The following is a 230,686-nucleotide window of genomic DNA, read 5'->3' on the forward strand; positions in this document are numbered from 1 at the left end:
CACGCGAGTGGCTTTTTTGTTCGAACCACGAAACCTAGGTTAGGCGGTGTTGGTATTAAGCGATGCCTTGCTCTTTTGCCATTTGCGTCGCTATCTTAGGTGCGTGCCATAAACATGGCAGTAAGATAAATGATACAGGAACAGCGGTAATCACAATGAACGACTGCAGAGCAGAAATACCGCCAGAACCCATAGAGATAAGAGCAATAGCTACCGCACCCATAACAACTCCCCAAAAGGTACGTACTGCTGCATTTGGCTCCGTTGTACCTGTCATCACGACACTTATTGTGTAGGTCATTGAGTCCCCCGTCGTTACGATGAACGTGGTAGTGAGGATAAGGAATAGAATCGCGATCAGAGTCGGGAATGGAAGTTGCGCAGTAATAGCGAGCAGCACAGCCGGAAGGTTGAAACCTTCGAATGCATCAGAAATTACGCCTGGATTTTCTAACTCAAACGCTAAGCCACTGCCGCCAACAATGCTGAACCAGAAACAGGTGACGAGGGGAGCAACGATACTAATAGAAACCATCATTTGGCGAATGGTGCGCCCGCGTGAAATGCGAGCAATGAAAATAGCCATCATTGGGCCATAACCTAAGAACCAACCCCAGAAGAATACCGTCCAGCCACCAAGCCATGTGGTATCTTGACGATAAAGTGCCATAGGGATGAAGTTATCGACCATTTCTCCCATGCCTTGCAGGTAGCCGTCTACGATAAAGCTCGTTGGACCTACAACTAAGATGTAACCGATTAAGCACACTGATAAGATGATGTTATAGCGGCTAACCAGTTGGATGCCTTTATTCACGCCACTCAATGCGGACAAGGTATACATGGCAATAGCAAACAGAATAACGGCACTTTGTGTAGCAAAGCTGTCTGAGATGCCAAACAGTTCACTTAACGCATAGCTGATTTGAAGTCCTAAGAATCCAATTGGACCGATAGTCCCAGCTGCCACAGCAACAATACTGCACGCGTCGACCACATTCCCAATCCAGCTATTAATTGCCCTATCGCCAAGCACAGGGTAAAGAAGAGTCCGAGGTTTTAGAGGAAGCCCCTTATCGTAGTGTAGGTGCATCAGCACGATAGAGGATAAGCCACCTAAGATTGCCCAAGCAAGAAAACCCCAGTGCATGAAAGACTGTGAGAGCGCGTTGAGTGCTTTAGTTTGTGGATCTGTTTCATCATAAAAAGGTGGAGCAGAAACAAAGTGGGCGATAGGTTCAGCTGCAGCCCAGAATACACCACCACCGGCAAGTAAGGTACAGAGAACTATCGACATCCATTTGAACGTGGACATTTCTGGTAGGGCAAGTGCTCCTAATCGAACTTGCCCTGTACGGCCCAGTGCTAGCACCAAACCGAGAATAAAATTGAGCAGCAAGAGCACTTGCCAATAAGCGCCGAACCACTGGGTTGAGTAGTTAAAACCGATATTGACCAGCTCAGATAAAGCTGAAGTATTGGTAAAAGCAAGAACGACAAAGAGAGTTAAAAAACTGCCGCTTAGCCAGAACACTGGGTTTCCGAGTTCTAGTTTTTCACCCAAAGATTGGGCTTTAGTGAAGTTGATAGAAGTAGATTCTGCGTTGATGTTTTCGTTGGCGACTTGCGTCAAGTTAGACATTATTTCTTCGCTATATTTGGCCGTGAGGCCTGTGTATTTCCCGCACATCTCCATTTTAAAATGTGAGGTTCGTCAAAAAAGCCGCAAATCCTAACATATCTGTCACTAGAAAGTCGGCGAATTGCAAAAAGAAATTCATTCCTTCAATAAATCTATCCTTTTTGGTTACTTTGAATGCAGTTTATCCATGTGAACTTGTGGTTTTGGGTGTGGTAAGCCGTTATTTTTTAGGTTATCGAAATAAATTTATTATTAGTTGTTGGTGCAAAATAAGTGTCGAGTTCTTGCAGAGTGTAAGCAATTAATTGCGAGTCATTTTATAAATAGTGAATGTTATCAGTGCGCGACTAGCTTTGTTGCCTAAAGTTGTTTTGCGAAGAGATTTAAGTGGTCGTGCGAATACGATCGAAATTAAACACCTTGAAACAACAACTTAAGGGATACACAAATGCACCTAAACCAAGGAAGAGTGACCAAAAAGGTTTTTACACTCAGTACTCTCACCGCGTCATGCTTAATGGCGTTCAACAGCTACGCGGCTGTTGATTGTTCAACGTTAGAAGCGTGGGATTCAGCCACCGTATACACCGGTGGTGATCAGGTTTCACATGACGGTAGCGCGTATTCAGCGAATTACTGGAATCAAAATAACAACCCGAGCCAATTCGAGGGTGACTATGCTCAGTGGAAAAAAATTGATGTGTGTAGTGAAGGCGGAGGTACGCCAAATGAAGCACCAACCGCTTCGTTAACAGCGCCAACTGCGTCCGATGTGATCATTGAGGGCGACAATGTCATCTTAAGTGCAATGGCACTCGATACTGATGGTAGTGTTGCTTCGGTCGAATTCTTTGTCGATGGTGCATCTGTCGCACTAGTAACAACGGCACCATTTGAGGCAGCTTGGGCTGCAGTATCGGGTAATCATCGAGTTTCAGTTGTCGCAACAGATAATGAAGGTGCAGCGAGTGTCGTAAGTGCGGTATCCATTTCTGTTGACTCACAGCAACCTGGCAATGAAGCGCCAACGGTATCAGTTGCACTTTCAACGGCTTCTGTTGATGTAGGTGGTGTGGTTACACTCACTGCAGCAGCTGCAGACAGTGATGGTACGGTTGATAAAGTCGATTTTTATGTGGCAGGTTCTTTAGTTGGAACGGCTGCAACAAGCCCGTATACGCTTGACTACACAACCACTCAAGCAGGTACTTTGTCTGTTTACGCCAAAGCGACCGACGATCAAGGCGCAACAACGGATTCAGCTTTGGCTTCTTTGAAGGTGAACGGTGCTCCAACGGTGAGTACATGTCGTCCTGATGGCTTGTATCAAACGCAGGGCGTCGATGTTCCTTACTGTACAATCTACGATGATGAAGGCCGAGAGAAAATGGGCGCGGATCATCCTCGTCGTGTGATTGGTTACTTCACGAGCTGGCGTGCAGGGGACGACCCACAAGCGGCTTACTTAGTGAATGACATTCCTTGGGAACAACTCACACACATTAACTACGCGTTCGTGAGCATCGGTTCAGATGGCAAAGTGAATGTTGGTGATGTAAATGATCCAAATAATGTGGTCGTAGGGAAAGAGTGGCCAGGAGTAGAGGTTGACCCGGCATTAGGCTTTAAAGGTCACTTTGGTGCGCTCGCTACCGCGAAGAAAAAACACGGTGTTAAGACGTTGATCTCAATTGGTGGCTGGGCTGAGACTGGCGGTCACTTTGCCACAGACGGCAGCCGTGTTGCTGATGGTGGCTTCTACACCATGACGACCAATGCTGATGGTTCAATTAACCATCAAGGTATCGAAACATTCGCGACGTCAGCCGTTGAAATGCTGCGTAAGTACCAGTTCGACGGTCTAGATATCGATTATGAGTATCCAACCTCAATGGCAGGCGCGGGTAACCCATACGACAAAGACTTCATGGAACCACGTCGCCAGTACCTATGGGCTTCGTACCAAGTGTTGATGAAAGTGCTACGTGAGAAGCTTGATGTGGCGTCTGCTGAAGATGGAACACACTACATGTTGACTATCGCGGCACCTTCTTCTGGTTACCTGTTGCGTGGTATGGAAACATTCGATGTCACTCAATATCTTGATTACGTGAACATCATGTCTTACGACCTTCACGGTGCTTGGAACGACCACGTTGGCCATAACGCTGCCTTGTTTGACACAGGTAAAGATTCAGAGCTAGCCCAGTGGAACGTATACGACACGGCGGCTTATGGCGGTATTGGCTACCTGAATACCGATTGGGCTTACCATTACTTCCGTGGTTCAATGCCTGCTGGCCGTATTAATATCGGTGTGCCTTACTACACGCGTGGTTGGCAGGGTGTAACAGGTGGTGAAAATGGTCTTTGGGGCCGAGCTGCACTGCCTAATCAATCTGAATGTGCTGCTGGTACAGGTGAAGGCGAGAAGAACAACTGTGGTCACGGCGCGATTGGTATCGATAACATGTGGCACGATACTGACCCTAAAGGAAACGAAATGGGCGCAGGTTCGAACCCTATGTGGCATGCGAAGAACTTAGAGAAAGGCATTTGGGGTTCTTATGCGGATGCTTACAAGCTTGATCCTGTAAACGATCCAACGGATGTTTTAAGAGGTACTTACACGCGTAACTACGACAGCGTGGCGGTTGCACCTTGGCTATGGAATGCTGAAAAAGGCGTGTTCCTTTCTACGGAAGATAAAGAATCTATCAATGTGAAAGCGGACTACGTTATAGACAAAGAAATCGGCGGCATCATGTTCTGGGAACTGGCTGGCGATTACAACTGTTATGTACTTGACGCAAGTGGCAACCGCACAACGATTGATACCACAGAGCAAGCGTGTAACAGCGGTAACGGTGAGTTCCACATGGGTAATACTATGACTAAAGCTATCTACGATAAGTTTAAGTCGGCAACCCCATACGGAAACAAAGTCGCGACTGGTGCAATCCCTACCGAAGCATTAGACATCGCAGTATCGGTTGGCGGCTTCAAAGTTGGTGACCAAAACTACCCAATTAACCCTAAGATCACGTTTACCAATAATACGGGTCAAGCACTGCCTGGCGGTACTGAGTTCCAGTTCGACATTCCAGTATCAGCACCAGATAACGCGAAAGATCAATCTGGTGGTGGCTTGACTGTGATTGCTTCGGGGCATACTCGTGCCGATAACATTGGGGGATTAGACGGAACTATGCACCGTGTAGCCTTCACATTACCTGCATGGAAAGAGCTGCCTGCTGGTGGCGTGTACGAGCTCGACATGGTGTATTACTTACCAATTTCAGGCCCTGCTAATTATGCCGTTAACGTAGGTGGTGTCGATTATGCCTTTAGCTTCGAGCAACCAGATTTACCTTTAGGTGATATCAGCTCTGGCGGCGGTAACCCTGGCGATGGTGGCACCAACCCTGGTACTTGTGATACTGCAGGCTTAACTGTGTACCCAGATCTGCCTCAGAAAGATTGGGCCGGTAACCCAAGCCACGCAAATACGGGCGATAAAGTGGTTCACAACGGAATCATTTACCAAGCTAACTGGTGGACAAGCTCAGAGCCGGGTAGTGATGGTAGCTGGACGGTTGTTTGTTCGTGATAGGGGGCTAGGTGTCTCAATGATCATAAATAAATAAAACAAAACTTTATATATGAAAAAGCCCGAATAAGGTCAATTATTCGGGCTTTCTATTTGATTCTAGTACTAGGCTTTGGCTGCTTTTAACGCTTCCGTTTTTTTTTCTTTTTGCATTTTAGCTAAGAAATAAATGTTGACGATTGCGATGAAGCCATTGGTTGCTACGACCGGCCATGCATCAATCATTACGCCGTAAGCTGTGAAGAGAGCACAGCCAATAAAGTTAAGAACACGTAAGCGAACGATGTCTTTCATAGTTAATGAAATCGCAACCATGATAGATGCAGCGTAACCTAAAATTTCAACCATATTAAATTCCATTGTTGGACCCTCTTAGTTTTGCCGATACAGTGTCGGTACCAATCCTTCTCTTCATGAGATTATTGAGGAAGCTCCGTGCCTCGAATGGTCTGGTTTTATTTAACTGGTGCTGACTATAGCAAGCCTTTTTTTGTGATAAAAGCCCCAAAACGAGTGAAAGTGAAGGTTAGCGATTACGCAAACGTTTAAAAGGTTTTTACGTAATATAATTACTGAATGTGTTGGTGTTGAAAGCAATAGTAGAGCATATATCGCAAAGGCCGCGAGGTATGAGAAATAGATGCCTAGACGGGTTGTGTTGATCGTTTATTCAGAGATCGACTCAGTCGATAAAACGATTAAGGAGGTCAATAATATTGACTAAGTAGTTGAACATAATTCGAGCCATCCATGAAATTTGTAACTAAAGGTTCATTTGAGTAAAGCAACGTAAAGTTTCGGCGTCTTTTCTGAGTATTTAGCTATACTGAACAAAACGTTAACTCAGGTTTTATCCAATGAAATTGTTCGCTAAATATTCACTTTCTCTTGTTGGTTTATTGGTTGCGAGTAATGCTGTAATGGCAGCACCAACGATTGTTCCTTCTCCCCCTAGCCTCGGTGCGAAAGGCTATGTCTTAATGGATTTCAACTCGGGTGAAGTCCTTGTTGAAAATAATGCTCATACAAAACTGAACCCTGCGAGTTTAACCAAGTTGATGACCAGCTATGTTGCTGGGCAAGAGATGAAACGCGGCAACATTTCAGCAGAAGATAAGGTGAGAATCAGCGAAAACGCGTGGGCAAAGAATTTTCCTGACTCATCTAAGATGTTCATCGAAGTCAATACCAATGTTGATATGATGGATCTCTACCGCGGCTTGATTGTTCAGTCAGGTAATGACGCGAGTGTGGCTATTGCTGAACATGTGGCTGGCTCTGAAGGCGCTTTTGTCGATTTAATGAATTCATGGGCTAGCACGCTTCAACTAAACAATACCCACTTTGCTAACGCACACGGACTTGATGCCGAAGACCTCTACTCAACGCCTTATGATATCGCGTTGTTAGGTCGTGCAATTATTCGTGATCTGCCAGATGTTTATGGTTTATACAGCGAGCGTTCGTTCAGTTATAACGGCATCACACAGCACAACCGCAATGGTTTATTACGTGATAGAAGTTTGAACGTCGATGGTATGAAAACCGGTTATACCTCTGGTGCCGGCTATAGCTTAGCAAGTTCTGCAACACAAGGTGAGATGCGTTTGATTGCGGTAGTTATGGGGTCAAGTAGCGTTAAAGGCCGTGAGTCAGACAGCAAACAGCTATTGAGCTACGGCTTTAGATTCTTCGATACACTGAACCCACATCAAAGTGGAGATTTGATTTCAGAAGAGAAGCTATGGTTTGGGGAGCAAGACACACTCAAACTGGGTGTTGACCGAGACACTTTCATTACGCTACCAAAAGCAGACGGCAAAAAGCTTTCGGCATCGGTTGAACTGACTTCTGACTTAAAAGCACCTATCGAGAAAGGCCAAACCTTAGGTATGGTTCACTACACCGTTGATGGTGAAGATATTAAAACTCAGCCTTTGGTCGCTCTAGAGTCGGTTCAAGAGGGCAGTTTCTTTAAGCGAATCCTAGATCATATCAAGCTGTTCTTCACTAACTTGTTCTAAGTTAGGTTTCGCCTAAATCTTGCCTGCAGGCTAGTTAAAATGCACTGGGCACCTCAAACTCGATCCATTGTCCAGTTGTTGGGTGGACCAGTTTTAAGTAGCCAGCATGTAAGTGCAGACGGTCGCGTTTATAGCCATAAAGGTCATCGCCCGTAATTGGAGTACCTAAGCCATCAGGATGAGCGCAATGAACACGGAGTTGATGCGTTCGCCCTGTTTTAGGGTAGAGGTGAACCTTAGTTTTACCTTCACTTCGGCGTACTACTTGCCAATGAGTTTGTGCCTTTTTCCCATACTGATGGCAAACTAGCTGTCTTGGACGGTCTGTAATGTCGCCTCGTAATGGCAGACTTATATCGCCACTTTCTCCTTGAACATCCCCATCAAGCAGTGCGGTGTAACGTTTCTCGACAGTCCGCTCGATAAATTGCTTTTGGATATGGCGGTTGGATTCTGCTGTCAGAGCAAGAATCAACAAACCCGACGTCGACATATCTAGGCGATGTACGATGAGTGGGCCGGTTGCGTCTGGGTATCGCGCTTTAATCCGAGAGTAGACGGAGTCCTCGATAAATTTACCTGGAACAGACAGGAACTCTGCTGGCTTATTCACTACAACAATCTCTTTGTCTTCATAAACAATATCAAACTGTTTACCAACCGCTGGGTTCACGATCAAAGGGTTATCCTCTAACGTCATGCCTTCAAGTTGATGCTCTAGAATTTCAAAACTTCGGCTCTGACAAACTGGGTATAAATTGCCATGCTGACGTATTTCTTGACGCGGAGGGCGACCCCACCAGAACTCGGCAAGAGCGAGAGGTTTTAGGTTGTGTCTAAATGCGAAATTCAGAAGTTTTGGAAGGCAGCAATCCCCTGTACCCTCAAGAGCCTCTTTACCGTTCAAAAGCTCCAACAATGATTTGGTCTGATTGCTCGCATTGAGAAAGTGATAATGCGACAAGCGCTGCTCTTCTAGCCGATCAGCAAGCTCTGCATACTGTTTGCGCTTATCGTGTAATGTTGTGTTGATTGTGTCTATGTTTGATTGCAGCTCAGCGATCGCTTGTTTCCATTTAACTCTCAGAGCCTTGAGATCGCGCTTCTCTTGGCTGCTCGCAGCGCCCAATTGTTTGAGAAGGTCGCTACCTTGAGCTGTGCGCTCAAAAGAATCTGGAATTTCCTGCATCGAGGCTTCATAGCTAGCACGTAGAGCGTCTCGTTCCGTTTTGTTGTTTGCCATTTGTTTCTGGAAGTTGGCAATTTCGGTTGCGGATTGTTCTTTAGCTAGTTCGAGTCTGATATTGAGCTCAGCAAGGTTATGGAGTTGTTCAAAAGATTCGATCTGTTTAGCTTGTTCTGTTACTTGGTTGATTAAACCGCCACACTCTAACTCGAACCTCGTTTTCTCAAAAGCAGAAGGCACAAATTCAATCGAAGACAGCAGGGCAACAAGGCTTTCATCAAGCGCTAACCCTCCATGAGCCGACAAATAACCAAGCTCACCTGTGTTTAGATCCTGCGTGAGCAATACCGCATAGAGCTGACCAAAAGAGTCTCCATCAACGCCTGCTTTTTGTAGGCGTGATTGCAAATCGAGCATCGCCAACTCACACGTTTTATGAGGCGCGTAGTAATACGGGAACGTAAAACGATCTGGTAGTGTGTGATGGTCAGCCGGATCTGTAGGCAGTGGCGTGAAGTGCAAAAGACGCTGTGGCATGGGATGAACTCATTGACAAACGATAGAGCTCGGTATTGTTGACGAAATGGAGTCAAATGAGAAGCCAAAGCAGCTTTAAAACGTACTTTGGCTTCGAGGTAGTGGTTAACTAGCTGTGTTTTTGCTCGATCTCATCCGCTTTTTGGAAATTTGGATGAGACTTAAGGCGTTCAGTGTAAGCGACAAGGTTAGGGTAGGCGTGTGATGCACCAAAGTTATCCATCGCCTCGACAATAAATGACATCATAAAGTCTGCACCGGTAAGAGTCTCTCCAACAAGGTAGCTCTTTCCTTCGAGCGATTGCTCTAAGTAAGCCATGATCTTACTGTTTTCGTCTTCAGCATATTGCGCCAAGAAGTTGGTTTCACAACCGTCTTTTGCCACAAAGATCTTAAGTAGAAGAGGCAGAATGCCTGAGCTTTCTGCAAAGTGAAGCCACTGATTATATTCGAGGTGCTCTTTAGTACCTCTTTGTGGTGCGAGACGACCATTACCGTAGGTTTCAATTAGGTAATCCGTAATCGCGCCCGACTCAGCAATGATCATGCCTTGATCTTCGATAACTGGTGATTTACCAAGTGGGTGGACAGATTTCAGTTCTGGCGGTGCCAGAAACGTTACGGAGTCACGCAAGTATGGTTTGATCTGGTAATCAACGCCCAGTTCTTCTAGTAACCAGATAATTCGCTTTGAGCGAGACTTATTTAAGTGGTGTAGAGTAATCATTGTTATTGCCTATTTTTCTTGATTAGTTTTAATGACGAGTTTGCCGAAGTTCTCACCTTTTAGAAGCCCCATAAAGGCTTGAGGTGCGTTCTCTAACCCTTCGACCACCTGTTCTTTGTACTGAATCTTGCCTTGCGCGAGCCATTCTGTCATTTGAATGGCGAATTCGTTGTAACGATGTGCGTAGTCATCAAAAATAATGAACCCTTGCATCTTAATGCGCTTCACGAGCAGCATTCCCATCAATGCCGACATGCGATCAGGGCCGTCTGGTAGTGATGTCGCGTTGTATTGAGAAATAAGGCCACAAACTGGTACGCGCGCACCTGTGTTTAGCAATGGCATAACCGCATCGAAGACTTTTCCGCCCACATTTTCGAAGTAGACATCAATACCTTTGTCGCATGCTGCGGCTAGCTGTTCAGCAAAGTCTTCTGCCTTGTGGTCGATACACTCATCAAAACCCAGTACTTCTTTAGCATGGCGACACTTTTCTTCTCCGCCGGCAATACCAATAACTCGGCAGCCTTTAAGCTTACCAATCTGGCCTACAGTCGCACCCACAGGCCCTGTCGCCGCCGCTACCACAAGAGTGTCGCCTTCTTTTGGCTGACCGATATCAAGCAAACCCATGTAAGCGGTGAAACCTGGCATACCCATGATGCCTAGAGCGAAAGATGGATGGCTTGGCTCCATACCTAATTTGACTAGGCCTTCACCGTTTGAAATACCGTAATCTTGCCAGCCGGTATAAGCCAATACCCATTCGCCAACTTGATAATCTGAATGCTGTGACTGTTCTACTTGGCAGACTGTCGCGCCAACCATGACTTCGTCAATCGCTACCGGCTCTGCGTAAGATTTTGCGTCACTCATTCGTCCACGCATGTACGGATCAAGTGATAGGTAGATAGAGCGCAGTAAAATCTCGCCTTCTTGAATACTTGGTACCGTTGCAGTCTCTAGTCGAAAGTTATCTTGGGTTGGGGCGCCAACTGGGCGAGAGGCGAGTACGATTCTTCTGTTGTTATCAGTCATTGGAGCTCCTTAATGAAGGTTTTATATATTAGACCAGTCGTCTAGTTATGATTTCTAAAAATCCCGCCTCTTTATACGTAGACGGGAAAGTCGATGTTATTTTCGTATCACTTAAGTGATTATGTTAGCGCGATGATGCGTTTTGTTTCGTCAAAAGCGCTGTCTAATGTGTCTGTCCGTTGGCTCAACTTACTCAAAAGGCTTGCGCCTAACCACAGTGAATATAGATTTTTGGCGGCCTGCTGGTGATCCAGTGAAGCAATGGAACCCTCTTTAACGCCGTTTTCTAAACACCTCGCCATTTGTTGAACCACTTTGTCTGCACCTTTTTGCAGAGCGAGTCGCATCGAATCAGACAGATCAGATACCTCTGCAGAGAGTTTCACAACTAAACATTTATGTGCGTTACACACTCCGTTTTGTGTATCCCGCCAGCGAGAAAGGTAATCCAGTAGTCGCTCTGCATGGTCACCTTGTCCGTGTACTAAGATTGACTCGACTTTGGCCAAGTAAGTATCAAAGTAGTGTTCGACCAAAGCCTCACCAAAAGCTTCCTTTGATTTGAAGTAGTGATAGAAAGAGCCTTTTGGTACATCAGCGGTTTTAAGCAGTTGAGAAAGCCCAACAGCAGTAAAGCCTTGATTGACGATAAGCTCATAGCCGACATCCAAAATATGCAGGCGTGTGTCGTTTGTTTTCTGATTCATGGGGTGACTATAATTAAAATTAGACCAGTCGTCTAGTTTTGTTCATCTAATCTGTTTGTCATTAGATTTGATGGGAGTAAGAAACCGTTGGTGTGAAGCTTGGTCATTCGTTGGCACAAAAAAGCCCTGCTCTAAATGGCAGGGCTATTACAAGTTCGTTGTTAGGTTACTTTATTGATAGTAGCTCTACGTCGAAGATCAGCGTTGCTGAAGGTGGGATTGGACCTGTGCCACCTTTTCCGTAGCCGAGCGTGCTAGGAATAAACAGTCGAACCTTTTGGCCTTCAACCATGTAGGTTAGACCTTCCTGCCAGCCTTTGATTACTTGCTTAAGTGCAAATGTGATTGGTTCTCCTCGCTCTACTGAGCTATCGAAAACTGTGCCGTCGATCAGGGTGCCGTGGTAATGAACCGTAACTTGGCTGTTTTTCGTTGGGTGTTCTGTACCCGTACCTTCTTCAAGTACTAGGTACTGTAGGCCGCTTTCTGTCGTTACGACGCCCGCTTTTTTGCCGTTTTCGATAAGGAATTGTTGACCTTGTTCGAAGTTTTCAGAACCAGCTTTGTGGTTGGTCCAAGTACGGTAAATCATGAAACCAGCCATGATGAATACAATAATTGGGATGACAAATTTAGACATATTGAAACCTATTTATAAAAATATTCTGTTGTTGAAAATCAACCATTAAGGCTGAGTCAAAAGGAAGTTGATGGTTTTGCCGATACCTTCCAAATCTTGATGACCTGCAGTCAGTACTTGGTATTTACCGTTGACGATGAAGGTCGGAACTGAGTTGATCTGACCTTTCATCGAGATCTCTTCGGCTTTTTGTACGTACTCAAACAGTGCAACTTGTTGATCTTTTTCTAGCTGGTATGGGCTTACCAAACCGCGAGAGGTAAACGCTGTTTCCAGAGCTTGCTGGCGAGCCTCTGGTGTTGCGTCGCCACCCATCTGTACAGCGGCAAATAGGTCTTCCATGAAGGCATGGTCTGGCGTGTCGTTTAGCTGCATTACGGCAGTGTAAAAGATCATTGCGCTGATTTGAGCGCTTTCATTAAAGGTAACGTGTACCTTACCAATCTTCTGATTAGTTAGAGATTCGATCTCAGGAATTGCGCTCTCCATAGTACGGCAGTGGCCACAGTTAAGAGAGAAGATTTCTGTCACAGGGGATAGGTCGTACTCGGTTAGCGCAACAGGCAGCGCTTCATACTGAACGCCGGGTTGTGGCTCATTGCTTTCACTACAACCTGCTAGGGCGACCGTAGCGACAAGAGCGAAAAGAGCAACAAATAATTGGGTAAATGGCTTGAACATATAATTTACTCTAGCGTTAAAAATTCGGTAAATTCTAACGATTTAGTGGGATTAGGAAAACAATTATAAAGTAATTAAATGCAAACAGATCGATGTGGCGATCCGAGAGCCGTCAATTCAGTGTCAACTGTGATCGGAAACACTCTTTACTTCGGATATTCGGCGTGGTGAGGATTGGCTATCGTTTAGATAGCGTGCTCAAGCAGATAGAAGAGCATCGAAATTTTCGGCTAAAGTTATAGCAAAGCGGCCGATATAGTATCTGGTAGAAGTAAAACGTTTAAGTGGTGGGTGAATTAATGAAGTATTTGGCACTGATTTGCAGTTTGGCATTGGTAGGGTGTGAAGCAACTAACTCAATGGCCATGTTGGGCGGCAACATGTTAGAGACCGCACCACAAACGGACTACGACGTAATGTACCCGGAGTGGGGTGTTGTTCAAGAGACACGTGTTGTGACCAATTATCGTCAAGCTCAAAACTCTTCACGCAAAACCATCACTACAAATTATGGCGTAGGAATATCTACCGATGACCCCCTAGAAGTCTTTTTAAGACAAAACCGCATTGACTATCAAGTGCTACCGGGTAATCACGTAATGGTGAAATTGAACCACCATGTGAATTTTAAAACAGGTTCGGCAATTCCAGCACCGGTGAATGATCTTTGGTTAGACACGTTAGGCAGCTATCTTTCACAGCGTTCGGATATCGACATAGTGATTGAAGGGCATACCGATAACACAGGTAACGATCAAATTAATGATCCTCTCTCAGAGCAGCGAGCGAAAGAGGTGAAAGCAAGATTGGAGCGCAATTACGTATCGAGCCAATCCATCTATACGCGTGGCTTCGGTGAATATGTCCCAGCTTGTACCAATACTTCTTCTCAGGGCAAAGCGTGTAACCGTCGAGTGGAATTGATGTTGATAGTTGCCAAGTAGTTTCACAGGCCCCACTGACAAACAGATATAAAAATCCCTCAACGTTGAGGGATTTTTTGATTCTGGCTTTCATGAGCAGTTGTTATTTCAAAAACGACTGCTACTTGGAGAAACAGTTAAGCGAAGTTCTTCTCTAGGTATGCAACGATGTCTGAAGACTCGTACATCCATTCCGTTTTACCATCTTTTTCAATGCGTAGGCATGGCACTTTTACGCGACCACCACCAGCTTCAAGTTCGGCGCGGTGTTGATCGTTGTTTTTCGCATCACGCAGTTCAATTTTTACAGATTGGCGCTTCATTGCACGACGAACTTTTACACAGAACGGACAAGCTTCGAATTGATACAGAGCGTAGCTCTTTGCCTGTTCATCAACTTTAGATTGATCTTCAGCTGAGCGTTTAACGCCGCGTGGCGTAAATACAAAGTTAAGTAGCAGAATGATGCGGCCTAGGAACCAACGGATAAACTTCATAATTATCTCTATATTTTCACAATTAGGATTACAATTCGCAGCATTATATACACAAGTCTAGCAAGATGCTCGTAACAATTGTGAAACTCTATTTCGTCCGTTCAATACTGTGCGACTTGGCGACGTTGAGACCTAATCGCTTAGCAAGACGAGTAAGGTTAGCCCTGTCGGTTTTTAATGTCCTACCTGCTTGAGCCCAGTTAAAGTTCGCTTGTTCGAGAACATCAGTAATGATGGTTCTTTGGAAATCTTCTGTTGCACCGCGTAATCCTTCTGATAGATCAACTTCAGGCGCAGCCATTGAACCTTGACCTTGTGCATTGGAAGCAGGTGAATTAACAGCAAGTTCTTGATCCAGTGGCCCACAATCTTCTTTAGTGATGGTCACTAAACGCTTGTTGGTGCTTCTTGCTAAGGCTTTGAGTGCTGAGCGGCTAATTACGTGTTCAAGCTCACGTACGTTACCTGGCCAGTTGTAACGATTTAGGAATGCCAACACATCAGAGCGGAATTTGATCTGATTAATACCCAGCTTGCGTCGAGCTTGCTCCAAAAAGAATCCCGCGAGCAAGCTAGTGTCATCTCCGCGGTCACGAAGCGCGGGCACGGCGATAGGGTAAACACTGAGTCGGTGGTACAAGTCAGCTCTAAAGTTTCCGTCTTCGACTTCTTGTTTTAAATCACGGTTAGTTGCAGCAAGTACTCGAACATCAATGGTTTGAATGTTGTCTTGGCCGACAGGTTGAATCTCATTGTTTTGCAGTGCACGCAACAGTTTACTTTGCGCAGCTAAAGGCAGCTCACCAATCTCATCTAAGAACAGCGTGCCACCATCGGCCAAAGCAAACTTACCTGAGCGGTTTTTATCAGCACCAGTAAATGCGCCACGCACATGGCCGAACAGTTCACTTTCAACTAAATTTTCAGGTATAGCCGCGCAGTTTACGTAGACCAAGGGTTTGCGTTTACGTGCAGATTGATGATGCAGAGTTCGCGCAACCAGTTCTTTACCAACACCGGTTTCACCATGGATGAGGATATTAAACTCGGAAGGAGCAACGACAGCGATGTCGTTTTTCAGAGCCATCATGGTATCGCTTTTACCAATGAGCTCTCCGCCTTCGCGCTCCCATGCCTCTTCGTTGAGCTCTTCTAATAGCTGCTTTGATTGTTTAGCTTGGCTCTCTAGTTGAGAAAAGGTGAGGGCCATTTGCATGGTTGAAGCAGCGATGGCGGCCAGCACCTCTAAGCTACGTGCTGGAATGTTAGCGAAAACATCAGGTGTAAGGCTATCTAAGGTAAGTACGCCAAGCAGCTTGTCGCCAAAGAGCAGTGGCAGCCCCATACAAGCGTGCATTGGAAGATCGCCATCGTGATCGATCAGCAAACCATCAAATGGGTCGGGTAGTGTACTGTCAGAGTCGAATCGAACGGGAGTCTTAGAAGCACAAATTGCCTCGAAGCGTGGATGCTCTGAAATGATGAAGCGGCGTCCGAACGTGTCTCGACTGAGACCTTGCATCGCAATAGGTACTAGAGTGTCACCTTGGAGACTCAATAACGCCACACAGTCACAGGTAATTGTCTTGCGTATCGCATCAATGAGGCGATTGAAACGGTCTTGGTCGTTGACGCCACTGGCTAGGCCGATGGTCATTTCCATGAGGGTTGATGCGGAGATATCTTGCATGATTCACTCTAACTGCGTGGATGTATGCACATGATAGAGTCTTAATGACACAAATAAAAGGTCTTTTTGACATTTTTATAAAGTGTATTTTTGCTTGAAAGCTAATGATGACTGGAGTTGGAGAAGTTGGCACTGAATGTGCAAAAGAGACATCGAAAGCTAATTATACCAATGATTTATTGATGCATTTTTGATCTCAATCAATCGATGTTTATTAATTGGTTTTTGTGATTTTTTGAAATAAAAACAAGTCAAAATAACTTAGATCTCAGAAAGTCGAACAGTCATTCTTATTTTTTAAAGGTAGTCAAAGTGACACACATGTCACAAGGCTCAGTGTTCGGAGTAAATCCATGCTTAACAATGTACATATCGATATCATCAAGTCTACGATCCCACTACTTGAGAGTGCAGGCCCAGCGTTAACAACACACTTTTATCAACGTATGTTTTCTCACAATCCAGAGTTGAAAGACATTTTCAATATGACTCATCAACAGACTGGACGCCAAGGTGTTGCACTGTTTGAGGCCATTGCTGCTTACGCGAAGAACATTGAAAATTTAGCAGCGCTGCAAGGTGCGGTAGAGCGCATCGCTCAAAAACACACCAGCTTTAATATCCAGCCAGAACATTACCAGATTGTTGGTCACCACCTTATTGAAACATTACGTGAATTAGCCACTGAAGCGTTCACACCAGAAGTGGAGGAAGCATGGACAGCTGCATACCTTTTCCTTGCTCAAATCTTCATTGATCGTGAGGGCGAGCTTTACCTGCAAAGAAAAATGGCTGTGGGCGGTTGGGAAGCCGCAAGAACCTTCGTTGTAGAACAAAAGATTGTAGAATCTGATTTGGTTAAGAGTTTTGTATTTAAGCCTAAAGACAATGGTCCAGTATTGGATTACGTACCGGGCCAATACATCGGTATTGAAGTGAAACCTGAAGGTGCGGCGAACAACGAAATTCGCCAATACTCGCTTTCAGATACACCAAACGGTGAGACCTACCGTATCTCGGTTAAACGTGAAGGTGAGGGCGGTCAGTTCTCAGGTCTTGTTTCAAATCACCTACATAACTCTGTAGAGGTGGGCGATGAGGTGAAACTTTACGCGCCAGCAGGTGACTTCTTCTATCAAGAGCGTCAAAAGCCAGTAACCTTGATCTCTGCAGGTGTGGGTGTTACTCCAATGCAATCTATGCTGGAGTACTTGAGCAAACAGCAGAAGCAAGAGCCAGTTCTTTACCTTCATGCTTGTGAAAAAGTAGAGCAGCACTCATTTACTCAACGTGTGTCTGACATTGTTGCTGACAAAGGTTGGTCGGCAAAAACGTGGTACATGAACAAGCCTTCAACGGATTGCGACAATGTACTAGAAGGTCAGATGGATTTATCTCAAGTGAGCGGAGTGCCAGGGTTTGAAGATAGTGATTTCTACATCTGTGGTCCAGTTGGTTTTATGAAGAATATCGTTGAACAGCTGGATGCACTTCAGGTCGATCGTTCTCGTGTCCATTACGAAGTGTTTGGACCTCACTCTCAGTTCTAGATTGGATCTAAACTTCTTGCTAAGAGGCCTCACGTTTGTGGGGCCTTTTGGGTAATAAATGATGGAAGGGGCAACCCAAGGCTGCGGAGTAACAGCAGTATCTGGGATTAATTAAGTTGCTCTGAACGCAGTGCACTTAACATTCCAAGTGAAATTGCGCCGGTAGTGTCTAATTTATTTCGCTTTTTTCATGAGCTGACTGGGAGTAAATAATTCTGGCCAGTACATTTTCACATATCCGCCCGATACCCAGATCACCAGAATGGTCGCAACAGTAAGTTCGAAAAAGCCAAAGTTATGTAGCCAATACCATTGCGGAAACTCGGAGCCAAAAAACTCCGTAAGTCTATGCATTGCGACAGCACTGATCACCGATGGGAATGTTACGGCGGCGATCGACGGTTGGAACTTCAGTCGCATCAGTCGGATATAACATAGGTAGATAAGCAGCGTCATCGTGATGGCTATGCCTGCTAAAGCTCCGGTTAAAATTGGATCGGGTGATGGAAAGTTAACTAAATAGGCTGCGAGCGACAAGTTGACAGGCGCTGCCATAATCGCAAGTGTCGGTCTTGCTCTTCGTGGAAGGTTACCTTCAAACACTAAGCGATATAACACCACAGGTAGCATAAAGAAGTAGATACCGATGCACGTGGCTGCGAGTGTTTCTGAAAATACCGTGTGTCCAAACTGTGTGCCCGCCAACGAACTACTGATCAGACCAACGGGATACAAGAACCAGCTAGGAACGATGTTCGACATTTTAAAGTTGATGATCTGAAAACTAAAGAACAGCACCATCATCGTAAAGTGGAGTAATAGGGCGCAGAACCAGATAGGGTAGGCGATGACTGGTGATATTTCGGCAAGATAGTCACATAGGATCAACAGTGCCATACTCATAGGCGCCATTAAGCTCCCACTTAACGGGTGGCGAATGTCGTTGATGAAGGTATTAAAACTGGTGAGATAACGGAGTAAAACAGGTAGCAGGAGTAGTGCACCAAGCGACGCAAGATAAGGGCGAATGATCTCACCAATCCCCGGAATATATAAAGCCCATGCTTGTCCTAGCCCAATAACGCCAAGTGCTAAAGACGCCTGAGAGGGCGGCACATTTTTAACTTGGGTTAATCTTCTCCAGTTCAACGACTTGCTCCAACTTAGTTATCTATCAAAAATACAAGTGATCTATCAAAAATTAGAATTATTGCTCTAGACAGAGCGTACAGTTGGTCTCTCAATAGATGTTGAGAAAGCTCAACTAATTTTGAGTGGATGATATCAAGTTTAACGTTTGCTTTTTTGATTTTGATTCGAAATCGGGATATTAAGCACGTTGAATGTGTGCTTTTGTTTCATGAGTCATTTGTAATTAACGAATTTCTTCTTGCTGAGGGAGATCTTGTTGTCTTAATTTCTCGTTTTTTAGTGTGCGCTTCAATAGTTGGCTGTAAATCGGTTGACCACCCAGCACCTGAGCAATGATGACGGCACCAAGACAAGTGATGATCAACGGCAATATCAGGTAGTAGTTGTTGGTCATTTCTATAACGAGCAAAATTCCTGTGATAGGGGCTCGTACGGTCGCTGCAAATAGAGCTCCCATTCCTGCAATCGCAAACATGCCCGGCTCGATATTCAGTTCAGGAAAGAAAGCAGCTGCGATGAGTCCAAATGCATAACCGAAGAGTGTGCCCAGTGCTAGCATAGGAGCAAAGATACCCCCCGGCGCGCCAGAACCGAAACAGAGTAGTGTGGTAAGTACTCGTCCCAAGAAGATAAGCAATAAGATGTTGGTACTGTAATTTCCATTGGTGATATTTGGGATGATACCAATACCACCACCCGTCAGTTCTGGAATATAGAGAAGCAATAGGCCAAAGCAACCACCAAGCAGAGTCCCCGTCATTAAGTAACGCTTCCGGTCGTTTTTGTGTATTGCGACAAACATGTCTTGTGAAAGGGTGATCAGTTTATTGAAAATCACACCAAACATCCCGAACAGTACGCCTAATAGTAGAAACAGCCACAGTGCACTCAATTCAGGTTGATGATATTGAGGCATGGTAATGACAGCCGACTGCCCATTGATAGAGCGAAAGACAATGTTGGCAGCCACTGCAGAAATAATCACAGCTTTGATAGAGATGAGTGAGTAACGAAACTGTGGTCGCATCTCCTCAACAACGAACATAATCCCGGCTAATGGTGCGTTGAACGCTGCTGCCAAACCTCCTGCGGCACCGGAGGCAAGCAAGGAGTGGCGGCTGTCGTCATCTTTTACACGAAAGATGTCCGTAACCATACGACCGATGCTACCACCCATCTGTACGGTTGGCCCTTCACGACCTAACACCATGCCTGAGCCGAGTGCGCCCATACCACCAAAGAATTTTACAGGAAGAACTCGCCACCAACGAACAGGGCGCATGCCGTCCATCGCGCCTTCAATCTCAGGAATACCGGATCCCGCGGCTTCTGGTGCAAAACGATGGACAAGAAAATATCCGATGAAAGCAAAGGCAGCACTAATAAGAAACGCGGCCAGCCAAAGCGGTACATAGCTCCCAATTTCATCTTTTAGCCAATCGGTACGAGTTTCTGTGATGAAATGAACCGCAACTTCAAAATAGGTACCGACTAAACCTGCAAGGATACCGACAATACAAGAGAGAATGAGAACAGATGCGGGAGTTTTGTCTCTGGAGAGAAATTGGTTGATAGCATCCCTTGGCATTTTTGCTAAAAAGGATTGCATTATTTTCTCTCTGTTAGTCATTAAAGCTAGCTTCCTGAGTTGATGCAGTGGGGAGGTCTCAAATTATACGCTTCCCTTATTTATCCTATAGCAGCAAAGATGCAAAGTTGAATTCCATTTATGAAAGTAGTGTATTTCATAGATTAGAATTATAGCCAATACATTGGAATCGCCGTCACAATTTTGATCGAATCTATGTTGGCAACTTGAATTACGGCAAAAATGAACCATATTTAAAGCGTAAAGCAACATAACGAACCGCAAGGAGAAATGAGGTTTTACACACAATTTGGATGGATTCAAAAAAGAAATTTTCTAGTTCCTCGTTCATTGTTCAGGTCGATGACAAGACTTCCTGATTCGCGAACTCACGATTGAGTAACGAGGGTAAGGCGCGCTACCGAAGTGCGCCTTTAGTTTATCTGGAATAGCATAAATCTTGACCTTCAGCCAACTTCATTTCATCCACATTTGAAACTCCTGCAATTCGCTTCCCTAAATCTACTTTTATTCCTTTCTAGTCACTATTAATCCGATGCGGACAAACCTTTGATATTCGGTATATACTCCTAAAAAAAGGAGAATGGACTATGACGAACAGAGTTCCTACCAATATTATTACTGGCTTTCTCGGGGTGGGTAAAACGACCGCGATTCTCAATTTGCTGAAGAACAAACCAGAGAACGAAAACTGGGCAGTATTGGTTAACGAATTTGGTGAAATTGGGATCGATGGCGCGCTGATGACTGATCAGGGTGCAATGATTAAAGAGGTTCCGGGGGGATGTATGTGTTGCACGGCAGGTGTTCCTATGTCTGTTGGGATCAATGCGTTACTTCGTCAAAAGCCTGATCGTCTTCTGATTGAGCCAACCGGCCTAGGGCATCCTAAACAAGTGATTGCTACGTTGACCTCTGAGCAATACACACCTTATGTTGATCTAAAAGCGACATTAGGTTTGGTTGACCCACGTTATCTTTCAGACGAAAAATACACATCAAATCAAAATTTTAATGACCAGTTAGACAGTGCAGATGTGATTATTGGCACCAAGGTGGATCTTGTTCACTCTGAGGACATCGATACCTTTAATGATTGGGTGACGAATCAATCTCCGGCTAAGGTGTTCCATAAACTGATCCATGATGGCGAAGTGCCGCTTGAAGTGTTAGACATCGAGCGTGTTCGCGGCGGCGCATCGTTTGGAATTGAAGCGCATCATCATGAACATGCTGAACTAGAGCCTCAGTTTGAGCTTCCACCGGGTGAAGATTTCATTCGCAAAGAGAACAAAGGGCAGGGCTACTTTAGCTGTGGTTGGCTGTTTGGCGCTGAACACAAATTTGATTTCGACCAGCTATTTTCTATGCTTTCAGCACTCCAAGCTGAAAGGGTAAAAGCGGTAGTAAACACGGATCAGGGCTGTTTCGCATTTAACGTAGCTAATCAAGTGGTCTCAGTTAATGAAATCAGCTTAGATGGCTTTGAATCTCGTCTAGAGGTGATCGACTCGCAACTCATGCCTTGGGCAGACCTTGAACAGGTATTGCTCAAACTTTGCGGCCTGAAATAGTAAAAAGATGGCACTTGTTGGGCTTCACGCTCAATAAGTGTCAATTAGAGTGATAAAATTTGCGTTGTATCACGATAAATGTGAGATAAATCACTCTAATTACTTTATAGTGCTCTGCTGAAATAGAAATGTAGGCTGTCTGCTTAAGGAACTCGTAACAATGTCATTTTCCTCTCAAGGTTTTGCTCCTGAACTCGTAAAAGCGCTGACTGAGTGTGGTTATGAAAAACTCACACCTATTCAACAAAAAGCGATCCCAATGGCGCGTAAAGGCCATGATATTTTTGCTACGGCACAAACGGGTACGGGCAAAACAGCTGCGTTTTCATTACCTGTCATTCAGCACTTGTTGAACAGTGGCAACAAAGCATCACGCGGTACGGCTCGTGCTTTGATCCTTGCGCCAACACGTGAACTGGTTGCTCAAATCGCACAGAACATCAAAGACTACGTTAAGTACACCGAGCTGAGCGTAGCGGCGGTTTACGGTGGTAATAAGATGTCATCACAGGTTCGCCAGTTAGATCTGGGTGTGGATATTCTTGTTGCAACTCCGGGTCGTTTAGAAGAGCACCTAGAAGAGGGCAATGTTTCTATCTCTAATCTTGAGTTCCTGGTTTTTGATGAAGCAGACCGTATTCTCGATATGGGTTTCATCAATGCGGTACGCAAGATCATGATGGATGTTGAAACCTCCCCGCAGATCATGATGTTCTCAGCGACAACTTCAACGCAATTAAACCAGCTTTCAGTTGATATTCTACGCAAGCCAAAGCGCATTAGCGTGGAGCGTGAAAACTCAACGGCAGCAACGGTTGGTCATGTGGTTTACCCTGTAGACCAAGAGCGTAAAACTGAATTGCTTTCTGAGCTGATTGGCCGTAAAAACTGGCGCCAAGTACTTGTGTTTGTGAACTACAAAGAGACAGCAAACGAAGTCGTTAAAGAGCTTAAGCTTGACGGTATCAAAGCGGTATTGTGCCACGGTGATAAAGCACAAAGTGCTCGTCGTCGTGCGCTGGATGATTTCAAAGAAGGCAAAGCTCGTGTGATGGTAGCAACAGACGTTGCAGCTCGTGGTCTAGATATCGAAGACTTACCGCACGTAATCAACTATGACATGCCATTCCTAGCAGAAGACTACGTTCACCGAATTGGTCGTACGGGTCGTGCTGGTAAACAAGGTCATGCCGTCTCTTTTGTTAACCGTGAAGAAGAACTGACGGTTGTACAAGTAGAGAAACTGATTCAACAACGCATTCGTCGCGTAGAGCAGCCGGGTTACGAGCCTAAAAAGCGTGATGCTTACATTGAGAAGCTAAACACCAAATCGGCTTATAAGAATCGCCAAGGTCGCAGAAACAATGCGAATGAAGAGAAACCAGACCAAGCAAATGCTGAGCGCCGTCTAGCGATGATGAAACGCATTAAGAATCGTCGTAAGTAATTCGCTCAGTCATTCGAATCTAAAGAGCCACGGTAATGTGGCTCTTTTTCCTTCTGTACGAAATAAGTCTCCTCTTGCATGAATTAAGGTAGCACTATGGACAGCGCACTACTATTGGCTTTCATCCCCACATTTTTCTTTGTCTCAATTACCCCTGGGATGTGTATGACGTTGGCTCTGACGCTCGGGATGAGCATCGGATATCGTCGTACTCTCTGGATGATGGTTGGCGAATTGGTTGGTGTCGGGGTTGTGTCTGTGGCAGCGGTGCTCGGTATCGCTTCCATTATGCTCAACTACCCGTGGTTGTTTACTGGTTTTAAGTTCGTTGGTGCCGCGTACCTGTTTTACCTGGGCGTTCAAATGTGGCGCTCGAAAGGCAAACTGGCGATAACCGCTGATACTCAAAACCAAGCAACGGGTAATGATTGGGATTTGGTGGTTCAAGGCTTCGTTACAGCCATCGCGAATCCCAAAGGCTGGGCATTCATGATTTCGCTGTTGCCGCCTTTCATTAATAGCTCTAAGGCTTTGGTCCCTCAACTATCTCTCTTAGTTTCTATTATCTTGGTGTCCGAGTTTGTGTGTATGACGTTATACGCGACAGGCGGTAAAAGCTTAAAACACCTTCTTGGTCAAGCAGACAATGTTCGTTTAATGAATCGTATTGCTGGCACCTTGATGATGGGTGTCGGTGTGTGGTTGTTTGTGAGTTGATTTTGTAGATTTCATAATTAGAAAGGGCGACGGATTCTATATCCATCGCCCTTTTGTTTTTAGGTGGATTACGTAGTTTTAAACCGCGATTTCACCACCGTCTTCACGACGGATAACCACAGTTGCAGCTCTTGGGCGAACCTTGCCTTTTGTCTCAGCGGTTGCATCGTCAGACATTGGCCAGTTTGCAGGGTGCTGAATGTTTACAAACAGTGACTTGTAATCAGGGCTAATGGTAAAGCCTGTTACTTCACAGCCATTTGGACCAACAAAGAAACGCTTCAATTGGGTTTGGTTTTCCGTACCCACAACCGCATGGTCACCATTGCTATCGGTGAGCTGAGATGGAACGACAGCTAACATTTGATCGTTAGTGTACTGAGTCACTTCATCGGCACCGTTATCCGTCTGAATCCAAAGAATGCCACGACCATCAAAGGCTAAGCCATCAGGGCTGGCGAATTGGTTCATATCGTTGAGGCCAGATCGATTGATCTTTGGATCTGAAACGGCCGGTGAACCGAACACAAAGATATCCCATTGGAACGCATCAGCGGTTTTGCCTTCATCCCAGCGGATCACATGGCCAAACTTGTTGTTAATACGTGGGTTTGCTGAGTTCGCTTCTTTACGCTTAGTGTTGTTGGTTAGCGTTAGGTAAGCCGTGCCAGTCATTGGGTCAACCGCACACCACTCAGGGCGATCCATCGGAGTTGCACCAACAAGGTCAGCAGCACCAGCGGTATTTACAATCAACTCAGCTTGAGAGTTGAATGTGTCGGACAGCTTACCACCTTTCGCAGTCATGCTATTAAGCGTTAGTGGAAGCCAAGAGCCTGTACCGTCTTCATTGAATCGAGCCACATAGAGTGTGCCTTTATCCATGTATTTGTCTCCGGCAGCAAGACGGTTCTCTGGCTTCGCATCTTTTGGATCCCATTTCGCGTCAGAAACGAACTTGTAAAGATATTCGAAGCGAGAATCGTGACCAGAGTAAAATACAACTGGCTGACCTTCGGTTACCTTGCCAAACGTACAGCCTTCGTGACGGAAACAACCCAGTGCAGTGCGCTTCTTCGCACGTGAATTAGCAGTGTATGGGTCGATCTCAACGATGTAGCCGTGACCATGTGCCTCGTTACGGTAGTCATCTTTGGCTGACTTGCCGTTAGGAGTTACATCAAAGCGCGCGAATTCGTCTAGTCGCTCTTCAGCACTGCCAGCTAGTGTATCCCAGCCGTAACGTGTTTTATCTGTCGCAATACCGATACGCTCTTGCGCTGTGGTGGTTTGACCCTTGTTAACAAAGTAACCCGGCCAATTCTCTTCACATGTAAGGTATGTGCCCCAAGGTGTGTAGCCGTTACCACAGTTATTGAGAGTTCCGCGAGCCTGGCTTCCATCAGGAGAGTATTTGGTTTTTACCAACTCTGAGTGAGCAACAGGACCGGAAAGATCCATTGTCGTCACGCCTGTGTAGCGGCGGTTGAGTGGATCGTTGTCGACCATAACCCATTGGTTGCCCTCTAGCTTAACGCGAACCACACTCACACCATGTGCGTTGATCTCTTTACGTACTTCATCAATGCTAGTGCGAGCGCTATCTTGGTATGTAGGGCCATTTGGGTGCAGCGCTTTCTGGTCGATGTATTCGTGGTTGATAACCAGTAGGCCATCGTTGCTGTTGCCGTCTAGCGGGAAGAAGTGCATGCCATCGTGGTGCATGCCGAGTGCGTTTGCTTGGTCGTCGCTGGTGTTTTTGCCATCTTCAAGCCATGCATTACCTTGTTTGTTCAATGGTGTTCCCCAAGGTACAAGCACCTGTGCTACGTAACCTTTAGGCACAACGACACTGTCGGTCAGAGATCCTTTTACAGATTCAAAAGCAAGCTTTGCGCTGCTCTTTGCTGACGATGCATGAGATGCCGCTGCAGCGGGTGCACTATGGCCTGCTAAGCCGAAAGCACCAAATGCCGTCATTGCACTGATACCTAAACCACCTTTAAGAATACTGCGACGAGATAGGCTCGCTTCTAGTACTTCTTCAAAGGGTTTGTTATCACTCTTGTTAAAGCGACGGCTATCGAATGTTTCCTTGCTCATGAACTTACTTCCTATTGAGGTTGAGATGGTTATTAGAGTAATAGTTTCAATACGATGCCAATCCTGATGGAAGTAAGTGACATATTTTTATAAATTATATTAAGGTTTTGTTGCTGTAGCACGATTCTTACGCCTTTGAGCTCTGTGCCTTACAAATCCCTTTAGAATCGATGGACAACTGTGTATAAATGCTTATATCCCCATGAGAAATGGGCGGCACAATTAAGAGAGAATGCTATGAAATTAGATAAAATCGAAAACAAGAACCGTCGTCTACGTAAAAAGCTATACCTAGGTGAGTTCGCTATTTTGGGTTTTGAAGTGAGCTGCACAACATCTATTACTGATTTTGACCAGTATGATGTATTCATCGATGAGTTCATTGATTTTATCGATGGTATCGGTTTGTGTTTTGGTGGCGGTGGCCTTGAGCTATTTGAAGGTTTTGTATGCGCAACGGAACGTTACCGCTCAGTAACAGAAGCAGAACAGTTGCAAGTTGCACAATGGCTGGAAGCTCGTGCAGAAGTGAACAAAGTCGAAGTGAGTGAGCTAGTAGACGCGAACTACTTATAACCTCATATCGCTTTGAACATTAGAAGCAAATCAGATCCATCAAGGCCCAGTGTTCACCCACTGGGCCTTTTTGTTGGGTGTTTGTTCAGACACTGTATCCTGAGTGAGAGAAAACCAAGAAACTTGTGAGACTTTTATGAGAATTGAATGAAGTCGCTGATAGATCTCATTGCCATCCTATTTATCAACGCCTTGGTCGACGACCATTTTTGATAAAGGCATAACTCGCTCAATGAGTGACACTAGGATGGAATCATTATGAACAAGCAAAAAGTTTTCGGACTCACATTTTCGGCACTGGCATTGTCTATGTCGGTTTCAACACTTAACGCGGCCGAGTTGGATATCTCTATTACCAATGCGACGAAGGGTATCTACTTTACACCGATTCTAGTCGCTGCTCATGACTCAAGTTTATTTATGTTTAGAACGGGTGAAACGGCCAGTGCTGAATTGGAAGCTATGGCCGAAGGTGGCGATATTTCAGGTCTATCGAGTGTTATTACCAACGCTGGTGGTGTTGTATCGGAAAACCCAGCTAGCGGTATCCTAAACCCTGGGGCAACAGCGTCATTGACTATCGATACTGGCGATCTGAAGTATCTATCTTTGAGTGCAATGCTTCTACCAACCAATGATGGTTTTGTTGGCCTAGATAGTTGGAAAATTCCAGAGCAAGCCGGTACCTACAAAGTTTCACTTAATGGCTATGATGCTGGCACAGAAGCGAATGATGAACTTGCTGGAAGCATGCCAAACCCTCCATTCATTACATTCGGCAGTGGCGGTACGGGTGTAGAGACAACCGTATCAAATAATAAAGTCCATATTCATCCGGGTAACATTGGTGATGACAACGCAACTGGCGGGATTAGTGATCTCGATAACAGCAGCCATCGTTGGTTAAATCCGGTTGCGACGATCACAATTGAAGTGAAATAGGAGGCAGTTATGAAATTACGTATTTTAGCCATAGCTGCTTCTGTGGGGGTGCTCGCAGGTTGCCCAAGCGATGACAATGATCACTATTATCGCTACAACGTGACGGTAACGAATTTGACGCCAAGTCAACCAATGTCGCCGCTAGCTGTATTAAGCCACAATGGTAACTTTGAGCTGTTTGCTATTGGGTCAAGCGCGTCAACTGAACTCGAATATTTAGCGGAAGGCGGAAGTAACTCTCAGCTAATCGGTCTGATGAACAGTGATAGTAATGTTTACCAAGGTGTGTCGGGTAATGGACTGATTTTGCCGGGTGAGGGTGACACCGTCACATTGACTCTGAACTATAAACAAGCTAAGTATCTTTCATTAGCCTCTATGCTAGTGAATACCAATGACGCGTTTATCGGTGAATCTGGTATCAATATCAAAACCTTGTCTGTCGGTGAGACCTTTACCATGAATATGGATGTGTGGGATTCAGGTACTGAGGCAAACAGCGAAACCGCAGCGACAATACCTGGACCAGCAGGTGGCGGTGAAGGGTTTAATGCAGCTCGTGATGATTCTGATGCCGTCTCATTTCACTCTGGTGTGGTTAGCCAAGATGATGGTTTAACTGTATCGACCTTGAGTGCATCTCATCGTTTCTTAAACCCCGGTGCTCGTCTGTCTATTACTCGAATAGAGTAGATATTATGAAATAATTCTTTCCATGTTCCGGTCGAATAGAAATGGACGCTACTGGAACATGGTTGAATTATGGAATCGACAGCAAACAAAATGACAGCGCAGATACTACTGGTTGAAGATGATAACGATCTCGCCGAATTAGTGACAATGCACTTGCGCTTTCAGGGGCAAGAAGTGTGCAGAGTCGCCAGTATTGGAGAGGCAAAGTCTGCCTATCAAGAAAACGATTTTGATCTAGTCGTGCTTGATCGCGGCCTACCCGATGGAGATGGCGTGGAGTTTTGTCGCTCTGTGAGAAAAGAGAAAGATTGGACGCCAATGCTGATGTTGACCGCTCGTGATAGTGAGATGGACAAAGTCTCAGGGTTAGAAGCCGGCTTAGATGATTATATTACCAAGCCGTTCAGTGTCCTAGAGTTTCAAGCGCGAGTACGCAATGTGCTCCGAAGAATCAGTCACGAAGACCTTCCAGCTCAACCAACCTCTCCGCAACAACATACGATGTCTTTTGGTCCACTGGTTATTGATACTGAGCTTCACCAAGTCGTGTTAGATGGAAGAGAGGTCTCTTTGACGGCTATGGAGTTCTCCTTGTTGTCATTTTTAGCAACCAAGCCTGGGCGTGTGTACAGCAAAGATCAGCTTTTGGACCATGTGTGGAACACTCACCATGCTGGATACCATCACACTGTGTGTAGCACCGTAAATCGTCTGCGCAGTAAGTTAGCTACTCAAGACGGTGAACAAAACTATATTCAGACGGTGTGGGGTGTTGGATATAAGTTTCACTCTAAGCAGCTATAACTAGTTTGGATGGGTTGTAAGTTTGCTTGCTAAGCATTGGTTGAATTATTCAGCAGTTGGATAGGGCAAAGGGAGGTTGAGTTATGAGCTTCAAGTCTCGATTGATGGCATTCACCAGTCTCTGGTTTTTGCTGGCAAGTGTGGCGATTGGTTTTACATATCATTGGCAAAAACAGACGATCGAGCAGAGGACCAAGCAAAGCTTGCACAAAGACTTGGCGCGCCATATGCGTGATGACAACCCTCTTATGGTCGGGACTGATTATAACCCTGTCGCGCTTAAGAGCATTTTCCATACGTTAATGTTGATTGGCCCAGACTTTGAGATCTACTTTCTCGATGCTCAAGGTAAGATCACCACTCATGCGGCTCCTGAAGGCACTGAGATGATGGAGTATGTTGATTTAGAACCCATCCAACGTTTTCTCGCCAACGAAGCCTATCCAATCTTAGGGGAAGACCCTCGTACGCCGACAGACCCTAAAGTGTTCTCCGTTGCAGCTATTCAAGAGCTAGGCTCAACGGTGGGCTATCTATATGTGTTGATTGGTAGTAATCGCCACGCTGTGATTTCCGATGCCCAAGTTGATTCCTCGTATATTGTACTCGCAGCTTTGGTATTGATATCGATTTTAGGTTTTGCGGTCGGCGCTTACATACTGGTAAAACGAAGTTTGCTTAATCCGATTGAGGAAGTCACCGATAAACTGCAGCAGCAAGCTGAGCATGACTTTAGGCTAGAGCCTGATTTCGCTAAGCAGGTGCCTGAATTAGTGCCTGTAGCGAGGTCTTACGAATTGATGGCCAAACATATACAGCAGCAGTTTCTGCACCTTGAATATCAATCCTCACAACGTCGCCAAACATTAATCCAATTAAGTCATGATCTAAAAACACCACTGTCTAGCGTATTGGGTTACTTAGAAACGTGGCAGCTACAGAATCCACAATCTGATCCATTGATTGATGTTGCGTATCGAAACAGCAATAAATTGTTCGAGCAACTTAACTCGCTGCTAGACACAGCAAAACAAGAGAAAGAGCTGCCGACCTATGAATACCGGACGATTGATTTCAATCGTTTACTGACACTGTGTGAGGAAACATTTAAGAATCAGCTCGATGCCAAACATATTAAGCTCAATGTGAGAATCGATAGTGCTGTATCGATCGTCGGGGAACAGAAATTGATCGAGCGATTGATGTTTAATTTGATGGAGAATGCAATTCGTCACGCTCCACACGATGGTGAACTAAGCATTGTTGTCGAGCAAGGTACGCAAGCTAAGCGAACAAGAGTAACCATTCAAAATGAGGTCGACACCCTTGCCGCGAAAGGCTCGCTTGGTATAGGGACTCGCATCGTACAATCTATTCTGATGCTTCATCACAGTGTGCTAGAAACAACAAAGGCAGATAACACCTTTAAACAAAGTTTTTATCTGCCTTCTGCAAACGCTCTTGGGTCTTAGGGAAGAGAGCTAGGCTAACCCAAAGATGATATTATTGTTCACCTTTCTGCTCGTTCACTTTTGCGTAGAAGTGAAGAAGTTCGGTGAGCTCTTTCACCCAACCGAATGCATCTTTCGGTGCATTCTTCAAAATCGATTCTACCTTTTCACAGTGAACCTCAATTGCGATCGCTTCTTCCAAATTGAATGAGATCGAGTAGAAGTGCCAAAGCAGAAGACGGGTCATACGATCAATATTCTGCTGAGCGTTCTCTGATTCGGAAAATGCCAAATTGACTTCACCTAAAGCAATCGCCGTCATTCGTAGCATCGCGTCAAATTTAGCTGACTGCATGCGCTCTTCGCTGGTCACTTCTTCTTGCTCAAAGGTAAATAGCTCATTCATCGCATCTTCTGGTACTAAACGATGGATCATTCTTAGGCTGAACTCTTCAAGCTCATGACGTGGCATGGTGATCAGGCAGTTAAGTGTGTAATCGCGTTGCATGACATTCTCTCTTTAGAAAAAGGTGCGCCAGTGTAAATGAGAAACAGCATGATAAAAAGTGAATTATCACTGTATCTTCTTTTATGCGTGGTGCTTTGGGGGCCTGTAATCAAGTGATGCATCTTTTTTAAGAAAGATATTACTTGCGAGTAGGCTACCACTGCAGATTAATGCTAGAGAGATCCAGCTGCTTACACTGGGCATTTCTTGGAAGATTGGAATAGCCAGTAGTGTAGCGATAACCGGCGTTGAACTACCAAAAGCTGCAGAGCGCTCGGCGCCAAGGGTCTGTACCGCATATAAGTAAGTCGCTGCCGCAATAATTCCAGCTCCCACACCCTGAATCGCACTATGGGTAAGTAATTCGTTGACTGGCCATTGGGTCATCGATTGTTCATATAGGTAGCTAGGAAGCACTCCTACGACGATTAAAGCTATCAATAGGATGCTCGACATCAAACTGATTAAGCCCGCCACCACAAGGGCATTCAGATTCGCAACTCGCGCTGAAATGGTGAATATCGCCCACATCAAACTGGCAAACAGGAATAGCAACTGACCTAAAGTTTCAGAGCCAAGTAATGAGTCACTGCTGTGTTCTGTATGCAGAGATAAGCCAGTATATAAAAAGATAACAATACCGATGATTACAAGCGCGAAGCCGATAATACGATGATGGCTGAGTGGCTGTTTAAAAAAGAACACGGCGATCATGGTTACAAACAGTGGTAACGTCCCCGGTACGAGCGCACTGCCTTGAGCAACAGGCACATACTGCATCGCTGAACTGGTAACCAGTAAGTAGGGTAGTCCGCAACCGATGAACATACCTATTAGGTAGATTTTAGGTACCGATGCTATCGCATGGCGAGCTTTATATACCAGAGGACAAAGAGCGAGTGACGGGATGAGAAATCGCGTCATTGCGATATCTGCAGGAGCTAAAACCGAGTTAGCCCCTCCTTTTAGAGATAAAAAGAAACTAGCCCAAATCATTAAAGTGACGGCAATGGAAGTGTACCCGAGCAACATTGTATTTTCCTATCCTTGGTTGATAGAGACATTATGAAGCACGTAAAAAGGTGAAAGTTGGCAATATTTACTTTGAAATGTTTATTGATTAACTGATATCGTTAATTATTAGTAACTATTTGACGATTTTAACCAATGTGGGAGTCTGTGTGATGGATCGTATCGATAAACACTTGTTAGAACTATTGCAGCGAGATGGTCGCTTAACCATTGCAGAACTGGCGGATCTCGTCGGGTTGTCTCCGTCTCCTTGTGCTAGAAGAATCAAACGCCTAGAGCAGAATGGCATTATTGATAGCTATCGAGTGAGCTTGTCCCGCAGTCATGTTGGTATTGCAATGAGTGTGTTTGTGGAGGTGAGTCTGAGTAATCACCAAGAGAAATCAATCAACGAGTTTGAGCAAGCCATTGTGGAGATGGAAGAGGTGATCAGCTGTCATGTTGTCTCTGGTGCGTATGACTATTTATTGGAAGTGGTTAGTGAAAACCTAAATGCGTACGAGTCGTTTACTCGGAAGTTGCAGCGTTTAGAGAACGTAAAAGATATCCATACCCACTTAGCAATCAGGCAGGTTAAAGGGAATACACCGTTACCTATTTATAAGGCGTAAGTTTGAAGCCAGTTAGTGAAAGGTGTCAGTGATGGAAAAAGTGTGGGCCTAGAAACGAAAAACGGAGCACATAAATGTACTCCGAATCCAAAATCAGTCGCTAATTTTAGTGATATTTGAAATTGGAAATTGAACAATCTCCAGTTTTCGTATCAATTCTGAATGAGAAAGCATGTGAATGGTAATCAACGCCGTCATTCCAAATTGTCTCACCAAATATCTTGCATAGCTCTAGCTCACTTACTGAACCGAACTCTTCCATGTGTTTTACTACTGATAAAAGCTTGGCTCTTATCTCCGCAGTCCATTCCGTGTTACTCAAGCAGTTTAAAGCCATCGATTTTTGCATATTACCTAGCCAATATATTACTTGTTATTAAGTTATATGAATGGCCATCATAGCAATTTTTGAGAGTTTGTAAATGTTTTTTGTGATGAGTGTCCCAGATAAGTTTGGTTTTTGATTGTGTTTTAACCGATGTTGTTGGAGTGGATAAAATTGGCGTTACAAGTTGTTGATAGTGTGATGCTTTATAGGGTTGACTAAATATTCATCACTGGATGTATTTAAAATGGAGCAGCTTGTTTACGTGTGTTGTTTAGTATGTCTGCTTCAGAATGGTACTTTTCAGCCAGTTTTCGGGTCTTATGAATTAGGTTTTCAAAATCGACAACAAGCGATTTGGAGCTGTTGAAATGTAACTGCGCGTTGTGTGATTGCTTTGGTTTATTTTGTTGTTTGCAGGAATCGTACATCGACTGCCAAGACTCTGTTAGCTCTCTTGCTGATACCAGTTCCATTTGTGATAAATGTGCTTGTTTCAATAAAAGACTTGAAGCCTGATAAGCACTAGCCATGTGGTGTTTGAGCCTTTGAGTAAACTTAGGGTTGTCTTTAGCCCACAACTCCACCAACTGATGGGGTGTATATCGTTTTGAGAATAGTAACTGAGAGTCGTACGTGGAAAGAATCTGATTGAACTCAGTTGAGTATTGGTTGTAGTGATGTTCCGTGCGCATTTGAAGGTTGAGTAGACCATTCCAGTTTTGCTTGATGCATTCTGAAGACGCAGGATCGCTTATGAATATAGCAATCGCTGCAATCCCATACGCGAATCTCCTCATATCCACCTCGAAATGTCTAACATATTGAATAGAGTATAGATGAGCATCAGAAAGAGTTGTTGTACACTGAGTTTATCTATGGAGAGTGAGTAACATTTGTCATGAAAAAAGTAATCATAGCGTTGGTGATATCGTGTCTTCTTGGTGGAGGAGGGGCTGCCTATTACTTTTTAGTAATGAAAAAAAACGATGTGACTCCCCCAGAAGAGGAAAAGGTGCCTGTTGAACAGATGTCACAGGAACCGAAAGAAGAGCCTAAGCCAATACTGGACCTATCTGCTCTACCCGAACAAACCGACTACTATGTGTCTGAACGAAAGATAGCGGTTTACGATGAACCTAATGTCGATGCTTTGATCAAAGATTATCTCTATAAGGGGGATCACATCGAAGTACTCGAAAAGGCGAACGGTTGGGGGCGCATCTCTGACTACATTGTTTTGAAGGAGGGCGCCCCAGAAATGGCAGAGTGGATTGAGATGTCTAATTTAAGTGAGAATGAAGTCATCATATCTCCCGATGAGCATGTTGAAATCCTAGATTCTTACTTAGTAAAGTCTGATGACCTAAAAACTTACCGAAAGCCCTTTAGAGTCGCCGTTGATGGTTTGATCGAGAATGGAACCTGTGAGCCGGGAGATTTTGAAGAACTTGGTGGCTGGGTTAAGTCAGTCAAGTACTCGAGTCGTAATGTTTACTTCATTTATTGCGGTGGTTTAAAACTGGAAAACAAAATTTACTTAGACGTTGATTCGGGTGAAATATTTTCATTTTAAAAGAGTAATTTAAATGAAATATATTTGAAACTAATAAAGTCTATTAGATATTAGTTTGGCGTTTAATAACAAAAAGCTCATCAATTATGATGGGCTTTTTGCGTTTTTATATATCTTGTTTTCTCCTCGGTTAATAAGAATTTGCAGTCATAGCTTTATGTTCTAATCAAGGTGGTTAAAGTTAAATTATCAGTAATTGTTTCAGTGAATATAAGAGAGTTCAAACTTTGCACTTGTTTTGCAATGAGTAGGGAGACAACAATAACATTCGAAAATTCAGTCGCTTACATTTAAAGCTGATAAAGTGAACAATAATTAAATGATTATAAATCATTGGCTTACGTGATTTTACAAAGTGATAACATTTCATTGAGGTTGAGATTTAGGTCAAATTCTAACCATTAAATATGAAATTAGTTTAGTTTGTAATAAAAGTTTTTAGTCCAAGCATGTAGGGTTTAATTAAAGCGGTAGTCATGGAATTAATAAGACGCGCTAAGCATTTTTCTTAATAGTATTGTTATTTGCTTGTATCGGATGGAGTTATCAATGAAAAAACTTGCTTTAATTACAGGTTCGAAAGGTGGGATAGGCTCAGCAATTTCTTCTAAGTTGGTCGAACAAGGCTATCGTGTAATTGCGACTTACTTTACTGGTAATCACCAATGCGCAGTAGATTGGTTTAATGAAAAAAAATTCACTGCAGAACAGGTCAGATTGTTTGAGCTTGATGTGACTAATACTGAAGAATGCGCGCAACGCTTAAGCAAGTTATTGGAAGAAGAGGGTACGATTGATGTTCTGGTGAACAATGCCGGTATCACTCGAGACAGCGTTTTTAAGAAAATGGATGCATCGGCTTGGCGTGATGTTATCGAAACAAATTTGAACAGCCTATTCAATGTCACCCAGCCACTTTTTGCTCCTATGTGTGAAAAAGGAAACTGTCGAGTCATCAATATCTCTTCCGTCAATGGATTAAAAGGTCAGTTTGGTCAAACAAACTATTCAGCAGCTAAGGCTGGCATGATTGGATTCTCTAAGGCTCTTGCAGCAGAAGGCGCTCGCAGCGGCGTGACAGTCAATGTGATTGCACCAGGTTACACGGCTACCCCTATGGTCGAGCAGATGAATCCCGAAGTGCTTGAGTCAATTAAAGGACAAATTCCAATGAAGCGCTTGGCGACACCAACTGAAATTGCGGATGCGGTTGGCTTCCTAGCAGGTGAATCGGGTGCGTACATTACAGGCGAGACGTTGTCTGTAAATGGCGGCTTGTACATGAATTAAGGAATTGTTGAGGAATAAATTATGGAAAAGATATTCATTGTTGCCGCAAAACGTACCCCTATTGGTTCATTTACTGGCTCTTTAAAAGAGACATCGGCAGGTGAACTCGCAGGTGTCGCTATCAAAGGGGCTTTAGATGCAGCGCAACTCGATCCGTCCAACGTTGATGAGGTCATTGTGGGTAACGTTATTTCTGCTGGACAAGGAATGGGGGTTGCTCGACAAGCCTCTCTGTTTGCAGGTGTTCCGCAAGAAGTGCCAGCTTACGGCGTAAACATGATTTGTGGTAGCGGCATGAAGGCTGTGATGGACGCGGCAGCACACATTAAAGCGCAAGATGCTGATGTTGTTGTGGCGGCTGGTGTGGAAGTGATGTCTCAAATTCCTTTCGTTGTACCTTCGTCAGTTCGTAATGGCCACAAGATGGGCAACATCTCAATGACTGACCTCTTGATTGGTGACGGTCTAACGGACGCGTTTAAACAGTATCACATGGGTGTGACGGCAGAGAACATCGCAAAGGAACTCAACATTTCTCGCTTAGCACAAGATAACTATGCATTAGAGAGTCAGCAAAAAGCGGTTGCGGCGATTGAGGCGGGAAAATTTGTTGACCAAATCGTTCCGGTAGAGGTGAAACAGCGCCGTCAAACTGTCGTTTTCGATACCGATGAATACCCTAAGTCCGATGCGACCTTCGAAGGTTTACAGAAGCTAAGACCTGCATTCGATCGTGAAGGTAGTGTAACTGCTGGAAACGCTTCAGGCATTAACGATGGCGCAAGCGCAGTCATTGTCGCTTCAGAAAGTGCCGTGAAAAGATTAGGGCTTACGCCACTAGTCGAACTCGAGAGCTATGCTCAATCGGGCTTGGATCCGAAAGTGATGGGGTTAGGGCCAGTTGAGGCAGTAACTAAAGCCTTAGCTAAAGCTGATGCTCAACTGAAAGATATTGAGCTGTTTGAGCTCAATGAAGCGTTTGCTGCTCAAGCACTGGGAGTCATGTATCAGTTAGCTGAAGAGCATGACCTACCGTTAGAGGTATTTAAGCACAAAGTGAATGTAAATGGTGGCGCAATTGCATTAGGGCATCCATTGGGCGCCTCTGGCAACCGCATTATTGTCTCTTTAATTCATGAAATGTTATCGACTGACGCCAAATCAGGCGTGGCTTCGCTGTGTGTTGGCGGTGGCATGGGTACGGCTGTTTTATTGAAAAACGTCAACGAGTAACTTCAGTAGTGGTGGGCGATAAACGGCTTCGCCACTGTTGGTCAACCTCTAGAAATGAACAATACGAATTGTAATTCAATCTATGAAATCTTTAGGAGTTATGTATGTACACGGATATTTTTAAATCAATGACAGACCAAACAGAAAAGCAATTTGAACCTTACTTTAAGTTCAACAAGCTCATTGCTAAGAATGTAGAGGTTATGACTGAGCTGCAAATGAACGCTATGAAGACTTATACAGATATGGGTCTAGCGCAAATGAAAGCGGTAACAGACATCAAAGATGTAAACGGTCTTGCTGCATTTAACAGCCAGCAGCTTGCTGTACTTAGCCAACTGTCACAACAAATGATGAACGATAGCAATAAATTCCAAGCTGCGGCGAAAGAGTTTAAAGAAGATGTGGAATCATTGACGACGGAAAACCTAAACACAACATCTGCCTAAATTAAGTCGCCACTGGCTCATAGGTGTAGTCTTTGTGGATTATACCTGTATGAAGTCAGTGGCGATTTTCCGATCATTGGAGTTAGATTATGTTCCAACACTTCTTTTCGGACTACCTTGTAAAACTTCAGCAGACAAACCAGCAATGGTGGGAGAACTTTGAACAAAGCAAGGAAGCCGCACAATCACCTCTCAATAAAGCGATGCAAGAGATCAATTTCGAAGATGCATCCAAGATTTTTGAGCAAGCCATTAACCAACCTGCAGATATGTTGAAGTTGCAGACACAATGGTGGGAGCAGCAACTACAAATCTGGCAGAATACCGTCTTGATGGGTAACACCAGCACCATAGTTTCTGAAGAGCGTGATGACAAACGTTTTATCGACGACGCATGGAAAAATGATCCCTTCTACAACTTCATTAAGCAGTCTTATTTGCTGTTTAGTAAAAGCTATTTAGAAACAATTGAATCGATGGAAGGCATTGATGAGAAGACAAAAGAGCGTGTTGCTTTCTTCTCGCGCCAGGCGATCAATGCACTTTCACCAACAAACTTCATTGCGACGAACCCTGAGTTAATGAAGATTACCTTAGAGCGCAACGGCGAAAACCTTGTTGATGGCTTAGAACAACTGCGTGCTGATATTGAGTCCAGTGCTGACATTCTCAAAATCCGCATGACCAATAACAATGCCTTTAGGTTAGGGCAAGATGTTGCAAATACCGAAGGGGACGTGGTGTTCAAAAATGAACTGTTTGAGTTGATTCAATATCATCCGAAGACAGAGAAAGTGAATGCGACGCCAATGTTGATTGTTCCGCCGTTTATCAACAAATACTACATTCTTGATCTTCGAGAAAAGAACTCAATGGTTCGCTGGTTGCTAGAGCAAGGGCATAGTGTATTTATGATGTCTTGGCGCAACCCGAGTGAGGCACAGAAAGACGTTGAGTTTGGTGACTATGTGACTGAAGGCGTTGTCAAAGCTGTCGCTGCCATTGAAGACATTACAGGTAGAGAGCAAATCAACGCGGCGGGTTACTGCATTGGTGGCACTGTATTGGCTTCAACGGTCGCTTACTATGCGGCTAAGCGTATGAAGAAACGCATCAAGACAGCGACCTTCTTCACAACATTGTTGGATTTCTCTCAACCGGGCGAGGTGGGTGCCTACATCAATGACACCATTATCAGTGCCATTGAGAAGCAGAACAATATGAAAGGGTTCATGGACGGTCGTTCATTGAGCGTTACGTTCAGTCTACTCAGAGAGAACAGCCTCTACTGGAATTACTACATCGACAACTATTTGAAGGGTAGTAGCCCAATGGAGTTCGACTTGCTCTATTGGAACAGTGATAGTACCAATGTGGCCGCTAAGTGTCATAACTTCCTGCTGAGAGAACTCTACTTAGAGAACAAGCTCGTTCAAGATAAGGGCGTGAAAATCGGTGGCGTTTGGATTGATCTTAATAAGATTAAAATCCCAAGCTACTTTATCTCGACCAAAGATGATCATATTGCGTTGTGGCAGGGCACTTATCGAGGTGCACTCAACACCGGTGGCAACAAAACCTTCGTACTTGGTGAGTCTGGCCATATTGCAGGCATTGTGAATCACCCAAGTAAGAACAAATATGGCTACTGGCTGAATGACAACCTTGATGATTCTGCGCAAGAGTGGCTAGCCAATGCCAAACACAATGAAGGGTCTTGGTGGGTTCACTGGAACAAGTGGTTAAGCGGGTATGAAAGTGATGAGCCGCGAGAGCCGTTTAACCGAGGGTCAGAGTTAAACCCTGTGATTGGAACTGCGCCGGGTGAGTATGTGAAACAAGTATTGCCAATCGTGGATACTGAAAACTAACTCACTTTTCATTGTCTGATTCTGACACACGTAAATAATAAAAAAGCCACTGGAATCAGTGGCTTTATAGTATCAACTAAATAGGCAAAAAGTTGATAGTAATTAGTCGACTTCTTTATCTTTACCGAATGAAAGAATCCAGATAGAGATAGCAGCAACAACTGCGAAGCCTGAAAGAATGATGAATGGCATCGCACCGTAACCAAGGATATGCCAAATTACTGATTCTAAAGTACTCATTGCTTATCCTCTTATTGCCAGCCTTCAACACCGTGCATGTCAGGCAGTTTGTGTGCGATACCTTTGTGGCAATCTACACATGTTTTTTCGCCTGAAGCCAGTGCTGTTGAGTGCTGTTTAGCACTTCGTGAACTCTGTTCTGAGAAGTCCATGAACTCAAATTGGTGACAGTTACGACACTCTAGAGAGTCGTTCTTTTTCAAACGCGCCCATTCACGCTCTGCTAAGTGATGACGACGCTCTTTGAATTTCTCAGGAGTATCAATCGTCTTAGCAATAAAGTGAGCGTATAGCTCTTTTGATGCTTGAACTTTACGAACGATCTTATCAGTCCATTCATGTGGTACGTGACAATCTGAACAGATTGCACGAACACCCGAGCGGTTCGAGTAGTGAATCGTCTCTTGGATCTCTTCAACGATAGGAGCGTGACAGCCAGAACAGAATTCTTCTGTGTTGGTTGCTTCCATCCCTGTGTTAAATGCACCCCAGAAAAGTAGACCACCTGCAAAGCCCATGAACAGTAGAACACCTGCCGCTGCTTTACTTGGCGTCGATAGCCTTTTCCAAAACGTTTTTAATAGTTTCATAAATTCGCCTCTTCTCAGGTACGGATTAGCGAAGAGATTCTACGCGCTGGTATTCATTCTCAATCAATGGTTTTGCATTTGCTTGAGGTACGTGGCACTGAAGACAGAAGTAACGACGAGGCGATACGTCTGCAAGTACAGCATCTTCACGGTTCATGTAGTGAGTCACACTGATCTTAGTTGCACCCATCTCTTTCGCGTTTTTCCAGCTGTGGCATGACAGACATTTGTTCGCGTTAAGAGACACTTCGTAGCTACGAGTTGAGTGTGGAATCAACGGTGGCTGGTAAACGAAGTCGCTTTCTAGTACTTGTTCACGAGGGAACTTTTTAAAATCATCTGCAGGGCGAGTTGATTCTAGCTCGCTAGCACCACGTAGTGATTCTACACCACCGATACCACCTGGGTTTTCAAGCTCAGCTTGAGCAACACCAGCGATCATTGCACCAACAGATAACAGTGTGATGAGTAATTTTTTCATTATTTATTCTCCGCCGAATGGCTAAATTCTTATAGCGGGCTGCACAAAGGCTGCAGCCCTGACATTCTTAACTAATTAAGCGACTTTTGTGATTTTAACTGGGCACTTCTTGAAGTCTGTTTGCTTCGATAGTGGGTCAGTTGCATCTAGAATCAGCTTGTTGATTAGAATGCGCGCATCAAAGAATGGTACGAATACCAAGCCTTGTGGTGGACGGTTACGGCCGCGAGTTTCAACACGAACTCGTACTTCACCGCGCTTGTTAGAAATAAGAACTTCTTCACCACGACGAACGCCACGAGCTTTCGCATCAGCAGGGTGCATGTAACACACCGCATCTGGAACGGCTTTGTAAAGCTCAGGAACACGACGAGTCATAGTACCTGTGTGCCAGTGCTCAAGAACACGACCAGTACATAGCCACATGTCGAACTCTGAATCTGGTGCTTCTGGTGGCGCCTCGTACGGAGCAGAGATGATCAATGCTTTACCATCTGGCTTACCGTAGAAGTCCCAACCTGAGCCTTCTTTCGCATATGGATCTGAGCCTTCTTTGTAACGCCAAAGTGTCTCTTTGCCGTCAACAACAGGCCAACGTAGGCCACGTACAGTGTGGTAAACATCGTATGGTGCTAGATCGTGTCCGTGGTCACGACCAAACGCAGCGTACTCTTCGAAAAGACCTTTCTGGATGTAGAAACCAGCTGCTTTTGCATCATCGTTCAGCTCTTGAGCTTCAGATAGAGGGTACTTGTTTACTTTGCCGTTTTGGAAAAGCATGTCGTACATTGACTTTCCACGCCATTGTGGAGCTAGAGCCAGTTGCTCTTCAGTCCAGATCTCTTCCATCTTGAAGCGTTTAGTGAATTCCATGATTTGCCATAGATCCGACTTCGCGCCTTCAACTGCAGGAACTTGTTGGTACCAAGCTTGTGTACGACGCTCTGCGTTACCGTAAGCACCTTCTTTCTCAACCCACATTGCTGTAGGAAGAATCAGGTCAGCTGCTTGAGCTGTTGCTGTTGGGTATGGGTCAGAACATACAATGAAGTTCTCTGGGTTACGGTAGCCCGGTAGACGTTCGTTGTTGATGTTTGGACCCGCTTGCATGTTGTTGTTACACATTACCCAGTAAGCGTTTAGCTTGCCGTCGTTAAGCATACGGTCTTGAAGAACCGCGTGGTAACCTGGTTTTGGTGGGATAACGCCAGTAGGGATGTCCCAAATTTTCTCTGCGTACTCACGGTGCTTAGGATTCATTACCACCATGTCTGCTGGTAGACGGTGTGCAAATGTACCTACTTCACGAGCAGTACCACATGCAGATGGTTGACCTGTTAGTGAGAATGGGCTGTTACCAGGAGTTGCGATCTTACCAACCAATAGGTGGATGTTGTACACAAGGCTGTTCATCCATACACCACGAGTATGTTGGTTCATACCCATAGTCCATAGAGACATGACTTTCGTGTTTGGATCCGCGTATTGCTTCGCTAGTTCGATTAGTTTCTCTGGTTCAACACCAGAAATTTCAGATGCTTTTTCTACTGTGTAAGGTGCAACAGACTTCTTGTACTCCTCGAAAGAGATAGATGTCATTTTGCCAGAGTTTGGATTCGCTGCAGCTTGTTGTAGTGGATCTTCATCACGTAGACCGTAACCGATATCAGTGTCCGCTTGCTTGAAGTTCGTGTGCTTGTTCACGAAGTCCCAGTTCACTGCATCGTTTTCGATGATGTAGTTAGCGATGAAGTTTGCAATCGCAAGGTCAGATTGTGGCTTAAAGATATAACCTTGGTCTGCTAATTCAAATGAACGGTGATAGTAAGTAGACAGTACGTTTACTTTTACATGTGGGTGACTTAAGCGACGGTCAGTAATACGAGTCCACAGGATAGGGTGCATCTCTGCCATGTTCGACCCCCACAGAACAAAAGAGTCTGCGTGCTCGAAGTCATCGTAACAACCCATTGGTTCATCGATACCGAAAGTACGCATGAAACCAACTACAGCCGAAGCCATACAGTGACGAGCGTTTGGATCGATGTTGTTAGAACGGAAACCTGCTTTCATCATTTTAGCGGCAGCGTAACCTTCCATTACAGTCCATTGACCAGAACCGAACATACCAACAGATGTTGGACCTTTCTTAGCTAGTGCTTCTTTCCACTTTTCAGCCATTACGTCGAAAGCTTGGTCCCAAGAAACTGGCGCAAAATCACCATCTTTATGGAATTTGCCATCTTTCATACGAAGTAGCGGCGTATCTAGACGATCCTTACCGTACATGATTTTTGAAAGGAAGTAGCCTTTGATACAGTTAAGGCCTTTGTTTACTGGTGCTTCCGGGTCGCCTTGAGTTGCAACCACTTTACCATTTTGAGTACCTACCAGTACTGAACAACCCGTACCACAAAAACGACAAGGCGCTTTATCCCACGTGATTTTTGTTTCATCTGAGCTGGCGATCAGGTTAGCTGCTGTTGCTGGTAGAGTTACACCCGCAACGGCTGCCGCTGATGCAGCCGCGTTTGCTTTCACAAACGCACGTCTTGTCATTTTCATACTTCACCCTCGATTTGAGAATTATTGCTTCCAGTGTCTAATTCTGATTCGTCTAGGTCTGTTTCGACTTGGTGGTAAACCAAAGCGGTTCCTAGAACGTTTTGTATATTGTTAATTGCTTCTATCGTGTCGGTGACAAAACCTTGGTTTTCTGTTTCCAGCACGACGATGATCTTGCCTTCAGGGCTATCACCATAAATCTCGGCATTATCGAACTTCTCGATTTCTGCTTTGATCTCGGAGAGGTGCTCTGGGCTCACATGCACGACTAAACTTGAAATATGTACTTCGTTTAGCGACATAAACTGCTCTCGTTATTTTTATTTATGCATTACTCACAAGGATAGCTGAAGTCGGGCAAACTGCTACGCAAGCACCACATCCGCTACACTCATCTAAATCGATTTTCGGTAGGGCCACACCACCGGCTCTGAGTTGAAACTGTATCGCCATTGGCTCACACATATCACCGCAGCTGCGGCACTCAACATTGTTTTGGGCTAAGCATTTGTCTGAGATAGACGCTTTAGCTTGCCAAGGTGTTTCTTGTTCACTTTTAAAAATAGGTTCAGGACAAACATCGGCACATTGGTAACAAAAGGTGCATTCATCAATTGAGAAATCGACAGTAGGGAATCCTCCGTCGCCCAACACAATGATGCTCGTTTCGCATTTATCGATGCACTTTCCACAGCGAGTACAGTCATCAGTAAAATTGTTTAACTCTTTGATCCAAGGTAATCGGATAAGGCTCGAATCTACTTTTTTACGAGAAAACAGACGCCGTTTTGATAAATCTAGCACATGCTCACCTTAAATGTTGCTAAGATGTTGTAATTGTAGACTGTTTGTTCGTTAACATCTTGTCATTTATCCTCACATGCAGTGTAGTTTTAGAAATATTTGCATAAATACCCCCTAAGGGCTAAATGGGGTTGTATATTGTCTTAGATCAATAAATTACGTGGTGATAGGTCACATATTGGTTGGAGCTATGAATATCGATATGTGACAATATTTCCGTTAAGCTCCTTCGAACGATTGGGATTTTCTTTTGCTTATTAAACCTGTTTCATCTCTCACGAGTACCATCGCCAAGTCGCTTCTTTTTATCTTGCTTTTATCGGTTGCGACGACAGGATTTGCAATTTTCACTTTGGCTTCGAGTCTTAATGACGCAGAGGCGGTCAACGTTGCGGGCTCAATGCGAATGCAAAGCTACCGTTTAGCTCATGATATTCAAATCCAATCAACGAATTACGAAGAGCATATGCGAGAGTTCGAAGAATCTCTCTACTCAGAGTCGATGTCTAGCCTGGTCGGTTGGAACGTACCTACGCATATCACAGAAGACTACTATTTGATCATTGGTCGATGGCATGAATTGAAGCAGGTGCTGAATAGTTCAGACAGGCAATATTACTTAGTTCTTGTTGAGAACTTTGTGTCTGAAATTGATGGCTTTGTGTTTAAGCTTCAAGAATTTTCTGAAAACAAGCTCATCAAATTGGCCTGGGCTGGTGGTATCGGACTGGGTGGGATTCTAGTCATATCTCTTTTTGTTGTTCATTTTGTTCGTAAACAAGTTGTTAAACCACTGCATGCCTTAGTCGCGGCGAGCCATCGAATAAAAAACAGTGACTTTGAAGTCCACCTGGAAGTCACAAATAACAATGAGCTTGGGATTTTAACCAAGACCTTCAACTCGATGACGCGAGATTTAGGTGCACTTTATCGCAACTTAGAGGATGTTGTTGATGCAAAAACCAAAGAGCTACAGAGTGCGAACCAATCTCTTCAGGCACTGTATCATTCGTCTCAGGAGTTGGGTGTTACACGCGTCTCGCCAGAGAATTTTCGAGCTATTCTCCAGCACCTTGTGGGATTGAAAGATATTGAGTCATTGAGACTGGAGATCTTAGATACCTCTGGTCGCTCTTTTGTTCTTGATGAAGGTTACGACGAGAATTCGCACTACGAAAAATTTGAAATGAAGCTGGATGACAGTGAAATCACACTAGGTTATTTGTATTGTTGCTACCATCATGGGCACTCAACAAAAGCGCTAATTGATAACTTTATTCGCCTACTTTCACGTGCGGTATACTATAACATTGCACAAAAACAGGCAGAGCAACTGATTATCATGGAAGAGCGTGCGACGATTGCACGTGAGCTTCATGACTCGCTAGCTCAGTCACTGTCTTATTTAAAAATTCAAGTTACTCTCTTAAAGCGAGTGATAGGAAAGCTCCCAGAGCACAAACACAGAGAGCAATCAGAACAAATTGCTCTAGAGTTGGGGAATGGGCTCGCTGATGCTTATACTCAATTGCGAGAATTGTTGACAACCTTTAGGTTATCAATCAAAGAGGGTAATTTCGGAGATGCTTTGAGCACTATGCTTGAGCAGCTCAGTGAAAGAACCGATGGCACGATTAATCTAACTAACAATCTGTCATCGATTGAACTTGACGCACATAGCCAAGTTCACCTGCTTCAATTGATCCGTGAAGCAACTGTAAATGCAATAAAACACGCCAATGCCGATTTGATCGATGTATGTTGTAACGATGAAAATGGCGAAGTATTAGTCGTGATAAAGGATAACGGAGATGGTTTTGACCATAGTACTGCTAAGTTAAACCACTATGGCATGAGTATAATGCAGGAGCGCGCGGCAAGGCTGAATGGCGAATTAACGATTGAAACAGCGAAGGGTAAGGGCTGTACAGTCATTCTAAAGTATAAGAGTTTGAAGGAAGTTAATCTTGACGATTTGTAAAGTAATGTTGGTCGACGACCACCCGTTGATGCGCCGTGGTATCAGTCAGTTACTCAGCTTTGAAGATGAGTTTGAAGTCGTCGGCGAAGCAAGCAACGGCACAGATGCAGTCGCAATGGCTCATGAGGAAGATCCAGACCTGATCTTGTTGGATCTCAATATGAAAGGCATGTCTGGGCTGGATACATTGAAAGCACTGCGTACTGACGGTTCTAGTGCGAACATCGTGATTCTAACTGTCTCTGACAGCCCCGCAGACATTGAGGCTATCGTTAAAGCAGGCGCTGATGGCTACCTTCTTAAAGATACTGAGCCGGATGAGCTGATTGAGCTTTTGAAAAAGGCGCACAGTGGAGACAAAGCGTACAGCAGTGTAGTAGCCAGTTACTTAAGCGACGCTGCAAGCCGCGAAGATATTTTTGACCAGCTGACGGAACGTGAAATGCAGATTCTGCAAGAGGTTGCCAAGGGCTACCGAAACAAACAAATTGCCGACCAGCTGTTTATCTCTGAATCGACCGTTAAGGTGCATATGAAGAGCTTGCTCAAGAAGTTGCAAGTAGCTTCTAGAACTGCCGCAACCGTTCTTTACTTAGAGCGATACGGAGAGATGAAGTAGCTTCATCTTTATTTGGTTAAGCGCTTCTTCTCCTATTTCGAAGAGCACAAATAAACACGCCAAACTCAATGAGTTTGGCGTTTCTTTTGGTTATAACGTTTCTGTCGGTGATATTTGAGTAAGAGGAGCGTTATGCCGTCATTGGAACTAACACTAAAGTACCGAAGATAACCGTAATCAGGCCACAGATAACAGGTACAGAGGTACGTTTTACCACCTCAAATGGACTGATTTTACCCATACCTGAGGTAGCGACAACTACACCAGACACTGGAGAAATTGTACGGCCTAGGTTAGACGCCTGAAGCATTGGAATGATAAGGAATGCAGGGTTTAGTCCCATTTTCGCAGCCAATGAAGGTGCAAGTTCAACGAACGCGTAGAAAGGTGCATTACCCGAGCCTGTTGCGATTGCTGCTGCTACCGTTAAACCTGTTAGGATAAGCATTAGAGCGATACCACCGGCACCAGCAGCTTCCGCTAAGCCAATTAAGTTGTCGATTGCGCCAATAGACATCAGACCTTGTGCGAACACACCAGCCGCAACCAGCAGCATCACTACGCCTTTAAACGCCTCGGCCATACCTTGGTAACAAGAATCTAGGTCTTCCAGTGTTTTTTCACCATCGAACTTCTTGACGACGTAATCGACAAGCGCGCCTACAAAAATAGAGCCAACAACGATAGTGTAGATATCAAGTTGCAAGCCAGGAATGGTGCGGCCATTGAATAAGAAAACACCGGCAATCGGCAAGAAAGGTAGAGCAGCATAGAAAGCGGGTGCATTTGCTTCAATCTCTGATACATCGATCTTTTCCATCGGCGTGTTTTCTTTCTGGTCTAGGTATTTGTTCCAGAAAAAAGCGGCTGCAGCCATCACGATGATTGCGCAGATAGAAACAGGAAGCACAGTTTGAACTGCAAATACATCCAGTGATAACCCTGACTTTTCCGCAGCAATAACTACGTCACCTGATGTTGGGGAAAGAATGATTGCAGCCGGTGAAGCACATACCGCGACAGCAGCAGGGCGTGAGATACCCATAGCTGTCATCATTGGGAATAGGGTTGCCATCAATAGAACGCCTAGACCTGTTGCTGAGCTAACAGCAAGGGACATTAGACATGCCACGATATATGCGGCCACTAGTAGCACGTAAGGTGATTTGATAACAGACAGTGGCTTTGAGAACTGTTTAACAACGACATTGTTTGCGCCAATGTGCGTCATGTACGAAGCGAAACCACATAGCAGCATGATCTGCATACCTAGGCCGCCACCACGGTACTGCAGCATGTATTTTACAAATTCAAGTGCATCAGTAACCATGTTACCCGTAGATGTCACTTTCGCAGGTAGAACCGTATGGCCAATCACACCTGTGATAAGAAGTAATGCGATACCAGCGGTCAGGAGTACCCCAGCTGCTTTGTAGCCTTTAACAATAAAATAGCCAACGGCAATAGTCACCACAAATCCAATTAAGAGTTCTAACATAGAAATCTCCATCAAGTTTAAAAAATATAAGAAACTGTTTCAGAATGTGTCATTGAATGTACAGAAAACTGTTCTGTGGCACGAGGTCAAGTTGAAGTTCGCATGATCTAAAACAAACAATTTTTTTGATGTTAATTTTGGTTGTTAATAGTGACTAAATTGTGTTGTTTAGATGTTAATAAAAGAAATCAGCGGCGAGTTAGAATATCGCACGGATCACCTTGTGTTGGAGATGTTGAGCACAGGTTGGAATTGTAACGTAGGAAAACGCGGTTGAGGTGTTTAAGGAAACTATAGGCTGAGTTGGTAAAAATGAACAAAAAAGGGGCGATAGCCCCTATGAATTTTAGTTATTTTCACTCACAATTTGCGATATTAATCTTTCGTTTCTGCCAGTTTAGGTACTTCATTTTTATAGTGTGGAAGGTCTCTACATGCGACTGATTTACACAGGTGCAGCATAGAGTTTGGTGTTATCAATAAAATCTCATCCTTACTGATTGGAATGTATGGCATGAAGTCTGACGACAAGACAGAGCCTTCGCTTATCATCACCTTTTCATAAAAATCAAGCTCACGCTCTGGAACAATTCGTTGATGCTGTTCTTCGTCCAAAGAAATATGCTTACTGGTAATGCTGTAAGTGCCTGATGATGTAAATCCCACTTCTCTATTTGTGACGTAAAGAAGGTCATAACTGTTATTCTGTTTAAATTCAATATTAATTGAAGAGGCATTATAGATGATATCATTGGGCGGCATAATAACATTGACTGGGTTAGCCAAATAATGGCCTTCCAGCTTAAAGCTAGTAAATATTGTCGCCAGCCAACCTAGCAAGATACCCAATAATGCTACGAATACAATTAGCGTGTTATTTTTACTCACACTCTACTCCTGTAAATTCGTTCGGAAAGCTAAGCGACTTACCCGTATGGTCAATAATGATATTTTTATCCTCATATTCATACATGGTGACATTATACAGCTCTTTAAATTTTATATGATCACTGGTAATTCTACAGGTCAGGTAGTGCGATGTAGTCACGATTTTAGATACCGAGACTTTTTCAAAGTAGGTGAAGCCTAAATAGGATAGGACAGTACTCATGATCAAAACCAACGTGATTGGAATTATCTTAATAGGTGTTGGTTTTGGTTGTACTTCCTGCTCTTCTAATGGTTCGATTTTATGCGTTTCATCCCTTTTAACTTCAATTTTCCCTTCAACGACTCGCCCACAAAATCGATAACCTTTGCCGCGCTCAGTCACAATTAAAAGTCCAGGTTTGTCTTCAAGTGCTTTTCGGCACAGAGAGATGGTTTGCATCAAACTGCCGTCTTCTACATAGATGCCTTTCGATTCCCAGACTTGCTCAATAAGAGCTTGGCGGGTGATCACTTGGTTGGGATTTTTAAAGAAAAACTTGAGCAGCTCAACCTCATTGGAGCCTAAGGTAAAGGTTCGCCCTGTTTTGAGGTGGTGAATTTCATACTCTTTTAAATCAACTTGTATCTCATCATTGATAGTGAATTCAGAGGACATACTTTATCTCATTTAATAAACGCCTTTACTGAAATATAACAAAAGGCAGCACATATATAAACAGAGCATGTTTGGCGATCAAAAAACTCTAAGTTACCGATATATTTTGGCTTTTTGTGTAATTGATGTTCTCTGATAAACATTTTTGAACTTGTTTGAGGTTGTTTAAGGTGCCTAAAAAGGAGGCGTGTTGGATCATTTGGACGTGAAGCTGATTTAGTAGGTCTGATTGAGCATTCAAGGCTATTACGTAGTTTCATCGGCGTCGCAAGTTGAATAGTGATTATGTTGAGGTTGTTATCGGGTGGTCGTGAATTGACACAACCACCTTTAGTTATCGACTCGATTTACCCATTCATCGCTGACAACAAATTGGAGAGCTAGACTCGGCTCCAAATTCAACCATGAACCGACGTATCGATATCGAGCACGAAGATGCTTAAATGAGGAGATGCTTTGTCTAAATTTAAAAAATCACATCTATGCGGGTTAATCGCATTGGCGCTAATTGGCTGTCAATCTGACGAGAGCACGACACAAGAACCTGTGTCTGTTTTTGTTCCATATAATATTCAAGAGTTGCCGAAACCAAACGATGGTTATGGCTATGATAACGACGGCACGATTACAGGTAGCGGGGAGAGAAAAGCTCTTTTAGCTTTGAATGGCGAAGAATATTACCAAGACTACAACAATTCATATTCTGCCATAGATGGTTGGGGTTTATGTGCCGAACCTATTTTAATTCCTTTGCAGAGCATTAATTCTGATAAGCGATTTCCATTAGATGCGAATAGCCTAGAAGGAAACGTGGTGTTAATGGATGATTCTGGTCAGGAAGTGGATACACAAATATCAGCAGACGGAAGCAACATTAAAATAGAGTGTGAGGCTAGCTTAAAGCCTAGCCAATTATATTATATTGTTGTAATTGATGCTGTTAAAACAGAATTTGGTGAACCGCTTCAAGCTGACGACAGTTTTAAAGATATTCTTTATGGCTTGGTACCGCAAAATGTAAACCAAAATATAGAACTTCAAGAACAAGTATTAAAAGCCATCTCTTTATATCAAGGGGAAGGCAATCCTGTGTATGCGGCTCAATTTAAAACTCAGAGCGCGTATTCAACGCTGGATGCGATGAGAAATAATCATATGTATGAAAATACGAGGTTTATTTCGCTAAAGTTAACAGTAGTCCAAGATAATGATGAAAAATACGATCTCTATAAAAATACTTTGGAGATCCCATTCTACTTGCCTTTTACGGAGTCTAGAGAAGTTGAATGTAGGCTTAGTGAGTTCGACCCTATTGAGTCTTGCCCACCGCTGTATGAATGGATGAAAACGGCATCGGGTGGTTTTCCTACCATATCGGATCCGCTACCAGAAGTTGTAGAGACTCAGAGGATCACCACTGATATTTATACTCCAGCAGGTTGGGATGGCGTTAGTCAGTTACCAACAGTCGTTTTCATTCACGGTGTCACCGCGGACAAGTCTGCTGCTTCATTAATGGCGCGCGATTATACGGAAAAAGGCTACGCCGTAGTTGCTATCGACATGCCATATCATGGTGAGCGTGTTCGTTTCGATATTGAAGATAATGAAATCAGTGCGCGTGCAAATAAATCTTTCTTCATCAATATCGACTCACCATTGGCGTTGCGCTCCAACTTGCTGCAATCAGTTTCGGATTTCTTAGGCTTACGATATGCGTTGAACGACGCGCCATGGGTCAACAAAGACCAAATCCACCTAGTTGGACATTCGCTTGGTGGGATTATGTCGGTGATGGTGAGCGAGTTCAGCCAGGTCAGCGCAGACTTTCACGACAACTCAGACTTTTCTTTTAATACCGTGAATTTTGTTGTTCCGGGGCAAGGGTTAACCAACCTAGTACTCTCTTCTCAGACTTTAGGCCCTGAAATGTCTGAAGCGGTGAAAAAGTCACCGGATGTACAGCGAAGCATTGCTGAAACTGTCATTCCTGATGTGTGTACTCAAGAAGCAAGCAACCAAGTTTGTATTGAAGCGTTAAGAGAGTTTGTCGCTGCATCAGAAGAGAACGCGATTACGGTCAGTCAGCTAGAAGACGACATCTTTGATTTGATCGTAACTGATCTCAAACAAGGTGTGCAGATGACGATTGATGGGGCAGAGCCTGCAAGCTTTACGTCAAGACAGTTAGAGAACCAACAACCAACTCTGCTGCTAGCTGCTGTAGGTAGTTGTGGTGAAACTTGCGATGTAGGCGAAGATTATGTGCCAGACAGTGTGGTTCCGAACTTTGCTCCCGACAATATTCGCACCGGTACAGATCCTCTTATTAAGGCGCTTGGGTTGACACAGATTGTTGGTTCGACGCCAGTACCTTTGCAATCTCTTGAACAGACGCGAGGTGTCATTCGCGCAACCACAGGTGGACACGGGACTTATCTGTTCCCGTATGAGGGCACTATGGATGAATCAGGTTTGCCTGGGCTACCCGGCCATGGAGAGCTTTCATATGTATGGGATGCAACTAACACCCAACAAGTAGCCGTAGCATCAATGGTCGTGACAGACGGTCATGCGATTGAAATTGACAATGTAGAACACATCGAAACGGAGGTAGCAGACAATGAATAATCGAGTTCTGATTACCTCTACCGTTGCGTTACTGCCTTGTTTTACACAGGCCGCGGGTTTCCAATTGAATGCACAGTCCGCTACCGGCCTAGGTCGAGCTTTTTCTGGAGATGCGGTGATAGCGGATAGTGCGGCGGTTGTATCTAAAAACAGCGCAGCGATGGCATATATTGACGAGCCAATGTTATCGGTTGGTGCAGTTTTTATCGATAGTGAGATTGATGTTTCTAACGTGAGTTACACGCCAATCGTTGGTGATACTGAAATACTAGAGGACCAATCTCTTGTCCAGGGTACTTTGGTTCCTAACTTTCATTACGTACATCCACTTGGTGAAAGTAAGTTCACTCTCGGCGCTACGGTACATTCGAACTTTGGAACGAACGTCGAGTTTGATGACTCATTTGCTGCGAGTGAGTTTGGCGGAAAAACTACGCTAACCAGTGTCAACCTAGGTCTAGCTATTGCTTACGAACTGTCAGACAAAATCAATATTGGAGGTGGCATCGATGTTATTTACGGTGAAGGTGAAATTTACCGTAAGGGTCTGGTTGATATTGATGCGAACGGTGTCGGTCTCGGCGCAAACCTTGGTGTGACTTATCAGCTCAATGACAATCATCGCTTTGGTTTAGCTTATCGCTATAGCCCAGATATCGAGGTAGAAGGCACGATTACGAAAGGTGGTGTACCTGCGGACAAAATGAATGTCCCTCTACCAGACACAATCGAGTTCTCTGGATGGCACAAGCTTAACGAATCGTGGGCAGCACACTACAGTATTCAATGGGTCAACTGGTCGGAATTTGACTCTTTGACATCCGACTCTTACGAAAGCTCCATTAAAGAGTACCAATGGGAAGATGCGGGGCATATTTCAGTCGGTACAACTTACACAGCTTCGAGCCATTTAACTTTGCGTACTGGCTACATGTACGACGCGTCACCGACGGACAGCCTGACGTCTTTATCGATTCCAGACGTCAATCGTAACTGGTTAACCGTGGGAGGCAGCTATGCAATGACTCAAAACAGCAGTATCGATCTTGGTGTCGGAATTGTGATGGGTGAGAGCGATGATGTCGATGAGAGTTTAACAACGATACCAGGAACTCAGAGCAACATTACTGCTGATGTCAGTGCCGACGCACTATCAGTAGGTATACAGTATCAATATCGTTTTTAGTGTAATTCGAAAAAGCTAGCGTCTCACATTTTAAATACAACAGGGCTCAATAGTGACGTTGAGCCTTTTCTCTCCACAACTGGCTGTTATTAGCATTGAATTTAATAGCAGGAAGCTAGTTCAGTTAAAGATAGCTGATACCAATCGTAGTAAGTCACTGCTCATTTACTTACTGGGATTGGTATAACAATTTAGCGCACTCATTATTGAGCACGCTCTATGGTTACTGTAATGAAATTGACCCTAATTAGTAAAACAATTGCTTATACACTTCTTACACTCGCTGCGCCTTCTGCATTCGCTGAGAATACAGATCAAGTACCCGTTACCGTGGAACAGGCGACGACCCAAGTTTTTACCTCATCAATTAACGAGGTAGGTAAGATCCGTGCCACTGACTCCGCCGCATTGACATTCAGTGCATCAGAAAAGCTTCTCAAAATTCACTTTAAAGACGGCGATTTTGTAAAAAAGGGGGATGTCATCGCACAGCTTGATGACACCACAGCGAAAGCGGATCTAGATAAAGCGAAGAGTTCATTGGCGTTGGCGAAATCAAAGCTCAAACGTGTTCAAGAACTCCTTAAAAAGCAGCCTGATTCAATGTCTCAACAAGATGTTGAAGAGCTAAAGGAGCAGGCGAATTTAGCCGCCGCAGATTTCCGTCAAAAAAAGGCGTTAATGAACAATTATGTGTTGATTGCTCCGTTTGATGGTCAGCTTACTAACTTTAGCCACTCTGTAGGAAGTCGAATCGATAGTTCTAACGTGTTGGTGAGTTTGATCAAACTTGATCCTGTTGAGGTTCAATACTCAATTGGACAGTCCGACCTAGGTTCAGCGAAGCTAGGTCAAGATGTATCGATTGAAGTCGATTCTTTTGCTGGCGAAACGTTTAAAGGGGTTGTGGACTATATTGCACCAGCCGTTGATGAGAGCTCTGGTCGTGTCGAGATTCACGCTCACATTAAGAACCCAGAACATCGCCTTGTTCCAGGTATGTTCGCTAAACTGAGCCAAGTGACGAGCGATGAGGAGCCGGAGTTAGTGATTTCTCAAAACGCCGTTCTAGCGAAAGACAACACCCGTTTTGTTTGGGTCGTGAATGGCGAGACGATTGAACAAAGAGTGGTTGAATTGGGAGTTAACACCAACGACGGCCACGTTGTGATTGAAGACGGACTGCTGCTAGGTGAAAAGATCGTTGTTACTGGTCAACAGAATCTTAAACAGAGTTCTCTGGTTAAAGTCATCAACACTGCACCAACGGAAGCGGAACCAACAACCTCTGTAAATGTACACGGCGGGCCGACAGCTTATTTACTTCATGAGCCCGAAAACACGTCATCGGCAAAAAAGGGTTCGGAAGGCAACTCTTTAGAAACCTATCAACAAGCAACGACAGAATCAGTCATTTTAGATTCAAACAACGAAAACTCACCACAAAGCAGCACGGAAGCGACAACAGTAGGAGTGAACAATGAAGCTTCCTGAGATTTGCATTAAGCATCCAGTGTTTGCATCTGTGCTTAGCATCGCCATAGTATTGATTGGTTTACTCTCTTTTCAAAAGTTATCTATTCAATACTTCCCCGAACATAAAACGCCATCGGCCACGGTGACTGCCGCGATCAACGGTGCCAGCGCAGAGTTCATGTCACGTAACGTAGCTGACAAGCTTATTACTGCTGCAACGGGGCTTGATAGCGTAAAAACCATGACGACAGACTGCCAAGAGGGTACCTGCAGCTTGAAGATAATGTTCGAAGATGACGTTGATGAGGTCGAATACACCGGCTTGATGAACAATCTACGCAGTAGTGTTGAAGCGATTGGCGATTTTCCGCCGAGCATGACCGATCAACCAACCGTGACGGATGACTCTTCTGATACTAGCACGCCGAGCAATGTGATTACCTTTATTAACTCGGGCAATATGTCTAAGCAGGAGATGTTTGATTACATCAGCCAGCAAGTTGTGCCTCAGTTTAAGCATATTCAAGGTGTGGGGGGCGTATGGGGTCCATATGGTGGCAGTTCAAAAGCAGTGCGTGTTTGGTTACAACCGGATCGTATGATGGCGCTGAATATCAGTGCGTCTGATGTTGTAAGTACACTGAGCTCGTACAATGCAACCTTTACTGCGGGGACGATTAAAGGTCAGGTTCGCGATTTCTCTATTAACCCCGTAAACCAAGTCACCAGCGTTGAAGATGTTCGTGATCTTGTTATCCGAGTCGATAATGGCAAGATCATCCGTGTGGGCGACATAGCCGACGTACAAATGGGTGAAGAGAGCCTAGCGCCAAGTATCCTTCGCGTTGATGACAAGTTAGCGATGTCTATTCAAGTACTGCCACTTAAGAGTGAGAACCCAGTTACGGTGGCAGACAGAGTGAAATTACAAAGTGAAGACATTCAGTCTCAGTTGCCAGAAGGCATCGAGATGAAGATGGTCTATAACCAAGCAGATTTCATCAAAGCAGCAATCGATCAGGGCTTCATGACGTTAGTCGAGGCGGTTGTTCTAGTATCAGCGGTGGTGATCATCTTCTTGGGTTCTTTCCGAGTCGCTTCGATTCCTATTATCACGATTCCGGTGTGTGTAATCGGTGTATTTGCCGTGATGTGGGGATTGGGTTTTAGTATCAACGTTCTCACCATATTGGCGATCATTCTCGCGATTGGCTTAGTTGTGGATGATGCGATTGTAGTTGCGGAAAACTGTTATCGTCATATCGAAGAGGGCGAGACACCACTGAATGCGGCGTTGAAAGGGAGCCGTGAGATTGTGTTCCCTGTGATTGCGATGACGCTGACGTTAGCCGTGGTTTATCTACCTATCGGTTTGATGGCGGGCCTGACGGCTGACTTGTTCAAACAGTTCGCTTTCACCTTAGCTGCGGCCGTGATCATTTCAGGTTTTGTGGCGTTGACCCTATCGCCAATGATGAGTGCCTACCTAATGAAGCCGGTGTCTACACCTGCCAAATGGTACTCTGTTGTCGATTCAAAACTGAACAATTTGTCAGACCGTTACAGCGCAGAGTTGAACAAATGGTTTGAACGTAAAGTGCTGATGACCGGAATAGCGTTGGTCATGGTGGCCTTGTCAGCGGTCGCTGTATGGAAAATGCCTCAGGTATTACTACCGACTGAAGATACTGGCTTTGTTGAAGTAACATCAACACCACCAACCGGTGTGGGTCGTCAGTATCATCTAGACAACAACAAGCAACTCAATTCGGTGTTTAAAGGCAATGATGCGATTGAAGCGAACCTGTCTTACATTGAGGGCACACCAACCAACCACGTATTGCTAAAACCATGGGGTGATCGAGATAAGTCGGCAGACGAACTTCTGAACGAGTTTATTGCCGATGCCAAGAACAGTGTTTCTGCTTATGGTATGTCTTTTAAAGTGCGCACTGCTGACAATCTAAATATCGCGACCAATATGGTACTCGAACTGACGACGGTGAATCGAGATATCAATGCGTTATCTGAAACGGCACATAAAGTGGTTGAAGCATTAGAAAGCTACGAAGGCGTGACCAATGTGCGTAACTCAATGTTACGGGATCAGCTGCGTTATGATCTTTCCATTGATCGCAATGCGATTGTTCTGTCTGGTGTGGATTATGGCAATGTAACCAATGCACTCTCGACTTTCTTAGGCTCCGTGAAAGCGGCTGACCTTCAAGCTGACGATGGTTATACCTATCCAATCCAAGTGCAGGTTAACCTAAACGCTTTAGGTGACTTCAAGGTGTTGGATAAGCTTTATGTCGATTCAGAATCTGGTCAGCGACTGCCACTGTCTCAGTTTGTATCGATCAAACAAGTGACATCTGAATCGAGCTTTAAAACCTTTATGGGTCAGTACAGCGCGGAAATTACCGCTGATTTAATGCCTGGCTTTACCTCGAGTGATGTTAAAGCTTACGTCGACCGAGTCGTACCAGAGTTGCTCGAAGATGCTCAGAGTTATGAATTCAACGGCATTGTAAAAGATCTTGTGGATTCAAGTGCTGGGGCGCAGATGCTATTCGTGTTAGCCCTAGTGTTCATCTTCCTAATCTTAGCGGCGCAGTTCGAGAGTTTTGTTGATCCGATGATCATCTTGCTTACGGTTCCACTGTGTATTGTTGGTGCGGTATTGACCTTGTCGATATTTGGTCAGAGCTTAAATATCTACTCTAAGATCGGGTTGTTGACCTTGGTCGGTCTGGTGACCAAACACGGTATCTTGCTGGTGGAATTTGCCAACGAGCAGCGTAAGAAAGGTGCGACGGCGAAACAAGCGGCAATGGTGAGCGCACGCTCTCGACTGAGACCGATTCTGATGACGTCCCTGACGATGATCCTTGGTTCATTACCATTGGCATTGGCGGAAGGACCGGGCTCACTGGGTCGTATTAATATTGGACTAGTATTAGTTGGTGGTTTAACCGTGGGGACTTTCTTCTCATTGTTCCTGGTTCCGGTGGCATATGTAGGAATGGCAAATTTGAAACCTGCGGACACTCTCTCCAGGTTGAGAACGAAAGCAGCTTAACTTAGACGTTTTTAAATGATGCGCAGGTGAGATTGAGTAGAACATAATTTCACCTGCGCTTTTTTTATACCAAATTTCACGCTTTAAGCACGGTCTTGTTTCATTTTTGAGATTTTTGCTAATAAATCCCTCTACATTTCATAATTATGACACTCTGTCATAAAAATGTAGCAATAGACCTGTAGTCACTGATTCTCGATCACTCTCTCATTTATTTAATTTTTGAAAATTCACTGTCTGTTAACATATAAGACTGTGTTACAGGTCTCGTTTATGACCCAACCTTGTTGATAGAGTTCTCACTAAGGGTCGTTATTTACATCAGATGTTTTATATGAATATTAAAAATAAACTATTTTCATTGGGTCTATTCTCAATTTTAGGGATGGTATCTCTACTATTTACCACCTCCCATTTTACAAAAACCGGTGAGCAGCTTCATGAAGCAACATTGATCACTAAAGATTTAGAAGTTCGTTTGCTTAACTTGCGTCGAAACGAGAAAGATTTCCTTCTCCGAAGCGATATTAAGTACTTAGACAAGTTTGAAAACAACTACCGTCAGTTTCAGGACCTAGAATCCGAGTTGGCGGGTGTTCTTGAAGATTTAAGTCTCGCGAATACAGCGCAGCTAAGACAGGACATCTCCGACTACCATAAGAGCTTTACGGAGCTTGTCGGCGCGTACCAAGTTTTGGGTCTATCAGATGATGAAGGCTTATTGGGTCAATTCCACGAAGACTTGGCCGTGAGCTTTGAAAGAGCTTCAGACGAAGAGAGGCTTGCTATGTACCAATTCAATGAGTTGGTTGAACAGGGCAACCTTGATTTGAGCTTACTCTCTAATGCTCAGGTAAGCTTCTTAAACTCAGCTCAGCAGGTTGTAGATCAGAGAGTTAAAATTGGCCTAAAGCACAATGAAGGTTTACTAGGCGAGGCGCGCTCTGCTTCTCATAAGGTAGAAACGCAGTTTAAAGAGTTTTCATCACTGCTCAAAGATACTACTGCTGAACAGCTAGACAGGTTGAACCTTATAAACAAAGTATTAAGCGGCACGTTGCTCGTCATTATTGTTGTGTTGAGTTGGGTGATCGTTCGTTCTATTGTTGGCCGTATTGACTCTCTGTTGTCTGTTATTCGCCGTATTGTGGATTCGAACGACGTTTCGATTCGCTCAGAGTTGAAAGGGCACGATGAGCTAGGTTCACTGGGTGAATATTTTAATCAGTTGTTGGATCAGCTAGAGAAGCTTATCTCGGCATCTCAGAAGAAGTCTCAGCAGCTCACTTCAAGCACATCAAATATGCATAATGAACTGGAATCAGTGATTAAGCAGTTTGACGTTCAAGCAAACCACACGAGTGAAATGACAGTATCAGTTCAAGAGATGGTGCAAACGATTGGTGAGATCTCTGAAAGTACCGCGATTGCAGCTGAAGGCGTTCAAAAAGCGCGTCTTAATGCAGATAAAGGTCGTGAAGTTGTGGTTGAGACTATCAACAATATCACACAGCTGTCTGAACGTCTGTCGAGCAGCCAAGACTCTATTAGCTCATTGAACCACCATGTCGACCAGATTGGTGATGCGGTTAACATCATCCAAGGTATCGCTGAGCAGACTAACTTGCTAGCACTTAATGCGGCAATTGAAGCTGCACGTGCAGGTGAACAAGGTCGAGGCTTCGCCGTTGTAGCAGATGAGGTTCGAGCTCTAGCAAGTCGTACTCACCAATCAACGACAGAAATTACCAACGTGGTGTCTGCGATCCAAAGTCAAATGGAAGCTTCTATGGCGGAAATTGGTGAGTGTAACTCTCAAGGCCAACGCACGTTGAGCGACTCTGAATCATTGGATTCAAGCCTACAGCTGATTTTAAGTGATATGGAAGATATTCAAGGCAACTCAGAGCGCATAGCTTCTGCAATTGAAGAGCAAGGTGCGGTAATGGCCCAGGTGAGCGACTCCATTACTGAACTCGGCACTATTTCTAAGCAGAATACGGCTTCCGCTCAACACTGCTTGGTGGAGGTTGATAAAGTCGCAGCACAGGCGAATGAGATGGACAGTGCAGTGGCGCAGTTCAAAACATCATAAACTATGACAGTCAAAGCATTTACGAGTTAGAGCCATTGTTTGCGAAACCTCTTTAATGTTGAAGAAAAGACAAAGGCGCACAATTAAACGCGCCTTTTTGGTTCAACAAGGATCGTTTAGGCGATTTTAGAAAAGGAAGCAGCAGGAATTAGGCGGATGTTGCTATCTAAGCGTTAATAAAAACGAAAAGAGCCCACGAATCGATCGAGAGCTCATTTTTATTAAGGTACAGCTACAGCTTACTATGCTTGACGCTGTCTCTTCGCAACTAAAGTAAAGCGGTAGTCGTTGGAAGTAAAGTAGTTACGACTGTATTCAAATACTGTGTCGTCAGCCAAATAGCCACGAGTTCGTTTTTCAATGATCGGTTGTGCTGGATCGATCCCGAGTTGTTCGGCCACATCGGCTGGAGGTAAAACCGGGACCAGCTCTTGTTCACTGCGATCGATCACCATTCCCTTTGTTTTCTCGATGAAGTCATATTTCGACTTCTGCATTACCTGATAGGTGAGGTCTGGGAATAAGTTAACTGGCAGCCAAGTTTCTTCAACAGTAATTGGGCTATTATCCATATGACGAACACGTTTTACATAGAACACCATCTCACCCTCACCGATGTCTAAATGTTCAGACATGGCGAGCGAACACGGCTTTATCTCAAATGCGAGTACATCACTGTGAGTCACTACATCTAAGTGAGCCCATTTCTCTTGGAAGCTTGATTGTTGATAGATGTCGTAATTGATCTTGTTCTCTTTAACGTAAGTACCGCTACCTTGAACACTTTCTAATTCGTCATTCTCGATCAGCAACTTCAATGCTTGTCTTACGGTTACACGACTAACAGAAAATACTTCCCTGAGCTGCGCCTCGGTTGGCAATGCTTCGCCAACTTTGTATTCACCAGATTTGATTTTGTCTCGGATTGCATCGGCGATTTTGCGATACATCGGGAGTCTTGCCATTTTTGCCTCATTAATCGCTAGGGCGACTAGACTTAAATAATTTGTTGTTAAATGCCGTAATTTGACGGTACCCAATAATCTTGAATCACGTTAGGGTGATAATCGTATGGGTGTCTGTAGTGCTTATAATACAAATTAAATGGTACATCTCAAGCTTTCTCGTACATTCGAAAGATATCTTTAAAATACAAATTAAATACAAATTTGCGTTCATGAGATCGTGATCACGGATCATATGTCTCTAAGTTGTATTATTGTCATCGTCGGCAGGGAGAACTGTCGCACTAATCCGTGACAATGGGACAGAAGGTTATGAAACTTACAACTCTAACTAACAAGTCGCTCGTAAATCTGCAAACTACGTTTAGCAGCCGAGAAGAAGCGATTAATGCACTGGCTGAGCAACTGGATCAGCAAGGTAAACTATATGACAAACAGCTGTATCTAGATGCTGTATTTGCGCGTGAAGCTCAAGGCCCAACAGCACTTGGTGAAGGCCTTGCAGTACCGCATGGTAAGACTGACGCGGTTAAAGAAGCAGGTTTTGCCGTTGCAACACTTAAGCAAGACATGAAATGGAAAGGCCTTGATGAAGACGAAGATGTGAATCTAATCTTCTTGATCGCGATTCCAAATGCAGAAGCGGGCTCTACCCACATGCATCTGCTGACTGAATTGACCACAACGCTTGTTGATGATGATGTTCGCGAAGCCGTATTGAAAGCGACCACTGCTGAAGAGATTTTCGCGCTATTAGATGGTGAAAATCAAACGGAAGAAAAACAAGACAACTTAGATACAAATGCGCCAACAATTGTATGTGTTACTGCTTGTCCTGCGGGCATCGCTCATACCTATATGGCTGCTGAGTATTTGGAAAAAGCGGGTAAGAAGCTGGGTTACAACGTTCATGTTGAGAAGCAGGGCGCTAATGGTATCGAAGACCGCTTAACTGCTGACCAGCTTAATAATGCCGTTGCTTGTGTCTTCGCAGCCGAAGTCGCAATCAAAGAGCTTGATCGCTTTAACGGTATCCCACGAGTAGAAACTCCGGTAGCAGAGCCGATTAAACACGCTGAGCGCATTTTAAATGACGCGATTGATGAATCTAAAAATGGCAATGGCGCTGATCGCACCGTGGCAACAGATGATAAGCCGAAGAAATTGCCACTTAAAACTGAGCTCAAGCAAGCGCTTCTTTCAGGTATCTCTTACGCTGTTCCCCTAATCGTTGCTGGTGGTACTGTTCTGGCAGTCGCTGTTCTTATCGCTCAAATTTTTGACCTGCAAGAGCTGTACGCAACCAAAGACTCTTGGTTATGGATGTACCGCAAATTAGGTGGTGGCTTGTTAGGTACATTGATGGTACCAGTACTAGCAGCTTACACAGCATACTCCCTAGCAGATAAACCTGCATTAGGCCCGGGTTTCGCAGCGGGTATCGCGGCTAACCTCATCGGTTCAGGTTTCCTTGGTGGTGTTGTTGGTGGTTTGATTGCCGGTTACGTTATGCGCTGGGTGAAAGAAAATGTTCGCCTAAGCCCTGCATTCAACGGCTTTCTGACCTTCTACCTATACCCGGTGATCGGCACATTAGTGGCGGGCTCTTTGATGCTCTTTGTTATCGGTAAACCGGTAGCATTGCTCAACCAAGGTTTGACTGATTGGCTAAACGGCATGTCGGGTACTAACGCTCTACTACTAGGCGCAATCATCGGTCTATTCGTATCGTTCGACTTGGGCGGCCCAGTTAACAAAGCGGCTTACGCATTCTGTTTAGGTGCGATGGCAAACGGTGTTTATGGTCCTTATGCAATTTTCGGCTCGGTTAAGATGGTATCTGCGTTCACGGTAACAGCATCTACTCTTATTGCTCCGCGTCTGTTTAAAGATTTCGAGATTGAAACAGGTAAGTCTACTTGGTTACTTGGTCTAGCGGGTATTACAGAAGGTGCGATTCCAATGGCGATTGAAGATCCAATCCGTGTTATCGGCTCGTTCCTACTGGGTTCTGTCGTTACAGGTGCAATGATTGGTGCGGCAGGTATCGGTCTATCAACCCCGGGTGCAGGTATCTTCTCTATCTTCCTACTTCATGACGCTGGTTTAGGTGCATTCTCTGCCGCAGCAATTTGGTTCGGCGCAGCACTTATCGGTACGATTATTTCAACAATTACTCTTCTGGTATGGCGAGGCCACGCTGTAAAAAAGGGTAAGTTTGAAGTGCAAACCGCAGCACAAAACTAACTAAATTCTGAGTTAACTCCTTAACTCACTCAATAAATATAACGAACAACACTGGCTGTCCTAATTTCTGTGCTCCTAACGTTTTATTCACACAGAATCTGGGCGTGGATTCTTGCACCCTAAATTTAGTGGCAGCCAGTTTTAACCCCTTGAAAATTTTAAAAATTAGCGGTTTTGAGTGTCGAATCCGCAAACTTAGGTAAATCACTATGACTACATCACGCGTTCATATTACTCCACACATGCACTGGGATCGTGAATGGTATTTCACTACTGAAGAGTCGCGCATTCTTCTCGTGAACAACATGGAAGAGATCATGCAGCGTCTTGAGAACGACCCAGAGTACAAGTACTACGTACTCGATGGTCAAACAGCGGTGCTGGAAGATTACTTTGCTATCAAGCCAGAGAATAAAGCGCGCGTAAAAGCACTGGCAGAAGCAGGTAAGTTGATCGTGGGCCCTTGGTACTCTCAGACTGACACTATGCAAGTTTCAGGTGAGTCTATCGTTCGTAACATGATGTATGGACTACGTGATTGCCTAGAACTAGGTGAGCCAATGAAGATCGGTTATCTACCGGATTCATTCTCAATGAGCTCGCAATTGCCTATGATCTACAATGGCTTTGATATTGATACTGCTATGTTCTGGCGCGGCTGTTCTGAGCGTCACGGTACCAATAAGACAGAATTTCTGTGGCAATCAAACGATGGCTCAGAAGTGATGGCGCAAGTGCTTCCTTTGGGATACGCAATTGGTAAATATCTGCCTCAAGACGAAGAAGGCCTGCGTGCGCGTTTAGACAAATACTTCCCAGTATTAGAGAAGCCATCGGTAACGAAAGACATCTTATTGCCAAACGGTCACGACCAGATGCCTATTCAAAAAGACATCTTTGAAGTAATGGATAAGCTGCGTGAAGTCTACCCGGATCGCGAGTTCATGATGAGCCGCTTTGAAGAGGTATTCGATCGCATCCGTGAAGAGCGTGACAACCTAGATATCATCAAAGGTGAATTTAATGACGGCAAGTACATGCGTGTTCACCGCACGATCTCTTCAACTCGTATGGACATCAAACTGATTCATGCTGAAGTTGAGAACAAGATAGTGAATATCCTCGAGCCACTAGCATCAATCGCATGGTCACTGGGCTTTGAATACCACCACGGCCTTATCGAGAAAATGTGGAAAGAGAGCATGAAGAACCACGCTCATGACTCGATTGGTTGCTGTTGTTCAGACAAAGTACACGCTGAGATCCTAAACCGCTACATCCTAGCGGACGACATGGCATCAAACCTAATCAACTTCTACAAACGTAAGATTGTTGACCACATGCCTGCACGTGAAGGTTGCGACAAGTTGGCGTTCTTCAACTTGTCTCCTTATGAGCGTGAAGAGGTTATCAATACAACGATTACGATTCGCGCAAACGAGTTCAATATCTTTGATGAAAATGGCAACCAAGTTGAATACTACATTCAAGATCAACATGTGATTGACCCAGGCAAGATCGACCGTCAGATCGTTCACTACGGAAACTACGACCCGTTCATTGAATATGACATTCAAATTAAACGTGCTGTACCAGCAATGGGTTACACCACGCTACATATCGAAGGCAATACAAAGGGCAGCAACATCGTTGCTGAGCAAAAAGATTACCTACTAGAGAACGAATTCTACCGCATCAATGTCAACGACAACGGCACGCTATCGGTTTTCGACAAAGAAACAGAGATGTTGTTTGACCAAGTACTTCGCGTAGAAGACGGTTCAGACGATGGTGATGAGTACGATTACTCGCCATCTCGCCAAGAATGGCTGCTGTATTCAGATGAGTTCAAAGCAGAAACCAGCATTAAACACGAAGGTTTCCAATCTGTAGCAACTATCAAACTACGCATGAACGTGCCCGCGAACCTACAAGAGCGTGAAGAGCGCACTGGCCAAAACGGCTTCGTCGATGTTGATTGCCAAGTAGTATTGAAACAAGGCTCTCGCCGTATTGAAGTTCGTATGGAACTAGATAACCAAGCGGATGATCACCGTGTTCGTGTTCTAGTACCAACGCCATTCGTTTCTGAAAATGTCGTTGCTGATAACCAGTTCGGCTTGATTACTCGCCCAACGAACGATCCAGCAATGGCGGTTTGGGAAGAAGAGAAATGGAAGGAAGCGCCAGTACCGGTTTACCAACTAATGAACTTCGCTGCTGTTGAAAACACCACGGGTGGTATGGCGTTGATGACCAATGGTCTACGTGAGTTTGAAGTTATCTCAAGCAAAGGCAATGAAGAGCGCGATACATTTGCTCTAACTCTACTGCGCGGTGTTGGCGTACTGGGTAAAGAAGAGCTTCTGCTTCGCCCTGGTCGTCCTTCAGGCATCAAGATCCCAACACCAGATTCACAAACACGCGGCAAAATCGTATGTGAGTTTGCGCTGTTTGGCTTCGCGGGGAACCACATCGATGCAAACATCATGGCGGAAGCTCGTGACAATGTCACACCTATCGAGTGCTACAACAAGATTCCATACAACGCGATGAAGCTAAACGTTGGCGAACAGGATAAGCCTTTGACGTACTCACTACTAAGCAAAGAGCAAAAGGGCGCGGTGTTGAGTGTACTTAAGAAAGCTGAAGACGAAGATGCGTTGATTCTCCGTGTTTACAACCCTGCCGAATCGGGTGAAGTAGAAGACAAGATTGAGTTTACTCAACCTGTGACTTCTTGGCTTGAAACGAGTATGGACGAACGAGTTCGCGATACTCAAGTGGAAGCTCAAACCTTTGGCTCTCTAAAAGCCTGTCAGGCGAAATCATTCCAAGTGAAATTCTAACTTAAGGTACTCCGCCCAGGTGTTGGGCGGAGTAGGTGAACGACGATGAAAATTGTTATTGCTCCTGATTCATTCAAAGAATCCCTAACAGCAAAGCAGGTATGTGAAAGCATTGAGGCTGGGTTTCGCCAAGTATTTCCTTGTGCAGAGTATGTTCACTTACCGTTAGCTGATGGTGGAGAAGGAACGGTTGATGTTCTGTTGCAAGGGCTTGAAGGTGAGTTGCACATATCAACAGTAACGGGACCACTCGGCGAACCTGTTCAAGCAAGCTGGGCGTTACTTAATGGTGACAAGTCAAACGGAGAGAAAACAGCACTGATTGAATTCGCTGCTGCTTCAGGTCTTGACCTCATTACACCACAGCAGCGAGACGTTCAGCGAGCAACCAGCTTTGGTACAGGGGAACTGATCAAACAAGCATTAGATTGTGGTGTAGATAAGATCTTACTTGGCTTAGGTGGTAGTGCCACGAATGATGCGGGGGCGGGTATCGTTCAAGCATTAGGGGCGAGATTACTGGATACGAACGGTTGTGAATTACAACCGGGTGGTGCTGCGTTGAGTGATATCGCAAAGATAGATCTTTCAAACCTTCACCCTCGCTGTAGCACGGTTGAGTTTATCGTTGCTTGCGACGTAGATAATCCATTGACTGGCCCTAATGGAGCAAGCCACGTCTTTGGACCGCAGAAAGGAGCAACAGCGGAACTTGTCGAAACGTTGGATGCAGCCATTGAACAGTTTGCTTTGGTTGTGAAATCAGAGAGTGGGAAAGATCATCGTGAGCGTATGGGATTTGGAGCCGCTGGTGGCGCACCTCTAGGGCTATCTTTGCTGTTTGATATTCACATCAAACAGGGCATTGAGATGGTTTTGGACACGCTAAATGCTGACAAAGTGCTCGAAGATACAGACCTTGTTATTACTGGGGAAGGCCAAATGGATAATCAAACCTTACAAGGTAAGACGCCATTTGGAATCGCCAGACGCGCGCAAAGTAGATGCATTCCGACGATCGGTATTGCTGGCTCATTAGGTCAAGAAATCGATGAGTTATACCAAGTCATCAACAGCACCTTTGGCACTGTACGTTCACCGCAACCTTTAGAACAAGTTTTATCAGAAGCGAGTCGCAACCTAACTCGCACTGCCCGCAACATCGCAGCCACGCTCAAGCTTGGCAGCCAGATTTTTAATGAGAAGTAATTATGTCTCTATTTAAACTCGACAATGTTATTCAAAACTACGCATGGGGCAGTAAAGACTCCATTAATCAATTGTTTGGTATTGTAAATCCTAATCAAGAACCACAAGCTGAGATCTGGATGGGAGCTCACCCAAATGGTTGTTCGAAGGTCGATGACACAGGGGAAGCTCTCTCTCACGTGATTGATGAGAATAAGATTGATGTCTTAGGTGGGTACACCGCAGCTCGATTTGGTGAGTTACCTTTCCTATTTAAGGTGCTGGCTGCGGAAACACCCTTGTCTATTCAAGTTCACCCAAACAAGCGTAAATCTGAAATAGGCTTCGAGCGTGAGAATGCACTGGGTATTCCACTGAATGCGGCTAACCGTAACTACAAAGATCCAAACCACAAACCTGAGTTGGTTTATGCACTGACGTTTTACAAGGCGATGAATGGATTCAGACCGATTGAGGACATTATTGCTCTGTTTGAAGAGGCTGATATTCCGTCGCTAGCGATTGAGTTAAACGTTCTTAAAACCAATGCCGACAGCGATTCATTGAAAGCATTCTTTACCGCGATCATGTCGTTAGAAGGTGAAAAGAAAGAAACGGCGTTACAGGAATTGTACGCGGCACATCGACGTCCGGCTAAGACGGTAATGGGCCGAGAAGCTTTGCAATACAGCCAAGACTTTAAACAGCACTACCCAGGAGACATCGGTTTGTTTGCGCCATTGATGTTAAACACGGTTGAACTTGCACCGGGCGAAGCTATGTTTTTGTTTGCGGAAACACCGCACGCTTATGTTCAGGGTACTGGTTTAGAGATCATGGCTAGCTCCGACAATGTTCTGCGGGCAGGTTTAACGCCAAAGTATATTGATGTGCCAGAGCTGATTGACAACACTATTTTTGAGCCTATCAAGCCGCAAGACATCCGCCTCAAGCCAGTGCTAAAAGAGGGCAAAATGAGTTATCCAATTCCAGTGGATGATTTTGGTTTTGATATATTATCTGCTACAGATGAAAGTAAATCTCAGTATCTTCGTAGCGCGGAAATCCTGTTCTGTGTGGAAGGGGAAGCGACGGTGACTTCAGAAGGGCAAAGCATCACATTGAAGCCGGGAGAGTCGGTTTTTGTGAGTAACAATTCAAGTGTTTACCAATATCAAGGGAATGGTATCTTGGCTCGTGCTTTCAACTAATGCCCCCGTGTTAGCTAAAAAGCAATGAGATATCAGAGCGTTATTTAGTCATAGTTACGCTCAATATGGGTTTGATGGTTGCAATAGAGCTGTTATAAGCAGTCACAAAGTTTGACCATGCCCGCCGTAGTTGGCGGGTTTTTTCGTTATGAATAAAAATCACAAGTCCTTAAAACGACAAAACCCCGTCATAGGGACAGGGCATTCTAAAGTCGTGGGACGTTGGGTGTTTAAGCGACGTGCGTCATTTTATTGATAACAAATGACTCAACGAAACCTTCCGTCGCTGCAAGGTAATCTGCGATATGTTGGCTGTCTAAATGCTGTTCTAGTAGAGCTTCAGATTCCCAATTTTCGTGAAAAACGAAGTAAGCAGGGTTGTCGTTGTCTTGATGTAGATCGTAACTGATACAACCTTCTTCTACGCGAGTTGGCTCGATTAATTTGATCAGTTCAGATTTAACTAGGTCGATGCGGTCTTGTTTTGCGGTGATAGTTGCAATAATAGTTAGCTTGCTCATTCTTTTTTCCTTGGTATTTCACTCGGTAAGTGCAAGTAATATAGGCAGTTTGTAGATGGAATTAAAGAGTGTCCAAATCCAATGACTATGGAATCGTGAGTCCATAATCTGATGCTCTTAAATGGAGAATCAGCGCTAAATAAAAACACCCTGCTATCGAGGAGTAGGGCGTTTTGACTGAAGCGCTGCTTTTAAATACTAAGCGTACTGTTCTACCGTTTGGACCCAATTGCGCTTCTGTTGTTCGAAGTTGAGCTTGATTTGCTGGTAACGAACTTTAAGTAATGAGTGCTCATATTTCTTAACTACGTCGTCGCGTTTGCTCTCAAGCAACTGCTTTTTCACCGCATAGTATTCATTCATGTTTGCAACAAGAGAGTCGAACTCTGCTTGCAGCTTTTCAGCAATTTGAATGTTGTCTGCTCGATGCATGATTTTCTGTTGAGTACGCTTTAACAGCATCGCAGCTTCTGCTTTCTCTATTCGTGCTTGTGGCGTTTTCTTTAATTTCGACGTTAGGCCACATAGCGACGCGCCTTTGATCAGCCACTTAGTTGGATCGTATTGCCACCAGTAAATGCCATTGCGGTAATCGTTCTCAAAAATATGGTGGAAGTTGTGGTAACCCTCGCCAAAAGTCAAAACCGCAAGAATGCCATTATCACGTGCTGTATTCTTGTCTGTGAAAGGTTGGCTACCCCAGATGTGCGCAAGTGAGTTAATAAAGAAAGTTGTGTGATGGTTAAGTACTAGGCGAACTGCACCAACCATTAGCAACATGCCAATCACGTCGCCATAGACCACGCCAAGCGCAATAGGTACGCCAAAATTCATAACAAGTGCTAACAAGATGTAGTGTTTATGCTGCCACATCACAATTTTGTCTTTTTTAAGGTCGCGACAATTTTCGTAGTCCTTGTAAATTGAAGTGTTGTAGTTACGAATCATCCAACCGATATGCGAGTACCAAAAGCCGCGTTTCGCAGAGTATGGGTCTTTGTCGTTGTTGTCGACATGCTTGTGATGTACGCGGTGATCTGAAGACCAGTGAAGGGCGCTGTTTTGAAGTGCAAATGCACCACCCAAAGCAAAAAGAAATCGTAAGCTAGAATGTGCTTCAAACGCTTTGTGTGACCACAAACGATGGTAACCCGTTGTTATTGATAGATTACAAAAGCTAAAACAGATTGCTAACCAAACCCAATGCTCCGCTCCATAGCCGTTGTAGTAGCCATAAAGAGGGGCGGCAATCAAAGCCAAAAGCATACTAAAAGAGAAGATAAAAACATTTAACCAGATAAGAGGTGGCTTGCTATTTTGCGTTGTATTGCCAGTTGTCATCAGCATATTCCATTGAGCGTACAGTTGTTCGCTAGAATATCAGCGTACACGTGTAAGTCAATAATCAAAGTGTAAGTACCTGTTAGTAGTCAGGCTTTAATAGTATGTTTTGCTTTAATTTTGTGTTTAAGTAGTATTAAATGTAGAAGTAATAAATAAATGGAAGTGCTAAGGGCTAATAAATGGAAATTAGAGTAGCTGAATATAAAGATTACGAGCGTATCGCACAGTTACACGCAGACAGCTGGAAAATCTACTATCGTGGGATTCTTGCTGATCAATATCTAGATCACGACGTTCTAGAAGACAGATCGGTAATTTGGCAGACTCGCCTCATCAATCCACCTTTTAACCAACATGTACTGCTGCTTGAAGAGGGTGGTTTGCTTGTTGGGTTTGTATGTGCGTTTGGTAATCACAACTTCGACCGTGGTACTTTTATTGACGCTTTGCATGTCGATAACGCCTATCGTGGTCGTGGGATTGGTAAGCGTTTATTGTCAGAGCTCTCAGAGCGACTTGAGCAATATTATGCTGATAGTGGTCTTTACTTAGAGGTGATGTCGAAGAACAAGCAGGCTATTGGTTTTTATGAGTCTATTGGTGGTAAAGAAGAGCTTGAGCAGATCTGGGACGCGCCTTGTGGCAGCAAAGTCAAAGAGAAAGTCTACTCTTGGTCATCGCCTTCGACTTTGGCCCAGCAACTGAAAACACCTGCTTGATAAAGCTAACAAGATGATAAACGAAAGCCCTGAGTATTCGCTCAGGGCTTTTTGTTTTCAGCTAAAACTATCTAGTTCAGTAGGTGGTTACCATTTAGTTATACTTTACCTCTGTTAAATACTCTCTTGTTCTATGGTGAATCAAAGGAGTACAAGTAATATGATTAGATCTAATCATATTACTTGTACTCACTTTGAAAACCTCAAAATTCAAGTTGATAGATTATATTTTGACAGCGTAGGAGATAATGGAGAAATTTTACAACGCTATGCAAGACATCTAGAAAAATATCACGTGGGACAGTCACATTTAGCGTTTAACTAAAAAAAGCTAACTCAGTTAGAAGCAAATAATTAACTTACCATTAATAGAATTATGACTGAAGATAACCATAAATATTTATGTTTATGATCTATTGAAATAAATAATATATAAATTGTATTTCTTTATTTTAAATTAATTTTATGGGGAAATATAATTGATATACAAAAAATGGTTAATATTTTTATCGACCAGATTATGACGTCAACATCGAATCAAAGAGGTTTGTACTATATGATAAAAAATTACGCAGTATATCGAAACAAGAATAGATATATAAGTAGAGCGATTGAACTATCAGTAGTTACACTAACATTTATAGACTTGTTCGTGATTGCTACATCAAGTAATTTTAGCATAGTCAAAACTGGACTTATGTTACTTCCATTAAGTCTAGTTCTATTAGTATTTTTCTATCTTTCAGAAAGGCTAAGCCAAGTGTTGCCACAATGATTAGCTTGAAAGTTGTTTCAATTTGCATAAATTGCACTTTTTATAAATTTAGTTGAAAAACTTAAGGTAGCTCTTGGTATAAAGTTGGTTGCATATTTGAGAGATCAGTTATCCATATCTAACGTCTATCCTGATTTGAAAACCTAAAACTCACGTGACGTAAATCACACTAAATCTTCATTTTAGGTGTAATTTATATATTTTTTCTATGGTTATTTGGTCGGGGCATTTGTAATACATACGTCGCTAGGGTGTCAACAAACGCGTATGAAAGCGACGGTCTAAAGAAACGGAGAAATCATGGATATGAGTGAGTCCTGTGAGACTTTATATATGCAACAAGTGGTAAATGTTACGTTGATTGCTAGCTCTATACAGTCCATTTTAGATATGTGTGACAATGAGTTAGTTGCGGGAAAAAACATGCACTGTACTTTTAAACTGCCTTTAAACGACATCGATTGGGTAGAGGCATACTTCAGGAGCAAAGGTGGACTTAGCTTTAGCGTAACCAATGTTTTCGATTGAGTAATTGTACACAAAATGAACTAAAATGTACGTAGTTACCAACAGTCGGAGTGAAAAATGGATCTGATTCATATTGGTCCTTTTGAATTAGAGATATCGCAGAATGCTATTTTGAAGATGCCGGACGGGAATGTTTATGCTATTACGCTTCCAGAAGCCTACATACTAAAAAAGCTTCATAGCCACACTGGTTCAATTTTATCAAGAAAAGAATTAGAGAAAGCTGGTTGGGGAGAGAACAATTCTACTGGTATAAATTCTCTAGCTGTAGCTATATCTAACTTAAGAAAGATACTTAAGTTAGGTGGAATAAAAATTGTTAATGAACCGAAACGTGGTTACAAAATCTTAATTGACATAGAAGGAAATCAAGTTGAAGGTCTAGGTCAAAAAATTGAAGACAAGCATATTGGTTACTTTGGTGGATATACCGTTAGTGTTTTTTTTAAAATGCTGTCGTCAATTGTAATGTTAGCTATATCACTATCAATTATCCTATATTTTTATATGTCCTGGGTTGATGTAAAGTGTGATAATATATTTTCTAATGATGTCTGTTATTTACATTCAGAAGAACATGCTCTAGGTAGTATCAAATACAATATAGGTAGTAAGATTTATTTCGTCTCTCCAAAGTATTATGTTGAGGTGAAAAATGATGGATAGACTATTTAGTATATCTATTTCGTTATTGATACTCGTGTCATCATTTTTAGCATATGGCGTTGTTAATGGAGCTGGATGTGGGTATCAGATTACAAATATAAAACCGGATATTGGAAGAGAAACATATTTAACTTGTTACAGAGGTAAATTCGTAGCGTTACATTACCATTTTGATGAACTGAATAAACTTATGTCGACATGGAAAGTGGAAGGGCGACAATTGGCATATGGCAAGCAAATTATTTATTTTGTTTATACTCGAGAAAGAGTTCAGGGAGGAGATATTGAAAATGCAACGGATCGTTACAACAGAATGTCTCAAGCTTATCGGATGTTATTTTACCACTTTGAAAGGGATGATAACACCATTTATATATTTCAATCATTTCCTCAAGATAAGTTAATTGTTGGTAACATTAAGGGTAGATTGACCTTAAATGAATAAGTACGTAAACAAAACAAATACGATAATTGGATTTCTTATTGTTATTTTTATCTTCGTTGAGTTTATGGCTAAACGAGAACTTATTAAAGATGAGATAGAATTGTCATTGATGAATATGAAGTCATTAGCCAACTTGTTCGACAAGTTAACAATGACTCAAGACATTAATAAAGGTATAAAAGAAGATGTAAAACTAGTAACTATAGAGAATTTTTATGAGGATGAGTCATTTGATCGATTTAGTGAGAAACATGTAAAAATTATATCACACTATATAAGGCAGCTAGCATACTTCGATAAAGTTGCTGAACATGGGCTCATACTTCCAAGGTATAAAACGGTTATCAATCATAAGCCTTATAAAACAAAAATAAACAATGTACCTTTTGATTTGTTGTGTGAGAAATTATCCATATGTACAAAGCGGTTTCTTGAAGAAGGTTATCTAACTGACCATACAACTCACTTTAGTAATCCTTACCTTATAAGAGGACAGTCTAATATAATGTTGTATAAGCATGTTGGTGGCTCTGAATTTGGCCCATTAATATATTGGTTTAAGTTTAAATACAATCCGGGGAATTTTCTGTCAAATTACCATGTGGTATTTTCAGAATACAATGAATTTTCTGGTTATAAATATAGAATTTATAAGAAAATTAAAAAAAGTAATCTTGATTATTTTACCATTCCTGTCATAGATAGTTTTGAACACAATAATGACAAGTTATCCTATAATGCTGATCTTGGTATTTTAGATATATTTGATAGATATATTTTATTGAAAGTTATCATTGTTTTAGGGTTTGGTGTTACGGTTTCTATTGTAACAACACGTAAAAGACTTCAAATGAATAAAATTTCATCAATGAATATGATGATATACAAAGATTCGTTAACTGGCCTCTTGAATAGAAAATCATTCGATAGTTATTCAGCTAATATTTGTAAAAATGAAAATTTTACAATTTTTAGTATCGATGGAAATAAAGTTAAGTATTTTAATGATAAGTACGGACACAAAGTCGGCGATGAAGTAATCAAAGCAATTGGAAGAGCAATCAAAAATTGTTTCCCTAATGAAGATAAACTATTCCGTATTGGAGGTGATGAATTTGTCGTAGTCATGAGTGGTCTATATGAAGAAGTTGAAATTAGCGAAACTATAGAAAGACTAACGGATATTTTGAGTAAAACTCTGATATTGAAGGGAGAGGGGGTTTCAGTGTCTTGTGGTGTAGCCCACTCAAGTGAGTGTTTCGATTTCCAATCCACACTGAGGTTATCTGATAATAGAATGTATCAGAACAAACATGATTTATACAATTAGAGTAAATTTCGTTAATGAGTGTGTCTAATCTGAAAGTTCTTATACTCGATGATTCAAATGTAGTTATCAGTAGTGTCCGAGGTATGTTGTCAAGAATCGGATTTAGTGAGAGGAACATCGCTTTTTCTCAGAGTCCTAAAAATGGAATTGCATTGGCAAAAAAAGAGTTATTTGATGTAATAATATGTGATTATAACTTTTACTCAACACTTGATGGCAAGCAAGTTTTTGAAGAAATGAAACATTTTGATTGCTTAAAAAGCGACTCGATATTTGTCGTCATCACAGGTGATTCATCTTTAGAGACAGTAAATTCATTAATCGATCTAGAGCCAGATGACTATCTTTTGAAACCGTTTAATCAAGAGTTTCTTAGAAAACGAGTAATTTCTGGAGTAGAACGTAAACGTGCAATGAAAGGTATATATATTGCTAGAGATAGAGGTGACTTTGAAATAGGCGTTCAAGAGTGTGACAAGCTATTGCCTTTTTTTCCTCAGTATTACAATTATATAATGAAAGAAAAAGGTCGATTTTATCGTCTCATGAAACTCTGGAATCAAGCGAAGGAGTTTTATAAGTCTCTTCTCAATCACAATGACTCCGATTGGGTTGTTTTGGGCCTTTCAAATTCTATGAAGAACCTAGGAGAATTAGAAGAAGCTAGAAAGTTAGTCAACTCTATTATAGAGAGAAGCCCAAATAACATTAATGCTATAAAAGAAATGGCTAGCATCGATCTTCATTCCAATAAAATCCCAGATAGTATAAAAAATATTAAGTTAGTCAATAGTTTGACCAAGGGTAGTTCTGAGAGGGAGTTAGTGATCTCTAACTTATCACTATCAGTTGGTGACTATCGTGAATCATTTAATTTTTATAAAAAATACTACAACTTAAACAGAGATACATTTAGAGATGATCTTTGGATGAAATTAAATTTAGTTCGAAGAATGCTAATGTTCTTCACTAGAGACTCCCAAGAAACCATATCATTAGTTATGATAGAGTCTTCAGTGTTAGAGTTAGTTTCCATAGAAGATAGGTCAGAATCATGGAAGATAAATGTAGATATTCTGACATCACACTTGTTACTCCTTCAAGGAAAGTTCGAAGAATTTTTAGGTCTACTAAATTCTTCTTATCGGGATTTGCTCTCAAGTGTTAACAGCAATCTATTTCACTTTTACGATATTTTATATTTTGTTTGGTTATTGTCTTATTGTTCTTATGACAAAGAAAGCCAAGAAATGTCTGTTATACTTGCAAAATCTTTCAAAAAAAGCATCGTACAAAATAAAAATGATATAAATAGTGAAATAATCCTGGATTCTATGAAAGCTCTCCTTGAACAGTCAATAGATTTAGAAAGAGTTAAACGTGACTGGCTTGATGAAAGATATCAAGTATTACAGGGTTTAAATATGAATGAGTCGCTCCCTATTTATATTGAGATTTCACAAAGGTATCCAACTCTAGTATCTGTTCGGACGAAGATTGTGGAACATTTAGGAGATGTTTGGCCAGAGGGGTTGGGCAAGACTCAAACAAAGAGATTACTAAAACAAAGTGATGATGTAGTAAGACAACTTAGTGATAGAGATTATCTAGAAGTGATAAAGTATGACTGTTGTTATCAAAAAGCACTTTCTACTATTAGTCGGGTCTGATGTTTTTTGTGTTGTCGGCCTGAGATTGTTAAATTTTTCGATGATTGTTTGAGTGTGGCCCACAGTGATACACGATCTGGATATGTTCTATGACATTCTTCGTTTTGTTTTGGTATAACGCCCTACAGTATTGTAGGGCGTGAAGACCTGGGAAGTTTGCGTACTGGCATCACTCGAATATGAGCAATAGCTATCGCTTGTTCTTCAGGTAACGCTTGCGACGTTCTTCTTTTTTCTTCGCTTTCTCTTCTGCTTTACGCAGTGCTGCTTGTTCAACTTCGATCAGCTCTTGCGTGATCATTTCTGGCAGCTCTAAAGTTACTTGGCCAAGTGTGCCGTTACGCAGTTCATGAAGAAGAATTTCTGAACACTTATGCAAATCGATATGACCACCTGCACGCAGTGCACCACGTTTGCGACCGATCTCTTCCATCAATTCGATGTCTGACTCTGGCAGCTCTTCGATTTGGTAACGCTCTTTCAGTAGGTGAGGGTATTGCTTCGCCAAGTACTCTACCGTGTAGAATGCGACTTCATCGTATTCCATTGCAGTATCTTTTACTGCCCCAGTTGCTGCTAGGCGGAAACCACTGTGAGGGTTTTCTACTTTGGGCCACAAGATTCCCGGAGTATCCGAAAGCACCACACCGTTTTGTAGGTTGATGCGTTGCTGGCGACGAGTCACAGCAGGTTGGTTACCTGTTACAGCGATCGTACGACCTGCCAGACAGTTAATGATGGTTGATTTACCAACGTTTGGAATACCCATGATCATGGTGCGAATGTTTTTACCAATCTCTTCACGGTGAGGGGCTAACTTACGTACTAGCTCCATGATGTGATTTACTTCTTCTTTAACGCTGGTAGTAATCGCGATCGCTTTTACGCCTTGCTCTTTTTCAAAGTGTTCAATCCACATTTGAGTGAGTTCTGGATCCGCAAGATCGCGTTTGTTTAGAACTTTAACTACCGGTTTACCTGCTTTGATCTCTGCAATCATTGGGTTTTCTGAACTAAATGGAATACGCGCATCTAGTACTTCAATGATAACGTCAACTTTAGGGATAACTTCTTCGATTTCTTTGCGGGCTTTGTGCATGTGGCCCGGAAACCATTGGATAGACATAGAGATAAACCTTGTAAAAATATTTTGAGCACATTGTAAGGGTTCAATAGGGCGTGTAAAGCTATATAGGCTTTGCACTGCTATATAACGGTAGAAAAACGATCAAGTGCTTTAGTTTATTGAGTTTAGCACAGGCTGAAGTCGGATTATCTGGTTATACGTCGAGGGTTGACGGAGCTTTTCGAAGGGAAAAACAAACCCTATGCTACTAGCAACATAGGGTTGTATTCAGTTAAAGTGCTGATTTAAGCTCTGTGAGGAATCGAGCGATGTCTTCGCTAGAGATATCACGGTGTGTCACAAAGCGGATTGGGTTGCTTGGTGTAATCGTGATCTCTTTTGTTGCCAGTTTATTTGCTATTGCAGTGATATCGACACTGTCACCTAGCTTGGCGAATACGATGTTAGTTTGAACAAAGTCGGGGTTCACAGAGAAGCCTGGCAGTTCGCTAAGGCCAACTGCGAGATCTTTTGCATTTTTGTGGTCGGTTTTCAGTTGCGCCACGTTTTCTGTAAGCGCCATTTTACCTGCTGCCGCCAAGATACCGGCTTGACGCATACCACCACCCACCATTTTTCTTAGGCGACGTGCTTTAGCGATATACTCTTTGCTGCCTAGAAGTAGTGATCCAACCGGAGCACCTAGACCTTTAGATAAACAGATGGTCATTGAGTCAAAGTGTTGAGCGATCTCTTGAACAGGGACATCTAATGCTACCGCTGCGTTGTAAACACGAGCACCATCTAAATGCAGTTTTAAACCGTGCTTATTAGTGAACTCACGAGCTTCTGCCAAGTAGGAGAGTGGTAACACTTTACCGTTGATGGTGTTTTCTAAGCTCAAAAGTGTTGTGCGAGCGAAGTGGCTGTCGTCAGGTTTGATTGCACTTTCGAGTTTGCCAAAGTCTAGAGTACCGTCTGGGTTGTTCTCGATCGGCTGTGGCTGAATTGAACCGAGAACTGCGGCACCGCCCGCTTCATATTTATAGTTGTGAGCTTGCTGCCCACACAAGTATTCATCACCGCGGCCACAATGTGCCATTAATCCAAGAAGGTTGGCTTGCGTGCCCGATGAAGTGAACATGGCGGCTTCAAAACCTGCCTCTTCGGCGGCCCACTGTTCTAAGTCATTTACAGTCGGGTCATCACCGTAAACATCGTCGCCAACCTCTGCATTAGCCATAACTTGGCGCATAGCCTGACTCGGTTTGGTGACGGTATCAGAACGAAAGTCCATATTTCTCTCCTATAGGTAGCCGCAAAGTTGGGCTTTACTTAAACACGCGATAGTTTTGGTATCGGTAATTTGATCGTTACGAATTTTTTGTTGAAGCTCTTCAACAGTAAGTTCGAGCACTTCAATCACTTCGTCATCATCACAGCTAAAGCGTGTGGTCAGGTTGAGCTCTGATGCGACGAATAGATGCTGGATCTCATCACAGAAACCAGCGAGTGGAGTCACTTGCCCCAAACTCTGAAATTGATCAGCACTATAACCAGTCTCTTCTTCGAGTTCTCGCTTCGCACAATCTAAAGGTGTTTCACCTTGTTCCATCGTGCCTGCTGGGAGCTCTAACAGCCATTTTTTTAACGAAGGTCTAAATTGATTAATGAGAATGACCTTTCCATTGGACGTGATGGGAAGTATGACTGCTGCGCCAGGGTGTTGAATCGTGGTGTGAGTAATTAAGGACCCGGTGGGTAATTTAACATCCTCTTCTATTAATGAGATGCTTTTCCATTTGTGGATTATTGTTTTCATGGAGTGGTAGTCACTTTCCTTGCCAATTGCCGGACATATAAGACGTTGACCACCTTAACGCCAAATATGTCGAAAATAAAAGAAAAATTCTGAATGTGTTTCCAGCAACTCATCACACATTGTGACACTATTCTCAAAATTGGAATCTTTGATTACAGCAAAATTACCAATCTAACCATCTGATATAAATGCTACTCAACAATAAAATACACTTGTAACAAAGTGCTAACAAATGTATAAAAACATATCTACACTCTTAATTATCTTGAAAGTTTCCGGAGTTTTGCTGTGATGAATCCTTCTGTATCCTCCCATGCTGACAAAGCATTACTCTCCGAACGCATTAACAAGCTTGCTCAAGCCTTATCTGACGGTGTCTACGAACGTGAAGACACCATTAAACTTTGTTTACTTGCTGCGCTTGCAGGCGAAAGTGTTTTCTTGCTTGGTCCTCCAGGTATCGCGAAAAGTTTGATCGCGAAACGTTTAATACAAGCTTTCGATAATAGTAGCTACTTCGAATATTTGATGACGCGCTTTTCAACCCCAGAAGAAGTTTTTGGCCCGTTGAGTATTCAAGAATTGAAAGATAATGGTCGTTACGTGCGTTTAACTGAAGGTTACTTGCCAACAGCTCAGGTTGTTTTCCTTGATGAGATTTGGAAAGCAGGTCCGGCAATCCTCAATACACTATTGACTGTTGTTAACGAAAAAACTTTTAAAAACGGCAGTGACATCGAGCGTGTTCCGATGCGACTGCTGGTTTCTGCATCAAACGAATTACCAGATGAAGACAGCGGCCTTGAGGCGCTTTATGATCGTATGTTGGTTCGTGTGTTCGTAAACCGTATCCAGAATAAGCAGAACTTTAAGTCGATGCTAACCACGGGTACACCTCAAGAAGCGACTATTCCACCGGGTCTTGCTATCACAGATATTGAGTATCACCAATGGCAGAAAGAATTAGATCGTCTAGAGCTTAACGACAATGCATTCGACAAGCTTTACGAACTTAAAACCATGCTTGAAGAGACAGTGAAGAAGCAGGGCGGCGCGATGTCAGACTCTGAGCTTTACGTGTCTGACCGTCGTTGGAAGAAAGCCGTTAAGTTGCTAAAAGCGAGCGCCTTCTTTAGTGGTCGCGATACCGTGAATCCCCTTGATATCATGCTACTTCAAGACTGCCTATGGCATAGCCCAGAATCTCGTGATGTGGTTCGTAGTGTCGTTAACGATTTTGCGTTGAACCGAGCGTTTGACCAACAAGAATCGAAACACCAAATTGAGCTAGCACGTGAAGAGTTAGAAGAGATTCAAGCGGACGTAGAATCTACGCTGTCTGTGTCTCTTTCGATGGAAACGAGTAGCGGTCTACTGCGTAAAGACATTTACCAGCACGATATCAAAAACGCCAAAATGTACAGCGTAGGTAGTGCCTACAATCTAGTGAAATTGGTGCTGTTGCAAAGCAATATGTCAGTATCTGAGTCTGAAAAGGGCGACAGTCGCTGGGTTTACGTTGCGAAAGACGACTTCGACCGCGTGATCAAAGAAGGTCACGGTGACATCTATGGTTATGTAAATGAAAACAAAAACCTATGTCGCCTGAAGCTGGATTTAGATGCATCCAACCAACTTGTTATCAAAGACATTGCTAACCGTTCAGTGTTAGTGAGCGTCGTGACGTCTGATGGCCTGGACAAAGAGCTATACGACAAATGGTTAACGGGTGCAGAAGCCGCGCTTAAACAACTTCAAGATGCAGAATTTAACCTTAAAAAAGTGCGCTCAGATTTTCATGGCGCGCTACCACATAACTTTATTGACCCTGAATTACCGAAGGCGATGGAGGCAAGCTTGCAATCCATCACTCAAGATCTTGAAACTACACAAGTTAAGAGCAGTAAGATCGTTCAGCGTATCAAGTTCATGAGCCAATACTTCGAGTAAGGGGGCATTACATGTTAGGAGCAGACGGATTAAATCTGGCTTTAATGGTGGCAGACTCTGGCATCATTGATACTGCAATGAATGACTTATTGGCCCGCTCGCAAGTGATGATGGCGGCGGAAAACAAAGGTGTTAAAACCTCTGTTAAAAACCATTTAGTTAAGTGGCGTGGCAAGGTAAAAAAACGCGTCACCAAAGTCTGCGAAACCGATCGATTTCAACAAGAAATTGCCCTCTACCAAGAGGTGATTCACTGGAATGAAGAGCAGTTTTTTGAAGAGATCGACTCGGTGATCAAAAAGCTAGAGTGGCACTCTGCGTTTTATCTGCAAGCTCGCCGTCTGCTTGAACACAACAAGGGTGTGTACAACGCCATGTTCCCGCATTACTTCTGTGACCAGTGGTATCAAGCCCTGTCTGAAGCGATCAAACAAGCGCAGGTAACTGAGCTTGAAGCGAGTAAAGAGAAAGTGCTTGCAGATCTTTACCAACGCATGGAAACCATGAAAAACATGGACAAAGTGACGGAGTCTGGTGATGAAGGCAGTGTAGGGCGCTTGTGGGATATGGCGTCGGCTAAGCTGAGTAAAACAGACCTTACTGTAATGAAGCGTCATGCAGAGTTCCTCAACAAGCACAAAGGGCTTCAAGAGATTGCTGAGAAGCTTGGCCGTATGGCTGGGTTAGAAGATGATCCTTCACTGCATAAAGCACCGGTTGAAGAGCTTCAAATGGTGGAAGAGAAAGCCGATGAAGCGGTAGATGATATTGTTGGTATTCACGAAAGTGACGATCTCAATAAGATGCTGCCAAACGAAACCATGTTTTTGGCTTACCCAGAACTCGAAGTTATCTTCTACAAGCATTTAGCTGATAAGCGTTTATTGAGTTACCGCTCTCAAGGTAAATCTCGAACTTTAAGAAAAGTGAAAGCGCAAAAACCAGATGCTAAGAATGTAGATATCGAGAAAGGCCCGTTTATCGTCTGTGTTGACGCCTCTGGCTCCATGAGCGGGTTCCCTGAGCAATCGGCTAAAGCTATGGCTTATGCTCTGATGCAAATTGCTTTGGCGGAAGAGCGTGACTGTTACGTGATTCTGTTCTCTTCGGAGCAAATCACTTATGAGTTAACTCGTCAGGACGGATTGCGTGAGGCGAGTGATTTCTTAAGTTACTCATTCCACGGCGGTACCGATCTAGAGCCTGTGTTAATGAAGTCGATTGATCTCATGATGGGCGATAAGTACAAGAACGCAGATTTGGTTGTGCTTTCTGATTTTATTGCGCCTAAGCAGTCTGATGAGATGATTGCGCAGGTTGAGAAATTGAAACAACACAAGAACCGCTTCCACGCTGTGAGTCTTTCTAAATACGGCAACCCTCAATTAATGAGTATGTTTGACCACTGTTGGTCGTACCATCCAAGTCTCGTTGGGCGTTTAATGAAAAAATGGTGATGTAAATTGCTGTACGATTTCTGTCTGAATAGGTGGAAGGTGCAGCAATTTGATTTAAATGTCAGCAAACAGAATTTAAATGCACATTTTTATTTGACTATCCTTTCTCAATCCGTAAAGTAAGCACCCGAACACAGGGGGACAACATCCTAACGTGTTGAAATAAAAAGGCGCCTTGGCAGAGTGGCTATGCAGCGGATTGCAAATCCGTGGACCTCGGTTCGACTCCGGGAGGCGCCTCCATTCAAACCTCGAGTTTGAATACTATGCGAGACTAGCTCAGCTGGTAGAGCGCAACCTTGCCAAGGTTGAGGCCACGCCTTAAGCCTTGAAGATAGGGAAGCTCGTGTGTCGCTCAAAATTTTGTAATGTTGATTAGCATCGACATTAAGATGGTGTTTACGAATCGTAACGGCATCGCAATAAAGAATTGCGTGCCCTGGTGGTGGAATTGGTAGACACAAGGGATTTAAAATCCCTCGGCGTTCGCGCTGTGCCGGTTCAAGTCCGGCCCGGGGCACCATCTATTTCTCTCTAAAGAGATATGTAGTTACCTTAGACTACAACAATCAATTTAAGGCGCCTTGGCAGAGTGGCTATGCAGCGGATTGCAAATCCGTGGACCTCGGTTCGACTCCGGGAGGCGCCTCCATTATTCAATAAAACCAGTCCTAGTGACTGGTTTTTTTGTTTCTGAATTTTGTCTCTTGTTTTAAACATTTCTAATGTCGCCATTTTTTTGGAACCGTTGTATCTCATTAGCCCATCTGTATTTCAACAACGTTCCTTTTTAGCTGTTTCAATACTACTTTGGTATTGCACAAGTCACATATTGACAAATCATACCCAACTTGTTTCATTATTGAGTCGAAACTCTCGAAATATCAGTTGCATAGGTGAGACTATAAAACACTAACTCATGTTCTAAGTTTTATAAGAGGCTCTAAATTATGCAATTTAGTCTTAAGGGTAAGATGGTTTCCTCTGTGGTTCTGGCAATTGCGATGACATCTGCCATTTTACTTTTCATTGGCTACAAAACGTTTCAAACCAACAGTTGGCAAGCTATCGAGAGTGAGAGCCGAAATACGCTCCATGCTCACGCAAAAGGTATTAGCGACTGGTTTCACGACAAGAAACAAGCAGTAAACGGATTACAACAACAAATTTCATTGAATCCAGATTTGGATGTTGTGCCTCACTTGCGCCAAACCTTGGTGTCAGGTGGATTTGGTTTAAGTTACTTCGGAAACAAAGAAGGTGAGATGTTCCGCCATGACCCTTCTTTAAACAAAGCCGGTTATGACCCACGTGTTCGCGGTTGGTACAAAGAGACGTTGGCGGCGAACAGAGCAATTACCACCAAACCTTACGTGAGCGTCACCATGCAAACCTTGGTGGTTACGCTGACGGATCCTGTGTTTGAAAATGGTCAAATCGTTGGGGTAGCAGCGTCTAACCTCGCTTTAGATAAGTTGATTCAAGACGTACTGGCGATTCCAGTACCGGGTGATGGCCGAGCTATTTTGATCGACACTCAAGGCACAGTGGTTGCGCACAGTAACAAAGATTTCATTCTTAAGAAGATCACCGATATTGCGCCCGAGCTAAATGTCGCGAGCTTAAACTCAGCAGCTGCGAACTTAACGACGCTTTACGCAGACGTAGATGGTGTAGAGAAAGTGATCATGGCTGAACCAATCAAGAATACCGATTGGATGCTTGTGATCGAGATGAGCAAAGAGGTCTTGGAACAACCGCTATTTACCATGTTAATCAACCAAGTTACGACAGGTTTGATTGTACTTATCGTAATGGCTATCGCGACCTCATGGTTTGTTGCTCGCCAACTTGTCGAGTTAGGTCGAGTAGGTGAAGCGCTGGCGGATATCGCAGAGGGCGAAGGTGATTTAACCCGTAGGCTGACAGTATCTAGCCATGATGAAGTGGGGCAATTGGCTGATAAGTTCAATACCTTCATTGACCGTCTCCATGAGATGATGAAAAACGTGAGTAACGTGTCCTCAGCAATGACCCATGGTGCAGAACATGCTAATCAAAGTGCGATGAAGCGAAGTGAGAGCGTTGGCAAGCAACAGGATGAAATCACAATGGTAGCGACTGCTGTGACTGAAATGGCAACAGCAACGTCAGAGATCGCATCCAACGCGGATAATACCGCTAAGAGCGCTACTTATTCAGTAGAGTTGAGCGAACAAGGCTTCCAGCAAATGGAGAAAAGCCAAGCATCAATTAATGAATTGGCTAATGAGTTAACTGGTGCAGTATCCATCATCAGCGAACTTGAAGAGCACGGTCAGCAAATAGCGACGATTTTGGCAACGATTCGTGATATAGCTGAGCAGACTAACCTACTGGCACTTAATGCTGCGATTGAAGCGGCGCGCGCGGGCGAGCAGGGGCGAGGTTTTGCGGTTGTTGCAGATGAGGTGCGCGTATTGTCGCAAAGAACACACGCATCAACGGAAGAAATTGAAGACAAGATCAAACGACTTCAACAAGCAACCAATGGAGCGGTTGAAGTGATGAATCAGAGCCATGATATGGCGCGCACCAGTGTGAATGACGTTAACTTAGCGGGTGAAAGTTTGGAGCAGATCCGTGAAGCGATTCAGGTGATCAGCGATATGGCGACCCAAATTGCTTCAGCTGCAGAGGAGCAATCGCTGGTAACCGCTGAAATCAACACCAATACCGAATCGGTTCGTGAGGTGAGTGATGTAATGGCGGTAGATGCTTCTGATGCTGTTGTTCAAGCTGACCAACTCAATCAGTTAGCTAACAACCTTAAGCAAGAGCTGAGTCGCTTCAAGCTATAAAGATCAATGGATCTTAGCAACACAATAAATCAAGCACAGGCCGTCGAGTCTGTGCTTTTTTGTTTTTCAGTCTTTCAATGAGCTAGATGATCTCGTTGCTATAGAATCCCCCGCCTTTTATGGCACACTTCAAACCATAGAGTGATTAAACTTAACGGCGGTAAAGATCCCAACAGCTCCGAAGATTGGAATCGATCTTGATAACGTGTTTCAAAACTTCTCGCTTGTAAGCGTGTGTAATGAAATCGAGCACTATAATAAAACACTGTTCATAATTGTTGGGTTATCAAGAAAAGGAATAGTGAATGTTCAGAAAACTCGTATCAGTATCATTGATTACCATGCTAACCGGTTGTGTGCTTTATCCAACAACGCGAGACTATTACAAGCCGATTGTGCAAGTTGGGCAAGCAGAGACAGCAAGTTCTGGGTGTGGTTATCACAAAGCGAAATATGACGCTCTTGAGCAGACCGTCGACGATATCACAGTACGAGTTTATCCTAGCTTGTCCTCAGAAAAGACATTGATAGTGAAGTTTGGATTAGAGTCTTCACAGGACAGCGACCATTTGAAGCTAAATACCGTTATCAGTAATGACGTTCAATTAAATGAGGAATTTGAATCACTGACTTTAACGTCGAAGTATTTACATGATGGGGTGTTTCGCACTTGGTACTCGTCAAATGCTTACCAGCTTACTGATCAACCGAATCAACTGATGATCTCTGTGTCAGACAGCCATGGCAAGACATATCAATTCATGTTTGAGTTTACTACCCAGTCAGATCTCTACTACGCGTCGATCAACTGTTAGGCAGTGACAATACTTAGAATCGCGTAGGGCAATTATGCATTTATCTCTGATCAAAAAAATCTTTGTTGCGAATGTACTTACTCATTAAGTGATACGAGAAGGGACGAATAACCCAACTGAGCAGTGAGCGCCCAAAGCGAATTAGGGTTGGGGTGTTCTCATAGATTCGACCGTTGTAAAGCCAGAGCATTCTGCCTGCGTGCCAATAGACAAGGGGAATGGGTGGCATGAAAGTCACGATGTCTAAATCACAGCAGATGCGATAAGTCTTCTTGTTAAGAGAATAGCGCTGCTTGAATTGCCAGTTGCCAATCGCTGGTTGGCCAAACGTCACGACACGTTTAATGCTCTTAGGGTATTTGTGATTCAGGTAATCAGCGAAAACGCAGCCAATAGCTCCACCGGAAGAGTGGCCGGTGATGGTAACGCGCTTGCCTTTTTCGATGAGTGGCGCGAGTGTAGTGTCTAAACGCTCGAAGACTGAAGCGCCGAGTGTATCGTCGTTTCTACTGGGTTGGCTCTCTTGAAACAAAAGATGATAAAACCCTGCGTGGATTCGGTAGTTGAGTCCAATGGATTTACAGCTTCTTGTCCATAACGCAAAGTTCATCAGCCAATCACTGAGGCTATGAGACCCTTTAAGCACCACAATCACCTCTGTTTCTGCTTCACTCCACAATACTCGGATCATGGTTTTGCCAAATTGATTTTTGATGATTCGTTGTCCGTTTGGGTCAAACCCATAGCGTGTATGTCTAAACACTCTCGGGTAGGCGAGATTGCACAAAACGGCGTACCTTTCATATTGGTATCTTTTAAGTGGTTTCAAACTTGATTCCAATTTTCCCTTTGTTTCTTACCTTAGTGAGCAATTGTGAAGTATCCATGAAAACTAATACGAAGAATTTAGCTTTTGGCGCTTTGTGTGCTTATTTTGTTCAACATTAGCTTAAAGCATCAACGAATGAGACAGTAAAGTTTAGTCAACGGTTGACTCAATTTTTATAGGCGCTATAGTACGTCCCGTTCTCGCACAGAGGGTGTAAGAACACGGCACAATTGTTATAGGAGATGGTTTATACAAACTCCCTAAGATAACAATAAAGCTCAAAGGCGCCTTGGCAGAGTGGCTATGCAGCGGATTGCAAATCCGTGGACCTCGGTTCGACTCCGGGAGGCGCCTCCATTTCACTATCACATCAGATTGGTCAGCTATGCTGGCTTTTTTTATATCTAAATTTTGTGCTCCGAGCTGAACAAGTGTGAGATTAGGGTCAGCTTTTTTAATTAAAAGCACCTAAAATTACCTTGTTATCAACAAGCTTGCGAGAGTCCATGAGAAGTACCGACGATTACATCATCTTTTATCACTTAATCGAGCAAGGCTCTTTTAGTGGCGCTGCAAAACAGATGCAGTTGACCAAGTCGGTGGTGAGCAAGCGCATTGCTAAGTTAGAACAAGATCTCGGTGTGCAACTTCTCTATCGAACGACACGCAGTATTAAGCTGAGCGAAGCGGGCCAGTCATTTTATGAACAAGCAAAACGCGTTTATCAAGCTGTTGCAACAGCAGAAGAATCGATCGTTGGCTTAGGTCAGAGCTTGTCCGGTAGCATCAAGATTACCGTACCTACCATCTCTGGGGAGCTCATTTTACCGGGAGTGATTGCTGAATTTAATGAGCGTTATCCAGACATCAACATAGACATGGATCTCGACAATCGCTTTGTCGATATCGTTAACGATCGCTTCGACCTTGCTATTCGAACTGGTGTGCTGCCAGACTCGAGTCTGATTGCTCGTAAGCTGGTGGATGCGCACTGGGTCGTGTGTGCTTCACCTAAGTATCTGGCCGTAAATGGCAAGCCAGATTCCCCTCAAGAGTTAGTCAAACACAACTGCTTGGCGTACTCCTACCAAGAGACTGGAGCAAAAGAGTGGGCCTTTAAAGCGGGCGATGAAGTCTACCAAGTCAAAGTTGATGGTAATCTGTGTACCAATAATTCATCGGCATTAAGAAACGTGGCTTTGTTAGGGCAAGGGATCATTTACGTACCTAGAGTCTTGATTCATGAGGATTTAGAGCAGGGGCGTTTAATCCAACTGTTTCAAGGACAAACGGCCAAGTGCTTAGGCATTTATGCGGTTTACCCTTATACGCGTCAGCAACCTGAAAAGGTGAAGCGTTTTATTGAACACTTGTACCAAGGGTTTCAAAAGCGTAGCCATCAGTTTTAGGCTAAGTCTAAGCAAAGTTTCTAGCTCTTTTTCTGCTCGGTATCTCATGCTTGGCACCTCACTTCACATCTCGAATATTAGTCGGTGCAAGCGACGCATTTGCAATAACTGGATGTGTGACGCAGCTGTTAATGTTTGGTTTTGATATTGTTTCCATAAAGAAACAATCTGTTTCTTACTCAAGTTTTGAAGTTTGTTTTTGTTAACTTGTTGAAAATATTAGCTTTATTATAAGTAAGCCTAATATTGGAGAGTGTTGGCGAGATCAGCAGCGTAGACGCTGTATAACAGGCTGCTTATAGTGGCTGGGCATAATAATTAGAGATATGGATATGGAACAAAAGCAGCTGATTGATCAATTCAAGGTAATCGTGGGTGACGACAATGTGTTAACCGACGACATCAAAACCAAGTATTACCGTTCGGGCTTTCGCTCTGGTGGTGGTTCTGCACTGGCCGTTGTCTTTCCAAATACCTTGGTAGAACAGTGGAAAGTTATTAAGCAATGTGTCGAAGCTAACTGCATCATCATTATGCAGGCTGCTAAAACCGGTTTAACAGAAGGTTCTGCACCAAGCGGTAACGATTATGACCGCGATGTTGTCGTTATCAATATCACTAAAATGAAACAGATCCACCTTCTTGATGGTGGCAAGCAAGCGGTTTGTCTGCCGGGTGCGAGTTTACACTCCCTCGAAAAAACATTAAAAACGGTTAACCGTGCACCACACTCTGTTATCGGTTCTTCTTCTTTAGGTGCGACAGTGGTTGGCGGTATCGCGAACAACTCAGGTGGGGCGTTAGTGAAGCGTGGCCCTGCCTACACTGAGCTTGCGATATTCGCTCAAGTCGATAAAGACGGCAAACTTCATTTAGTTAACCATTTAGGCATTGATGGTCTTGGCGAGACACCAGAAGAAATCTTGCAAAACGTTCAAGACGGAAACTTCGACCCAAGTAAAGTTGTTCATGATGATCGAATGGCGTCTGACAAAGAGTATGACGAGCGCGTAAGAGACGTGACCTCTGACATTCCATCACGATTCAATGCGGATGATCGCCGACTGTTTGAAGCTAGCGGTTGTGCCGGTAAGCTTGGTGTGTTTGCAGTTCGCGTTGATAGCTACCCAGTACCAGACAAAGAGCAGGTCTTTTATCTTGGCACAAATGATCCAGCGAAACTCACTCAGCTGCGCAAAGACTTTTTGACTCAGTTTGAGAATCTGCCTGAAATGGGTGAGTACATGCACCGTGATATTTTTAATATGGCGGAGAAGTACGGCAAAGATGTATTCCTATCCATCGACCATCTTGGTACGGACAACTTACCAAAGATGTTTGCTTTAAAAGCCAAGGTTGAAAATACGTTAGAGCGAATTCCGTTTGTTAGTAAACATCTGCCAGATACGATCTTGTACTATGCGAGTAAGTTGTTCCCGCAACATTTACCGCAAAGGTTGCTAGATTATCGTGATAAATACGAGCACCACTTGATCTTGAAGATGAGTGATGGCGGTATTGATGAGGCTAAGAAATACCTTAAAGAGGTGTGGGCAGCAGAACCAGACCAAGATTACTTTGAGTGTACCGCGGAAGAAGGTAAGAAAGCGTACCTGAATCGTTTTGCAGCAGCAGGAGCGGCGATTCGTTACGAAACCATCCATCGAAATGAAGTAGAGGATATTGTCGCACTCGATATTGCGTTACGACGTAACGACGAGGAGTGGTTAGAAACACTGCCACAAGAGGTGACAGATAACCTTGTGATGCCTCTCTATTACGGCCACTTTATGTGTTTTGTCTTCCACCAAGATTACATCTTCAAAAAGGGAACAGACACAAAACGCATGAAGAGATTGATGTTAGAACACTTGAATAGCCGTGGCGCAAAATACCCAGCGGAACACAACGTAGGACACTTGTACGAAGCGGAAAACTCACTACAGAAGTTCTACCATCAGCTCGATCCAACCAATACCTTTAACCCAGGTATCGGTAAAATGGACAAGTATCGCCGCAATTGTAACTGCTGTGCCTAACGAGCTTTAACCGAAAAAATAATAAACAAAGCCACTTCAACGAGTGGCTTTGTTGTTTTATAGCGCCTGAGTTCGAGCATTTGGGCGTTTGAGAGTTTGAGTAAGGGTTTGAAGTGCTAATACTTCAAATACAAATGACTCAAAAGCTAAAGTTGATTGGAAGAGTAAGGCTTAAGCGTGTACCAGTTATGCTCGTCGGGGGTTTAATTAATGGTTGAGCGCGGTAAACAAGATCGACAGCTTCGTTATCTAACGAAAGGGTACCCGAACTTTTAACCAACACGACGTCAATCACATTACCTTGGCGATCCATTGTAAATTTGATAACCGGCATACCTTTCCTCTTCATGCGTTTCGCTTTTCTGGGGTAACGCTTTTCTCGCTCAAGATGTGCATGAAGTGCTTGCTGCCAATTGATTTTAGCCGCTTTTCCCGCTTCAGAAAGTTGTCCAACCCGAAGCGCACTCGCTTGCTGCTGGCTATTTTCAGCCATTAAATTAGGTTGAGATTTTGCTGTTTGCACGATTTGTTGCTGGTCTTTGAGATCATCACTGATTGGACGCGGTTTCTCAATCGGAACGGGTTTCACAATCGCCTTTTGGGGATCGGGGGTGACTTTAGGTTTCGTCTTTTTGACAACGGGAGGCTCTGAACGACTTTTAGGTGGTACAGGCGTTTTCGCAATCTGTTTTGGCTCCTCGGGTTTAGTTTTCGTCTCTTTTTCCGGCTTGGCCTCTTGGTTTATTGCTGATGAAAGCGCGTTTGCTTTCTCAACCTCAACGAACTTTGGCTGCTCTTTCACAGCTTTCGGTTTGACGATTGGTTGTATCTCCTCAACCGTTGCAGCTTGGATCATCTGCTCTTGAGCTATCTCAGGTTGATTTTCGCCTATCTCCGTATCTTCTACTTGCATTTTTGCCATCGCAAGAGGAGCAACAATCGTAACCTTAATGGGGGCAGCTTGCGGAGGCGGAGCAAAATCGTACTCAGGTGTCCAAAGGTAATAAACAAGAGCAGATAAGTGAAGGGCAACACTCAATGCAAAACCGACGACAAACCAAGGTCGACGAGGCTTACGTGATCGAACCCTTAAGGTGGCAAAAATACTCATGCTTATTACCCCTGTGGCGTTTCTAAGCCAACGAGCGCAATCTGGCTGTATCCAGCGCGTACAAGTGTGTTCATGACTTTCATGAGTTCGTCATAGGTAATGCTTTTGTCAGCTCTTAGATAAATTCTCTGATTTTGGTCCTCGATAAGTAGCGGAAGATCAAATGGTAGCTGTTCTAACGTTGAAGCCTTATCCTCACCTAATGTCAGCTCTAGCCCCTTACCAACGGTAAGGAACAAAGGTTCATCAGGTAAAGGTGTGGCTTCAGCAGAAGATGAAGGTAGATCGACGGGCACATTAACGGTAGCCAATGGTGCTGCTACCATCACAATGATGAGTAGAACGAGCATTACATCAACCAAAGGTGTCACGTTGATATCGTGGTTTTCCACCAGTTCATCGCTGTCTGAAGATGTTTGAAATCCCATATCACACCACCTGCTTTAATTGTGATGGCATCTCTTCGTTAGTATCGCGGTCACAATCTCGGCTAACAAGTACCATGGTCGCAACAGACACGTCTGTTAGGAGTGCTTTGTAGTGTCCAATACGTCGAGAAAAATAGTTATACATCATCACCGCAGGAATAGCGGCAACCAAACCGATCGCTGTTGCGAGTAATGCTTCAGCTATACCAGGGGCGACAACGACAAGCGTCGTACTTTTGGCTTTCGCGATGCCGATAAACGCATTCATAATTCCCCAAACTGTACCAAATAGGCCGACGAATGGGCTAACTGAACCTATGGTTGCCAAAATGCCCGTCAGTGACGTCATGTCTCGGGTTAACTCCGCTTGAACTCGCTCAAGTCTTAATTGAACGCGTTCTTTAATGCCGTTATGAGTCGCAGGGCCTTGACCGGACATATAGATTTCGTGCTGTGCAGCTGTCACCACGGAGACTTCTTGCCCTGTTTGTAGTGTAAGAGCGGATTCCGCATGCTGAAGAGTGTCTGCGGTCACTAAGGTTGCTAATAGTTGCTTAGTTCTTTTCGTAGCAAGAACGAGCTGTATCTGCTTAGTAATGAAGACTGCCCAGCTCAAAATGGAAGCGACTAATAAAGCGATCATAACCGACTTAACTACCCAATCTGCAGCATGGTACATTCCCATTGGCGAAAGATCGTGGGTGATCAATGGATTTGAAGGTGGGGCAATCTGTTGGTTTGAGACCACAGTATCGGAGATAGGTTGAATCGACGTATCACTCAAAGAATAATGGGAAAACGTCAGCATTAAAAACACTGACGCGATACGAAAAAAAAGCGTTGTCATTAGGTATCACTCACTAGGGATTGAATTAGGCTGGTGGAATAAATTTCCACGTTGTCGCTACCTATACCGAATGAAATTAAAAAAACCGTAAAGAAATTTTAATTATTTTAAAAACGCCTAGTGAACTTGATAGTGATCTCATTTTGCTGGTAGGTGTAGAGCCAATCAACATTGCTTTTTATTCTTTTATGATTCCAAACCAATGAAGGGGTAACACCGAATAACTTGATATCTTTTAGCGAAGCAGAGAGCGCGTAATTTTGCTCTTTATCTCTACGTGTTTCGCTCAGAATGCTATTGAAGCCTTGGTAGTCACGATGTCTAAACGATCCAAAAAGTGTCAGATCAACCCAAGGAATCACATCTGAATTCAAGCCAATTTTACCGCCATAAAGCTCGTAAGCATGGGCTTGTTCTTTATTCTGTTTACCTGTCCAGTCTATGCCACCGAATAACAATAAGTCATGATTAAATTGGTACCAATAAGTAAGATACGAAGCCAGTTGCCAGTCTGTTTGATAGCTGAGCACATTTGGGATGTAGTCTTGATAGTCGGCTTTGAACTCGAATTTAAGGGCACTGTTTTGGCTGGTTGTTCTAAGCCAGTCTAACTTGACTCCTGAGCTGAAATAAACAGAACTGTTCGCGTAACGACTTAATTCAAAAGAGGGGCCGATTGATACTTTGTTGAGGCGATCATGAAAACTGTATCCGAAGCCGATTCGAGAAGTATGTTCATTATAATCACTGTTGTTCCCGTAGTTAGTGCCATAAGTTAGGCCTTGTAAATGAATAGCGTGGTGTCGAGACAAAGAGAAACGTTTATTGATACTCGCCTCAAAATCGATCCCATATGCTTTTTCTTTTTTAGGCGTGACACGGTCAAAGAGACACTGACCTGTGTTGGATGTCACTAGGCAGGTATAAGATTCAGAAGAGCTGTTTAAGTTATCATTAAAAGAACCGCCAATCGCCACAGACCCGTTCCAGCTGTTGCGAGCAATAAGCGCTTGGGTAAAGCTGTCGATGGTTCGAATCACACCAGCAGCTCTCGGATTTTGTGAGGGTATTTTTGATTTGATTTGATTGAACAGATTGAGTGCATCTCGGTTTTGGTTACTTTCAAACAAGACTCGTGCTAGCTCTAACTGCGCGGGCATAAAATTGGGTTGTAAGGCTAATGCGTCTTCGAATGCGAGTTGGGCGTGTTCCAGATCACCTTTAGCTCGCGAGATTGCGCCGTCAGCGTATTTCAGTAACAACGGGTCAGGCTGTTCAAACTGTCGATAGATTTCCAGTAATTGGCTAGCTTGAACCCATTGACGATAACGAACAGCAAGATGAAGAGCTTTCGCGACTTGATTCACATCATTTGTGTCGATCTGGTATCCAGTTTGGGCTGGTTTTTGGGAGTTAGCTTCGCGCTGGTTCTCTTCTTCAAGTATTGCTTGTTCTTTGTTTTGAGCCGACAGGGCGTCTCGTTGTTCAATACGAAACTGCGTATCCGTGTCTTGAGACCAAGAAAGAGGTGAAGAAAAGACGCAAGACAATAGTAGGCAACGTATAAGTGAAGTGGTGTTGGAGTTCATGTGGTGCTCATTAAAAAGAAGCAGCCGAAGCTGCTTCTTAGCCATTGAAGGTGATTACTGTTTTGCACCGCCGAATGCAGTATCAAGATCAGAGTTGCCAGCAAAAGTCGCAATACCAGCAAGTGTTGCTGCATCTGCGCCAAAGAAGTGACCTTGAGAAATACCTTGAGTTGTCACACCCGCTTGGTTAGCTGTTGCCGTACCATTGAACGAAGCGCTTGCTGCATCAATCGTGCTATCCATATTGATAGATAGAGACGCATTAGCAATGTCGCCTGTTAGTGTTTGTTGAGCGAAATCAGCAGTAAACGTACCTGAAAGTTTGTTGCTACCGCTAAAGTGGTTAATACCAGTAATGTTATACGTCGCGCTACCTGAAGTAGGAACAGTGGTACCAGTATTGTCGCCTACATAGTAAACAGTACGGTTGTTGTAATCTTTATCTTGTCTTCCTTCATACCACTCGCCAAACCAAACGTCTTGGTTTGCCGCTTGCGCAAAGTTGTAGTGCGTTGAGCCAAAGTGTTTACTACCAGAGGTGTAAACGCCATCTCGTTCTGCACCGTTGAAAATATTATTTGCTAGACCTTCGAAATCGACACGCTTACCTGTTGAGCTGCCAATGCCGGCCTTACCTTTTGCGTGAAACAGTGGGACGTAAACTTCAGATTCACCAACCTGGCGTAGAGAGTCGTCGCTAATCGCGCCATCAAAACCTGCTTGTACAAGTGGGCTAAGGCCAATCATTGCAGCCGCGATCCATGAAAGTTGAACTGGTTTCATTTTGATTCCTTTTAAATTGAATATGATAAGTAAAAAAGCAAACCCAACATCCGGTGCGCGCGACAGATGTCGTGCTTGCTTTCAACTATTACACCGTTTAAGAAAGGGAGAACCGTAATAGAGAATCGAATTTTTTAATAAAATTTTATCGGCTAATGAAATTGTAGTCGCCGCCGACGCGCTCTATCAGCGTAAAGTCATTTGGCCCATTTAAACTCCAGGCAAATTCGAAAAGCACTCGAGTGAGTTTGCTCTGGGTTGGGGGAGAAAGCACAGTCAGGGTTTCACGGGTACCTGCTGGAATTACATAAACATCAGACTTAGCGAGTTCACCGAAAGGGGTTCTTATGATGGGTTGTACGATATCTTTAAGGTCAGTCAAGGAAGTCACGGTAATAGTGATGTCTTTTTCGACGGCTTCAAACGTATAGGACCCTAAAGTGTAATACTCAGGCACTTGTCCAGTATCATTGGTTAGATCTATGCTCTTCTCGTCATCAAAAGGTAGAAGTAAAGGTTCGGTTTCATCTCTCAGAAAGACTTTTGCGTGTGGGCCATTTAACGAAGCAACGCGCACGTATGTAGGTCTGCCAGGTAAATCGGTGAACTCGCCATCACTTACTTCGACACTGACAGCAAATTGCCCGCTCACATCGGCAACAAAGCTTGTGGTTTCGGCACTAGGGTCAGCGATAGTTGCATTGCTCCCTTGCGGTTTTGACACAAAATACCAATTAAAGGTGAGGGGGTCGCCGTCCGGGTCATAACTTTCACTGGCAGTGAAAGAAACCTTCATACCTTCAATGGCCAACATGGCTTGGGTATTATTAGCAGTTGGAGGTCGGTTTTGATGGTTTTCATTAAAGGTGACGGTTGTGGTCGCCTTGGTCGATAAGAAACCATCGGTGACGGTTAATTCCACCACATAGTCACCTGCCACATCAGCGGCTAAGTCGGGGTATTTTCCCTCATATTTACTGAGGCTAGGCTGACTCCCATCTGGCTGGTCGATAATTTTCCATTGACGGTACAGTTCATCGCCGTCAGCATCCGTGGATGTGTCAAACAGCTTAACGGATTGAGACAGGGAAGCGCTATACGTTGGGGTAAGAGAGACCACCGGTGGCGAGTTGTCTTGGTCGGGTTTAGCCACTATTTTCACTTGATTTGGGCGACTGTTGACTTGGCCATCGTTGACCACCAACGAGAGATAATACGTACCAATCTGATCCGCCACGAAAGTCGGTTTGATGGCCTCCAAGCTGGAAAGTTGTGCTTCGCTACCTGCGGGTTTTTCTGAGAATGACCATGAATAAGAGATGAGGTCGTTGTCATAATCAACACTGCGCGTGCCGTCTAAGTGGACGACTTGATTAACTTTAACTTGTTGATTGATGCCAGCGATAGCGATCGGAGTTTGATTATTCGGGTCGCTTGTCGGCGATGAATCAGAAGCGCTTCCATTACACGCCGTAATGAAAGCAAAAGAGAGAATTATTGGAAACTTGTAAGTATAGCCATGCATTGCAATACACCGTCGAGAGTAGAATGTTAAGTCATCGTTTTTTTGCCTTTCCTTGCTATACCGTTTAAGAAAGAGAAAACCGTAATCAAAAAATAAAAAAAGCGCGAATGTTCGCGCTTTTCGTAGTTTTAGTTTGGAAGATACGGTTTTTAGCTTGGAAAGGTTGTGCTCTTGGTTTGGAAAATAGTGAACTTAGTTCGCCTCAGCACTTAAGTCGTAAGCAACGCCCATGTAGTTTGAGAAATCACTATCAAGGATGAACGAATATACAACGTTGGTTCGCGTGCCAGTCGTCGGCTTTGCCCACATTTTCACGTAAGCCACATCCCCTGCATGTAGGACTTGGTTTAGTTCTATCCCTGTCATTTTCGGTGCATAATCTTCACCTCTGAAGTCCATCTCAGTAATTTCACTAATGGTGTAGTCCTTACCAACCGCCTCTAGAGTATAAGTACCCACTAGAACGTATTCGGGTGCATCACCTGTGATGGCTTTATCTAGGGTAATCGGCGTCGGTGTGTAAGGTAGGGCATGTACTGTTTTTTCATCCCCAAAGGTAAAGATGATTTCGCTGCTGCCTGCGGCACTCGCGCTCAAACGAACCATATCGGCTTCGCTGGTGAATTCACCGTCATTTACAGTTAGCGAGAAGAGGTAATCACCCACTTGGTCGGGTGTGAAATCTGGTTTCGCGACCGTAGAGTCTGACAGCTCAGCTGTACTGTTTTCCGGTTTAGAAAGTAGTTTCCACGTGTACGTAATCGCATCTTCATTGCCGTCGTAGCTGCCGCTGCCATCTAAGGTTGCTGTTTCTCTCATCTCTAAAGACTTTACGCCACCCGCATTAGCGACTGGAGCAACGTTTTCTGCTGAATAAGACACAGTCACTTCTTGGCTAACGCTTTCGTAACCGTCGCTTACTGTTAATTTCAGCTTGTAGTCACCGGCTGTATTAGAAAGTAGTACTGCTGTTGATGTTGCGCTGCCCGTGAGTTTCATTGTCGCATTATCCGGCGTTGATAAAAGCGCCCATTGATAAGTTAAAACATCGCCATCAAGGTCGACGGCGTTAGACGGAATTTCGATAGATTTGGTTATAGCAACACTTGGTGGTGTTGCTATATCGATAATTGGCGCCACGTTTTGTGATGCGTCAGTGACTTCAATAGTTTGTTTTGTGGTACTTGAAGTGCCAGATACGACACTTTCTAGTTCAAATGTGTAATCACCAACAACATCTGGAGTGAAATAAGGTGAAATGGCCTTGCTTGCGTTAAGTGCAACGTTACTGCCATCAGGTTTGCTTGTGAGCTTCCATTCGAAAGTCATGTTTTCGTTGTAGGTATCTAAACCTTGGGTTGCATCTAAACGTACACGCTTGCCTAATTTGGCATAAGATTTTTCTACAGTTGCGTTATTTGAAGAGTTTGAACTGCTGTCGCTGCTCCCACTACCGCATGCGATAAGCGCTGGCATAGCGGCAGCAAGTAAGGTCCATTTTAGTTTTGAAGTCATCGGTTTTTTCCTAATCATGAGTGGCAAAGCTGTTTGAAATCAGCCATGCAAATGTCAATTTCATTGGGTATACCGAATCAAGATGAGAAACCCGTAAAGAAAAACGCCCCGAAAGGCGTTTTATTATGGTTTTGATTGATACGTTTGATTCAAAATGAGTCTGAAAGGCAATATCAGTGGTTTTTTTATTAAAACTTACCACTTAGTTTGAAGGTTAATGTTCGGCCTGGAGCGGGCATACCTGATACCGAACCTGTATCTAAGTAATAAACATCAGATAAATTGTTACCAATCAGTTCAGCACTCAGTTTTTTTGTGAGGGCATATTTGATGTAGGCATCATAAGTAATCACCTCAGTTCTTTTTATGATTTCGTCATCATGACTCGCTGAAACGTAGTTCGTACGTACGCCTGTTTCTAAGTCGGTATCAAAGAAACGAGTACCTAGTAAAATACTGCCTGTATATTCAGGTGCTGCATGGGCAGCTAGGAAGCTTCCTTCTGAAAATCCACCACGAACACAGGTTTCTTCAGATGGGGTATTGCCTAAAATTACATCCTTTATATAACCTTGAGCGGCTGAGTTTCTGTCACAAACTTCGTTTCGGAAGTTGTAAGCAATTGAGGCATCAGCAAAATAATCGCTGTTATCAAACTGCCCATTGATCTCAATACCGCTGGTTCGTTGGCTATCTAGGTTAGTGAAGTTATAACTGTCACGGTCTCTATCCATCACGTCGTCAATGGTTTGATCAAAATAGGTCAACTTAAAGCTCGCATTATCGAAGTAGTGAATGTAGGCCGTCTCGTACAGTTTGGCACGCTCAGGTTGTAGTGGAGCACTTGCGACGGGGTTGCTACTGAATCCACTGGTACTTTCAAATAAGCTTGGGAAACGTAAAGTCTCAGCATAGCGTGTGTAAATTCGGCTGTTATCGCTGATTAACCATGTGGCTGTGACAGAAGGCATCCAACCGCTACCGCTAGTTTTATACTGGGTATTGTATTCTTCAGAAGTCTCAAGCGACTTGGCTTTACAACTGCCTTCGATGTAGTTTTCTTGTTGCATGGCAATACGACAAGCATTGTTCGCCAGATCGAGCTCGTTGTGGCTATTAGTTAACCAATTGGATGCATGGTGCTCGATGAAAGTGGTTTGATTTTGCGCCGCTTCGGTTTGTGTTTGTAACTTTTGTTGCAATATGGCATCGAAATTAGCAAGTTCTGTTTGTCGTTCGTCTAGCTGACTTTGGTATTCACTGGCTTGATCGGGGAACATAACGATCAAGTTTTGTAATCTATCTATCTCTGTGTTGAGGTTTTGTTGCGTGAAAGTGATTCTTACCTCATGCTCTGCATTTGCTACATTTTGTGCGATCTCTTCCGGCGCATAGGTCTCTAGTGTTTGATACGTTAATTGGTAACCGTCTTTCTTGTACTCTTTAAGAGGACTGATGTCGCCAGAGTTTACTTGATGTTCGATATAGTAATCTGTCGCGTTGTAAGAGATGTAACGGACACCTGAATCTAACACGATGGATTCATGTGGACGCCATTCAATCTTTATTGCGCCGTTGTATTCTTCTCTTTCACCGGCACGGACTGCACCACCATAGAAATCGACAAGGTTAGCTAGTCCCTCTTTAGGGTTCAATTCGTGCATCATGTAACTGCCCGACAATGTCATATCAATCGAGTCTGTCAGTAGCATCTTGTTATTAAAATCGAACCCGTACCTTTGCTCATCACGGTTAACGACGGATGTGTTTATGATGATGTCAGGCGTATCGCTTTTGTAGTTCACGAAGTTGGGGAAGCCATAACCAGTATTGCTGCGCGAATCTGTTTTTGTCAGCCATAAGTTGGTGCTTAGGTTTAGCAGATCGTGTTCGGGGTTTGCTCGAAATTTCAGTGTGTAGGCTTGCATTTTTGCGTTTGCAAGCGGCCACTGAGCGAGTCCGTCGGAATTTCGGTAGTCTGAACGACTCGCCAATATTTCACCATGAGTACTTTCCGTGTATCGGATACTGGCGTGCAGTTTGTAGTAATCACTGAAATTGATCGTACCTTTTAATAGTGCTGATTCCATTTCAGCCGATGTGTTGGGTACTTCGTGGCCAGGGTAGTGTACCAATGCCATGTGTTCAGGTCTTAAAAGTGGATTTCGCCCGGCGACTTGGTCACTCGAGTTATTATCAAATGGTTTCGAGTAGAAGTCAGCTTTACTGGTGCCTGAGTAGTAGTTGCCTCGATTTCGGTATGCGTATGCGGCTAACCAGTCAAATTTTGGTTCGATTCCTGCGAGTGCGAGGCGATAGGCGACGTCTTCTCCATTGAAGGGATTATCTGTTTTGTTGTCTCTGGTTTGGAAACGAAGTTCTGGATCGTCGTACAGTGGAACACCACCTAGCTCGGTATAAGCAGGGACATCTTGCCAACGTTTTCCGGTATGCAGTCGCGCTTTGTTTGGCTCGATGGAGTTACTGCTGCTTTCGGCAATTAACTCAATACCAAATTGTTCTCCTTCTTCAACGATATCTTGCGGTTGCAAGGTGGTCACTTTTACGGCACCACCTGTTGAGGTATTGATCTCTGAGTTTAACTGAGCACCTTGGTAGACGGTCATACTGCCGATAAGGTTGGGGTCAATGTAGTTTCTGTTCGATGACCCACGATAGCCGTTATACACTGAAATACCTTGTTCAGTACCATCGATAACAACAGGTACACGACCAAAGCCTTGTACACCGCGTACGTTCGGGTCGATACTGCCACCGCCATTTCGTGCTTCGCCACTGTGTGTGTTGGCGACACCGGTGAATAGATCCGCCGCACTGGTCCCTTTGAAACGCTCGATTTCTTCTTTCCCAAGATAAGCGGTTGCGACGTCTTTGTCGTACACATCCATTTCACCGTCTGTGTCTCTTTGATAAGCATCATCAAAATGGGTTCGAACTTGTATAGCATCGAGTGTCATCGAGTCTGTAGTCGGTACGAGGTAGTAAACACCATCAGACTGCTTTTGTGCTTGCAGACCGGTATTGGTCAACAGCATAGAAAGCGCTTGTTCGCTGTTGTATTGACCGACTAAACCTTGGCTGTAGAGCTCTGAAGAGAGTGACGAATCTAGATAAAATTCGATACCCGATTCAACGGCAAAGTGGTTGAGAGCACTGTCTAGGGTGCCTGCTGGAATATTATATTGATGGTCTTCTGCAGCGTGGGAAGCAAAAGGAAAACTCAATATAACGACACCGAGTTTTATCGTGGTAAGTTTGGAGAGTAGCGAGCGCTGCTTGGCATTTGGCACCGTAATTTCCTTATCGGGATTTCTAACTGACTGTCAGATACACCGAACAAGAATCAGAAATCCGTAATAAAATTTTATTTTGCTGTGATGGTGACCCAAAGAGGGGTTCGGTAATGGATTCTTACCGGCAGTATCTGGCTGATATTGTGTAAGGTTTTATCAATATCTTTGGTCGAGAACACACCGGTAAGTTTGAGTGCTGCGGCACTGGCATCGACGTTGATGATGCCGCGTCGATAACGCCCTAATTCGTTGATGAAGGTTTTGAGCTGTGTCGCTTCCGCCATGATCTTATGCTCTAACCAAAGCATGTCGGAATCTTGGGTCTGGTTTGGCTGCGATACTGTGCGGCGATCGAAGTGGGCAGTTTGCCCTGCGAAAAGATGCGGTTTCCCCATCCCAAGCATAGGTTGAATTTCGACTTCACCCTCGTAAACAGAGACTTGAGTGGTGTCGGCATGCTCTCGGATACTGAATTGGGTTCCGATAGGCAACACCAAACCCCGCGAAGTCGAGACTGTTAACGGGCTACGATGATGTGTATTGGTGATCATGACTTCACCGCGTTCGATGTGAATATCTCGCTGATGATTATCAAAATCGACAAATAATTTGGAATCAGTATTGAGCGCCAATTGTGTGCCGTCGAGCAGCGTCATCGAACGAATTTCGCCCGTCGCCGTTGAGTATTCGGTACCTGTTGGTGTTGGCCTGTAAATCGCCATGCCTGAACCTAGTGCGACGAACGAAAGTGCGCTTATGGATAAGAATTCGCGACGGCTGACTCTCGGCGGTTTACGCGTCAAGACCTGCTTGCTAATTGTTCCTTTAGGAATGGCACAAAACTTACTTTGTAGCAGTTCTAACTTTTGCCATGCCAAGGCGTTGTTAGGGTGGGCAAGTCTCCAACACTCGAACGAGTCGTGATCTTGTTGCGTGGCATCATCAGCCCAAAGACGTGCCATCCAAACCGATGCTTGCTCTATGGTCTCCGGTGGTAATTGTTGCATTTTACACCTCGCTAAGCATGGCTAGCATGCAACCTTGGAGTCCCTTAGCAACGTACTTTTCCACAGATGATACTGAAACTTCAAGTTCGAAGGCGATCTCTTTGTAGCTTTTGCCTTCGAGCTGTCTCATGAGCAGTGCTTGGCGAGCTTTGATTGGGAGTTTGTGGAGTAGGGCATCGATCTCAACAAGTGCTTCAACCACTATGGTGTGGTCTTCCGGAGAACTGGCGACCAGAGAGGGTTCTTGTTCAATGAGCTCTAAATAGGCACTTTCTACACGACGTTTTCGATAAAGATCAATCACCAACCCTTTAGCGATATGAGTCAGGTACTTTCTTGAATCTTTGTATTCAGGCAGCTTACCTTTGGTTAACAAGCGAAGATAAGTATCTTGAACCAGATCAGCCGTAGTGTCAGGGCATCCTAAGCGTCGTTTAATAAACACCGATAACCAGCTGTGATGCTCTTGGTACATTTGATCCACGCTGTGTGAGGTGTTGTTGCTCGCTACGGTCATTCCCTGATACTCCTTACTAACCTTAATGATAATTATTATCATTGGGGCGATGAATATATCAGAAATTCTTTAATGTGCTACATGTTTTTTATAAATCATTTGAATTTGAGAGTTCATTCAAATCTTTGATTTGTATGGATAGTATTTCAATAAGAACCAAAGAAGGATGTTTAAATGAAATGTTAATTGACGGATACGGTTATAGAACATTCAACCAAGCTCGCTTTATAACCATTTGAATCAATTAGCTAAAATAATTGTTGACCCAAAAATTCAATCCGTTAAAGTACGTCTCGTTCTCGCGGCATAAGCCGATGAGAGATGGTGTTGCCATCGCATGATTGCGTTGCCCTGGTGGTGGAATTGGTAGACACAAGGGATTTAAAATCCCTCGGCGTTCGCGCTGTGCCGGTTCAAGTCCGGCCCGGGGCACCATCTACTTACTCGAAAGAGGGAACAGAGTCGTACTCTTAAAACACGCACAATTTGGCGCCTTGGCAGAGTGGCTATGCAGCGGATTGCAAATCCGTGGACCTCGGTTCGACTCCGGGAGGCGCCTCCAAATTACTTAAGACCAGCCTAGTGCTGGTTTTTTTGTACCTGGAGTTTGGTAAGTACAAGCCATTTATAGTTTGGACAAAGCAAAGTAGAAATGTGAGAGATAAAAAAAGCGAACCCAATGATTAATGCTTGTAAGTTAATAACCATCTAACACCTTTTTGAAGGCCTAGTCGCGTAGCGACTGGGCCTTCTTTTTAATGCTCTTGGATAACCTCTATCTCGTCTGTCTGGCAGTATAAAACTCTCAGCCATATCTAGCATGTAGTTCATTACTACAAGCTATGTAGTGGCATAGATGTCTTTAATCTGAACTTTAATTAGTATGAATCCCCCCTAGCTGCTTTCGCAGCAGAAGAGAACCGAGAATTGGTTGCTACTTTGGAAGGTTGTAGACGCAAGACACTTGTCATCTTTGAAGGAGCTGACGCGCTGGCACCTTTGGAGTGTAATGAGACGTTTTGGCTGAGGTCGGCTATCGTCGCTGCAGATAACTCTCTGGTGGTTATGATTTCTTTTGAAGCTAAGGAATCATATAAGAACTTGCTCTATCACAGGAATTCGCCTTTTTATATGTCAGCAATACCTCTACGACATGAGTTCTCGGCAAGAATATGATAAAGAGCACACTGTTTGTGGTGTCATTGTTACTAGTTGCATTTGAATTTGGTAGAGTATTGGGCACCTAATGATACCTATTGCAAGCAAAGCGACATGATGTCGCATCGGTTCAAATGTAAATGTCGCAATATAATTTAGTTCAGATCTTAGCTGGTTCTCCAGTGCCCCCAATGCAACGAATAAAAATTTTTTCTCCAGATGAATGGGAAGAATTCGTTGAGGAGTGGTTAACGGTTAAGAAGAAAGAATTTCTTGATACGGATAGATTAGGTGGTGCTGGTGATAAAGGGCGTGATGTCGTTGGTTATGTTACATGTCCTAAACAGTATCCTGATTCTTATGTTTGGGATAATTTTCAGTGCAAGCACTATGATCATCCGTTGATGCCTAGTGATGTCTGGGCGGAGTTCGGTAAACTCTGTTATTACACCTTCATCGGTGATTTTCCTGTTCCAAGGTACTATTTTTTTGTAGCTCCTCAAGGTTTGGGAACTTCATTGTCAGATTTACTTCGTAAACCTACCGTTCTAAAAAAAGAACTTAAGGCGAATTGGGACAAGTACTGTAAACATAAAATAACGAAAACAGTGAGTGGTGGAATTTCGCTCGAAGGGGATCTACTAAAATACATTGATGAGTTTGACTTTTCTATTTTCTACAAAATGAAGCCACTTACTCTTGTAGAAGAACATGCTAAGTCTCGCTATCACGCGACAAGGTTTGGTGGCGGTTTACCTGATCGTCCTAATGTTGGTGATGTCCCCCAAGATATTGCGTCAAGTGAGTTGGTATACATTTCCAAGTTGCTAGACGCCTATAGCGAAGCTGATAACGCTGAGTACATAAAGGTTAGCGACTTGCCTAAAGGGAAAGCAACAAATAAGCACTTTAAACGCGCTCGTAAGAATTTCCATAAAGCTGAACAGCTTAAGCAGTTTTCTAGAGATACACTCCCCCCAGGTATATTTGAAAAATTCCAAGGAGAAATATTATCTGGAGTCGTCGATATAGTAGACGAAGAGCATGAGAACGGTTTCGTGAGAGTGAAAACTGTAGAAAAGGAAGCTCGTCGATTGGCTATAACATCAAACCCACTGACACTATGCAGTGATGGTGAGGATAGGGCTGGTATATGTCATCACCTAGCCAATGATAATAGCGGAGACAATGAGTTTGTTTGGGTAGCTGCTGATGACGACTAAAACTAATCTCGCGTTTAATAATCATGTTGAATATGGCTTACGTGCGTTGGCAATATTGAAGCACCTATATCCCACATACGGTGATCTCGATAAGCTAGCTTGCCTCGACTACATTGTTGTCCACTCTGGAGACTTTTCTAACTCATTAGATAGCTTGCATGCACCTATACCTTATAGAAGCAGTGAGCTTTATATTAGGCGCTCATTAATGAGAGATGGCTTAAATCTACTGTGCCAATATGGCTTGGCGTCAGTTATAAACGATGAATCTGGCTTGCAGTATGTACTTACGGAAGAAGGTGAACCGTTTTTGGATATGCTCGGCTCAGAGTATGTAGAACATGTTCAGAAGAGAGCCAAGTGGGCAGTCAGGAAGTTTGGGTTGCTTGATAGCGAGAGTTTAAGAAGAAGTATCCAGCAGTCGTTTAATGGTACGGATGCAGAGATCGCATTCAGAACACACATTTTGAGAGGTTAGTTTTGGCGCATTTGTATATTAGTGAGCTTCGATTGAGCAGTGCAGATGCAGATAGTGCAGATGCCTCAATTAAGTTTGATAAGGGCGTTAATATAATTACAGGGCCTTCTAACACAGGTAAAACTTTCATTTTCGAGTGTTTGGAGTACATGTTGGGCAGAGGTGCACTGGAAAGGCGAATTACGGAGTCTAAAGTATATTCAGAGATTTACCTTGAACTTTGTGATGCTGACGGTGATACATTTACGTTAAAGTCAGGATTTAGCGGAGAAAACTTTGAGGTTTTCGAGTCATCTATAGATGAAATCGATAGTGCCAGCTCCTCTAGAGAGCTGAAGAGGAAGCACACTGCAAAAGCCAAAAATACTCTATCGTACTACTTGCTGGAACGCTGCGGTCTGACTGGTACATGGATTCGAAGCAATAAACAGGGCAAGAAAAACGAACTTAACCTGACCTCAATGAGGCAACTGCATTTAATCGACGAGTTAAGAATACCTACAAAGTTATCTCCTTTTCTGTCGGGACAATACACTGATGAGACTAAGGAAATTAACGTAATAAAGTGGCTTGTTAGTGGTGAGGATGACTCACACATTACTGAAAAACTTCCAGTGAAAGTTATCAATAACAAAACGGGAAAGCTCGAGTTGTTGGAAGAGTTGATCTCGTCACTAATGGAACGCATTCCCACTGGGGCGACCAGAACTGAGCTTGAGGATCAGGAAAGTAAGCTCGAATTGGCAATAGAGGAAGTTGAGTCTAAACATCTCGCAATCATATCTCAATGTGAGGTACTTGAAAGTGAGCGTGATTCGTTGAACCGTCAGTTATTAGATCATGCTGAACAGAGAAAAGAGCTACAGAAATTGTCTCAAAACTCGGCAATAGTAGAAAAGCAATACTTCTCAGATCTAATGAGGCTACAGTCAACCATAGAGATGGGATCCGCTGTTCAAGGAATAGAAACTAGGAGCTGTCCTGTATGTGATAGTGTATTGAATGACCTTAATCATACTGTTGTTGAAGTGTGTAATAGTTCAAAAATAGAGATAGAAAAAACCATCCGTCTAATCAATGAATTAAAGAGTGCGAAGTCTCAGTTCGACGATGAAGTTGACGAGCTTGATTTGCTCGATGTCAGTCTTGTAGAAGAGCTGGAAATGAAAAAAACTGAGTTAGATGGTTACGTTTCTAATGCACTAAAAGAGCTATCTGTAAAAATGAGAGAGCTCGAAGATAAACATAAAGAAGTGCAACACAACATTTATCTCATAGAGCACATTGAGGGCCTGCAACTACAGAAAGATGACATAGAACAGGTTATAGAAGACTCTTCGACCTCAAGGCAGTTTGAGGTTCCAACTGTAGCTATGATGGAAAGATTAGCTAATCGGATAGGAGAATACCTTGATTTATGGGGTTATCCAAATGTTGAATCAAGTCGCGTTTTGTATAGTGAGGATGACAAGGACTTTGTAATTGCTGGGGAAAGTCGGAACTTAGCAGGTAAAGGTTATCGTTCAATAACGTATGCTGCTTGTGCTATTTCATTGTTGGAACTATACAAAGGCCTAGGCTTTATGATCATTGATTCGCCATTGGTTACTTACAAAAAGCCAGATGTTCCTGAAGGCGAAGAAATTTCGGAAGATATGGCATCGAGTTTCTATGACTCGTTGAAGGGCCTTGATAAATCGCAACAATTAATAATTATCGAGAACGAGGATGTTCCCGAGGATGTTAGTGAAGTGGTGAACCATATACATTTCACTAAAAGTAAGAGAAAAGGGAGATACGGTTTTATACCTCATTGAATCTTATATACAAAAAGGCGAACCAAATGGTTCGCCTTTTGTTATTCAAGTTAGTTTCCAACTTAGTTATCGGTTTCCAACTCGGTTATCACAGTTTCCAACTTGGTTATCTGTGATCATATACGAAATTAGTCTTCGTAGTTCTCAATGCTTGGGCAAGAACAGATTAAGTTACGGTCACCGTATACGTTGTCTACACGATTCACAGTAGGCCAGTACTTCGAGTTCTTCGTTGCTTTCGATGGGAAACAACCCAGTTCACGAGAATATGGACGGTCCCATGTGTCGCTCGATAGATCTACTTGTGTATGTGGTGCATTGACTAGTGGGTTGTTATCTAGCGGCCACTCGCCGTTCTTAACTGCCGCCATTTCATGACGGATTGCGATCATCGCTTCGCAGAAACGATCTAGCTCTTCTAAATCTTCTGATTCAGTTGGCTCAACCATTAGTGTGCCAGCAACTGGGAATGACATCGTCGGCGCGTGGAAACCGTAGTCCATCAAACGCTTAGCGATATCTTCTTCGCTGATGCCTGTCTCTTCCTTAAGTGGACGAATATCGATAATACATTCGTGCGCTACGCGACCGTTAGTGCCACGATAAAGAACAGGGTAGTGCGGACGTAGTTTTTCCATCACGTAGTTTGCGTTCAGGATGGCAACTTTAGTCGCTTCAGTCAGACCTGGTTCACCCATCATTGCGATGTAAGCCCAAGAGATAGGCAGGATAGAAGCACTACCTAGATCCGCAGCAGATACCGCGTAGTCAGAACCTTGTACGCCATTTTCGATGTGGCCTGGTAGGAAAGGTGCTAGGTGAGATTTAACACCGATAGGACCCATACCTGGACCACCACCACCGTGTGGAATACAGAACGTTTTGTGTAGGTTCAAGTGAGACACGTCTGAACCGATGAAGCCTGGAGACGTTAGACCTACTTGAGCGTTCATGTTTGCGCCGTCTAGGTAAACCTGACCACCCGCAGCGTGTACTTGCTCACACACTTCCTTCACTTGCTCTTCGTATACACCGTGTGTAGAAGGGTAAGTGATCATGATGCTTGATAGGTTCTCTTTGTGCTTCTCGATCTTAGCGGCTAGGTCGGCCATGTCGATGTTGCCATCTTCATCACACTTAACAACCACTACCTTCATAGAAACCATAGATGCTGTTGCAGGGTTAGTACCGTGTGCAGAGCTAGGGATCAGACAAACATTACGGTGACCTTCACCGCGGCTTGCGTGGTAACGTTGAATCGCGATTAGACCTGCGTATTCACCAGATGCACCAGAGTTAGGCTGTAGAGAGAAATCGTCGTAACCAGTGATCTCACATAGCTTCTCTTTAAGATCTTTTGCTAGAGCTGTGTAACCAGCCGCTTGTTCTAGAGGAGCGAATGGGTGGATGGAACCAAACTCAGGCCATGTCACTGGGATCATCTCTGCTGCAGCGTTCAGCTTCATCGTACAGCTACCCAGTGGGATCATGCCGTGCGTTAGTGAGAAATCTTTGTTCTCAAGCTGTTTTAGGTAACGCATCATCTGCGTTTCGCTGTGGTGCGTGTTGAATACTGGGTGCGTTAGGAACTTAGATTCACGACGGCAGTTTTCTGGAATTGCAGCGAATTCATTAGCAGCAATGTCTGTAGACAGTGCGTTGATGTCTTCTTTCACGTCGAAGATAGCGAATAGTGCGTTGATATCTTCGATCGTAGTTGTTTCATCTAAGCTGATACCGATCTTGCCTGGAAGTAGACGCAGGTTAATGTCTGCAGCTTGAGCGCGTGCGTACAGTGCTTCTGTCTTCTCTTCAGAGTTAATCGTGATGGTATCGAAGAAGCTGTTGTTTGTTAGCTCGTAACCTGATTTAGTTAGACCTGCCGCTAGAATCGCAGTCATGTGGTGTGTACGACGAGCAATAGTACGTAGACCTTCTGCACCGTGGTAAACCGCGTAGAATGACGCCATGTTTGCCAGAAGCGCTTGAGCTGTACAGATGTTTGATGTCGCTTTTTCACGGCGGATGTGTTGTTCACGAGTTTGCATCGCCATACGTAGCGCTTGGTTGCCGTTTGTATCGATAGAAACACCGATTACACGACCTGGCATAGTACGCTTGTGCTTGTCACGTGTTGCCATAAATGCAGCGTGTGGACCGCCGTAACCCATAGGAACACCAAAGCGTTGTGCGCTACCGATCACTACGTCTGCGCCCATTTCGCCAGCTGGCTTGAGCAGAGCAGAAGCAAGTAGGTCTGTCGCAACCGTTACCAGTGTTTTGTTTGCTTGCGCTTTTGCGATGATGTCGGTTAGATCGCGTACTTCACCGGTTGTACCTGGGTACTGTACAAGAGCACCGAATACGTCTTGCTCAGGAAGTGTTTCAAGAGCACCAACCATAACTTCGAAGCCAATGTACTCAGCACGAGTTTTTACAACTTCTAGTGTTTGTGGGTGAACATCGTCAGCCACGAAGAACACTTTGCTCTTGCTCTTACCTGCTCGCTTACACAGAGTCATCGCTTCGCCTGCCGCAGTTGCTTCATCAAGCAGTGATGCGTTTGCGATTTCCATGCCAGTTAGATCCATGACCATCTGCTGGTAATTAAGCAGTGCTTCAAGACGACCTTGAGAGATCTCTGGTTGGTAAGGCGTGTAAGCTGTGTACCAGCCTGGGTTTTCCAAAACGTTACGCAGGATAACGTTTGGAGTGAATGTGTTGTAGTAGCCTTGGCCGATGAACGTGCGTTTCACTTGGTTTAGGTTAGCGATCTCTTTAAGCGAGCTCAGCATATCCATTTCGCTCAGTGGCGCAGCAAGCGTCATTGGCTTCTCTAGGCGAATTTGTGCAGGGACCGTTTCATCGATCAATGTTTCTAGGCTTGTCGCGTTAATCGCTTCAAGCATCTTTTGCTGGTCTGCCTTGTTTGGACCGTTGTGGCGTGCAACGAACTCGTTTTGAGTACCCAAATCTTTAAGTAATTGGCTTTGAAGTAATTCAGTCATGATATCGTTCTACTTTCTCTGTAAGGGCTGTGAGCAAGCCCCTAAAATTAAGCTGCTTCAAAGAGCAGCTTTATCGTATACGGGTTACCTAATTAATCTTCGTCGATTGAATTTAGGTATTCTTCTGCATCTTTTAGGTTGTCTAGTTCAGACGCGTCAGCCATCTTCACTTTAACAATCCAACCACCTTCATAAGGTTCTTCGTTGATTAGCTCTGGGCTATCTTCTAGCTCTTCGTTGATTTCAACGATTTCACCAGTGATAGGAGCGTAGATGTCAGATGCTGCTTTTACAGACTCTACTAGAGAGAAGCTTTCACCTGCTTCGATTTCGTCTTCTGTTTCTGGCAGGTCAACGAATACAACGTCACCTAGCATCTCTTGAGCGTGCTCAGAAATACCGATAGTTACAGTACCGTCACCGTTGTCTTTAACCCACTCGTGGCTGTCTGCAAACTTAAGTGTATTGTCCATTGCTTGTTCTCCAAAAATTTATGAGGTGTTAATTTATAAAATAAAAAGTGTTCTATTAACGGTAAAGCGGGAAGCGCTTGCACAGCTCTTTAACTTGCTTGCGAACGCGTTGCTCAACTTCAGCGTTACCTTCTGGGCTTTCAACAAGACCATCAAGTACATCGCCGATCCACTCACCGATGAGTTTGAATTCTTCAGCGCCAAAACCACGGCTAGTCCCAGCAGGTGTTCCTAAACGAATACCAGATGTAATCATAGGTTTTTCTGTATCGAATGGGATGCCGTTTTTGTTACATGTGATCCCGGCACGCTCCAATGCTTCTTCGGTTACATTACCTTTCAAACCTTTAGGGCGAAGGTCAACCAGCATCAGATGTGTATCTGTTCCGCCTGTCACAATGTCACAACCGCGAGTTTGCAATACTTCAGCAAGAACTTTTGCGTTGTTGATCACTGAATCGATATAAGTATTGAATTCTGGACCTAGAGCCTCACCGAAAGCGACGGCTTTAGCCGCAATAACGTGCATTAGAGGGCCACCTTGAAGACCTGGGAATACCGCAGAGTTGATCTTCTTGTTGATCTCTTCGTGGTTAGTCAGAATCATACCGCCACGTGGACCACGCAGTGTTTTGTGCGTCGTTGTGGTTACAACGTGAGCGTGAGGAAGTGGGCTAGGGTGCGCACCTGTCGCGATAAGACCCGCAATGTGTGCCATATCGACCATCAGTAGTGCGCCAACTTCATCCGCGATTTCACGGAATTTAGCAAAGTCGATAGTACGTGGGATCGCGCTACCACCAGCAATGATCATTTTTGGTTTATGTTCAACGGCCAGTTCGCGTACTGCATCATAATCAATTTCTAGTGTGTCACGGTTTACACCGTACTGAACTGCGTTGAACCATTTACCAGAAAGAGCAGGGCGTGCGCCGTGAGTTAAGTGGCCGCCTGCGTCAAGAGACATGCCTAAAATAGTATCGCCTGGCTGTAAAAGAGCCAGTTTTACAGCGCCATTTGCTTGTGCGCCAGAGTGAGGTTGAACGTTAGCGTATTCACAGTTAAACAGTTTCTTAGCGCGCTCAATCGCGATCGCTTCTACTGTATCTACGTGTTCACAACCGCCGTAGTAACGACGACCAGGATAACCTTCAGCATATTTGTTGGTTAGGCAAGTGCCTTGAGCTTGCATAACTGCTTTAGACACGATGTTCTCAGAAGCAATTAGCTCGATTTGTTCGTTTTGACGTGCGTTTTCCGCCTGGATTCCTGCGAATACTGCGTCGTCAGTTGCCGATAGGTTAGTAGAGAAAAAACTGTCTAAGCTATGGTTTTGGTATGCGTTGTTCATTGTCGAGACCTTTCAATTAACTAATGGATATTGTTTTTATGTGTCCATTAGGTCTTGCGTTGGTTTCTGCATCGTAATCGTTTGCGTCCAATTTGGTGTTAAGCCTTAAATATTGTGCGCTAACGACCAAACGTAGGGTCAATGCAGTGCGAAATTGGTTCCCCAAAAGTGGGGTAAAAACAGCCGCCTTAAATGTTAAATCTGTCATTTAATGCAAGCTGAAGTAGCATCTCTTCATCTAACAAGTCGATAACATAGCGTCGTTAAATCCAATTTTCAATAAAAATTTCCAATAGGAAACAGATTTTCTTGTTTTGCTACTCGGAGCACGCTTTATTTTGTTGCGTGGTCTTTAATCAACAAAGCGCTTCATGCAACAATGAATTCTATAGACAGGATGCAGAAATAAAACGAGGGACCTATGTCAGAAGACATCTATGATGAGTACCCATCTTTGACACTGGCGAAAGAGACGCCAGACCAAAATATTGAGCCGTTAAAATTAGGACAGCGCATTAAAGATATCCGTAGCAAATTGGGTATTACATTAGAAGAAGCGAGCCAAAGAACTGGCCTTGCGCGTTCCACGCTCAGCAAGATTGAAAATGAGCAGATATCTCCTACCTTCCAAGCAATGCAAAAGCTAGCGATGGGTTTGCAGATAGATATGCCCCAACTCTTTGAGCCACCAAGAAAAAAAGTCGCCACTGGTCGTCGTGATCTAACCAAAGCGGGAGAAGGAAAACCGCATCCAACTCCCACTTACGAACATGAGCTATTAGCAACGGAATTATCGAACAAGAAGATGATGCCATTTAAGAGCCGCGTTAGAGCGCGCGCGTTCGAGGAGTATAATGATTGGGTACGCCATGATGGTGAAGAGTTTCTTATGGTCATTTCGGGTGACATCATGTTCTACTCAGAATTCTATGAGCCTATCCCGATGAGTGAAGGGGATAGCATGTATTATGATGCCAATATGGGGCATATGCTTATCTCAACTAGCACTGAAGATGCTCTGATTCTGTGGGTGACTGCAAAATAACTGGATAGTTTTTAAATTTCCTATAGTGAAGGCAAACGTTTGCTTTTGTGGCGAACGTCTTTCAATTGGCGTGATATCGATGGTAAAAACATCAATATCACGCTTTTTTGTATCTACAATATTTGTTTTCAAATTGTTAAATGTCACATTTTGGACTGTTTTGATCTTGTTAAGGGTGTAAAACTGATTCAGGCTTGTTTACTATAGTGAACACGGTTTACTCATGTTGATTGATGTTTACTGAAGTGAATTATTGGAAGGCGGCCGAATGTGTCTATTTCGCTATTTTTTGGATTTTCTATACAGAGCACTCTTCTCATATAGAAAATCCATAGATTGAGGCCATATCGCCACTTCCTACTTTCTAACGGTTCTTATCTTAGGTGAAAGATAGAGAGCAACTCTACATAGAGATATAAGCGGCAGCGTCGATGTTGGATACCTGCAACGCTTCATGGAGAATAAAATGACTCAAGAACAAGCAACTCAAGACCTGTTAAAAACACCTCTACATGCCCTGCACGTAGAAGTTGGTGCAAAGATGGTTCCTTTCGCTGGCTACGATATGCCAGTTCAATACCCACTCGGGGTTAAGAAAGAGCACTTACACACGCGTGACGCAGCAGGTCTGTTTGATGTTTCTCACATGGGCCAGTTGCGTCTTCACGGTGAGAATGCAGCAGCGGCTCTAGAGACGCTAGTTCCAGTAGACATCATCGACCTGCCTTCTGGTAAGCAGCGTTATGCGTTCTTTACCAATGAGCAAGGCGGTATCATGGACGATCTTATGGTAGCTAATCTAGGTGACCATTTGTTCGTTGTGGTCAACGCGGCTTGCAAAACACAAGACATCGACCACCTAACCGCGCACCTTCCAAGTGATGTAGAGCTTGAAGTGATCGACGACCGTGCTCTACTTGCATTACAAGGTCCTAAGGCATCTGAAGTACTGGCTCGTTTCCAACCAAGCGTCGCGGATATGCTTTTCATGGACGTGCAAAAAGTCGACATCGATGGTGTTGAGTGCATAGTAAGTCGCAGTGGTTACACGGGTGAAGATGGTTACGAAATCTCAGTTCCAAATGAGCACGCTGAAGCACTTGCTCGCAAGCTGACCGCAGAAGCTGAAGTAGAATGGATTGGCCTTGGTGCTCGCGATTCACTGCGTCTAGAGTGTGGCCTGTGTCTATACGGTCACGATTTAGATACAACAACGACACCGGTAGAAGCAAGCCTACTATGGGGCATTCAAAAAGTTCGTCGTACTGACGGTGAGCGTGCTGGCGGTTTCCCTGGTGCTGATATCATTCTTGAGCAAATCGCGACCAAAGACGTGCAACGCAAACGTGTTGGTTTAGTTGGTCAAACTAAAGCCCCCGTACGTGAAGGTGCTGAGCTGTTTGATGCTGAAGGCAATAAAGTCGGTGTGGTAACGAGTGGTACTGCTGGTCCTAACGCGGGTAAGCCGGTTTCAATGGCGTACGTTCGCACTGATCTTGCTGCTATTGGTACAGAAGTCTTTGCTGAAGTTCGTGGTAAGAAACTACCAATGACAGTAGAAAAAATGCCATTCGTACCTCAGCGCTACTACCGTGGCTAATCATCAATATTATTAACTGATTGTTTTCTTTGACCCCTTATTATCCCAATGTTTATCTGGTCGATAATAAGGGGTTTTGTTTTTGTCTAACTTATTGAACATCATGAGGATGATCGACATCTGATCGTTAGATTAGTTAATGTTTTACAATTTAAGCCGCTATACTGAAGGGTATTCAATAAGTGTATCCTGAAGGTGTAGGAGAGTGGAAATGAAAAGCGCACTATCGAAGAAATGGATAATGGCAGGCGCACTTCCTCTGATCGGAAGTTTTGCTGTGTGTGCGGATACCACAGACACAATCACTCCACCCAATGCCAATTTAGAATCCAATATTGAGATTACCCCTTATATTGTTAACGGCAGTAATGCTTCGGTGTCGGATTTTCCCTCTATAGCTGCTCTTTTTATCGATAGCCTCGAATACGATAACTTCTATTCAAGTAATCCATATTGCGGTGCGACGATTCTCGACCAATACCATGTACTTACTGCTGCTCACTGTATCTATGGTAACGAAGCTGCACAGTTGTTTACTACCGTTGTACCTCAACTCGAAAACGTAAATGACTACCCTTTCGGCAACATTCAACGTTACCGCGTCACTGAAATCTATTATCGAAACGATTACGACAACAGGCTGAGCCAACTGCTGGCAAACGATATCGCAATTCTAAAGTTATCGGAAGCGATGAACATTGATACAGTGAACGATATTGTTAAGCGTCCAAGCAGTGAGGCCTACCGAAGCACGTTTGGTGCACCCGAATTCGTGGCGATAGGTCATGGTGATACGTCTTCAGGCTTTGATGCAACAACGCGACTCCAGCAAGTTGACCTTAACTTAGTTAGCAACTCGGTGTGTCGAACTGTCTTTACCAATGGTTCAGCAATCACTGATAGACAGATATGTTTTGATGGCGATTTTAGCTCTTTTACGCAGTTACGTGGAGGAACGTGCCAAGGGGATTCGGGTGGTCCGGTATATTGGAAAGATGGTTCAAGCTACGTTCAGGTAGGTATTACTAGTTTCGGTCCAAGTCAATGTGGGGATCCAAATGCTGGAGCGACTTCTGTGTTTACTGAAATTTATGACTATCGTTTGTGGATTAACAGCGTGCTTAGTGGCTCTGAAACACCACGAGCAACATCAAGCGATTTACAACGCACGACTTATTTAAATCAGCATGGAACCATTCAGTCGGAGAGTGGCTCAAGTGAAGCGGGCGGAGTGTTGTCTACGCTATGGCTTGGAGTTCTTCTTGTATTAGGGTTAAGAAGAACTCACTCTATTCGAATCTTACGAAGTTCTGGACGATAACCTTTCCAATAACTCATCAATTTCTAAGATCGCTTTGTCTATGTGTAAAACACCTAATCGAGCGATCTTTTTCTCTTCTGGTGTCAGTGAATTAAAGCCTTTGTCCACCTCTGCTTTAGTTAGGCTGTGGCTGTGAAGTAGTAACTCCTTGCAAGTGAGCAGTCGAAATTGAACTGCGGTGATTTCTGCGATTGGGTTACGAGTGTCTAGCAACTGTTTAATACAGGGAAATATTATTCTGAAGCGATCTGCAATGTCGTTTTTTGCATCGCTAGTTTTTGCATTTTGCAATTTATTTGGTCTTCCCAAGAGTTATTTTAGTTTGTTTGTTTCTTGCGCCAAATTTATTAACTAACGCAAGTTGATTGAAAAATAATATATTTTAGGTGCCGCATCATATGCCACTGTGCGTTTATGTAAATAGTTTATACCCAATTTGGTCTGCTTTTTGCTGAAAATAGGACATAGGTGTCTTTTCAGGGGTAAGAGTATGTCGAATGAACCCATAGTGATGGCAATTGTTGAACGAAGAAAACGAGCCAACCTTTCGCAAGAAAAACTCTCGTCGATGGCCGGGATGAGTTTGAAAACATATCAGAGGATTGAAAGGGGCGAAGCCGATATCAAAATGTCGCAGTATCGATCGTTAACGCGATCGCTAGCGATATCAGATTTAGATCTTGTGATGGATACTTTAGACGCAAGTCAAACGACGGTTAATGATGTAGCAGCCGTGTCTAGACTCCTAACGGACAAGCAAAGAAAGCTGTTGATAAAGCTGATCTTATCCTTAACGAAAGAGCAGTAATCTTTACGGCTATACTAAAGTGGGCGATCCAAATATCGCTTAATTTACTCGGCCACGCAGCTGCTTGGTGTTACTACGCTGTTTTTTCTTTTCTAAGCGCTTCTTCTGAGAAGATTTAGTCGGTTTGGTAGCACGTCTAGTCTTGGTCACTTTTGTTGCTTCTAGGATCAAGGCCTTTAGCCTATTGAGCGCATCCTCTCTGTTCTGTTCTTGTGTTCTGAACTGTTGCGCTTTAATGATGATCACACCCTCTGTAGTGACACGGCTGTCTTTTAACGCTAATAGTCTCTCTTTGTAAAAATCAGGTAGGGTAGAACGATGGATATCAAAGCGCAGATGGATGGCACTAGATACTTTGTTCACATTTTGCCCGCCAGAACCTTGAGCACGAATTGCGGTAAGTTGAATCTCCCAAGCTTGTATTGAGACGTTATTCGATATTTGCAGCATAACGATTGATAAATATTAAATTGATAAATGTAAAAAAATGTTGGCTCATGATACTCGTAATTGGGTATGGTAGCAGTAGTTTTATTTTAGAGTGACAAAGCGATGACGATTGATCTAACGAAGTACGAAGGCTTAATTTTCGATATGGATGGTACCCTGATTGATACCATGCCGGCACATATCCAAGCGTGGCAGCAAACGGCTAATCATTTTGGATTTGAATTTGAAGCGTCTTGGTTACATAGCCTAGGTGGTATGCCGAGCTACAAGATAGCGGGCGAAGTAAACGCAAAATACGGTTTGAGTTTGGATCCGAAAGCGGTGTCGGCATTTAAGATGGAAGCGTTTTCTAGTATTGAAAATAAAGGCAATGTGATCTCGTGTACCCATGATTTATTGTTAGAGCATTATGGAGAAAAACGACTGGCGGTGGGAACGGGTAGTCAGCGTAAAAGTGCAGAAAGCCTGCTTACTAAGACTGATATTTTGCCTAAGTTAGACGCCTTGGTTACCGCAACCGATGTTGAGCGTCACAAACCTAACCCTGATACTTTTTTAGATGCATGTAGAGGAATGGGCTTGTCACCCGATCAATGTGTTGTATTTGAAGACACGGATCTGGGGAAACAAGCGGCTCACGCGGCGAATATGGACTGCATTATGGTCGTCAAAGGTGAGCAATTGATGTTCTATCCAAGGCCTGATTGATACGATTACTTTGGAATGAAGTAATCAGTATTAATACCATTGAGGCGAGCTAAAAATGGCTATTACTTCTATTTCCTGAAATTGGAGACGATCAGTAAGAGCCATATTTATGTCTAGCTATTGATATGCTAAGCGATTTGCTCCATTTCACTGTCAAGGAACAGGCAGATGGTATTTCTTCCATTTGCTTTCGCTTCATACAGCGCCAAGTCTGCGCATTTGTAGCTGAGTTTAGAGTCATGAGTTAGATTGGTTACGCCACCACTGACCGTGACTTGGTCATCAAACTCCAGCGATATTGCAACCCTCAGACGATTCAGCACACTGTAAGCTTCGTTTGGCTTAGTATGAGGAAGTACAATACCAAACTCTTCACCGCCAATACGCGCTACAAAATCGGTTTCACGACACTCTCTTTGTAACACTCCAGCGACGACTTGAATCACCTTATCGCCATAGTCATGCCCAAAAGTATCATTGATACGTTTGAAGTGGTCAATGTCGATAATGGCTAAACAAGATTGTTCAAACTCAGGGTAGCGGGCGACGCGGTTACACTCATCACGCAGCTCTTCATCAAATTTTCGGCGATTCCAACAACCAGCCAGACCGTCTTTTTCACTTAGGTTACGCAGTTTGTTTTCTAGCTCTTTGCGTTTGCTGATATCGACAAATGACGCAACGTAGAACTGAATGACATTGTTTGAATCTTTGATCGTCTGAATTCTTAAGATTTCCGTAATCAGAGAGCCGTCTTTGCGACGGTTGATCACTTCGCCCTCCCACATACCGCGCTCATTAATGATCGCCCACATACGCATGTAGAACTCTTGATTATTCTTCCCAGAAGCGAACATTGAAGGCTGTTTGCCTTTGACCTCTTCTAAGGTATAGCCGCTCATACGAGTAAATTCGCGATTAACCTTAATGATGCGATTGTTTCTGTCTGTAATAACCAACGCAGACATGCCGTTCATGGCCGCTTTAGCCAGTTGGCTCTCAATACTGTTCTTCTTATGGTTGATGTTCCAAGCGACAAAAGCACCAGAGACGATTGAGATGAGTATCGAAAGAGTGGCTAGCTGAATGATGATTGCTGTATATTCATTTTGGTATTGCTCACGAAGTTGTTGATTATCAACGTGCAACACCATATATACAGGCCCTTCTAGCTGTTCAATACTAGGGCTGATATCCTCGTAGAAATACCAATCTGTACCATCAAAATAACTGTCACTACGTTGCTGTCGAATCTCGTTCCAAAGCTCTGGATGAGTCACAGCGTAGGTTTTGTCTGCACGAGCATCAATAAGATGACCAAAGGCTTGGTCTGGAACTGGAGACATCAATATATGGCCTGAGCCGTTAATCAAGATGGGTTGTGCCAGCGAAGAGCCAAAGGTGTATTGAAGTCGTTCGTATATTTCTACCATGTTCAAGTTGACAATGAAGTAGCCAACAATACGACCTTCTATTGCAACTGGAGTCATGACTCGTAGTGTAGGAAGCAGGGGCGTCACTGGTTCACCGTTTTGATACTCTAAGTCGATACCAAAAGACGCTATCTCGCCGACTTTTAACTGCTGCACTGCAGTGAAATAGTCGCGGGACGCCTTGTTTTGCAGCTCACTCTCAGGAACAACGCCGGCTTTTCCGTCGTGATAGTTGATGCGTATTGTTTCGTTGCCTTCAAGGTCGAGGTAGCGAAGTTGAGAGTAGTATTTTTGCCCATTGGCCAACATCAGCCAGAGATCTTGTAGAGCTTGGATGCTATCGGTTGAAGCTGATTGTACAGCACGTTTGAGCGTGGATGATTCAGCAATGGCAGGAATGGTGTTAGAAACTTCACGCATGACTAAACCCAGTTCGTGAAAACTGTATTCAATTTGATTTTGGCTAGCCTGTTTAATGTTCGTGTCGTATTGCGCTTTTATGCGATCAAATTCGGAGTTGATGTATAAAGCGGGAACTATTCCGAGGGCTAGGAGAGTACAGAGAAATTGGCCTAAGAGTCTTTTTATGCTTACTTTCATTACATTCCCCAAAGAATCAGCGCAATACTATAGATTTCATGGGGGTATTAATGTGATCTTTACCCAGAACTTAAGAGCTCGATCTCCTAGGTGAGAGGTATGTGTGCAATTTGTTGCTTTTGTGTGCAAATTTCAGGTTATCTTACACTCACCGTGACGATAACCTGCAATTTGCTGTTTCAAGCGCCTATAAACGCTAACTTAAGCCTGTAATTTCGCCATGCTCGTTAATATCTAAAGACATAAACGCTGGTCTATCAGGAAGCCCTGGCATGGTCATTACGTTCCCACATAACGCATAAACAAATCCTGCACCTGCACAGAGTTTGAGTTCTCGCACAGGAACATCAAACTGAGTTGGGGCGCCTTTAACATGTGCTTCCGTCGAAATCGACAATGGTGTTTTAGCTAGACATACCGAAAGGTGGTCAAAGCCATGCTTTTTGAACTCTGTCAGTTGCGATTTGGCTTTGTCAGACAACGTCAAACTGGCTGCGCCGTAACCCACTTCCGCGACAGCCATCAATTTCTCTTCGAGTGACTGTTCTGTTGTATACAGGGGCTTAAATTGTGCAGGTTTTTCGCAAGCTGCGACGACCGCTTTGGCTAAATCCGTTGCGCCTTCTCCGCCTCTACCGAACGCCTCGCTCACCGCCACTGATATGGTGTCGTCGTACTCACGGATCATTGTGGCTAGTTGCTCGAGTTCTTGGTCTGAGTCTTGTGGGAATCGGTTGATAGCAACTACAACAGGAACGCCATATTTCTTAACGTTATCAATATGCCATTTAAGGTTTTCAAAACCCGCTACAAGAGCATCAGGGTCGTCGTGGAAGATCGAATCAGGTAGTGGTGTACCTGGCCTTAAATCGTACACCCCCGAATTTGCTTTTAGGCCTCTAAGCGTTGCTACAATCACTGCGCAGTCTGGTGACTGTTTGGCGGCAGTAGCTTTGATATTGCATGCCTTCTCAAAGCCCATATCAGAACCGAAACCACCTTCAGTTACGACGTAATCTGCCAACTTGAGGGCGATATTGTCAGCAATGATCGACGAGTTACCATGAGCAATATTGGCAAAGGGGCCTGCGTGAATCAGGGTAGGGACGCCTTCTAATGTTTGCATTAATGTTGGCTCGATAGCATCCTTCATTGTCACTGTCATTGCGCCAGCAACTTGGAAGTCTTCAGCTGTTAGTGGCTCACCGTTTCGATTGTAAGCCAATACAATGCGTCCGATGCGTTTACGCAGGTCTTGTAAGTTCTCTGCGAGCGCGAGAATGGCCATAAGCTCTGAGGCAGCTGAAATATCAAAGCCGTCTTCACGCTCAAAGCCATTAATGGTTTTACCGTCTTCGTTTTGACCGATGGTAACCATACGTAGAGCACGATCGTTATGATCGAGAACCCGTCGCCAAACGACACGTTGAGGGTCAATATTGAGCGCTTTTAAGCCAGAGCGTTGTTCAAAGGCTTCCGTTCCTTCTCGCTTCTCATGATACAAACGAGCGTCGATGGCTGCCGATGCAAGGTTATGGGCCGCGGTAACAGAATGAATATCTCCAGTAAGATGGAGGTTCAATTGTTCCATAGGGGCGACTTGCGAATAACCACCGCCCGCAGCACCGCCTTTGACCCCAAATACTGGCCCCATTGAAGGTTGACGAATACATGCCATTACTGACTGATTAATCGCTGCTAAACCTTGGCTCAAACCGATTGTTGTGACGGTTTTCCCTTCACCAAGTGGCGTTGGTGTAATTGCGGTAACAAGGATCAGCTTACCTTTTGGTTTCTCTTCGAGACGCTTTAGGCTTTCTAAAGAGACTTTCGCTTTGTGCAATCCGATAGGTTGGAATTCTTCAGTGGTTAAGCCCGCACCGAGAGCAATATTACGGATGTTCTTAAGTGAAGAGGAGCGGCAAATTTCAATATCAGACAGCATATTAAATCCTTATGTTGAAACCGATAAGGTGGTACGAAAACGTTTGCGTGGCGATAATACTGTATAAATCGACTATGTAAAGGCTAAACACGCGAAGTATGTGCTGGAAGATACCAGATTTAGTGAGTCATTGCGCGAGATCAAATCTAGTGATGACAACTCATCATGGTTACTGAGGTCTCCTATTGAGTCAGTCGAAAATAAAAAGGGTTGCATAGTGCAACCCTTAATAGAAAAACGTAGAACCTGTGATTAACGATCCCAGTATGCTTCTTCTAAGCTGTCTTCACGCTCTGGAAGCGCGCGACCAAGGCGCGGAGAGTGTTGTGTTAGAACTTCGTAACTTACACGGTTAGCGTACTTACAGATCTGTGACAGCGACGAGTAAGTCATATAAGGTTGATCATGTTTAGACGAGTTTGGCACGTTCATGTAGTGGTGGCTATTTGCAGCCATATCATGAAGCAGGGCAGACAATGCAGCATCACCCGCGCCATTGGTGTTCTTAATCTCTAGCGGACCACCAAGGTAAGGTCCAATGTGAGAGTACACTTTAACGGGATTGTTACAGTCTGCCTTACGCATCGCGCGGCTAAATTCATATTTATTAAATTCTGGGATGTTTCCTGGAAGAAGAGGCAGCTCAGTTTCACGTTTCGCTGTCTCGTCTGTGTAACCTGCCATGTATAGGCCAACAGGACCTGCCGTACACAGAACTAAATCTACCCACTCCAGCGCTTTATCAGCTGCAAGTAGAGGATCTTTCTCGCCGGTTAGTGCTTGGCCTTCCTCTTCGTTCATCGCAATGATAGAGATATTCTCTTTGATGTAGTCTTGCCACCACTCAGCGTTACCTTCGATTACCCACTTAGTGCCTAACGTCAGTACCACTGGCACGTTGTTTTCTTTAGCAATCTCGATAGCACGAGCGACCGCTTTTGGCATTGGATCTTCTGGTTTACCACGCATTAGGTATGAAGAAACCACCAATGCAGAAGCCTTTTCAAATACATCTTCAGGGATGCTATCTGGACGCAGGTTATTCATTTCACCTTCGTTGATCGCAAACGTACGCTCACCATCATCAGAAATAAGGGTGTAACAACGACCGATAGAGCCTTCGACTGTCTGTAGATGGTTTAAGTTCATACGTGAAGAAGTGCGGCATAGGTAACGGTATGCAAATGAACCAACTTCGATATTACGTGACATAACACCTAGAAGTACCGATTTGCTGTCTGCTAGCACAGAGTAATTGTGCAGAGTATTACCAATGGTATCACCTGGATATTGATGCGTGATTAGACCGCTCTCTACAAGTTCTTCGTATAGGGCATCAGCTTTGCTCTCTTCTAAAACGAGAGAGTGACCTTTACTCAGCTCGTATTTAGCAAGGAACTCATCAGAAACACGCGCTTCGATATCTACAATTGTTTGACCAACACCAACAATAATCGGGCGAAACAGTTTTGGCGTTTCCTTCATCTGGTTGATGAGTGGATCACGGGCGTGTGTAGGGAAGTAGTGCTTAGATTTGCGCTGTCCAGGAAATTTCATAAGAAAATTACAGTGAGAAAATTTTGCCGCATGATATCACAGTTTTTTGTAATATCTTTCATTTTTATTACATTCAGACTCACCTGTACATTGTGTGTACAGGTGAGCGGATAGCAGAAAACGAGTGGCTTATTTTTACTTTTCAGATGATGTTGCCGGCTCTATGTAAGCATCGGTGCCCCAAAGTGGAACAGTTGAAAGACTGTGCTTGAAGCTACCTTCTGTCTCCTTGGTTGTGTAAGACAGATACAGCAAGGTTTGGTTGTCTGCATCGTAAATGCGTCTTACCTTCATTGTCTTAAAGAAAATGCTTTTTGACTGCTTGAAGACCACTTCACCAGACGCGCTCTTATCTATTTTCGCAATCATCTCAGGAGTGATATCGCCCGTTTGACGACATGAGATCGAGCTGTCACTTGGGTCTGCCAGTGAGAAATCCGCCTTGATAGAAGCGATGTGACAGGTGACTCCTGGGATTTTTTCATCGTCGAGGTGAGAGATCTTAATATCTTTCAAAGTGAAGAAACCAAGTGATACGTCACCAACTTCGTTATCTGAACAACCAGCCAACATGGTTATAATACCTAATGCGATTAGGGCTTTTTTCATAAGAAGTCCTTTTAATTTATAGAGTTCTAATTACTATAAGGAGTATTGAAAGCTTGAATACGAGTGTAGAGCTTTTCGCTCTATTCGAAAAGGTAGTATTGGGAGAACCTTAATTTATGAAGCATTTAAAGTACTTGTTGGTAGTCACGATGCTCTGTATGCTCTCTGCTTGTAGCTCGGCGCCTAAGGCGACCGTATGCCTTCCAAATAATTGTGATATTTGGGGATACTAAAAGTAGGTAGTAAAAGAATGAATAATGAAATACCTGAAATCGCGCTGAAAAAGAACGCGTGGTTGGCAAGTCAAGTGGATGTTGCTTATCCGGCGAAAGAGAGTTTGCTTGGTCGAGATGTTTATCAAGCCAACCTTGCCAAGAAAAGCTATCAACTGCTTCCTTCAAATCAAACTCCTTCCCATATTGAAGAAATTCACAAAGTCGACTTTCATAAGCTCACCGTTTTATTCTCGCTTAATCAAGCCAGCGTTTATGAAAGTGAGTTCGATAAAACTCATATCCTTGAGTTCTTGAGCCAAATTATCTTGTCTGACGAATATCAACTTTATATAGGAACCCTTGGTTCTGATGTCGTAGCCAGTGCAATTGTTACTGTCGAAGAAGACGAAGTTCTGATTTCGGATATCGTTAACCAAGCGGGGCAGGATACAATAGGTTTTGCTCATCAACTCGTCTCATTACTAGAAAGTTCGATAACTCCCAATACCAAGGTGTGGGTGGAAAGTTAATACAAAAAGTGGGAGTGCGCTCCCGCTATAACCGGCTATTACCACTCGTTCACTGATAAGCAACTGTCTTTACTTCACATTAATGTCACGTCTTTGTGTTTAAATTATCAACAAATCCTCCCAATAGACTGCTTTTGTCGCAAGCTTAGGATGATAATGCCTATAAGTATTTTATAAATAGGGTTATTAAGGTGATCTGTCGCATATTTCGCGAAGTTAATTAAGTGGTTTTGAGTAAAATGCTACCTCAGTCATGCCTGATAAATCCATATGTCTATAGGATGAAAGTCGAACTTTAGGTAAGTGGTGTAACGATGAGATTAGAGCAAGTAAAGTGTGTGATATTTGATTGCGATGGAACATTGATTGACAGCGAGAAGCTGTGTTGCCAAGCGTTGGTTAACGTTTTTGAGCAGTTCAATGCTACTCTGTCACTTGAAGATTGTTATGCGCATTTTCAAGGCGGAAAGCTGGCGGACATTTTAATGGACACACAGCAACGCTTAGGGCTTTCAATCTCTATCGATATGTTAGAACCACTTTACCGCGCAGAACTTGAGGCTCTTTTTCAGCGATTTTTAAAGCCAATGAATGGTGCTAATGAACTGATACAGTTTCTCAAAAGTCAAGGTGTTGAATTCTGTATTGCGTCGAACGCGCCAAAAGAGCGAGTTGAATCTTCTTTGGCGATGACGGGGATGCTTGATGATTTCAAAGGCAAAATCTTTTCGGCGTTCGATGCCAACAGTTGGAAACCAGAGCCTGATTTGATCATGTATACAGCGATGAACATGGGGTTTTTGCCGAATGAATGTATTTATGTCGACGATACAATAAAGGGGATTGAAGCGGGAGTTCGAGCCGGTATTCAATCTTTCCGTTTAAGACCCAACTTGCCGAGCACTTTGGTGAGAGGCCCTAAAACTGACTCCGAAGAGTCAGCTGCTATTGATATCTATAGCCTTGAAGAGATCTCTGCGTGGCTCAGTGGCAAGCATTGCTCAATTGATACACCATACTCTGGTGCTTTGGTGGGGTAGTATTAGGTTGGATGCGGACGATTTTAGTAAATTGTTTGGTGTGAAACCCACAAGCAGCACAAGTAAATTTCTCTCCACAGCTTGAAAGTAGATACTCGTCATGTTGGCAAAGCGGGCATGTAATGTCATTAGTTGGTGCGTCTGTTTTATTCATTATGTCACCTGCAGCAAGTCAAAAAGCGATAACTTCGCTCTATTAGATTACCTCTAAGCTCAATTTTTAAACAGGCTTCTTACTTAAGTTTTGCTCAATTGCGACTGAGTTCATGCTATTGATATTACATTAGCAAATCATTATACAGTTTGTTGTTTTGGGAATTGCTGGGACGAACACCCGAGCTTGTCCCTAACGAGTGGTAAAAAAGAAGAACTCCGAGGAGTCCTTCTTTGGTTTTTCAGTTTCTAATCAAAGCAAAGCCTTAAGTTCGGTATTTCGCTAAGGTCTTTGACAGTGAGATAGAAGCCCGAGTTAGATTCGAAACGCCATTAGAGGTGTTTTGAGCAACTTCCTTAATGACATCGGATTGGTTGCGGATGTCGTTCAACTCGGCTGCAATATTATTTGCTACGTTGCTTTGCTCGTCGGCAGAAGAGGCGATTTGTGCACTCATATCCATTAAGGCTTGAGCTGAATCAGAGATCGCGTTTACGTCGTCACCAATATCAGATATCAACTGACTGCTTGCCTGTGCCTGATCTACTGTCTGCTCTGTGATCTTGGCGATATTCTGACTCTCTTGTTGTAAGCGTTCAATCATTGCTTGGATTTCTACCGTTGCTGATTGAGTGCGGCTTGCAAGTGTACGAACTTCATCGGCAACAACTGCAAAACCACGGCCTTGTTCACCAGCACGAGCAGCCTCAATAGCCGCGTTCAGAGCGAGTAGGTTAGTCTGTTCTGAAATGGCATTAATGGTGGTGATCACCTCGTTGATTTGGCTTGTGTTAACGTTAAGGCTCGTTACAGACGACGACGCCTGCTCAATCAGAGATGAGAGCGTGGTAATCTCTGCGATTGCTTGTTGCACTTTACCGTGACTTTGGTTAATCGCTTGAGCGCCGTTTTCTGTCTGTTCGGTTGAGCGTGCTGCAATGTTTGATACTTCGTTAGCAGATGCTGTCATCTCGTCCATAGCGGTTGCAACCGAGTCAAGAGACGCGTGTTGGCTGCTAATTTGAGTTTCACTGCGCTTTGCTTCTGCTTCGAATGAAGAGGACGTCTCACTGAGTGTCGCTGCACTTTCATTGACGCTGTTTACAAGCTCGCTCAAAGTGTCCATAGATCGGTCTAGTGCACAACCAATTGTACCGAACTCATCACGACCTGGGTGGAAACCAAGGCGAGAGCTTAGGTCGCCATCACCAATCTTTTCTGTGGTTGAGTAAAGTACCCAAAGCGCGCCACCAATGAAAGTTGCAACCCAGTAGCAGAAAATGCCGAAAGGAACACACCACAAAAAGCTGAGTAAGAAAGTATTCAGTGCGCTTTGCTTCTGTTCGGCGACATCGGCTACAGGAAGAGTAAGTGAATAGTATTGGCGATCTTGACCCTGTTGAGTAGCAGTTACAGAGCCGTTATTGTTGATTGATGTTTCTGTCAAAGTCGCCCGTGAAGAACGGGTTAACAGACTTGACTCTGGGGAGCTAGAAACAGCTAGCATACCTTTGAGTCGTTGTTCAGCTATGGTCTTTGCATTCTGTTCAATGTGATTGAGCTGATTGAGGTAAGTATTCGTTGATACGCTGCCAAGGGCGACTAAAAATATGAGAAAAATAACCCACATCTTGTCGTTAATCGACATCTTAATGAACAGTTTGTCGATCGTTCGAAACTGTACTTCTTTCATGATAACTCCACGATAATTCCTTTATCGAGGACTTTAAATAACCGCACGTAATATAAATGTGATCTGGGTCGATTGTTTTTGAAATTAAATGATAACTAATTTCAATAATTGGAACCCAGATCAATCATTTTTGATGAATTTATCAATTTAGCCGAGTGAAGGCAAAATACCACCAGAAATCATAATTTGAATCGCAATGATGATCATACCAACAGTACCTGCCATAAATAGTGCTAATTTTCCGCCCGCAACTTGGTAAGTGGTAGCGTTGGAGTAAGTGGTAGCGCTTGAGTCCTGAGGTTGCTGCTGAGTAAAACGGACTTTGTAGACCATCACGGTAGGCAACAGAATGGCTAGTACTGCTAGGGCAATTGCTGCGTATCCAAGTGCCATGATGAACCCTTGAGGGTAAAACAGTGCGAAAATCAGTGGTGGAACGAAGGTCACTAGCGCTGTTTTTATGCGCTTGCCTTGACCCAATTTGTCATTTAGAGAGTCACCCATAAATTCAAACAGACCTAAGCTTACGCCAATAAAAGATGTCAACAGTGCTAAGTCGGCAAAGACACCCACAATCATACTAAGGTTGGATTGCTGTACGATTTCAGAAAGTGATACCAATAACGCACCTAAGCTAGAGTCATTCAAAAGCTGCTCTTGGCTAATTACACCTAGCGTTACACTTTGCCAAAACACGTAAATGATAAGAGGTAATGCTGAACCCACTACCATCACCTTGCGTAGAGAGCGCACATCGCCATCTAGGTAACGAACGATAGAGGGGATGCTACCGTGAAAGCCAAAAGATGTGAATACAACGGGAATCGCAGCGACAATTAGACCTTGTTGCAATGGCATACTCAGCAGGTATTGAGAGGTTACATTTGGAGCAAGAAAACTCAGCACTAGTATCATTGCAATTAGCTTTAAGCCAAATAGAACGCGATTAACTTTGTCAACACTGTGTGTACCAATCGTTACAACAGTCGCAACGATGACAGTGAAGAGCAGTGTCGTAAGTTGGTTACTTATCTCTAGCCCAGTTAACTGCATAACGCGTTGATTAAACTGTGCGCCGCCACCAGCGATGTAGGCAGCACACAATGCGTAAAACAGGAACATTACAGCAAAGCTCGCTATCCACTTACCTTTATTACCGAGAATGTTGTGCGCCAAAGTGTGAAGTGTTGCGTCAGACTCTGCAAATTGGTGTAGCTCGACCATAAGAAGAGCCGTGAATGCCATCAGTGCCCACAGGCCGATCATGAGAAGAAGTGAAGTTGAAAAACCGATACCAGCAGAAGCAAGAGGAAGTGCGAGCATGCCTGCACCAATCGTGGTACCTGCGATGATCAAAGTACTACCGAAAACCTTTGATTTATTCATTGTATATAATTCTTTACGTTATGTGGTTTTTTATTGGCTGATACACTAGTTTCGTTGTCTATAGCCAATAATAATATTGGATTGGTGCCATTTTGTGGGACTTTTATGATGAATGCAAGACTAAATGTAACTTTAAATATCCACTGTAAACTAAATTATACAATATGGGTGGTATAATCCGTGTGATGCGCAATGCAATCGTTTATCTATGATCTGATTCATAGTTTGATGAAGAAAAGATTGAGTAGTTTGCATGTGACCAGTAATAGTGTGGACGCGCGACCCAACTTAGGAGATAAGGATCCCATAGCGCGAATGCCGATTTAGAGCAGAGGTGTGCTGCTCAAGAAAGTGCGCATTAAATTTGTTGGGAAACACGGAGTGTCTTCATAAATCTGTCATATTTAACACACAATATGGAGACACTTAGTTGTAGGGGCGAAAGCCCATGATAAGGAATAGAAGGGCACAATATGAGTGACCAATATTTTAATGACGAAAGTCTCGAGCTGTTAGATGCGATGGAAATTGGTATCGACCTTTCTGATTACGAACAGGCAGTTCAGCAATTAGCCGAAGAGATGTTTAGCTCGTCAAACTAACCTCCGTCCTCATTAAAGTTGGCTAAGATTAGGGAGTACGTTTACTATGTCTCCAATCGGCTCTACTTTAATGAGGTTCAATGAACTTTCTTGCCCATCTACATATCGCAAACCATTGTCGTAGTGACTTAGCAGGCAATCTGCTTGGCGATTTTGTCAAAGGCGACCCTTCAAAGCGTTATTCTCAGCCCTTAGTCGATGGTATTCGACTGCATCGTTTTGTCGATAGTTATACCGATTCCCATGTGATCTCTAAACAAGCGAAGACACTGTTCAGAAAAGAGACCCAGCGTTTTGCCCCAATTGCGCTTGATATCTTTTGGGATCACTGTTTAGCCACAAACTGGTCAACGTATTCTAACTCTTCACTTAAACAATTCTGTAAGAATTCACATAGTAAGATAAGCCAAGATTCAGAGGCGCATTGGCCCGAGAATTTTCTTTTGGTCCATCAGAAAATGTCGCAGCAACGCTGGTTAGAAAGTTACGAATCGATGGATTCAATTTCTGTGGTCTTAGAGAGAATGTCTTTACGAAGGCCAAGACTTGGCGTACTGAAAGAGTGTTTTAATGACCTCTCTGTTAATTATGATAAGTTGCAGTGTCACTTTATTCAGCTCTATCCGGACGTACTTGAGCGTGCTTGGCAGCATCGGCAACAGCAAATTGAAATGTTAGCAAAGAAAAATTAATGACAAAGGTAAACAGTTCCATTGGGGTTTGCTACAATCCGCGCCTATTTCCACTTTGAGCACCATTTTATGTCTGATACAAACCAAACTTTTGAACAATTGGGTCTTTCGGATCAGTTGCTGTCTACATTACAGACGCTAAATTTTACAACCCCGACAAGCGTGCAAGAGCAGGCGATCCCACTCGTGTTAGAAGGTAAAGACGTACTGGCTGGTGCTCAAACGGGTACGGGTAAAACCGCGGCATTTGGTTTACCAATCATTCAACGTTTGTTGGCTAGCCAAGACAATGTGATTCCAAATCCGAAACTGGTGAGAGCTTTGGTATTAGTACCAACGCGCGAACTCGCACAGCAAGTCTTCGATAACATAACCAGCTATGCAGAAGGCACGGGGCTTAAAATTGTGGTGGCTTATGGCGGCACTAGTATGAAAGTTCAAACCGACAATCTAAAAGCGGGCGCGGATATTCTAATTGCTACGCCAGGGCGTTTGATTGACCATATGTTCACTAAGAACATCATGCTTAGCCAAACAGAAGTTCTTGTGCTTGATGAAGCAGATCGCATGCTTGATATGGGCTTCATGCCAGACATCAAACGCATCTTGAAACGTATGAATGATGTTCGTCAAACACTGTTCTTCTCTGCGACTTTTGATAACAAAATCAAATCTATTGCGCATCGTATGATGGAGTCTCCAAGTGAGATTCAAGTAACGCCAACCAATAGTACCGCTGACACCGTAAAGCAGATGGTCTACCCGGTGGATAAAAAGCGCAAAAGCGAACTATTGGCTTACTTGATCGGCTCCAAAAACTGGCAGCAGGTGTTGGTCTTTACTAAGACCAAACAAGGTACTGATGCGTTGGTGAAAGAGTTGAAGTTAGATGGCATCAAAGCCGCTTCAATCAATGGTGACAAAAGCCAAGGTGCTCGTCAAAAGGCGCTGGATGACTTTAAGTCAGGCAAAGTACGAGCTTTGATTGCAACCGATGTTGCGGCGCGTGGTATCGACATCCAACAATTGGAACAGGTAGTTAACTACGATATGCCTTACAAAGCTGAAGACTATGTTCATCGCATTGGCCGGACTGGTCGTGCTGGCAATACCGGCCTGGCTGTTTCTTTAATGAGTAGAGATGAAGAGTACTTACTTGAAGCGATTGAGCGTTTGCTTGATAAGCGTCTACCACAAGAGTGGCTGCAGGGCTTTGAGCCTAGCTTGATTGAAGAGGTTGAGCCAGAGCGAACAGGTCGTCGTGGTAAGAGCCGTTCATCTGAAAAACGTAAGATGAAGGCGAAGCTCAAGATCCACCAAAACCGTGGTAAAGCTCGCCGTTAATCGTTAACTAAAATAAGTTAAAAAACAGGCGCCTTGGGTTGTTTCCCACGGCGCCTTTTTATACCAATTACAGTAAGTAAGTGATCAAAAATAGCGCAGGAAAAAGGCTTGAGAACAAGGCAGTTTTTCTGCAACAGAGAGTTTCGATAAGTAGTTATTCTACAATCAAAAATTCTAACGCAGTTATCGAGCATTTTAACAAGCTAGGGTGAGCAATTATTTACTACGATTGGTATTATTATTCGATTTATTTTGCGCTTCTTATTTCGCCATTGCTGCACTTCCATACACAAGGCACATCATAGATCAGCTCTTCAAGGCTGGTCGGATTAAGAATCCACTCTTCGTCAACGTTGTAGGTGTTGATCATCTGTTTGTTGAACATCTGCCAATGGTTCATAAGCGCTTCATTTGGTGTCGCAACCATACCACGTTCATTCCATGTACTTTCCATAAGCGGAGTTAGGCACACGGCAGCGTTAGCATAGATGATCATTTGCCATTTAATTTCATAAATCTTGATTGGGTGTTCTGGGTGTGCAGCATTGTATTCATCAGCAAGCATGTTGATCTCTTGCTCGACGTCACCGACGTTATCGATGAAGTAGTCAACTAGGTTGTCCTCTTGTCGCACCGAGTCTGAAATCAGCTGTATTGGTCTGCGAGCGTGAATCATATTGGTAAACAGCCGCATAGAAAACAGATACAGGGTGATCTTTGGTGCGACATCTTTTGGCAGCTCTTGCATGATTTTGGCTATATAAGCTTGGAAATACACATGCAAGCAGTCACTAATAGCGTGCCAAATTTTCTCTTTGCTACCAAAGTGATGACGGATCAAACTGTGGGAAACACCGGCTTTTTCACTGATGTTCCGCAATGAAACACGATCGTAGCCTTGGTCACAGAACAACTCCGCCGCGATGCTCATGATCTGAAAACGTGTTTCTTCAGCATCTTTGGCACTTCTACGGCCTTGCTTTTTTTCCGTCATCGTCATTTTTTCTGTCATTGTCATATCGCAAATTAGGATGATGTTCTAATTCTACACTGTTTTTGTTGAAATAAAAAATACTGCACAGGTGGAAAGTAAAGCTTGTGAAATCCTTCCATTTAAATATACTGCACACCTGTGTAGTAAATCATAATAATTAAATGGAGCCGCTTAATGCAGTCCAAGTCACCTTTAAGAGCCAATTCGGTACAAGCGTTAGGAGCTATTGTCACAGCCATGCTTCTCTCTAGCGTCTTGACTGGATGTAACAAAGTACAATCAGAAGAAAATGAACTGGTTATCAAGCCAGTGAAGTTATTGGAGATCCCGAAACAGACCAATATTGAGTTGGATAGCTACATCGCAAAAGTGGATGCAACCGACCGCGCAGCACTCTCTTTTCAAGTGGGTGGCCAGATCGAAAACTTCGCGGTTCGTATGGGGCAAAATGTCAAAAAGGGCGAGACACTGGTTGTTTTAGACTCGACAGATTTCCGCATTGCACTCGATGCAGCGCAGGCAAAGTACGACCTTGCGAATAGTCAGTACCAGCAAGCTTCAGAACTTTATGCTAAGAAGTTGGTGAGTACCGATTACTATGACCAAGCAGTAAATAACTATACCGCTGCTGGCGTGGAACTTGAGCAAGCGAAAACCAACCTAGGTTATACAACATTAGTGGCGCCTTTTGATGGGGTCGTGTCGATGGTTTTTGGCAAGCAGCATCAAGTGATCGCCGAGAAACAGCCTGTTCTCAACATTTTGAACCAAGGTGCTATGGACGTTACCTTCTCGGTCCCTGTCGCCAAACTAGAAGATCGTAGCATTAGCGATTTTGTTCAATCCAACATGTGGGTCGTGATGGACAGTCATCGCGGTATTCGCATTCCGACACGTTTCAAAGAGATCTCGACTCAACCGGATGAAGATACCAACAGCTACCAAGCGGTTGTTTCAATTCAAAAGCCAGCTGAGTTGAATTTACTTTCTGGTATGACTGCTCAGGTCGAAGTTCAAAAATCTAGCGATGAAAAGGGTATCGGTATCGTCGACTCTGCTTGGGTAAGCAAAGATGAAACCCAAGGAGAGCTGTGGCGTTACAACCCTGTATCTCAAATGATTTCGAAAGTGACGGTTGCATTGAATGAACATGGTCGCGTTGTTGGCGGTTTGTTGGGCGGCGACTTGATTGTCGAAGCGGGCGTAGATGCATTGGTTGATGGACAGCAAGTGAAAGCTTGGACGCGAGAGGGCGGAATTTAATGAAATTCAATAAATTGGCGGTCGTTGTTGCTTCAACGTTAGTGCTCGCCGCGTGTAACAACGAAACCGCACACAGAGAGCAGCCAACGCTAACGGTATCGACTTTTGAAGTGAAAGCACCTCTTAAAGAGCAATTCCGCAATTTCAACGGCCAAGTGATGGCTGCAGAATTGACTCCATTGGCATTTCGCATCGCCGGTGAGATTGACCAAGTGCTCGTAGAAGCGGGCGACGTGGTCAAGAAAGGACAGCTTTTAGCAACAATTGATGGTGACACTTACCGCCAAGATGTAGTAGACGCTCAGTCTCAATATGATCTTGCTAACAAGCAGTTAGCGCGTGGTAAAGAGATGTTTGCAAGCAAGATGCTTTCAAAGTCTGAATTCGACCAACTGACAGCGAACTTTAGGCTTGCATCTGCCAATTTAGCGTCGGCTAAACAAGCGCTGGGATATACCGAGTTGCACGCACCGTTCACCGGGACTGTTTCTACCGTCGATAAAAAGCAATTTGAAAATACCACACCGGGTGAAACACTTTTGAGCCTGTACCAAAACGATAAGGTGTATGTGCGAATCCAAGTATCAGACTCCATTTTGGCTGCGATTAGCCCAGATATGCGCTCTAACAGTTACCGCCCGAATGCGACTTTTGGCGGTATTGATGGCGCTTACCCTCTGACTTATTTAGAGCACACGAGTGAATTACACCCTCAATCGAGAACATACGAGTTTTGGATGTCGATGCCACAGCTAGACACTCCAGTTATGCCAGGTACTAGCGTTACCGTAAACGTTGATATGGCAAAAGCGGGTTTGAGCGACGTGCAAGGTTATCAATTGCCTATGACCACTCTACAAGCAGGCTCGGCAGACAATGAGTTTTATGTATGGAAACTCGAAGATGGCCAAGCCTATAAAAACCTAGTTGAGATTGAAAAAATCAGCGGTCAAGGTGCGCTTATCGCACATGGTGTAGAGAAGGGTGATCAACTGATCAACTCAAACTTACGCAAACTACGTGATGGAATGAAATTGTCAGGAAAAGAAGAATGAACATCGCAGAATATTCAATAAAAAATAAAGTTATTAGCTGGCTGTTTCTGGTTATTTTGGCGATTGGTGGTGTGAGCTCTTTTAGCAACCTTTCACGTTTAGAAGACCCAGCATTTACGATCAAAGATGCGATGATCGTCTCTACCTATCCGGGCGCAAGTTCTATGGAGGTAGAAGAGGAGCTGACTTACCCGCTAGAGAAAGAGATTCGACAACTTCCTTATATCGATAAGATTACGTCTACCTCGTCAGACGGAATGTCGCAGATCATGGTCAGTATGAAGATGGATTACGGCCCTGATGAGCTCCCTCAGATCTGGGATGAAATGCGTCGTAAGATCAACGATCTACAGCCAACACTTCCAAGTGGCGTGCAGTCTGTTCAGATCATTGATGACTTCGGTGATGTATTTGGTGTAATGCTAATGCTAACGGGTGATGGCTACGATTATGTTGAGCTAAAACAGTATGCCGATTATCTGACTCGTGAGCTAGAGCTTGTTGACGGTGTCGGTAAAGTCAGCATTGCTGGTGATCAGCAGGAACAACTTTTTGTTGAGATGTCTCTGGAGCGTTTAGCCGCTCTAAACTTGGACATGTCGACCGTCACTTCTCTGCTTGCTCAACAGAACAGTGTGGTCTCTTCTGGTGAGGTGATGCTCAATGGACAAAGCCTTGCGATTAAACCAAATGGAACGCTAAGCACAGTTGAAGAGCTAGAAAACCTGATCATCCACGGTCGAGATACGGGCAATCTTATCCGTCTAAAAGATGTATCGACGGTAACACGAGGCATCGCGGAAAAGCCGGGTAATGTACTGACGTACAACGGTAAGCCAGCTATCAACATCGGGATTGCGTTCTCTTCTGGCGTGAACGTGGTGGAAATTGGTCAAGCACTCGATGCAAAGCTCGAACGTCTTGAATCGATCAAGCCTGCAGGTATTGAGCTCAACTATTTCTATAACCAAGCACAAGAGGTTGATAAATCTGTATCAGATTTCATCATTAGTTTGGTCGAAGCGGTCGCGATTGTTATTGTCGTTCTCTTGTTTGCAATGGGATTGCGTAGCGGTGTGATCATCGGCTTAGTTCTGCTGCTTACGGTGTTTGGTACCTTCATTTTGATGGACTACAACGAAGTAGAGCTTCACAGGATATCTTTGGGTGCATTGATCATTGCACTGGGTATGCTGGTGGATAATGCCATTGTTGTGGTTGAAGGTATCTTGGTTGGACTTAAGAAGGGTAAAACTAAGCTACAAGCCGCGAAAGACATTGTGACTCAAACGCAATGGCCGTTACTAGGCGCCACCATTATCGCGATTACAGCGTTTGCTCCTATTGGTCTATCAAAAGATGCAACCGGTGAGTTCATGGGTTCGCTGTTCTGGGTATTGTGTTTCTCACTTTTCCTAAGCTGGATCACGGCTCTAACACTGACACCGTTCCTAGCCGATTTAATGCTCAAGGAAGAAGACAAAACGGGTACAGACGAAGATCCATACAAAGGTATTTTGTTTGTCGTATTTGGCGCGATGCTTAAGTTTGCACTGAGATTCCGTTGGTTAACCGTTGCGAGCATGGTCGGTCTGTTGGCTGTATCGGTTGTGGGCTTCGGTATGGTGAAACAGCAGTTTTTTCCTGCGTCAAACACGCCAATGTTTTACGTTGATATGTGGATGCCAGAAGGCACGGATATCCGCGAAACAATTAAACAAACAGAGAAAGTAGAGAGCTACATTCGCAAGCTGGACAATGTTGATTTTGTGACGACAACAGCGGGTCAAGGCATGCAGCGTTTTGCCCTGACTTACCAACCAGAAAAGAGCTATGAAGCTTACGCTCAACTGCAAGTAAGAACAACGGATCGTGACACCATGTTCGCGACACTTGAAAAGCTTGATGAAAAACTGGCGATTGAGTTTGAACAGCCAACGTTCCAGTTTAAGTTGATTGAATTTGGTCCATCACCTGCGTCTAAAATCGAGGCGCGTGTTATCGGTCCAGATCCAGATGTACTGCGCACTATTGCGACTGACGTAGAAAACATCTTGCTTGCCGATCCTGGTGCTCGCAACGTACGCCACGACTGGCGCGAACGTACTAAAGAGTTGGTGCCTCTATTTAATGAGTCTAAGGCGCGTCGTTTAGGTATCTCGAAGGCGGATCTGTCTCATACTCTGCAAATGGCGTTTGGTGGATACAACATCGGACTGTTGCGTGATGGTACCCACATGCTGCCTATCGTTGCCCGTTTGCCTGAAGAAGAGCGTTTTGATTTTGAATCATTAAATAACGTCAAGATCTGGAGCCCATCACTACAGACATACATCCCAGTTGAGCAAGTGATTGATGGTGTAGAGCTACAATGGTCGGAGCCTCTGATTCAACGTAAGAACCGTAAACGCACGTTAACCGTATTGGCTGACCATGATGTATTAGGCGATGAAACACCAGCAAGTCTATTTGCTCGAGTACAACCGAAAATCGAAGCACTACCACTTCCTTCTGGTTACAGCATTGAGTGGGGAGGTGAATATGAATCTTCTAAGGATGCACAAGAGTCGCTCTTTGGCTCATTGCCAATGGGTTATCTGCTGATGTTCATCATTACAATGCTTCTGTTTAACTCGGTGCGTAAGCCTTTGGTTATTTGGTTCACGGTGCCACTGTCTATCATCGGTGTATCAATTGGTCTGCTGAGTACCAACATGCCATTTAGCTTCACGGCATTTTTGGGCCTACTCAGTTTGAGTGGCATGATCTTGAAAAATGGGATTGTACTCCTAGATCAAATTAACAGTGAACTAGAGACAGGAAAAGACCCATACCTAGCGGTTGTGGACAGTGCAATCAGTCGTGTACGACCTGTATCAATGGCGGCATTGACCACGATCCTAGGCATGATTCCATTAGTCTTTGATGCTTTCTTTGGCTCGATGGCGATTACCATCATGGCGGGCTTAGGCTTTGCTACGGTACTGACTCTTATTGTTGTACCTGTGATGTTTGCCATCTTATTTCGAATCAAACCGTCCACTGCGGGATATTAAGGATTGATATAAACGATTCGTTTTAGCCAAGCCCAGCCTCAAATAGGTTGGGCTTTTTTTGATCTTAATAAACTTGATGAGCAACAGATGTGATGAAGGTTAATTAGATACGTTTTTGAACTCAGATTGCGACTTGAACATCTAATTCAATGGGAGCTGGCATTGCAAGAAAGTAACCCTGATACATATCGAACCCCATTGTTTTCATTAGTTCTAGCTGTTTATGGGTTTCGATACCTTCGATTACAGTCTGAGCATTGATCGATTTAGCCAGTGCAAGAACATCATGTATCGGTTTTGCGTTTCCTTGCTCAAACTCCAGCATTAATGAACGATCAACTTTTATTATGTGAGGGGTGATATGACGAACTCTTCCCTCATTTGAAGCTTGAGTACCGTAGTCATCAACAGCGACTTTAAAACCATTTTCTGCCAGTGAAGCGGCCGCATCTTTTAGTCTCTCTTCGCTATCGGCGGTCAGTTCGACCAATTCCATAACAATCTGTTCTGGCGATAGGTTAAGTTCGACCAAGCGTTTAACCAGCAAGCTATCACTGACATTAGAGTTGGCAAACAGTTCGCCAACATTAGGCAGAACATTAAGGAAGAGTTGAAGGTGGCGAGAGGTTGACTGAGCAAAGTTTCGGACGTGGATTACGCGGCTCAAACGCTCGACATTGATTTTGTCATCGATGGATGTTTCGTCAGAGTGTAAGTAATGATCAGGCCTAATAGCTTGCTCGTTTTCGTCGGTGATTCGAACTAAGGCTTCAACACCAATGGGTTCCATTTCTGCGTTAAAGATGGATTGATAAACGCTTCTTAAAGTTAGGTTTTTGTACTTAGCAATAAATTGCATCCGATCATCAACAGAGATGCACTTAACGAATTGACTACGGTCAGATAAAATCATACTTAATTAAAGATAGTCCATTTAAGGGATGATAAATTCCTTGTTTCACAATACTGGACATGAGTAGGTAGATTGTCAATTAATAAAAGAACTATTAACACGTTATAAATATAAATTATTACTTTATAAATTGTTGAAAAGTATATTTTTTTCGTTGGGGGGGTTGGATTGTGTGATTTATGGTGTAATCGCTATCTAACTAATGTGTTTTGTATCGCAGTGCTAGAGTTACGTTTCGCGTATTTCAACCGTATATCGTGATAATAATCAAAATATAGGTTTGATTTTGGCTCAACATCAAATTTATAGAAACTGAATGAAGTAGCTCATATCTAAAAGTGAGTTACCATAGAAATTAAATGTGAAATAAATCAATGATATATTTAATAAATAAAAACTAAACAACCAGTGTTTTTCTTTTGAGCGGCGTATTTCATTGCTTAACGAATAGAGGTGAGAATTTAATCCTGAAGCTTAAATTAAACCCACTGTATAACTGCGTAAAGTTGGATGTACTTGCGCACCAGTTGTTGACTATTTGAGCGTTTTAGCGGGTGTCCAAATTTGATGAAGCAAGGGGCTATGCCGAAGTTTGTGTTCAAGTCTGAGGCAAATTGCGAATCACTTTCTTGTAAGGTAATACCTTGTTGACTGTATTCGGTAATTTCATCGGGTAGATCACCCATCCACCAATGCAGCAGTTCGCGACTGTGTTTGCTACGACTTATCCAATGATCCGAAACAATAATAAGTAAGTCATTTGGCTGGATGGCGTAGCCATATTCGCCAAGCCAGTGATAAACATCGACCAGAAGTTTCTTTCGACAGGTTTTGCCTGCGCTCACCATATGATGGCTGATAACCCATACCGTACCTATTTCAGACGAGATGCGGAAATGTCGCGCTGTTTCATTAAGTGGCAGCATATCAAGCGGATGAATCATACTCTCGTGATCAAAACTAATCAGTGTATGTTGCATACGTCGTGAAAATGCTTTGCCGAGGTGATGCTCACTGATTCCTTGATTATGAACGGTAGGGTAGTGATGTTCGCACAACTTCAAGCAATCTTCTTGAAAAAGGTTGATGCTCTGTATCACGAGATCTAATAACAATGACTGTCCTTATACATGGCTACAATGTTGGTATTTGAATAGTAAGGTAATGACTGTGTAATTTGCCAACAACAATGGTTCAGTTCTTGATCGCATTATCAAAATTAAGCTATCTGTCGATTTTTATGTTGTAAGCGCGCTAATGGCGTTTACCATTTATGAATTAGTAATAGTTAGAGAGACTTATGAGGGAGCGATGACCATAGAGTTAGACAATGGACAAAAGGCGAGAATGACAGAATCATTGCAACGCTATTTGCAAGATGAGCTTGATGTCGAGATAGGCCAATTTGATGCAGATTTTCTTGTTGATTTTATCAGTAAAAAGTTCGGTGCGGTCTACTACAACAAGGGAATTGAGGATGCGCAAAAGGTGATGGAACGTAAGATGCTTGATATCGGCGATGAACTGTACGAGATCGAGCAGGTCGTTGAGTTATAGGTAAATTCATCTTATTCAAATTATTCGAACAACTTGTTTGAGTTTTAGTGATGTCATTTATGTAAAGCTAAGTAAATAATATGTTGCAACAATACAGAGTAATGTACGCTCTTCAAACTATACCAACTGCAACCATTTGGAATGAAACATGAGCAATAATGTAAAGAACTATAATCCAATAGCTAGACTGTTGCACTGGGCATCAGCCTTGGCCATTGTTGGTTTATTCGGGGTTGGCCTATGGATGGTTGACCTCTCTTACTACAGTGAGTGGTATAAGACGGCCCCAGACTGGCACCGATCTATCGGTATTATTTTGGCTGCCGTGACTCTTTTCCGACTCTTCTGGAAAACAGTGACTGCGTCACCAAGCGTTGAGGGCAAGAGCTACGAAGTGATTGCAGCGAAGGCGGCTCACGGCTTTATGTATCTAAATCTGTTGGCTTTATTCGTGTCTGGCTATTTGATTTCGACATCAGACGGTCGTGGCATAGATGTTTTCAACTGGTTCACGGTTCCAAGTATGGGAGAGCTATTTGCAAATCAATCCGACTTGGCAGGAACTGTACACTACTATGCAGCTTGGGTACTGATTGTACTAGCATCAGTTCACGCATTGGCTGCGATTAAACACCACATTATCGACAAAGACGATACGCTACGAAAAATGATAGGAGCATCAAAATGAAAAAATCAATTATCGCTACAGGACTAGCCTTTGCTATGGCAATGCCTTTCGCTGCGAACGCTGCTGATTACGTGATTGATACAAAAGGCGCACACGCGTCTGTTAACTTCAAAGTGAGCCACCTTGGTTACAGCTTTATTAAAGGACGTTTCAACACATTTTCTGGTGATTTCTCATTTGATGAAAGCAACGTAGAAGCGTCTAAAGTGAACGTTGTGGTTGATACTACAAGCCTTGACTCAAACCACGCTGAGCGTGACAAGCACATCCGTAGCGGTGACTTTATCGATGCAGGTAAATTCTCTGAAGCGACATTCAACAGCACAAAAGTGGTTGATAACGGCGATGGTAAACTGGCTATAATGGGTGACCTAACGCTACACGGTGTGACTAAACCAATCACGATCGATGCTGAGTTCATCGGTGCTGGCCAAGACCCATGGGGTGGTGAGCGTGCAGGTTTCATCGGTACAACTCGTCTAGAGCTTGCTGACTTTGATATTAAAGTCATGGGCGCTTCTAGCTACGTTGACATGGAACTTCACGTAGAAGGCATCAAGAAGTAAGTCGAATAGACTAACCTTTGTCTCATACATACAGAAAGGCGCAAAGCAGATGCTTTGCGCCTTTTTCGTTATTAAGCCATGAGTCTTTGAGATTGGTTGTGATTGTGTCTTGAATGACATTATCCAAATTGAATCACTATTACCAAGATATCTTATTTAGCCACACGTTGTTATCACGTGTTCGGGTTACTCTTAGAATTACGCTGTCTCAAGTCCAGCTTCTTTTACCACGTTTAAGCGGTCGCCATAGATAGGGCGAAGTGCTTGCATCACTTCAGTACGAGTTAGAACACCTACCATTGCGCCATTTTCAAGAACTGGAAGCATGTGTGGTTGACTCACTTTCATCGCTTTCGCGCGCTCTTCTAATGAAAGTGTTGTAAAGCGAGTTGCAATGCCCATGCTAGATGTTGGATACAACTGCTCTTTGTCGATGCATAGGAACTCAGCCACATCAACAAGTTTGTCGTTTGCATCAATCGCGACAACATCACGGCTCATCAAATCGACAACCTTCTGACCCGCTGTTGGAATGTAATCTTGGCACCAAAGGTCGACCATCACGTCGTGAATTGAGAACACACCCACTAAGCGACCTTCTAAATCACACACTGGTGCACTGACTTGTTGTGCATCTAACAGAGTGTCGATAGCAACCGCAGTCGGCATTTCAACAGATAGAGTGGTTGGGTTCGTGTTCATAATGGTTTTGATGATTGTATTGGTGTTCATAGTTTGTTCCTTAACTGACGTAATTTGAGTTGTTTGTGTTATTGCTGTTATTTTTGCCGCTTTTAGTTGCGGTCTGCGGTAGATACTCCAATTCGCTAAGCCAACGAGTACAGAGCCACCTACTATATTTCCAAGTGTCACTGGCAGTAGGTTTGCCGTGACGAACTGCATGACGTTGAGATCGGCGTACGCGGTAGGTGTCATTCCGATTTGTGTCCAAAAACTCTGTGGTGCAAAGTTTTGAATCACAATACCCAGTGGCACCATGAACATGTTTGCCACGCAGTGCTCAAAGCCTGTGCTGACGAACATGGCAACGGGTAGCACAGTCATCATTGCTTTTGTCATTGCATTGGCAGAGCTGAAGGTCAACCAAATTGCTAAACAAACTAGCAGGTTACAAAGCACACCTAAAGCAAATGCTTGAATCGGACTGTGATGGAGTTTGTGTTGTGCAATGTTTAATGCGTTGAGCCCCCATTGACCACTGTCTAACTGGTAGAGGCCAGCCGCACTCACAAGAGCGAGTAGAAACATCGCGCCAATAAAGTTGCCCACATATACTTTTCCCCAAATCGACAGCATCTTGCCAAAGGTGATCTGTTTGTTTGCCCAAGAGATGCTAGATAGCACCGAACTAGTAAACAACTCACCGCCACAGATGACGATTAAGATAAGCCCCATACTGAAGGCGAGTCCACCAGCTAAGCGGCTCAAACCCCATCCAGCGTCGGCACTGCCGGTCGTGACTGTGATGTAAAACAGGAAAGCGAGCCCGATAAATGCACCAGCCATAATCGCAAGACTCAGAGTCATACTGCTGGTTTTACTCGCTTTACTGAGTGCAAATTTTTCTGCTTCGGCCATCATTTCTGTCGGCGAAAACAGTTGGTGATTATCAGAAGTGCTGGTCGCCATACCCCCTCCTTGAACAATCCGTCATATGTGATTCCTAGTGTTAATACCTAAGTGAATGGTGAATGTTGCAGCCATCAAATCATTGCTGCCCATTCAGATTACGAGTGCTGGGGGTAGAGGTAAAATTGATAATATTTAAAAACCACATCAGAAATATTGATATAGGAAAATGACAGGGTACAATGAAACCGATTGCTCACAGGCTTTATAAAAAAAGAGCGTCGGAATAGAGATAATTACAAGAAATTAAGGAAGAAATTTGCGTTATTCATTAAAGCAACTTGCCGTCTTTGACGCCGTTGCAGATTCCGGAAGTGTAAGCCAAGCGGCGGATAAGCTTGCACTGACTCAGTCGGCTACCAGTATGTCACTCGCTCAACTTGAAAAGATGTTAGGCAGGCCCTTGTTTGAACGGCAGGGGAAGCAGATGGCGTTAACCCATTGGGGTATGTGGTTGAGACCTAAAGCAAAACGCCTTCTTCAAGATGCGCAACAGATAGAAATGGGTTTCTACGAGCAGCATCTTCTCAGTGGCGAGCTGCGTCTTGGTGCGAGTCAAACCCCAGCTGAACACCTGGTTCCTGATCTCATCAGTATTATTGATAACGACTTTCCGGAAATGCGCATTTCACTTGGTGTGCAAAGCACACAGTCGGTTATTGAAGGCGTTCTCGATTATCAATATGACTTAGGAGTTATTGAAGGTCGCTGTGATGACAATCGGATTCACCAAGAAGTGTGGTGTACAGACCATCTCACCGTTGTTGCCTCGGCACATCACCCATTTGCTAAGCGTGAAAGAGTGAGTTTGGCTCAACTTGAGCAAGCGAAATGGGTGCTTCGTGAGCATGGTTCAGGTACTCGCAAAGTTTTTGATAGCTCTATTCATCATTTAATTGCCGATCTGGACGTTTGGCGAGAGTACGAACACGTACCTGTACTGAGAAGTTTAGTGGCAAATGGCCCTTACCTAACTTGTTTGCCTTACCTGGATGTTGAGCGCTTTATCGAATCAGGCCAGTTAGTCACTTTAAATGTACCTGAATTGGAGATGGAGAGAACACTCTCATTTATTTGGCGTGCAGATATGGCCGAAAACCCGTTAGCTGAGTGTATTAAGCGTGAAGGAAAGCGGATGATGAAGAGTCGTCCTTCCATTCTATAATCGTTAATCCACCATTTTCTTGATACCGATATCTGTTGAATAAGCGATATCGGTCTCTATATTGTGATAATTCATAACCCTCATACATTATTATTGTGATCTAGATCTCCAGATTCCGCTGCGACTTACCATACTATGCCTACTTGATTTCAAGTGAGGCTGAACATCGTGGTGCTGCATGGGCACTATGCGTTCAGAAATAGTATGAGTACATTAGTCGCGATTTCGTTAACAACCGGTATTTTGTCAGGTCTTTGGGGCTGGATTGCTATCTCTTTTGGTTTGCTCTCATGGGCGGGCTTTTTGGGGTGCACCAGTTATTTCGCATCACCTACCGATGGTGTGAAAGGGCTGCTTAGCAGCTTACTCACTAACATGACAGGTGTCTTTTGGGCAATGGTAATCATTCATGGCTCTACCTTTGCTGGATTAGAGATCCTAGGCTACTTAATCACTGCTATTGTTGCTTTCTTTATGTGTATTCAAGCAAAGCAAACCTGGTTAGCTTACATTCCAGGGACCTTCATTGGTTCTTGTGCAACGTTTGCCGCTGCTGGTGATTGGCAACTTGTGGTGCCTTCACTACTGCTAGGTGGTGTGTTTGGTTACTTGATGAAGACCAGTGGCGTATGGCTTCACGAAAAATCATCTCAATCTTCTCAAAAGACAGAACAACATGCCAACCGTGTTGAAGCATAAGTTATTGAAATAGATAATTTTAAATTTCAATAATGTGGCAGATTGGATATGTCCCTGTGAAAGATAACCCCCAATTAATTTGTATAGATTTTTTATACAGGCACACCATCTTCGGTGTGCCTTTTTTCTTTCAAAGGCGTAGGATGCGCAGTTTCTATTATCCATTTTGTCTGGCAATGATGAGTCAAAAGCAGAGCATCATAACCAAGCAACTAGGTATTGCCGTTTGCCATCGTTATGACACGTTTAAGAGTCCAACGAAGCAGTAAAGGGATGCATTCAAGACCACGCTTCTCACAGTGTGAGACAATTGCGAGCGCCAAATCGGGTTTAGCGTGCTTCTTCAATACACGAGCAACGACCTTTTTGGGTGGAATAGGGTGATCAGATGGGATCTTCACCATATCTCTAAAGAAATCCTCAAAACCATTCATATAAAGGTAATGTTCGATATCTTTTTCTGGTAGCTCTGTGAGACGATGCCGTGGTTGGTCGTTATCGAGTTTAGCGAGCACTGTTGCAGCGTACTTTTTGCCGGCTGCATCGCCATCAGTCACAACATGCCAATCGATACCAAACTCTTTGGCCACTTTAATCAGTGCTTTCAGTCCAGATTGGGCGAACTCTATGATCTGTACACCTTCTGCAGCCAAATTGTAACCGCATTGATTCGCCAGCTCATTGAACAGCCATACTTCCGTTTCTCCTTCTACTAATAGCCAGCATCGAGCGAATAAGGCCCCTGAGCGGTGAAAACGAATATGAAAACCGATACGACGTAATTCATCTTTACTAAAGTGGGAGATGTTTAGCTGGTTAGCGATGGTTTTGTCTGACTGACGAACCAAACGACGAATAGAGTGCAACGGCACGAATGCCAACAACTCACCACTATTGGTGGTTAAAATTTTCTGCATCGGCAGTTTTTGCAACAAGCTCCAGGCTCTTGCAAGATGTGTGGGGTGTAAGCGACCTTCAGGATCTTCTAGGATCAAAAGTGGCCGAGCACAACGCCTTAGATCATTCGGCCCTTTGGCATGCAGATAAGCATTGAGTAGGCCCATAAATAGCAGACGTGTCTGATTGTTACTGGTCTGTTCAACGAGTTCATGAATGCTCTTCTCTTGAATGCTCGTTGAATACATCAATCCATCGCGTGGTTTACGCGGGTTTTTACGTGACACGCTCTTAAATGAGAAATAGTGCTCAATTAGGCTCTGCATCGAGTCTAAACTACTACGCATCTCGCCTTTGTTAACATGCCCCGGTATTGCCATAAGTCGACGACAGGTGTTATCGATACGCTTTTCAATCCGAGTTTGATGGCCGTTGCCATTCCCATTGCCATTAAATGGACGATCAAAATGACGTGCATCTCGAAGGCGGATAACGGGGTGGAGAGTCATTAATTCTTGAGCAAGTTTCTCAGAATGGTGCAGTTTAAGTGGATTACCATCTATATCGAGAAACGCGTAGTGGGTTGTCGTTTCGTACTGTTCAAGTGTTGCACTGATTCTGTAATAGATTCGATGATGACCATACTCATCTTGAACCCATACTGGTTTGAGTTTTCGATAACGCCCTGCATTCAGTTCTGACCTGTCGTTCGCCTTGAGCGAAAGCACAATCTGAAGATGTTGCGACTGTGGGTGTGAGACGGAATAGTCTACGTGAAAGTCCGTCATCTCGAATTGATAAGGCACACCATCGGCGGGAAGGACAACGGACAAAGCATCAAGCAGTGAGGACTTACCCCAAGTATTCTCACCGATTAACGTTGTGAGTTCATCGAATGCCAATGACATTCGTTTGATACCTCTGAATCCAGAAATCTCGATTCGTTCTAACTGCATAGGCTCACTCCTAACAAAAGATCTGCTAATACTTTGAAAGCAAACAGATATCTATAATCATAATCGATATTTTTGTGTTAGGTGTGTTTTACGGTCACAAAACAGAATCTAAAGTTTAACCAACCGAATGTGATTGCTTGACCAATCACGTCTATTTTTTTGCAGTGCTGTTTCATAAAATTCACGATTCTGTCATGATTCCCAACTTAGTATGAAGGGAAGAAGAGAGAGAACATATGACTAAAAAGAATAAGCCAGCGAAACTGGTACTGGCGCATATTAATGACACCCACTCATACTTTGAACCAACGTCATTACAACTATCATTAAAAGTGAATGAGCAAATCATAGAGCCTTATGTCAGTGCTGGTGGTTTTGCTCGAATAGCAACTCGATTCAAGCAGCTCAAAGAAGATGCCACTCGACAAGGTAAAGATACGCTGTTTTTGCACGCCGGCGACTGCTTCCAAGGGACGTTGTACTTTTCTCTGTTTAAGGGAAAAGCCAATGCTGACTTATTGAATGCCTTAAACATCGATGCGATGACGCTCGGTAATCACGAACTCGATATGGGCAATGAACCTGTCGCAGAGTTCGCCAAGCGCATCGAGTTTCCACTACTGGCGGGTAACTGGAATTTGTCGAATGAGGATATCAATAAAACTCATACCTTAGCGGACAATAGCCAAGTTAAAGCTTTCCTCCCTGAAACTCAGAGTGCTAACTACATCACCAAAGAATTTGATGGCGAGCCTGTCGCAATCTTTGGCCTTAGTATCGATCAGATGGATCTGATCGCAAATCCCGATGTTGACACTCCGTTTGAGAACGCCGTTTCGACTGCAAGAGCAACCATCGCTCAAATTCAAAAAGAGGGTATCAATAAAATCATTTTACTCAGCCATTTAGGTTACGAAGGTGATTTAGACTTGGCACGTCAGGTTGAGGGTATTGGGCTGATTGTGGGTGGCCATAGTCATAGGTTACAGGGTGACTTCTCCGACGTCGGGCTGGTTAAAGATGATGAATATGGGGTGAAAGTCAACGATACTTATGTCGTTCAAGCTGGATTCCATTCCATGTCTTTGGGGCACTGTGAGATTGAATTTGACGAAACTGGCAAAGTGGTCAATTTCAATGGTCGAAATGAACTGCTTCTTGGTCGTCGTCTGTTTATCGATGCAAAACTCAGTGAAGTCGGTCAGGATGATGCTCATGACGTTGCTTGTGAATACCTCAATAATCATCCACTTATATCCGTATGTAAAAAAGACCAAGATATTCAGTACATTTTAACCGACAAATACCTGCCGCGAGTGCGTCAGTTGCAGCAACAAATTATCGCTACAGCAACGGATAAACTACGACATGTTCGAGTGCCCGATGAAGAAGGGCCAAGTGAGCTAGCACCACTTGTGGCTCAGTCGTTCCATTATGCGATGAATCAACGAGGTTTGAATGTGGATTTTGCGATTCATAATGCTGGTGGTGTTCGTAACTCTTTAAATGCTGGTGATGTATCGGTGGCGGATATTGCCGGAAAGCTACTGCCATTTGCCGTACCGATCGGCACATATCAAATTAATGGCGAGACGATTGCCGCTATCTTAGAGGGTGCAATCAACAATGCGCTCGATAACGGTGTGGTCGGTACAGGCTCTGGTAGTTTTCCTTATACCTATAATCTAAGATTTTGTTACCACGCTGAAGCACCGATCGGGCACCGAATCCATCATCTCGAAATCTATCGCAATGGTGACTGGAATGCTGTCGAGCGCCACAAAGTGTATCGTGGCTCGTCATCAGCCTATACCATGAAAGGCAAAGAAGGGTATGACGCTGTACTCAATATGAAGGGAGAAGGCTCAGTGACGACTTTATCTATGGCCGATTGTTTCATTGAGTTTTTGGAGGCTAATCCAGAGGCGTTAAACAGTCGTTACGTGCAGAACTGTTTGGTCTGTTACAAAAAAGCACATTAATACTTTATTGGTATCTTTTTTGCTTGATGTTTCGCAGTTGCTCTATTTGGCAGGAGACGAAACATGTGGAAGAAAGATTGGTTGGATGCGGTAGCGGTCGTAGGTTGGGTGTCGGTTTGGTCGGCGCTGGTTTACTTCGTCCCAATTTCTGGGCTATAGCAAAAACTTTGGGGTAAATGATACCCTAAAGTGAATGACGACATAAACAGAAAGGGGCTTGCGCCTCTTTTTGTTCTTCTGATGCAAATTTATATAGACGAAACACAAATTCAGGAATATTATCCACGCGTTTGGGGAGTAGTTAGCGCAAGTTTACGTATCGTCATTTCGTTAGGCCAAGTGTCTATCCGGTGCGTAAAGGTGAAATCCCATATTTCACTTCAACGAGACCAACGCAATCACAATCAAGTACCATTTTGGCCCTTGATCTGTTTCGTTTGCGGAAGGTCTTTGAACAGTTTCTTCCGCCCGGAGGAATAATGAACTCAACTCAATCTCTTTTATCAAATCAACAAGACGCGTTATCGACATCACCTGATGTGATGACCTACGTGGGCTTTTTCGTCTTGACGTTAGTCTTAGTTTCTATCGATATCTATCAAACTCGTGGTGGTAATGTCACCATCAAAAAAGCGACGGTATGGAGCATATTTTGGTTTCTGCTTGCGTTTCTGTTTGCTGGTTCAATCTACCTATTTTGGGAATTTTACGCGCCTCATAGCCATTACACGGCAGAGAAAGCAACCGTCTCGTTTATCACTGGCTACTTGTTAGAGAAATCACTTAGCGTTGATAATCTGTTTGTGTTCGCGATGATCTTTGGTCAGTACCAAGTTCCTGAGCATTTACGCCCTAGAGCCTTGTTATGGGGAGTGATTGGTGCTCTCGTACTTCGCGCGGTGATGATCGCATTGGGGGCTCAGCTGTTAGCGCAATACCACTGGGTGCTTTATGTGTTCGCAGCATTCCTCATTGCGACGGGGGTGAAATTGGCTCTCGACAAAGGTGAAGAGGAGGGCGTAAATACGTTACCTGAGAAGCTGCTGCGTAAAGTGATGCCAGTGACAGAGGAATATCATGGCGCTTCTCTAATAGTGAAACATGGCGTCAAATGGATGATCACTCCAATGATGTTGGTGATTGGTGCGATTGCGGTCATGGATGTCATGTTCGCACTGGATTCTATTCCAGCAATTTTTGCAGTGACACAAGAACCGTTCCTTGTGTTGGCCGCTAACGTATTTGCGTTGTTAGGTCTTCGCTCTCTGTACTTTGTACTACAAGGCATGATGGATAAGTTCATTTATCTCAAACCAGCGCTGGCGTTCATCATGGTATTTATCGGTATCAAGATGTTGCTCGTGGAAAGTGAATATGCGATTCCGACTTACTGGTCGCTGGGTGTTCTGATCACCACCATGACGGTCGCGGTCATAGCATCGATTTATGGAAATAAGTCAGACATAGAGCAGACAAATTAAAGTCAAAATAACTTATCTAAAGTTTGCTTTTTTCTAAGAGGCTAAGAGAACATTGAATTTATCTATGTAAATTTTATGTGATCTTAGCCTCTTTGTTTAGAGTCTAATTTGTACTAAATTCAAGTTTTAAGCGTAATTTTGAATTAAAATTCAATTTGTATGAGTGTGTATTCTATACGATTGTTAATGGGTTGTTTTATAAGAAAATCTAATCCGACAGTCTAGTTTTTGTCATTTTTTAACCGGCAAATAATCGCCTATTATTCACATCAACAAGACGAAACACCTAAAAGTTTATAGAGAGGCAATCATGGCTCAAGCAATGCAGATGAATACTATCGCTGTTCCAAACTCTATGGATAAAAAGACCTACGCGGTTAACTTCAAAGGATTGATTGCACACATCATCGACATTCTGTTCGTTGATAACACTCCTCGTAGCTACTACGCAAGCGACCTTTCTGGTCACATGCAAAAAGATATCGGTATCTACCGTTAATCTTGCGAGACAAGAATAATTTAAAGCCAGCTCATGTAGCTGGCTTTTTTGTATCGCAAAGGAAATCACTACGGAAAGAGATATAAATGCGCTAGTATAGCGCGCTCTATTTTATTATTGAGTCTCTTCCATTAATGACTGATACCACAACAGCAACCAACTTCTCAGAGCTTGGTTTAATCTCGCCACTTGTTTCTCGCTTAACTGAGCTTGAGTACCAACAACCAACCCCTATTCAAGCACAAGTTATTCCGAGTGTGTTACATGGCCGTGACCTTATTGCTGGGGCAAATACGGGTTCTGGTAAAACCGCAGCCTTTGCTTTGCCGCTACTACAACAGGTTTACCATGAAAGCCCGGTAAGCCGTAGTAAAGGAAACCATGTTTCGGGACTTATCTTGGTTCCAACCCGTGAATTGGCAAGGCAAGTGTCAGACAGCGTTAAGTCATACGCTGTACATTTTAATGGTGCGATTAAAACGGTGTGTGTATTTGGTGGTGTATCAGTAAATCGTCAGATGCAAGCTTTACGTGGTGGTGCTGACATTCTTGTCGCAACACCGGGTCGATTACTCGATTTGGTTTCTAGTAATGCAGTTAAGCTAGATCGCGTAAAAACGTTGATCCTCGATGAAGCTGACCGAATGTTGAGCCTTGGCTTTACTGAAGAGCTAGACGCTATTCGTAAGTTGTTACCTGCTAAAAAACAGACTCTCTTGTTCTCTGCAACTTTCCCAGAGCAAGTACAAGCGTTAACGGAAGAGCTACTCAACGATCCACTTGAGGTTCAATTGCAAAGCGCAAATGCAAGTACGCTTGTTCAACGTGTATTCGAAGTAGAGAAGGGACGCAAAACAGCACTATTGGCGCATCTCATTAAAGAGCACCAATGGCGACAAGCCCTGATTTTTGTGAATGCAAAGAACAGCTGTGAACATTTAGCGGATAAGCTTTACAAGCGTGGCATTATCGCGGAAGTATTCCACGGTGACAAAGGTCAGGGCTCACGTACGCGTATCTTAGAAGATTTCAAGTTGGGTGACATCGACGTCCTTATCGCAACGGATATTGCGGCTCGAGGTCTGGATATCGAAAAGCTGCCAGTCGTTATTAACTTTGACCTGCCGCGCAGCCCATCAGACTACATGCACCGTATAGGTCGAAGCGGACGTGCGGGAGAGGTGGGCTTGGCTCTTTCTTTGATCGACCATGAAGATTACCACCACTTCAAGATCATCGAGAAGAAAAACAAGATTCGACTTGAGCGTGAACAAGTTGAAGGTTTTGAAGTGGATGCGGAAGCTGTTGCAGAACTGATTGCAGCGCTTAAACCCGTTGCGCCACCAGCTGGTACGGGTAAGAAGAAAAAGAAAAAAGCGGCACAAAGACAAGATGTGTGGCTGAAAAATAACTGATATACAATTGATACTATAAAGGCGCTTGATGGCGCCTTTTTTATGTCTTCAGTCCAGTGGTGAGTCTGTAGATGTACAGAAAATCCAGTAAATAAGTAGGACAGCGTCCTCCATAAGTGATTAAACGATTTTCGGCTTTGCTCATAAGCTATTTAAGTTTTAGTCACTGGGTAACGGCGTGAATACTTCTATCAAACAAGTCATACTGACAGCTTCACTGTTTACAGTTACTCAACCTTTTGCGACTGGCGCAGAATTTGATGTCAAAGGACTCAATAAGACTCTCACCGAAAATGTGGCGTTACACTTAGAGCCTTTGACTGATTTTCCTGTATCTCAATTGTCTCGTACTAAGCTATCGAAACGGATTCAAGACGCAATAAACCCTTATGGTTACTACCACCCGCAATTAGATATTGAGCTTAATGGTCATGACAAAATGACTTTGAGTGTCGATCCCGGTCCTGTGATGTACATTGCAGAGTCGGTTATCAAAATTACTGGCGAGGCGAGCCATGATGAAGAGTTCATTAAAATACTTGAACAAAGCGAGTTAAAGGTTGGCTCACCATTATCTCACCAAGAATACGACCAGACTAAACAGGCGATCCTCTCGTTGGCAAAGCGGAAAGGGTATTTCGATGGAAAATTTCTTGAAGCTAAAGTAGAAGTGATTCCTAGCGAGAATATCGCCAACATTCACCTGCATTTTTCAAGCGGAAAGCGTTATAAGTTTGGCGCTATCAGTATTCCTGATGACGGGGTTGAACCTGCCCGTATCGAGAAAATTCCAACATTCAGGCGAGGGGATGACTTTGATACTAATAAATTGGGAGAATTGCAGTCTGATTTGTCTGAAACTCGGTGGTTTCGCAGTGTCGTTGTTCATGGAGACTTTACCCATACCGACGATAATTTAGAAGTACCAATTGAAATCATTGCTGAGCCAAGCTCTCGCGATATTGTACAGGTGGGTGGTGGTTACTCTACTGACGTTGGCTTAAGAGCCTCACTCAGTTGGTCAAAGCCTTGGTACAACCGGAAAGGACACAGCTTCGAAACTCAGACATATCTGTCTGAGCAAGAGCAATCACTGCGGCTTGGTTATAAAATCCCAACAGAAAAAGTCACGACCGATTATTTTGGAGTTCAGTTTGAATCGAAACGTATTGATCATCGAGACACAGAGAGTTTTTCAAACGATCTAAAGTTTGAACGCTATTGGCAATTAGACAGTGATTGGCAAAGTACCGTTTATGTCAAATATTTGCATGAAGAATACCGACAGGCATCTGAGCAAGATCGATCACAATTGCTCTTGCCTGGGATTAGCTTTTCTCAGGTTGATCGTAAGAATGATCAATTAGAGCTAAATCATCGACACCTCTATTCCCTTGAGTATTCTGACTCTCACCTCTTGTCTGACTCAAGGCTGTTGCGGTTGGAAGGAAACAGTGTGCTTTCGTGGGATATTAGTGAAAGTCAAAAGCTCCATTTTCGATCAAATGTCGGCATTAACATAGCTAAATCGTTGTCGGATGTCCCATCCTCACTGCGTTATTTTGCCGGTGGTGATGGAAGCTTGAGAGGTTACGGTTATGAGTCGATCTCTCCCAAAGATGACAACGGTGAATTAACAGGGGCGCGTTATATGCTAACCGCTGGGCTCGAGTACCAACATCAGGTTTATCGTTCAGTTTGGTTAGGCGCGTTTATCGATGTGGGCGATGCGTTCGATGACAAAGCGGATTGGAAGCGTGGAACAGGCCTTAGCCTTATCTGGAATTCACAGATTGTGCCTATAAAACTCGACTTTGCTTATGGATTAGATGCGCCTGAAGGGGATGAATTTCGTGTTCACTTCTCATTAGGTACTCAATTCTGATGTTTGTGTTCTCTTCAAGGTCTCGCGAAGGGAGGGCCTAGTTCACGAAACCAAACCAAATGCTCATAAAAGTTGTTAGGTCTGTTTGAAACATGGAAAGCCGCGAATTGCGGCTTTTTTTGCATTTGTATCTGTGATGACTTAAATCGAATCGGACACAATAGTTTGCTACGTTTCTGGTTCTACTCTTACTGACTGGACCTAGAGTTCGAACTCGCCATTCATTTTTCTAAATAGCCAATCCGGTAGTGCGTTCCATGAGCTGTAGTTGGGGTTCTTTTTATGTGTTTGCTCCCCTGATGTCCAGTGCGTATTACCTAATTGATCGCGTGAGACTACCCAGAACAATGCCTCTTCCTTACGCGTTAAGTAGTGAGTCACTTGCTTTGCAAACTCTTCACTTTCGACCAATACACCAAACTCGACGTTTAGAAAGTCTGATCTTGGGTCGAAGTTAGAGGAGCCGATATAGGTCACACGGTCATCTAAAATGACGGTTTTATTATGGTAGTAGGTATCAACATGAAAGTAGTGGTCATCGTTGATAGCTTGGTTTTTATACTCGTAGATATTGATCCCTTTATCGAGTAAAGTCTCACGGTGTTTTTCGTAATACGCAGGAACAAAGCCTGAATCATTGGAAGCCGATGAGTTGGTCAATACGGTGACTGCTGCTCCAAGCTCTTTGAGTCCATCGATAAACACAAATCGATCATCACTTGGCACCATATAGGGTGTCGAAATCACAGCCTTCGTTGGCTCCGGTACTTTTTGCTTGATTAAGTGCTCGGTACGTTGACGAAAGTAGGGCTTGTTGTCATTGAGCTTCTCTAATGAATCAAAGAGTGGGGTCACCGACGCTTTCACGAATTTTGGCTCGCTTAGGAGATCTATCTGTCGCTCAATATCGAAAGTGATGGTTTGCTTGTTTTTTTCCCCTTTATCAATCGCTTTACTAAACGCTTTGTACTGATCTTTCTCTTTGACTTTAATTCGCTCTTGGATCGGTACGACATATGAGCTGTTCCAGAGTGTTTGGTAATTGCGGTCGAAAGACGCGATTACGTCACCTCGAAACAGAACGTCCATATCAAAGAAATTGGCGGTCTCGCTATAACCGAAGTAGTCATTGCCGATATTTCTTCCGCCTAGAATCATCGAGTGATGATCAACATTGAAGTACTTCTCGTGAAGCCGATTATCCAGCTGTTTTTGGTGAGTCGAGAAGTTGAACGCGCGACCAATCCAACCCGCTTTACGCGAATCAAAAGGGTTGAATAATCGAATTTCAATGTGAGCGTGTGAGTCTAATTCCGCTAGCCATTTATCATTAAAAACCAGTAGGTCATCTAATGTCAGTCGAACGTGAACCCCACGATCTGCCGCTTGTTTTAGTTCGTTGAGAAGCATCAAACCAAGTGTGTCGCGTTCCCAAGAGAAATAAGTCATATCAATTGAGTGTTGTGCTTGGCGAACGAGCTCGATACGACGAGCGAAAGCTTCTGGTGCCGTTGGAATCAAGTACACCTCAGCTTGGTGTTCTATGCTTTGCCAATTTGCTTCGAAGTCAGGTTCAACTTCAGGGTAAGGTTGCGCGCAGCCTGTGACAAAAGCTATTAACATCAATGTGCACGCTGATTTTAGTTTGCTGAGAGTCATAAACTAACCTGTGTTTGGATGTAAAATTTGGATAAAAAAGCGGCCAGCGAGCTGGCCGTTAAAGAAATAGGATTACTGACGATGTTTAGTTTAGATACCAGTTCCAAGGCATAAGACCTTGCTCTGTTAAACCAGTTAGTCGGCCGTTACGAAGCTTAGGGTCAACACCAGGATTTGTGACATAGTCCCAGTCGAAAGTAGTACTGTTTTCGCTGAATCCTGCACCATCTATGGCGAGTACATTGTCGGTATCGTTGTACTGGTAGTTTTGGAACAATTCATCGCTGAACCAAAGACGCGACATTTCGTTCATTAGTGCTTTTTCCTTGCTTGATGGTCTTACTTCACTTCCATCAAAACGTACCGCTTTGTTGAACATAAATGGCAGTTCTGAGCCATTACATGCACCGCTGATACAACCAATCGTTTTGAATAGATCAATGATTGACAGTTGATCGTATTCGCCCGTTTCTTCATTTAGAGCGGTTTTATAGTTCCACATGTTAAAGCTTGGTTTGTGCTCAAAGTGGTATAGCGTGGCTTCTACTTCGCTGTTTGCTGCCAAATAACGAGCCGGGCCATGGAATAAGGTGTCGTTGAGCAAGGTTTTAAATTGCTTCATGTTGTCAAGAGCACCACCTAAGCTGGATTCAGAGTTAGGGTAGAAATCAGTCAGAGCTAGGATATCTTGGGTTTGTTGGTGGCTAGTTACATCAACAATGTCGACCAAGCAACCTACGGTGCCTGCAATGTCACTGAGATCGATGCACTTGGTCATTTCACCTAGATCACCTTCTATTTTGGCACCATAAAATAACCCGGTTACTGCGCTGTAAGCACTAGTAGGCAATGTAATTTCCGCTGAAACTTCATCACTTGCGCGCTCAGACAGTTTTTGTTGCAGAAGAGAAATGTTGTTTTCATCTTCTAGCCAGTTAATCATGGCTAGAGCTAGCTTTGCTGGATCTTCATTAGTAAGTAGTTCAGGCTCATCATTTGTTAACAACTCGATGACTGTCGGAATAACGAACGTAGCGTTAAAGATCATACCAAAGCTGTTTGCTTCATGTGCATTTCCACCAAGCACTGTTGGTACAGAGAAGCCTGTTTGAATGGGTGATTCTGCCGATTCGCTACAGCTACCAAGAAACGTTTTTTCACATAATATATATGGAGCAAAAGGCATCAGGTTTGACATTGGAGTCTCATCTGCTGTTGGGCTTAGAACAGGGATTTGCAAAGAGCCTAACAACCAATTTTTTAGCTGTTCAATACCATTCAAAGTAGTTTTTTGTGATGCCATAATTTCGTCGATCGAGGTGTCTGCTGTAAACTCTTTACTGCGATCTTTTGCAACTTTATAACTAGGATATTCAAAGCCATATGGATTACTTTGCATGATGGCTCGTTGGAAATATTGACCTGCAATATCGTCATCTTGCTGCAAGAAACCAATAGACATAGCACCTGAGCCTTGACCCATGACGGTTACGTTTTGAGCATCGCCACCGAAGTCGGCAATGTTATTGTGTATCCATGCCAAGGCACGCTTTTGGTCGCCTAGACCATAGTTACCATCTTCATTTGCACCTTCTATCCATTGAGTCCCTAGCTGACCAAGACGGTAGTTAAAACTCACATAGATGAAAGGCTTACCGTCGTCGCTTTCTTGTGCAACTACGGTATCGCCGTGCACAAGTGCTTCAGAACCTGAACCGTATTCAAAGTCGCCACCGTGGATAAACACATAGACAGGAAGCGCAGCATCACTATCTGTATTTGCAGGGCGCCAAATATTCAGATTTAAACAGTCTTCAGACTGCTCTTGCGCAGTGGCTTTTAGTTGCGGACATGCATACCCAAACTGAGTGGCATCCAATTCATCTCCGACAAGGTTTACCACTTCACTGTGCTTAAAGCGCTCAGCTTCGGCATATTGAATCCCTTTGAAAGATTCAACAGTTGCAAGCTTGTCAGCCGCTTCATTTGAAGTCACAACCAATTCTTCTTTGGTCGCTTTAGCCGTAACCTCACCGATTTGAGTTACAAAAGGTACAGCAGGGGCTGGCACTAATGGCTCTGGTTTGTCTGGCATAGGAATGCTAGGCTCAGTATCACTGCCACAAGCCGCCAGTAGCATTGAGACCGTTACGGATAAAATTGATCGTTTGTTGAGTTTCATTGTCATGTCCACAGTTCTTGTTGTTACCAAACCAGCAATTCCGTGCGCTATAATTGACCGTTGTCGAGCTTGGAGATATGTAATTTTGTGATGGGATTTATATTAAAGACATTATTGTAATGAATGGAATCCTATAAGTAGGACCCCATCCTACAAGAGCAGCCGAGACCACTCTAATCCTTGTTCGGCATTAGAAGCGATAGCCGAGGTTTAACGTCAGCGCGTCACGGGTTTCACCTTTGTTATACAGTACGCTTAAGTTATAGTTTTTGCCGATTTGCTTGTTGAAGCCAACTAGGTAAGCCCATTGATTGAGAGCGACACCGACGTCATAGTCAAACTCAATATCGCCAGTTTTTACGGTGCCCTGCATACGTGAATCTAAGCCTTGATACTCCGCCCCGACGAAAAACTGAGCTCGATAATCAACCAATTGGTAACCTAACATCGGTTGCACTGTCACAATGCCATCTCCCCACTCAGTCAACCCTTTTAGGCGTGTTTGTGAGTAAGTGCCGGTAACTGAAGCAAAAAACTCTTTGTAACCTACAGATAGTGTTGTACCTACTCCACGCAAGTCATATTCAAGGTGCAATGGAACATTTAAACGACCACGTTCACACAATGCAGATACACCTTCACATAGTTTGTCGCCTAGCCCTGGTAGCTTGTCGTTAAGTTTATCCTTGAGGTATTCGCCTGCAGCGCCGGTATAACCAGCATCAATATTGGCATCAACGTTTACCTTTCCTACGTATCCGAACACATTCCAAAATGGCAAAATATTGACATCACCACGTATCGAAAGGCTTTCTGCATTGACCGTTGCAACGCTGTCTTCAGGGTCAAATAGGTCATTTAATCGAACACCACCAATTACGTAATCTGTCATCGGTATATCCATATTTTGGTCTCGATAAGCAACAGAGATACCAAAAGGAAGTGGTAAATCGATGCCTTGGCGTCGTACCATGTCACCCATTAACGGAAAGATTCGATCGAGTTTTACGCTCTCCTCTTGCATTCTTGGGTCAGATACTTCCTGTAATCTTTCTTCATCAAGAATTTGTACACCGTTGTTATCTTCGTATAGTGCAACAGGTTCAACTAAGCTGGTCATTTTCATTGGCTTGTTCTTGGTTTGACCAACCACTTCAGTTGTTTTGCTTGCGATAACTAACTTGCCATAGGGTAAAGTTTGAAATTTAATCTCTTGCTTATAGCTATCTACATTGTATGTATGGTGTTTAAACGGCTTTTTGTTGCGAATTAGCATCTGTTTTGGCTCACCATCAACTACCGTAATTTCGACATGCAAAAAACGGAAATAGGCGATGTCTTGAGGCAGTCCATACTTTGAATAATCGAAGCTGATAATAACTGTATGATCACCGATTTCTTTCGCACGAACTGAAGACGAGTCAAAGCTTTCAGCATAGTCACGTAAGCGATACTCGGTACGTGTGAACGTTTCTATTTCGTCGATCAACTTTTCGTTAGCGTCTAGCTCTTCTGGGTTGTATTTAATACGCAGATCAATGTTGCCTTTGTTGTCGGTGTTCTTAACGAGGTAGACGCTTGAGTCACGAATTTCGTCACCGACTTGATAAGTACGGTGTGCGTGTTCAACGAGATGTTCGCCCTGTACCAATGAGCTAATGGCTAGTTTTGGTAAATCATGACTGATGCCATATTTGTCAAACACTGCTCGACCTTTTTCCACGACTTCACTGTAAGTCTGTGTTGCTTCTGCAGAGACAAAAGTTGGAGTGGTTAGTAGTAGGGCGCTCGCTAACACAGAAAGAGTATGGGTCTTACAGTTGGTGTGTATTTTAAAAAAACTCATGACGGTTTCCACGCTGAGTAGCCTCAAACCTTCGAGACTCAAACAGTTAAAGTAATACTGAACATCTTGTTCAGTTGTTATGTATTTATCCGTTGGGATTGCTTGTGTGAATGCCACAAATAAGAATGCATTGCGTCAATCAATGAGAGGATTTTAAGAGGAGGTGAGGGATAGCGTTAATCGCATTTGATGGACGCTATCCTCACTTGGTGAATAGTAATATTAAATATCTGATTTATAATAATTTTTAATCAGATGTAAAAATGGCCTGCAAAGTTAAAATACTTGGCAGGCCGATTGGTTGTGACTGATTTGGTCGATTTAGTACTAAGCGGTCACCTTGACTCGGAATAGATCAGTAAACAGTTTCGCTATCATTAAAATGAGCATAATATTTACCAGCATTAACAGTGGTGTTTCTATTCTGTATACCGGAGTAAGATTGAGTGCTCCAGATGTAAGAACAACCAACAAGTTGATGCCCAAAATTCGATGTATCATGAGCTTAGGTGAAGCGAATACTTGCCATATCACAACAATGTTAATGAAGTAGAATAGACCAAGCTCCCATAGCTCTGTTAACAGTGGCATCACGAAAATGTACTGCAACAGGATCACCGTTCCCGTGCCCAACACGCCATAAAAGGCATCCTTAATAACAGTTGGTGGCATGGTAGGGAGCATGGCAGAGAATACACCAGCTATCATTGGGAATATGAATCCTCCCGGCATAGGAAGATAAATCCAAATTAATAGCGACGTAATAAACATTGATATACCTTGAAGTACTTTGCGCCCATCTTCATTCAAATGTTCAACAAATGTGCGGTGAGCGTGATGCCACGACACGTCTCTATTATCGCCCATAACAGCGAGTTCTCCATCAACAAGGGATTGACCAGGTGTCAATACATCGAACGTCTTCAAGTTATGAGCAATAACCTCCCATTGAATATCTAAAGTAGATTCACTGTGACTTTTTTTGAGTAGTGCATCCTGGATGTGTGCCATTTCACTGACACGCAAACGCCATGTTTGGATGTTCTCTTTGAGGTGGTAACTTCCTGTCAGCGGCAGATCCAGAAGTTGATACAGTTTATCAATATTGGTGGTGTTACTTTCAAGAGAAGCAATGTCTATTTCATCGGTTTGATCCATCGCGTCTAACAAAGTTTGTCTGCTAGTTTCAAAGCGTTGGACAAAGTTGAGCTCCGTATTTACGGGCCACACGATGCGAAACACAACAGAAAATACTATAACGCCCAGTAGTGTTTCTTGAAGCCGAAGTACAGCGAAGTGAAAGGTGGCTTGGCTATCAAATCCGCCCATGCAAGCGACAATGGAACAGACAGCAAAACCAATTGAAAAGACATAGCCGTACTTATCATCGCTCGACATAAAGATGCACACCCCAAGAAATAGAGTGAAGAATGTCAAAAACAAGAAACGGTCTTGAGAAAACATAGCGATAAGGAAAAAGGCATAACCTGTTCCTAACAGGGTTCCCATCAACCGGTTATGACCTTTGTTTATTGAATGAGCGAAACTCTCGTTCAACGCCATCACTGCCACCGCTATCGCTGCCCAATATGGTTTTTCCCATCCAAACCACAACGCTAAGCAAATCGCGATAACGATAGAGAGTGCGACTTTAATCGCTTCTTTAGTCGATGCAGTAAGCATAAAAGTTACCTAACTATTTTTGATGATTTTAATCGATGCAGTCATACCAACACGAAGCTGTACGCCGTCAGGTATATTGTCTAATTTGACTTTGATAGGGATACGTTGAGCTAGACGTATCCATTGAAAGTTTGGATTAACGTTTGGCAATAGATCATTGCCTGTGCTGCCGTCTTGTTTCGCGATACCAAAGCCAACACTCTTAATGTGACCCTCTAGTTCAACGTTGTTATGCATCATGAGGGTTACGTAGGCTTTGTCTTGAGGATCTACACCAACAAGGTCAGTCTCCTTGAAATAACCTTCAATCCAAAAGCTATCTTCATCAATCAATGCAACGACTGGAGAGTTTGCGACGACTTGAGAACCCACGCGTAGGTTTAGGTTGGTAATATAACCATTGGTAGGTGCATATACTTTGGTGTACTCAAGATTCAGATGCGCTTCTTCGACGTTCGCTTTTGCCAGCTCAACATTTGCAGCGCTAGTCTCTACCGCATTACTTAAGTTATTTAAAGTAAGAACGGGTACCGCACCCGGAGTTCGTTTCTCTAAGTTCAATGCACGCTGTTCTTCGTTCTTTGCTTTAGCAAGTAGGGCAAGTGCTTGCTTTTCAGTTGCAAGAGCCTTTCTGTAGGTTGCCTTGTAAATACTTGGGTCTATTTCAAAAAGAAGGTCGCCCTTTTTCACTTTCGAATTGTCTTCGACATGCATTTCTATGACTTGACCTGTTACGCGAGGCGTTATCGAAACGATATAAGCGCTAACTTGCCCGTCTCTGGTCCACGGGTTACTGGAGTATGACTGGTAGTAGCTAAAGATCACGGTTCCGGCTGCGGATAACAATAAAAGGGTAATGAGATAACGTTTGATCACGGTAAATGCCTCAAAAAATGGTAATAAATTGGCCAATAATGCCAGTAAAGATCACGATCAAGCTAAGTTCGGCTATTGCAGGAAAGGCGACGTACTTATGAAGCCCAAACCTGGTTGCGATTGACCCTGTTAAGATTGTCAATATATAAGCCAGTGCGATAACTAATAACAGTGGCGGGAAGTAGACTTCGCCCCACACAAGTTCATGTGGCATTGTGCTCATGGTTCTTTTTCTCTATCTGTTTGATGAATGCAACAATAATCGAGTTACGTTTATTGTGATAATCGCGTATAGAGGACGAGACCCATCAAAAAGCTTGCTTTGCTCGGTGACTGTAGCGCGACTTCTATGTGAGCAGTTGGCCGCTCTATGGGTGAAAGGTCGATTAAAGACCCGGAGATACACTCTTATTTTAAATTTATTTCGAAATAACGAATTTTTTTGTTTTAAATAAAATTCCATGAAAACAATGACTTTGAGTATGAGCATCGCTCTAAACCTTATCCAAACAGTCAAAGTGATGATTTGATCCATCAAATGAGATTACATAATAAAACGTTTTGTTCTTAATATTCGATTCGAAGCAAAGAGATGCTTTATTTATTTTGAATAATTCAGTAGATATTATTATTTAGTCATCATTGGGTTATTTTATTTTTATATTTGTTAGTAAGAGTAAAATTGTCATGGAAATTATTTCTAAACTTTTTGACATGGCACCATTTGTTGCTCTCTTTATTACGCTCTCTCTCGGTTATATGGTAGGTAAAATTACCATTGGTCGATTTGTTCTTGGCGGTGTTGCCGGAACATTATTAATGGGTGTAATTATTGGGCAATTTGGTGTTCATATTGATCCCGGCGTAAAAAGCATTTTCTTTGCGCTCTTTATTTACGCAGTAGGCTATCAAGGTGGTGCGCAGTTCTTCAAAGCATTGAACTTTAGAACCATCAACATTCTACTTTCTGCCGTGGTTATGACGGTTTCAGGTCTGCTTTGTGTGTTAGCAGCAGCTTGGATGTTTGATCTAGACAGAGGTACGGCCGCAGGTCTTGCAGCTGGTGGTTTGACTCAATCGGCAATCATCGGTACAGCGGGTGATGCGATCGCACGTCTTGGTGGCGTGACGGAAGAAGCCAAGCACCTAATGCAGACCAACGTCGCAGTAGGCTACGCAGTTACGTACATCTTTGGTTCGCTTGGTCCAATTCTGATGGTGACCTGGGTATTCCCAACACTGATGAAGTGGGATATCCGAGCAGAAGCGATTGCTCTAGAAGAGAAAAACTCAAACGGTAAGCGCGATCTTGCGCCGGGTGAATTCAACGCAGTAACCGCGCTGGTTACACGAGCATTTAAAGTGAGTAAAGATGGTGGGTTAGCAGGCAAAACCTTAGCTCAGTTAAACCAACACGCTCTAGCTGCTTGTATTGAATTGATTCAACGTGATGGCAAAGTGCTAGAAGTGGACAAATTCACAGCACTGAAAGAAGGGGATGTCATTGTTGTAACAGGTCGTCGTAATGCGGTACATCAGCTGCAAGATGGTTTGGCTGACAACGAGGTTGCACTTCCAGAAGACTATGAAGTTATTGAAGAAAATCGCCAACTGATCGCTGATAATCACATACTGATTGGTAAGTCACTGCAAGAGATCAAAGAGGCTTCGAACCAAGGTTCCATGCGCGGCGTTTATGTGACGGATTACATTCGTGAAGGCAGCTCTATCGAAATGACGCCGGATCTTGTGGTGAAGAAAAACGACGTCATCCAGCTTACCGGTACAGCAAAAGACATCAATCGCGTTGAGAAAAACATCGGTCAACGCATGGGCTCTGCAACCATGACGGATTTCATTGTGCTTGGTATGGGCATGGTGCTTGGTCTATTGATTGGTCTTATCAGCTTTAAGATTGCTGGTATTCCCGTCACCATCGGTTCTGGTGCAGGTTGTTTGATCTCAGGCTTGATTGTGGGTTGGTTACGTAGCCGCAATCCGCACGTTGCTCAGTTTCCTGTGGGTGCTGCGAACTTTATTCGAGATTTCGGTTTGGCAGCATTTGTGGGCATTGTTGGCCTTGAAGCTGGGCCTCAAGCGGTCGACACCATCAAAGAACACGGTATGTCTCTGTTGTTCCTTGGTATGGCTGTGACCATTATTCCTCAGTTTATTTCGTTCTTCTTCTCATATTTTGTATTGAAGATTAAGAACCCAGTTGAAGCACTAGGCTGTGTGACAGGTGGACGAAGTGCAAACCCAGCATTTGCGGCTTTAATGGAAAAAACAGGTAATGCAACACCAGTATTTTCATTCACCGTGACTTATGCAGTCGCTAATGTACTGCTTACCCTGTGGGGTCCAATTATTGTCGGCATTATTACTTTAAACGCAGGCATGTAATTTAAATAAATTCGAACACTCTTATCGCCTAATTAAATAGGCGGTAGGGGAAGTATTATCCAAATTTTACTAAATAATAGATTCAGGTAAATATTATGACTACGCAAAACACAACAATTGATTTTTCGAAATTTGCAGATTTAAGCCCATTTGAATTAAAAGATAAACTTATTGAAGTGGCACAAACTGTTCCTGACCGCGCTTTATTAGATGCAGGTCGTGGTAACCCTAATTTTCTAGCGACACTACCACGTAAAGCGTTCATTCGTTTGGGTGAATTCGCAATATTGGAAGCCGAGCGCACCTACTCATACCTAGATGGTGGTTTCGGTGGCATTCCAGATGGTGTGGGCATTGTTGAGCGCTTCGATACGTTTGCAAGCAAGAATAAACAAGACCAAGGCGTACAGTTCTTGGAAAAGTCGCTGAGCTACGCAAAAGACCGTTTGGGTCTAGAGAAGCAAGCGTTCTTGAATGAACTGGTTAACGCATACCTTGCATGTAACTACCCAGTGCCACCACGCATGTTGACGAACATCGAAACAGTTGTGAAACAGTACATCGCAGAAGAGATGTACGGCCCGATGCCAATGACAACAGACTTCGATCTGTTTGCAACGGAAGGCGGTACAGCGTCTATGACGTACACGTTCCAAACTATGTTCAACAACGGTCTATTGAAGAAAGGTGACAAGGTTGCACTAATAACTCCAATCTTTACGCCTTACCTAGAGATTCCAGAACTGAGTGAATACGAACTGGAAATCGTTGAACTACGTCTGGATGAGACAACATGGCAGCTGCCGATGTCTGAAATCGAAAAGCTTGCAGATACAGACATCAAACTGCTTTGTGTTGTTAACCCAGCAAACCCAGCGTCTGTGAAGTTCTCGGATGAAACTCTGGATAACCTATCAAACTTCGTGAACAACGAACGTAGCGACCTATTCATTGTGACTGACGATGTATACGGCACTTTTGCGGACGACTTTGTCTCACTGTTTGCGAAACTGCCATACAACACGCTTTGTGTGTACTCGTTCTCTAAGTACTTCGGTGCAACAGGCTGGCGTCTAGGCTCGATTGCGATTCAACACAACAACGTATTTGACGATGCAATGCGTAGCCTTCCTGAAGCGCGTCAACTTGAGCTGGACGATCGTTACAAAACGCTGACTCCGGAACCGCGTGAGATCAAGTTTATTGACCGTATCGTTGCAGATAGCCGCAGCGTAGCACTTAACCACACAGCAGGTTTGTCTCTTCCTCAACAAGTTCAAATGGCGCTGTTCTCATTGAACTGCTTGATGGACTCAGAGAAAAACTACAAAGAAGCATGTAAACGCATCATTCGTGAGCGTTACAAAACTCTGTACAAAAACATGGGTGTAGAAATTGAAGAAAACAAAGATCGTGTGGACTACTACACACTGCTTGAGCTCGACACTCTGGGCGGCAAATTGTACGGACCAGCATTCGTTGAATGGTTCAAAGCGAGCGAGAAAGGCAAAGACTTCCTGTTCCGCCTTGCACATGAAACCGGCGTTATCCTACTTCCAGGCCAAGGCTTCGATGTAGTGCATGCATCAGTTCGAGTTTCGTTAGCAAACCTTACTCACCATGAATACGAGCTTATCGGTCGTGCAACACGCAAAGTGTTGGATGAGTACTTTGCTGAATTCAAAGGCTAATGAATCCAGCCTGACTAAGAATAAGCCTCGGCGTTGTCGAGGCTATTCCGACCAAATAAGCACAGTGCGCGATATTGTGTTTATTTAGTCGCCAAGCTAACAAACTTCTCAATTAAGAGTGACTTATGAAAAGCATTATTTCTATTCAATCTCATGTGGTTTATGGCCACGCAGGAAACAGTTCTGCCGTCTTCCCGATGCAAAGAATGGGCCTCGAAGTATGGCCAATCCACACCGTTCAGTTCTCCAATCATACGCAATACCAACAGGGTTGGACGGGGCAACGATTCGGCTCTGACGACATTCGAAATTTAGTAAGAGGACTAGACAACATCAATGCTCTAGGAGACTGCGGTGCAATACTATCAGGTTATCTAGGAAGTGCAGACCAATGTAAAGCCGTTGCTGAAGCGGTCAACCAAGTTAAAGAAAAGAATCACAATGCACTCTATGTTTGTGACCCTGTCATGGGTGACCCAGACAAAGGTTGCATTGTTGATGATGGCGTTAAAACCGCGATTAGCGAACATTTACTGCCTATTGCCGATATCATCGTGCCCAATCAATTCGAGTTGAGTGAATTGACCGATACCAAGATCCACTCTCTCTATGACGCCGTTACAGCGTGTAAGAAAGCATTGGAACTTGGTCCTAAGATAGTGCTCGTCAAACATCTACATTCATTGCCGGACGACGCTTTCAGTATGATCCTTGCAACCAACAAAGCATGCTACTTAGTTCAGAGACCCAACATCGAATTTGATAAACAACCAGTAGGGGTGGGCGACCTTATCTCTGGATTGTTTACAGCTGGGTTAATGAAGAAAATGTCTCCGGTGGCTGCATTCCGCCATGCAAACAATGCGGTCTATGGTGTGTTAGAGGTGACCAAGAGTTATGGCACTTGGGAGCTACAAACGATCAATGCCCAATATGAATTTGTAGAACCTACCCATGATTTTAACCTAGTCAAAATAGGCTAAAGCACAAAACTCCGGCAGCAATCGCGGGGCGACTATTCGATGGATAGCGTCCTACAAACGAGATTACGAACCAAGCTGGATCCTAGTTATATTATGACGGCAAAGAGATGGATTTCACTTTACCCCTATTTATCAACCCCTCTGTTTTCTATTTATCTTTTTAGTAGACAGAGTCTCTAAACCAATTTAGAGAACATTAAATGAGCCTAAACATGAATCGTCTGATCTCTTCCAGCCTTACCGCTGCGTTGTCATTACTTATTGTTGCCTGTAGTTCACCTCACACTCTGGATTTGCGTGTAGACAAAGATAATTACAAAGAAGTCGTTGTAGAAGATGCTCCTTCAGAAAAAGAACCACTCCGTATTTGGGCGAGTGAAAAACCGGAATTCTTATACTCTCCAATCGACCAAACCACACCAATTACTGTATCGGGTGATCAGTTGAATATCTTAGCGTTATCAGGTGGTGGCGCCAATGGAGCCTTCGGTGCAGGGGTTCTAATAGGTCTCGAAGATTCAGGTCAACTGAAAGACTACTCCATAGTCACGGGGATCAGCGCGGGAGCATTGATGGCACCGTTTGTGTTCGTTGGCGGTGATACGTTTCCGAAGATGAAAGAAGTGATGTTGAACATTAGTGACGATTCATTGCTCGGGAAAAAGAAGTTTTTGAACACGGTTTTTAAAGATGCGTTTACCGATGGTGAAAACTTATATGAGTTTATCGTTGAGGCATTTCCTGAGCCGATGATTGAGCAAATTGCAGACCGACACCGCAGTGGGAAGCGTTTGTTTATTGGCAGCACTCATTTTGATTCTGGTGAGCTAGTCATTTGGAATGTGGGTGCAATTGCGAACAGTGATATGCCAGATAAGTCTGATCTCATATATAAGATTTTGGCTGCAAGTGCATCGATACCCGGTGTTTTCCCGCCTCAATTTATTGACGTTGAACATGATGGAGAAAGACTCGAAGAACTGCATGTCGATGGCGGTCTCGCAACACAGGTGTTCTTTAATCCGTCTAACTTTGACTATCAACAGATCTCGAATGCACTGGGGTTAGAAAAAGCGCCACAGTTAGATGTCATTCGAAATGGCGTGCTGAAAGCACCGTACCATTCGCTAGAAGATAAGGGACTCGATTTGGTCGCAAAGAGCTTATCTAGCCTGACCATTGCACAGACACGTGGTGACCTTTATCGAATGAAATACATCAGTGAAATCAACGATATTGATATGCAATTTACTTACATCGAACACGACTTTGGTTATGCCAAACAAACCAAAGACATGTTTGATCAAAATTACTTACGAACTATATACAAATATGGTTATGACAAAGCGACTCAGGGCACACCTTGGGTAACCGAATTACCTTAATTAGGAAGACTGCAAAATGAAAAAAACAGCATTAACGCTACTTATTATGGCAACGTCCAGCGTAGTGATGGCGCAAAGCGAGATCTCAAATGATCAGCACCAAGTCGATATCGTGATGCAACAACTGGCCGACGTTCAGCCAGAATCAGAGTTGGTTATGATTGAAGAAAATACGGACTATATAGAGATTGATTACATTGGTCAGTGGGTAGAAGTGAATAATTACGTAACTCATAAAGAAGCTAAGCAACGCCAACTGCAAAAAACCACCAAGAAACACTTTTACTCGCAAACGGGTGAAACTCTTGAGTCCATCGAGCAGCGTGTTGTAGAGCATGTTCAAGCAGAGCAACCTAGATATTTCAGCGTCGACGTCTACCGCAATTACCACGGTGATTCTGGCGAATTTAACTACTTAGCACGCGTAATAGAATATATTTAAGTTATTGATTGAATTTACTAACTAAAGCCTGCTGAATCAGTAGGCTTTATTTAACTCACTTTGACGAGTTCGACTCACCATTATCATTCTAACTCAGTAGAAGTTTCGTCAACTTGTGATATTTTAAGTACATAACGACTAAAAGTAAGCACAACAACATGAATTTCAGCATTGAACAACTTCTTGCGTTTGTTACCGTTTATGACCAGCTCTCGTTCAGTAAAGCTGCGGTTAAGCTCAACAAACACAGAACGACAATCGGACAGGTGATTACAAACCTTGAAGACCAACTCGCGGTAAGCCTGTTTGAGAGAGTTGGGCGCTCTGTTGAGCCTACCGAAGATGGTCATCTCCTATATCATTATGCGAAACAAACCATAGAGCAGGCTCGCACGTTCGACAAAGTGGCTTTGAGTCTCTCTTATGGGGGGTTAGAAAGCATTACAATTGCCTATTCGAGTGTCATTCCTCACCGCGTGTTGCTTGATATACGTAAACAGCTCAAACGTGACTTCCCAATGATGCGTGTGAACTTTTTGGTGAGAAATAAGCAAGCAATTAAGCAAGGAATTCAAAACGGTGAATATCATTTTGGCATAGTGAATGTCCATGATAGCCGTGCAATGCACAGTTTGGACGCGACTTTTTTGGGGCATATAGAGTTCTACCCATTCGTACAAAAAGGTGGTGAATTTACTCATGTGGACGAAGAAGATGCGCTGGTTGCATTAAGAAATTCGAAACAGTTTGTACTGAGATCTCTGATTGAAGAAGGGATGTCGGAAAAAATTGTTGTAAGTTCAGACTACGAAGAGATCGATCAACTTGCGTTGGTGATCAAAATGGTTGAAGAAGGCTTGGGTTGGGCTCTTTTACCAAAATCATACTTTTCAGACCCAGACTTTTCTCAACATAAAATAGAACCGATTCCATCAGCTCAGCTTATTGAAGGTTTCAAGTTCGGTTTCGCATTGTGGTGCCCACATTCAAAGCAAATAAGCGACATTAAAGGTTCACTAGTTTCTGTTATATCAAACTACCGGGAACGCTTGATAAGCAACCTTGCTAGATAATCAACTGATTGAAATAGAAATAAATACTAAGGCTCTAAATGAGCCTTTTTTATTGCATAAATTTTGGGCTAATCAACGTTAAACAACCAATAGTCGATCCTCGTATGATGGATCCCATCCTCTGTATGAGAGTAGGGCAAGTGAGAAGTTTGACCTATTCTACTTGAGCCGATAGAGCCCCCTCTATCGGTTACATGTATTTAATTTTTATGTTTATTGCAAGGACGCAACTTTTCAGCCGGGTATTGTTACCCGGTTTTTTTCTGAGGATAACTTTATGAATCGCTGCGGCGCTTTTGCCCTGATTTCGTGTTCTTTGCTTACCACTTCTTCTTTAGCATCGTTTTATGATCCTGTTGATGGTCAATTTGATATGGGGCAACACCTTGCAGAGAATGCATATGGCTTTTTGCCTATCCCAATTTTGATCACTGAACCTGCTGTGGGTTATGGGGGAGGTGTAGCGGGCTTGTTTTTACATGAAACGGATGAAGAGAAAAAACAGAGAAAGCAGGCTGCACTCTCTGCTATTGATGGTGGGGCGCAGCTTGTTCCCTCTGCTATGTCGGTGGTGGGTGCAGTCGGCACAGAAAATGAGACTTGGTTTGTTTTTGGTGGTCACAGACGTTCATGGATGAATGATGCTATCCGATACACAGGCGGTGGTGGTGTGGGTGTTGCGAACTTAGATTTATATACCTCGTTTGACTTAGGGTCTATCCACCAAGACTTGAAGTTTAGTACTGCAACGTCGGTAGCTGTACTTTCTCAGAAGGTACAGTTCAGACTTGGAAGCACGCCGTGGATGTTGGGTATTAAGCAGTTGTTGGCAAAGTCAGCAATTGAGTTTGATAACATATTGTTAGATCGGATTTTTGGCAATGAGTCAGTGACGTCAGGCTTAGGAATTGAAGCCGAATATGACACAAGAGATAACTTATTCTATCCAACAAAAGGATATAAGATGTCTGCCGATTATATGGTCTACGACGAGGCGATAGGAAGCGACTATAACTATAGGAATTTCAATATAGAGGGTGAAGCTTATATTCCAATATCAAAAAAATGGACGTTAGGGGTTGCGGCTAACTACCAGAACTTTGAACAAAAGGACTTGTTTGTCTCTCCAACCGCGAAACCTTATGTCTCTTTGCGTGGCGTTTCTTCATACCGGTATCAAGGTGATGAAGTTGAGACGATTCAAGGCCAGTTGACTTATCATATTAACCACCGTTGGAACGTGTCCGGTTTTTACGGTGCTGGTGCTGCAAAGCAAGATAGCAACATAAGCCACGACAGCCGAGTAAGTGCTGGAGGGGTTGGATTCCGTTATCAAATAGCAAGACGTTACGGTTTACATATTGGTATGGATTACGCACAAAGCCATGAAGAACATGCGGTTTATTTCAATATCGGCAGTGGTTTCTAGTAGTACCAATCACAGTGAATAAGTGATTGAAAATAGAACAAAAAAAGGCGCTCACTAGCGCCTTTTTGAGTTTTGGACAGAAGGGATTACTTCTTACGGCAGAACTCAGCGATCACGTACATAGATTGACCGCCGTTTGTTTTACCAGAAACCAATTTAGGGTCATCACCAACGCTGATACCGCGAATAACGGTACCTTGCTTAATTACCTGGTTCGTCCCTTTAACTGGAAGGTCTTTAATTACCGTTACGTCGTCACCTTTTTTAAGTTCAACGCCGTTGCAATCAAGAGGTTTGTCATCAGCAGACATGCCGATTTGAGCCCAAACTGATGTTTCTTCTTCCATGTACATCATGTCTAACGCGTCTTGCGCCCAGCTTTCAGTGTTTAGGCGAGTTAGTTGACGCCATGCAGTCACTTGTACTGGTGGCTCTTGGCTCCACATGCTGTCTGTTAGACAACGCCAGTGGTTAATGTCTTTAGGGTCGTCAATCTCACCAAGACACTTGTCACATACCATGATGCCGTGGTCTACCGTAACGTGGCTGTGCGGTGGTACTGCGTATGCAGTAAGAGAAGAATCAGAACCACATAGTTCACATTTTGATTGGCAGCGTTCTAGCATAGTTGCTTCAGAAGACATAATGGACTCACATTTATTAGGTGTTAATTTACGGGGCTATTATCCACTTTATTTTGTAGAATGAAAGACCTCGTACGGTATTCTGTCTGGATTAATTTTAGTTGAGATCAAATGAAGTGCATAAATTTTAGCTGTGGACGATTTTGTGAAGGGTAAAGTAGGAGAGTATCTAATAAAAATGCCAGCGGTTAGGCTGGCATTTTAGTTTCATTCGGAATTCGTTGTTACTCCAAAACGGTTCCATTTATAGAGCCTGCTGACAGAGCGTTATCGATTAAGAAATCTGTTGCCTGTGTCTGCATGCTAATGTGATGATTTAAGTCTAATGGTAGAGGCGTAGTGTCATCTTGCGGAGCGACAAATGTACTATGCTTTGCCACATCACTGAACTTAACAAAGTCTTTAGTTCCGTTTGGTGCTGTATTATTTGCGTCCACCACAGTTAGGTTAAGTTTTGTAGCAAGTGGTGTTGTCCCTGCAAAAGGTGCTTTTGCAACAGTATTTGGTACTGTTTGGTCGTCTTGTACTTGTCCCATATAAATAGGCATCTGAGTAGAGGCTGCTAGCAAGTAATCAGCATTAGTGTACGGATCAATCGTATCTAACACGGTTTGTGCCGCATAAGCGAACTGTTGGAACGCAGCAGTAACACTCGCTAGCTGCTCAGCGGATGCGTTGTCTTCAAAGGTTTTATAACAGATTTTGTCTGATAAACCTGAACAGTTTTGAGTGGCAAAATCTGCGTATTTGGCATTTCCACTCAGAGCTATGTTGTGCTTAACTTGCGGGCCAAAATAAGTAGAGCCTAATAATAGGTTAGAAATTTGGCCGCCTGAGTTTTCAATCGCCGCTGCACTAAAGCTGTATAAAGCATCTGCTGTTGTACTGCCAAGTGTACGATTAGAAGATGCAACTGCAGTAGCACCCACGATACCACCTAACGAATGCCCTAATAACTTAACTTGAGACCCTGTTGTTAGGTCAAAGCCTTTTAGTGGTGATTGACTTAGCAAATTGGCTTGTGACGACACTACAAGAGATGCACGTAAACCCATTACGTCGAGAACACTTTGACGGACGTTATCACGAGCTACTGGCAGATTGGATAGGTTCAAATATGCAAGCACTCCTTCGTTCGCAGAACGCATATCGTCTAAACTACGCGTACCATGAATAGGTAAATCGATAGCCAATACTGCTAAACCCGCTTGCGCTAAATTATAAGCAAAGGTATAAGCATTTTCTTTTGCTGATGTAATGCCGTGCTGGTAAATGACGATATCTTTAGGATCAGAGCCATTTGGTGTAAATAGCAGAAACTCAACAGTCTCTAGAGATTTAACTTTTGGTACTGGTGAGTACTTAGTGATGACTCTCTCACTGTCAAGTGGAGTGCCATCTATTAGCGTTAAATCTAAGCCTATGAGTTTAAGTTGTTCTGCTTGGCTAGTAGCGAGTAGTGTGGGGTCAATACCTGCAGCCATAAGTTGTGTGACAATATTAGCTTGTTCTGTACTATTACCTAAGGCACCAGAAACTTTAGCTAGGCTCGGCATCGCGGATTCGAATGGCTGAGAGCTCCAGTTCGCTGCCCCTTTTTCTAGATAATGCGGCAGTTGCACAAAGCCTTCACTGACGTTTACACTGGCTCCAGAAGTAGCATACATTGAGTTGATTGCGCCTTTTGCTTTAGCAATCTCTGTAGCATCACCACCAGCAATGTACTTGTCAAAATCCTCATCTTCGTTTAGTGCAGTAGTAAAGTCTTTCGTTGAAACAAACTGCATTCCATATGCCGTAGATAGGTCTACATCATCAGCTTTTGCACTTCCTTTCCATATATCATTGAGTCCAGTACCACTTAAGCCCATTGCTGTGGCGCCTTTAGTAGCGAATAGCGTGTCACCGACAGATTGAGTAGTAAACCAAGTTGAATAGATGATGTCCTGCGTATCAAGTGTAATCGCACCTTCGGCATTTGCGCCGGCAAAAATTTGTTCGACACCACGTGTGACTTGCTGCGCTTGAGCCAAGCTACCTTCTGTGTAGGTGGTGGTCATTGATTTTAGTGCAGCATAGCTTGCTGACATGCCAACTGGATCACCATTGACGTCTGTCAATTCGTTAGACAGAGCCAACACGTATTCACTTGATGCATCGAGAGAGTCATTAAACGCGATCGTAAAGGTGTCCGACGCGGCGCTAGATAGCACATTGAAATCAGTGCCTAGCGTCAGTACTTGTGTGACAGTAGGTGCTGTTGCAGATGTTAATGAACCGCTAAGTTTAAGTAGGTAGACACCTGCAACGGCAGCACCGTCGGCTAAGCCTGCGCCTTCAAAGTTCATAATGATTGGCATTGAGGTTGACCAACCATCCATAGTGTTCATTGCTGCTAGTGGATTGGTTAGCGCATCGTTGCCACTTGTTGGTAATCCTAAAGTACCATCAGTACTATCCATTAACGCAAAACTAGGTAGGGGAACTGAGGTGTTTGCCCCTGACAGATGGAACTTAATGTTCGTCGCTTGAGCTAACGAGTCCTGAATGTGTCGTTCGTATTGCGGTGTCGTTGAAGCACCTGAGCTAGATGTATCGTCGCCACAGCCAGCAAGAATAATGGCTGACGCCAAGACTGAAACTTTAAATAACTTTTTCATAGCATCATTCCATTAGTTGAAGGTGTAGTTTAGTTGAACTGCAGATAGGTAAGCTGTACCTTCCGCGCTGAATGAAAGGTCTTGGCCTAATTTGTTAGTCTCCGTGAAGTCACCTTCTTTACTCTGAACAATCGCAAAGCCTGCATCGAGAGTTAGGTCTGGGTTGATAGCGTAAGTCAGGCCTGCGCTATACCAATAACGATCGCTATCAGGGATACTTAGAGTTGCTTCACCAGCTTGTTCGTCGTAGGCAAAACCTGCACGAAGTGTCCACTGTTGGTTAAGTGTGTAAGTCGCACCTAAAGAGTAGCGATTGTTGTCGTCGTATTTTTCTGACTTTTGGAAACATTGCCCAGCAACACCGTCATTACAGTCAGGGCTTGTTGCTTTAAGTTCTTTAAAGCTGCTCCAGTGTGTCTGCTGCCAGCCGTAGTGGACTGCCCATTGGTCATTAAGCTGATGGAACGCTGAAATTTCGATGATCGAAGGTAGGGTGATTTGAAGTCGACCTGTTGTTTTGGTCGCGCTGCCTTGTACGATACCACCTGTATAATCGGTGAACTCACCATCATCAAAGTCAAGGTCGACCTCAGAGCGGTAAGCTATCGAGAAGCGGTTGTTCTCGTTAAGTTCATATAGGCCGCCGATATTCCAACCGAAAGCGAATGTTTCACCTGTCATCTGAATTAATTTTTGAGATGCAGGGTTACCTGTGATGTTAGAAATAGCGCCTTCATGTCGGTTTAATTCCGCATGTGCATAGACAACATTAACGCCGCCACCAACGCTTATTTGCTCATTTACACGATAAGCAAGGTTAGGGTTGAGGTTCACAGATACTAGCGCTGTATCACCTGCTAGATCACCTGCATAAATATCATCTGGATAATCTGTTGCAACACCGTAGTTAGTGAACATGCCGATACCCCAAGCCCATTTGTCATTTATCGGACTGATGTAGTAAGCCGCCGGTACGATTTGCAGTGGCGCAACGTCATCGGACGATTGGCTTTGTCCACCTGAACCGGGTACGTCGTTTTGCGTAACATTAACCTCCGGATCAACAATAGACACTGCGCCTGAAAATTGTGCTTTATCAAAAAGGGTCATGGCTGCAGGATTGCGAGCTAGTACACTGGCATTATCTGCCACCGCACCTTCACCAGAGAATGAACGTCCCAAACCTGATGCTGAGTGTTCTGCAACTTGGAATCCGGCGGCTAACGAGTTACAAGCGACCAGTACTGACAGTGAAACGAGAGAGCGTTGTACTGTTTTCATTTAAACCCTCCTAGGGCATTTATTTTTTATAGGTGAAAACAAACATGAGCGACCATGCCAAATGTTAAGCATATGTTAAGTCTATGTTTTACAAAAAGTCAAAGGAAGAGCAAATATTTTGTGAACTTATATTTGCTGGGCGCGGGACTCTAACATTAATTATATAAATACTATCAATGAATTATGTGAGGTAAGAGGTGTGACCAGGGTGTTTTTGGGTGTTAATTACACAATAAGCAAGAGATAGTTTATTTTTTAACATATCTGAATCGGTTTACCGGAATCGCTGAACTCGGCATAATACACACCACTTTTAAATTATAAATTTTGGGTCACAAATTGCAGTTACTCGCAGTAGATTTCCTAGGAAAAACACTTCGTTTAGAAGGTTCAATGGCAGGTTGGCAACAACTGTTTTGGAATAACGCATTGGTTTCGCAACTAGATGCAACATCAGAAGCGGAAGATGCTCGTACGCATCAATTTCAACTTCAAGCCGGCGAACAAGTTTTGGCTTGCCGGTTGGATGTGAAAGTTCAATGGCAACCGTTTGTTATGGAATATCGTGCCACGGTGAATGGTGAAGTGGTTAGTCAAGGCTCTCGGAACACCAAAGATATCGAACAGCAAGTACCAGAAATTGCGCCTAAGCCAGAGAAACGTTTTAGCCTTATTGGGTTAGTTTCTCTTGGAATGAAAGCGCTCAAGAGTGCCAAGTTGATCAAAGTAGTTTTGGCTTCAGCGAGCTTAGCGGCGTACTCTTGGCTGTTTTCGATTCAGTTTGCCTTAGCACTAATAGCGTGCCTTATGTTTCATGAATATGGTCATATTCGTGCGATGAAGTACTTTGGGATGAAAACGAAAGGCATTTATCTGATCCCATTTTTAGGTGGTCTTGCGTTGTCGGATGAAAAAATCAACACGCGTTGGCAAGATGTGGTTATTTCAATCATGGGCCCATTCTTTGGTCTGATTCTATCCCTGATTTTTACAGTGTTGTACTGGGCGACAGGAGAGATGTTCTTCGCAGGTCTTGCTGTGTTTAATGCTCTACTCAACTTATTCAACTTGCTGCCAATTTTGCCACTCGATGGTGGTCATGTGCTCAAAAGCATCAGTTTTTCAATGAACAGTTTGTTGGGCATTGTTTTATGCGCTGCAGCAGCGGTTGGTGGTGTGATATTGAGTTATCAGCTCAACTTAACCTTGTTTGGTTTCTTGTTGATTATGGGGAGTATAGAAATTCTGATTGAATGGAGAGGACGCCACCAGAGCCACCTTTTGCCACTTGATCGCTATGGTCAGATTATTTCAGCGGTTTGGTATGTTGGTTTGGTGAGCGGACTTATTGGTGTTATTTGGTATTTCGCATCGACAGGCGATCAACTACTCAGTTTACCGTTACAAATTCTAGGTACCTAATCGCGTAAACTACTTACATTAGTACTCCAATAGAAAAGCCCTAGGTTGCAAAACTTAGGGCTTTCGTTTAAAGCAAAGCTGGTTTTTGCGAGAGTTTAAACCTTACAATTCGGTCGCTGTGCATTAGATTGAGGTAAGGTGGTGATTGTCGCGCGAAGATCTTGAATGCGCGTGCTATGAGAAGGGTGAGTAGAGAGCAACTCGGGAGGTTGATTTCCGCCTGACGCTTTAGCCATGTTCTGCCACAAATTAACACTTTGGTTTGGATCGAAACCTGCATCTGCCATGTATCTTAAACCGACAATATCAGCTTCCGATTCCTGTGTGCGCTCGTAAGGAAGAATCACACCGTATTGAACGCCTAAACCGAGCGCGGCCATCGTCATACCTTTATATTGCGCGTATTCGGATGCACCAAGTGCGGCACCAGTTATCGATAATCCGGTATTGGCGAGTTGTGTTTGAGATAGACGTTCATTACTATGGTCGGCGATGACGTGCGCAATCTCATGGCCAATAACCGTTGCGAGCTGATCTTGATTAACCGCAACCTTTAATAGACCAGTGTATACGCCTATTTTACCACCAGGTAGGGCAAATGCGTTAACTTGGTCGCTTTCAAAAACAACCACTTCCCACTCGTCAAATCCTTGTTTAGGAATATGTTTGGTGATGCTGTTTGTTACACACTGCACGTAAGCGTTTGTTTTGGCATCTTGACTGATTTTCTGTTGTTGCTTCATCTGCTCAAATGATTGAGCACCGAGCTGCGACATATCTTGGTCTGAGAACAGCAAGATCTGGTTTCGCCCTGTAGGAGAAGAGCTACATGCCGTGATACCTGCAAGTGTGAGAAGTGAAGCGAACTTCATCCATGACGTCATACATTATCCTCTGTGTATTGCCGTTTTTATGCATGTTAACATCAACTTGCGTGATAGCTAATAGCTGAGCGATAACAATCACGACTTACCCATAATTATAACAATGAATAGGAACATGATATGTCTATCTGGAAAAAGCCCATAGACCTCGACATCATCAACGCGACATCGAAGAATACGTTAATCGAGCACCTCAATATTGTATACACAGAAGTGAACGACAACTCTTTGGTGGCAACCATGCCCGTTTGTCATTTTACTCATCAACCGCTTGGTATGCTTCATGGGGGCGCATCGGTTGTTTTAGCGGAAACTTTGGGTTCTTTGGCTGCGAATTTCTGTGTATCAGATGGGTATTTCTGTGTTGGTTTAGATATCAATGCCAACCACGTACGTTCAATGCGTGAAGGTCATGTAATTGGTAAGGCAGAGCCGATTCACTTAGGCGCTTCAACTCAGGTTTGGCAGATTAATATTACTGACGAGCGCGAAAGGTTGGTTTGTTCGAGCCGTCTGACTATCGCTGTTAAAAAACACAAGCGATAGTTAATCAGGTTATTAAGAATATTTATGGTTATTACATTTAGTGGCGGAAAGATCATCGCCACGCCTCATGAATTAGTGGTTCGTTTAGATGGTGAGTATCGTGTCACTTTGCAGGCGCAGGTGGATGCGATTCAACTCATTGGAAAAGGGGCAAATGTCATTTCTGCTAATGGTTCTGAGTGCAAATGGTCTATTAAGTTGGACGATGAGCAACAACTGAGAGAAATAGCCAACGAAGTCGGCTGTGATGTTCTTTAGTTAAACGTAAATAAATTCAGTAATATGGCTATTTGGGCGCTCATTAATGAGCGCCTTTTTTCTGTATGTTGATTAAGACAATACTATGCAAATTCGTTAGGTATTGGTTGATTTCATTGACTAAAATAAGGAAACTGAAACCCATTCCAATAAGTTGATATTTCCTCTTTATGAGCAGCCCTAGATTACGAGTCCAGTTTGAAACCTTATTTGAGTACTTTGATGGTAAAGACTCAGACGTTCAATTAGATGACATTACCGATGTGCTTTGTTGTACGCGCCGTAATGCGCGCATGGTTTTGAATAAGCTTGAAGAAGAAAGCTGGATTGAGTGGCAACCCGCTGCGGGTAGGGGAAAACAATCTAAGCTTATCTTCAAACAGAATCGAACCAACGTAAGTGAAACACTTGCACGTCGTTATCTTGAAGATGGAAAAATCGGGCAAGCACTGAATGCGCTAGATAGGGATGCCGCTAAGCTTACCCAAGTGATTCAAAACTACTTAGGTGTGCAATACCAAGAAGGCGAGCAGGTGATTCGTCTACCGTACTACCGCCCTCTATCAATGCTTAACCCTGCGAAATCTATGCGTCGTTCCGAGCAGCACATTGCGCGTCAGGTATTCAGCGGTTTAACAAGGCTTGATGACAACGATCAACTGCAACCGGATCTTGCTCATTCTTGGCAAAAAATTCATGATGACCATTGGCGTTTTTTCATTCGTCCGGGGGTTCGTTTTCATAATGGAGAATTACTTCAAACCAGCCATATTGTAGAGACACTTGACTCATTAGAGTGCCTTAACATGTTCTCGCATATCAAACATGTCGAATCTCCAGCCAACTGCGTGGTTGATGTCTACCTGACTCGTCCAGATAAATATTTCCCACTTGCACTGACAGAGTCGATTGCCAAAGTTACATTACCTGCAAGCTTACGTGGCGATGACTATGATATTCGTCCGATTGGTACAGGCCCTTATCGTGTTGAGAAGAACGACGAACAACAGTTGATACTTCGTGCTTTCGATGGCTATTTTGGATTTCGTCCGCTGATCGATAGAGTTGAGGTTTGGGTAGTCGATGAAGCTTACTCTTCAATGGTTTATCCAAGTCTCTCAAAGCCTGTGATGGCTGATCGCGGTGACAGTGACGAAGTTGAGTTGGACCCAGGTTGTACTTATTTGTTGCTTAACCGTCAGAAGGGTATTGCTAAGAATCCATTGTGGGCTGAGTTTCTCTCTAACGCGCTAAATGCTGCCGACCTGTTTACTCATATTCCAAAAGAGACCGTTATTGATCTTGGCGTTTTACACGCCTATGGGCTCAAGCCGGGTTGGTACGATGTAAAACTCGCTACTCCTGTTTGCCCACAGTCCACAACAAAGCCAGTGATTAAGATTGCATTTCAGCGTCAACATCCGATGTTCCCAACCCTAGCGCATGCTATTGAAGCGGTGCTAAAACAGTACGATGTCGCTGTTGAGCTGTTTGATTACGATATGAACCCACCACACGCTGACGATGTCGATATCTGGATAAACCCAATGGGCATTGCTAACAATCGCGATGATGCTCTGGTGGGCTGGCTTATGGATTACAGCTTTATTGAAGAGTCGAGCCCGTTGGATGAATTTGATCAGTGGTGCACTATGGTTGAACAGTGGCGCGCTGGCGAATACGAGACATTCCCAGCTCGCCAACTTGGTAAGAAACTGGTTCATAGCAATCAATTGATCCCCATGTTTCACTGTTGGTTGGGGGTGAACAAAGATCAGTGCGGTACGCTGCAAAATGCCAAGTGTAATGCGTTAGGTTGGTTTGATTTTAGTCAGGTTTGGAATAAACCAGACCTCGGTTAAAGGTTTACTATGTCTACTTTGTTTCTTACGTTTATTACCCTGATTGCTTTTGCTGCGAACTCGGTGTTATGTCGGTGGGCGCTTGCGGACAATAGTATCGACCCTTTGAGCTTCTCCTTGATTCGTATTGTCTCCGGTGCAATCACCTTAATACTAATTTACTGGGCTGTGACTCGCTCAAAACAGCAACTTGCTGGTGGAGAAAATAATCAGTCATCGAAATGGAAGGGCAATCCAATTTCAATTGGCGCTTTGCTCGTCTATATGTTTGGTTTTTCTTATGCGTATGTCGCGCTCGGAGCCGGTTTAGGTGCCTTAATCTTGTTTGTGATGGTCCAACTGACTATGGTGGTGGCGCACTTGATTCAAGCAAGAGGCATGTCGTTACTAGAGTGGTTTGGTTGTGCGATTGCAATTAGTGGTTTAGTTATACTTCTTTGGCCTGATAACCAACAACAGGCTTTGGATTTCAAAGCTGCGCTGCTTATGATGTTGGCAGGCATAGGTTGGGGGTGTTATACGTTAGCAGGGCGTAAAGTGAATGATCCACTGCACGCTACCATGATCAACTTTAGCTATGCAGGGTTGGCATCTCTTGTGCTGCTTATCTTTGTGTCATTCAGCGAAGTAATGTCTGGCTCGATGTTTATGAACAGCGCTGGTGTCACTTATGCTCTGCTATCCGGGGTCTTTGCTTCTGCAATGGGTTACACGCTCTGGTATCAAGTGGTGAAAAAACTCAGCACATTGACTGCATCGGTGGCGCAGCTAAGCGTCCCCATTATTGCGACTCTCGGCGGTATTGTATTTCTTTCGGAACCTCTCACGCTAAAGTTCGTTATTGCATCCGGCATTATCTTTGTTGGTATTGCAGCAGTAATCTTTGCTCCTAAAAACGGTTAATCCCAATCTTTTATGGCTAAACCAAACAAGAAACAACCAAGCAAAACGGTTCAGATTTTCTGTGCCAAGTGTAAGACACAACTCTTCAAGTACCGAAAAGGTGGCAAAGGAGCGCTAGTAAAATGCTTTAAAGAGAGAATCGTTGAAGACTACACCACAACGCCATGCCATTGCCCAGGCTGCGAGATTGAATTCGCTAGAGATACGTTAGTGAGAGGAACGCCTGCGTTTAAGATGATAGGCGGAAAGGTCACCATGAAATAAGAGATAGAGCACAAAGGAGCACTATGAAGTGTTCCTTTGTTTTAAATCTTTAAAGGCTGCTTGACTGATTTTATGTCTTCGGCTTATCTATTCGACCTTGTAGCTTCATGATTATCAACGCAACGATAGCGCCGGATGTATCACACAGCATGTCTTTTTGAGCATCCCAAATGTCACCCTGCGAGCCTAAAAATGCGATGCCTTCATCGCCCCCCGCCAATTCCGCATACCACCACTCAATGATTTCATAACCCGCGGCGACACTCATGATCGCAAACAGCGAGAACCAAACTGCGATAATCGGAGACGATAGCTTCTTGCGAATCAAGTATTCAGCCAGCGGGTAGGCGTATAACCCGATAGAAAAGTGAGCAACACGGTCGAAGTTATTACGCTCAGATCCGATCAATGTATTGAACCAATCAAAAGGTACTTCCGCGAAAGTGTATTTGGCGCCGATAGTGTGTAGAACCAACCAAATAAACATCAAGACATAGGCTGTGTTAGAGAAAGTGAGCTTGCGAGAACACCACCAGATACCCGCTAAAATACCGACCGCTGGAATAATCTCTGCAATCCAGACTGCTCTTGATGACGGAGAAATGGCGGAGAATACAAATACGGCTAGGTAGGCAGCAGTGAGTATTAACAGTGAACGATTACAGCTTAGCGGGCTGGCTATAGGCTCAGTCGTGTTGGTCATATGTAGTCCTCATCAATAATTGAGTATGTTGTCATAGTATTGAACACTGTACAATTGGTTTTAACATTACAAAATGTGTTGAAAAGGCGGGTTACCGCCCAGTATCTAGACAAACGATTGCTAGAGTTTCACAAAAGTTTGATTTACGACAAAGCGCCCCCTAAAATCCCCGTTCACTACATACATAACTAGAAAGAAAGTCATGAAACTGGAAACTGTCGATTATCTTGCTGACGATGCAGCAGAGCAATTTGTTCGCTCACTACGTGAAACCGGCTTCGGTGTTTTAAAGAATCACCCAATCCCTAAAGAACTCGTAGAATCTATCTATGAAAATTGGTACCAATTCTTCATGACAGAAGAGAAAAACGATTTTCAGTTTAATGTTGATACACAAGACGGATACTTTCCACCTTCTGTTTCAGAAGTCGCTAAAGGACACAGCGTTAAAGACATTAAAGAGTATTTTCACGTTTACCCTTGGGGCCAAATCCCAGAGCAGCTAAAAGAGCAGATCTTAGATTACTATGCGCGCGCAAACGCATTTGCTCAAGAGCTATTGGGTTGGGTTGAAGCTCACGCACCGAAAGACGTACAAGAGAAGTTCTCTGTCGCACTTTCTGAAATGATTAACGGTAGCGAGCAGACACTGCTTCGTGTTCTACATTACCCACCAATGCAGGGTGATGAAGAGCCGGGTGCAATCCGTGCAGCCGCTCACGAAGATATCAACCTACTCACGGTGCTTCCAGCAGCTAACGAGCCTGGCCTACAAGTAAAAACGAAAGACGACCAGTGGTTAGATGTACCTTGTGATTTTGGCAACCTAATCATCAACATAGGTGACATGCTTCAAGAAGCATCAGGGGGTTACTTCCCATCGACAACGCACCGTGTCATTAACCCAACAGGTGAGCGCCAAGAGAAGTCTCGTATTTCATTGCCTCTTTTCCTACACCCTAAACCAGAAGTGGTGTTGTCTGAAAAGTACACAGCGAATGAATACCTAATGGAACGTCTACGCGAGCTAGGTGTTATCTAAGCAAGCCCGATTTCATAACAAGTTTAAAGCCAGCATTTCGCTGGCTTTGTTGTATCTTGAAGGCGGTTAATTTTTTGACTAGAAGTTCAAGTTCAAGTTCAAGAAGTTATTGTTTGGTATTTGGGCTCAATCGTTGAAACATTGAGTTGAAGTCTCGACAAATCAACGATGATGGCATTCAATGTATATATGAACCAATTAGCATCAAATACTGGCTCCATACTATGTTAGAACAACAAGGCGTGAGTGCACCGTTTCAAACTCACATGGAAAACCCATTGCTATGGCCAATCATGGAAGTACTGAAGAAACAACCTCGGGGCTGGAAGGTTCACACGCTTGCCACTCACCTTAACGATCTCGGTTTGGTGCCTATATTGGACCCTAAGCCAGAAAAGGATCTGTTTAAGAAGAATTTCTTGATCATGAATGCTCTGTATCAATTACAAGAAACCTTATTCCCTGAGAGTTGGTTACAAGTTCAAGCAATGGATATAGAACTGATGCATGGTCGCTATTACGCCAGCGGACATGCGATCGATATGGAAGATCCTTTGCGCGATTACTACGTGCATTGGGAAAACTATGAAGCGGACGAAGGCGAAGTAAAACGACTGTTGAACGAGTTTTGGACCCGTTACCGTAAGTTTGTTGGTGGAGAAGATATTGGTGATATGGACAGAGGCAAAGCGCTCTCGTTGTTTGAACTGCCAGTGGATGCGTCACCCGCCGAAATCCGCAAGCGTTGGAGAAAGCTCGCATTACGTTGGCACCCTGATAGAGAAGCGGGGAATAGTGCGCAGTTTCGAGTTTTATGCGAAGCGTGGAATGTCCTAAGACACTAATTTTTCAATAGCTTATAGGTAAAAAAATAGTGCGTCGAACGCACTATTTTTTATTGGGCTCAGTGATTAAATTCACTGAATCAGTCAGCCAGTTGGCGAATTAGTTAGATGGCTTGAACTGAGACTTACGCATACGGTTCAAAGCCGCCATGATATCGAGCGTTCTTGGCTTTGCGAGATCACCGTAGTTTGGCATGTTCGCGTGCCAGTCTTTATCTAGCATGGCGTTAAACTCTTTGGCTGGGTTGTTTGACCAACCTGGTAGTTGAGCAAACTGGAACCAAGCCCAGCCAATCGCGTTAACTTCTGAAGCTGACTCTAGCTGTTCAAGTGCTGATAAATCGGTGAATTCTTTGCCAAAGCGCAGCGAATCTTTGCCTTTTGCGTTCACTCGGAATTTCCCATCAGACAGAATGTTCATCAGAGAGGCACGGTTCAGTGAGCGTGGCACGAACATTTCAAGTGCTGTTTCACACTCGTTGTGACGTTGAGTAGGGTGCTGCGCGATCACTTCTTTCGCTTTTTCAGTCACATCTACGGCTTGGTAGTCGTGCATTTGGATAACCGTGTCTGCAACGTCCAGATAATCACCGGAACCGCCCATAACAACAATGGTAGAAACGCTCATTTCATCACGTAGCTGACCAATACGATCAACAAGTGGCGTAATTGGCTCATCACCTTTGGCAACTAGCGCCTGCATACGCTCATCGCGGATCATAAAGTTGGTTGCAGAGGTATCTTCATCGATCAGTAGCGTTTGGACACCTGCTTCAATAGATTCTTGTAGCCATGCTGCTTGAGATGTTGAACCAGAAGCATCTTGAGTCGTAAAGTTTGAAGTGTCTTTCTGCATCGGTAGGTGGTTGATGTAGTTCGATAAGTTCAAGCTATGAACACAACGACCATCTTCTGCGCGAATCTTCATTGTATCCAGCGCGGTCACGATACCTTCGCGGCCATCGCCTGGAATGTGGTTGTAGATAGAGCGTTCAACGGCATTAAGCAGCGTTGATTTACCGTGAAAGCCACCACCGACAATCAAAGTAATGCCTTTAGGAATGCCAAGACCTTTAACTTCACCGCGGTTAGGCGTTTTTAGTGTCACAGACAGAGATTCAGGCGCTTCGAATGCGACCGCGTCTTTCATTGGTAGATCGCAGTTACCGGCAATACGTGGCAGAACACTACCGTTAGAAACGAAAGCGGCTAGGTTATGTTCATCAAGCTGCGAGCGAAGCGCTTCTTGATCTTCGATGGTTTGGCAGTGTTCGATCAGAGCGTCAAAGTCGAGTTCACGCTCTAGCGTTGCGCGGCGAATAAACTTAGGCAAGTAGAACGTAATAATGTTGTTTGCTTTTTTCGCGAGAATACTACGACCATCAGCTGGCAGGTTAATACGGAAACGGATTTCGATGCCGTGCTCGGTAAACAGTACCGCTGTGCTATCAAGGACTGTTTGACCAGTCAAAGCAATGGAGATGCTCGATTCTTGCTTAGCAAATTCCGCAAAGCTACGTGCGATGAAGTCTCGCGCTGCGATTTGATATACGTGTGATTTGTCTTTCAACCACTCTAAACCGGTTAGCGACCATGCTCGTGTGGCACGAAAGCGAGAAGGGGACGCGTATGGGTCACCTTGGATGTGATCGATGTAAAGTTCAAAGTCAGCAAAGTCGTATTGACCCTTGATTTGTTGATATGCACGGTAGTTTTGTTTTTCGAGCTTTTTGAGCTTTGCAGTCAACTGATCCATAACGAGAAATGCCTTAATTGGAGAAAGATACAAATAGAAAAGCGGCGATTATAAAAATCACCACCTATAGAGTAAAGGGAAACTCGGAGTAAATTGCAAAGTATCGATAATTTAGATCTCTAATATTCCTATATAGCTCCTAATTGGCGGGTAAATGTACCAATTAGGCGTATCGGCTGCTGTTTGGGTAGTTTTGGTCAGCAAGGTTTTGTTCGAACTCATGACATGTCATCGGTTTTCCATACAGATATCCTTGCCCAATATCGCAGCCCTCTTGGATGATAAACTGCTCTTGTTCCTCATTCTCGATACCTTCAATGGCGACTTGGAGATCGAGCTTTTTGGCAATTTGAACAATAGATCGAACAATTTCGGTATCGTCTTCAGAGTTGTGCATTTGGTCGATAAAACTTTTATCAACCTTAATGGCATCAAACGGGAATTTTTTTAGATACCCAAAGGATGCGTAACCTGTACCAAAATCGTCAAGTGACAATGTCACACCTAAGTCATGCAATGATTCTAACGTGTTTTTAGCAACAACCTCATCGGCGATCAAACCACTTTCGGTCACTTCCAGTTCGAGGAAACGAGCAGGTAGGTGATAGGTTTCAAGTAGATGTACGATCTGCTCATAGAACTGAACATTCTTCAATTGAACGGCAGAGACATTAATCGCCACCTTAAAATTATCGACATATTTAGACCACTCCTTGGCTTTTTCGATGGCCGAACGAAGCACAAAGTTTCCAACTTCAAAAATCAACCCGTTTTGCTCTGCCATATGTATGAGCGTTTCATTGGAAATATCACCAAGAACAGGATGACGCCATCGAAGAAGGGCTTCTGCACCCACCCATTTATGGGTATCTGGTGATACTTTAGGCTGGAAGTAGAGCATGAGGTCATCGTTACGAACAGCTTGAAGCAGGTAACCTTCAATCTTATTGAGATGGATTTGGTCGTCATTATAGGCTTGAGAATAGAAACAGTATTTTTTACCGGAATCTTTACACGCCAACATTGCTGCCGACGCTTTCTTAAGAGCTGTTTCGGCGTTATCTTCACTATCTGTAATCGATAAACCTATGAAAGCGTGTAGGTGAATTTTGTCGTTGCCGATTGAAAATTCGGAATGGCCGACTTCAACGAGTTTTTCGCAAAGTGTCTCAAGATGCGAGTGCAGCCCATCTGTAGTGTACGCAATAGCTAAATCGACCGAGGTCGGTCTTCCAGTCAACACCTCAATCCCTTCAATTGTTGAAAGCTTGCGCCGATACTCGACCAATATATCGTCAAAAGCTTGGTAGCCATAGCGAGCTTGAATCCGTCTCCCGTTGGTAAATCCGATGTGTATAACGGCAAAGGGGCGATTATTTACTTTAAGCTCATTGGACATCCGTAAATTTAACCGCGATTCGAAAGCGTTTCTATTGAGGAAGCCTGTTGCTAGGTCATGGTTCTTTTGGTAATTGATCTTCTGCTCTGCCGCTTTGCGCTTATCTATCTCAACGTTGAGTGAGTAGTTGAGGCTGGCTAAATCTTGGGTGCGTGTATGGACCCTAGACTTCAGCTCTTTGTTTAATTTCGACAACTTGGCATTTTGATAAAGCGTCATAAGCTGTGATTCAATGGATAGCTTAAAACTTTCAAGGAGTTGGATGTAAGTTGGTGTGTAGTGGTTCTCTTTATTATCGAGAATACAAATTGTACCGAACACCTCACCGCTGGGCCAAAGCAGAGGGATACCGCAATATGAAATCATGCCTAATTCCACGTCTGGGTTATTTTCCCATGAGCAATCATTGGTGGCATTGGGGACTAATAAACGACGGTTCGACTTAATGACCGTTTCACAATAAAGACCATGTCCCAACTCTTCAGAATCTCCGATTTTAAAAGGATTGCCAATGGATTCGCTGGTTGAGAAAACTTCAATTGAAGATGAGTGTACTCGCATGATTAATGCGGCGGGCACATGGGTGATGTTGGCCAGTAAGTCGACGATGTTTTGCCATCCGAGCTTCATGTCACTGGGAATGTCTAAATCGAGCGTTTTGATCTTATTCATAAGACTCCATGTCATTGCCAATAGACGAATCACTTCCTGTGACCTCGTCTCTCTGTGTGTTGTGTTCACCTAAAGATGTAATGAAACTGTTATTTTGAGTATAGGTAGGTTAAATAAAAAAAGCCTCAGCAATTTTTGAGAGGCTTTTAAAACTGAATCGAAGTCTCATACCTAAGAAACAAAGCGATTATGGCTTGAGATTTATAAAATCTTCTGTTTTCAAAGGCTGAGTGTAATCAACCCCAGGGAACTCAAAACCGTTGAGTTGCATGAACTCCTGTTTGAAACCTGCGTAATCACCAATTTGGGTAAAGTTGGTTTCGTTCATTGCTTGAAGAAGCTCCGAAACATGGGATTGAGTTTCTGGTTTTAACTCCCAGTCGTCCATTCGAATCAGTCGTTCACCATCAAGGGGCACCTTCTCTTGACCATAGAGTTTAGTGCTGAACAAACGTTGCATTTGTTGGATACAGTTCTCATGGGTGCCTTTCTCTTTCATTACTTGATAAAGAGCCAGTAGATACGGGCTCAAGCCAGGAATGAAAACACTTGCTTTGGTGACTAGCGCTTTACACACGGTTGCGTATGCGCCGCCGTTAAAGTTTGCCAGTTCAAGATTAAGTGCATGACTCGCTTGATGAAGATCGATCTTAGCACGACCTAGTGTGCCATCAAGATAGATAGGGTGTGTCACCTCTGGGCCCACGTAAGAGAAAGCGATGGTTTTACATCCCTCAGCAATGGATTCCGAGTTAATCAGCTCATCGACCCATTGACGCCAATCTTCGCCACCCATCACTTTGAGTGTGCTGGCGGCTTCTTCTTCCGTTGCAGGTTCCAGCGTGGATGTATTCCAGCTGTCGTCTTCAAGGGAAATGGTGTTGCCTGTGACGCTCTGACCGATAGGTTTTATAGCTGAGCGCCAGAACTCTTCAGTATTACCTTTGGGGCGGACTCCTGCAGCAAGACTATAGATGATTAAGTCAACTTCGCCTTCAAAGTAGGTTTCAATTGCTTCAACGACTTGTGAGCGAGTCTCTTGCGAGAACGCGTCGCCAACGATGTTTATCGCTTTGCGGCCTTGGCGCTTAGCTTCTTGCTTGAAGTAGATATTGTTGTACCAACCGGCGCTACCCAAAGATTGTTCACTAGGGCCTCGCTCAAAAGAGACGCCGATAGTGTCAGCCTGAGCTCCGCCAAAGGTGAGGGCGATTCTTGCCGCAAGCCCGAAGCCGGAAGAAGCCCCAATAATCAACACACGCTTAGGTCCGTTTTTTATCTGCGGGGCATTTTTTACGAATTCGATTTGTTGTTTGACCGCCTCTTGGCAGCCGAGGGGGTGCGCATTCTTGGCAACGACACCCTTTATAATGGGTTTTATTATCATAAATAACCTTACACTTAACGCTGTTATGGACTCACGTTAACGTAAAGCTATGTAAAAAAGATTGAGCTAGACCATTAAAGCTAAAGATACTGGTATAATTTCTCGGCAACAAAGTCTGCAATCCAAGGCTGAGCCTCAGGCTTCGGGTGTAGTCCGTCGTTCATCATCCATTCAGGCTTCAGAATGATATGCTCGAGAAAGAATGGCAGTAGAGGCACCTTTTGCTGATCAGATAACGAGGTAAATACGTATTCAAATTGTTGGTTGTAACGCTTGCCATAATTAGGTGGGATACGTATCTGCATCATAATGGGCTCTGCACCAGATGCTCGAACCTGTTCAATGATCTTTGCGAGATTTTGTTCGATCACTTTAGGTGGAAAACCACGTAGACCATCGTTGGCACCCAGTTCGATAAGGACTTTGTCAGGTGTATGTTCTATCAATAATTGCGGTAAACGAGATAAGCCATTACCTGTGGTATCACCGGAAATACTGCCGTTGATTACAGTGACTTCTTTGTTGTATTCAGCCAGAGCGTCAGGGAGTAAGGTTGGCCAGCTCTGTTTGATATCCATGTTGTAGCCAGCACTTAAACTGTCACCTAGGACTAATATCGTCTGGTTTTGCGCAAGTGTTGTTGTGGAAAAAAGTATAAAAATCAAAAAGGAAATTAGTCGAGTCATGCATACATCCATAATAAAAGCTGAATCTGTTTCGAAGACAGTGTCTACTAATCAAGAACAATTGACAATCTTAGAGAAGGTTGACATCGATATTGTTGAAGGAGAAACCGTCGCTATTGTTGGTACGTCTGGCGCGGGTAAATCGACCTTAATGACACTGCTTGCAGGGCTCGATGTGCCAAGTTCTGGCGAAATCCATCTTCTCAACAAGCCACTTTCTCAACTCGATGATGAACAACGTGCTCAGATTCGAAGTGAATCGGTTGGATTTGTTTTCCAAAGCTTTCTACTCATCCCGAGCTTGTCTGCACTGCAGAACGTCACTTTGCCATGCTTACTAAAAGGCGAAGAAGAAGATATTGAGCGTGCGACTGAGCTTTTAGAGTCTGTTGGGCTTAAAGACCGCGTCGACCATCTACCATCACAACTGTCTGGTGGTGAGCAGCAGCGCGTGGCACTTGCACGTGCCTTTATGATTAAACCGAAAATTTTGTTTGCGGATGAACCAACAGGCAACCTAGATCAACAGACAGCAGCAAAGATTGTGGAGCTACTGTTTGAGCTTAACGCTTCTCACGGCACAACCTTAGTGCTGGTGACACACGATCCTAAGCTTGCACAACGCTGCCAACGCACTCTGAAAATGCACCTTGGTCAAATCACGGAGGTGTAGGGTGAGTCATTCAAAAGGATTGAACAAACGACTCTTTAGTTGGAGCATTGAAGAGATACGTCATGGTCAGTTATGGCCCGTTTCTATTGCGCTCACTTTAATCATCGCTTGTGTGTTCGCTCTATCGGCACTGGCCGAGCGAATGGAGCAGGTTATTGTTAAGCAGGGCAAAGATGCGCTTACCGCTGACAGTGTATTTATTTCTGCGAACCCACTTCCTGAACCACTTCTCGAGTTGGTTGCGGATAAGAAGCTAGATAAGAGTAAGCTCACTCGCTTCTCAACGATGGCTTTCAGCGACAACGGCATGCAGTTAGTTACCGTAAAAGCCGTCGAGAGTAATTATCCGCTGCGTGGCGAGATGCTTCTAGAGAGTGGTGATGTTCAACAAAGTCAGGTTAACCCTGGTGAATTATGGCTTGATGAACGAATATTTTCTCAGCTAGAGGTCTCCATCGGTGACAATGTCACTATTGGTGATGCCGACTTGACGATTACCGGGCGTATTGCTCAAGAGCCGGGACTGAGTTTCAATCCATTCCAACAAATGCCTGCTGTGCTAATCCATAGCAGTGATATCGACGCAACGGGTGCGATTCAACCTGGAAGTCGAGTCAGTTACCGTTTGTTCTTAAATGGAGAGGATGGTGACCTTAAGGTCATTCAAGACTCGGTCGAACTTACACCAAGTGATCGCTGGCGTAACCAAGACAGCGCGAGTCGTACCAATGAAATGTTCGATAAAACGACTCAATATCTATCTCTCACTGTCGCGATTGTTGTCATCATGGCGGCAACCACATTGGTTCTCACTTGTCAGCACTACGTAGCAAGCCGACAAAAGACGATTGCTATGCTTAAGAGCTTAGGGGCGAGCAAACAGTGGGTTATCCATTGGCTCTCGATTCAAGTTTTGATGTTGATGGTTATTGGTGTCGTCTTTGGTATTGGGATCGGTATTGGTCTTGAATTTTTGTTGCGCATACCACTGGGAGACTTACTTCCCAACCCACTTCCAAGCTACGGCTATCAACCGATAATGTTGTCTGTATTAACCAGTGTACTAATTGGTGTACCTGCCTTGGGGATTCCTTTAGTGGGCTTGGTCAATACGTCTGCTATTAGTGTTATTCAATCTAGCCACCAAGGTCAAAACAGTACTAGGCGTTATCTGCTGCTGTTGGTGCCAGTAGTACCAATGTTGTTGATGTATGGTAATAACCTACTGGTGTGGATTGTCCTTGGCGGTATCGTCGCGCTATTTGCTGTGCTCGCACTGGTGAGTATTCTGGTATTGAGGTTGATTGGTAAACTGCGCGTTTCGACAGCAATGCGCTTGGCAATCAGTCGCATCAATCGCACGCCAATTGCGACGGGTATTCAGTTCGGCGCGCTCGCTTTGTCTCTAATGCTGCTCTCTATCATCTGGTTAGTACGCAGTGATTTGCTATCAGATTGGCAACAAACGCTCCCTGAGAATGCTCCGAACGCGTTTGCACTCAACATAGCGGATTATGAGAAGGACGCGTACCTCGGAGCGATTGATGCAAACAACGTCGAACGCACACAAGCTTTCCCGATTATCCGTGGCCGTCTAACAACCATTAATGGCGTTGAAGCGGGTGAGTATAGTGACAATGCCGAAGATGCTGATGTACTTAGCCGTGAGATTAACTTTACTTGGGGTGAATCTCTTCCTGAGTACAACGAAGTCACTGCAGGCCAGTGGACTACAGAGAATGGCGTTTCTGTTGAGTCTGAAGTTGCCGATCAACTTGGGCTTAAAATTGGCGACGAACTGTCATTTACAATAAACAGCCAGCGTTTTGATGCGAGAGTAAACACTATCCGTAAAGTAGAATGGCGTGAAATGAAGCCAAACTTTTACTTTATCTTTACGCCGGATGTACTGAGTTCAATTCCATCGACATGGTTAGTAAGCTTCAGGCTACAAGAGCAACACGACGAAATGTTGAGTCAGCTTTCTCGTAACCACCCAACTGTGAGCTTGATGGATATCCGCAAAATGGGGAGTAAGATCCAAGAGTTGTTGAAGCAGATCATATGGTCAATCACCGTGTTAGCGGGGCTTGGGGTTGTAGCTGGCTTGCTTTTGATCTTTACCTTGCTGCGTTTAAGTTTATCCCAGCGTCAACAAGAGATTCGTCTGTACCGTACATTAGGTGCTAGCAAAAATCGCATTCTTAATACGATTTGGTGTGAATACGGCATAATGGCACTTGTCGCAGGTAGTATCGCAGCCCTCGGTGCAGAGTTAAGTGTTGCAAGTTTAATGACCTTTGGCTTTGAATTACCCGTAACGCTGCATCCTGTTCTTTGGATTGCGTTACCAGTGATTACCTTTGTCACATTAGCCGCGGTGGTCAATAGTTTGATTAAGCGACTTCTTGCACCCATGAAGAAGGACTTTAACTAGCTTTTTAGTCCTGTTTGTTCGGTTCATCATACTGTTCTGCGAGACTGTGTAATCGATACCCATAAATTACTGGTTTCAAGGTGATCGCAGCTGCCGAAACTAACGTTATGGGTAGACTAAGTCAAAGGAGTGCGTTCAAACGTTTTCGGTTGAGCGCTCTTTTTATTTTGGGACAGTGATTTGCAAGGTTACCCACAGGGTAAGGTATCGAGGGGATAAATTACCTACCCAAAGCGCTGTTTAAGCCTTTTAATAGGCTGTAATAATAAATTCACTTTTAACGTTAGTTCTCTTTAGTCCCTGTAAATAAAGGGGTTGCGCAACAGTTTCGCATCTTATCAACAGTTATCCACAAAATCGGTGGATAACTTTAGGGATAAGTTAATTAAGGTGTCACACGAGTCATCTTCGAGCCTTTGTGCTGTCGTACTTAGGCCGATATTGGCCTGTTTTATCTCGCTCTTTTTTTCATTCACACATACCGAGTCAAGCAATAAATTTTGTTTTTTTAGTTTGACTTTTGACGACGACAAACTAAGACCTTGATAAAAATGTGATTTAATTCACCGTCAATCCTACGTAGAATACAAAGTAGTTAATTTTAGGCTTTAGAGTTCAATGAACCAGAACAAAATGGATAAAAAACAACCGTCTATTGCGATAGTTGGCGGTGGTATTGCAGGTGCAACCAGTGCCATTCATTTCAGCGAGCGTGGATATGCGGTCACTTTGCTTGAAAAAGGGCCAAGCTTGGTGAATGGACCTCCGATTTGCCATTTGCATGCTGGTGGAAATTTGTATCGTGATATTTCTCAAGAGCAATGTCTTCAACTCCTCGCTCAATCTATCGATACTGTTCGCTTGTTTCCTCATACGCTTAATATTCGACCAACAGTGATTGCAGTACCTCATAGTGATGGAGGGCAACCTGAAGAGTTGTTACCTCGCTTGAAAGTCATTAAATCGGCATATCAGGCTTTGGTTGAACAGGATCCGAGTAATCAAGTGCTCGGAAACCCAGACGAGTACTACAAGCTCTATGGAAAACAAGAGCTAGTCGCTTTATCAACCAAAAAACAACCTAAAAATCCAAGAACGTTGGATGAGTGGTGTATTCCATTCGCAAAGCACACTGATCTAGACACGCTGAAGTACCCAGTCGCTGTAGTTCAAGAGTATGGATTGAGCGTATTTCGTTTGTCTGCAATGGCGCAGCTGTCGTTAGAAAAGCAGAGCAACTGTAATATTCTTACCCACAGCCGACTCATATCGGTGACCCAGTTAGACGATGAGTGGGAGCTATGCTATTTCGATCAAAAAGGGAATAAGCAGAAGTTTACCGCCCAATACCTGATTAATGCGAGTGGCTTTGAAACCGGTGTTGTGGACGATTATGTTGGTTCCAAACAAGAACGTCTTGTGGAGTTTAAAGCTGCGTACGTAACGGATTGGGCAGATTGTCGCGAACATCATGAAGAGTGGCCAGAAGTGATATTTCACGGGCCGCGAGGAACACCTCAAGGCATGGCGCAGTTAACACCTTATGCAGACGGTATATTTCAACTCCATGGTATGACTGAAGGGATTACGTTGTTTGAAGGTGGGCTAGTGTCTTCCTCTGCCGAATCTTCTCAACCCCAACTTCCACAGAAGTTACTGAAGAAGATTGTATCCGGCTGGACTGAAGAGCAGCTAGAGCAGAGAACACAAGCAGCGATTACTCATATGGCTCAATTTATTCCTAGCTTTAAATCGGCAACGATAGGTGGGAAGCCTTTGTTCGGTGCTCAACAGATTCCAGGGACTGATCCTAGTTTACGAGCTTCTGACGTCTCTTTCAGTGGCGAAAAATACGCAAGATTAGAGGTTGTAAAAGCGTCTTCCACTTTAGAAGCGGCTCAGAAAATTAATAGTCGTTGGTTTGATGGTCAAGGGCAGCAGACCACGATTGAAGAGACACACCCTGTGACAATGTCACTTAATATCGATGATGTCGAGGCAAAAGCGATCACTTTGACCCAAGAGCGTGGCTACCCGGCAGCTTTAGCAATTGTTACAGGTGAAAGTCGACTCATTTAGGCTTGTTGATATTTGTTGGTAAGTCATAGGAAATGGAAAGGGTGACTCTTGTTCGAGAGTCACCCTTGATTATGTTGTGATTGGATAACGGATCTCGTTTAGTGACTAACGGTTACAGTTCAATAACCAAAGAACCTTGCCCATTGACACCAAACTTCTTGAAGCCCCAAGCGATCTCCCGCAATAAAAGAGACCTGCTGTCCTGGTTTGGCTTGCGCTAATCTCGGCAAATCGATACGCGCAATGCAACCTAGTTTTGGGTATCCTCCAATTGTCTGTCTGTCATTAAGAAGAATAATCGGTTGTCCATCTTTTGGTATTTGTATCGCTCCCAACGCGATACCTTCAGACAAAATAGTGATAGCCGGTGACTCAACAGGCTCGCCACTCAATCGATAGCCCATACGATTGGAGTTCTGACTGACTGTAAAAACGGTGTTGTAGAAGGTAGATTTAGCGGCCTCTGAAAACAGGTGCGACTGATACCCTTCAACCACTCTTAGTTTGAGGGGGCGGTTGTAATCTGGTGTATAACGGAAAGTCACACTTAGAGCCTTAAAACCCGCTGGAATAGGGTGCTTATCAAAATGAATCTGTTGATTAGCTTGGCAAGCTTGCCCATCCAGAGTCAGCCCGCCAACTTTCTCGCGCACTACCGTCGAAGCACTGGTTAAGCTCACTGGCGCTTTAAAACCTCCGCTCACGGCTAGGTAAGCTCTGAGTCCGTTTTTTGGTAATCCAAATGAAAGAACTTGTCCTTTACGAGCAACAAAAGTCGACCAATTCGTTATTGGAACGCCGTCGAGCTTAGCTTGCAGATCCCCACCCGTGATAGCCAATATACAGTCTTGGTTAATTTCGGCTGCACATTGCCCTAAAGTAATCTCGAGTGCGGGGCTGTTAATAGAATTCTGAAGTAGATGGTTTGCCCAACTGTATGCGTAATCATCAACGGCACCGCCTTGTGTTAGCCCTAAATGTGAAAGGCCATAGCGTCCAAAGTCTTGGATTAGCGAGAGTGGTCCAGGTTTTAATATTGTTATGGAGCCCTTAGTCATTCAAGCACCCCTCCAAGGTCAAGAAAATCCTGCCTACTGATTGCTTCAAACCTCACTTGATCGCCTACGTTAAAAAAAGAGGCCTCGTTCAAATGTTCTACAGACACCTGACTATTGAATAACTGTATGGGAGAGCGGGCAATAATATTCCAACCACCTGGAGATTGATCTGGGTAGACCGCTGTTTTTCTATCAGCAATTCCAACACTGCCTTTTGGAACAGAGAGACGCGGCGTTTCGTGCCTCGGCATAGACAGTTCCACTACGACATCGGAAAGAAAAGCAAACCCTGGCATAAAACCGACGGCGCTGACTTGATAGGTGGTATTGGTGTGAAGCTCAATGAGTTGGTCTAGCGATATACCTTGTTGCTTAAAACGGGAGAGATCGAGAGCAGTTTCTTTGCCGTAATAGGCAGGTATAGTCAATGTCGCTGTCGAATGATTACTGAAGACACAATCTAGATGTATATCTGAAACCAGTTGTTCTAACTGGCTAATAAACGTCTGCTCTTGTACACGATACGGAAGGTAGTCTACGAGAATTGTGTTGTAGGAAGGCGTAACGTTCATTAAGTAGGGCTCGAATGCTTGCCGTATTGTCTGAGCTATGGAGGCAATAGCGGTAGAGGCGTCTAGCGCCATTGAGCTAGGTCTATTTTGTTGTGATTTTGTTAGCGATCTCATTTCGCTATTAAGATCGAGTGTGATCATTATGCTGCACTCGGCTATCGGCTCGATCGTTACATTAAATGTTGGTTTCCTCATAAGCTTCCGTATTTATTGAAGAAAGATAATAGAGATATTAATAAGTGCTACCTAAGTGCATTGATGTCTTGGCTAATACGCTTAATCAAAGCGATGGATTGAGGGTTGTCGCCATGGACGCAAATTGTGTCCGCTTCAATTTCAAGTCGCTCACCCTCAATGGTGGTCACAGAGCCATAGTTTACTATCTGCATGACTTGATTATAAATATCATCTTGGTGGGTATATACAGAACCAGACACAGAGCGTGGGGCGAGCTGTCCATTATTGAGATAGGCACGGTCTGCAAAGGCTTCAAGTAAAAGTGGAAGGTCGTAATTGTCTGCAATATCGAGGAATTTTTGATTATTGGCGGTAGAGAGAATCATAAGTGGGATTCCAAACCCTGAAACGGCTTCCGCGATTGCATTGAAGATTTGCGTATTCGCCATCATGTCATTATACAAGGCGCCATGAGGCTTAACATAATGCAACTTGCTTCCATGATGTTGGCACAAAGCTTTTAATGCTCCAACTTGATAACAGACGAGTTCCGTTATCTCTTTCATCGAGTGCGGAATAGAGCGGCGGCCAAAGCCAACCAAATCTTGATACCCGGGGTGAGCCCCCACCTGAGTATTGTAATGGTTCGCAAGTTTAATGGTTTTCGACATGACGTGTGGATCTGAAGCATGAAAGCCACACGCTACATTGGCCATATCTACCCACTCCATGACGGCTTCGTCGTCACCCATTTTCCAACTACCATAACTTTCACCCATATCGCAGTTGAGTAGTACTTTTGTTGTCACAGACAGATTATCCTTAATTTTTAGTGCTTCTAGACGTTCCACTAAATCACTGATTTAAACAGTGATCACATTCAAACTTCCATTAACTTAACGTGTTACATGGTCTATAACGAAATATAAACGGCAATCGTGCCTAAATGCTAAATATCAATAGAAAAAGCAAATTTAACAAAGCCTTTACCCGCTATGCTTTAAACTTAATCATACATGTATTGGCTTTAGTTTTGCCTACATTTTAGGAATAACTTGTTGTAACATAAGGCCAATATACATATACATAAAAACAGGGCTTAACATGAACGTTTTAGTAACCGGCGGTATGGGCTACATTGGCAGCCATACAAGTATTCAGATGATCAAAGCAGGGATGACTCCATTCATCTTTGACAATTTATATAATAGTAAGCCAAGTGTGCTTGAGCGTATTGAAAAAGTTTCTGGTGTTAAGCCTGTTTTTGTTGAAGGTGATATTCGTGATAAAGCTCTTTTAATTGAGACGCTAAAGCAGAATAACATCGAAGCTGTCATCCATTTTGCGGGCCTTAAAGCAGTTGGTGAGTCTGTAGAGAAACCGCTTGAATACTATGATAATAATGTTAACGGAACCCTTGTGCTTGTAGATGCGATGCGCGAAGCGAACGTCAAAACTTTAGTATTCAGCTCTTCAGCGACAGTATACGGTGATCCAGCCAGTGTACCTATTACAGAAGACTTCCCAACGAGCGCAACCAACCCTTATGGCCGTAGTAAGCTAATGGTTGAAGAGTGTCTAACAGATTTCCAAAAAGCCAACCCCGATTGGAGCATCACTTTACTTCGTTACTTTAACCCAGTAGGTTCACACCCAAGCGGCGAGCTGGGTGAAGATCCACAAGGGATTCCAAATAACCTAATGCCATTTGTTTCTCAGGTTGCTGTTGGACGTCGTGAATTCCTATCTGTTTTTGGTAGCGATTACCCAACAAAAGACGGCACTGGCGTGCGTGACTACATCCACGTGATGGATCTTTCTGATGGTCACATCGCTGCACTAGAAAAAGTGGGTAAAAAGGATGGTCTTCATATCTATAATTTAGGAACTGGTAACGGTTCTAGTGTTCTAGAAATGGTAAAGGCGTTTGAAGAGGCAAGTGGTAAGGAAGTGCCTTATAAACTTGTAGAACGTCGTCCGGGAGACATCGCTGAGTGCTGGGCTGATCCTGCTAAAGCTGAGCAAGAGCTAGAATGGAAAGCAACACGTACACTATCAGAAATGACGGCAGACACGTGGCGTTGGCAGTCTAACAATCCTAACGGTTTTCCTGGTTAATTTAATAAATTCAGGTCGATTTATTTACCAAAAAGGTGCCTTAGGGCGCCTTTTTTGATCTGAATCGTAATAAAAGTAAATTTGTGGTTAAAAAGTATCTTTACGTATTCATTGTGTTACTATACGCGCAAAATATATCTTTAATGTTAATTTTGTTCGGAGTTAATCATGGAATTAGGCCTAATCGTTACTTTCATCGTCGCTGCAGCTGTTATGGTTAAGAAAGAAATGGCAGAAAAGTAATTTCACTTCCCCTTTTTATTACAATTTTGAGTGAAATGATGAAAAGCCAGCAGATATGCTGGCTTTTTTGTACTTTTAAGCTTTGTAAAACGAATTAAAATTCGTAGTTTGCAGAGATACCCCAGTTACGACCTGGTTGAGATTTAAAGTCTTTGCTGAACTTTGAATCATGTGCACTTCCAGATAGATCACTGTATAACCAGTACTTCTTATCAAGAGCATTAAACAAACCAGCACGAAGAGTTAGGTCAGTGATTGGACGGTAATATGCCGTTACGTCAACAAGAGTGTAGCCAGCGGCATCTCTATTATCTTCGCTATGCCACTCGTCTTTTGCTGCAACCATTTTCACATTTAATGCTGTACCGAAAGTTTCTCTTTCAAGTCCTAAACCAACTGTGCCTGTTAATGGTGCTACAGAATCAATTGATTTACCTGTCGTTTTGTCTTCTCCGTCTGCATAAGCAACAGCTAGGCGAGTGTAAGTTCCGAATGGTGCGTCAATTAAGCTATCCAAGTTGATAGTTGAAGATAGCTCAGCGCCGTAGATTGTCACTTCATCTAAGTTCTCTTTAGTAAGGACGTCTTTACCGCCTTGCTCGCCGGACTTAGTCTGGTTAATGAAGTCAGTGTAGTCTGTATAGAAAGTAGATAGTTCAAAGCGAGCATGCTCGTTTTTACCACGAAGACCTAACTCATAAGAAAGGCTCTTCTCAGCTTTCAGATTAGGGTTAGCTTCTATGATTGCACCTTGGTTGTAGAAGTAGTACAAATCGTAAACAGTCGGTGCTTTGAATCCTTGACCAATTTGACCAAATACAGCCAAATTGTCATTGATATGGTAAACAGATCCTAGTTTAGCTGTAAACGCATCATTTTCGTTCTTGTCATATTCAGTCGTAAAGCCTTCATCCGTTGATGGATCCGCAACGAAAGAGTCGTAACGTAAACCAGCAGTTAGAATCAAACGATCTTCCATAAGGAACGCTTGGTCTTGAACAAATGCACCCCATTGGGTGATTTTCGCGTCTGGTATACCTGTACTACCCGGAGTGACAGTACCTAAGTCGAATTTATAGTCGGTATTTTTTAGCTCGAAATCATTTTTTAGGTAACTAAATCCGTAAGTAAATTCATGATCAGAACCGCTGATGTTAACCAACTTCGATAGTTGTGCATCAAACTGCATCGTTACGTCTGAAGCATCACGTTCGCGCATACGTCTGCCATTAGAAGGAGTAGTATCATAGTTCTTACTTAACGAGCTAGAATCTTGGTAGCTAACTGACCAATCGAGAGAATCGGCAATAAAAGTATTGATCTCAACCTGATGCTCTACAGTTGCACGGAATCTTTTGTTTGTATCTTCGTTGAAGTTATCTGTGTATGTGAACCCGGGCATGATCGAATAACCATTATAATTGAGTTCATCTTCATCGTATTGGCGGTTGTAATTCTCAATGGTCAAGCCGATTCTATTAGAATCAGACACATTGTAGAATGCCTTGCCTAGGAAGTTACTTAGCTCAGTATCTGCTGGGTTAGCTGCTCCGCGATCTGGACCTTCAATATCAGAGCCCGAAGAGTGCGTTTCCGTCTCGCTGCCTTGCGCATATGTAGCCATCACTAAAGTTTCTAGCTTACCTTTACGCATTGCCCAAGATAAAGTGTTTTTGAACTGTTCGTCAGCAGATGTGTAACTAGATTTAATTCCAAAGCGATGTTCATCACCCTCAGTACGTAACATGTCTTCAGGGCTTTTCGTTCGAAGCATCACAGCACCACCGATTGCATCAGAACCATAAAGGGTAGAGGCAGGACCTTTGTTTACTTCAATAATTTGTAGAGTATCAATTTCGATAGCATTTGAATATTTTCTCTGCTCAGTTGCACCTGGATTGTATGGTGTAGGCTGCCGTACACCATCGATCATCATCTTGACTCGGTCGCCTTCGACACCACGGATGTTAAAGCCAGAGATCCCGAATCGACCGCTACCATTTGCGTCCACGCCAGGTGTGTACTGTAGAGCTTTCTTTACGTCCGAAGACATTTGATTATCAATATCTTTCGATGAAACTGTTTCAATAGAGCTAGAGACATCTTCTTTATTTTGTTCAGTTCTTGTTGCGGAAACAACAACTTCATCAAAAAGTGAATATTCTTCTGCATGAAGAGCAGGGGATACAGCTAAAATAATGGAAGCTGACAATAGTGACTTTTTATACATTGATTTGAAACCTTAAATCCATAGTAGGTTGCTTGGGCGTATGCCATGCTATTGGATCTAAATGAGAATTACTATTGTTATCATTGTTATTTATTGAAATGGAAATATTTACACAGCCAATGCGTCGGTATAAAATTCTTTTTAAAACATGCAATTAGATGTGTTATTGAAATTATCAATAGTTCAGTTTAATTTTATTTTATGTGACATGAGTCACTTTCTGAAAAGAGGTGTAATTTGCAAAGTCCAATCACTTTAGAGGCATTACACATTTTAGATGCCATCAGTCGTCGCGGCAGTTTTGCAGCTGCTGCTAACGAGCTTGATAGAGCACCGTCGTCTTTAAGCTATCAAATTCAAAAGCTTGAACAGGATTTGGACATCATGATCTTTGATCGTTCTGGTCACCGAGCGAACTTTACAGAAGCTGGGCAGCTTATTTTAGAGCAAGGCAGAGTTATTTTAGGTGCGACAGAGAGGTTAGTTAAGGAAGCCAGTATCCTAGCGAATGGTTGGGAGCTAGACCTGACTATTGCATTTGACGGCATTCTACCGGTATCAAATTTTTTTCCACTCATTGATGAACTTGGAAAGATCAGTAAGACTCGTGTGAAACTGCAAGAGGAAATTCTGGCGGGGTGTTGGGAGTCTTTAATTGAAGATCGTGCCGATTTGTTGATTTGCCCTAAGATGGAAGCAGTACCGAATGAAATGAAGAGTGAGGTCATTGGTAAGCTTGATATGATGTGGGTGGCGTCAACGGATCACTATGTACACAAGCGTGCTGGTGAGTTCGATCAGAAGGCTAGAGAAAGTTACAGGGTAATAGCGATCGCTGATACTGCCCGTGACAAGCCGGCTATAAGTGTCAATATCCTTGAGCGTCAACCAAGAATGACAGTGACCAACTTTGCTGCAAAGGTGGAAGCGATCACCTCAGGCTTGGGGATTGGAACACTGCCAGCAGTTGTAGCTCAACCTCTTATTGAGAGTGGCGCGATTAAACAAATTGCAGGCACGGGAAAGCAGAGTATGGATATTGTCATCGCATGGCGACGAAACAAAATGGGGGATGCCAAGTCCTGGTGCATTCAACATCTAAAAAAGACTTGGCCACTTAAGTAACATTCAAAATGTCACGTCATCTGACTCACTTTATCGATTACGGCTGGAGGGGTAATACCATGTCAGCCGTGCCATCTTCAAAACTAATGTCCAGTTTGAACCCCATTTTCTTGGCGAGCATTAACATGCCTCGATTTGTCGGCATTGTCATCCCAGAGATCTGTTTGGTTTGTTTCGACTGACAGTAGTCGATAATTTTCTTCATCAATACTTTACCTAATCCTACGCCTTTCAAGTCAGAGCGTATTAATATCGCAAACTCGGCATCGGTGTTTTCTGGATTGATCAATGCTCTTGATACGCCAATGATGCATGGTTCGCCTTGTTCTTTTCTGATCACCACAAAAGCTATCTCTCTATCAAAATCAATTTGAGTGAGGTTGGCGAGCGCTTCGTGATTAAATTCTCCTACGTCACTAAAGAAGCGTTTATAGAGATCCTCTTTAGTTACTCGGCTGATAAAGTCGGCGTGTATTGGCTCATCTTCAGGTAGGATAGGCCTTAATAAGGCCGTCGAGCCGTCTTTTAATGTAATAGTCTCTTCGAGCTCCACAGGATAGGGGCGAATCGCCAACCTTTCTTGTGCGTCTCCTTCGTAACGCTCTAACGTAATATCTGCATCTAAAATGGTAAATTTATCGCCATTAGCCAGTACTGGATGTATATCCAGTTCCTTTATTTCAGGGCAGTCGACCACCATTTGAGATATTCGGACTAAGAGCTCTGATAGCCCTTCAATGTCGATAGGGTTCGGGAGTTTCTGTAAACGAATTTTCTCGCTCTTAATGGCTCTTATAATCAAATAGCGAGCAAGTGTCATATTGAGTGGCGGAAATGCTGCCGCGGCGTCTAATGATTCATCCCATTCAGAGCCACCTTGCCCCAATAAAATGATTGGTCCGAATGTTTCATCAGTGGTGACTTTAATTCTAAGCTCCTGTCCGCCGGCAAGCTTTGCCATACCCTGAATCAACAACCCGTGGATATTTGCGGTTGGGTAGGAGAGTTGGGTGCGATCGAGTATCGCTTGTGCAGCGTTGGCAACTTCGTTGCTATTCCTTAGATTCAACATGACGCCTTGTACATCTGATTTATGTGGGATGTCAGGAGAACGAAGCTTAACAGCAACTGGGTAACCAATTGTTTCTGCAATATGTACCGCTTCGCTAGGGTCAGAGGCTATCCAAGTGGGCAATACATCTAAGTTGAAGTGCTTAAAATATTGGCTATTTTGGTGAGTATCAAGAACCACTGTTTCTTTATCCAGTAGTTGTGTGTTTATCCAATTTTTCGCATCCGCCAGATCATCAATGTGAACTTTTTCTGCTGTTGTTGGGGTCTCCATTAGCTGTCGCTGGTTGCGTCTGTATTCGACCAAATGCATGAACGCAACAATTGAACTTTCCGGAGTGCGGTAGGTTGGGATTCCTGCATCGGTAAAGAGCTTCCGTGCTGGCTTCGCTGTAAGTTCGCCAGACCAGTTCGTCAATATGTTGAAATGCTTATGCCTTGGATGTCGTTTGATCGCTTCAATGATTTTTTCCGCCGTTCGCGCCGAATGTGCAATGGCTGAAGGGCTATGCATAATCAAAATCGCATCAGCTTCATCTCCGTCTAGTAGGGTATTAATGGCGTCGATATAACGTTGTTCACCAGCATCACCTACAATGTCAATTGGGTTGCTGTGAGACCAACTTTCAGGCAATTGCTGATTGAGTTTTTGATAAGTACTTTCCGACAATTCGGCCAGTTTTCCACCTCGTTCGAATAAAGTATCAACTGCCATTATCGCTGGACCACCACCGTTTGTCACAATGGCAAGACGTTCACCTCGAAGTGGAACTGAATGCGTCAATGTTTCTACGGCTGCGAACAATTCATGCATGTTCTTAACGCGCAGCATGCCGCTACGTCGAATTGCTGAATCATAAATAATATCGAGAGTATCAGTGCCACCAGTATGAGCCATTGCCGCCGCGCGTCCGCGCTCGGTTCTACCGCCCTTCAACACTAATATTCTTCGGTTACGCGAAGCCGCTCGCGCTGCTGAAATGAAGCGACGTGCATCTTTAATAGTATCGATATAAAGCAAGATTGCTTCTGTATGAGAATCGGTACTCAGGTAATCAAGTAACTCTGAAAAGTCGATGTCGCCACCATTGCCTATAGAAATGAAGGCAGAAAACCCGATTTCTTTGTCATTCGCCCAGTCTAAAATTGTGGTACACACAGCTGCAGATTGTGAAACGAAGGCTATTTTTCCAGGGAGTGCTGAAACTGGAGAAAATGATGCATTGAGGTTTATCCAAGGAAGTATGATTCCCAGGCTGTTCGGCCCCAAAACTCGAATGTGATTCTCTTTTGCAATCTTTAAACACTCGCACTCAATTGTGGTGCCATCTGACGTTAGTTGGTGCATATCAGACGAAAGAACAATCACCGAACGAATGCCTTTGTTGGCTATATCTTTGAAAAGCTGAATATTGCGTGAGGCGTGAGTACAGAGAATGGCTAAATCAGGCGTAATAGGAAGTTGTGAAACACTTTTATAAGAGAGAACACCAGCGACCGAATCGTATTTGGGTGTCACTGGCATGACTGCGCCTTTGAAATCACCATGAAGTAAGTTGTTCATTACGATGTAGCCAGCTCTAGACTCTCGCTTTGACGCTCCGATGACAGCAATTGAACGAGGTTTCAGTAACGAGTCGAGTGGGTTCATAATACTTCCTTTAGATAAACACACCATCATCCTAGCGTACTTTTCATAACCAGGTTGATGGGAATTTCACCGAAATTAGATCATGTATGCGATATGCGATTAAGTTTGTGAAATAGGTCACCCGTAAATTGTGTATAATATTAAAGTTAACTTGATTCTATACCGAGCTATCGGCATGATTTATAGTAGTTATTTATTAAGGACGTTGAGCTTTCCATGAAAAAAATTGCAATTGCGACTCTGCCACTTCTGTTGGCTGCGTGTGTATCCGAAAACTACATTACGGATGTGACTTCAGAAAGTTATCAAGAAGAGTACAAAACTGCGCAAGTTGAAGCTCCGGTCGTTTCCAAATCAGACCAAATGGGCTCAGGCGTTAGCGAAGAAAACGTAACTGTAAACGTTGTTAAAACTGAACCTGTTAAACAAAAAGTTACTCAGACAACAACCGTAAAACCAGTGGCTACAGTGAAAGGTCCTTCTAAGAAGCAGCAAATGAACCAACGTTTTGGTTATACAGTTCAAGTCGTGGCTGTGGGCAGTCAAAGCAAAGTGGATTCTTTTGTGAATCAACTACCAACAACATCCCAACCTGTTTGGGAGAACTACAAGGTAGTGAATGGAACCAAATGGTTCACGGTTCTTTACGGTGACTACGCAACAAAAGCTGAAGCGAAACACGCTATCTCAACGCTTCCAAAGAGTTTCCAAAACTTGAAACCGTTTGTTAAAAGTATCGACGAGATCAAGAACTCAGCATATCCTACATTGAATAAGCTTAACTGATCATTTAGAGAGGGAGCCTTAGGCTCCTTCTTTTCTTCTATCGTTGTATTAGAGCAATAGTTAGACGTTTAAGCTTGATATCAACACTTTCACCTTCAAAATACTGAAACTCTCACTCGATTTGTTTATCATTGAGTGAAAGTAAACCGAGTTCTCAAGGACCGAAAAAATAATGAACACCACAAATATCCTTCTTCTATGCGGTGGCGGCTCATCAGAGCATGAAGTATCGTTAGTATCAGCTGGCTATCTTTTCGAACAGCTTAACAGTATTGAAGATTTCAATGTTGTACGTGTCGAAATCAAAAGTGAAGGGTGGTGTCTCGATTCGGGCGACTTGGTTTACCTAGATATCAATAACCAAATGCTGTGTGGCGAAAAAGAGCAAATGAAAATTGACTTTATTGCACCTTGTATTCATGGTTTTCCAGGTGAAACTGGTGATATCCAGTCTCTGTTTGAAATGGCTAAGATCCCGTACTTAGGTTGTGGTTCAGAAGCAAGTAATAACAGTTTCAATAAAATCACATCAAAGTTGTGGTATGACGCCCTAGGAATTGCGAATACACCGTATCTTTTCCTTTCAGACAATAACGAACAAAGTCACACAGCTGCGAAAGAAGCATTTGAGAAGTGGGGCAAAGTGTTTGTTAAAGCAGCAAGACAAGGGTCTTCTGTGGGTTGTTATAAAGTGACTGAAAGTGAGCAACTCGAAGAAGCCGTGAACAAAGCATTTACCTTCTCTGACCAAGTGTTAGTAGAGAAAGCGGTTGTACCTCGCGAGCTAGAGGTTGCAGCTTATGAAATGGATGGTCAACTTTACATTAGTAAGCCAGGTGAAGTAATTGCTCCCAATGGTGCATTTTATACATATGAGGAAAAGTACGGAGCAGACAGCCATTCAACGACGAAAGTTGAAGCAACGAATTTAACTCAAGAGCAATTAAAGCAGATCGATAACGACGCTCGCAAAGTATTTACTCAAATGAAACTTCGTCATCTGTCGCGAATCGATTTCTTCCTAACAGAAGATAATGAAATTTATCTCAATGAGGTGAATACTTTTCCTGGTATGACACCTATTTCGATGTTCCCGAAGATGGTCGAGCACAACGGTCACGCATTCAGCGCATTTCTTGAAAACTGTGTACGCTCTAGCCTTAAATAAAATACGACTTTCCCGTGGCAGTGTTATGACTGCCACGGAATGATCTCTTTAAAGACCATTTTCCCTTCTTCCGATTTAGTCAACTGTCCCAAGTATTGCGCTGGCATAACGGGACTCATCCAACGGCCAAAATCCTGAATATCTCGGATAGTCATTCCTTGTTTCGCCAACTCTTGCGTTGCACCCACGCGGATAGAGTTACCAGAAAAACTAAGACTTCCAGTCAACCCAAGGAGATCGCTAGCGCGTCTTACGATTCTATAGATAGATGAATCGTCTAGAGGCTGGTTATGGATATGACCGTGTCGATCTATGGAACGGAACAAAGGCTGGTCATCAAATGAGTCGCTTATTTCAATCCAACGTTGTAGGTGGCGATTAGCCACTTCCGAGAGTTGATATGTTGAGTCCGCTAAATGGACACAACTAGTGTCGTCTTTCATTGAGATATGACTTACTTTTAAATTTTTTAGCTCTGAGCGTTTTAACGCGCATTCAAACATCACGTTGTAAACAGCTAGATCACGGATGTCTTTAAACGGTGCATTGGGTTTTGCTAAAGCATTGTTGAGCTGTTTCAGATGATGATGAGTCAAAGCACTAGTCTGTTTCGCATCGCCTGATTTCGAAATCTGCAGCTGAACTAAAGTAAATCTTACTTGCTTGTGTTTTATTGGGTTAGGGAATCCTAAAACAGTATGCAGTAATGACAAAGTTGCAGTGTAACGTTTTAGAGACGAAAATTTACGTTCTTTAGCCTCTGTTTCAAGAAATCTACGAATAGCCGTGACGGAGGCGGGTAAGGTATTAATATGATATTTAAGACAATATGATAAATATCGATTCCAATCCGATAAAATTCCCAACAAAGAATTTCGAGAATATTGATTATCAGTCAACTCATCTATAACATCGAGCGAAGCCTCGTTATTGAGTTTATTAACAAAGAAATTAACTTGTGAAGGATCGGTCAAAACCGGAACTTTTTTTCTCAATTTACCGTACCTAGTTAGGTGTTTTTGTTAGATTATGCTTGATAACATTAATAGTACACTTATGATTAGTGTAGTGAAAACAGAAAGATGATTCATAGATATGGCTAATTCGATTTATCGAGGAGTTCATCTGCAGTCTACAGATGCGACGAATACTATTTGGCGTGCAAAATTAAAAAATCACGCAATTCAAGGTAACTTGACCGCTTTGAAGAAGAGCATCGATTGGTGGATTGACACTGCATCTATCATTGATCCAAAAGAGTTCACTTCATTAAACAAACCTCGAGCAGGTTCAGGTGGCCAAGCAGAAAACTTTAATGGCTATCAAATTAAGAACGATACGGGTGAGCCTAACGCCTGGTACTGCATGTTTAACGGTCGTCTTATTAAAGGGGCGAAAACTGCTATACAGCGCCATATCGAAGCTTACTTGGTAGCAAAGCAAAAAGCGCAGCAACAACAAAAGAAGTAAAAAACTATGAGTTTAGTGTATTCCACAGAAACGGGTCGTATTAAGCCTGAGGAAGAAAAAGTCGAGCGTCCCAAGGGTGACGGTATTGTTCGAATTCAACGCGAAACTAAAGGTCGTAAAGGCAAAGGTGTTTCAGTTGTAACAGGTTTAGACCTAGATGACGCGCCACTTAAATTAATGGCTGCGGAACTTAAAAAAGTCTGCGGTTGTGGCGGCTCAGTAAAAGACGGCAACATAGAGATTCAAGGTGATGCTCGAGATAAAATCAAAGCACATCTTGAGAAAAAAGGCTTAAAAGTTAAATTGGCCGGCGGTTAATCACAGCTAATATTAAAGTTAAGAATCGAAGATTATTATCATTAGATATTAGCTATTTTATGGTAAATAAGCGTTTCGGTTAAATAACTCACATATCATGCACTAAGAGTGCGAATAAGATAAGGCAGGGCATCCAACAGAGTCCTGCCTTATAAATTACAAACCTAATTTAACATAAGATAGATAATACGCACTGATTTGTGTAGGCGCAAAGTTGTAATGTCACTATTTACCAAAGTTAAAATGTCTCTTTAGCTCGTAGTCACTAAGCTTTGCTTACAACCAGCTAAGGATGCGTTTAAGATGCTAGTGACTATGAATGATTCTGATATCAATCGTTTTAAAGTAATCCAAGATGTTTGCGATCGTAGGATCCGACGAGTCGACGCGGCAGACATTCTTGGTTTGAGTGTTCGCCAAGTTCAAAGGCTTATGAATCGCCTGAGAGAATTCGGTGCTGTAGGATTGACTCACCAAGCTCGAGGTAAGCCAAGTAATAACCGCTATCCCAGTGACTACCGAGACACAGTTTTAAAACTGATTCGTGATCACTATTCTGATTTTTCTCCAACGCTTGCTAGAGAAAAACTGTTTGAGTTACATAGCCTTCCAGTATCTAACGAGACCTTACGAAGTTGGATGATTGCAGATGGTTTATGGACGCCTCATTCGCAACGCAAGCCTAAAGTTTACCAACCTCGCTACCGACGTGATTGTTTAGGCGAGCTCGTTCAAATTGATGGCTCTCACCATGATTGGTTTGAAGGACGCGCTGACAAATGTTGTTTACTGGTCTTCATCGATGATGCGACTGGCCGCCTGATGAACTTAAGGTTCAGCGAAACCGAATCGGCCTTTGATTACATGCTAACAACGAGAGAATATCTTAATGAACACGGCAAACCCGTAGCGTTCTACAGTGATAAGCATTCGATTTTTCGGGTGAATCAGGAAAAGCAAAAACAAGTCGGTCAAACTCAGTATGCCCGAGTATTAAAAGAGTTAGGTATTGAACTGATATGTGCGAACAGCTCTCAAGCTAAAGGTCGTGTTGAGCGAGTAAACTTGACGCTACAAGACCGACTCGTCAAAGAGATGCGCTTACAAGGAATCAACACTATCGAAGAAGCGAATGCTTGGCTTCCCTACTTCATTGCTGATTTCAATCGACGCTTTGCTAAGCCGGCAATGTATCCGAAAAACATGCATCGAAAAGTGCGCGAAACCCCGCAGGAACTCGATGATATTTTCAGTTGGCAGGAAATACGTAAGCTCTCTAAATCTCTGACATTTCAATATGACAAAGTGGTTTATCTCATTGAACCAAATGAAGAAAATACTCGCTTAGTTCACGAGCATGTCAAAGTCTTAGACTATCCCAACGGAGACATTGCGATTGTGTATGGCCACAGAAAGTTGGCATTCAAAATTTTCGATAAGCTTGAGCATGTTCAACAAACCCAAATTGTCGACAACAAGCGATTAGGCCAAGTCCTAAAGTTTGCTCAACAGCAGCAAGAAGAATTCGAGCGACAACAGAAACGCACCAGGAGCAAAAAAGCCCCTCAACGCAGAGCTCAACAAAGAGCGCTTCAGGAACAACTAAGGGCGATAAACCCAGTTCTCATCACACCAGAAACCTTCAAAGCTTCTAGGAGTAAAACCTAACTCACCTACTCTATTTAGCTCATAAAGGGACATTTCTACTTGGGAGAAAAGAAGACATTTTAAAATGGGATTGACAGATTTGTTATTACCAAGCGAAAATGTCCTAATATTACCAAGTGAAAATGTCCTACATTTCCTTGGAGGTTTGAGGATGCTAATTACTATGAACGACCGTGAATTACAAAGACTGACGGTAATCCAAGATGTCTTACACCATAACCGAAGCCGACGCGATGCTTTAAAGTTATTGGATTTAAGTTATCGACAACTCCAACGGCTCATTACTCGTTTCATTCAACAAGGCGCAGCTTCTCTGGCACATGGAAGTCGAGGCAAGCCGTCTTCAAATCGTGTCAATGAAAGCGTCAAGCTGCAGGCATTAGAACTCATTCATCAGTACTATTCTGATTTTGGACCAACGCTAGCCCACGAAAAACTTCAAGAGCTCCATAACGTCCCGGTATCACTTGAGACTCTGCGACAATGGATGATCGCTGACGGTTTATGGGTACCTAATAGCAAGCGTAAACCTCGAGTATATCAGCCTCGTTATCGACGGGACTGTCTCGGTGAACTCATTCAGATTGATGGCTCACACCATGATTGGTTCGAAGGTCGCAGTGATAAATGTTGCCTACTGGTCTTCATAAATCACCGTATTGTGCACGAAGAACAATACCCTCAAGTTTTGAAAACCTACATTAAGTTACGTTGTGACTGAATGATATCCGTCGATTTAGCGATATCTATGTGTTGTTGTTTTTAGTCTTTGGAATTGCAGAACATCTATATCTGCACTGTTAACTTTCTGAAAGTAAACAGTTCTTACCATCCAATGAACGTCACAACGTAACGCAAAGGCGTCTATATCAGTGAAAGCTAGGGTTCTATATCTGGGCCGGTACTACGCTTATCAAGTAAATAATTGGGTCGATAACTTTCTATTATTCTGCCCATTAAAGTAGTTCAGAATTTCATGTCCAAAAGACTTTCCAAATCAGGTGGTATAACAATAACCCCTCCCTTTATTTAGGGTAAGAATAATTGACACCATGAAAAACGATACCAATATACAATAAAAACAAATAGTTAAATTAGAAAAACACACTGGTAGCACACTGCCTTTGCATGCCGACATTAAAGTTGACGCTAAACAATTTGAACCATGACCATGACATGGAGCCCTTAATCGTGAAATGTAATTTTCTTACATCGCATCTTTAGCGGGCAGATTCTGCCAGTGATTTGTTCTGCGATAAGACATTGATAATTAGCGCGATACGGGAGAGTTTGGCAGGATATTGTTGATATTTATGAGGGTAACGTATTGTCGAACTAGCTAGAAACCATTTAGTTATAGTGCGTTAATAGCTAAAAAAAGAAGGGCTCAATGCCCTACTCTTTAGTTTCTGATTCTTCTCGAATTTGTTGAGCTACGATTTTGATAGCTTCCGCTGTACTAACGCCCTTGGTCATGAGTTCTTGAATTCTCTCAACAGCAGCTTGTTGTTCTTCGTGAGTCAGTGTTGGTAAGTCGTCTAACATGTTCAGCTCCTTTTTCTTTGGAGCTGAACTATATCGACACAACTAGTAACTAGCAAGGAAATTAATAGAAGCGCCCATCGCGTTTTCGTTGGTGTAGTTAGCACTAATATCAAGCTGGAATAGATTTAGAGGAGATAGTCCGATACCTGCTGTAATCGTACCTTCTGAGCCAGAGTAAGCTAGGTTCTTATAATACCCTCCTCTCAGCTTCAGTTGACGTAAAATGTCCACTTCAGTACCGACACGAATCATCTGTTCGTTATCATCAAAACTCGTGAATTTTTTTGCTTCGTTGATATCGTAATCAACACTTAGTGTAAAGTAGTCAGCAACTATGCCTGCACCTACGGTGTAAACAGGTTCAAGCTTATAAGAATATTGACCACCAACATCATTGCTTCGACCACCACTTGTTAATGTTCTAGTAGTATCTTTAGTTACAATGTCACGTGAAATTAAATTTGTTGCTGAGAAGCCAACCCTAAACGGACCAAAGAACCAAAGTGCGCCCGCATCAATGTTAAAAGCGGTCTCGCCTGCACCATTTTCTCGTACATCTGATAGGTCGTAGTCATTGATTGTCGCGACGTAATTATAAGTATAGATACGCTGTATCTTTGGAGTGACACCGAATGAAAGGTGTTGTCCCATAAAAGTTTGGTACTTAGCCAAAGACAAGCCAATTTCAGTGACGCCTATAGACACAGCTTCGACTGCTGTCAGTTCAAGTTTTTGTTGATCCGTAGCTGTCGCATCATTGTAGACATTTGGTGTAGCGAAACTCTCAGTGTATGCCTTGGCAAAAGCGTTCGCTGCAACAAACTGATTTGGAATTGCGAAAGCAACAACACCACCCAGGTCGACATTTGCTTGATTCCCGTCGAGTTTATTTAATGCATTTGTCACTTCTGTGCTCGTTGTCGCATCTAATACCGCATCGATATTCGATTTCATATCGTCAGGATCGTTATAATTACCACCGAAACTCGGAGTAATCATACCAAAATCATCATTACGACGATAAATAGCAACTAACGCGGGATTATAAAATGGGGCTGTTAAGAAGTTAGCTGATACAACACCTACACCACCCATAGCGTCTCCGCGAGCTTCGATGGCATAGTTTGCTGCAGTAGCAGGAAGGCTAGCTAAGGCTATTGACGTTGCGAGTAGTTTTGTCGTTTTGTTCATGCTGATAGTTCTTTGTTAAGTCCTTTACATTGTTATCGGCATGATTGTAATTTACTTTAACTCTTCCTCGCTAGAAATATCATACGTTTTACTTATCGTTTGTGTCTGTTCGATGGTTATATCACCTTGCCATCGCGCGTGTGCCATTGATACGGCCAGAACGTAGCGATCACTTGGTATATCCTGTTCCTTAAGTTGCATTGGATAGTCTGACTCGTAGCTTTTACCCCACACACGTTCATACTGTTCGTCGACATAATCATAGAGCCCGACTTCTAGACGTGGTAACGGACAATAGGGATTTAGAAGCTCTTTTTTGTCGATGCGCCAGGAATCTTTAGATGCCCAGCGTACTTGCTGTTTAAGCTTTACCTCACCAAAGATGATCCAAGTACTCCAGGTTACGCCATCTTCAACTTTTACGCTTAAGCGGTATAGCCCAGACTGTACTGGTGACGATAAGTTGTAGCGTTTGTTGTATAGATAAGCACCACTGCTCTCAATGACCTTAGGGCTCTTCGTCATTTCGCTATCAGAAGACAGTGTCTTATCCACCCACTTGTCTAGTGATATGTTTTGGATGTTTTCATTAGACTCCAAATCAATCACCAAACGAAATGTATCTCGTCCAGGGCTTTGAATCATGTGTCGCTTAATAACAACTGAACTTATCCAATCAGGCAGAGTAGTCTTAGTTAACGTCTTGCCACAGTCTTTATTTAACGCCTGATTGAATAGTTCGTTAAGGTGCTTCTCTTGTATCTTAGAGGTATTGCTTTGCCACACTTCCACCAATGACTCAAACATCAAGGTAAGGTCGTCATTTAAAATATGCTTATGTACCTGTGTAAGTGCATTACTATCAGTAAACCACTCAGTTGCCGAGCTAGGGAGACTGGTCAGTGCCACAAGCAGTAGTGGAAGTGCTTTTCGTTTCATTGTTACGCTTTCATCTTGTAGCCAACGCCACGTAGAGTTTCAATTTCTAAGCCCGGTAGTTTCTGACGAAGCTGAAGTACGTGCGTATCAACAGTTCGAGTTGTTGGGAAGTGATTGTATCCCCACACGTGATCAAGCAATTCATCACGCGTGAATACACGTCCTAGATTGCTAGCTAAAAACAGCAGTAAATCAAACTCCGTACGGGTCAGTGTTACTTCTTGATCTTTAAAGAAAACTTCACGCGTCGCTTTGTCGATCATTAGATCTTGTGCGACAACTTTAGAGCTGTCTTGTTCTTCTGCATCCGGTAAGCGTAACTGTGCTCGTATACGCGCAAATAACTCGGCTTCTGCGAAAGGTTTTGTCAGATAATCATTCGCGCCTGAATCTAAACCAGCCACTTTGTCTTTTACCGTAACAAGTGCTGTTAACAGAATAACTGGGATATCTTTCTTCTTTTTCCAACCCGGCAGAGAGTCTACCGAGTCACCATCAGGAAGTTGACGGTCTAGGATAACCAGATCGGCCTGTTCCCAGTAGCCTTCAACTTCAGAGATGCGCTCTGCATGCAAACATTCATATCCAGCTTGCTCTAAGCTAACTAGAAGGCCATCAGCTAAGTTTTTATCATCTTCAACGAGAAGCAATGTCTGTTTCACAAGGTATCTCCAAAATAAATGTTGTCGGGGGGCCGATAAGCGTCATGTGTCCACCCATTTTCCCAACCATAGATTCAACTATTGTTAGACCTAAACCAAGACCGCTTTTACTCACAAACGGTTTTCGTAACTGCCCCCAGTCTTTGCGGGTCAAGTCTCCATTATCTATCACTTTGAATGTCAGCTTCTTGTCAGAAGTCGTAAGATCAAGTGTAACTGGTGGAACTCCGTACTTAACCGCGTTTCTGATTAAGTTATCGATACAAGTTCCTAACCAATATACGTTTACTTTCGCAGCGATATCTTGGTTTATGACAAGTTTAATGTCAGGGCCAAACTCTTCTTCAATTTTAAATTCCAACCACTCTTGCACGCTCGGCACCCACTCTGTGGCGAGAGGTTGATTGTCAGACTGTAGGTAATCTTTACTCGCTTCGGCAAGCTGTCTCAATCGACGTGTATCTTCACACAGTCTTCTAAATTCGTCATATACCGTTTCAGGAAGGTGTTCAAACTCTCTCCTAAAACCTTCGACCGTCAGAGACAAGCTCGCAATAGGCGTTCGTAGTTCGTGGGTTAGAATCTGCAAGACTAACATACGACTCTTCATCTCTTGTTTGCGTACATTCCAGCGATAGATAGACCATCCAATAACCAGTAGAATGTTGGCAACCACTAGAATGATCATTGCTATCTGTAGAAGCTCTGAGTGATCCTCTATCTCCCAACAGATGTTACCTCGCTGAACAAAACAGCTGTTATCTTCGTCGGATAGGCGATATGAAAGCCCAGCTATTTGCGCATTCTCAGTCCAAACCGGTTTCTGATACAAATAATATCGATCACCACGTTTAAGCCAAAGCTCATCGAGCTCCACAAACATGCTCGCGCCAGCCAACAATGCCGTAATTGCTTCGCTATTCATGTTCTTTAGGCGAGTCAAAAGCTCATCATGATCTTCATTTGGTCGCTCTTGAATGTGCATGAATCGCTTTAATGATTCAAACTTTTCAGGGTACTGCTCTACATAGCGCGCAGCGTATGAACCGCCTCCGGGATGAATCAAACCACTACGACTAAACCATCTCTCTGACAGCTCAGTACCTTTACACATAGCTCGCGTAAATACCAAAGGCTCGGTGATAAGAGGACTAAGTGGTAATTTTCCACTACACGTTTTTGATAATTGGTAAAGCCTTTGAATATCCCTCAACGGGTACTTCGCTGTTTGAGGTAGCATATCTGACGGCATGATTAAGCTGGTTGGGTAATCGGCTTGTAGCACGCGAATGTCATAGGATTCGATCGCCGTTTCATGAACAAATAAATCAGTAAAGTGATCAATACGCTCAGGCAACGAATCAGCGAAAGCCGTTGCTGAAACGAAAAAGCTTAATGTAATAAATGATAATGTTTGTTTAATCGTCACAAGCAAAGCGTTAATTCATACAGATAAATCAAATATATACCATTCGTGATCAAAGATAAATTTTTACCTTAGTATTCCGGAAATTGATGCAATAGACAGAGTAAAAACTCGTACCAATGTAAAAGTCTTAACCAAAAAAAGGGACTCAATTGAGCCCCTTATTATCTAATGGTTTCTTATAAATGCTCTAGAATGCCTAGACAACTCTCTTTCGCATCACCAAACAACATTTGTGTATTGTCTTTGAAGAACAATGGGTTCTGTACACCTGCGTAACCGGTGTTCATAGAACGCTTGAACACAATAACATTTTGCGCATTCCAAACCTCAAGTACAGGCATGCCTGCGATTGGGCTATTTGGATCTTCTAACGCTGCAGGATTCACTGTGTCGTTTGCACCAATAACTAGAACGGTATCTGTCTCAGTAAAGTCGTCGTTGATCTCGTCCATTTCTAGAACTATGTCATACGGTACTTTAGCCTCTGCGAGCAATACGTTCATGTGACCCGGTAACCTACCCGCTACAGGGTGGATACCAAATCTCACTTCAACACCTTGGGCACGAAGCTTTTCAGTGATTTCATGCACTGGGTACTGAGCTTGCGCTACGGCCATGCCGTATCCAGGAGTGATGATGACAGACTTAGAACCTTTCAACATTTCAGCGACTTCTTCAGCCGACGCTTCTCTGTGTTCGCCCTGCTCTTCAGCATCACCAGATACCGTAACCTCTTGACCAAAGCCACCAGCGATAACACTAACGAATGAGCGGTTCATCGCCTTACACATGATGTAAGACAGAATTGCACCTGACGAACCTACTAGAGCACCTGTTACGATCAACAGGTCGTTTGCTAGCATGAAACCAGCTGCGGCAGCAGCCCAACCTGAGTAAGAGTTAAGCATCGAAACCACTACCGGCATATCTGCACCACCGATAGAAGCAACCAGATGGTAACCGAATGCGAATGCGATCAACGTCATTACAATCAGAGCGAACATGCTGCCGTCAGCTTTAACGAACATGATCATCAACAATGTTGATACAACGATCGCTGCAAGGTTCCATTTGTGCTTATGAGGAATATTTAGTGCTGACGATGAAATAATGCCGCGCAGCTTACCAAATGCGACAATTGAGCCCGTAAATGTTACAGCACCGATAAACACACCCAGAAAAACTTCCACAAGATGAATCACATGCTCAGCTTGCGTTGCAGCCTCTGGCGCGTCGATGTAGCTGTTGTAGCCAACCAATACTGCAGCCATACCTACAAAGCTATGTAGGATCGCAACCAGCTCTGGCATCTCAGTCATTTCGACTTTTTTCGCGTAGTGGATACCGATACCACCACCGATCACCATTGCAATAATGATCCATACCAGACCTTCAGAGTAAGGGCCAAAGATCGTTGCAAACAGAGCGATTGCCATACCAGTAATACCGTAGTAGTTACCGGCACGAGCCGATTCTTGCTTAGAAAGCCCAGCAAGACTCATGATAAAGAACACAGCAGCGATGATGTATGCTGCTTGTACTAATCCTTCAGACATCCGTTATACTCCTTAGTCTTTACGGAACATTTCAAGCATACGTTTGGTAACGGTAAAGCCACCAAATATGTTGATGCTTGCAATTAACACGGCGATAAACGACAAGAAGGTAACAACCCCACTGCCCTGACCGATTTGAAGTAATGCACCAACAACGATGATGCCTGAAATCGCATTTGTCACCGACATCAGTGGCGTGTGAAGAGAGTGGCTAACATTCCAAACCACGTAGTAACCCACAATACAAGCCAGTACAAATACGGTGAAATGCGATAGGAACGCAGCGGGAGCAACAGAAGCTATCCATGCAAAAGCACCAACAGCTATCGCCATTCCTGCAATTTTCTTCGCTGGGGATTTTGGCTCTTCAACTTTTAGTTGAGCTGGTGCAGCTTGAGGTTTCGCCTGTTGAGGCTGAGCAGAAACCTGAATCGGAGGCGCAGGCCACGTCACTTCACCCTCTTTAACTACGGTCACACCACGTAGAACAACATCATCGAAATCGATATTGATATTGCCGTCTTTTTCTTTGCAAAGAAGCTTCAGAAGGTTAACTAAGTTAGTCGCGTAAAGCTGAGACGATTGCGTTGGAAGACGACCAACCATATCGGTATAACCCACAACTTTTACGCCATTTGCCGTTGTGATAACTTGGTCTGCAACCGTATATTCACAGTTACCACCATTAGCCGCAGCAAGGTCAACAATCACACTACCCGGTTTCATGCTATCGACCATCTCTTTGGTGATCAATTTTGGTGCCGGACGACCAGGGATCAGTGCCGTTGTAATAATAATATCAACGTCTTTCGCTTGTGCAGCATAGAGCTCTTCTGCTTTCTTATTGAACTCATCAGACATCTCTTTTGCATAACCATCGCCAGCGCCAGTGTCTTCTTGGAAATCCACTTCTAAGAATTCAGCGCCCATTGACTCGACTTGTTCTTTTACTTCTGGACGAACGTCGAATGAGCGCACAATAGCACCTAAACTACCAGCAGCACCAATAGCAGCAAGACCAGCAACACCCGCACCTGCGACCAGTACTTTAGCCGGTGGTACTTTACCTGCCGCCGTAATTTGGCCTGTAAAGAAGCGACCAAACTCATGAGCAGCCTCAACGACCGCACGATAACCCGCAATATTCGCCATTGAACTCAATGCATCCAACGCCTGAGCACGCGAAATACGTGGAACAGAGTCCATTGCCATTACATTGATATTCTTACTAGACAACTGCTCCATCAATTCTGGGTTTTGAGCAGGCCAGATAAAACTGATCAGGCTCGCCCCTTCTTTGATTAGTGCAATTTCGTTGAGGTTTTCGTCAACAATAGGTGCGTTGACTTTAAGGATAATATCGGATTCCCAAGCTTGTTCAGCAGAGACCACTTTAGCACCAGCTTCTTCATAAGCTGAGTCGTCAAAACTTGCTAAAGCGCCTGCTTGTGTTTCAACATAAACTTCAAATCCTAACTTTAAAAGCTGTTCTACCGATTTTGGAGAAGCAGCGACTCGCGTTTCACCTGCGAGGGTTTCTTTTGGTACACCAATTTGCATAGCTATTCCTTGACTATTGGCACAATGACTTATTCGTTTGTATCTAACGACAACTAATACTTCAAGCGTTTTGTTCAAAGAACAGAAAAAGTTATTACTTATAACGGATTGGATGTAATTTCATCGATTTTGAAGGGCTAAAAGACAACCATATTAGGTTAAGAGGTCAAACCACTTAAAATTAATCCCTTAAATAACAACTATCTAGCTGCTCTTTTTCCTTTTAAACTAAAAAGAGCCTTCAGCATATACACTGAAGGCTCTTAAAATTATGACCAACATCAAGTCTAACCCCAATTGGCTAGCTAAAAATGTTATCGCCCATTTGATCGATAAACATTTGAGATTTTTTCAGCATCAGTTCATTGGCGTCGTCTTTGTTTGAAACAACGTCCGAGCGAATAAATCGATGCGATTGAACTTCACCATCGATTTCTTTCTCGATACGCCCAGCAACTCTGTATTGTCCGGATTCGGCCAGTGCTTCTTGATAGATATTGAAGCCTTTATATTCCACAGGTTCGACAACTGCGGCTTGTTCGGTTTTCTGTTTACTTCCAAATAGCTTTGAGAAAAATCCCACGTTTTAATACTCCTAATTGAACAACCAAGGACCCACCTAACGTACCACGACTAGTTGTTCTTCAACAGTGGCTTTTCATACCAATCGAGCTCAACATCATCATCAAAATTGTGATGTGAGAAGATAATTGGAATATCTTGAGAGCGATTTTTTCTGCGGTCATCTAATATCATCGCTTCCGCATTTTTGACCGCAACTTCACTATTTCTTTTGTACAGAACCAACTTTTCCTCGGGTAACGCCGCTAAAAAATCAATATCGTAGCGGATGTATATCGGCTTTAACTGTCCTAATGCCAAGCACGCAAGATCCGCCAACTGCTCCTGAGAATAACTCGAAACGTACTCCTCGGTTGTTAGCACCTGGCCAACAAGTGTTTCCATATAGTTGTGGACGTCAACACTGATCTGCATATCTTCTCTCTCCATGATTTACATTCGGGAAATCGGTTAATCCTACTTAACATTTAGTTTGTTATACCAATAATATCAACAACCAACATATTAACCTTATTGCATTATTCATAACTCATCACTATGTTTTTGTCGAAATTTGGGTAAAAAGCTTGGCAATTGGAATTTAAGCCGTATCCTACTTAATTACTTTAGTTATAGAATCATCAGTTTAGTCAGGCACTCCACATCAATGTCATCTTCGTTTGTAACGTCGAGTTTGTTTCGTTTTAGCTTCCCTATATTTTTACTCTGCATACTGTTCGTCGGTATGAATAACATCATCTTAATCGTGGAATCTAATCGTGGCTTTGCCAACAATCTCCCATACATTCTATTGTCGGTAGCGGGTCTCTTATGCTTCACCTTTAAACAAGGACGCATGGCAATGGTATCAGTAGCGATGTTGATAGCCTACGCTGTGATTCAGACCCGCCTTCAAACTCCGATTAATACAGGGACAACATTACTGGAGCTCTCTTTACTCACGACACTACTTCCCGTGTCGTGTCTATTAGTTTATGCGTTCCCAAATACAGCTCTTTCATTACGTACAACCAGTTTCTATCTCGCAGCGATTGCGCTGTTTATAGCTTGGTCACAGTTGATTATTAGCCATTTTTACGATGGTGGATTTGAATCTTGGAGTGAGGGAATCCTATTTACCTTCCCGGCGATATCAAAAATTCCTTTGATACTGGTTATGTATAGCTTTTGCTTAACAGGCCTCACTGCAATTTTAGTTTTGATGTACAACCGTCCAATTGATGTCGTGGTCTACAGTTCCATTATAATGGCGAGTGCTACCTTTGTGTTTTTTGATGTTAGGTACATTTCAAGCACCCTCTTTTCCTTGTCTGGCATACTTATCATTATCTACATGATGTCAGCCAGTCACGCGCTGGCTTTCAATGACCAATTAACTAACATCCCCGGTCGTCACGCACTAGAGAGTGATATGAAACACTTGGGACGGAAGTTTTCTCTGGCTATGCTCGACATCGATCACTTCAAGTCTTTTAACGATACCTATGGCCATGATATTGGGGATGAGGTACTCAAGCTAGTTGCCAGCCGACTTAAGTTAGCTTCTGGTCATCCACGCATTTATCGGTATGGTGGTGAAGAATTTACCATTATCTACAAACGTAAACAGGCAAAACACGTCCAGACCTATCTGAATGAATTGATAAAAGATATAGAAGCTTACGACATAAGGATTCGTGACAACCAAGCTCGTCCTGATTGCGACGAAGCTGGTAGCAAAAACCGTGGTCAAGGCTCAGTAAAGTCTAAAATTGTAAACGTGACGGTAAGTATTGGCTTGGCTGATAGCAAGACAACTAAAAAGCCAGAGGAAGTGATGAAACTCGCAGATAATGCTCTGTATGAGGCCAAGAAATCTGGCCGTAATCGATTGTCCATCAGCAACGGATAGACAATCGACGGCACTGTTTTTAATCTTGGTTGAAGAAAAGAACCAAGCTTCCACCTTTAAGAGAACTTCCATAGTTGATAGTAAACCCTATCCCTACGTTATCTACCCAATCATTGAGTAAGTCTGGATCCAATAACCACCCTAGACTAGCTTCATAGTAGGAATGTGTGCCTAGTGGCGTTGATGTATCGCCACCAACATCGATTCTACGCAGGCTAGAGTACATTGATGTGACATTGTCACGCCAAGATATCAAATCGTAAAAAACCTTGATTTCATTAGCAAGATACCACCCTTCTGGTTTGCCTACATCACCGTCATTGGCTTCGCCCCAACCATACCCGTAAAAATAATGCCAACTCGTACTTAACTTGATTCGCCCCCAGTCATGTAAATCTTGATAGGTAAGCTTTATATTGGGTTCAATAATATAGGCCCAAGCGTCAGTATTAACGATGAAGCCATCCAATATACTACGAAATGGATCGAGTATACCGCTTTGATAGGTATAGTCGTTTCGATAATAGGAGATGTGATTACCAATGGCCGTGTTGACGCTCCAATGCTCATCCAATTGGTTTACGTTAGCGAACTCCATATAACCAGAAATAATATATTCGCTCAAGGAATCAGGGACACGCCCTGATGGTAGCTCTATATCTTGGTCAATACCAAGAGCCGACAAGCGTAAGGTCAGTTCTTGCCGATTATCTTCAATGTAGGACGGCAGCTCAATTGTGTAAGGTAAACTGAGAGCGGCAATGTCTTTACGACGGCTGATGGACTCAGTTGTGCCTAAATTATCATTATCGATTTTCAGAACCTTGTTGGGATCGAAGTTATGAAAACCGAATGTGAATACGTCGGAATCACTGAGGAGTACACTTGTGGCAAAGTTTTGTTCGAGATCTTTCCGAACAGCATCCTTCAAACTCATAGCACAAGCCATCGATGGAATAAAAAGCACAATAGCTAAATATCGAAGATCCAAAAAGAAAATCCTTTATTTCTACTCATTACAAACAGCTACTGCCAGTAGAAACGGCAGCCGACTTTGTCACTAGACTATCACCGTACTCCGCTGATATTTTCTATCGAAAACATAATTTTCACTGCATACATAGATAAGTATTATCGATTAATGCCCACATTGTCACACAATACATAGGTGTTTCGACCACCTTCTTTTGCAAGGTACAGCGCATTGTCCACCGCTCGATAACTCCCCTCCATTGATTCCTCTCCTGTTGGAATAAACGTCAACACACCCTGTGACACCGTAACCCTATCTGACACTTTAGAGTGTTCGTGTTTGAGATTTATCTTCTCTAACGCCGCCTGAATCCGTTGAGCTTGCTGCTCCGCAAAGTTTCTGTCTGTATCACTGAGTATCAGAATAAACTCTTCCCCACCATAACGCCCGACATATTCACCAGCACGGACAAACAGCTTTTTTAGAGTGCTAGCCAAGGCTTGAAGACAATTATCACCTTGTATATGACCATAATTGTCGTTGTAAGGTTTGAAGAAATCGACATCGAGTAGAATGAGGGTCATGTGAGCTTGTCTACGCCCATGCCATGCAATGCTCTCTTCGAGCTTAGTATCCATATAACGACGATTGTACAGCTTGGTTAAACCATCTTCGTTCGCTTGTTGTTTAAGCAGTAGGTTCAGTTCCTCTAACTTAGCAGTGCTCTGCTTCAACTCTCGCCTCATCACGGCAATACGCTGCATCGCTGTCAGTTTGGAATTTAAAACCACTTTATTTACGGGCTTTATTAGATAATCATCTCCACCAGCATCGATCGCCTTAGCTATCATTTCTGGCTCATCATGACCACTTAAGAAGATGATTGGAATCCAATCAGGAAATTGACGCCGGATTTCCCTCGCAACTTCAAAGCCGTCCATATCCGGCATACTAATATCGAGCAGCACCAGTTCGGGATCAAATTGGGAGTAAATTTCTAAAGCTTCTTTGCCGCTGCCTACCGCTTCAACTTCGTGGCCTGTCTGCTTAAGGCGAATTGCAAGCTGCATTCGATCTAATTGCACGTCATCTACAAGCAATATACGCATTGATGATCCCATTCCTGCCATTATTTCACCTTTGTATTGTGTTGAACTATGAAAATAGCCTAAAACCGGCGTTAATTCATGCGGTCGTCTCTATATTTTATTGACTTTTTTACAGATCTTTTTAGCATTGTTTCTTTTTAAAGAGAAATACTATGTCAGACGCTACAAACAACGAACAGCAAGAAATCGATCTAACCACTATCTCTCCGGAGTTACGTCAAGTTATCGAATTCGATGAAGTGCCAAAAGAGATGCACAACATGGTTACTTCTATTCACGAAGTGTCTGAAGAAGCAGTACGCGAAGCTTGGGATAGCCTTCCAGCAAGCGCACAAAACGTGCTAGACAACTTCGAACAATTCCACGCTCTAATCTCCGTAAGCCAGTCATTCGCTGGTATTAATGTTATGGAAGAGTTCCCAACTCTTAAACTGCCAGAAGGCATGACTGACGAAGAGAAAGAGGAATACCGCGCTCAACTTCTTGACCAAGTCCTTCACAATTGTGTGAAAGATATGGTTAAACAGATTAAGAAAGCTCGCCGTGATGCAATCTTGAAGCGTGACTTTAAAGAAGTTTTCACTAAGTAGTGAGTTCAAGGTAATCAATAGATAACCTTCTGTTCTATAATAGAAAACTAAAGCCGCTCCTATTGAGCGGCTTTTTGCTATTCATCGCAAATAGAATCTTAATATATGGTACTAGTGTCACAGGTTGCCATGTGGTTAGTGTGCTGATTCACAGTCAACACTTAATGAGTGACTGCAATGTCACGCTGCGCCACACTCACCCCTTTGATCTGAGCAAACACACGTTGCCCGATCGTTAGGCTCAGCTCATCCAATGCCCATAGAGTGATGGTCGCCCACAAATAGCAACCCGGTTCAAGCTCGAGTTCTACTGCCACGCTCTGTTTATTATGTCGGTGCTGTTGCGTCTCCACTCTGCGAATAACTGCAGGTAAAATGTTACGTATCGATGTGCTTTTGGGCTTCTGTAATGACAACGACACGTCGTTAGCGCGGATCTGCAGCCTAACTGACGCATCAATTGGGTTATCAACTTGCTGAACCCAAAGAGAGGTCTTTTCTCCCAGAGCTAGCTTAGAGAGCGCGTAGTCACTGTTATGTTGAACAATTTTCGCCTCAAACAGAGAACTTTGCTCAGAAAATGATTGCCACGGTCTCATCGCACGAGAAGCCCACACCTGTTCCGTTTTTCCTGCAGATGTCACTTTACCTTGATCTAAGATGACCAAGTAATTCGAGAGTCTAAGGATCTCATTCAGACTGTGAGTCACATAAACAATCGGGATTTTTACGTTTTCGGAAAGGTTTTCTAAAAACGGCATCACTTCCCGTTTACGCGGCAAATCTAACGACGCTAACGGTTCGTCCATTAACAAAATACTTGGTTTGGACAACAGTGCTCGACCAATGGCGACTCTTTGTTTCTCTCCACCAGACAACTTAGCGGGATAACGATCAAGTAACGAGCCCAACGACAAAAGATCCACAACTTGATCGAAATGCTGCTGATCCGTCGTTTTAACACCATATTTTAAGTTACTCGATACTTTCATATGCGGGAAAAGTCGAGACTCTTGAAACACGTAACCTACTTGACGCTGATGGACAGGCAGATCAATTCCTTGAGTGCTATCGAATAGGATTTTATCGGAGACCTCAATCTTACCATTGTCAGGATTCTTAAGGCCGCTAATGGCATTAATTAAAGAGGTTTTTCCTGCACCGGAACGACCAAAGATCGCTGTGATGCCTTGGCTAGGTAGGGTCAGGTCAACATCAAATTCAGTCTCACCAAGCTTTTGCTGATATTTTAGGATCAATTGGCTCACTGACTCCCCCCTAGTTTAATCACCGTCTTGCGATTCAGCCACTCAGATAACATAAGAGAGCCGAGAGCAATTGCTATAGAGATTGCACAAAGTCGCGCAGCTTCCATCTCTGCGCCGGGAGTCTCAATAAACGTATACATAGCTAAAGGAATCGTCTGCGTTTCACCCGGGATATTAGATACAAAACTGATGGTTGCGCCAAACTCACCTAAGCTACGAGCGAATGACAACATAGTGCCAGTGATAATACCCGGGATCATCAACGGCAGAGTGATCGTAAAGAAAACCTTAATTGGCGATGCGCCTAATGTGGCAGCGGCTTCTTCCAGTTTACTGTCGACGGTTTCTAAACTTAAACGGATAGAACGCACCATCAGTGGCAGAGCAACAACGATACACGCCAGAGAAGCTCCCTTCCAACTGAAGCTAAACACCAATCCAAAAACTTCATTGAGCCACGAGCCAATAATGCCCTGCCTGCCCATTAAAACCAGTAACAAATAGCCGATTACAACCGGAGGAAGCACCAAAGGGAGATGAACAAGACTTTCCACCAAGCCTTTTCCGATAAACTGCTTTTTCGCAAGTAGCCAGGCAAGACCAATACCTATTGGTATCAACCACAATATGGCAAAGCCTGCGACCTTAATACTTAGCAGAAGAGCTTGATATTCGTAATCCGATAAATAAAACATTAGTGCGTATTAAAACCGTAGCGCTCGAGGACTGACTTAGAAAACTCGCCCTGCATAAAGGTATAAAAAGCTTGTGTTGATTCGTTAGTATTCAATTTTGCTACAGGGTAACGTATCGGAGTATGTGAGGACTCCGGAAACGTATCAACTATCGAAACGTCTTTGGAAAGCATAGCGTCAGTTTTATATACAATACCCAGTATCGCTTCTTGTCTTTCAACCAATGCCAGTGCCATGCGTACATTATTACTCGGAGCTAGACGAGTACGAACACTGTCCCACACTTTTAATGCCTCCAAAGATTCTTTCGCATAAATACCGGCAGGCACTGACATAGTATTACCCACAGCCAACCGCTCCCCTTCAAGCGTGGCCTGCCATGCCGTAGCATCACCAAGGCGAAACTGAGAGTAGTCCGTGTTGTCTGATTTCGATGAAATCAAAACCAGTTCATTGCCAACCCAAGTGGTGACATTGTCACTTGAAACATACCCTCTATCGACTAGATGTGTCATCCATTTTTCATTCGCGGCGATGAACACGTCTGCGGGTGCTCCTCGCTCTATTTGACGAACCAATGACGATGTACTCGCATACACTGGTGTGACATCAATATCGTTACTCTTTTCAAATTCATCGATCAATTCATCAACAACGTTAGTCATTGAAGACGCGGCATAGACTTTAATAGTGTCTTGCGCGGATACCTGAAAAGCCATAATAGCAAGCGCTGCGGTCAGCAATCGTTTCTGCATCACACTCTCTTTCACGTGATTGTTCATTAAATCTATTTTTCAATGGAAGCCAGTTCTGGCCACAATAGGTCAAGTTTCATATATTCTTCGATTGCGTCGGCAATTCGATTGATGCCTTCTTCTTTTAGTGCGTGATGGTCAATCGTCGCCACAGAGCTTGCACCAGCCCACTGACAAATCGAAGCGAGTGCATCGCTATTATCAAACAGGCCATGAAGATAAGTTCCGAATATACTGTTTTCGCTATTTACTGCTCCATCAATGGCTCCAGAGTCTAACTGGATCGGCGCATCTTTTTCTTTGATTTGAGTCTTGCCTACATGAATCTCATACCCTTTTACTTCAGATACACAGCCACTCAAGGTTAGCCGTCCGCTCACATTGGTCAGTGTTTTCTGTTGTGTCAAAACAGTCGTTGTTTCTAACAAACCCAAACCAATAGAAGATCCTGGCTGCCCTTCCACACCATCCGGATCATCAATTGACATTCCTAGCATTTGATAACCACCGCAGATCCCGACAACCTTACCGCCGAGACGAAGGTGACGTTTAAGATCTCTGTCCCAGCCTTGCTCACGCATGTAATCAAGATCTGCCCTGACGGACTTAGTGCCAGGCAAAATAATAAGGTCTGCTCCATCTAAACGCTCACCTTTTCCTACATAACGCAGATCAATGTCAGGGTTTAGGCGTAAAGTATCAAAGTCTGTGTGATTACTAATACGAGTAAATATCGGTAC

The 230,686-nt window shown here is 43.6% G+C and carries 188 protein-coding genes, 7 tRNA genes and 2 pseudogenes (1 of these 197 cut by a window edge); 102 read left to right on the forward strand and 95 right to left on the reverse strand.

Annotated features, from left to right (window positions below):
• Nucleotides 1–55 precede the first annotated feature (55 nt).
• The gene (locus tag vsple_RS14290; protein WP_261883595.1) at nt 56–1,642 is read right to left on the reverse strand and encodes a BCCT family transporter; all 1,587 of its coding nucleotides are present in this window, start codon (nt 1,640–1,642) and stop codon (nt 56–58) included.
• A gap of 448 nt (nt 1,643–2,090) precedes the next feature.
• Here vsple_RS14290 and vsple_RS14295 point away from each other — a divergent pair, with 448 nt between their 5' ends.
• Nucleotides 2,091–5,252, forward strand: a complete 3,162-nt coding sequence (locus tag vsple_RS14295) for a chitinase C-terminal domain-containing protein (protein ID WP_261883596.1) — start codon at nt 2,091–2,093, stop codon at nt 5,250–5,252.
• A gap of 105 nt (nt 5,253–5,357) precedes the next feature.
• On the opposite strand, the gene vsple_RS14300 is transcribed toward vsple_RS14295, so the two are convergent.
• Nucleotides 5,358–5,612 (reverse strand): YgjV family protein, encoded by a 255-nt coding sequence (locus vsple_RS14300; RefSeq protein WP_239839842.1) that lies wholly within the window; start codon nt 5,610–5,612, stop codon nt 5,358–5,360.
• Between the two features lie 497 nt (nt 5,613–6,109).
• On the opposite strand from vsple_RS14300, the gene vsple_RS14305 reads away from it, so the two are divergent.
• Nucleotides 6,110–7,276, forward strand: a complete 1,167-nt coding sequence (locus vsple_RS14305) for a D-alanyl-D-alanine carboxypeptidase family protein (protein WP_255231947.1) — start codon at nt 6,110–6,112, stop codon at nt 7,274–7,276.
• 34 nt (nt 7,277–7,310) lie between these two features.
• Here the strand turns inward: vsple_RS14305 and vsple_RS14310 are convergent, their stop codons facing one another.
• From vsple_RS14310 to vsple_RS14335, 6 genes are all read right to left on the reverse strand, one after another.
• Complete coding sequence (locus tag vsple_RS14310; RefSeq protein WP_261883597.1) at nt 7,311–8,999, reverse strand: RluA family pseudouridine synthase; 1,689 nt, start codon at nt 8,997–8,999, stop codon at nt 7,311–7,313.
• 109 nt (nt 9,000–9,108) lie between these two features.
• Complete coding sequence (locus tag vsple_RS14315; RefSeq protein WP_261883598.1) at nt 9,109–9,726, reverse strand: glutathione S-transferase family protein; 618 nt, start codon at nt 9,724–9,726, stop codon at nt 9,109–9,111.
• Between the two features lie 9 nt (nt 9,727–9,735).
• Nucleotides 9,736–10,764 (reverse strand): NADP-dependent oxidoreductase, encoded by a 1,029-nt coding sequence (locus vsple_RS14320; RefSeq protein ID WP_261883599.1) that lies wholly within the window; start codon nt 10,762–10,764, stop codon nt 9,736–9,738.
• A 119-nt stretch (nt 10,765–10,883) separates the two neighbouring features.
• Nucleotides 10,884–11,471 carry a TetR/AcrR family transcriptional regulator gene (locus vsple_RS14325; protein WP_261883600.1) on the reverse strand — a complete coding sequence of 196 codons (588 nt, stop codon included), beginning with the start codon at nt 11,469–11,471 and terminating at the stop codon, nt 10,884–10,886.
• Nucleotides 11,472–11,637: 166 nt separating this feature from the next.
• Complete coding sequence (locus vsple_RS14330) at nt 11,638–12,111, reverse strand: BamJ family beta-barrel-assembly machinery protein (RefSeq protein WP_032552689.1); 474 nt, start codon at nt 12,109–12,111, stop codon at nt 11,638–11,640.
• 45 nt (nt 12,112–12,156) lie between these two features.
• A complete protein-coding gene (locus vsple_RS14335; protein WP_261883601.1) occupies nt 12,157–12,792 on the reverse strand; it encodes a thiol:disulfide interchange protein DsbA/DsbL in 636 nt (211 codons plus the stop codon).
• A 299-nt stretch (nt 12,793–13,091) separates the two neighbouring features.
• On the opposite strand from vsple_RS14335, the gene vsple_RS14340 reads away from it, so the two are divergent.
• Entirely contained in the window at nt 13,092–13,736 is a 645-nt protein-coding gene (locus tag vsple_RS14340; protein ID WP_255231941.1) for an OmpA family protein, read from the forward strand.
• Nucleotides 13,737–13,852: 116 nt separating this feature from the next.
• Here vsple_RS14340 and vsple_RS14345 read toward each other — a convergent pair whose 3' ends face one another.
• Both vsple_RS14345 and norR read right to left on the reverse strand, forming a co-directional pair.
• Nucleotides 13,853–14,212, reverse strand: a complete 360-nt coding sequence (locus tag vsple_RS14345) for a glutaredoxin family protein (RefSeq protein WP_032552686.1) — start codon at nt 14,210–14,212, stop codon at nt 13,853–13,855.
• A gap of 88 nt (nt 14,213–14,300) precedes the next feature.
• Nucleotides 14,301–15,902, reverse strand: coding sequence for a nitric oxide reductase transcriptional regulator NorR (gene norR, locus vsple_RS14350; RefSeq protein ID WP_261883602.1), 1,602 nt, complete (start codon nt 15,900–15,902; stop codon nt 14,301–14,303).
• Nucleotides 15,903–16,255: 353 nt separating this feature from the next.
• On the opposite strand from norR, the gene hmpA reads away from it, so the two are divergent.
• Nucleotides 16,256–17,452: an NO-inducible flavohemoprotein gene (gene hmpA / locus vsple_RS14355; RefSeq protein ID WP_261883603.1), complete on the forward strand. Its 1,197-nt coding sequence runs from the start codon at nt 16,256–16,258 to the stop codon at nt 17,450–17,452.
• A gap of 174 nt (nt 17,453–17,626) precedes the next feature.
• Here the strand turns inward: hmpA and vsple_RS14360 are convergent, their stop codons facing one another.
• Entirely contained in the window at nt 17,627–18,601 is a 975-nt protein-coding gene (locus vsple_RS14360; protein WP_261883604.1) for a TDT family transporter, read from the reverse strand.
• A gap of 226 nt (nt 18,602–18,827) precedes the next feature.
• A complete protein-coding gene (gene clcA / locus vsple_RS14365; RefSeq protein ID WP_261883605.1) occupies nt 18,828–20,234 on the reverse strand; it encodes a H(+)/Cl(-) exchange transporter ClcA in 1,407 nt (468 codons plus the stop codon).
• Between the two features lie 569 nt (nt 20,235–20,803).
• Between clcA and vsple_RS14370 the strand changes: the two genes are divergently transcribed.
• The 3 genes from vsple_RS14370 to vsple_RS14380 all read left to right on the forward strand — a co-directional run bounded on the left by vsple_RS14370 (nt 20,804) and on the right by vsple_RS14380 (nt 23,951).
• Nucleotides 20,804–21,787 (forward strand): CobW family GTP-binding protein, encoded by a 984-nt coding sequence (locus vsple_RS14370; protein WP_255231936.1) that lies wholly within the window; start codon nt 20,804–20,806, stop codon nt 21,785–21,787.
• 160 nt (nt 21,788–21,947) lie between these two features.
• Nucleotides 21,948–23,234, forward strand: a complete 1,287-nt coding sequence (locus vsple_RS14375) for a DEAD/DEAH box helicase (RefSeq protein ID WP_255231935.1) — start codon at nt 21,948–21,950, stop codon at nt 23,232–23,234.
• A gap of 96 nt (nt 23,235–23,330) precedes the next feature.
• Complete coding sequence (locus tag vsple_RS14380; protein WP_261883606.1) at nt 23,331–23,951, forward strand: LysE family translocator; 621 nt, start codon at nt 23,331–23,333, stop codon at nt 23,949–23,951.
• A gap of 78 nt (nt 23,952–24,029) precedes the next feature.
• On the opposite strand, the gene vsple_RS14385 is transcribed toward vsple_RS14380, so the two are convergent.
• On the reverse strand, nt 24,030–26,054 hold the full coding sequence (locus tag vsple_RS14385; RefSeq protein WP_261883607.1) for a PhoX family protein: 2,025 nt from the start codon (nt 26,052–26,054) through the stop codon (nt 24,030–24,032).
• Nucleotides 26,055–26,291: 237 nt separating this feature from the next.
• Here vsple_RS14385 and vsple_RS14390 point away from each other — a divergent pair, with 237 nt between their 5' ends.
• The 5 genes from vsple_RS14390 to vsple_RS14410 all read left to right on the forward strand — a co-directional run bounded on the left by vsple_RS14390 (nt 26,292) and on the right by vsple_RS14410 (nt 30,541).
• The gene (locus vsple_RS14390) at nt 26,292–26,630 is read left to right on the forward strand and encodes a YggL 50S ribosome-binding family protein (RefSeq protein WP_261883608.1); all 339 of its coding nucleotides are present in this window, start codon (nt 26,292–26,294) and stop codon (nt 26,628–26,630) included.
• A 258-nt stretch (nt 26,631–26,888) separates the two neighbouring features.
• Complete coding sequence (locus vsple_RS14395) at nt 26,889–27,572, forward strand: spondin domain-containing protein (protein ID WP_420833810.1); 684 nt, start codon at nt 26,889–26,891, stop codon at nt 27,570–27,572.
• Nucleotides 27,573–27,581: 9 nt separating this feature from the next.
• Entirely contained in the window at nt 27,582–28,265 is a 684-nt protein-coding gene (locus vsple_RS14400) for a spondin domain-containing protein (RefSeq protein ID WP_261883609.1), read from the forward strand.
• 69 nt (nt 28,266–28,334) lie between these two features.
• Entirely contained in the window at nt 28,335–29,069 is a 735-nt protein-coding gene (locus tag vsple_RS14405; protein WP_261883610.1) for a response regulator transcription factor, read from the forward strand.
• 83 nt (nt 29,070–29,152) lie between these two features.
• Nucleotides 29,153–30,541 (forward strand): sensor histidine kinase, encoded by a 1,389-nt coding sequence (locus vsple_RS14410; RefSeq protein WP_261883611.1) that lies wholly within the window; start codon nt 29,153–29,155, stop codon nt 30,539–30,541.
• Between the two features lie 31 nt (nt 30,542–30,572).
• Here vsple_RS14410 and vsple_RS14415 read toward each other — a convergent pair whose 3' ends face one another.
• Nucleotides 30,573–31,028 carry an exoribonuclease R gene (locus tag vsple_RS14415; RefSeq protein ID WP_255231928.1) on the reverse strand — a complete coding sequence of 152 codons (456 nt, stop codon included), beginning with the start codon at nt 31,026–31,028 and terminating at the stop codon, nt 30,573–30,575.
• An 81-nt stretch (nt 31,029–31,109) separates the two neighbouring features.
• The gene (locus vsple_RS14420; protein ID WP_261883612.1) at nt 31,110–32,060 is read right to left on the reverse strand and encodes a DMT family transporter; all 951 of its coding nucleotides are present in this window, start codon (nt 32,058–32,060) and stop codon (nt 31,110–31,112) included.
• 152 nt (nt 32,061–32,212) lie between these two features.
• On the opposite strand from vsple_RS14420, the gene vsple_RS14425 reads away from it, so the two are divergent.
• Nucleotides 32,213–32,671, forward strand: coding sequence for an Lrp/AsnC family transcriptional regulator (locus vsple_RS14425; protein WP_255231926.1), 459 nt, complete (start codon nt 32,213–32,215; stop codon nt 32,669–32,671).
• A gap of 106 nt (nt 32,672–32,777) precedes the next feature.
• Here the strand turns inward: vsple_RS14425 and vsple_RS14430 are convergent, their stop codons facing one another.
• Both vsple_RS14430 and vsple_RS14435 read right to left on the reverse strand, forming a co-directional pair.
• The gene (locus tag vsple_RS14430; RefSeq protein ID WP_084181908.1) at nt 32,778–33,020 is read right to left on the reverse strand and encodes a hypothetical protein; all 243 of its coding nucleotides are present in this window, start codon (nt 33,018–33,020) and stop codon (nt 32,778–32,780) included.
• Between the two features lie 218 nt (nt 33,021–33,238).
• Nucleotides 33,239–33,796: a hypothetical protein gene (locus vsple_RS14435; RefSeq protein ID WP_261883613.1), complete on the reverse strand. Its 558-nt coding sequence runs from the start codon at nt 33,794–33,796 to the stop codon at nt 33,239–33,241.
• A gap of 101 nt (nt 33,797–33,897) precedes the next feature.
• Between vsple_RS14435 and vsple_RS14440 the strand changes: the two genes are divergently transcribed.
• From vsple_RS14440 to phaC, 5 genes are all read left to right on the forward strand, one after another.
• The gene (locus tag vsple_RS14440) at nt 33,898–34,572 is read left to right on the forward strand and encodes a hypothetical protein (RefSeq protein WP_261883614.1); all 675 of its coding nucleotides are present in this window, start codon (nt 33,898–33,900) and stop codon (nt 34,570–34,572) included.
• Nucleotides 34,573–35,121: 549 nt separating this feature from the next.
• Nucleotides 35,122–35,862, forward strand: a complete 741-nt coding sequence (locus tag vsple_RS14445) for an SDR family oxidoreductase (RefSeq protein WP_255231923.1) — start codon at nt 35,122–35,124, stop codon at nt 35,860–35,862.
• Between the two features lie 21 nt (nt 35,863–35,883).
• On the forward strand, nt 35,884–37,095 hold the full coding sequence (locus tag vsple_RS14450) for an acetyl-CoA C-acetyltransferase (protein ID WP_261883615.1): 1,212 nt from the start codon (nt 35,884–35,886) through the stop codon (nt 37,093–37,095).
• A gap of 104 nt (nt 37,096–37,199) precedes the next feature.
• Entirely contained in the window at nt 37,200–37,544 is a 345-nt protein-coding gene (locus vsple_RS14455; protein ID WP_261883616.1) for a phasin family protein, read from the forward strand.
• Between the two features lie 89 nt (nt 37,545–37,633).
• Entirely contained in the window at nt 37,634–39,415 is a 1,782-nt protein-coding gene (gene phaC, locus vsple_RS14460; RefSeq protein ID WP_261883617.1) for a class I poly(R)-hydroxyalkanoic acid synthase, read from the forward strand.
• 102 nt (nt 39,416–39,517) lie between these two features.
• On the opposite strand, the gene vsple_RS14465 is transcribed toward phaC, so the two are convergent.
• The 6 genes from vsple_RS14465 to napF form a co-directional block, all read right to left on the reverse strand.
• Nucleotides 39,518–39,655 carry a TIGR02808 family protein gene (locus vsple_RS14465; RefSeq protein WP_255231919.1) on the reverse strand — a complete coding sequence of 46 codons (138 nt, stop codon included), beginning with the start codon at nt 39,653–39,655 and terminating at the stop codon, nt 39,518–39,520.
• 11 nt (nt 39,656–39,666) lie between these two features.
• Entirely contained in the window at nt 39,667–40,245 is a 579-nt protein-coding gene (locus vsple_RS14470; protein WP_150869674.1) for a NapC/NirT family cytochrome c, read from the reverse strand.
• Between the two features lie 25 nt (nt 40,246–40,270).
• Nucleotides 40,271–40,726: a nitrate reductase cytochrome c-type subunit gene (locus vsple_RS14475; protein WP_032552661.1), complete on the reverse strand. Its 456-nt coding sequence runs from the start codon at nt 40,724–40,726 to the stop codon at nt 40,271–40,273.
• Between the two features lie 75 nt (nt 40,727–40,801).
• Nucleotides 40,802–43,291, reverse strand: a complete 2,490-nt coding sequence (gene napA / locus vsple_RS14480; protein ID WP_261883618.1) for a periplasmic nitrate reductase subunit alpha — start codon at nt 43,289–43,291, stop codon at nt 40,802–40,804.
• The gene (locus vsple_RS14485; protein ID WP_032552659.1) at nt 43,288–43,593 is read right to left on the reverse strand and encodes a chaperone NapD; all 306 of its coding nucleotides are present in this window, start codon (nt 43,591–43,593) and stop codon (nt 43,288–43,290) included. Before vsple_RS14485 ends, napA begins: the two co-directional genes overlap by 4 nt.
• 22 nt (nt 43,594–43,615) lie before the next feature.
• On the reverse strand, nt 43,616–44,095 hold the full coding sequence (napF, locus tag vsple_RS14490) for a ferredoxin-type protein NapF (protein WP_261883619.1): 480 nt from the start codon (nt 44,093–44,095) through the stop codon (nt 43,616–43,618).
• Nucleotides 44,096–44,345: 250 nt separating this feature from the next.
• On the opposite strand from napF, the gene narQ reads away from it, so the two are divergent.
• Entirely contained in the window at nt 44,346–46,076 is a 1,731-nt protein-coding gene (gene narQ / locus vsple_RS14495) for a nitrate/nitrite two-component system sensor histidine kinase NarQ (protein ID WP_261883620.1), read from the forward strand.
• On the forward strand, nt 46,063–46,695 hold the full coding sequence (locus vsple_RS14500; RefSeq protein ID WP_255231915.1) for a response regulator: 633 nt from the start codon (nt 46,063–46,065) through the stop codon (nt 46,693–46,695). The genes narQ and vsple_RS14500 overlap by 14 nt, the downstream gene beginning before the upstream one ends.
• Nucleotides 46,696–46,825: 130 nt before the next feature.
• On the opposite strand, the gene dcuC is transcribed toward vsple_RS14500, so the two are convergent.
• The 3 genes from dcuC to vsple_RS14515 form a co-directional block, all read right to left on the reverse strand.
• Nucleotides 46,826–48,193, reverse strand: a complete 1,368-nt coding sequence (gene dcuC / locus vsple_RS14505) for an anaerobic C4-dicarboxylate transporter DcuC (protein ID WP_261883621.1) — start codon at nt 48,191–48,193, stop codon at nt 46,826–46,828.
• A 375-nt stretch (nt 48,194–48,568) separates the two neighbouring features.
• Entirely contained in the window at nt 48,569–49,081 is a 513-nt protein-coding gene (locus tag vsple_RS14510; RefSeq protein ID WP_261883622.1) for a hypothetical protein, read from the reverse strand.
• A complete protein-coding gene (locus vsple_RS14515) occupies nt 49,074–49,739 on the reverse strand; it encodes a winged helix-turn-helix domain-containing protein (protein ID WP_261883623.1) in 666 nt (221 codons plus the stop codon). The genes vsple_RS14510 and vsple_RS14515 overlap by 8 nt, the downstream gene beginning before the upstream one ends.
• A gap of 456 nt (nt 49,740–50,195) precedes the next feature.
• Between vsple_RS14515 and vsple_RS14520 the strand changes: the two genes are divergently transcribed.
• The 5 genes from vsple_RS14520 (at nt 50,196) to vsple_RS14540 (ending at nt 60,209) form a co-directional block, all read left to right on the forward strand.
• Entirely contained in the window at nt 50,196–52,370 is a 2,175-nt protein-coding gene (locus vsple_RS14520) for an alpha/beta fold hydrolase (protein WP_261883624.1), read from the forward strand.
• Nucleotides 52,363–53,556, forward strand: coding sequence for an outer membrane protein transport protein (locus vsple_RS14525; protein ID WP_261883625.1), 1,194 nt, complete (start codon nt 52,363–52,365; stop codon nt 53,554–53,556). The genes vsple_RS14520 and vsple_RS14525 overlap by 8 nt, the downstream gene beginning before the upstream one ends.
• Before the next feature lie 231 nt (nt 53,557–53,787).
• Nucleotides 53,788–55,050 (forward strand): efflux RND transporter periplasmic adaptor subunit, encoded by a 1,263-nt coding sequence (locus vsple_RS14530; RefSeq protein WP_261883626.1) that lies wholly within the window; start codon nt 53,788–53,790, stop codon nt 55,048–55,050.
• Complete coding sequence (locus tag vsple_RS14535) at nt 55,037–58,114, forward strand: efflux RND transporter permease subunit (protein WP_261883627.1); 3,078 nt, start codon at nt 55,037–55,039, stop codon at nt 58,112–58,114. Before vsple_RS14530 ends, vsple_RS14535 begins: the two co-directional genes overlap by 14 nt.
• 385 nt (nt 58,115–58,499) lie before the next feature.
• Complete coding sequence (locus vsple_RS14540; protein WP_261884032.1) at nt 58,500–60,209, forward strand: methyl-accepting chemotaxis protein; 1,710 nt, start codon at nt 58,500–58,502, stop codon at nt 60,207–60,209.
• Between the two features lie 242 nt (nt 60,210–60,451).
• Here vsple_RS14540 and vsple_RS14545 read toward each other — a convergent pair whose 3' ends face one another.
• On the reverse strand, nt 60,452–61,174 hold the full coding sequence (locus tag vsple_RS14545; protein WP_032552648.1) for a GntR family transcriptional regulator: 723 nt from the start codon (nt 61,172–61,174) through the stop codon (nt 60,452–60,454).
• Nucleotides 61,175–61,486: 312 nt separating this feature from the next.
• Here vsple_RS14545 and mngA point away from each other — a divergent pair, with 312 nt between their 5' ends.
• From mngA to manA, 4 genes are all read left to right on the forward strand, one after another.
• Complete coding sequence (gene mngA, locus vsple_RS14550; RefSeq protein WP_261883628.1) at nt 61,487–63,421, forward strand: PTS 2-O-a-mannosyl-D-glycerate transporter subunit IIABC; 1,935 nt, start codon at nt 61,487–61,489, stop codon at nt 63,419–63,421.
• Between the two features lie 209 nt (nt 63,422–63,630).
• Nucleotides 63,631–66,270 carry a mannosylglycerate hydrolase gene (mngB, locus tag vsple_RS14555; RefSeq protein ID WP_261883629.1) on the forward strand — a complete coding sequence of 880 codons (2,640 nt, stop codon included), beginning with the start codon at nt 63,631–63,633 and terminating at the stop codon, nt 66,268–66,270.
• A gap of 45 nt (nt 66,271–66,315) precedes the next feature.
• The gene (locus tag vsple_RS14560) at nt 66,316–67,479 is read left to right on the forward strand and encodes a glycerate kinase (protein WP_261883630.1); all 1,164 of its coding nucleotides are present in this window, start codon (nt 66,316–66,318) and stop codon (nt 67,477–67,479) included.
• A gap of 2 nt (nt 67,480–67,481) precedes the next feature.
• Nucleotides 67,482–68,669, forward strand: coding sequence for a mannose-6-phosphate isomerase, class I (gene manA / locus vsple_RS14565; RefSeq protein ID WP_261883631.1), 1,188 nt, complete (start codon nt 67,482–67,484; stop codon nt 68,667–68,669).
• A 230-nt stretch (nt 68,670–68,899) separates the two neighbouring features.
• Here the strand turns inward: manA and vsple_RS14570 are convergent, their stop codons facing one another.
• Both vsple_RS14570 and vsple_RS14575 read right to left on the reverse strand, forming a co-directional pair.
• Complete coding sequence (locus vsple_RS14570) at nt 68,900–69,190, reverse strand: putative quinol monooxygenase (protein ID WP_261883632.1); 291 nt, start codon at nt 69,188–69,190, stop codon at nt 68,900–68,902.
• 198 nt (nt 69,191–69,388) lie between these two features.
• Nucleotides 69,389–70,531, reverse strand: a complete 1,143-nt coding sequence (locus tag vsple_RS14575) for an acyl-CoA desaturase (protein WP_261883633.1) — start codon at nt 70,529–70,531, stop codon at nt 69,389–69,391.
• Nucleotides 70,532–70,713: 182 nt separating this feature from the next.
• Between vsple_RS14575 and vsple_RS14580 the strand changes: the two genes are divergently transcribed.
• From vsple_RS14580 to vsple_RS14600, 5 genes are all read left to right on the forward strand, one after another.
• Nucleotides 70,714–71,253, forward strand: coding sequence for a GNAT family N-acetyltransferase (locus vsple_RS14580; protein WP_261883634.1), 540 nt, complete (start codon nt 70,714–70,716; stop codon nt 71,251–71,253).
• A 1,360-nt stretch (nt 71,254–72,613) separates the two neighbouring features.
• Complete coding sequence (locus tag vsple_RS14585) at nt 72,614–73,222, forward strand: winged helix-turn-helix domain-containing protein (protein ID WP_261883635.1); 609 nt, start codon at nt 72,614–72,616, stop codon at nt 73,220–73,222.
• Nucleotides 73,212–73,667 (forward strand): hypothetical protein, encoded by a 456-nt coding sequence (locus vsple_RS14590; protein WP_261883636.1) that lies wholly within the window; start codon nt 73,212–73,214, stop codon nt 73,665–73,667. The genes vsple_RS14585 and vsple_RS14590 overlap by 11 nt, the downstream gene beginning before the upstream one ends.
• Nucleotides 73,660–74,997, forward strand: a complete 1,338-nt coding sequence (locus vsple_RS14595; protein ID WP_261883637.1) for a GGDEF domain-containing protein — start codon at nt 73,660–73,662, stop codon at nt 74,995–74,997. The genes vsple_RS14590 and vsple_RS14595 overlap by 8 nt, the downstream gene beginning before the upstream one ends.
• A 14-nt stretch (nt 74,998–75,011) precedes the next feature.
• Nucleotides 75,012–76,667, forward strand: a complete 1,656-nt coding sequence (locus vsple_RS14600; RefSeq protein WP_261883638.1) for a response regulator — start codon at nt 75,012–75,014, stop codon at nt 76,665–76,667.
• Nucleotides 76,668–76,857: 190 nt separating this feature from the next.
• Here vsple_RS14600 and ylqF read toward each other — a convergent pair whose 3' ends face one another.
• The 3 genes from ylqF to vsple_RS14615 all read right to left on the reverse strand — a co-directional run bounded on the left by ylqF (nt 76,858) and on the right by vsple_RS14615 (nt 79,555).
• Entirely contained in the window at nt 76,858–77,793 is a 936-nt protein-coding gene (gene ylqF, locus vsple_RS14605) for a ribosome biogenesis GTPase YlqF (RefSeq protein WP_261883639.1), read from the reverse strand.
• A gap of 232 nt (nt 77,794–78,025) precedes the next feature.
• Entirely contained in the window at nt 78,026–79,030 is a 1,005-nt protein-coding gene (gene ltaE / locus vsple_RS14610; protein ID WP_261883640.1) for a low-specificity L-threonine aldolase, read from the reverse strand.
• A 9-nt stretch (nt 79,031–79,039) separates the two neighbouring features.
• Entirely contained in the window at nt 79,040–79,555 is a 516-nt protein-coding gene (locus vsple_RS14615; RefSeq protein WP_255231905.1) for an NUDIX hydrolase, read from the reverse strand.
• A 291-nt stretch (nt 79,556–79,846) separates the two neighbouring features.
• Between vsple_RS14615 and vsple_RS14620 the strand changes: the two genes are divergently transcribed.
• The 9 genes and pseudogenes from vsple_RS14620 (at nt 79,847) to vsple_RS14655 (ending at nt 86,617) form a co-directional block, all read left to right on the forward strand.
• Nucleotides 79,847–81,505, forward strand: coding sequence for an ATPase RavA domain-containing protein (locus vsple_RS14620; RefSeq protein WP_261884033.1), 1,659 nt, complete (start codon nt 79,847–79,849; stop codon nt 81,503–81,505).
• 11 nt (nt 81,506–81,516) lie between these two features.
• The gene (gene viaA / locus vsple_RS14625) at nt 81,517–82,962 is read left to right on the forward strand and encodes an ATPase RavA stimulator ViaA (RefSeq protein WP_032552636.1); all 1,446 of its coding nucleotides are present in this window, start codon (nt 81,517–81,519) and stop codon (nt 82,960–82,962) included.
• A 169-nt stretch (nt 82,963–83,131) separates the two neighbouring features.
• Nucleotides 83,132–83,205: transfer RNA gene (locus tag vsple_RS14630), tRNA-Cys, on the forward strand.
• Nucleotides 83,206–83,230: 25 nt separating this feature from the next.
• Nucleotides 83,231–83,318, forward strand: a tRNA-Gly gene (locus vsple_RS14635).
• Between the two features lie 80 nt (nt 83,319–83,398).
• Nucleotides 83,399–83,485: transfer RNA gene (locus vsple_RS14640), tRNA-Leu, on the forward strand.
• A 55-nt stretch (nt 83,486–83,540) separates the two neighbouring features.
• Nucleotides 83,541–83,614, forward strand: a tRNA-Cys gene (locus vsple_RS14645).
• Nucleotides 83,615–83,912: 298 nt separating this feature from the next.
• Nucleotides 83,913–85,802: a methyl-accepting chemotaxis protein gene (locus vsple_RS14650; RefSeq protein WP_476723330.1), complete on the forward strand. Its 1,890-nt coding sequence runs from the start codon at nt 83,913–83,915 to the stop codon at nt 85,800–85,802.
• A 67-nt stretch (nt 85,803–85,869) separates the two neighbouring features.
• Nucleotides 85,870–86,037, forward strand: a pseudogene (locus vsple_RS22035) (PLP-dependent aminotransferase family protein); the annotation flags it as partial.
• A gap of 70 nt (nt 86,038–86,107) precedes the next feature.
• A complete protein-coding gene (locus vsple_RS14655; RefSeq protein ID WP_261883641.1) occupies nt 86,108–86,617 on the forward strand; it encodes a hypothetical protein in 510 nt (169 codons plus the stop codon).
• A 40-nt stretch (nt 86,618–86,657) separates the two neighbouring features.
• Here vsple_RS14655 and vsple_RS14660 read toward each other — a convergent pair whose 3' ends face one another.
• Entirely contained in the window at nt 86,658–87,446 is a 789-nt protein-coding gene (locus tag vsple_RS14660; protein WP_255231900.1) for a lipase family protein, read from the reverse strand.
• Between the two features lie 283 nt (nt 87,447–87,729).
• Here vsple_RS14660 and vsple_RS14665 point away from each other — a divergent pair.
• The 3 genes from vsple_RS14665 (at nt 87,730) to dld (ending at nt 90,894) form a co-directional block, all read left to right on the forward strand.
• Nucleotides 87,730–87,803 (forward strand) — tRNA-Cys (locus vsple_RS14665).
• 149 nt (nt 87,804–87,952) lie between these two features.
• The gene (locus vsple_RS14670; RefSeq protein WP_261883642.1) at nt 87,953–88,855 is read left to right on the forward strand and encodes a LysR family transcriptional regulator; all 903 of its coding nucleotides are present in this window, start codon (nt 87,953–87,955) and stop codon (nt 88,853–88,855) included.
• A gap of 332 nt (nt 88,856–89,187) precedes the next feature.
• Nucleotides 89,188–90,894, forward strand: a complete 1,707-nt coding sequence (gene dld, locus vsple_RS14675) for a D-lactate dehydrogenase (protein WP_261883643.1) — start codon at nt 89,188–89,190, stop codon at nt 90,892–90,894.
• Nucleotides 90,895–91,033: 139 nt separating this feature from the next.
• Here dld and vsple_RS14680 read toward each other — a convergent pair whose 3' ends face one another.
• The 10 genes from vsple_RS14680 to vsple_RS14725 form a co-directional block, all read right to left on the reverse strand.
• Nucleotides 91,034–92,005 carry an energy transducer TonB family protein gene (locus tag vsple_RS14680; RefSeq protein WP_261883644.1) on the reverse strand — a complete coding sequence of 324 codons (972 nt, stop codon included), beginning with the start codon at nt 92,003–92,005 and terminating at the stop codon, nt 91,034–91,036.
• 5 nt (nt 92,006–92,010) lie between these two features.
• Nucleotides 92,011–92,433 (reverse strand): biopolymer transporter ExbD, encoded by a 423-nt coding sequence (locus vsple_RS14685; protein WP_261883645.1) that lies wholly within the window; start codon nt 92,431–92,433, stop codon nt 92,011–92,013.
• Between the two features lies 1 nt (nt 92,434).
• Entirely contained in the window at nt 92,435–93,280 is an 846-nt protein-coding gene (exbB, locus tag vsple_RS14690) for a tonB-system energizer ExbB (RefSeq protein ID WP_261883646.1), read from the reverse strand.
• Nucleotides 93,281–93,387: 107 nt separating this feature from the next.
• Nucleotides 93,388–94,869 (reverse strand): surface lipoprotein assembly modifier, encoded by a 1,482-nt coding sequence (locus vsple_RS14695; RefSeq protein WP_261883647.1) that lies wholly within the window; start codon nt 94,867–94,869, stop codon nt 93,388–93,390.
• 54 nt (nt 94,870–94,923) lie between these two features.
• Nucleotides 94,924–95,652, reverse strand: coding sequence for a Slam-dependent surface lipoprotein (locus tag vsple_RS14700; protein ID WP_261883648.1), 729 nt, complete (start codon nt 95,650–95,652; stop codon nt 94,924–94,926).
• A gap of 145 nt (nt 95,653–95,797) precedes the next feature.
• Complete coding sequence (locus vsple_RS14705; protein ID WP_261883649.1) at nt 95,798–97,177, reverse strand: PKD domain-containing protein; 1,380 nt, start codon at nt 97,175–97,177, stop codon at nt 95,798–95,800.
• A 192-nt stretch (nt 97,178–97,369) separates the two neighbouring features.
• Entirely contained in the window at nt 97,370–98,692 is a 1,323-nt protein-coding gene (locus vsple_RS14710; protein ID WP_261883650.1) for a PKD domain-containing protein, read from the reverse strand.
• A gap of 188 nt (nt 98,693–98,880) precedes the next feature.
• Nucleotides 98,881–102,003 (reverse strand): TonB-dependent receptor, encoded by a 3,123-nt coding sequence (locus tag vsple_RS14715; protein ID WP_261883651.1) that lies wholly within the window; start codon nt 102,001–102,003, stop codon nt 98,881–98,883.
• A 74-nt stretch (nt 102,004–102,077) separates the two neighbouring features.
• Nucleotides 102,078–103,013 (reverse strand): FecR domain-containing protein, encoded by a 936-nt coding sequence (locus vsple_RS14720; RefSeq protein ID WP_261883652.1) that lies wholly within the window; start codon nt 103,011–103,013, stop codon nt 102,078–102,080.
• Between the two features lies 1 nt (nt 103,014).
• Nucleotides 103,015–103,530, reverse strand: a complete 516-nt coding sequence (locus vsple_RS14725; protein WP_261883653.1) for a sigma-70 family RNA polymerase sigma factor — start codon at nt 103,528–103,530, stop codon at nt 103,015–103,017.
• A 348-nt stretch (nt 103,531–103,878) separates the two neighbouring features.
• On the opposite strand from vsple_RS14725, the gene vsple_RS14730 reads away from it, so the two are divergent.
• The 5 genes from vsple_RS14730 to vsple_RS14750 all read left to right on the forward strand — a co-directional run bounded on the left by vsple_RS14730 (nt 103,879) and on the right by vsple_RS14750 (nt 108,206).
• Nucleotides 103,879–103,965 (forward strand) — tRNA-Leu (locus vsple_RS14730).
• A 53-nt stretch (nt 103,966–104,018) separates the two neighbouring features.
• Nucleotides 104,019–104,092: transfer RNA gene (locus vsple_RS14735), tRNA-Cys, on the forward strand.
• A gap of 787 nt (nt 104,093–104,879) precedes the next feature.
• Nucleotides 104,880–105,911, forward strand: a complete 1,032-nt coding sequence (locus vsple_RS14740; RefSeq protein ID WP_261883654.1) for an ABC-three component system protein — start codon at nt 104,880–104,882, stop codon at nt 105,909–105,911.
• The gene (locus vsple_RS14745) at nt 105,901–106,389 is read left to right on the forward strand and encodes an ABC-three component system middle component 2 (protein ID WP_261883655.1); all 489 of its coding nucleotides are present in this window, start codon (nt 105,901–105,903) and stop codon (nt 106,387–106,389) included. The genes vsple_RS14740 and vsple_RS14745 overlap by 11 nt, the downstream gene beginning before the upstream one ends.
• A gap of 32 nt (nt 106,390–106,421) precedes the next feature.
• Nucleotides 106,422–108,206, forward strand: coding sequence for a hypothetical protein (locus vsple_RS14750; RefSeq protein WP_132936461.1), 1,785 nt, complete (start codon nt 106,422–106,424; stop codon nt 108,204–108,206).
• A 128-nt stretch (nt 108,207–108,334) separates the two neighbouring features.
• Here the strand turns inward: vsple_RS14750 and gcvP are convergent, their stop codons facing one another.
• From gcvP to vsple_RS14765, 3 genes are all read right to left on the reverse strand, one after another.
• A complete protein-coding gene (gene gcvP, locus vsple_RS14755; protein WP_261883656.1) occupies nt 108,335–111,214 on the reverse strand; it encodes an aminomethyl-transferring glycine dehydrogenase in 2,880 nt (959 codons plus the stop codon).
• Between the two features lie 92 nt (nt 111,215–111,306).
• Complete coding sequence (gcvH, locus tag vsple_RS14760; RefSeq protein ID WP_239839938.1) at nt 111,307–111,687, reverse strand: glycine cleavage system protein GcvH; 381 nt, start codon at nt 111,685–111,687, stop codon at nt 111,307–111,309.
• A gap of 55 nt (nt 111,688–111,742) precedes the next feature.
• The gene (locus vsple_RS14765; RefSeq protein WP_255231895.1) at nt 111,743–113,038 is read right to left on the reverse strand and encodes a serine hydroxymethyltransferase; all 1,296 of its coding nucleotides are present in this window, start codon (nt 113,036–113,038) and stop codon (nt 111,743–111,745) included.
• A 421-nt stretch (nt 113,039–113,459) separates the two neighbouring features.
• Here vsple_RS14765 and vsple_RS14770 point away from each other — a divergent pair, with 421 nt between their 5' ends.
• The 3 genes from vsple_RS14770 to vsple_RS14780 all read left to right on the forward strand — a co-directional run bounded on the left by vsple_RS14770 (nt 113,460) and on the right by vsple_RS14780 (nt 117,004).
• Entirely contained in the window at nt 113,460–114,083 is a 624-nt protein-coding gene (locus vsple_RS14770; RefSeq protein WP_261883657.1) for a helix-turn-helix domain-containing protein, read from the forward strand.
• A gap of 466 nt (nt 114,084–114,549) precedes the next feature.
• Nucleotides 114,550–115,683: a glycine cleavage system aminomethyltransferase GcvT gene (gcvT, locus tag vsple_RS14775; protein WP_255231893.1), complete on the forward strand. Its 1,134-nt coding sequence runs from the start codon at nt 114,550–114,552 to the stop codon at nt 115,681–115,683.
• Nucleotides 115,684–115,894: 211 nt separating this feature from the next.
• Entirely contained in the window at nt 115,895–117,004 is a 1,110-nt protein-coding gene (locus vsple_RS14780; protein WP_261883658.1) for a S1 family peptidase, read from the forward strand.
• Here vsple_RS14780 and vsple_RS14785 read toward each other — a convergent pair.
• Nucleotides 116,984–117,295, reverse strand: a complete 312-nt coding sequence (locus vsple_RS14785) for a hypothetical protein (RefSeq protein WP_261883659.1) — start codon at nt 117,293–117,295, stop codon at nt 116,984–116,986. The genes vsple_RS14780 and vsple_RS14785 overlap by 21 nt on opposite strands.
• A 199-nt stretch (nt 117,296–117,494) precedes the next feature.
• On the opposite strand from vsple_RS14785, the gene vsple_RS14790 reads away from it, so the two are divergent.
• Entirely contained in the window at nt 117,495–117,812 is a 318-nt protein-coding gene (locus vsple_RS14790; RefSeq protein WP_261883660.1) for a helix-turn-helix domain-containing protein, read from the forward strand.
• A gap of 39 nt (nt 117,813–117,851) precedes the next feature.
• Here vsple_RS14790 and arfB read toward each other — a convergent pair whose 3' ends face one another.
• Complete coding sequence (gene arfB, locus vsple_RS14795) at nt 117,852–118,262, reverse strand: alternative ribosome rescue aminoacyl-tRNA hydrolase ArfB (protein WP_261883661.1); 411 nt, start codon at nt 118,260–118,262, stop codon at nt 117,852–117,854.
• Between the two features lie 102 nt (nt 118,263–118,364).
• Between arfB and vsple_RS14800 the strand changes: the two genes are divergently transcribed.
• Nucleotides 118,365–118,970, forward strand: coding sequence for a beta-phosphoglucomutase family hydrolase (locus vsple_RS14800; protein ID WP_261883662.1), 606 nt, complete (start codon nt 118,365–118,367; stop codon nt 118,968–118,970).
• A 128-nt stretch (nt 118,971–119,098) separates the two neighbouring features.
• Here the strand turns inward: vsple_RS14800 and vsple_RS14805 are convergent, their stop codons facing one another.
• The 4 genes from vsple_RS14805 to vsple_RS14820 all read right to left on the reverse strand — a co-directional run bounded on the left by vsple_RS14805 (nt 119,099) and on the right by vsple_RS14820 (nt 125,114).
• Nucleotides 119,099–121,003 carry a sensor domain-containing diguanylate cyclase gene (locus tag vsple_RS14805; RefSeq protein ID WP_261883663.1) on the reverse strand — a complete coding sequence of 635 codons (1,905 nt, stop codon included), beginning with the start codon at nt 121,001–121,003 and terminating at the stop codon, nt 119,099–119,101.
• Between the two features lie 196 nt (nt 121,004–121,199).
• Nucleotides 121,200–122,948 (reverse strand): formate--tetrahydrofolate ligase, encoded by a 1,749-nt coding sequence (locus tag vsple_RS14810; RefSeq protein ID WP_261883664.1) that lies wholly within the window; start codon nt 122,946–122,948, stop codon nt 121,200–121,202.
• 252 nt (nt 122,949–123,200) lie between these two features.
• Complete coding sequence (locus tag vsple_RS14815) at nt 123,201–124,505, reverse strand: inosine/guanosine kinase (RefSeq protein WP_255231885.1); 1,305 nt, start codon at nt 124,503–124,505, stop codon at nt 123,201–123,203.
• Between the two features lie 135 nt (nt 124,506–124,640).
• Entirely contained in the window at nt 124,641–125,114 is a 474-nt protein-coding gene (locus tag vsple_RS14820) for a CreA family protein (RefSeq protein WP_255231884.1), read from the reverse strand.
• Between the two features lie 250 nt (nt 125,115–125,364).
• On the opposite strand from vsple_RS14820, the gene vsple_RS14825 reads away from it, so the two are divergent.
• Both vsple_RS14825 and vsple_RS14830 read left to right on the forward strand, forming a co-directional pair.
• Nucleotides 125,365–125,859, forward strand: coding sequence for a hypothetical protein (locus vsple_RS14825; RefSeq protein ID WP_255231883.1), 495 nt, complete (start codon nt 125,365–125,367; stop codon nt 125,857–125,859).
• 314 nt (nt 125,860–126,173) lie between these two features.
• Complete coding sequence (locus vsple_RS14830) at nt 126,174–126,899, forward strand: HAD-IA family hydrolase (protein WP_255231882.1); 726 nt, start codon at nt 126,174–126,176, stop codon at nt 126,897–126,899.
• A 419-nt stretch (nt 126,900–127,318) separates the two neighbouring features.
• Here the strand turns inward: vsple_RS14830 and vsple_RS14835 are convergent, their stop codons facing one another.
• Nucleotides 127,319–128,746 carry a methyl-accepting chemotaxis protein gene (locus vsple_RS14835; RefSeq protein WP_261883665.1) on the reverse strand — a complete coding sequence of 476 codons (1,428 nt, stop codon included), beginning with the start codon at nt 128,744–128,746 and terminating at the stop codon, nt 127,319–127,321.
• Between the two features lie 147 nt (nt 128,747–128,893).
• Nucleotides 128,894–130,132, reverse strand: coding sequence for an aromatic amino acid transporter (locus vsple_RS14840; protein ID WP_261883666.1), 1,239 nt, complete (start codon nt 130,130–130,132; stop codon nt 128,894–128,896).
• A gap of 473 nt (nt 130,133–130,605) precedes the next feature.
• Here vsple_RS14840 and vsple_RS14845 point away from each other — a divergent pair, with 473 nt between their 5' ends.
• From vsple_RS14845 to vsple_RS14855, 3 genes are all read left to right on the forward strand, one after another.
• Nucleotides 130,606–130,734 (forward strand): hypothetical protein, encoded by a 129-nt coding sequence (locus vsple_RS14845; protein WP_255231879.1) that lies wholly within the window; start codon nt 130,606–130,608, stop codon nt 130,732–130,734.
• A gap of 80 nt (nt 130,735–130,814) precedes the next feature.
• On the forward strand, nt 130,815–131,426 hold the full coding sequence (locus vsple_RS14850; RefSeq protein WP_261883667.1) for an acyl carrier protein phosphodiesterase: 612 nt from the start codon (nt 130,815–130,817) through the stop codon (nt 131,424–131,426).
• Nucleotides 131,427–131,495: 69 nt separating this feature from the next.
• The gene (locus vsple_RS14855) at nt 131,496–132,770 is read left to right on the forward strand and encodes a DEAD/DEAH box helicase (protein ID WP_261883668.1); all 1,275 of its coding nucleotides are present in this window, start codon (nt 131,496–131,498) and stop codon (nt 132,768–132,770) included.
• A 247-nt stretch (nt 132,771–133,017) separates the two neighbouring features.
• Here vsple_RS14855 and vsple_RS14860 read toward each other — a convergent pair whose 3' ends face one another.
• Nucleotides 133,018–133,764 carry a TetR/AcrR family transcriptional regulator gene (locus vsple_RS14860; RefSeq protein WP_261884035.1) on the reverse strand — a complete coding sequence of 249 codons (747 nt, stop codon included), beginning with the start codon at nt 133,762–133,764 and terminating at the stop codon, nt 133,018–133,020.
• A 174-nt stretch (nt 133,765–133,938) separates the two neighbouring features.
• On the opposite strand from vsple_RS14860, the gene vsple_RS14865 reads away from it, so the two are divergent.
• The 3 genes from vsple_RS14865 to vsple_RS14875 are packed head-to-tail and all read left to right on the forward strand — an operon-like array spanning nt 133,939 to nt 139,138.
• A complete protein-coding gene (locus tag vsple_RS14865; RefSeq protein WP_261883669.1) occupies nt 133,939–135,027 on the forward strand; it encodes an efflux RND transporter periplasmic adaptor subunit in 1,089 nt (362 codons plus the stop codon).
• Entirely contained in the window at nt 135,027–136,082 is a 1,056-nt protein-coding gene (locus vsple_RS14870; RefSeq protein WP_261883670.1) for an efflux RND transporter periplasmic adaptor subunit, read from the forward strand. Before vsple_RS14865 ends, vsple_RS14870 begins: the two co-directional genes overlap by 1 nt.
• Nucleotides 136,079–139,138, forward strand: coding sequence for an efflux RND transporter permease subunit (locus tag vsple_RS14875; RefSeq protein WP_261883671.1), 3,060 nt, complete (start codon nt 136,079–136,081; stop codon nt 139,136–139,138). Before vsple_RS14870 ends, vsple_RS14875 begins: the two co-directional genes overlap by 4 nt.
• Before the next feature lie 121 nt (nt 139,139–139,259).
• Here vsple_RS14875 and vsple_RS14880 read toward each other — a convergent pair whose 3' ends face one another.
• Together vsple_RS14880 and vsple_RS14885 are read right to left on the reverse strand one after the other, a co-directional pair.
• Entirely contained in the window at nt 139,260–139,997 is a 738-nt protein-coding gene (locus vsple_RS14880) for an EAL domain-containing protein (protein WP_261883672.1), read from the reverse strand.
• Between the two features lie 533 nt (nt 139,998–140,530).
• Nucleotides 140,531–141,166, reverse strand: a complete 636-nt coding sequence (locus vsple_RS14885; protein ID WP_261883673.1) for a hypothetical protein — start codon at nt 141,164–141,166, stop codon at nt 140,531–140,533.
• Between the two features lie 196 nt (nt 141,167–141,362).
• On the opposite strand from vsple_RS14885, the gene vsple_RS14890 reads away from it, so the two are divergent.
• The 3 genes from vsple_RS14890 (at nt 141,363) to vsple_RS14900 (ending at nt 142,862) form a co-directional block, all read left to right on the forward strand.
• Entirely contained in the window at nt 141,363–141,608 is a 246-nt protein-coding gene (locus vsple_RS14890) for a DUF2164 domain-containing protein (RefSeq protein ID WP_261883674.1), read from the forward strand.
• A 148-nt stretch (nt 141,609–141,756) separates the two neighbouring features.
• A complete protein-coding gene (locus vsple_RS14895) occupies nt 141,757–142,296 on the forward strand; it encodes a cytochrome b (RefSeq protein ID WP_261883675.1) in 540 nt (179 codons plus the stop codon).
• Entirely contained in the window at nt 142,293–142,862 is a 570-nt protein-coding gene (locus vsple_RS14900; RefSeq protein ID WP_261883676.1) for a YceI family protein, read from the forward strand. Before vsple_RS14895 ends, vsple_RS14900 begins: the two co-directional genes overlap by 4 nt.
• Nucleotides 142,863–143,060: 198 nt before the next feature.
• Here the strand turns inward: vsple_RS14900 and focA are convergent, their stop codons facing one another.
• Complete coding sequence (focA, locus tag vsple_RS14905; protein WP_261883677.1) at nt 143,061–144,512, reverse strand: formate transporter FocA; 1,452 nt, start codon at nt 144,510–144,512, stop codon at nt 143,061–143,063.
• A 259-nt stretch (nt 144,513–144,771) separates the two neighbouring features.
• Here focA and vsple_RS14910 point away from each other — a divergent pair, with 259 nt between their 5' ends.
• Nucleotides 144,772–145,677, forward strand: coding sequence for a LysR substrate-binding domain-containing protein (locus vsple_RS14910; protein WP_255231867.1), 906 nt, complete (start codon nt 144,772–144,774; stop codon nt 145,675–145,677).
• Between the two features lie 204 nt (nt 145,678–145,881).
• The gene (locus tag vsple_RS14915) at nt 145,882–146,376 is read left to right on the forward strand and encodes a DUF1097 domain-containing protein (RefSeq protein ID WP_261883678.1); all 495 of its coding nucleotides are present in this window, start codon (nt 145,882–145,884) and stop codon (nt 146,374–146,376) included.
• A gap of 212 nt (nt 146,377–146,588) precedes the next feature.
• Here vsple_RS14915 and vsple_RS14920 read toward each other — a convergent pair whose 3' ends face one another.
• Nucleotides 146,589–148,229, reverse strand: coding sequence for an ATP-dependent endonuclease (locus vsple_RS14920; RefSeq protein ID WP_255231865.1), 1,641 nt, complete (start codon nt 148,227–148,229; stop codon nt 146,589–146,591).
• 236 nt (nt 148,230–148,465) lie between these two features.
• On the opposite strand from vsple_RS14920, the gene vsple_RS14925 reads away from it, so the two are divergent.
• The 5 genes from vsple_RS14925 (at nt 148,466) to vsple_RS14945 (ending at nt 155,491) form a co-directional block, all read left to right on the forward strand.
• Nucleotides 148,466–150,211, forward strand: a complete 1,746-nt coding sequence (locus tag vsple_RS14925) for a bifunctional metallophosphatase/5'-nucleotidase (protein WP_261883679.1) — start codon at nt 148,466–148,468, stop codon at nt 150,209–150,211.
• A 479-nt stretch (nt 150,212–150,690) separates the two neighbouring features.
• The gene (locus vsple_RS14930; protein ID WP_261883680.1) at nt 150,691–151,692 is read left to right on the forward strand and encodes a TerC/Alx family metal homeostasis membrane protein; all 1,002 of its coding nucleotides are present in this window, start codon (nt 150,691–150,693) and stop codon (nt 151,690–151,692) included.
• A 310-nt stretch (nt 151,693–152,002) separates the two neighbouring features.
• Nucleotides 152,003–152,191, forward strand: a complete 189-nt coding sequence (locus vsple_RS14935; RefSeq protein ID WP_032552577.1) for a hypothetical protein — start codon at nt 152,003–152,005, stop codon at nt 152,189–152,191.
• Between the two features lie 134 nt (nt 152,192–152,325).
• Nucleotides 152,326–153,606 (forward strand): DEAD/DEAH box helicase, encoded by a 1,281-nt coding sequence (locus vsple_RS14940; protein ID WP_261883681.1) that lies wholly within the window; start codon nt 152,326–152,328, stop codon nt 153,604–153,606.
• Between the two features lie 166 nt (nt 153,607–153,772).
• Nucleotides 153,773–155,491, forward strand: a complete 1,719-nt coding sequence (locus vsple_RS14945; RefSeq protein ID WP_261884036.1) for an autotransporter assembly complex protein TamA — start codon at nt 153,773–153,775, stop codon at nt 155,489–155,491.
• A gap of 201 nt (nt 155,492–155,692) precedes the next feature.
• On the opposite strand, the gene vsple_RS14950 is transcribed toward vsple_RS14945, so the two are convergent.
• The 6 genes from vsple_RS14950 to vsple_RS14975 form a co-directional block, all read right to left on the reverse strand.
• Nucleotides 155,693–157,150 carry a phospholipase D family protein gene (locus vsple_RS14950; RefSeq protein WP_261883682.1) on the reverse strand — a complete coding sequence of 486 codons (1,458 nt, stop codon included), beginning with the start codon at nt 157,148–157,150 and terminating at the stop codon, nt 155,693–155,695.
• An 85-nt stretch (nt 157,151–157,235) separates the two neighbouring features.
• Nucleotides 157,236–159,332 (reverse strand): carboxylesterase family protein, encoded by a 2,097-nt coding sequence (locus vsple_RS14955; protein ID WP_261883683.1) that lies wholly within the window; start codon nt 159,330–159,332, stop codon nt 157,236–157,238.
• Between the two features lie 190 nt (nt 159,333–159,522).
• Complete coding sequence (locus vsple_RS14960) at nt 159,523–161,178, reverse strand: hypothetical protein (RefSeq protein WP_261883684.1); 1,656 nt, start codon at nt 161,176–161,178, stop codon at nt 159,523–159,525.
• 327 nt (nt 161,179–161,505) lie between these two features.
• On the reverse strand, nt 161,506–162,861 hold the full coding sequence (locus vsple_RS14965) for an FUSC family protein (protein ID WP_261883685.1): 1,356 nt from the start codon (nt 162,859–162,861) through the stop codon (nt 161,506–161,508).
• Nucleotides 162,862–162,870: 9 nt separating this feature from the next.
• Entirely contained in the window at nt 162,871–163,737 is an 867-nt protein-coding gene (locus tag vsple_RS14970) for an HlyD family secretion protein (protein WP_261883686.1), read from the reverse strand.
• Between the two features lie 10 nt (nt 163,738–163,747).
• Nucleotides 163,748–163,960, reverse strand: coding sequence for a DUF1656 domain-containing protein (locus tag vsple_RS14975; protein WP_255231856.1), 213 nt, complete (start codon nt 163,958–163,960; stop codon nt 163,748–163,750).
• A 464-nt stretch (nt 163,961–164,424) separates the two neighbouring features.
• Here vsple_RS14975 and aspT point away from each other — a divergent pair, with 464 nt between their 5' ends.
• The 7 genes from aspT to vsple_RS15010 all read left to right on the forward strand — a co-directional run bounded on the left by aspT (nt 164,425) and on the right by vsple_RS15010 (nt 173,143).
• Nucleotides 164,425–166,140: an aspartate-alanine antiporter gene (aspT, locus tag vsple_RS14980; protein WP_261883687.1), complete on the forward strand. Its 1,716-nt coding sequence runs from the start codon at nt 164,425–164,427 to the stop codon at nt 166,138–166,140.
• Between the two features lie 95 nt (nt 166,141–166,235).
• The gene (locus vsple_RS14985; protein WP_261883688.1) at nt 166,236–167,831 is read left to right on the forward strand and encodes a bifunctional aspartate transaminase/aspartate 4-decarboxylase; all 1,596 of its coding nucleotides are present in this window, start codon (nt 166,236–166,238) and stop codon (nt 167,829–167,831) included.
• A gap of 125 nt (nt 167,832–167,956) precedes the next feature.
• Complete coding sequence (pdxY, locus tag vsple_RS14990; RefSeq protein WP_261883689.1) at nt 167,957–168,814, forward strand: pyridoxal kinase PdxY; 858 nt, start codon at nt 167,957–167,959, stop codon at nt 168,812–168,814.
• Nucleotides 168,815–169,026: 212 nt separating this feature from the next.
• Nucleotides 169,027–170,199 (forward strand): patatin-like phospholipase family protein, encoded by a 1,173-nt coding sequence (locus vsple_RS14995; RefSeq protein WP_261883690.1) that lies wholly within the window; start codon nt 169,027–169,029, stop codon nt 170,197–170,199.
• 16 nt (nt 170,200–170,215) lie between these two features.
• The gene (locus vsple_RS15000) at nt 170,216–170,641 is read left to right on the forward strand and encodes a hypothetical protein (protein WP_261883691.1); all 426 of its coding nucleotides are present in this window, start codon (nt 170,216–170,218) and stop codon (nt 170,639–170,641) included.
• A 158-nt stretch (nt 170,642–170,799) separates the two neighbouring features.
• On the forward strand, nt 170,800–171,714 hold the full coding sequence (locus vsple_RS15005) for a LysR family transcriptional regulator (RefSeq protein ID WP_261883692.1): 915 nt from the start codon (nt 170,800–170,802) through the stop codon (nt 171,712–171,714).
• A gap of 277 nt (nt 171,715–171,991) precedes the next feature.
• Entirely contained in the window at nt 171,992–173,143 is a 1,152-nt protein-coding gene (locus vsple_RS15010) for a BamA/TamA family outer membrane protein (protein WP_261883693.1), read from the forward strand.
• A gap of 86 nt (nt 173,144–173,229) precedes the next feature.
• Here vsple_RS15010 and vsple_RS15015 read toward each other — a convergent pair whose 3' ends face one another.
• From vsple_RS15015 to vsple_RS15025, 3 genes are all read right to left on the reverse strand, one after another.
• On the reverse strand, nt 173,230–173,787 hold the full coding sequence (locus tag vsple_RS15015) for a PhnA domain-containing protein (RefSeq protein WP_032552574.1): 558 nt from the start codon (nt 173,785–173,787) through the stop codon (nt 173,230–173,232).
• A 224-nt stretch (nt 173,788–174,011) separates the two neighbouring features.
• Complete coding sequence (locus vsple_RS15020; RefSeq protein ID WP_261883694.1) at nt 174,012–176,447, reverse strand: VolA/Pla-1 family phospholipase; 2,436 nt, start codon at nt 176,445–176,447, stop codon at nt 174,012–174,014.
• A 12-nt stretch (nt 176,448–176,459) separates the two neighbouring features.
• On the reverse strand, nt 176,460–177,728 hold the full coding sequence (locus vsple_RS15025) for a porin (protein ID WP_150869612.1): 1,269 nt from the start codon (nt 177,726–177,728) through the stop codon (nt 176,460–176,462).
• 339 nt (nt 177,729–178,067) lie between these two features.
• On the opposite strand from vsple_RS15025, the gene vsple_RS15030 reads away from it, so the two are divergent.
• Nucleotides 178,068–179,150 carry a site-2 protease family protein gene (locus vsple_RS15030; protein WP_261883695.1) on the forward strand — a complete coding sequence of 361 codons (1,083 nt, stop codon included), beginning with the start codon at nt 178,068–178,070 and terminating at the stop codon, nt 179,148–179,150.
• Nucleotides 179,151–179,245: 95 nt separating this feature from the next.
• On the opposite strand, the gene vsple_RS15035 is transcribed toward vsple_RS15030, so the two are convergent.
• Entirely contained in the window at nt 179,246–180,034 is a 789-nt protein-coding gene (locus vsple_RS15035) for a M48 family metallopeptidase (RefSeq protein ID WP_261883696.1), read from the reverse strand.
• Nucleotides 180,035–180,154: 120 nt separating this feature from the next.
• On the opposite strand from vsple_RS15035, the gene vsple_RS15040 reads away from it, so the two are divergent.
• The 5 genes from vsple_RS15040 to vsple_RS15060 all read left to right on the forward strand — a co-directional run bounded on the left by vsple_RS15040 (nt 180,155) and on the right by vsple_RS15060 (nt 183,867).
• The gene (locus vsple_RS15040) at nt 180,155–180,580 is read left to right on the forward strand and encodes a hotdog fold thioesterase (RefSeq protein WP_032552569.1); all 426 of its coding nucleotides are present in this window, start codon (nt 180,155–180,157) and stop codon (nt 180,578–180,580) included.
• Between the two features lie 24 nt (nt 180,581–180,604).
• Nucleotides 180,605–180,838 carry a DUF3389 domain-containing protein gene (locus vsple_RS15045; protein WP_261883697.1) on the forward strand — a complete coding sequence of 78 codons (234 nt, stop codon included), beginning with the start codon at nt 180,605–180,607 and terminating at the stop codon, nt 180,836–180,838.
• Nucleotides 180,839–181,008: 170 nt separating this feature from the next.
• On the forward strand, nt 181,009–182,700 hold the full coding sequence (locus vsple_RS15050) for an SgrR family transcriptional regulator (RefSeq protein ID WP_261883698.1): 1,692 nt from the start codon (nt 181,009–181,011) through the stop codon (nt 182,698–182,700).
• A 9-nt stretch (nt 182,701–182,709) separates the two neighbouring features.
• Nucleotides 182,710–183,603: a DMT family transporter gene (locus vsple_RS15055; RefSeq protein ID WP_261883699.1), complete on the forward strand. Its 894-nt coding sequence runs from the start codon at nt 182,710–182,712 to the stop codon at nt 183,601–183,603.
• Nucleotides 183,604–183,615: 12 nt separating this feature from the next.
• Complete coding sequence (locus vsple_RS15060; protein ID WP_255231842.1) at nt 183,616–183,867, forward strand: hypothetical protein; 252 nt, start codon at nt 183,616–183,618, stop codon at nt 183,865–183,867.
• A 70-nt stretch (nt 183,868–183,937) separates the two neighbouring features.
• On the opposite strand, the gene vsple_RS15065 is transcribed toward vsple_RS15060, so the two are convergent.
• Nucleotides 183,938–184,570 carry a DUF2238 domain-containing protein gene (locus tag vsple_RS15065; protein ID WP_261883700.1) on the reverse strand — a complete coding sequence of 211 codons (633 nt, stop codon included), beginning with the start codon at nt 184,568–184,570 and terminating at the stop codon, nt 183,938–183,940.
• A 202-nt stretch (nt 184,571–184,772) separates the two neighbouring features.
• On the opposite strand from vsple_RS15065, the gene vsple_RS15070 reads away from it, so the two are divergent.
• A complete protein-coding gene (locus vsple_RS15070; RefSeq protein WP_261883701.1) occupies nt 184,773–185,612 on the forward strand; it encodes an isopenicillin N synthase family dioxygenase in 840 nt (279 codons plus the stop codon).
• A 224-nt stretch (nt 185,613–185,836) separates the two neighbouring features.
• Nucleotides 185,837–186,457, forward strand: a complete 621-nt coding sequence (locus tag vsple_RS15075; protein ID WP_261883702.1) for a DNA-J related domain-containing protein — start codon at nt 185,837–185,839, stop codon at nt 186,455–186,457.
• Nucleotides 186,458–186,557: 100 nt separating this feature from the next.
• On the opposite strand, the gene vsple_RS15080 is transcribed toward vsple_RS15075, so the two are convergent.
• From vsple_RS15080 to vsple_RS15095, 4 genes are all read right to left on the reverse strand, one after another.
• Nucleotides 186,558–188,213, reverse strand: a complete 1,656-nt coding sequence (locus vsple_RS15080; protein ID WP_261883703.1) for an ABC-ATPase domain-containing protein — start codon at nt 188,211–188,213, stop codon at nt 186,558–186,560.
• 163 nt (nt 188,214–188,376) lie between these two features.
• Nucleotides 188,377–190,284, reverse strand: coding sequence for a bifunctional diguanylate cyclase/phosphodiesterase (locus vsple_RS15085; RefSeq protein ID WP_261883704.1), 1,908 nt, complete (start codon nt 190,282–190,284; stop codon nt 188,377–188,379).
• Between the two features lie 187 nt (nt 190,285–190,471).
• A complete protein-coding gene (gene fabV / locus vsple_RS15090) occupies nt 190,472–191,671 on the reverse strand; it encodes an enoyl-ACP reductase FabV (RefSeq protein ID WP_261883705.1) in 1,200 nt (399 codons plus the stop codon).
• An 80-nt stretch (nt 191,672–191,751) separates the two neighbouring features.
• On the reverse strand, nt 191,752–192,357 hold the full coding sequence (locus tag vsple_RS15095; RefSeq protein WP_261883706.1) for an arylesterase: 606 nt from the start codon (nt 192,355–192,357) through the stop codon (nt 191,752–191,754).
• Between vsple_RS15095 and vsple_RS15100 the strand changes: the two genes are divergently transcribed.
• The 3 genes from vsple_RS15100 to vsple_RS15110 all read left to right on the forward strand — a co-directional run bounded on the left by vsple_RS15100 (nt 192,356) and on the right by vsple_RS15110 (nt 197,546).
• Nucleotides 192,356–193,030, forward strand: a complete 675-nt coding sequence (locus tag vsple_RS15100; protein ID WP_152470599.1) for an ABC transporter ATP-binding protein — start codon at nt 192,356–192,358, stop codon at nt 193,028–193,030. The two genes, vsple_RS15095 and vsple_RS15100, sit on opposite strands and share 2 nt — an antisense overlap.
• 1 nt (nt 193,031) lies before the next feature.
• On the forward strand, nt 193,032–195,467 hold the full coding sequence (locus tag vsple_RS15105) for an ABC transporter permease (protein WP_261883707.1): 2,436 nt from the start codon (nt 193,032–193,034) through the stop codon (nt 195,465–195,467).
• Nucleotides 195,468–196,085: 618 nt separating this feature from the next.
• The gene (locus vsple_RS15110) at nt 196,086–197,546 is read left to right on the forward strand and encodes an FAD-dependent oxidoreductase (RefSeq protein ID WP_261883708.1); all 1,461 of its coding nucleotides are present in this window, start codon (nt 196,086–196,088) and stop codon (nt 197,544–197,546) included.
• A gap of 119 nt (nt 197,547–197,665) precedes the next feature.
• Here vsple_RS15110 and vsple_RS15115 read toward each other — a convergent pair whose 3' ends face one another.
• From vsple_RS15115 to vsple_RS15125, 3 genes are all read right to left on the reverse strand, one after another.
• Complete coding sequence (locus vsple_RS15115) at nt 197,666–198,604, reverse strand: 5-oxoprolinase subunit C family protein (protein ID WP_261883709.1); 939 nt, start codon at nt 198,602–198,604, stop codon at nt 197,666–197,668.
• Nucleotides 198,601–199,317 (reverse strand): 5-oxoprolinase subunit B family protein, encoded by a 717-nt coding sequence (locus vsple_RS15120; RefSeq protein WP_261883710.1) that lies wholly within the window; start codon nt 199,315–199,317, stop codon nt 198,601–198,603. Before vsple_RS15120 ends, vsple_RS15115 begins: the two co-directional genes overlap by 4 nt.
• A 101-nt stretch (nt 199,318–199,418) precedes the next feature.
• Complete coding sequence (locus tag vsple_RS15125) at nt 199,419–200,162, reverse strand: 5-oxoprolinase subunit PxpA (protein ID WP_261883711.1); 744 nt, start codon at nt 200,160–200,162, stop codon at nt 199,419–199,421.
• 295 nt (nt 200,163–200,457) lie between these two features.
• Here vsple_RS15125 and galE point away from each other — a divergent pair, with 295 nt between their 5' ends.
• Nucleotides 200,458–201,471, forward strand: a complete 1,014-nt coding sequence (galE, locus tag vsple_RS15130) for a UDP-glucose 4-epimerase GalE (RefSeq protein WP_255232773.1) — start codon at nt 200,458–200,460, stop codon at nt 201,469–201,471.
• 337 nt (nt 201,472–201,808) lie between these two features.
• Here the strand turns inward: galE and vsple_RS15135 are convergent, their stop codons facing one another.
• Entirely contained in the window at nt 201,809–203,944 is a 2,136-nt protein-coding gene (locus vsple_RS15135) for a TonB-dependent hemoglobin/transferrin/lactoferrin family receptor (RefSeq protein ID WP_261883712.1), read from the reverse strand.
• A 237-nt stretch (nt 203,945–204,181) separates the two neighbouring features.
• Between vsple_RS15135 and vsple_RS15140 the strand changes: the two genes are divergently transcribed.
• Nucleotides 204,182–205,069, forward strand: a complete 888-nt coding sequence (locus vsple_RS15140; protein ID WP_261883713.1) for a LysR family transcriptional regulator — start codon at nt 204,182–204,184, stop codon at nt 205,067–205,069.
• A 37-nt stretch (nt 205,070–205,106) separates the two neighbouring features.
• Here the strand turns inward: vsple_RS15140 and vsple_RS15145 are convergent, their stop codons facing one another.
• Nucleotides 205,107–207,791 carry a bifunctional acetate--CoA ligase family protein/GNAT family N-acetyltransferase gene (locus vsple_RS15145; protein ID WP_255232770.1) on the reverse strand — a complete coding sequence of 895 codons (2,685 nt, stop codon included), beginning with the start codon at nt 207,789–207,791 and terminating at the stop codon, nt 205,107–205,109.
• A gap of 216 nt (nt 207,792–208,007) precedes the next feature.
• Here vsple_RS15145 and vsple_RS15150 point away from each other — a divergent pair, with 216 nt between their 5' ends.
• Together vsple_RS15150 and vsple_RS15155 are read left to right on the forward strand one after the other, a co-directional pair.
• Nucleotides 208,008–208,577 carry an SPOR domain-containing protein gene (locus vsple_RS15150; protein ID WP_261883714.1) on the forward strand — a complete coding sequence of 190 codons (570 nt, stop codon included), beginning with the start codon at nt 208,008–208,010 and terminating at the stop codon, nt 208,575–208,577.
• Between the two features lie 172 nt (nt 208,578–208,749).
• Nucleotides 208,750–209,745 carry a D-alanine--D-alanine ligase gene (locus vsple_RS15155; protein WP_261883715.1) on the forward strand — a complete coding sequence of 332 codons (996 nt, stop codon included), beginning with the start codon at nt 208,750–208,752 and terminating at the stop codon, nt 209,743–209,745.
• Between the two features lie 23 nt (nt 209,746–209,768).
• On the opposite strand, the gene vsple_RS15160 is transcribed toward vsple_RS15155, so the two are convergent.
• A complete protein-coding gene (locus tag vsple_RS15160) occupies nt 209,769–210,740 on the reverse strand; it encodes a tyrosine-type recombinase/integrase (RefSeq protein WP_261883716.1) in 972 nt (323 codons plus the stop codon).
• Nucleotides 210,741–210,840: 100 nt separating this feature from the next.
• On the opposite strand from vsple_RS15160, the gene vsple_RS15165 reads away from it, so the two are divergent.
• From vsple_RS15165 to vsple_RS15180, 4 genes and pseudogenes are all read left to right on the forward strand, one after another.
• Complete coding sequence (locus tag vsple_RS15165) at nt 210,841–211,215, forward strand: DUF3319 domain-containing protein (protein ID WP_255232766.1); 375 nt, start codon at nt 210,841–210,843, stop codon at nt 211,213–211,215.
• A gap of 6 nt (nt 211,216–211,221) precedes the next feature.
• Entirely contained in the window at nt 211,222–211,533 is a 312-nt protein-coding gene (gene yciH / locus vsple_RS15170; protein WP_032552543.1) for a stress response translation initiation inhibitor YciH, read from the forward strand.
• A gap of 315 nt (nt 211,534–211,848) precedes the next feature.
• On the forward strand, nt 211,849–213,201 hold the full coding sequence (locus vsple_RS15175; RefSeq protein ID WP_261883140.1) for an ISNCY family transposase: 1,353 nt from the start codon (nt 211,849–211,851) through the stop codon (nt 213,199–213,201).
• 163 nt (nt 213,202–213,364) lie between these two features.
• Nucleotides 213,365–213,868: pseudogene (locus vsple_RS15180) on the forward strand (helix-turn-helix domain-containing protein); the annotation flags it as partial.
• 728 nt (nt 213,869–214,596) lie between these two features.
• Here the strand turns inward: vsple_RS15180 and vsple_RS15185 are convergent.
• The 9 genes from vsple_RS15185 to vsple_RS15225 all read right to left on the reverse strand — a co-directional run bounded on the left by vsple_RS15185 (nt 214,597) and on the right by vsple_RS15225 (nt 223,079).
• Nucleotides 214,597–214,746 carry a YoaH family protein gene (locus vsple_RS15185; RefSeq protein WP_255232765.1) on the reverse strand — a complete coding sequence of 50 codons (150 nt, stop codon included), beginning with the start codon at nt 214,744–214,746 and terminating at the stop codon, nt 214,597–214,599.
• 42 nt (nt 214,747–214,788) lie between these two features.
• Complete coding sequence (locus vsple_RS15190; protein WP_261883717.1) at nt 214,789–215,937, reverse strand: conjugal transfer protein TraF; 1,149 nt, start codon at nt 215,935–215,937, stop codon at nt 214,789–214,791.
• A gap of 51 nt (nt 215,938–215,988) precedes the next feature.
• Nucleotides 215,989–216,876: a DUF2861 family protein gene (locus vsple_RS15195; protein ID WP_261883718.1), complete on the reverse strand. Its 888-nt coding sequence runs from the start codon at nt 216,874–216,876 to the stop codon at nt 215,989–215,991.
• A gap of 2 nt (nt 216,877–216,878) precedes the next feature.
• Nucleotides 216,879–217,538: a response regulator transcription factor VxrB gene (vxrB, locus tag vsple_RS15200; RefSeq protein WP_255232762.1), complete on the reverse strand. Its 660-nt coding sequence runs from the start codon at nt 217,536–217,538 to the stop codon at nt 216,879–216,881.
• Nucleotides 217,513–218,967, reverse strand: a complete 1,455-nt coding sequence (vxrA, locus tag vsple_RS15205) for a sensor histidine kinase VxrA (RefSeq protein ID WP_255232761.1) — start codon at nt 218,965–218,967, stop codon at nt 217,513–217,515. The genes vxrB and vxrA overlap by 26 nt, the downstream gene beginning before the upstream one ends.
• A gap of 176 nt (nt 218,968–219,143) precedes the next feature.
• Nucleotides 219,144–220,523, reverse strand: a complete 1,380-nt coding sequence (gene pntB / locus vsple_RS15210) for a Re/Si-specific NAD(P)(+) transhydrogenase subunit beta (RefSeq protein WP_261883719.1) — start codon at nt 220,521–220,523, stop codon at nt 219,144–219,146.
• A 12-nt stretch (nt 220,524–220,535) separates the two neighbouring features.
• On the reverse strand, nt 220,536–222,083 hold the full coding sequence (pntA, locus tag vsple_RS15215) for a Re/Si-specific NAD(P)(+) transhydrogenase subunit alpha (RefSeq protein ID WP_261883720.1): 1,548 nt from the start codon (nt 222,081–222,083) through the stop codon (nt 220,536–220,538).
• A 301-nt stretch (nt 222,084–222,384) separates the two neighbouring features.
• Nucleotides 222,385–222,666, reverse strand: coding sequence for an HlyU family transcriptional regulator (locus vsple_RS15220; protein WP_255232758.1), 282 nt, complete (start codon nt 222,664–222,666; stop codon nt 222,385–222,387).
• Nucleotides 222,667–222,716: 50 nt separating this feature from the next.
• Entirely contained in the window at nt 222,717–223,079 is a 363-nt protein-coding gene (locus vsple_RS15225) for a late competence development ComFB family protein (protein WP_255232757.1), read from the reverse strand.
• Between the two features lie 232 nt (nt 223,080–223,311).
• Here vsple_RS15225 and vsple_RS15230 point away from each other — a divergent pair, with 232 nt between their 5' ends.
• A complete protein-coding gene (locus vsple_RS15230) occupies nt 223,312–224,556 on the forward strand; it encodes a GGDEF domain-containing protein (RefSeq protein WP_261883721.1) in 1,245 nt (414 codons plus the stop codon).
• Nucleotides 224,557–224,575: 19 nt separating this feature from the next.
• Here the strand turns inward: vsple_RS15230 and vsple_RS15235 are convergent, their stop codons facing one another.
• Nucleotides 224,576–225,547 (reverse strand): Solitary outer membrane autotransporter beta-barrel domain, encoded by a 972-nt coding sequence (locus vsple_RS15235; RefSeq protein WP_420833811.1) that lies wholly within the window; start codon nt 225,545–225,547, stop codon nt 224,576–224,578.
• Nucleotides 225,548–225,687: 140 nt separating this feature from the next.
• Nucleotides 225,688–226,659, reverse strand: a complete 972-nt coding sequence (locus tag vsple_RS15240) for a diguanylate cyclase response regulator (RefSeq protein WP_261883722.1) — start codon at nt 226,657–226,659, stop codon at nt 225,688–225,690.
• A 131-nt stretch (nt 226,660–226,790) separates the two neighbouring features.
• Here vsple_RS15240 and vsple_RS15245 point away from each other — a divergent pair, with 131 nt between their 5' ends.
• Complete coding sequence (locus vsple_RS15245; protein WP_150869563.1) at nt 226,791–227,228, forward strand: DUF3069 domain-containing protein; 438 nt, start codon at nt 226,791–226,793, stop codon at nt 227,226–227,228.
• A gap of 161 nt (nt 227,229–227,389) precedes the next feature.
• Here the strand turns inward: vsple_RS15245 and modC are convergent, their stop codons facing one another.
• The 4 genes in view from modC to vsple_RS15265 are tightly spaced (at most 32 nt apart) and all read right to left on the reverse strand, a layout consistent with a single transcriptional unit that may run on beyond the window.
• Nucleotides 227,390–228,496: a molybdenum ABC transporter ATP-binding protein ModC gene (gene modC, locus vsple_RS15250; protein ID WP_261883723.1), complete on the reverse strand. Its 1,107-nt coding sequence runs from the start codon at nt 228,494–228,496 to the stop codon at nt 227,390–227,392.
• Complete coding sequence (gene modB / locus vsple_RS15255; protein ID WP_255232753.1) at nt 228,493–229,191, reverse strand: molybdate ABC transporter permease subunit; 699 nt, start codon at nt 229,189–229,191, stop codon at nt 228,493–228,495. Before modB ends, modC begins: the two co-directional genes overlap by 4 nt.
• Nucleotides 229,191–229,946 (reverse strand): molybdate ABC transporter substrate-binding protein, encoded by a 756-nt coding sequence (gene modA / locus vsple_RS15260; protein ID WP_255232752.1) that lies wholly within the window; start codon nt 229,944–229,946, stop codon nt 229,191–229,193. The genes modB and modA overlap by 1 nt, the downstream gene beginning before the upstream one ends.
• A gap of 32 nt (nt 229,947–229,978) precedes the next feature.
• A protein-coding gene (locus tag vsple_RS15265) for a cobyric acid synthase (RefSeq protein WP_261883724.1) crosses the window boundary here: on the reverse strand, nt 229,979–230,686 show its end. It continues 768 nt past the right edge of the window; only the last 708 of its 1,476 coding nucleotides appear in the window; the start codon falls outside the window, past its right edge; the stop codon is at nt 229,979–229,981.

It is taken from the genome of Vibrio pelagius (assembly GCF_024347575.1).
Lineage (GTDB): Bacteria > Pseudomonadota > Gammaproteobacteria > Enterobacterales > Vibrionaceae > Vibrio > Vibrio pelagius.

What these genes read in the sequence shown, in the direction of transcription:
- vsple_RS14290 (WP_261883595.1), bottom strand. Translation starts at nt 1,642, where the DNA reads ATGTCTAACTTGACGCAAGTCGCCAACGAAAACATCAACGCAGAATCT.
- vsple_RS14295 (WP_261883596.1), top strand. Translation starts at nt 2,091, where the DNA reads ATGCACCTAAACCAAGGAAGAGTGACCAAAAAGGTTTTTACACTCAGT.
- vsple_RS14300 (WP_239839842.1), bottom strand. Translation starts at nt 5,612, where the DNA reads ATGGAATTTAATATGGTTGAAATTTTAGGTTACGCTGCATCTATCATG.
- vsple_RS14305 (WP_255231947.1), top strand. Translation starts at nt 6,110, where the DNA reads ATGAAATTGTTCGCTAAATATTCACTTTCTCTTGTTGGTTTATTGGTT.
- vsple_RS14310 (WP_261883597.1), bottom strand. Translation starts at nt 8,999, where the DNA reads ATGCCACAGCGTCTTTTGCACTTCACGCCACTGCCTACAGATCCGGCT.
- vsple_RS14315 (WP_261883598.1), bottom strand. Translation starts at nt 9,726, where the DNA reads ATGATTACTCTACACCACTTAAATAAGTCTCGCTCAAAGCGAATTATC.
- vsple_RS14320 (WP_261883599.1), bottom strand. Translation starts at nt 10,764, where the DNA reads ATGACTGATAACAACAGAAGAATCGTACTCGCCTCTCGCCCAGTTGGC.
- vsple_RS14325 (WP_261883600.1), bottom strand. Translation starts at nt 11,471, where the DNA reads ATGAATCAGAAAACAAACGACACACGCCTGCATATTTTGGATGTCGGC.
- vsple_RS14330 (WP_032552689.1), bottom strand. Translation starts at nt 12,111, where the DNA reads ATGTCTAAATTTGTCATCCCAATTATTGTATTCATCATGGCTGGTTTC.
- vsple_RS14335 (WP_261883601.1), bottom strand. Translation starts at nt 12,792, where the DNA reads ATGTTCAAGCCATTTACCCAATTATTTGTTGCTCTTTTCGCTCTTGTC.
- vsple_RS14340 (WP_255231941.1), top strand. Translation starts at nt 13,092, where the DNA reads ATGAAGTATTTGGCACTGATTTGCAGTTTGGCATTGGTAGGGTGTGAA.
- vsple_RS14345 (WP_032552686.1), bottom strand. Translation starts at nt 14,212, where the DNA reads ATGAAGTTTATCCGTTGGTTCCTAGGCCGCATCATTCTGCTACTTAAC.
- norR (WP_261883602.1), bottom strand. Translation starts at nt 15,902, where the DNA reads ATGCAAGATATCTCCGCATCAACCCTCATGGAAATGACCATCGGCCTA.
- hmpA (WP_261883603.1), top strand. Translation starts at nt 16,256, where the DNA reads ATGCTTAACAATGTACATATCGATATCATCAAGTCTACGATCCCACTA.
- clcA (WP_261883605.1), bottom strand. Translation starts at nt 20,234, where the DNA reads ATGACTAACAGAGAGAAAATAATGCAATCCTTTTTAGCAAAAATGCCA.
- vsple_RS14370 (WP_255231936.1), top strand. Translation starts at nt 20,804, where the DNA reads ATGACGAACAGAGTTCCTACCAATATTATTACTGGCTTTCTCGGGGTG.
- vsple_RS14375 (WP_255231935.1), top strand. Translation starts at nt 21,948, where the DNA reads ATGTCATTTTCCTCTCAAGGTTTTGCTCCTGAACTCGTAAAAGCGCTG.
- vsple_RS14380 (WP_261883606.1), top strand. Translation starts at nt 23,331, where the DNA reads ATGGACAGCGCACTACTATTGGCTTTCATCCCCACATTTTTCTTTGTC.
- vsple_RS14385 (WP_261883607.1), bottom strand. Translation starts at nt 26,054, where the DNA reads ATGAGCAAGGAAACATTCGATAGCCGTCGCTTTAACAAGAGTGATAAC.
- vsple_RS14390 (WP_261883608.1), top strand. Translation starts at nt 26,292, where the DNA reads ATGAAATTAGATAAAATCGAAAACAAGAACCGTCGTCTACGTAAAAAG.
- vsple_RS14395 (WP_420833810.1), top strand. Translation starts at nt 26,889, where the DNA reads ATGAACAAGCAAAAAGTTTTCGGACTCACATTTTCGGCACTGGCATTG.
- vsple_RS14400 (WP_261883609.1), top strand. Translation starts at nt 27,582, where the DNA reads ATGAAATTACGTATTTTAGCCATAGCTGCTTCTGTGGGGGTGCTCGCA.
- vsple_RS14405 (WP_261883610.1), top strand. Translation starts at nt 28,335, where the DNA reads ATGGAATCGACAGCAAACAAAATGACAGCGCAGATACTACTGGTTGAA.
- vsple_RS14410 (WP_261883611.1), top strand. Translation starts at nt 29,153, where the DNA reads ATGAGCTTCAAGTCTCGATTGATGGCATTCACCAGTCTCTGGTTTTTG.
- vsple_RS14415 (WP_255231928.1), bottom strand. Translation starts at nt 31,028, where the DNA reads ATGCAACGCGATTACACACTTAACTGCCTGATCACCATGCCACGTCAT.
- vsple_RS14420 (WP_261883612.1), bottom strand. Translation starts at nt 32,060, where the DNA reads ATGTTGCTCGGGTACACTTCCATTGCCGTCACTTTAATGATTTGGGCT.
- vsple_RS14425 (WP_255231926.1), top strand. Translation starts at nt 32,213, where the DNA reads ATGGATCGTATCGATAAACACTTGTTAGAACTATTGCAGCGAGATGGT.
- vsple_RS14430 (WP_084181908.1), bottom strand. Translation starts at nt 33,020, where the DNA reads ATGCAAAAATCGATGGCTTTAAACTGCTTGAGTAACACGGAATGGACT.
- vsple_RS14435 (WP_261883613.1), bottom strand. Translation starts at nt 33,796, where the DNA reads ATGAGGAGATTCGCGTATGGGATTGCAGCGATTGCTATATTCATAAGC.
- vsple_RS14440 (WP_261883614.1), top strand. Translation starts at nt 33,898, where the DNA reads ATGAAAAAAGTAATCATAGCGTTGGTGATATCGTGTCTTCTTGGTGGA.
- vsple_RS14445 (WP_255231923.1), top strand. Translation starts at nt 35,122, where the DNA reads ATGAAAAAACTTGCTTTAATTACAGGTTCGAAAGGTGGGATAGGCTCA.
- vsple_RS14450 (WP_261883615.1), top strand. Translation starts at nt 35,884, where the DNA reads ATGGAAAAGATATTCATTGTTGCCGCAAAACGTACCCCTATTGGTTCA.
- vsple_RS14455 (WP_261883616.1), top strand. Translation starts at nt 37,200, where the DNA reads ATGTACACGGATATTTTTAAATCAATGACAGACCAAACAGAAAAGCAA.
- phaC (WP_261883617.1), top strand. Translation starts at nt 37,634, where the DNA reads ATGTTCCAACACTTCTTTTCGGACTACCTTGTAAAACTTCAGCAGACA.
- vsple_RS14465 (WP_255231919.1), bottom strand. Translation starts at nt 39,655, where the DNA reads ATGAGTACTTTAGAATCAGTAATTTGGCATATCCTTGGTTACGGTGCG.
- vsple_RS14470 (WP_150869674.1), bottom strand. Translation starts at nt 40,245, where the DNA reads ATGAAACTATTAAAAACGTTTTGGAAAAGGCTATCGACGCCAAGTAAA.
- vsple_RS14475 (WP_032552661.1), bottom strand. Translation starts at nt 40,726, where the DNA reads ATGAAAAAATTACTCATCACACTGTTATCTGTTGGTGCAATGATCGCT.
- napA (WP_261883618.1), bottom strand. Translation starts at nt 43,291, where the DNA reads ATGAAAATGACAAGACGTGCGTTTGTGAAAGCAAACGCGGCTGCATCA.
- vsple_RS14485 (WP_032552659.1), bottom strand. Translation starts at nt 43,593, where the DNA reads ATGTCGCTAAACGAAGTACATATTTCAAGTTTAGTCGTGCATGTGAGC.
- dcuC (WP_261883621.1), bottom strand. Translation starts at nt 48,193, where the DNA reads ATGTTAGAACTCTTAATTGGATTTGTGGTGACTATTGCCGTTGGCTAT.
- vsple_RS14515 (WP_261883623.1), bottom strand. Translation starts at nt 49,739, where the DNA reads ATGTCCTCTGAATTCACTATCAATGATGAGATACAAGTTGATTTAAAA.
- vsple_RS14525 (WP_261883625.1), top strand. Translation starts at nt 52,363, where the DNA reads ATGAATAATCGAGTTCTGATTACCTCTACCGTTGCGTTACTGCCTTGT.
- vsple_RS14530 (WP_261883626.1), top strand. Translation starts at nt 53,788, where the DNA reads ATGAAATTGACCCTAATTAGTAAAACAATTGCTTATACACTTCTTACA.
- vsple_RS14535 (WP_261883627.1), top strand. Translation starts at nt 55,037, where the DNA reads ATGAAGCTTCCTGAGATTTGCATTAAGCATCCAGTGTTTGCATCTGTG.
- vsple_RS14540 (WP_261884032.1), top strand. Translation starts at nt 58,500, where the DNA reads ATGGTATCTCTACTATTTACCACCTCCCATTTTACAAAAACCGGTGAG.
- vsple_RS14545 (WP_032552648.1), bottom strand. Translation starts at nt 61,174, where the DNA reads ATGGCAAGACTCCCGATGTATCGCAAAATCGCCGATGCAATCCGAGAC.
- mngA (WP_261883628.1), top strand. Translation starts at nt 61,487, where the DNA reads ATGAAACTTACAACTCTAACTAACAAGTCGCTCGTAAATCTGCAAACT.
- mngB (WP_261883629.1), top strand. Translation starts at nt 63,631, where the DNA reads ATGACTACATCACGCGTTCATATTACTCCACACATGCACTGGGATCGT.
- vsple_RS14560 (WP_261883630.1), top strand. Translation starts at nt 66,316, where the DNA reads ATGAAAATTGTTATTGCTCCTGATTCATTCAAAGAATCCCTAACAGCA.
- manA (WP_261883631.1), top strand. Translation starts at nt 67,482, where the DNA reads ATGTCTCTATTTAAACTCGACAATGTTATTCAAAACTACGCATGGGGC.
- vsple_RS14570 (WP_261883632.1), bottom strand. Translation starts at nt 69,190, where the DNA reads ATGAGCAAGCTAACTATTATTGCAACTATCACCGCAAAACAAGACCGC.
- vsple_RS14575 (WP_261883633.1), bottom strand. Translation starts at nt 70,531, where the DNA reads ATGACAACTGGCAATACAACGCAAAATAGCAAGCCACCTCTTATCTGG.
- vsple_RS14580 (WP_261883634.1), top strand. Translation starts at nt 70,714, where the DNA reads ATGGAAATTAGAGTAGCTGAATATAAAGATTACGAGCGTATCGCACAG.
- vsple_RS14585 (WP_261883635.1), top strand. Translation starts at nt 72,614, where the DNA reads ATGGATCTGATTCATATTGGTCCTTTTGAATTAGAGATATCGCAGAAT.
- vsple_RS14590 (WP_261883636.1), top strand. Translation starts at nt 73,212, where the DNA reads ATGATGGATAGACTATTTAGTATATCTATTTCGTTATTGATACTCGTG.
- vsple_RS14595 (WP_261883637.1), top strand. Translation starts at nt 73,660, where the DNA reads ATGAATAAGTACGTAAACAAAACAAATACGATAATTGGATTTCTTATT.
- vsple_RS14600 (WP_261883638.1), top strand. Translation starts at nt 75,012, where the DNA reads ATGAGTGTGTCTAATCTGAAAGTTCTTATACTCGATGATTCAAATGTA.
- ylqF (WP_261883639.1), bottom strand. Translation starts at nt 77,793, where the DNA reads ATGTCTATCCAATGGTTTCCGGGCCACATGCACAAAGCCCGCAAAGAA.
- ltaE (WP_261883640.1), bottom strand. Translation starts at nt 79,030, where the DNA reads ATGGACTTTCGTTCTGATACCGTCACCAAACCGAGTCAGGCTATGCGC.
- vsple_RS14615 (WP_255231905.1), bottom strand. Translation starts at nt 79,555, where the DNA reads ATGAAAACAATAATCCACAAATGGAAAAGCATCTCATTAATAGAAGAG.
- vsple_RS14620 (WP_261884033.1), top strand. Translation starts at nt 79,847, where the DNA reads ATGAATCCTTCTGTATCCTCCCATGCTGACAAAGCATTACTCTCCGAA.
- viaA (WP_032552636.1), top strand. Translation starts at nt 81,517, where the DNA reads ATGTTAGGAGCAGACGGATTAAATCTGGCTTTAATGGTGGCAGACTCT.
- vsple_RS14650 (WP_476723330.1), top strand. Translation starts at nt 83,913, where the DNA reads ATGCAATTTAGTCTTAAGGGTAAGATGGTTTCCTCTGTGGTTCTGGCA.
- vsple_RS14655 (WP_261883641.1), top strand. Translation starts at nt 86,108, where the DNA reads ATGTTCAGAAAACTCGTATCAGTATCATTGATTACCATGCTAACCGGT.
- vsple_RS14670 (WP_261883642.1), top strand. Translation starts at nt 87,953, where the DNA reads ATGAGAAGTACCGACGATTACATCATCTTTTATCACTTAATCGAGCAA.
- dld (WP_261883643.1), top strand. Translation starts at nt 89,188, where the DNA reads ATGGAACAAAAGCAGCTGATTGATCAATTCAAGGTAATCGTGGGTGAC.
- vsple_RS14680 (WP_261883644.1), bottom strand. Translation starts at nt 92,005, where the DNA reads ATGAGTATTTTTGCCACCTTAAGGGTTCGATCACGTAAGCCTCGTCGA.
- vsple_RS14685 (WP_261883645.1), bottom strand. Translation starts at nt 92,433, where the DNA reads ATGGGATTTCAAACATCTTCAGACAGCGATGAACTGGTGGAAAACCAC.
- exbB (WP_261883646.1), bottom strand. Translation starts at nt 93,280, where the DNA reads ATGACAACGCTTTTTTTTCGTATCGCGTCAGTGTTTTTAATGCTGACG.
- vsple_RS14695 (WP_261883647.1), bottom strand. Translation starts at nt 94,869, where the DNA reads ATGAACTCCAACACCACTTCACTTATACGTTGCCTACTATTGTCTTGC.
- vsple_RS14700 (WP_261883648.1), bottom strand. Translation starts at nt 95,652, where the DNA reads ATGAAACCAGTTCAACTTTCATGGATCGCGGCTGCAATGATTGGCCTT.
- vsple_RS14705 (WP_261883649.1), bottom strand. Translation starts at nt 97,177, where the DNA reads ATGCATGGCTATACTTACAAGTTTCCAATAATTCTCTCTTTTGCTTTC.
- vsple_RS14710 (WP_261883650.1), bottom strand. Translation starts at nt 98,692, where the DNA reads ATGACTTCAAAACTAAAATGGACCTTACTTGCTGCCGCTATGCCAGCG.
- vsple_RS14720 (WP_261883652.1), bottom strand. Translation starts at nt 103,013, where the DNA reads ATGCAACAATTACCACCGGAGACCATAGAGCAAGCATCGGTTTGGATG.
- vsple_RS14725 (WP_261883653.1), bottom strand. Translation starts at nt 103,530, where the DNA reads ATGACCGTAGCGAGCAACAACACCTCACACAGCGTGGATCAAATGTAC.
- vsple_RS14740 (WP_261883654.1), top strand. Translation starts at nt 104,880, where the DNA reads ATGCAACGAATAAAAATTTTTTCTCCAGATGAATGGGAAGAATTCGTT.
- vsple_RS14745 (WP_261883655.1), top strand. Translation starts at nt 105,901, where the DNA reads ATGACGACTAAAACTAATCTCGCGTTTAATAATCATGTTGAATATGGC.
- gcvP (WP_261883656.1), bottom strand. Translation starts at nt 111,214, where the DNA reads ATGACTGAATTACTTCAAAGCCAATTACTTAAAGATTTGGGTACTCAA.
- gcvH (WP_239839938.1), bottom strand. Translation starts at nt 111,687, where the DNA reads ATGGACAATACACTTAAGTTTGCAGACAGCCACGAGTGGGTTAAAGAC.
- vsple_RS14765 (WP_255231895.1), bottom strand. Translation starts at nt 113,038, where the DNA reads ATGAACAACGCATACCAAAACCATAGCTTAGACAGTTTTTTCTCTACT.
- vsple_RS14770 (WP_261883657.1), top strand. Translation starts at nt 113,460, where the DNA reads ATGTCAGAAGACATCTATGATGAGTACCCATCTTTGACACTGGCGAAA.
- gcvT (WP_255231893.1), top strand. Translation starts at nt 114,550, where the DNA reads ATGACTCAAGAACAAGCAACTCAAGACCTGTTAAAAACACCTCTACAT.
- vsple_RS14780 (WP_261883658.1), top strand. Translation starts at nt 115,895, where the DNA reads ATGAAAAGCGCACTATCGAAGAAATGGATAATGGCAGGCGCACTTCCT.
- vsple_RS14790 (WP_261883660.1), top strand. Translation starts at nt 117,495, where the DNA reads ATGTCGAATGAACCCATAGTGATGGCAATTGTTGAACGAAGAAAACGA.
- arfB (WP_261883661.1), bottom strand. Translation starts at nt 118,262, where the DNA reads ATGCTGCAAATATCGAATAACGTCTCAATACAAGCTTGGGAGATTCAA.
- vsple_RS14800 (WP_261883662.1), top strand. Translation starts at nt 118,365, where the DNA reads ATGACGATTGATCTAACGAAGTACGAAGGCTTAATTTTCGATATGGAT.
- vsple_RS14805 (WP_261883663.1), bottom strand. Translation starts at nt 121,003, where the DNA reads ATGAAAGTAAGCATAAAAAGACTCTTAGGCCAATTTCTCTGTACTCTC.
- vsple_RS14810 (WP_261883664.1), bottom strand. Translation starts at nt 122,948, where the DNA reads ATGCTGTCTGATATTGAAATTTGCCGCTCCTCTTCACTTAAGAACATC.
- vsple_RS14815 (WP_255231885.1), bottom strand. Translation starts at nt 124,505, where the DNA reads ATGAAATTTCCTGGACAGCGCAAATCTAAGCACTACTTCCCTACACAC.
- vsple_RS14820 (WP_255231884.1), bottom strand. Translation starts at nt 125,114, where the DNA reads ATGAAAAAAGCCCTAATCGCATTAGGTATTATAACCATGTTGGCTGGT.
- vsple_RS14825 (WP_255231883.1), top strand. Translation starts at nt 125,365, where the DNA reads ATGAATAATGAAATACCTGAAATCGCGCTGAAAAAGAACGCGTGGTTG.
- vsple_RS14830 (WP_255231882.1), top strand. Translation starts at nt 126,174, where the DNA reads ATGAGATTAGAGCAAGTAAAGTGTGTGATATTTGATTGCGATGGAACA.
- vsple_RS14835 (WP_261883665.1), bottom strand. Translation starts at nt 128,746, where the DNA reads ATGAAAGAAGTACAGTTTCGAACGATCGACAAACTGTTCATTAAGATG.
- vsple_RS14840 (WP_261883666.1), bottom strand. Translation starts at nt 130,132, where the DNA reads ATGAATAAATCAAAGGTTTTCGGTAGTACTTTGATCATCGCAGGTACC.
- vsple_RS14845 (WP_255231879.1), top strand. Translation starts at nt 130,606, where the DNA reads ATGAGTGACCAATATTTTAATGACGAAAGTCTCGAGCTGTTAGATGCG.
- vsple_RS14850 (WP_261883667.1), top strand. Translation starts at nt 130,815, where the DNA reads ATGAACTTTCTTGCCCATCTACATATCGCAAACCATTGTCGTAGTGAC.
- vsple_RS14855 (WP_261883668.1), top strand. Translation starts at nt 131,496, where the DNA reads ATGTCTGATACAAACCAAACTTTTGAACAATTGGGTCTTTCGGATCAG.
- vsple_RS14860 (WP_261884035.1), bottom strand. Translation starts at nt 133,764, where the DNA reads ATGACGGAAAAAAAGCAAGGCCGTAGAAGTGCCAAAGATGCTGAAGAA.
- vsple_RS14865 (WP_261883669.1), top strand. Translation starts at nt 133,939, where the DNA reads ATGCAGTCCAAGTCACCTTTAAGAGCCAATTCGGTACAAGCGTTAGGA.
- vsple_RS14870 (WP_261883670.1), top strand. Translation starts at nt 135,027, where the DNA reads ATGAAATTCAATAAATTGGCGGTCGTTGTTGCTTCAACGTTAGTGCTC.
- vsple_RS14875 (WP_261883671.1), top strand. Translation starts at nt 136,079, where the DNA reads ATGAACATCGCAGAATATTCAATAAAAAATAAAGTTATTAGCTGGCTG.
- vsple_RS14880 (WP_261883672.1), bottom strand. Translation starts at nt 139,997, where the DNA reads ATGCAATTTATTGCTAAGTACAAAAACCTAACTTTAAGAAGCGTTTAT.
- vsple_RS14890 (WP_261883674.1), top strand. Translation starts at nt 141,363, where the DNA reads ATGACCATAGAGTTAGACAATGGACAAAAGGCGAGAATGACAGAATCA.
- vsple_RS14895 (WP_261883675.1), top strand. Translation starts at nt 141,757, where the DNA reads ATGAGCAATAATGTAAAGAACTATAATCCAATAGCTAGACTGTTGCAC.
- vsple_RS14900 (WP_261883676.1), top strand. Translation starts at nt 142,293, where the DNA reads ATGAAAAAATCAATTATCGCTACAGGACTAGCCTTTGCTATGGCAATG.
- focA (WP_261883677.1), bottom strand. Translation starts at nt 144,512, where the DNA reads ATGGCGACCAGCACTTCTGATAATCACCAACTGTTTTCGCCGACAGAA.
- vsple_RS14915 (WP_261883678.1), top strand. Translation starts at nt 145,882, where the DNA reads ATGAGTACATTAGTCGCGATTTCGTTAACAACCGGTATTTTGTCAGGT.
- vsple_RS14920 (WP_255231865.1), bottom strand. Translation starts at nt 148,229, where the DNA reads ATGCAGTTAGAACGAATCGAGATTTCTGGATTCAGAGGTATCAAACGA.
- vsple_RS14925 (WP_261883679.1), top strand. Translation starts at nt 148,466, where the DNA reads ATGACTAAAAAGAATAAGCCAGCGAAACTGGTACTGGCGCATATTAAT.
- vsple_RS14930 (WP_261883680.1), top strand. Translation starts at nt 150,691, where the DNA reads ATGAACTCAACTCAATCTCTTTTATCAAATCAACAAGACGCGTTATCG.
- vsple_RS14935 (WP_032552577.1), top strand. Translation starts at nt 152,003, where the DNA reads ATGGCTCAAGCAATGCAGATGAATACTATCGCTGTTCCAAACTCTATG.
- vsple_RS14940 (WP_261883681.1), top strand. Translation starts at nt 152,326, where the DNA reads ATGACTGATACCACAACAGCAACCAACTTCTCAGAGCTTGGTTTAATC.
- vsple_RS14950 (WP_261883682.1), bottom strand. Translation starts at nt 157,150, where the DNA reads ATGACTCTCAGCAAACTAAAATCAGCGTGCACATTGATGTTAATAGCT.
- vsple_RS14955 (WP_261883683.1), bottom strand. Translation starts at nt 159,332, where the DNA reads ATGAAACTCAACAAACGATCAATTTTATCCGTAACGGTCTCAATGCTA.
- vsple_RS14960 (WP_261883684.1), bottom strand. Translation starts at nt 161,178, where the DNA reads ATGAGTTTTTTTAAAATACACACCAACTGTAAGACCCATACTCTTTCT.
- vsple_RS14965 (WP_261883685.1), bottom strand. Translation starts at nt 162,861, where the DNA reads ATGCTTACTGCATCGACTAAAGAAGCGATTAAAGTCGCACTCTCTATC.
- vsple_RS14975 (WP_255231856.1), bottom strand. Translation starts at nt 163,960, where the DNA reads ATGAGCACAATGCCACATGAACTTGTGTGGGGCGAAGTCTACTTCCCG.
- aspT (WP_261883687.1), top strand. Translation starts at nt 164,425, where the DNA reads ATGGAAATTATTTCTAAACTTTTTGACATGGCACCATTTGTTGCTCTC.
- vsple_RS14985 (WP_261883688.1), top strand. Translation starts at nt 166,236, where the DNA reads ATGACTACGCAAAACACAACAATTGATTTTTCGAAATTTGCAGATTTA.
- pdxY (WP_261883689.1), top strand. Translation starts at nt 167,957, where the DNA reads ATGAAAAGCATTATTTCTATTCAATCTCATGTGGTTTATGGCCACGCA.
- vsple_RS14995 (WP_261883690.1), top strand. Translation starts at nt 169,027, where the DNA reads ATGAATCGTCTGATCTCTTCCAGCCTTACCGCTGCGTTGTCATTACTT.
- vsple_RS15000 (WP_261883691.1), top strand. Translation starts at nt 170,216, where the DNA reads ATGAAAAAAACAGCATTAACGCTACTTATTATGGCAACGTCCAGCGTA.
- vsple_RS15005 (WP_261883692.1), top strand. Translation starts at nt 170,800, where the DNA reads ATGAATTTCAGCATTGAACAACTTCTTGCGTTTGTTACCGTTTATGAC.
- vsple_RS15010 (WP_261883693.1), top strand. Translation starts at nt 171,992, where the DNA reads ATGAATCGCTGCGGCGCTTTTGCCCTGATTTCGTGTTCTTTGCTTACC.
- vsple_RS15015 (WP_032552574.1), bottom strand. Translation starts at nt 173,787, where the DNA reads ATGTCTTCTGAAGCAACTATGCTAGAACGCTGCCAATCAAAATGTGAA.
- vsple_RS15020 (WP_261883694.1), bottom strand. Translation starts at nt 176,447, where the DNA reads ATGAAAAAGTTATTTAAAGTTTCAGTCTTGGCGTCAGCCATTATTCTT.
- vsple_RS15025 (WP_150869612.1), bottom strand. Translation starts at nt 177,728, where the DNA reads ATGAAAACAGTACAACGCTCTCTCGTTTCACTGTCAGTACTGGTCGCT.
- vsple_RS15035 (WP_261883696.1), bottom strand. Translation starts at nt 180,034, where the DNA reads ATGACGTCATGGATGAAGTTCGCTTCACTTCTCACACTTGCAGGTATC.
- vsple_RS15040 (WP_032552569.1), top strand. Translation starts at nt 180,155, where the DNA reads ATGTCTATCTGGAAAAAGCCCATAGACCTCGACATCATCAACGCGACA.
- vsple_RS15045 (WP_261883697.1), top strand. Translation starts at nt 180,605, where the DNA reads ATGGTTATTACATTTAGTGGCGGAAAGATCATCGCCACGCCTCATGAA.
- vsple_RS15050 (WP_261883698.1), top strand. Translation starts at nt 181,009, where the DNA reads ATGAGCAGCCCTAGATTACGAGTCCAGTTTGAAACCTTATTTGAGTAC.
- vsple_RS15055 (WP_261883699.1), top strand. Translation starts at nt 182,710, where the DNA reads ATGTCTACTTTGTTTCTTACGTTTATTACCCTGATTGCTTTTGCTGCG.
- vsple_RS15060 (WP_255231842.1), top strand. Translation starts at nt 183,616, where the DNA reads ATGGCTAAACCAAACAAGAAACAACCAAGCAAAACGGTTCAGATTTTC.
- vsple_RS15065 (WP_261883700.1), bottom strand. Translation starts at nt 184,570, where the DNA reads ATGACCAACACGACTGAGCCTATAGCCAGCCCGCTAAGCTGTAATCGT.
- vsple_RS15070 (WP_261883701.1), top strand. Translation starts at nt 184,773, where the DNA reads ATGAAACTGGAAACTGTCGATTATCTTGCTGACGATGCAGCAGAGCAA.
- vsple_RS15075 (WP_261883702.1), top strand. Translation starts at nt 185,837, where the DNA reads ATGTTAGAACAACAAGGCGTGAGTGCACCGTTTCAAACTCACATGGAA.
- vsple_RS15080 (WP_261883703.1), bottom strand. Translation starts at nt 188,213, where the DNA reads ATGGATCAGTTGACTGCAAAGCTCAAAAAGCTCGAAAAACAAAACTAC.
- vsple_RS15085 (WP_261883704.1), bottom strand. Translation starts at nt 190,284, where the DNA reads ATGAATAAGATCAAAACGCTCGATTTAGACATTCCCAGTGACATGAAG.
- fabV (WP_261883705.1), bottom strand. Translation starts at nt 191,671, where the DNA reads ATGATAATAAAACCCATTATAAAGGGTGTCGTTGCCAAGAATGCGCAC.
- vsple_RS15100 (WP_152470599.1), top strand. Translation starts at nt 192,356, where the DNA reads ATGCATACATCCATAATAAAAGCTGAATCTGTTTCGAAGACAGTGTCT.
- vsple_RS15095 (WP_261883706.1), bottom strand. Translation starts at nt 192,357, where the DNA reads ATGACTCGACTAATTTCCTTTTTGATTTTTATACTTTTTTCCACAACA.
- vsple_RS15110 (WP_261883708.1), top strand. Translation starts at nt 196,086, where the DNA reads ATGAACCAGAACAAAATGGATAAAAAACAACCGTCTATTGCGATAGTT.
- vsple_RS15115 (WP_261883709.1), bottom strand. Translation starts at nt 198,604, where the DNA reads ATGACTAAGGGCTCCATAACAATATTAAAACCTGGACCACTCTCGCTA.
- vsple_RS15120 (WP_261883710.1), bottom strand. Translation starts at nt 199,317, where the DNA reads ATGATCACACTCGATCTTAATAGCGAAATGAGATCGCTAACAAAATCA.
- galE (WP_255232773.1), top strand. Translation starts at nt 200,458, where the DNA reads ATGAACGTTTTAGTAACCGGCGGTATGGGCTACATTGGCAGCCATACA.
- vsple_RS15135 (WP_261883712.1), bottom strand. Translation starts at nt 203,944, where the DNA reads ATGTATAAAAAGTCACTATTGTCAGCTTCCATTATTTTAGCTGTATCC.
- vsple_RS15145 (WP_255232770.1), bottom strand. Translation starts at nt 207,791, where the DNA reads ATGAACCCACTCGACTCGTTACTGAAACCTCGTTCAATTGCTGTCATC.
- vsple_RS15150 (WP_261883714.1), top strand. Translation starts at nt 208,008, where the DNA reads ATGAAAAAAATTGCAATTGCGACTCTGCCACTTCTGTTGGCTGCGTGT.
- vsple_RS15155 (WP_261883715.1), top strand. Translation starts at nt 208,750, where the DNA reads ATGAACACCACAAATATCCTTCTTCTATGCGGTGGCGGCTCATCAGAG.
- vsple_RS15165 (WP_255232766.1), top strand. Translation starts at nt 210,841, where the DNA reads ATGGCTAATTCGATTTATCGAGGAGTTCATCTGCAGTCTACAGATGCG.
- yciH (WP_032552543.1), top strand. Translation starts at nt 211,222, where the DNA reads ATGAGTTTAGTGTATTCCACAGAAACGGGTCGTATTAAGCCTGAGGAA.
- vsple_RS15175 (WP_261883140.1), top strand. Translation starts at nt 211,849, where the DNA reads ATGAATGATTCTGATATCAATCGTTTTAAAGTAATCCAAGATGTTTGC.
- vsple_RS15185 (WP_255232765.1), bottom strand. Translation starts at nt 214,746, where the DNA reads ATGTTAGACGACTTACCAACACTGACTCACGAAGAACAACAAGCTGCT.
- vsple_RS15190 (WP_261883717.1), bottom strand. Translation starts at nt 215,937, where the DNA reads ATGAACAAAACGACAAAACTACTCGCAACGTCAATAGCCTTAGCTAGC.
- vsple_RS15195 (WP_261883718.1), bottom strand. Translation starts at nt 216,876, where the DNA reads ATGAAACGAAAAGCACTTCCACTACTGCTTGTGGCACTGACCAGTCTC.
- pntB (WP_261883719.1), bottom strand. Translation starts at nt 220,523, where the DNA reads ATGTCTGAAGGATTAGTACAAGCAGCATACATCATCGCTGCTGTGTTC.
- pntA (WP_261883720.1), bottom strand. Translation starts at nt 222,083, where the DNA reads ATGCAAATTGGTGTACCAAAAGAAACCCTCGCAGGTGAAACGCGAGTC.
- vsple_RS15225 (WP_255232757.1), bottom strand. Translation starts at nt 223,079, where the DNA reads ATGCAGATCAGTGTTGACGTCCACAACTATATGGAAACACTTGTTGGC.
- vsple_RS15230 (WP_261883721.1), top strand. Translation starts at nt 223,312, where the DNA reads ATGTCATCTTCGTTTGTAACGTCGAGTTTGTTTCGTTTTAGCTTCCCT.
- vsple_RS15240 (WP_261883722.1), bottom strand. Translation starts at nt 226,659, where the DNA reads ATGGCAGGAATGGGATCATCAATGCGTATATTGCTTGTAGATGACGTG.
- vsple_RS15245 (WP_150869563.1), top strand. Translation starts at nt 226,791, where the DNA reads ATGTCAGACGCTACAAACAACGAACAGCAAGAAATCGATCTAACCACT.
- modB (WP_255232753.1), bottom strand. Translation starts at nt 229,191, where the DNA reads ATGTTTTATTTATCGGATTACGAATATCAAGCTCTTCTGCTAAGTATT.
- modA (WP_255232752.1), bottom strand. Translation starts at nt 229,946, where the DNA reads ATGCAGAAACGATTGCTGACCGCAGCGCTTGCTATTATGGCTTTTCAG.